Raw genomic sequence first — 230,686 nt, forward strand, 5'->3', positions numbered from 1 at the left:
GGCCGATAGCGTCGACTAGTGGCGGCTCTGTTCAGTGACGGGTATCCGAGGACGGCGTGGAGTCGCTGACATTCGAGCGGCAACTGTGATCGCCGTTGACAGGGTGGTCACCGGTGTAAACGATGGGTGAAATCCTTCCGATAATGCGAGAAACAACATCAAGGGGGCACTCGATGACCAAATCGCCGTCCGTGTCGGCAGGCAAGCCCCGTGAGCGGCTGTCGTCGGTACTGTTGGCTCCCCTCCCGCAGCGCGTCGAGCGGGGGCTCCAGGAGAGCCGACGAGCTTCGATGAACATCTGATGCATCGGCGAATCATGCAGGAGGCGTTCACGCGTCCGCGACTGACAGGCTATGTCAAGCAGGTCGGGCCATCGGTTCGTTCTAGCATCCCGAAGTGGCCGACCGGTTCGGGCGTCCGCTTGTATCCCCTGCTGAAGGATTTGACGCGCAACGTCGCGACCGATGTGTTCATGGGCGGCCGCGGGAAAGAGGACAGCGGTTCAGTAAATCGAGCCTTCGTAGCAACCGTCCGCGCCGCCAGTGCGATCGTGCGCGCTCCTCTGCCGGGGACGCGGTACCCTCCGGAGTACGCGGTCGCCGGGTGTTGGAGGAGTATTTCGCCCGACACTTACCGGCGGCCCGCACGGGACAGAATGATGATCTACTCGCCGCTTTATGTGAGGCGCGCGCCGAGGACGGCGAACGCTTCACTGATGCCGACATCATAAATCATATGATTTTTTTGAAGATGGCCGCGCATGACACGTCAACGATCACCACTGCCGCGGTGGCGTACTTTTTGGCGAAGAATCCCGAATGGCAGGATCGACTTCGTGCTGAGTCTGACCGTCTCGGCGACGATCTACCGGACATTGGGGACCTCGAGAGGCTAACGGCGATGGACTTGGTCATCAAGGAGTTGCTCAGATTAGTTGCACCCGTACCGTTGGTTATGCGTAAAACGGTGACCGAAACTTCAATAGATGGCTACTACATCCCCTCTGGAGTGCTTGTCGCCATCACGCCTGCGGTCAACCACTTTGCGCCCACGGGGTGGACCGAGCCGGACCGGTTCGATCCAACGCGAGTCGAACCGCCAAGGCGCGAGGATGAGGCCCACCGCTTCGCCTGGCTTCCGTTCGGAGGGGGCGCGCACAAGTGCATCGGGATGCACTTTGGCACCTTGGAGGTGAAGGCAACACTGCACGAGATGCTGCGGGAATTCACCTGGAGCCTGGAGGACGGCTACCCCGTTCGGTGGGATAATACGTCCTTGCCTATCCCCACCGACGGCCTGCCCATTACGTTGCGTCGCAGATGATGTCGAGAACCGCTCCAGGAGACATCTAAAGGGGAAGCCGAGCGCGTTGCACCCACAAGGGCGCCGACGGACATCGTTGTGTCGGCAATATTGACACAGTCCCTAACGAATCGACATCGGAACCCTCCACAAACCCGGGCGAACCGTAGTAGGTAAAACTACGCACACTGCCGGAAGGATTGTCATGCAAGAACCATCAACAGCCGTCGTGACCGGAGCAGGTCGAGGGATTGGTTTGGAGATCGCGCGACAACTCGCCGTTGCCGGCCACCGGGTGTTGCTCACGGATGTAGACGGCGACGCAGCAGAGCGTGCTGCCGCCGAGGTCGGCCGGGGCGCTTGGAGTGCCAGACACGACGTAAGAGATCCGTCGGTCCATCGTGATATCGCTGCGCAGGCTTCGGCCGCGGGTCGTCTGGCGGTATGGGTAAACAACGCCGGGGTCCTGATCGCGGGCGATAGCTGGAGCCACACCGATGTGGAGGTTGCGTCGATCCTCGATATCAATGTGCGAGGCGTTGTGGCGGGCTCACACGCCGCGGTCGCCGCTATGGGCGCAGATGGGGGCGCGATCCTCAACATCGCTTCGCTCTCGGCACTGGCGCCCGTCCCTGGACTCGCGATGTACGGAGCCACCAAAGCGGCCGTATTGTCGTTCACTACGTCATTGCAAGGTGACCTCGACCATGCGGGTTTGCCCATTCGCGCACGTGCGCTGTGCCCCGACGTGGTCAGTACGAAAATGGTCAACGACCGAGTTGCCGATCCAGGCGCGGCATTACTGTTCGCCGGACCCAGTCCGATGGACGCTGCGGACGTGGCCCGTGCAGGGCTGGAGTTACTGGACAGTCGCCAGATATTCCGGGTGGTTCCTCGGTGGCGTGGCATCGTTGCCCGCTCTAGTGACGCCGCACCGTCGCTCGGGTTGAAGGTTTTCGCGTTGATGCGTGGGCGCGGTGAGCGGCGCCAACGCAGGCATCGTTGACGCTGTGTCGAAGATGGGACGGGGCTAGCCCGGCCATGCTCGAGTTGGGCGTGATGAGGTCGCGGGTTCGCTCAGCGGGACTTGGGGATCGAGGTGGGCTCCCAGCTCGTGCAGCCTGTCATCGATGATCAACCACGTTTGCCGTGTCAACCGAATGACGAGTTCGTCGCGAGTGGAGTCTCGATGGTCCAGCCACCACAGGACCGATGCGTCGATCAGGCCCATGATGGCGGCGACGTTACGGTCGGCAGCGTCGGAATCGTCCCCGTAGCGAGGAAAGTAGCGGGCGCCCGCTACTGCGAGTTCGGAGGCGAACGCACTTCTTCCGGGCGTCGTTTTCTCATTGCTGCGCCGGTAGTCCCGATTGACCAGAAAACGATACAGGTTGGGATGTTCGTCAGCCCACATGACGTGCTGACTCACGGGAGCGCGAATCACGTCCAATGGTGAACCCTGCACGTCCAAAGTTAGGCGTATCTTCGCCGTGAGTTCGCGGTGGACGTGGCGGGCGACGGCCAGATCGAGTTCTTCCTTACTCGCGAAGTGGCGGTAGAAGTGCGTGCGGCCCAAACCCGCCTTGTCCGCGATTTGGCCTGTGAGTGCGTGGGGGCCGTTCTCCTCGATCGCGCTGAGGGCGGCTTCGATGATCTGCCCGCGACGTAGATCACGGCCCGGCACCCTACTGGTTGCACGGCGTACCGCTGTGGTGTCCACCCACTGCTTTCGCTCCACGATGCTCACCGTAGCGCTCAGCGTGCCTGCATGTTCTGGGTACGAGTTGTACCCAGTGTCCGTTTCGTGGTACACCATGTACCCACAGCGTGACAGCGAGCCCACTCCGGGATCGGTGCGCAACCAGACAAAGTGAGGACACTCGAATGGCCGCCAATCGCTCAAGCTGGATGGATGACGACCTCGATGCGCTGAGAGACCTGGCGCGAGCGTTCTGCGAAAAGGAGGTCGCGCCGCACATCGACCGCTTCATCGACCAGCACCATGTTGACCGGGATCTGTGGACTCGGGCGGGCGAGTTGGGATTGCTCTGCATGTCGATCCCCGAGCAGTACGGCGGCGGTGGGGGAACGTTCGCTCACGAGGCGGTATTGATCGAGGAACAGGCCCGCGTCGGCGATTCGGCATGGGGCGCGCCACTGCACAGTGGAATCGTGGCCCACTACCTGCTCGAGTACGGCACCGATGAGCAGAAGGAGCGCTTTCTTCCTCGACTGGCGACCGGTGAGATGGTTGGGGCGATCGCCATGACGGAGCCAGGTACGGGATCTGACCTCCAGTCTGTCACGACCAAGGCAGTACGCGTCGGGGACGAATACATCGTGAACGGGTCCAAGACCTTCATCACCAATGGCGCTCAGGCCGACTTGATCATCGTGGTCGCCAAGACCGACCCGAATGCCGGAGCGAATGGAATCTCGTTGGTGTTGGTCGAAGGCGACCGGCCGGGCTTTCGTCGCGGTCGGGTGTTGGACAAGGTCGGTCAGCGCGGCCAGGACACGTCCGAGCTCTACTTTGAAGACGTGCACATCCCCGTTGCGAACCTCCTCGGTACGACCGAAGGCCAGGGCTTCATTCAGCTGATGCAGCAACTGCCCCAAGAGCGGTTGATCCTCGCGCTCGGTGCAGTGACAGTGGTAGAAACAGCGCTCGAGTTCACCGTCGAGTACACCAAGGACCGGCATGCCTTCGGCAAGCCCGTCTTCGCCTTCCAGAACACCAAGTTCAAACTTGCCGAGGTCGCCACCGATGCGCACATCAGCCGCGTATTCATCGACGACTGTATCGCCCGCCACCTGCGCGGCGAACTCGACATACCCACAGTCGCAATGGCGAAGTGGTGGACTACCGAGCGCGCCATGGTGGCCCTCGATGACTGCTTGCAACTACACGGCGGGTACGGCTACATGACCGAATATCCCATCGGCAGGATGTGGGCCGATGCTCGCGTCCAGAAGATCTACGGTGGGACGAACGAGATCATGAAGGAGATTATTGCTCGGTCGCTTTAGACCGAATGGCGAGTCCCCGATACTGAGTCCACCCGGTCATAGAGTCGGGTTGGTTTGAATCCGTTCTCAGGTGATGCTGCAGGCCATCGGGGTGTGGGTGCACCTGCAGGCGGCAGCGTACTCGGCCGGCGTGCGGTAGCCCAGGGCCGAGTGGCGGTGCCGGGTGTTGTGCTCGTGCTTGAAGTCGCCGATGACCACGCGGGCCTCGAACAGGGTGTTCCAGTAGTTGCGGTTGAGGCACTCCCTCCTGAGTCTGTTGTTGAACGATTCGATGTAGCCGTTGTCCCACGGGCAACCCGGCGGGATGTAGACCATGCCGGTCTTGTTCTCGCAGAACCGTTGCAGCGCTTGAGAAACCATTTCCGGTCCGTTGTCCATGCGCAGTACTTTCGGTGGGCCGCCGTGAGCGGCGAAGACCTTGGTGAGCTCGGCAACAAGCGCCTCGCCGGTGATCGAGCGCTCCACCAGGTTCAGCAGCGATTCTCGGGTGTGTTCGTCGATCATCGAGGCGATCTTGATGGCCTTGCCGTCGATGGTGGAGTCGAACTGGAAATCGATGGCCCACACCACGTTGGGCGCATCGGCCACGATCGGCGGCACCGACGAGACGCCTGCGCGCTTGCGCGGGGACACGATCTTGACTTGCAGGCCCTCTTCGCGCCAGAGCCGGTGGATCTTCTTCTTGTTGACCTCACGGCGCTCGTCGTGGCGCAGCGCCGCCCAGGCCCGCCGGAACCCGTGACAGGGATGTTTGGTGGCGTAGGCGCGCAGCCAGGCCCTCATTTCGGCGTCCGGATCATCGGGGGTCTGCGCCAGCGGCAGGCGGCGATAGGTGGATCGGGCCAGCCCAACGGCTTTGCACGCCAGCCGTTCCGACATGCTCAACGTGGCTTTGAGCATGTCCACGGCGCGGCGCTTGGCAGCTGGGCTCAGAATTTTCCCTTCGCGACCTCCCGCAGCGCGTCCTTCTCCAACTCGGCGTCGGCCAGCAGCCGCTTGAGGCGGGCGTTCTGCTCGCGCAGCTCCTTGAGCTCTTTGGCGGCGTCGGTGTCCATGCCGCCGTAGGTGCGTCGCCAGTTGTACAGCGTCGCCGGCGAGACCTGTAGCTCAGCGGCGATCTCCTCGCCGGTCTTGCCCTCGGCAGCCAGCTCATCCGCCCGGCGCAGTTTGCGCACGATGTCCTCCGCGGAATTCCGCTTCCGACCAGCCATGTGTTCATCGTCCCTTCCAGCCCGACATCGGGCCACAGGACTCTAAAACTGGTTGGGCTCATTCAGCGGGAACACGCCACGAATTCGACCGTCTGGATTTGTCCACAATATTCCGCCGCAGGAGACGAGCGTTCGCGGACGGGGACGGCGTACGGGACGGCTCATTGAACGGCTAATCGGCGAGTTCGGCTCCCAGCGAGACAGTTATGCGGGTACCCCAATGCGCCTGAATACGCAGCGAGCTGGGTCGGGGGGGACGTGATGGCTCAGCGGCCGAGGCGTCCGATTGTTAACTCGACGCGGGAACGCCGAGTACGGCGTGACCCATGGCAGCGAGCAGCGCCGAAGTCCGTTCGGGGGTGAGTCCAGTGCCGCGGTAATGCAAGATCGATTGGATGGCGCCGATGGCCCCATGGACCATCCCGCGAAGCTCAATCTCGTCGACCGCGGGGCGCAACTCGCCAACGAGGTGTACCCACTCCTCGAGATAGAGCCGCTGTTTTCGGCGTAACCGTCTCTGCTGCTGATCGGGCAGGTTGTGCACCTCGCGGTAATACACCACCGCCAGCTCGCGTTGATCCATTACCAAGGCGACTTGGTCGGACACCAGCTCGGTCAACGCCTCCGCCTCGTCGCGAGATTGCTCGACGATCGTCGCGGCGCGCTCTAGGAGGCTGTCCACCACTCGTTCGAAGAGGGCCGCCAATAAGTCGCCCTTGCTGTCAAAATGGCGATATATGGCAGGCCCGACAACCCCTGATGCAATCCCGATGTCGGCCATCGAAACAGCGTGGTAGCCCCGCTCGGCAATCAACTCCGCTGCCGAGGCAAGAATCCGCTCCCGACGCTCGCCGCCGACCCGAGTGCGTCCGGTTTCGACCGCTTTGCTCATCGTTACCTTCCCTCGTCATCTGGCACGGCACGGGCTTACACGGCATTCAGAGACCCCACGGGAACGTTAACACCTGCTCACAAGCCAAGTGGCGCGTGCGAACGGCTCGCGCGTAACAGCAGGGGTTTTCGGCACGGCTGGCAGGTGTTGACGCCGGACAGCGATCGATCTACGTTCAGCACATGTGAATTCGCATTCACGGTACGACACTCAACGGTGGCAATGCATCAGAGGAGAGGCAGTGGCCGAGGAGTACGAGGGCGACCTCACGATCGCAGCCGACACGGCTAAGTTCGGCCAGGCCGGACCCCGTGTGGGATCGTTCGACGCCGGGTTCGGCTCTGCCTTCCTGGCGCGGGTCATCGGCGAGAAACGCGCCCGCGAGATGCGGTACTTGTGCCGCCAGTATGACGCTGACACCGCCGAACGGTGGGGCTTGGTCAACTGGGTCGTCCCTGCGAGAAGTCTCTTGGACGAGGCCAAAGTCGTGGCCGCGGAGATTGCCGAGAAGAGTCCGACGGCCATCCGTTTCCTCAAGCAGTCGTTCAACGCCGACACCGACCATCAGGCGGGACTAAGCAATTTGGCAATGTCTGCGCTAAATCTGTATACGCACACGCCGGAAGGGCTGGAGGGCGTGGCGGCTTTTGCCGAGAAGCGCAGTCCTGATTTTTCTAAGTTTGCCAAGGCGTGAGGATGCAAACGTGACAGACAACATCGTCGTCGTTACCGGAGCCGGATCCGGGATCGGCAAGGCCGCCGCACTGGCCTTCGCGATGCAAGGCGATAAAGTGATTGCGGCTGATCTCGATTTGGAAGCGGCAAAGCGCACGTCGGAATGCTCCCCCGACTCGGTATTTGCGATGGGGGTTGATATCGCAGACCGCAAGTCAGTCGATCAACTCCGCGAGCGGGTACATAGCGAGGTGGGTATTCCGAACGTTCTGGTGAATGCTGCCGGATGGGACCGCACCGAAAAATTCCTGAACGCCACCACAGAATTCGCCGAAAGGGTGGTGGCCATCAACTACCTCGGCCCGGTGCATATGTGCAGCGCATTTCTGCCGGGGATGATAGAGACCGGCAACGGTGGCTGGGTGGTCAATGTCGCCAGCGACGCCGGGCGGGTGGGCAGCTCGGGAGAAAGCATCTATGCCGGGGCCAAGGGCGGCGTCATTGCGCTCACCAAGTCGCTTGCTCGCGAGATGGCCAGGCACGATGTCAATGTCAACTGTGTGTGCCCGGGGCCTACCGACACTCCGTTGTTCCACGCCCAGGCCGATAAGCTGAAAGATGCGTTGATTAAGGCGATTCCGTTTCGGCGGCTTGCGCGCCCAGAGGAGGTGGCCGCGCCGATTGTGTTCTTTGCCTCCGAGGCCGCGTCGTTTATCACCGGTCAGGTGATCAGCGTCAGCGGCGGCCTGACGATGGCTGGTTGAACACCGTCCGCCCGCACTGCGGCGTGGTGCGGCGGTGACGCGGCGCCGCGACCTGCAACACCAGGCGGGTAGCCGGCCGCCGGCAGATCGGCCAACGGCCGGGTCACCGGCCGGTTCACCGGCGCTGTTCAGGTCGCGCTGAGCAAGGATTGCGGGATATCGACGATGCGGGAGCGCAGGTACTCGCCCAAGCCCTTCGCCTGGGGATCGGGCCGGGCCGAGGATGCCACGCCTTCTCCCAGCAGCCCGTGCACTACGACGTTGAGCGCACGCAGGTTGGGCAGGTCGAACCGCTCTACGCGCAGCTGCGCAGCCTCCGGGCCGAGCAGCCCGCGCAGCCGCTCGACGGTCAGGTGCTCGCACGCCCAGGCGTAGCCGGCATCGTCGCGGGCCCAGAGACCGATATTGGCGTTGGCGCCCTTGTCGCCGGACCGCGCGCCCAGCACTGCGCCCAGTGGCGCGCGGCACGTCGGCTCGGTCGGCGGCGCGGCGGCCGTGCAGCCCGCGACTTTCGCGGCCGGCACGCTGCCGGTCGGCGGATCGGCGATCGTCCGGCGCTCACCGTCGGGCAGCACCACGACCTGTGTCACGCTCGACCGGGGCACGGCCGCTGGGCGGTACACGCCGAACGCCGACTCCGATGTGGGTGGCGTGGTGGTGTGGAAGCCCGCGTACCCGGCCAGAGCGATCTCCATGATTGCGCTCGAGAACGCCCGGCCGACCTTGCGCGGGTCGGTGTCCTTGACCGTGATCCGCAGGTGCGCGCACGCTTGGTCGTTGGTGGGGGCGTCCGGTGTGTCGAAACGCAGCAACCGGACGTCGGTCTCGGCGAAGGAGTCCGAGCCGCCGAGGATGTCGAAAAGCTGCTGCTGCGCGAACGCGGCCTTCGCCTCCACGTCCAAGCCGGTGAGCACCATCGTCATGGTGTTCCGGTAGCCGCCGACCTCGTTCAGCGCCACCTTGAGCGTCTCCGGTGGCGGGCTGCCGGTGGCACCCGTGATCGCCACCCGGTGCTCGGCCTGCTGGGCCAGAGAGGTCGTGTCGAAGTGAGTGACCACGTCGGGCCCCAGATAGGCGGGCTCGGCGATCTCGTAGAGCAGCTGGGCGGTGACCGTACCGACCGACACCAGCCCCCCGGTGTCGGCGTGCTTGGTGATCACCGACGAGCCGTCGGCCGCGACCTCCGCGATCGGGAAGCCAGGGTAGCGACGGTCGGTGATCTCGTCGAGGAAGGCGTAGTTGCCGCCCGTGGCCTGTGGTCCGCATTCGATGACGTGGCCGGCCACGACGGCACCGGCGAGCCGGTCCCAGTCGGTGCGCTCCCACCCGTGCCACCAGGCGGCCGGGCCGACGACGAGCGAGGCGTCGGTCACGCGGCCGGTGACGACGACGTCGGCGCCCGCACCCAGCGCTTCGGCGATACCCCAGCCGCCGAGGTAGGCGTTGGCCGAGACCGGCTCGACCTCACCGACCGCAGGGGTGATCGCGGCGAGGTTCCCGCGCAGGTCGTCACCCTCGACGTGGGCGACGCGGACGGTGATACCGAGCCGGTCCGCGAGCTCGCGCAGTTTGACGGCCAGCCCGGCCGGGTTGAGCCCACCGGCGTTGGCCACGATCTTGATACCGCGATCGGAACAGGTGCCCAGCACCTGCTCCATCTGGGTCAGGAACGTGCGGGCGTAGCCGCCCGCGGGGTCCTTCGCCTGGGCCTTCGCCAGGATGAGCATCGTCAGCTCAGCGAGGTAGTCGCCGCAGAGCACGTCGATGCTCTCCTCGCCCGCCCCGCCCTCGACCATCTCCCGCGCCGCGGCGATCCGGTCGCCGTAGAAGCCCGAGCAATTCCCGATCCGTACCGGGTCCCTCACGCCGCACCTCCGTCGAACTGTCCTGCGGTGCGCCCGCCTCCGGGAGGTCCGGCGAAGGCCTGCGCGATGGAGAGCCACTGGTCGGCGAGCGGACCGGTGGTTTCCAGCGCGGTGTCGTCACGATGCCTGCGCTGGGTGACCAGCAGGCAGAAGTCGTGCGCGGTGCCAGTGACCCGGTCGGGCACGCCCTCGGGGCCCCAGGTCCACAGCGTGCCCCCCGGTGCCGTGAGCTCGACGCGGACGGGCTCCGTGGGCACCTCCAGGCCGTTGGCCATGTAGCTGAACGCCCGTGCTCCCACGCCGATGTGGGCGACGTGGCGCAACCGGGCCGAGGGCACACGGGTCACTCCCAGCGCGTCGGCGACGTCCTGACCGTGCGCCCAGGTCTCCATGATCCGCGCGGTCAGCGAGGAGGCCGCGCTCATGGGGAGGCCGAACCACGGGACCCGCACTGACGGGTCGACCGTGGCGAACGCGGCGACGAGCGCGCGGCGCGCGCCGTCGAACCAGGACAGCAGCTCCGCTGTCGGCATCGGCCGGTAGCGCTCGGCGATGGTGTCCGGGGAGATCCGGCCGTCGGCGAGCATGGGCAGCACCTCGGCCGTGAACCCTTCGGGGTCGGTCGCTGAGCGCACCGCGGCGTCGTCGAAGAAAGCAAGATGGCTGATCTGATCGCGGACCGCCCAGCCTGCCGCGGGGGTCGGAGCCTCCCACCCGGCCGGGCCGTCGGGCAGCTCGGCGATCAGCGACCTCAGCTCGGCCGTCTCCGCCTCGATGTCGGTGATCAAGGACTCCATTGTCACGGCCACGGCTAACGTCCCTTCCAGACCGGTGTGCGCTTCTCGCGGAAGGCGGCGGGACCCTCTTGCGCGTCGGCGCTGAGGTACACCGGCTCCCATATCTGGTCGGCGAGGTCGTAGGCCTCCGTCAGGTGGTGCTCTGCGGAGAGGTATACGGTCTTCTTCGCCGCGAGTACGGACAGCGGTGCGTTGGAAGCGATCCGCAGGGCGATCTCCTGCGTTCGTTCCCGCAGTTCCGCTGCGGGCACGACCTCGTTCACCATGCCTACCTCGCGGGCGCGCTCGGCAGTGATCGGGTCGCCGGTCATCAAAATCTGCAGCGCAATCCGCGGCGGCAGCAGCCACGACAGCGGGACAGCCCACGGCGAGCCGCGACCTACCTTGACCTCGCTGACCGCGAACCTGGCGTGCTCAGCTGCGATGACGAGGTCGCACTGCTGGGCCAGCAGGAATCCACCGGCGAAGGCGACGCCGTTCACCGCGGCAATAGTCGGCTTGACGACCTCGATGTTGCGCCCGAACTGCGGCGCGAAGTCTGGCGGCGGAACCGTGAGCGCCGTCTCCGCCATCTCTTTCAGGTCCCCGCCGGCGCAGAACGCCTTGTCGCCGGCCCCGGTCAGCACCAGAACCTTGGCGGAGTCGTCGGCGTTGAAGCGGTGAACGGTGTCGAACAGTCCCTGCCGCACCGCCCCGTTGAGCGCGTTCCGTGCCTCGGGGCGATTGATCGTCAACCAGGCCACCCCGTCGACGACCTCGTAGGTGATCGCTTCCTCGCTCATCAATCCCCGTCCTGATCGGCACCCGCTCTCCCAATGTGAGGGCTCGTTCACTCGCAGTACGTTACCCGGCAGGTTCTCACGATGACCAGAAACGAGCGTCGATCGGCCTTACTCGGGCGACCGGTGCGTCAGCTCTCGAAGTAGCTGCGGTAGCGCTCGCGAAGCACGTTCTTCTGGATCTTGCCGGCGGCCGTGTGCGGCATGGCGTCGGTGAACAGCACGGCTTTGGGCACCTTGAACCCCGACAGCCGGGTGCGGGCGGCGGCGATCAGGTCCTCTTCGGTCAGCACGACGCCCCGGCTTCGATGTCACGATGGGGGCGACGTTTCACCGCCGGACTTGCCGAACTGGACCCGGTTGATGATGTTGGCGTCCAGGTCGTGATCCATGGGCGGGGTGGTCCTCTCGTCGGATCGGTTCAGGGCACTCAAGCGGGGACGAATCGAACGATGCCGATGTCACCGACGCGCTCGAACGCCGCACGCACCGCCATCCCCGCAACCACTGTGGTGGGGTCGCAGCCCTCCACGGTGGAGAGCATCTGCGGGCCCTCGGCCAGGCGGACCACGACGACCGGGTAGGGCGCCGATCGGGGTAGGTCGTTCCACGGGGGACGGCTGACGACTGCGGTGACGAGCACGGTCGCGTTGCCGGACAGTTCGGTCCACGTCAGCTCGGCGGAGTGGCAGCGGGGACAGAACGGGCGCGGGTAGTGGAACAGCAGCCCGCACGCGGTGCACTCGCGTACGGCGAGGCGCCCCCGGACCGCCGCCTCGAAGTGGCCGCGGTTGACATCATCGATGCGGGGTAGGACCGCCGGATCGGCCAACCCCTCCAGGTAGGTGGCGGTCACGACGGCGCCTCCGCGAAATTGATTGTCTCGGTGGTCATGACCCCTCCAGGATGACGGTGACGTGGCTGCAGAGCATGGAACCGTAGGCGTGGACGACCCCGAGGTCGGCCTGGCCGACCTGGATGCCGGCCGCGCGGCCGGTCATCTGCTGGTAGGCCTCCAGTATCCCGCAGATTCCCGAGGCCGTGCCGGAGTGGCCGAAACGCAGCAGCCCGCCGTTGGTGTTCACTGGCAGCCGCCCACCGGGACGGGTGGCGCCTTCCCGGTAGAGCTCGACGGCTTTGCCGCGCTCGGCGAGGCCAAGCTCCTCGAGCAGCATCAGCGGGTTGGAGCTGAACGCGTCGTAGAGCTGCGCTAATTGGATGTCGGCGGGGGTGATGCCGGCCTGGGCGAACGCGGTGGCGCCGGAGCGGACCGCGCCGGTCCGCGAAAGATCGGGCATCGAGGTGAGGAACCCGTGGGTATGGCCCTCCCCGATGCCGACCACGTGCACCGCTCGGTGCGGCAGGTGTGCGGCCCGATCCGGCGAGACGACGACGAAGGCGCCGCCACCCTCGCACGGAATGGAGCAGTCGAGGTAGCCGAACGGACCGGCGATGTGCCGCGCGTCGAGCACCTGCTCGACGGTGAACCTCCCGGCGTCGGCGCCGATGGCGGTCGGATGCGCCAGCGCCCATTCCTGCTGGGCGGCCACGGCCTCGGCGAACACCTCGCGACCCTGCCCGACCTCGTCGAGCCACGACTGCGCGATCAACCCGTACAGGGTGGGGATGGACGGCGCGTAGGGAAGCTCGTAATCCGGATGGCAGGTCATCGTCATCAGGCGCCGGCCGACGTCACGGATGGGCGGGAAGACCCCGGCCGACACGCACAGGACTGCCGAGCACTGACCGGCCTGGATCGCTCGCGTCGCGACACCGAGCATCGCGAGGTGGCTCCCGCCGCCCAGCTGGACACCGAGTTGCAACCCGAGCTCGTGGAGCCCGAGAGAGTCCTGGATCTCCTCGGACAGGAACGTGTGCTCGATGGACTCGCCCATCATGGAACCCACGCAGATCAGCCCGTCGATATCAGAGCTCTCGATCCCCGCATCACGCAGGGCGGCGACGGCCGACTCGAGGTGCAAGTCCAGGAAGGGGCGGTCGAGACGGCCGGGCGTGACCTCGGAGAATCCGGCGAGCGTCGCGAGTGGTGCTGGCATGGGTCAAGACGTTAGCAGTGACTAACAATCGCTGGCCTGGGGTGGCGGTGACCGCACACCGCCACCGACGTCCGCTCCGCGTCAGGTTCGGCATGTTGCTCGACACAGGGTGGCCAGCCGACGGCTGGGTGCCGTTTCGGCTGAGGCGAAGTCTGACGGCTCGTTCGAGCTCATTGAGCACGCCTATCCGGTCGGGAGCTGCAGAGTCGCCTCGCTGGGCACACACGGCCCCTCCTCGCTGCTGACCATGAGCTCCAGGTCGATCAGGCTCGTGCCGTTCACTTCGCGCTTGCCGATGACGCGACCGGTGAGGGTTGCGGTCTGTCCCGGGTAGATCGACTTAATCATGGAGATCTTGCGACGACGGAGCAGCGCATCGGGACCGGCCCAGTCGCCGAGGCCGCGGTCGATGAAGCCGTGGAAGAACAGTGTCGACAGGTAGATCGTCCGCTGACCCTGGCTGCGCGCGTACTCGGGATCGTGGTGGCCAGGGAACCAGTCCCAGGTGGACGCCGCATTCATGCAGACCCGCTTGTAAGTGACCGGGATCGAGACCGGGGTGATCTCGTCGCCGACCGCGACGTCGTCGAACCGTAGTGTCGCCGTCGGGGTGCTGGTCATGGCTGCTCCTCAGTTCGGCCCAGGTGGTCGCCACCGGTGATGTCGTACCTGAACAGCACGTTGGTGTTGCGCGCGATGACCTTGTCATGCTGGTCGGCGTAGGTGGTGAGAGAGGTGATGAACACCCCGGTGCCGAGACGGGTGGTCTTCTCCGGCGAGACCGAGACGATCTCGTCGACGGTCCACACGTGGTCGCCGATCCGTGGCCGGCGTTCCAGCTCGGTGGTGGTGGAGGCATTGATGATGTGGTGACCGGGCAAGGGCACGCCGAATGCGAACAGCGAGTCCTCGCGGTGGAGGTGCTCGGGGGTCCATTGGGGGTTGAAGCTCAGCGTCATCAACAGACCCGGCGGGCATTCGTCGCCCTCCCAGTACCGCGGGTTTCCGTCCTCCACCAGCGAGCAGTAGTAAAGCACCATCGAGCGGTCGATCGGAAACCAGGCCTGCTTACGCGGCGAGGTGCGACCGGCCCAGGCCCGGCCCTCCTCAAGAGTCCCGAAGGCCATCCCGAGACCGGTGATGTCGGTGGTCGAAGTGGCCACGGTTGTCCTTTCGATCGATGGTGCGGTCCGGCTGCAGAATCGGATTCTTCGTGGTGGATCGGGCTGAAGTCCCCGGCGCGTCAGCGTACCGGACGATGCGGGAACAGGTCAGCGGCCACGCCGCCTAATGGGTGTTGATCAGCGTGTCCTTGACGGGGATTCTGTCTCTGGAGCGGGAGGCTGATCACCGAGCCGCCGGCCGGTGAGCACCGTTGCCGCCTGGAGTGATGGTCAACTCCTAAAGCTAGTGGTGTGTCCCGTAATTAGTTGACAGTATTGAGGGTGGCGCGTGCTCGCGCGACCTTGGCGAGGATCGATTCGGCGGTGGCGGTCCACACGTAGGGTTTGGGGTCCTTGTTGTGGGCGTCGATGTAGTCCTGGATCGCGGCGGTCAAGTCGGGCACCGATCCGAAGACCCCACGCCGCAGTGCTTTGTCGGTCAGGTCGCGGAACCAACGTTCAACCTGGTTGAGCCACGACGAGGAGGTGGGTGTGAAGTGCAGGTGGAAGCGGCGGTGTTTGTCGAGCCACCGCTGCACCTCGGCGTGCTTGTGGGTGCTTTAGTTGTCCAGGATCAGGTGGATCTGCAGGCCCCGGGGAGCCTCGCGGTCGATGGTGCGTAGGAACTTCAGGAATTCCTGGTGGCGGTGCCGGGGTAGGCATTGGCCGATCACCATGCCGGTCAACACGTTCAACGCGGCGAACAGGGTGGTGGTGCCGTTGCGCTTGTAGTCGTGGGTCATCGTCTGCCCGCGGCCTTTGGTCATCGGCAGTGACGCCTGCGTGCGGTCCAGTGCCTGCACCGAGGACTTTTCGTCGGCGCACAGCACGATCGCGTTCTCCGGCGGGTTCAGATACAGACCCACGACATCGACGAGTTTCTCCTCGAACTTCGGGTCGTTGGACACCTTGAAGGTGTCGACCCGGTGCGGTTTGAGGCCCAACTCCTTCCACACCCGCTGCACGCTGCTCTTCGACACCCCGGCAACCCCGGCCATCGTCCTTGTGCTCCAATGCGTCTCGCCCTCGGGGCGGCAGTCCTTGGTCAGCGTCACAATCTTCTCGATGGTGGCATCCGGGATCGAGGGCTTGCGGCCCCGCCCCTCACGGACCTGCCCGAACTTGACCAGACCGTCCTCGGCAAACCGGGTGCGCCAGTTCGCCACGGTGCCCCGCGACACTGACAGCGCCGCAGCGATCGTCGCGTTCGCCGCGCCGTCGGCAGCCATCAGCAAAGCCTTGGCCCGCACCACTTCCCGATGCGCCTCGGACTGCGACCGGGCCAATGACTCCAACACCTCGCGCTGCCCATCGGTCAGCTTCAATGCGGGCACGGGTTTGCTCATGCCCAAAATCACACCAACTAACTACTATTTATTTGTGGGACACACCACTAGATCGTGCCCCGGCCGGTTGGTGAGGTCATCTGTAGCGCTCATGGGATGTCGTGCCAGTTCGAGCACTGATCCATTAGGTCGCCGCCGGATGCCTTCGGCTCGAACAGGTTTCATCCATATCGAGACAAGGAGGCGATGCGATGCTCTTCGTCGGAGACGACTGGGCAGAAGACCACCACGATGTGCATCTGATGAACGACGCCGGCGAGAAGCTGGCGTCGCGGCGGCGCCTATCCTGAGCGGGTCGCGGCTATTGTTGGCATTCGGCGCGGCCAATCGCGACCCTGAGGTCTTCGAGGATCCCGATACCTACCGCGCTGACCGAAATCCGCGCAACCACATCGCCTTCGGCTACGGCGTTCACATGTGCATCGGAGCAACCCTCAGTCGCATGGAGGGCCAGGCGGTGCTCCGCGAACTCACTTCCCAAGCCTCGGCCATCGCAGCGGCCGGTTCGGCCACCTGGTCAACCAACAGCTCACTTCGGGGCGCCACCTACCTGCCGATCCGGCTGACACCCGCGCGGTGATGAACGAGGACTGTCCGAGAAACCGATGCGCGAACCAACGCGTAATCGGTGACGGTGGATCTCAGCTGGGTGCGCCACGCCAGAGCGTGGGCTTGGCCGCAGTCGACCGCGGTACTCCTCGCAGCGTAGTAACACCGATAATCTCGGACGGATGGGTGTGGTGACCGACGGCGATCCAGATGTCTCGGGCCTCGTGGTCCGAGTCCGATTCATGTTTCGACGCTGCCACGGGGCTCTACTGCGGGAAGGCTGATCGGGTGGAGTCGTCGGCCGCCGCGTACGACACTGAAGCACCCCTTTCGCCGAAGCTCATCGGCGTCAGGTCAGGGACGCTCAAGCACCTATCGCGCAAGGTGACAGGCGAGCGCATGGCAAGACCCACCCGCAACACTTGCCGGATGTCGTATACCTCCCGGTTGTCTCGGCCGACAAGTCCCAACCTGCGCCTCTAAACGTTAGCGACAAATAACATCTTCAGCTATTTGCAGCGGTGACCGTGGCTACTCGTCGCGACAACACTTCCCAAACCCGCGCTCCGCCTCCGGTGTCGTGCCTCAGCGCTGGACGACACCGCCCTCGACGCCGGTGAATCGCTTGCGCAGCTCGGTCTTGAGGAGCTTGCCGGTGGCGTTGCGGGGGAGCTCGGCAATGAGGTGCACTTCGCGCGGACACTTGAAATGCGCCAGCCGCTCGCGGCACCAGGCGATCAGTTCGTCGGCGCCGGGTTCCTGTTCGGCGGCGGGGTCGGCCACCACCACGGCGACGACGCGTTCACCCCACTTGTCGTCGGGACCGCCGACTACCGCCGCGTCGAGCACACCGGGGTGGCGGAACAGCACCTGCTCGACCTCGATCGGGTAGACATTCTCCCCGCCCGAGATGATCATGTCCTTCTTGCGGTCGACCAGCGTGATGTAGCCGTCGGCGTCGATCCGGCCGAGGTCGCCGGTGTGGAACCAGCCGCCCCTGAATGCCTCGGCGGTGGTCGCCGGCTTCATCCAGTACCCGACGAACACGTTGGGTCCGCGCACCAGGAGTTCGCCGACGGTGTCGACCGGGACGTCCCGGTCGTCGGCGTCCACGATGCGGGCATCGACGTGCGTGGCGACCCGGCCGATTGATCCGGCCCGCGTCGTGATGTTGGCGGCATCCAAGACCGAGACCATGGGTGCAGTCTCGGTCATCCCGAATCCCTCGGTGAAGGGGACGCCGCGTTGCTGCATGAAGTCGATGACGGTCAGCGGCATCGGCGCGCCGCCGCCCATGGCCAGACGCAGCGCGGAGAGGTCGTAGGAGTCGAAGTCGGGCACCTGAGTCAGCGCTGACCACATCGCCGGCACCATGAACTGGACGGTGGCACGGCTTTCGGCCATCGCCTTGAGCGTGCCCACCGGGTCGAACGACGGCAGGATCACGCTGGTCCCGCCGACGTAGAGCAACGGCAACGTATGTACCCCGAGCCCGCCGATGTGGAACATAGGGGCGACTGCGACAGTCACGTCACTGCCGGTCAGGCCTTGTTCGGCGCCCAGCACGTTGATGGCGTTCCACAGTAGGTTGTCGTGGGTGAGGATGGCGCCCTTCGGGCGGCCGGTGGTGCCCGAGGTGTACATGATGAACGCGGCGTCGCGGCCCTCGACGTCGCTGTCGAGTGGCGCGGGCGCACCGTCGGAGAGCAGGTCTGGGTAGGCGATCTCGCCGTCGGCCGGGGCGCCCCCGGCGCGGATCGTGTGGCGGACCCGGACCCCCGGCTCGGCCAGCGCGCTGACCGCCGCCGCTGCTAGCGGCTCGTGGAACACGAATACGTCGGCGCCGGCGTCGGCGAGGATGTAGCCGATCTCCGGGCCTGCGAGTCGGACGTTGATCGGGATGGTGATGGCGCCGATCTTCGCGCAGCCGAGGAGGACCTCCATGAACTCGACCGAGTTCACCAGCAGTATGGCCACCCGGTCCCCCTTGCGGACGCCGAGACGCAACAGGTTCGAAGCGACCTGGTTGGTGCGCCGATCGAAGTCGGAGTACGTGAAGCTGGTGTCACCGCAGACGAACGCCGTGCGCTGCCCGTTGAGGAAGGCCCGTTTGGTGACCCACTGACCGATACCGCGATCCATGTTGATTTGCCTCCTCGGCAGTTTTGGTTGACAAATGCTCGGTAAGGCAGGACCCGGCCCCGGCGGGCGACCGATCACCACCGTCCGTCTTGTAGACCGAAGCGGACACGAACGGATGAAGGATGCTCAGTATGAGCGGGGCAGGTTGAGGCTGTGCTGTGCCACGTAGTTGAGGATCATCTCGCGGCTGATCGGCGCGGTGCGCATCAGCCGTGCCGGGCCCCAGAGAGTGGCCAGCCCGTACTCGGTGGCCATCCCGTTGCCGCCGTGGGTTTGGATCGCCTGGTCGAGGGCCAGGATGCCGGCCTCGGCCGCAGCGTATTTGGCCATGTTCGATGCCTCGCCCGAGGCGGGGTCTCCGGCGTCGTGCAGTGAGGCCGCCCGTTGGGTCATCAGTCGGGCCAGTTCCAGCTGGATTTTAGCGTGCGCGAGTGGGTGGGACAGGCCCTGGTGGGCTCCGATCGGCACGTCCCAGACCTTGCGCTCGCGCGCGTAGGCAGAGGCCTTGTCCAGCGCGTAGCGGCCGATGCCGTTTCCCAGGGCGGCGCCCATGATGCGTTCGGGGTTGAGGCCCATGAATACCTGACGCAAACCGTCGTTTTCCGCGCCGATCAGGTTCTCGGCCGGCACCCGCACGTCGTCGAAGAACAGCGTGAACTGCTTTTCAGGTGTCACCGCCTGCACCGGGATGAGGGTCTTGGTCAGCCCGGGCGCGTCGGTCGGGACCACGAGCAGGCTCAGCCGTCCGCGTCCGCGGTCGTCGGTCGCGGTGCGGGTGACGACCAGGATGGCCTCCGCCTCGTCGACGCCGGAAATGTAGTACTTGGTGCCGTTGAGTATCCAATCCCCGCCGACGCGCTTGGCGTGGGTGGAGATGTTGTGCGAGTTCGAGCCCGCATCCGGCTCGGTGATCGCGAACGCCATGATGATCTCGCCGCTGGCGATGCCCGGCAGCCAGCGCGCCTTGAGCTCGTCGCTGCCGAAAGCCTGGATGATCGTGCCGCAGATGGTGGGGGAGACCACCGTCATCAGCAGCGGGCAGCCGGCCGCGGCCAGTTCCTCACCGACGATCTGCATGTCGTAGATGCCGCCGCCGCCGCCGCCGTACTGCTCGGTGATGTTGACCCCGAGGAACCCCTGCTTGCCCACGGCCTGCCAGAGTTCCGAACTCTTCTCCCCGCCGAGCGACTTGGCCACGTAGTAGTCGTGCCCGAAGTCCTTGGCGATCTCGGACACGGCCTTGCGAAGAGCTCGCCGTTCCTCGGTCTCGTGCAGTTCCATACCGCTCTCCTACTTCGAAGTCACCCGCCACCGGGGCCGGTGACAGGTCGGGTGGTGCTCAATCCTCGTCTGCACTGTCGGCCGCTCCGACCACCGCGAGGGCATCGCCGGTGGACACCTGCTGACCCACCTCGACCGAGAGTTCGGCGACGATCCCGTCGATCGGGCTGGCGATGGTGTGTTCCATCTTCATCGCCTCCACCACGACCAAGGCCTGCCCGGCCGTCACGATGTCGCCCGCGGCGACGGGCAGCCGGATCACCGAACCCGGCATGGGCGCCGTCAGTGAGCCCGCCGGCTTGAGCGTGCTGGGGTCCAGGAACCGCGGTACCTGGGTGAACGCAGTGGACCCGGCCGGGCTGTCGACATAGGCGATGTCGCCGTCGAGGACGACGTCGTAGCCGCGCCGTATCCCGCGGGTCTCCAGGGCCACCCGGTCGGGCCGCTGCACGAGTAGGTTGACGTCCTCGACCGGCTTGCCGTCGACTTCCACCTCGACGCCGTCGCGGAGCAGCGCATAGCCGACCCGCCGCTCGCGGCCGTCAGCAGTCGCCCATCCGGTGGACTGCAGTTGGGACAGGTTGTTGCGCCACCCGGCAGGCAGTGTCGGCTGGACGGGGGCCGCGGCGCGCCGCGCCGCGACCTGGGCGAGTGTGGCCGCGATGGCGTGCATGCGCTCGCCGTCGCCGTCGATGAGGGGCCCGCCGAGGTCGGCCATGTCGTGGCGGTCGAGGAACCCGGTGTCGGTGCCGCGTCCGGCGAACTCGTCGTGGCGCAGAACGCGAACCAGCAGATCCCGGTTGGTGGTGAGTCCGTGGATCCGGGCGCCGGCGAGCGCGGCGGACAGCGTGCCGAGCGCCTCGGCCCGGGTGGGCGCCCAGGCGATCACCTTGGCGAGCATGGCGTCGTAGTGGTGGCTGACCACCGAGCCGTCGCGCACGCCGGAGTCCACCCGGACCCCGACGTGGTCGGGGATCTGCATCGTGCGCAGCGTCCCGGTCTGCGGCAGGTATCCCTTCGTGGGGTCCTCGGCGTAGAGCCGGGCCTCGACCGCGTGGCCGGTGATCCGCGGCTCGCTCACCTCGGCGGGCAGTGGCCGGCCCATCGCCACCAGCAACTGCAGGCGCACGAGGTCGAGCCCGGTGACGAGTTCGGTGACCGGGTGCTCGACCTGCAGCCGGGTGTTCATCTCCAGGAAGGCGAACGTCCCGTCGTTATCGCCGCCGTTCGCGTCGAGCACGAACTCGACGGTTCCGGCACCGACGTAACCCACGGCCTGTGCCGCCGCGACCGCCGCCGCGCCCATCCGCGCGCGCAGGTCGTCGTCGACGACGGGGGAGGGCGCCTCCTCGATGACCTTCTGGTGGCGGCGCTGCACCGAGCACTCCCGCTCGAACAGCGAGACAACCGTGCCGTGCATGTCGGCCATCACCTGGATCTCAACGTGGCGGGGGCGCTGCACGTACCGCTCGAGGAACACCGTGCCGTCCGAGAACGCCGACATCGCCTCGCGCGACGCCGAGGCCACGGCCTCGTCGAGGTCGTCGGCCGACTCGACAACCCGCATGCCGCGCCCGCCGCCACCCGCGCTCGCCTTGACCAGCAGGGGGTAGCCGATTTCGGCGCCGAGCTTGCGCAGCTTCTCGGGGTCCAGGCCGGTGGCGTCGCCGCCCGGGAGGATCGGGACCCCCGCGTCGGCCATCATCGCCTTGGCCGTCAGCTTGGAGCCCATCGCGTCGATGGCATCCGGCGGCGGGCCGACGAACACGAGCCCAGCGTCGGCGCAGGCCCGCGCGAAGCCGGCGTTCTCCGACATGAAGCCGTAGCCGGGGTGCACGGCGTCGGCGCCGGTGAGCAGGGCGGCGGCGATCACCCGGTCACCGTCGAGGTAGGTCTCCGCCGGCGAGGAACCCGGCAGCCGGACGGCCTCGTCGGCGTCGTCGACGTGCCAGGCGTCGGCGTCGGCGTCGGAGTACACGGCGACGGTGGCGATGCCGAGTTCGCGACAGGTGCGAAACACGCGCCGGGCGATCTCTCCCCGGTTGGCCACCAGCAGCTTCTTGATCACGGGCATCGCCATCACATCCGGAACACGCCGTAGCCACGCTGGCCACGGATCTCGTTGTTGTGGACCACGGACAGGCAGAACCCGAGAACGGTACGGGTGTCGCGTGGGTCGATGATCCCGTCGTCGTAGAGCCTGCCGCTGTTGGCCAGCGCCAACGACTCACGCTCGATCTGGTTCTCGACGGCAGCGCGCATCTGGGCGTCGGCCTCCTCGTCGAATGGAAGGCCCCGGTCGGCGGCCGACTCCCGGGCCACGATCGACAGCACGCCCGCGAGCTGGGCCGGGCCCATGACGGCCGAACGGGAGTTGGGCCAGGTGAACAGGAACCGGGGAGAGTAGGACCGCCCGCACATCCCGTAGTTGCCCGCACCGTAGGACGCGCCCATCACAATCGTCAGGTGCGGGACGGTGCTGTTGGAGACGGCGTTGATCATTTTCGCGCCGTCCTTGATGATGCCACCTTGCTCGTACTCCGCGCCGACCATGTAGCCGGTGGTGTTCTGCAGAAACACCAGCGGCGTGTCGATCTGGTTCGCCAGCTGGATGAACTGGGCGGCCTTCTCCGCCTCCTCGCTGAACAGGATTCCGCGCGCATTGGCCAGGATCCCTACCGGGTATCCGTGGATCGAGGCCCAACCGGTGACCAGCGAGGTGCCGTATAGCGGCTTGAACTCGTCGAAGGCCGATCCGTCCACGATGCGGGCGATGACATCACGTGGGTCGAAGGGAACCTTGGGGTCCACCGAAGCGATCCCGAGGAGCTGGTCGGGGTCTCGCAGCGGGGGGGTCGGTGACTGTGTCGGGCCCGGCCCGAGCTTGCGCCAGTTCAGTCTGGCCATGATGCGCCGCCCGATCCTGATGGCGTCCTGCTCGTCCTCGGCCATGTAGTCGGCCAGCCCGGAGGTGCGGGCGTGCATGTCGGCGCCGCCGAGCGACTCGTCGTCGGACACTTCGCCGGTCGCCATCTTCACCAGCGGCGGACCGCCGAGAAAGACCTTGGACCGGTTGCGGACCATCACCACGTAATCACACATGCCGGGGATGTACGCGCCGCCTGCCGTCGAGTTACCGAATACCAGCGCGAGGGTCGGCAGCCCCAGCGCGCTGTGCTGGGTGAGGTCGTGGAACAGTTGGCCCCCGGGCACGAAGATCTCGGCCTGCGTGGGCAGGTCCGCCCCGCCCGACTCGACGACGTTGATGATTGGCAGCCGGTTCTCGCGGGCAACCGCCATGCCCCGGAACACCTTGCGGAAGGTGTAGGGGTTCGAGGCTCCGCCGCGCACCGTCGGGTCGTGCGCGATGATCATCGACTCGACGCCTTCGACGATGCCGATGCCGACCACAACGCTGCCGCCCACCGGAAACTTCGTGCCCCACGCCGCGAACGGACACAATTCCAGGAAGGCCGTGTCGGGGTCGAGCAGCAGCTCGACACGCTCGCGGGCCAGCATCTTTCCGCGGCTACGGTGCCGGGCGACGTACTTCTCGCCGCCGCCCGCGTTGGCCAGCGCCAGCTGTTCGGCGATCGTGTAGAGCTGCGCGATAAGTCCCTCGCGATTCTCGAGGTATACCGGTGCGCGAGTGTCGACCCGGTCGGGCAGGACGTCAACCAACTTTTCCTCCAGGTGACATCGACGTCGATCGCTGACACGTTACGTTAGCCGCTACTAACATCCGATGACAACGGGGTCGGCGCGGCAGGTCATGCCTTCCCGCCCGTACGGTCACCGCAGGGGCGCCCAGGAGACTCAGCCGGAACAGCGCGAGGTGGGGCCATTTCCGTCATCTTCCGCCGAAAGTCGGGGGGCGTCGCTCGGTGAAGGCGCCGAAACCCTCCCGGCCGTCCGGAGTGGCGAAGAGGTCCACCACCGCGTCGCGCTCGTGTTCGATACCGTCGGACGTCGACAAGTTGGCCGTCTGCAGCAGCAGGGACTTGGTGGTCGACGCGACTTGTGCTGCGCCGGTGGCCAATTGCTCTCCGATGGCACCTGCCGTCTCGAGCAGCGTGCCGACGCCGCTAAGCCGGTTCACCAGCCCCAGGCTGTGGGCCCGCTCGCCGTCGATGACGGTGCCCAGCATCAGCATCTCGGTGGCCACCCCGACGGGGATGAGCCGCGGCAACCGCTGCGTACCACCTCCGCCAGGGAGCACGCCGAGTTTGGCCTCGGGCAGACCGAGCCGGGCCTGACGTCGAGGGCGTCGGTGAAGCCATGGATGAAGTCCGCGAAATCGTCACGGCTACCGAAGGCTCGGATCTCTTCGATGTCGGCGCCCGCGCAGAACGCCCGGCCTGCCCCGTGTATGACCACCGCGCGCACCGACCCCTGCGACTCCAGGGTGCGGATGGCGTCGGCGAGATCGGTGTAGGTCTGGGTGCCGATGACGTTGAGTCGGTCGGCGCCATCGAGTTCGACCCAGGCCACCGCGTCCACGACGCGGGTGGCGATCCTGGTGGTCACGGGTCACTCAGCCGTGGTCGCGCCCAGGTTGGTGAAGTCGGGTGCACGCTTCTCGCGGTGCGCGGCGAGGCCTTCCCGGACCTCCGGACCGCCGAAGCCGATGAACTCCAACCCGAGGGACGTCTCGAATGACGGCCCGAACACCCGGAACCACTGGTTGAGGCTGTGTTTGGTCCAGCGGATCGCCGTTGGTGCGCCGGCGGCGAGGCTGGTCGCGATCCGGGTCGCCTCGGTGAGGACGTCGTCGTCGTCGACGCACTTGGACACCAGGCCGATGCGTTCGGCTTCCTCGCCGAGCAACGTCTCGCAGGTGAGCAGGTAGTACTTGGCCTTTGCCATACCCGCCATCAGCGGCCAGCAGATGGCGGCGTGGTCACCGGCGGCGACCCCGAGACGGGTGTGGCCGTCGATGATCTTGGCGGTGCGCCCGACGACGGAGATGTCGGCCAGGATCGCGACGACCAGACCGGCGCCCACCGCGGGCCCGCGCACCGCGGAGACCACCGGCTTGCTGAAGCTCACCATATTCATCACCAGGTCGCGTGCCTCGCGCATGATTCGGACGCGGCTGGGGTAGCTGTTGATCATGTCGTCGAGCAGGTCGAAGTTGCCGCCCGACGAGAAGGCCTTGCCCTCGCCGCGGACCAGCACGGCACGGACGTTGTCGTCCTTGTCGATGGCGGGCCACATGTCGGCGAGGTCGCGGTGCATCTGGGGATTGACGGAGTTCAATCCGGGGGCGTCCAGCACGATGTGCAGAACTCCGTCAGCGGCCGGTTCGAAGCGCAGGCTGGGAAAGTCGTCGTAGCTCATCATCGAGTGTTCCTTTGCATCGTCAAGAAGGGTTACTCCGCGTCGGGCGGGGAGCAGCGGCCACCGACGAGGACTCCGAGGCTTCTCTCATCGCGCCCTCGAAATGGTAACGAACCTTGGACCGGCCGTGGTCGGATCACGGTGCGGCGGTGGAGACGGTCTCAATTGTCGGCCTCGATGAAGTCCGCGCCGCGGATCAGCCGAACCGGGGTGAACACCAGCACCTCTTCGTCGCGCTGGTTGCGGACGCTGACCGTCGCGGTGACGACGCCCCGACCCGGCTTGCTCGACGGGCGCGACTCCGTGACGGTGCAGATGGCGAGGAGGGTGTCACCGACGTACACCGGTCGCTTGACCCACAGTTCCATGTGCATGAAGGCCAGGCCGGTGCCGTTGAGGAAGTTGGACTGCACGATCAACCCTTCCGCAATGCAGTAGATCAGAGCGCCGGGGACCAACCGACCTTGGTACCCGCCGGCGGCGGCGTGCGACGCATCGTAGAACAACGGCTCGTTGAACCCGCCGAGGTTGACGAACGTCGTGAGGTCGGATTCCGTGACGGTGCGCTTGGCGGTCTTGAAGCGAAAACCTGCCGGCATTTCTTCCCAAGTCCTGCCGCGAACCAGTGGTTCGACCTCGGCGCTGGACAGGTGGGCTGAGTTCATGAGAGGCCTTTCGTCGAGGCGCTGACACTACAAAGGATCGGGATGATCTAAACCAACTGTCTCCTGCCGGCGACGCCGGTAAGGTTAATACCCGATAACTAACGGGCGCCGGCGCCATGGGTGTGTGATTGCAGGCCCGCACGCCAGCAATGAGGAGGACGCTGTGTATCTCACTCAGGGCTTACACAGGGCGTTGCAGCACCATCCCGACCGCCTTGCCACCATCGACGGGGACCGGACACGGACCTATGAACGGTCCGCGCAGCGAATCGCAAAGTTGGCGCACGCGTTACGACAGCTCGGGGTGAACCGGGGAGACCGGGTCGGCATGCTTGCGCTCAACTCCGACCGATATCACGAATACCTGCTGGCGGTGCCTTGGGCGGACGCGGTACTCAACCCGATCAACATCCGGTGGAGCCCCGCGGAGATCGACTACGCCCTACGTGACTCCCAAACCGACGTCCTCTTCGTCGATGACGCCTTCAGTCCGGCTGTACCGGCGCTTCGGGCGTCGTATCCCGGCCTGCACACCGTCGTTCACTGCGGAAACGGCCCTACGCCGGAGGGGATGTGTTCCTATGAGGAACTCGTCGCCAGCGGTGAAGTCATCGATGACGTGCGGCGCTCTGGCGATCAATTGGCCGGTGTGTTCTATACCGGCGGCACCACGGGTCTACCCAAGGGCGTGATGCTCAGCCACGCCAACCTGATGACGTCGGTGCTGGGAATGCTCAGCGTAGGGAGCTTTCTCAGTCCGGAGGGCCGGCTGCTTCACGTCGCGCCGCTGTTCCATCTCGCGGACTTGGCCGCCTGGGCGGGGCAGACCACCCTTGGCGGAACCCACGTGATGCTCTCGACGTTCGATCCGACTGCGATCCTGGAAACCATCGAACGCCAGCAGGTCACCGACGCGCTGCTGATCCCGACCATGCTGCAGATGGTCATCGACCACCCGACCGTTGGAGAATACGACCTTTCCAGCCTCCAAACCGTGATGTACGGCGCGTCGCCGATCCCTGAGGCGGTGCTGTCGCGGGCGATGAAGACCATGGGCGCGGCGCGGTTCATGCAAGGTTATGGAATGACAGAGCTGTCCCCGCTGGCGACGGTCCTGCGCCCGGAGGACCACGATCATCCGGAATTGCTGCGTTCGGCAGGCCGCGCGGCGCCCTGTGCCGAAGTCAAGATCTTCGACGCCGACGATCGAGAGCTGCCGCCGGGACATACCGGTGAGATCGTCGCGCGCGGCGGCAACGTGATGCTCGGTTACTGGAATAAGCCTGACGAGACCGCGAACGCGCTGCGGAATGGGTGGATGCATACCGGCGATGCCGGTTACATGGACGAGCGAGGTTATGTGTTCCTCGTCGACCGCATCAAGGACATGATCATTTCGGGTGGCGAGAACGTCTACTCGACTGAGGTCGAGAACGCTCTTTGCCGGCACCCCGCGGTGTCGGCGTGCGCGGTCATCGGCGTCCCGGACGAGACTTGGGGCGAACGCGTTCACGCGGTCGTCGTCTTGGCCGAGGGTTCTTCGGTGACAGCCGAGGAGTTGCGGGTTTTCTGCAAGACCCAGATCGCGGGATACAAGGCGCCCCGTACGGTCTCGTTCGTCGGTGCGCTTCCACTCTCGGGGGCTGGAAAGGTACTGAAACGCGAACTCCGCGAACGCTTCGGCGGAGATCGCCCCAGCACTGTCGGAGGTCGATAGGTGCTTGTGCGCGAGCCCCGCCGAGTTCGGCCCCACTGCCCTCGGGTCATGTCCCCGGACAGGGACCCGTCGGCGCACTCAGCGTCGCGTCGCCACGGTGATCGGCCGGGCGTAGCGCAAGTGGGACTACGGATTGGGTGGTCAAGATGACCGAACAACGGCCGGTGAAAGTCGCAATCATCGGTGCGGGCATGTCTGGGTTGTGCATGGCGGTCAAGCTCCAGGACGCCGGCATCGACTCGTACACCATTTTCGAGAAAGCCGAGGAAGTCGGGGGCACCTGGCGCGACAATACCTATCCGGGGCTGACGTGCGACATCCCGTCGCGGTACTACTCCTACTCGTTTCGGCCCAACCCGAACTGGTCCCACTTGCTGCCGCCGGGCCCCGAGATTCGGGCCTACTTTCAGCAGGTCGCCGATGAACGGGGCATTCAGGGGCACATCAAGTTCGGCACCGAGGTCCTCTCTGCGCGGTACGACGACGGGCGCTGGCTGCTCACCTCCACCCACGGCGAAGAGACATTCGACGTGCTCGTCACCGCGACCGGCGTGCTGCGGGTGCCACGCTGTCCGGACATTCCCGGGGAAGCCGATTTTGCCGGGCCGGTGTTTCACTCCTCCAGATGGGACCACTCGGTTTCATTGGCCGACAAGCGGATCGGGCTCATCGGGACGGGCTCAACAGGCATACAGATCATTGCCGCACTCGGCGGCAAGGTCGATCGGTTGACGACCTTCCAGCGCACTGCGCAGTGGGTCTTTCCGCTGCCCAATCCGCGTTATTCACCGGTGATCCGCGCAGCTCTGACGCGTTGGCCGGTCCTCAACCGCCTGAGCTATCGGTTCTGGGGCTTGGTGGTCCGGCACCTGTTCGGTCGCGCGCCGATCCGTCCTGGAGTTCACCGCCGCCTGGTCCAGACGTTATGTCGATGGAACCTGCGCCTTTCGGTGCGCGACCCACAGTTGCGCGCGAGACTCACCCCGAATTACCAGCCGATGTGCAAACGACAAATCATCGCGTGGGGCTTCTACCGTGCTGTCCAGCAACCCGGTGTAGAGGTGGTGTCCGAGGCAATCGACCACATCGAGCCTCTCGGCGTCGTCACTGCCGACGGTGTGTTGCACGAACTTGACGTGCTGGTCTATGCCACGGGCTTCGACGCCCGGGCCTACGTGCGTCCGCTGACGGTGATTGGCGAGCATGCGGTCACCCTGGACGAGGCGTGGGCAGATGGTCCCACGGCGTACCGGTCCGTGGCGGTTCCCGGATTCCCGAACTTGTTCATGCTGATGGGCCCGCATTCGCCGATCGGGAACCAGTCGCTGGTACCGATAGCCGAGGACCAGGCCGATTATGTGATGTGGTGGATCAACCGGATCCGTGCGGGCAGCATCGTCTCTGCCGCGCCCACAGAGCTGGCCACCAAGGAGTACAACGACAGCATGAAATCAGCAATGCCGCAGACGATCTGGGTGACCGGTTGCAACAGTTGGTACCTCGGCAAAGACGGGCTTCCGGAATTGTTCCCGTGGACACCCGAGCGCCACAGCGAACTATTGCGTACCCCTGAGCTGGCAGATTTCGACGTCCGATGAGGTCCGCGTTCGCACGTGGAGATCGCCAAGGACCGCATGACATTTCGGCGGACGACTCGCCGCTTCGCAGTGGGCGGCCGGCGAATCGCGTAGGGCGCCGTGCCGATCGCAGGAGAACCGACATGGCGAGCGCCTCATGCATTCGCCGGTGAACGTGAAAGACGCCGGGTTCGGCGTGATGCTGCCCAGTTTCGATCCCTTCCGGCTTGGCGCTCCGCCGCTATTGGCCGCCGCCCGCCTCGCTGAAGACCTCGGGTTCGACTCAGGTTGGGTCGGCGATCATCTGAGCTTCCACCCGCCGGTGCTGGAACCGTGCGGGGCACTCGCGGCCGTCGCTGCCGTCACTCGACGGCTGGTGCTGGGCACCGGTGTGCTGCTCCTACCGATGCGCAATCCGGTATGGACAGCCAAGCAGCTCGGGACGGTCGCGGCGCTCGCGCCCGAACGCCTGATCGTGGGCGTCGGCGCAGGTGGGGAGAACCCAGCGGAGTTCGAGGCCGCCGGGTATCCCGTCGCGCAGCGTGGTCGCAGGCTCGACGAGGCCATGGTGGTCCTCGATGCGCTACTGCGCGGAGAAACTGTGGACCACCCGGGTCCATTGCTTCCGGTGCGTTCCCCCAAGCTGGAGCCGGTGCCATCCTCTCGCCCACCGCTGGTGGTCGGCGGCCGATCCACACACGCGGTGCGGCGCGCTGCTCGGCTCGCCCAAGGCTGGCTCGCGGTGTGGCTGAGTCCCCGTCGAGTGCGTGCGGCGGTGGAGGATCTGCGGGCGCATGCCGAGGAGTTCCGCAGGCCGGTGTGCACGACGGTGATGTTGTCGTTCGTGCACGTCACCGATGACGTGGAAGCGGGTCGTGCCGAGCTTCAACGATTCGTCGCAGGTCAGTACGGCATGCCCGTCGAAGCAATCGAGAAGTGGTGTGTGATCGGAAGCGAAACCCGAGTGGCAGACATGCTCGCGGAGTTCCGTGACGCCGGCGCCGCGTCATTCGTGATGCTGCCGACCTCTGCGAACGTCCTGGCGCAGCACGAGCGCCTCGCCGCGGTTCGCGAGAAGTTCGCGATGTAGGTCTGACGAGTCGACGCCTCAGGCCGAACTCGCAGGTCGCTACGGAGCGAATTCTCGCCCAAGCAGGTGGCGGGCGACAACCAACTTGGCGACCTGCGCGGTTCCATCGGCGATTTCGAATGCCAACACGTCGCGCAGTCGCTGCCCCTGCAGACTGTCGGTTCCCCATCCAGCGTGGCCGAAGGTCAGCAACGCCTGGTGCACGACCTCACCCGCGGTCTTGGGCGCGAACCACTTCGCCATGTTCGCGGCCACCGTGTGATCCAAGCCCTGGTCCTTTCGCCACAGCGCCTCGTAACAGATGTGACGCGCCCCGGCCAGCCTGGTGGCCTGCTCGACCAGCGGGAACGCCACGCCCTGGTGGCGACCTATCGGACCACCGAAAGCCTGCCGCGTTCGCGCGTACTGCAGTGCGTCGTCGAGGGCCGCCTGGGCGATGCCGACGCACATCAGGCCGATCACCGCCCGCGAGTAGTCGAAGCCCTGCATCACCGACACGAATCCGGCGCCCTCCTGCCCGATCAGCTCGTCGCGGCCCACCTTCACCCCGTCGAAATGCAGCGACGCACGTCCGATGGCCCGGCCGCCGTGGTCATCGAGCGCGGTTCGCGCGACCCGTTCGTCGTTGAGGTCGACGTAGAACGCGCTGACCCCGCGGGCCCCGGGCCCTCTGGTGCGCGCGAAGACCACTCCGGTGTCGGCCGACATCCCCATTGAGATCGACGTCTTCTCACCCAGCAGCCGCCAGCCTGCCCCGTCGGGTTGTGCGCGCAGCGACAGGTTGGCCGCGTCGGACCCGTGCTCTGGCTCGGTGAGCACCAGCGCCGACAGAGCAGTGCCATCTGCGAGCGGGGGTAACCACCGCGCCAGTTGCTCCTCGCTGGCATTGCCGACCAGGATGTCGGCGTTGAGAGCAGCGATCAGCAGGATGTAACAGGCGTTGATGTCAGCCCGCGAGATCTCCTCGGCTGCTATGCCGGTGGTGACGGCGTCGGCCCCCTGGCCACCGAAACGCTCCGGAATGCGCAGGCCGGTCAAGCCCATCGCCGCCATCTGGCGAGGTAGCTCCGGGCGCATCCGCGCGGCCCGGTCGTCGGCCTGGTAGTGCGGAGCGAGCACCCGCTCAGCGAAGGTGGCGACCTCACGCCGGAAGGCCTCTTGGTCTTCGTCGAAGGCATAGTGCACGTGCGGCTCCCTGGATGCGCTGCTCGGGCGACGGAACGATGTCATCAAGTTAGCCCTGCGGACGACGTTTCAAAGGCTAATCCCCGAGAGGGAGAGATCTCGTGGACACCGCTCGTCAGCGTGCGAGGACTTGAAAGCCTTCCCATGCTTGCCGGCGGTCGGCATGGGGATCGTGCTCCATCCGCGAAGCGCGATCGAAGACCAGCACCGGACGGGCGTCGCTGGTGTAGCGCGGCCAGCCGTCTCCAGGGACTCCGGTGCGGGCGAAAGCAACCCAGCGCCCTTGCATGTCGTCGCTCACGCGCATGGCCGAGCGGCGATCGGCTCCGGCGCTGAGAAGCCGACCGAGGGGCGTGCGGTAAGCGTCGAACACCGCAAGAAGCTCGGTCGCATGGGTGGCACCCAGCCCGGCCCATTGCAGAGTTCGCGGGGCGAAGTCATAGCGGTACAGATATGTGGGGGCGTGCCGACTGTGAGAGTCCGCGAGCTGCCACAGTGTCGATCCGAATGTGAAGTCGGCCCCCAGCCGGATACAGGCATCTGGGGCTGGATACTCGGGGTAGGCAGCGGTAATACGCTCGCGATAGGTGGGTTCCGCCCCCGCCAGTAACGCTTCGATCTTCGCTTCGTTCAGCGGAAGGAGTTTGAGGAAGCGAGTGAACAACCGGCCCTCGTCGGCGTTCGTACCGACGATCAGCGGCACACGGTACGCCTTGCCTTCGCGCATCGCTTGAATGGGCTCGAGCGGTAGATAGTCGGTTCCGAAGGTGCATCCCACCGGGTAACCGCCGGCAAGGTCCGATGCGCTGGTGGTGAGCAGGCGATCGAATGCCTTCACCAGTTGAGCCGGACGCGCCGCCAGCAGTTGGCGGGCGGGCTCCCGCTCCTCAGCGCCGAGAATGGATGCGAACTTGACGGCGAACTCCGCGGCCAACTCCTTGGAGCGGGATAGCGCGCCGGCCGGACTTTGTGAGATCGCCCGGGCGAAAAGGCCTTTAGCCGCTGGCACAGCCAACAATGTGGTAACGGCATGCGCGCCCGCGCTCTCTCCGAATATCGTCACGTCATCGGGATCGCCGCCGAATGCCGCGATGTTTTCGCGTACCCAGCTGAGCGCCGCCACCAGGTCACGCAAGTAGAGGTTGTCGTCAATACGGATGTCTGCCGTGGACAGCGACGACAGGTCGACCGCCCCCAGCGCGCCGAGGCGGTAGTTCGCCGATACATACACGCAACCGGTGCGGGCAAGCGACGCACCATCATAGATCGGTGTCGCGGAACTACCGAGGAAGTACGCCCCGCCGTGAATGAAGAACATCACGGGCAGAGGTCGGTCCGAGCCGCCCTCGGGGGCAACGACGTTGAGGGTGAGGCAGTCCTCGCTCATTGGCTGGAACTTGCCGGGACCGACGATGGTGTACCGGCGGGGCTGCGGAGCGCAGTAGCGGAATCGGTGACATTGTCGAACGCCATCCCACGGCTCGACCGGCTGGGGAGCCTTGAACCGCAAGGCGCCGACCGGTGGCTTGGCGTAAGGAATGGAACGCCAGCGATTGACGCCGTCCCGCGTGAATCCTTCGATGGCGCCCGAGGCGATTTCCGTGCGGACTGTCTTCGCTGGCATTTCTCGACAATAGCGAATGAGCATTCACAATAGCGTCCGGGCGTGATTTAGAGACGTGTCGTGTCCGACAGAGCGGACCCCGCGGCCGGGTCTGGCCCATCGACGACTCCTCGGGGTGGTTCAGCACCGCGCCTGCGGTCATCGGCTAGCGGAGGAATTTGACCTGTCTCCCGTTGGCCCGTGCCGGGAAGTGTCTACGCAGGTCCTGCTACACCCACAGTTGCCACCGGTGCGCACGGTTCAGTGGTCGAGTAGTCCGTAGCGCCCGGCCAGCGCGGCGGCCTCGATCCGGTTCCGGGCACCGATCTTCTGAATCAAGCTTGCGACCATTCTCTTGGTGGTTCGCTCGCTAACGTGCATTCGAGCAGCGATTGCGTTGATCTCCAGCCCCTGCGCCAATAGGCTCCAGAGCTTGATGAGGTGCTCGCCGAGATTATCTAGTATTTCGTCATCTGGACTGTGGTTGCTGACGAGAAGCCGGTCCAGCAGCTCGGGGTTTACGACCTTCATGCCGGTGGCGATGACCAAGAGCGGCGCCACCAGTGCGTCTGCGTCGGAGGTCTTCTGCAGGAATCCGTCTGCTCCCGCTCGCAGAGCTCGCTCAGCCAGCGACAGGTCGTCGGTGCCAGACAACGCCAATATACCCGTCGACGGGTAAGCGCCACGTAGTGCTGTGATGGCGTGCACCCCGCCGCGTGGTGGCAGGGTCAGGTCGATTGTGGCGATGTCTGCGCGGTGTTTGCCGACTAACGGGACGGCGTCCTCGCTGCTGCTGCCTATTGCTGCGACGTGGAACAGACTGTCGGCCCTGGAGGTCAAAAGCAATTGCAAACCCTGTGCAAAAAGGGCGTGGTCGTCCACGATGACTACGACGAAAGGCGCCGGGCGCGAGGTCAATCCCGTCATATCTACCTTTCCGCGGAAGCTGTGGATACCACGTGCTAGAACGCTGTGTCGAGGCCGGAGGATTGGGTAACGAAATGAACAACAATCTCACCACGATCGGTGGCGGCGCGGTTCAGTGGCGCGAACCCGAACGGGCCATCGCCGTATTAAGAGTTCTGGTGGTCGTCAGTCTTGCCTTGCTGGTTGCCTTTGGTACGCCCGTCAACCGGACGTATTTGACGTTCGGTTGTATTCTCATCGGGTTGGCCGGGGTGTACGCGATTTATGTACTCCGCGCAAATCTTCGTGGTCGTCCGCTGTCACAGGGCTGGATGACGGCCGTCGACGTAGCACTCACGGTGTTGCTCACGGCGGCGACCGGGGGGGCGTCCAGCATGGTTGTTGCGTTGATTCCGTTAGCGGTGGTGGCCAGTGCCGTTCGGCAGGGTTTAAAGTCCGCGATGCTCGCGGCTCTTGGCACGGGCGCGCTGTTTGCTGCGGTAACGCTGGCCGTGAGCCGTCCAGAGATTTCTCTGCATCACCGGATCGAGGTCGCCCTGTGGTGGTGCTGCTATTTCGTTGCCTTTGCCGTGCTCACCGGATCTCTGCGACGCGTGCTCGACCGTGAGCACGAGCGCACCGTGCGCGCCAAGGCCGAGGTGATGGCAGAGCATGCCGAGGCTGCCGAGGAAAGGGATCTGCGGGCACGCCTACTCGAGGTGCAGCGGCTGCGTGAAGAAGGTCTGCGGGTGCTGCTGCATGAGTTTCGTACTCCTGTGTCGTCCCTGGCGGCGCTGGCACGATCACTGACTGTGCCCGGCCGATTGGACGCCGAGCGCAGGGACGAGGCGATCAACTTGGTGGCGGCGCACGCTCGCCACCTAACGGACATGCTCGACGGCCTCGCTGACCTCGCTATTGAGACAGGGAATCCGCGGGGAATCCCGAGAATCCGCCGGACCTTCGTGCAGGACCTGGCGCAAGCATCATTGACCTCAGCGGGTATACCCGCTGAGCACAGCACAGTCTCCCTCGAGCCGTCGGGTGCGCTGATCTACTGCGACGAGCACCGCGTGCGCCGAATCATGACGAACTTGCTCGAAAACGCCCACCGTCACGGGAGCAGCCGTGTGGTCGATCTTCGCATTGTCTGCACTCGGTCCTCGCTGACGCTGGAAGTGGGCGATCGCGGCCCTGGACTGCTGACCGCCAAGCACACGTCGGCAATCCTTGGGCGCGCCAGCTCCGACGAGCGCGCCCCGGTTGAGGGCTTGGGGCTGTGGATCGTAGAGCAGCTAGTGAGTGCGCTGGGCGGCACATTTTCGCTTGAGCCTCGTGAGGGGGGCGGCCTGCTAGCCCGGGTGGTAATTCCTCTCAGCTGATTCTGCGATGGTTTTTCATTGGCTGCGGTGCGACGGTATGCGCACGAGACGCGGTTGGCCCGCATGGGCCAGAGTTGGCACGGATGCCCCGCGCAGTGAACCGGGTCACTTGTGCAGGCTAGATGCAGCACAGAACACAAATGTGGGCAACGCGAACGATGAAAAATCCCACGTACCCAAACGGTGGAACGCCGGTGAGACCCGCCACAGCGTTCGTCGCCTCTGTGTGGGCCGGGTCATCGACATTGAGGAGCAACAGTGAACAAGACTTCTGTGGCCGTTAGCGGACCCGATTCGGAAGCCGCTCATGCGGTCGCTCTGGAGGACATCGATGTCAGCGATCCGGAACTGTACCGAAATTACACGTGGCAACCGTATTTCAAGCGTCTACGGGAAGAGGATCCGGTCCACTTCTGCAAGGACAGCATGTTCGGCCCATATTGGTCCATTACCAAGTTCGCGGACATCATGCAGGTAGATACCTCACCCGAGATCTTTTCCTCCGAGGCGAAGTTCGGCGGCATCACCATCATGGACGACAACGCGGCGGCCAGCCTGCCGATGTTCATCGCGATGGACCCACCCAAACACGATGCGCAGCGCCTGGCGGTCAGTCCGATCGTGGCACCGGAGAACCTCGCCAAGATGGAGCTAGTCATCCGTGAGCGCACCGCGAGTTTGCTTGACGGTTTGCCTCTCAACGAGACCTTCGACTGGGTCCAGAATGTCTCGATCAACTTGACCACACAAATGTTGGCGACCTTGTTCGACTTTCCCTGGGAGGACCGCGCCAAGTTGACACGTTGGTCGGATGTGACGACGGCCATTCCCGGTGCCGGCTTGATCGAGTCCGAGGAACAGCGGATGAGCGAATTGCTCGAGTGCGCCGCTTACATGACAGGGCTGTGGAACGACCGCGTCAACGCCGAACCGCGTAACGACCTCATCTCGATGATGGCGCATTCGCCGGCAACCCGAAACCAAACACCGGAAGAGTTCCTGGGCAACATCCTGCTGCTGATCGTCGGCGGTAACGACACCACCCGCAATTCGATGACGGGCGGCGTCGTAGCTCTCAACGAGTTCCCAGATGAGTATCGCAAACTGTGCAGCAACCCTGCCCTGGTCAGTTCCATGGTGCCCGAGATCATCCGTTGGCAGACTCCGCTGTCGCACATGCGCCGCACCGCTTTGACCGACACCGAGCTCGGGGGGAAGTCGATCCGCAAGGGCGACAAGGTCGTCATGTGGTATGTGTCGGGTAACCGCGATCCGGAGGCCATCGAGAATCCGGATGCCTTCATCATCGATCGTGCCCGGCCGCGCCATCACCTGTCATTCGGGTTCGGGATCCACCGCTGTGTCGGCAACCGCCTGGCCGAGTTGCAGCTGAGAATCGTGTGGGAGGAGCTTCTCAAGCGTTGGCCCAAACCGATGCAGCTCGAGGTCGTTGGAGCCCCCACCCGGGTGACGTCGCCGTTCATCAAAGGCTACGAGTCCCTGCCCGTGCGCATCAACGTCTGATGCGGCGAGTTCGAGGAGATGACGCCAAATGAGCCAAACCGTCCTCGTCGTCGGCGGCGGTCAAGCCGGCGGGCAGGCAGTGACCAGCCTGCGGTCAAACGGATTCGACGGACGGATCATTCTCATCGGCGCGGACTCGATGTTGCCCTATCACCGGCCCCCGTTGTCGAAGGCATTCCTGGCCGGCAGCCTACCGGTGGAGCGACTGTTTCTGCGGCCACCGGCGTTCTATGAGAAGGCTCGGGTCGACGTGATGCTCGGGGTCTGCGTCACCGGGATGGATGCCAGCCAGCGGCAGGTGACGCTCGACGATGGACGCGAACTCGAGTTCGATCGCCTGGTGCTGGCTACCGGTGGCCGGCCCCGCCCCTTGTCCTGCGCTGGCGCGGATTCTCCGATACTGCATTACCTGCGCACCGTGGCCGACGTCGAGGGCATCCGTGCGAAGTTGCGGCCCGGGGCGCGGCTGGTGCTGATTGGCGGGGGCTACATCGGTCTCGAGATTGCCGCCGTCGCGGCGCAGCTGGGATTGCTGGTGACCGTCGTGGAGGCCGAGCCCACGGTGCTGGCCAGGGTCACCTGTCCGGACGTGGCCCAGTTCTTCGAAGCCGAGCATCGCCGCGCCGGGGTCACGATTCGATGCGCGGCGACGGTGACGGGCATCGAGCAAGTCGGGTCTGCGGCGCGGGTCCTGACCGCCGACGGTGAGAGCTTCGCCGCCGATCTGGTTATCGCAGGTATCGGACTGCTCCCGAATGTCGAGTTAGCCTCGGCTGCGGGTGTGACGTGCGACAACGGTATCGCCGTCGACGAGTTCTGTCAGACCTCGGAGCCGGGTATTTACGCTGCAGGTGACTGCACACAGCACCCCAGCGAGGTCTACGGCTGCCGACTGCGGCTGGAGTCGGTGCACAACGCGATCGAGCAGGCGAAGACCGCCGCCGCGGCGATCTGCGGTAGCGCCAAACCCTATCGGCAAGTGCCCTGGTTCTGGTCGGATCAGTACGATCTGAAGTTGCAGACCGCTGGCCTGAACCGCGGTTATGACCAGGTAGTCATTCGTGGCGACCCCGACACCAGATCGTTCGCAGCGTTTTACTTGCGCGACGGGCGAATGCTGGCCGTGGATGCGATCAACCGGCCGGTCGAGTTCATGGCGGCCAAATCGCTGATCGCCGAGCGCGCCGTCATTGACGTAGAAAGACTTGCCGATGATCGCATCCCGGCCCAGGCGCTGGCCTCTCGATAGTCCCGCTCGACTGGGTGCTGCACTTTTTCCACTATCCAACCCACACCGGCGACCGTAGTCGCCCTCACTGCAAAGGACTGAAATGACCAAGATCACCTACGTAGACCACAACGGAGCATCCAGAACCGTCGATGGGATGGACGGCGAGTCTCTGATGGAAACCGCAGTATCGAACCTGGTGCCGGGCATCGACGGTGACTGCGGCGGTGCGTGTGCCTGCGCCACCTGCCACGTGCACGTCGAAGCCGACTGGCTCGACAAACTACCGCCGATAGAGCCCACCGAAAAGTCCATGCTGGAATTCTGCGAAGGCGCCGACGAGACGTCTCGGCTGGGCTGCCAGATCAAGATCGGCCCAGCTCTCGACGGCATCGTGGTCAGCACTCCAGTTGCTCAGCACTGATTAGGTGGACTTGGGCCGGCGCAGTGGTGAGGTGCGGTTAACAGCACCGGATTGCGTCGTCGGCGCGAAGCGGCAGATGAGCGGCGGGCGTGGGTCGAAGATGTCGTAATGGCGGGCCCGACGGGGGCGATGAGCCTCGATTGAGCGTGACTGTTCGCGCGCGGTTGTTCATTTGTGACAACGAGGTTGGTGGAGGTTGATGATGGCGGTGTTCAAGGACGAGGACGAGGTCTATGCCTTTTTGGGTGGGATCTTTCGGCGGGGCCTGGAGAAGGAGGGGCTGGCGGATAAGCTCGTGAATTCGGGTGTGGTGTTGCGGGTGCATTACACCGATCCGGACGCAGTGGTGACGGTGGACATGCCGAACAAGGTGGTGCAGACGGGAGCGGGCAGTACCGCGGTGCCCAATGTCGAGCTGTTCATGTCGGCGGACACCGGGAACAAGTTCTGGTTGGGGAAGGTGAACCTGACGATGGCGATGGCCAAGGGAACGGTGCGCGCGAAGGGTCCGGCGGCGAAGTTGATCAAAATGATCCCGCAGGCCAAGAACCTGTTCCCGGAGTACCGGTTGCTGTTGCAGAACGAGAATCGGCAGGACCTCATCGATGTGTGACCGGCGCTTCACGGTGGGCTGCAGGACGGGCGTGCGATGAAGAGCACCATGCAGGATGTTCCGTTGACGGTGGCCGGGATCGTGCGCCATGCCTCGACGATCCATGGTGATCGCTATGTGCTGACCGCGCGGGGGCCCGGACAGATCTCTCGGGTGTCCTACCGCGAGGTGGGGGAGCGCGCGGCACGGCTGGCGAATGCGTTGCGCGAGATCGGCATTCGTGGAGATGAGCGTGTCGCGACGCTGCAGTGGAGCAACCAGGAGCATCTGGATGCTTACGCGGCGGTGCCGTCGATGGGCGCGGTGCTGCACACGTTGAATCTGCGGCTGCCGCCGGAACAGCTGACGTGGATCGCCAATCATGCCGAGGATCGGGTGATCATCGCCGACGGTACGGTGCTGGGCCTGTTGGCGGCGGCGTTGCCGTCGATGACCTCGGTGCGCACGGTGTTGGTGACCGGCACGGGTGACCTTGCCGCGGTCCAGGGGTGCGGAAAGGACGTCCTTCGTTACGACGATGTAGTGGCCGCCCAGCCGAGCACGTTCGACTGGCCCGACGTCGACGAGCGGTCGGCCGCCGCGATGTGCTACACCAGCGGTACCACCGGGCACCCGAAGGGTGTTGTCTACAGTCATCGTTCGACGTGGTTGCACTCTCAGGCGGCGTGCACCTCGAATGCGTTGGGCGTCGGTCATGACGACACGGTGTTGGCGATCGTTCCGATGTTCCACGCCAACGCGTGGGGGTTGCCGTACGCGGCGATGATGGCGGGGGCGCAGCTTCTGCTGCCTGACCGTTTTCTGCAGGCGGGGCCTTTGGTGGAGATGATCGAGGCGGTCCGGCCGACGATGGCGGGCGCTGTTCCGACGATCTGGACCGACGTTCTGCACTATCTGCGCGACAATCCCGGCCACGATGTGAGTTCGCTGAAGTTGGTGGCGTGCGGTGGTTCGGCGGTTCCGCGGTCGTTGATGACCGCCTATGACGAGCTGGGCGTCCGCATTGTGCAGGCCTGGGGGATGACCGAGACGTCCCCGCTGGCCGCGGTCGCATTGCCGCGGAACAGCGACACCCCGGAGAGGTCCCTTTACCTGCGCGGAACCCAGGGCCGGGTGGTGGCCGGTGTGCAGGCCCGCATCGTCGACGACGCCGGCGCCGAGCAGCCCTGGGACGGAAAGTCGGTGGGGGAGATTCAGATCCGCGGCCCGTGGATCACCGGGTCGTATTACGAGCATGACACTTCGGCGGTGTCGCCGGACGGGTGGTTGCGCACCGGAGACGTCGGGACGATCAGCCCGGATGCGTTCATCACGCTGACCGACCGTTCCAAGGACGTCATCAAGTCCGGGGGCGAATGGATCTCCTCGGTGGAGCTGGAGAACGAGTTGGCCGCTCACCCTGCGGTGCGCACCGCCACCGTGATCGGGGTTCCCGATGACAAGTGGCAGGAACGGCCGCTGGCGGTGGTCGTCCTGGCTGCCGACCGCACCGCCACCGCCGCGGAATTGACCGAGTTCCTCCGTCCGCGGGTGGCCAAGTGGTGGCTACCGGAACGGTGGGCGTTCGTCACCGACATTCCGCTGACCTCCACCGGCAAGTTCGACAAGAAGAAGCTGCGCCGCCAGTACGCCGACGGTGACCTCACCGTCGAGACACTGGCGTGAATCATCAATCCACTGCGACCGAAACATCGACGTTAAGGAGACACATATGAAGACACGCGCTGCAGTGCTCTGGGGCCTGGGAGAGAAGTGGGAGGTCGAGGAGGTCGAGTTGGATCCGCCCGGCCCCGATGAGGTGCTGGTCCGGTTGACCGCGACCGGGTTGTGCCATTCAGATGAGCACCTCGTGACCGGTGATCTGCCCATTCCGCTGCCCGTCGTCGGTGGCCACGAGGGTGCCGGCACCGTGGTCGAAGTGGGTGCGGGTGTCGAGAACGTCGCCGAGGGCGATTCGGTGATCCTGACGTTCCTGCCGTCGTGTGGGCACTGTTCCTATTGCGCGCGGGGGATGGGCAACATGTGCGACTTGGGTGCGGCGCTCATGATGGGACCCCAGATCGACGGGACTTACCGTTTCCATGCCCGCGGTGAGGACGTCGGCCAGATGTGCCTGCTGGGCACGTTCTCGGAATACACCGTGGTCCCCAAGGCGTCTCTGGTCAAAATCGACCAGGGGACACCGCTGGACAAGGCGGCGTTGATCGGGTGTGGTGTGACGACCGGGTACGGGTCGGCGGTGCGCACCGGTGAGGTGCGTGCCGGGGACACCGTGGTCGTGATCGGCGCTGGCGGCATCGGCATGAATGCGATTCAGGGCGCCCGCATCGCGGGCGCGTTGACCATCGTGGCCGTCGATCCGGTGGCGTTCAAGCGTGAGCAAGCTGCCGGTTTCGGTGCGACGCATGCCGTTGCCACCATCGATGAGGCCTGGTCACTGATCAGCGACATCACCCGCGGCAAGCTCGCTGATGTGTGCGTGTTGACCACCGATGTCGCCGAGCGGTCCTACATCGGCGAGGCGCTGTCATTGGTCGGTAAACGCGGCCGTGTGGTCGTTACCGCGATCGGGCACCCCGAAGAGACCTCGATGTCGGGTTCACTGCTGGAGTTGACGCTCTATGAAAAGCAGATCCGCGGCGCGCTGTACGGCTCGTCGAACGCCGCCCACGACATCCCGCGGCTCGTCGAACTCTACAACTCCGGACAACTCAAACTCGACGAGCTGATCACCCGTGAGTACACCCTCGATCAGATCAACGAGGGCTACGCCGACATGCGATCAGGCCGCAACATCCGAGGACTCATCCGCTTCTGATGCAGCAGCCGAAACCGGAGGGAGGCGACGCTACATAAAGACGCTGCCAAGGTTGGGAAGCTCAGGACTCGCTGGGACAGCTCAATGTGGTGAGAGCCGGAACTCGCGCGGAGCGCGGCCGGTCCATCGCTTGAAGGCGTGTGAGAAGTTGGCGAGGTTGCTATATCCGAGATCCGTGGCGATCTCACTCACCGACATTGAGCGGTCGAGTAGCTGCAGCATCGCGCGCTCGCGCAGGAATGACTGGCGCAACTCGCGAAAGGTGGTCCCCTCCTCGGAGAGGCGCCGTTTGAGTGTGCTGGTGGATATCGACAGCTCATGTGCGAACCAATGGTTACTTCGCTGTCCGGGATCCTTCTGCAGCAACTGTCTCACCTTCTCCGAGAACGACGTGGTTTCGCTGCGCTGGTCGAGAATTCGCTGCAGATCGACGATGGCGAGTCGATACGCGACGGGATCGGAGAACCGGCACACCTCGTTGAGCGTGTCCGCGGGAACATGGAGGAAGGACATCGGAGCGTCGAAGAACAGGCGCCCGGCGTGCGCCAGGTCGTTCTCCCGATCGGCCAGGGCGACGGGCGCCGGCCAACTCAGGTGAAGTGTGACGGTCGACGCGTCACCGACGAGCATATCCAGTAGTCGCAACAACGCCGACCCGCTGTAGGTGACGGCCAGGCAGTCCAGGGCCGGATCGCCGGTGTGCCCGGTGAACCCGACAGTGAGGCCGCGGTAACCGGGATGGAACTGTGGAGTCACAGCTGTCGAGATCAACGGCAGATAGGTGAGCAGCTCCACGATCTCGGCTACCGAGCCCGCGCTGACCAGCGGAACGCTCAACGGGCCGAAGGATGTCAACTGGGCCTGTCCGGCGAACGCGAAGCCGAGCAGGGTTGCCTGGTCGACGTCGAGATCGGGGTAGACCTCCCGAAACCACCGTAACGGGGCCTGGACATCACGCTCAATCAGCGTCGCCTCGTCGGTTCCTTCGCGAGCCATGATGTTGCGAAGCCGCGCGACGGCGTCTGGGTCGAATGCCGGGCTCTCGAGCATTTGCACGAATGCGAGTGGAGGCACACCCGCGTCATTGAGGTTCACTGACCATGGTCCCTTTGAGCCGAATTCACAAGTTTCTGACTCCGGGGAACATAGCCGCAGCGCTCATCCTGCGCAAGACTGGTGTCAAGTAACTGAGGACACGCAAGGAGCTGGCTATGGCAGTTGTCACATTTATCTCCCACGACGGCGAGAAGTACGAGGCGCCTCTCGAGGAAGGTCAGTCACTGATGCGGGTCGCGAAAAACAACGTAGTGCCCGGCATCGACGGCGACTGCGGAGGCGAAGCTGCGTGCGGGACCTGCCATGTGATCGTCGACCCGCAGTGGTCCGATCGGGTCGGCCTCTCCGGCGCCGTTGAAGAAGAGATGCTCGCGATGAACCCCGAGCGTCAGCCGACCTCCCGGCTGTCCTGCCAGATGCAGGTCTCTGAGGCGTGGGACGGCTTGATCGTCCATCTGCCCGAGTTCCAACTGTAGCGACGAGAGAGACGGATAAGACGTAATGAAGGTTTCTGAAGCAATCACCGAGAAAGTGCAGGCGACCATCCCGATGGACCTGCAGATTCAAGGCGCACACCTGTATGACAAGACCCGGCGTTTGGTGACCGGAACGAACGGGAAAAGGCTCTTCGCCGAGAGCCCCATCCCACCGGTCGAGGACGTAGAACTCGCCGACATCGACCTCAGCAACCCTTTCCTCTATCGTCAGGGGCGCTGGCAGTCATACTACGAGCGCCTGCGCAACGAAGCTCCGGTCCACTATCAGCCCAACAGTCCGTTCGGTCCGTTCTGGTCCGTCATGCGGCATGCCGACATCGTGGCCGTCGAGAAGAACCATGAGGTCTTCTCCTCCGAGCCCTTCATCATCATCGGGGCCCCGCCTCGTTTCCTTGATGTCGCGATGTTCATCGCGATGGATCCGCCACGCCACGACAGGCAGCGGGCCGCTGTCCAAGGGGTGGTCGCGCCCAAGAATCTGCGTGAGATGGAGGGTCTGATTCGATCACGCGTGCAGGAGGTGCTGGACAACCTGCCCGTGGATCGGCCGTTCGACTGGGTGCAGAATGTCTCGATCGAGTTGACCGCGCGGATGCTTGCAACCCTCCTGGACTTCCCGTACGAGCAGCGTCACAAACTCGTCGAGTGGTCAGATCTGGCAACCTCGATGGAGCAAGCCAATGGCGGTCCCTCGGACCTTGACGAGACGTTCGCAGGCATGCGCGACATGGCGCAAGGTCTCAGCGAGCACTGGCACGACAAGGCGGCCCGGACAGCTGCCGGAGAGGAACCCGGCTTCGATCTGATCACCATGCTGCAGAGCAACGAGAGCACCAAGGATCTGATCAAACGACCGATGGAGTTCTTGGGCAACCTTGTGCTGCTGATCGTCGGAGGCAACGACACCACCCGGAACTCGATGAGCGGCGGTGTTCTCGCGTTGAACCGGTACCCAGATCAGTTCGAGAAGCTGAAGGCAAACCCCGACCTGATCCCCAACATGGTCTCGGAGGTCATCCGGTGGCAGACACCGTTGGCCTATATGCGCCGGATCGCCAAGGCGGACACTATGCTGAACGGGCAGTTCATTCGCAAGGGCGACAAGGTCGTGATGTGGTACGCGTCGGGCAACCGCGACGAGCGCGTGTTCGATCGACCCGACGACTTGATCATCGACCGGGCCAACGCCCGCAACCACATCTCCTTCGGCTTTGGCATCCACCGCTGTATGGGGAACCGGCTGGCCGAGCTGCAGCTGCGGATTCTCTGGGAGGAGTTGCTTCCTCGTTTCGACAACATCGAGGTCGTCGGCGAACCCGAGTACGTGCAGTCCAACTTCGTGAGGGGTATCAGCAAGATGATGGTCCGACTCACCCCGAAATCCGCCACATGACGTTGGAGCGGACGCTCATCGTCGGGGCCAGCCATGCCGGAGCCCAACTCGCGGCCAGTCTGCGCCAGGAAGGGTGGACCGGTGAGATCGTCCTCATCGGCGACGAGTCGGCGCTGCCCTACCAACGCCCTCCGCTGTCGAAGGCATATCTGGCCGGGAAGTGCACAGTCGACGAGCTCGCGATCCGCAACGCCGAGTTCTACACCAAGCAGCGAATCCAACTCCTGGATGCGACGGTGGAGGCGATCGACCGCTCGGCGGGTCACCTTTCGCTGAACACCGGCGACGCTTTGCCCTACGACAAGCTCGCGCTGTGCACTGGCGCCCGCCCTCGTCGGCTCCCTACCCCGGGAGCCGACCTGGCCGGAGTCTTCTACCTACGCACCGCCGCGGACGTCGAGATGATCCGCGAGGCCACCAGCCCCGGGAGTCGGGCTGTGATCGTCGGCGGCGGCTACATCGGACTGGAGACGGCCGCCTCGTTGCGTGCACTGGGTCTGGAGGTCACCGTGATCGAGGCGACCGAGCGCGTCCTCGAACGGGTCACCGCGCCCGAGGTATCGGCGTTCTTCGACCGGATCCACCGCGAGGAGGGCGTCAACATCCGGACGGGCGCGCTGGTCAAGGCAATGTCTGGCGACGGCAGGATCCGCGAAGTAATCCTGGCCGGTGGCGAATCGATTCCTGCCGACCTCGTCATTATCGGCATCGGCGTTGAGCCCAACACCGAGCTCGCCGCCGCCGCGGGCTTGGTCGTCGACAACGGCGTCGTGATCGACGACCAGGCCCGGACCAGCGACCCCGCCATCGTGGCCGCCGGGGACTGCGCCAGCCACGACATGGCCCGTTACGGCCGTCGCATACGCCTGGAGTCCGTGCCCAGCGCGGCCGAGCAGGCCAAAGTCGCCGCGGCGACCGTCTGCGGGAAGTCCAAGAAGATATCAGCGCTTCCATGGTTCTGGTCAGATCAATACGACCTCAAGCTCCAGATCGCCGGTCTCAACACCGGGTACGACGAAGTCATCCTCAGCGGCGACCCGACCAGGGACCGCGACTTCACCTGCTTCTACCTCCGTGCCGGCGAGCTCATTGCCGCGGACTGCGTCAACCGCCCGCGAGACTTCATGTTCAGCAAACGGGTCATCACGCAGCAAGTCCCCATCGGACGGGCCGAACTGGCGCTCGCCGGCCAGGCCTGAGGTGATGGTGGCGTGGAGCTATGGGACGGTACGGCGATTGCAACGCGTGTCTCGGAGAGGAACGCAAGTGACAACCGCCATCCAACTCCGCTGGCAAAGGGGATAATTAGCGGATGCCGTGGTCACCTTGGTGGTACTACCGCAGCGCAGCAGGAGCTAATGGAGGTCGCCAACAAGCGTAAGACTATTTCCGGAGAGAGCATCGTCTGAAGTCGATGCTCGCGGGTGTTCGTTTCTGACAACGAGGTTGGTGGAGGTTGATGATGGCGGTATTCAAGGACGAGGACGAGGTCTATGCCTTTTTGGGTGGGATCTTTCGGCGGGGCCTGGAGAAGGAGGGGCTGGCGGATAAGCTCGTGAATTCGGGTGTGGTGTTGCGGGTGCATTACACCGATCCGGACGCAGTGGTGACGGTGGACATGCCGAACAAGGTGGTGCAGACGGGAGCGGGCAGTACCGCGGTGCCCAATGTCGAGCTGTTCATGTCGGCGGACACCGGGAACAAGTTCTGGTTGGGGAAGGTGAACCTGACGATGGCGATGGCCAAGGGAACGGTGCGCGCGAAGGGTCCGGCGGCGAAGTTGATCAAAATGATCCCGCAGGCCAAGAACCTGTTCCCGGAGTACCGGTTGCTGTTGCAGAACGAGAATCGGCAGGACCTCATCGATGTGTGACCGGCGCTTCACGGTGGGCTGCAGGACGGGCGTGCGATGAAGAGCACCATGCAGGATGTTCCGTTGACGGTGGCCGGGATCGTGCGCCATGCCTCGACGATCCATGGTGATCGCTATGTGCTGACCGCGCGGGCCGGACAGATCTCTCGGGTGTCCTACCGCGAGGTGGGGGAGCGCGCGGCACGGCTGGCGAATGCGTTGCGCGAGATCGGCATTCGTGGAGATGAGCGTGTCGCGACGCTGCAGTGGAGCAACCAGGAGCATCTGGATGCTTACGCGGCGGTGCCGTCGATGGGCGCGGTGCTGCACACGTTGAATCTGCGGCTGCCGCCGGAACAGCTGACGTGGATCGCCAATCATGCCGAGGATCGGGTGATCATCGCCGACGGTACGGTGCTGGGCCTGTTGGCGGCGGCGTTGCCGTCGATGACCTCGGTGCGCACGGTGTTGGTGACCGGCACGGGTGACCTTGCCGCGGTCCAGGGGTGCGGAAAGGACGTCCTTCGTTACGATGATGTAGTGGCCGCCCAGCCGAGCACGTTCGACTGGCCCGACGTCGACGAGCGGTCGGCCGCCGCGATGTGCTACACCAGCGGTACCACCGGGCACCCGAAGGGTGTTGTCTACAGTCATCGTTCGACGTGGTTGCACTCTCAGGCGGCGTGCACCTCGAATGCGTTGGGCGTCGGTCATGACGACACGGTGTTGGCGATCGTTCCGATGTTCCACGCCAACGCGTGGGGGTTGCCGTACGCGGCGATGATGGCGGGGGCGCAGCTTCTGCTGCCTGACCGTTTTCTGCAGGCGGGCCTTTGGTGGAGATGATCGAGGCGGTCCGGCCGACGATGGCGGGCGCTGTTCCGACGATCTGGACCGACGTTCTGCACTATCTGCGCGACAATCCCGGCCACGATGTGAGTTCGCTGAAGTTGGTGGCGTGCGGTGGTTCGGCGGTTCCGCGGTCGTTGATGACCGCCTATGACGAGCTGGGCGTCCGCATTGTGCAGGCCTGGGGGATGACCGAGACGTCCCCGCTGGCCGCGGTCGCATTGCCGCGGAACAGCGACACCCCGGAGAGGTCCCTTTACCTGCGCGGAACCCAGGGCCGGGTGGTGGCCGGTGTGCAGGCCCGCATCGTCGACGACGCCGGCGCCGAGCAGCCCTGGGACGGAAAGTCGGTGGGGGAGATTCAGATCCGCGGCCCGTGGATCACCGGGTCGTATTACGAGCATGACACTTCGGCGGTGTCGCCGGACGGGTGGTTGCGCACCGGAGACGTCGGGACGATCAGCCCGGATGCGTTCATCACGCTGACCGACCGTTCCAAGGACGTCATCAAGTCCGGGGCGAATGGATCTCCTCGGTGGAGCTGGAGAACGAGTTGGCCGCTCACCCTGCGGTGCGCACCGCCACCGTGATCGGGGTTCCCGATGACAAGTGGCAGGAACGGCCGCTGGCGGTGGTCGTCCTGGCTGCCGACCGCACCGCCACCGCCGCGGAATTGACCGAGTTCCTCCGTCCGCGGGTGGCCAAGTGGTGGCTACCGGAACGGTGGGCGTTCGTCACCGACATTCCGCTGACCTCCACCGGCAAGTTCGACAAGAAGAAGCTGCGCCGCCAGTACGCCGACGGTGACCTCACCGTCGAGACACTGGCGTGAATCATCAATCCACTGCGACCGAAACATCGACGTTAAGGAGACACATATGAAGACACGCGCTGCAGTGCTCTGGGGCCTGGGAGAGAAGTGGGAGGTCGAGGAGGTCGAGTTGGATCCGCCCGGCCCCGATGAGGTGCTGGTCCGGTTGACCGCGACCGGGTTGTGCCATTCAGATGAGCACCTCGTGACCGGTGATCTGCCCATTCCGCTGCCCGTCGTCGGTGGCCACGAGGGTGCCGGCACCGTGGTCGAAGTGGGTGCGGGTGTCGAGAACGTCGCCGAGGGCGATTCGGTGATCCTGACGTTCCTGCCGTCGTGTGGGCACTGTTCCTATTGCGCGCGGGGGATGGGCAACATGTGCGACTTGGGTGCGGCGCTCATGATGGGACCCCAGATCGACGGGACTTACCGTTTCCATGCCCGCGGTGAGGACGTCGGCCAGATGTGCCTGCTGGGCACGTTCTCGGAATACACCGTGGTCCCCAAGGCGTCTCTGGTCAAAATCGACCAGGGGACACCGCTGGACAAGGCGGCGTTGATCGGGTGTGGTGTGACGACCGGGTACGGGTCGGCGGTGCGCACCGGTGAGGTGCGTGCCGGGGACACCGTGGTCGTGATCGGCGCTGGCGGCATCGGCATGAATGCGATTCAGGGCGCCCGCATCGCGGGCGCGTTGACCATCGTGGCCGTCGATCCGGTGGCGTTCAAGCGTGAGCAAGCTGCCGGTTTCGGTGCGACGCATGCCGTTGCCACCATCGATGAGGCCTGGTCACTGATCAGCGACATCACCCGCGGCAAGCTCGCTGATGTGTGCGTGTTGACCACCGATGTCGCCGAGCGGTCCTACATCGGCGAGGCGCTGTCATTGGTCGGTAAACGCGGCCGTGTGGTCGTTACCGCGATCGGGCACCCGAAGAGACCTCGATGTCGGGTTCACTGCTGGAGTTGACGCTCTATGAAAAGCAGATCCGCGGCGCGCTGTACGGCTCGTCGAACGCCGCCCACGACATCCCGCGGCTCGTCGAACTCTACAACTCCGGACAACTCAAACTCGACGAGCTGATCACCCGTGAGTACACCCTCGATCAGATCAACGAGGGCTACGCCGACATGCGATCAGGCCGCAACATCCGAGGACTCATCCGCTTCTGACAGAGCACCCAAAGCAGGGAAGCGCAAAACGGCACCAAGCGAGCTCAGTACAACGATGGCGATGCTGCGGGTCAGGGGCTCTCACCGTTGACGCTTCGATGCGGGATAGCGATCGAAAGCAATGTGTCCCATAGTCATAGGCGGTCGAGCTGCGCGGGTGAGATTGGCTGCGGTCGACCAGTTCTGGCACCTACCGCCAGCCGCGACGCCTTGATGGAACGTAGCTTTCGATGAGTCTTAACAGTGCTATTGGATAAGAGAGGAGGCGGCGATGACGAGGATTCAAATTCCCTATCCCCATAGGAAGGGAGGGCACTGTGGTTCCGGTGCGCTGCGTGACCTTACTGAATGGGCCCAACTAGGATGGGGGACAGAAGCACTCAGTGAAGGATTGGTATTCACCCTCGGCGGAGCCTTGGACTTCTCGTACGTCCGCTCTACGCAGTTGTTTCCCCAGATATACCTGGTAGGACGAGGAAGCGAGCTGGAACAAAATTACCTCTCCCGGGTTGGGGCAAACTTCGTCGTGCGATCGACCGATGACCCAGACGTGGGATGGTCATTTGTGACCGACGAAGTCGACAAGGGCCGACCTGTCATGGTGTGGGCTGACATCGGCGAACTTCCTTACCTGCGCGTCCGATTGCACATGAGCCGTCACGACATCGTCATCACCGGATACGATGACGAAAAACGGGTTGCCTATGTAGTCGATAATGACCGTGAGACCACCCAAACGGTGGCCTATGACGATCTGCGCCGGGCGCGGTCCTCGGTAGGGTTTCCTATGCCTACCCGGCACACCACATATCACGTCGACTGGCCGGAGCGAGTGCCCGACCTTAAGCTGATTGCAGCCACTGCTCTAGCCGCGAGCGCAGCGCTCATGCGTGGCGGTGCCGTAAGTGCGCCGCTACTGCGCATCGAGGAAGCTGAAGTCGAGTCTTCCGGTTTGAAGGGTGTGCAGGACTTCGCCGATGACGTACGGTATTGGCCGACGCTGTTCGACGACGATGCCCTGGCCGCGGCATTGTTCGGTCTCGGGGCGTTCATCGAGAAAGCCGGTACCGGTGGCGGGCTCTTTCGTATGCTGCAGGCACAAGGTTGCCAGGACATCTCCGATCTCCTAGATGACGCCGCCGCAGCCGAAGCGGCGGCCGCGGCACTACACGCTTCCCAAGCGTGGTCTGAGCTTGCGGCCGCCGCCACGGATGCCGATACATCGCTACGGAGTCGTAGTCAAGCTGCGGCCACAATCGCTGCGACGATCCCGGACGCCGAAACGCGCCTCGTCGAAGCCCTCGAAACGGCCAGTCGATCCGTTGGCACTGTCGATACCCGCATCGAGGCTCATCTGAAAGGCTCTTTGTGAGTGACACTTCAAGCGAATCGAGTTTCCTCGAGACAACTGGTTTCCTCGATTGGCAGCATGACGATGTACAGCGCTTCACCGAGAACGCCGTCGGTGACGTGCGTGACCCTGTGCAGAAGGCGAGATTGATCTTCACCGCTGTTCGGGACAGGATTTGGTATGACCCATATAGCACCGACGACGACCCCGAGCATTATCGGGCTAGCTATGTAGCGACAGCGTCGAGGGCGTATTGCGTACCGAAGGCGGTGCTGCTCACCGCGGCAGCTCGTGCCGCAGGCATTCCCGCCCGGCTCGGATTCGCGGATGTGCGCAATCATCTGCAGACCGCCACATTGCGTGCCCGGATGGGAGGCACAGACGTGTTCGTCTACCACGGATATAGCGAATTACAACTCAACGACCGCTGGCTGAAGGCTACGCCGGCGTTCAACGCCGAGCTCTGCGCGCGATTCGGTGTACCTCCGATCGACTTCGACGGCCACACCGATGCGCTTCTGCATGCGTACGACGGTGGGGGAAGCCAACACATGGAGTATCTCAACGACCGCGGTTGGTACCACGATCTTCCCTTCACCGATATCGTTACAGAGTTGCATCACCGGTACGGCCCGCTCATGGCTGGCGCCGAAGCCGAGCGTGACGCCTTCTCCCGGGGGTTGTGAGGTGTTGCGGACTGTGTGCCGGCACAACTGTGATCGCGATCTGGTCGGCTATGATTTCCTTTGCATTCGGCGGGGTTACGGGCAGGACTAAATGGCCGACAGTGACCGAACTGGAAGGTGTGCCGCAGCGATGATCTCGGCGGGCTAGCGAGTCTTTACGTATGTCTTCCGGCGATCAGCGCTGACGCCGGCGCAATTCGTCAGTCGCGGGGTGAACTATGCACTGCGTGGTCCTATTAGGAGGGTTTCGTGATCGACGAGCAAGCGGAAGAAGATTCGGCCATCGCGTGGTGGCAGACCTTTCAGAATCGTGCTGTCGCCGCCGACGGCGACTACCTCGATGCGCACCATCCGTGGTGCCTTGGTTGCGGCACAGACAATCCGCACGGTCATCGCCTGCGAGCGCGTCGGCGTGGCGACGGGGTGAGTGCCAGGCATATCTTCGACGGCCGACATCGCGGCGCACCCGGTATCGCACATGGCGGCGCAGTCATGACCGTTCTCGACGACATGGTGGGCATGTTGCTCTACGTCGTCGGTGAGATGGCCGTTACCCGTAAGCTCGACACCGAGTTCTACGCGCCGGTGTTACTGGGGGTTCCCTACGAGGTCAGCGCGGAGCTCGTGTCCAGGACCGGCCGGAAACTAGAAGTCCGGACAGAATTACGCGAGGAAACCACCGGTCAGCTAGTCGCGTCCGCGTCTGGGTTATTCGTCGTCGTCACGCTGGCGCACTTCACCAGCTCCATGCAGAAGGCGTCTTCGACACGCTGCATTGTGGGATCGCCCCGGGAGGGAAGATGCTGAGCACCAGCTTTGAAGGTGCCGCACGCCTGGCGATGCGCGACCCACGTCCATTGCCCCGCTCGGCGCGGTCACCATCAACGCACTCATGTACCTGTTCACCGAGAATTACCTCGACGAGACGGTGTCCAATCAGCGCCGTCATGTTCGACGGCCTTCGCCCGCGTTCAGGAGACGAGATATGAGCACCTACGGCCTGTCGGTTCTCGGCGCGGACCTGCAGTCCATCGCCCAAATCGCCCAAGCCGCCGACGCGGCCGGATTCGACGCGGTGTGGGCCTCGGAGTTCTACAACCGCTCCGGGTCGATCTCGATGGCCGCGATGGCGAACTGCACGGAGAACTGCCGGATCGGGTCCTCCATTCTCTACGGCGTCGGCCGAAGCCCCCTGGTGCTGGCCACCGAGGCGCGCGACCTCGACGAACTCTCCGACGGACGACTGGTGCTCGGCATCGGCAACGGGACCAAACGGATGATGAGCGACTGGCACGGCGTGCCCGACGCCTCCGCACCTGCGCTGCGGATGGAGGAACTCGTCATATTGCTGCGCCGCATCTGGAACCTGCACGAAGGTCCGGTCCATCACGAGGGTCGCTTCTACACGATGAACCTCATTCCAACCGGCGACATGCAGCCCCCGAGTCGGCCGATCCCGATCATCACCGCCGGTGTCCGACCCCGGATGTGCGAGACCGCAGGCAGGGTGGCTGACGGCCTCGCGGGGCACCCGCTGTTCACCACCACCTACGTCCAGGAGATCGTCCGTCCCGCCGTCGCCAAGGGCGCGGCGCACGCCGACCGTGACCCCAGCGAGGTCGAAATCGTATCCATGGTCATGTGCTCCATCCACGAGAATGCCGAAGTCGCCAGGCGCGAACTGGCGCAACAGATCGCGTTCTACTCCGCGGTCAAGTCCTACGAGTTGGTGCTCGACGTGAACGGCTTCACCACCGAGGGACGAGCCATTCGGGATGCATTCACCCGACGCGATTTCCCGGCGATGTTCGCCGCGGTGTCCGATAAGATGATCGACACCATGGGCGTCGCAGGGACGGCACACCAAGTCCGTGAACAACTAAGACGCTACGAAGGCGTCCTCGACCACATCATGCTGTACGCACCGTCGGTCGGCATTGCCCCGGAACGCGTGCAGCAAAATCTCGACAGCATCATCCGAGAATGCTCGCCGGCTTCGATGTCGCCAGGGCCGTCCAGCCGTTCTGCCCACAGCGACACCTGATTTCACTCGCTGCGCTGATTTCACTCGCTGCGCTGATGTCGCCCCTTCGGTGAATTCACGCATGCGGCCGCGTCCGCCGGTGCCACATCGAGGAGGGCGGCTGCACAAGCAGGACGCTGTGTCTGGCGACCCTCACGCTGTCGATCCGTGCGTGCCCACCTATGGCTGCGTGGTGTGGTTGACGATGTTGGCGTCGTCGTCGAGAAGCTGAGGTGCAACCCTCCATCGTCTCCGGACCAGGCCTCCGTGCACACCGCGCCGGCAGGGTGTTGACGACGGTTGAGAATCCGGCCAGTCGCGACGGTTGAAAAGTAGGCCACCCAATCAGATGGATGGGTGATCTCCTTGGAAGACTGGGCCTTGATCCGGCATCTTCACCGCAGCGAGGGTTTGTCGCAGCGGGCCATCGCACGGCAGCTTGGTATCGCGCGGGACACGGTGGCCAGTGCGCTGGCCGCCGAAGGTCCGCCGAAGTACGAGTGAGCCTCGGCGCCGTCGGCAATCAACGAGGTGGAGCCGCGCATCCGCGCGCTGTTGACGGCCTATCCGCAGATGCCGGCGGCGGTGGCGAGTGTTGACCGTCTCTCGGGATGACGACCACGGGGTGTTGTGCCGTCGTTGATCCTGCCGATGTGGTGGTCGGCGTTGGGGTGGGTTTGATCTTGGTGGTCTGCACCGTCAGTGTGTCGATGAACTGATGGGTGCACGGCGCCCCCGCTGATTTCTTGGCCGAGACGTTCCGCGACGCCGTGCGTAGTGCGAAAGGCACTGATGGTCACGGTAGAGGTCGATTCCGAGCGCGTCGAGTCCCGGTTGGCTGCTGGGGAGGTGTCGTGCCCGTCATGCCCGGACGGGGTGTTGGTGCGGTGGGGTTTCGCCCGTTCTCGCCAGGTGGTTGGGTCGGCCGCGCCGGTGCGGCCGCGGCGGTCTCGGTGCCGCACGTGTTTGGTGACCCATGTGTTGCTGCCGGTGACGTTGCTGCTGCGCAGGGCCTATGTCGCGGAGCTGATCTGGGCGGCGGTGGTGGCGAAGGCGGCCGATGGGGGGCACCGCCGGATCGCGGCGCGGTTGGGGATTCCCGGATCGACGGTCCGCGGCTGGCTGCGAGTGATCACCGGGCGCGCGCAGGTGGTGCGGCACTGGTTCCTCTCGGTCGCGGTCGCTGCGGGGGTAGACGTGTCGATACCGACGTCGACCGGGTCGGGATGCGGGGACGTTGTCGCCGCGGTCGGCGCTGCGCGGGCCGCGATCGGGGCGCGTTTCGGTGACCGGTGCGGTGACGTCGGCGCGGGTGGCTGCCGCGTGCAGCGGTGCCCGGCTGCTGTCACCGGGTTGGCCGCCGGCGCCGAAACCGGCCGGTGCAACACCAGTTGACCCTGACATCAGCGGTGTGGATGGGTCATCGTCGCGGGGATGACTGCGCGGCAAACGGTTTGGGTGGCATCACCGAGACAGGAGTGGGTGTCATCAGTACCGAGGACGAGAAGCGCCGCCAGAGAAGTCACGCCGTGGGGTTGTTCCGCTACCAGTTGATCTGCCCGGCATTGGACAAGGATTTGTCGACGAAGGCTCGTGGCCGGCTGGTCCGTGAGATCGCCGCCCGTGAGCACACCGACCCGTTCGGGACGTCGGTGCGCTACTCGCGCGACACCTTGGACCGCTGGATCCGCCGCTACCGCGCTGGCGGGTTCGTCGAGTTGATCCCCTCACCGCGATCGTCGGCGCCGCGCACCGACGGCGCCACGTTGGAGTTGGCGGCCTCGCTCAAGCGGGAGAATCCGGCGCGGACCGCCGCGCAGGTGCAGCGCATCCTGCGGGCGGCCACGGGGTGGTCACCGTCTGAGTCGACGCTGCTGCGCCTGTTTCACCGCCTCGAGTTGATCGGCCCGGCCGCCGGGGACGTCCCGGCGGTGTTCGGCCGGTTCGAGGCCGAGAACCCCAATGATCGGTGGACCGGGGATGCGTTGCGTGGCCCGAAGATTGGTGGCCGCAAAACCTATCTGTTCGCTTTCTTGGACGATCATTCCCGGCTGGTCTGCGGCTATCGGTTCGGCTTCAGCGAGGACACCGTCCGGTTGGGCGTCGCTCTGGAACCGGCGTTGGCCGCTCGTGGAGTTCCGGCCAGCGTCTACACCTGGGTCGGCGTTCGTCGATGCCTGGTTGTTGCGGGCCTGCGCGAAACTGGGGATCCGGTTGGTGCATTCCACCCCGCACCGCCCCCAAGACAAGCCGCGGGTCGAGCGCATGGTCCAGTATGTGCGCCGAAACTTCTGGGACGGGGAAACATTCACCAGCCTCGAACAGGCGCAGCAGGCTGTGATGACTTGGTGTCTGCGCACTGCCGGTACCCGCATCCACGGCACCACCTGCGCACGTCCCCTGGAGGTGTTCACCACCGACGAGCAACCCCGGCTGCTGCCGGTGCCTGGACCTATGACGTGCCGGTGTTCAAAGCGGTCAAGGTACACCGCGATTTCCACGCCGAGGTCGCCAAAGCCCTGTATTCGCTGCCCGAGTGCTGGATCGGGCACACGTTGGACGTACGCGCCGACAGTGAGCTGGTGAAGTTCTATCACCGCGCCACGCTGGTGAAAGTCCATCCCCGCCAGCCGGCCGGTGGTCGCAGCACCGACCGCGCTGACCTGCCCGAACACAAAAGCCGGTTACGCGTTGCGGGACCTGGCGGCGTTGATCGCCGCGTGTGCGGCGCGCGGGTCCAATATCGGGATCTACGCCGAACGCATCCTCGATGACCCGCTGCCCTGGACCCGGATGCGCACCGTCTACCGGCTCCAAGGCCTGGTGCGCCGCTTCGGCGCGCAGCGCGTCGAACAAGCATGTTCACTATCGCTGGACCTCGACGTCGTCTCGGTCAACAAGATCGCCTCCATGCTGCAACGCGCCACCGAGAACACCGCCCCGGCACCACCGCAAGCAGTCGGCCAAACAGCCACCCGGTTCGCCCGCAACCCATCCGAATTCAACATCATCACACCATCATTGTGGTAGTGCCCGTTACCGATTCCGAGGAGACCTGCTGACATGACCACCCACCGTGCCCCCGCCGAGCCGGTCGGCGCTGACCTGACCCGACTGCTCAAAACCCTCAAAATCGGCGCGCTGGCCGACACCCTGCCCGAACGCGCCGCCCTGGCCCGCCAACACAATCTGGCTCTTCCGGGAAGTCCGTGGGTCATGGTGTGACCGGGTAGAGCTGTAATCCGCCGAGGTGGAAGTAGATTGCGGTCTTGAAGTGCTCTCGGTTGCGGTAGCCGCGGGCGGAGACGCGGATGGCCTGGATGCGGGAGTTGAGGCCTTCGGCGCCGGCGTTGGTGATCGGGTGGGCGAAGTAGGACAGCAGCCCCGCCTCGTGGCGCTTCAACGTCTTTGCTGCGTCGATGATCGGTTGCAGCCGGGAGTGGGTGGCCCAGAAGTACCAGCGCGTGAAGTGCTTGGCCGCCCAGCCGCGGCGTTTGTAGGACCAGAAGTGGCGCAGGTCTTCCTTGATCGTCCAGGCACGGCTGGTTTTCAGGTCGGCGCCGCGCAGGGCGGCGAAGCGGTCCTGGTGGCGTGCGGGTAGGTTCTCGGCTGAGTACAGCCACAGGTACTTGCTGCCGGCCAGGCTGTTGTCGCCGGTGACGGCCAACGCCCGGTTCTCCTGTTTGCGCACGGTGTCCACGGCCTTGGTCAGATAGCCCATCAGGTGGTAGCGGTCGAAGACGATCTTGTCGTCGGCGTCGCTCAGGTGCGCGCGTACCGAGGCGGCGAAGGGCTCCCACATGTCCATCGCCACCGCCTCGATACCGGCCCGCTGCTCGGCGGTGAACTTCTCGAAGTAGCCGTCCAGGCTGGCCTGTCGGCGCTCGTCGGCGATATATTCCACCGTGCCCGCGTCCAGATCGGAGACCACGGTGATGTAGTCCTGTCCTTTCCCGGCCGCCTTCTCATCGACCCCGACGTGGGCCGGTACGTTCAGCGGTTTGGCGGCCAGGCCGCGGGCCACGGCACGGTCCATCAGGTGCCACGCCTGGTCCCAGCTGATGCGCAGCAACCTGGCGGCGGCCGCTACGTCGCACGCGGCGAGCACGTCGATGGCCAGCCGCTCGAACAACGTCGTGAACCGCGAGTGCGGCTCGGCCCACGGCAACCCAACCTGACGCACCCCGTGTTCGGGACAGTCCACCCGCGGCGGGTGGCAATGCAGATAGGTCAGGAACGCGCAGCTGTCCAGGTGCCGCCAGGCCCGCTCTTCGGAGTGGTCATAGACCGACAGCTCCCGCTCGCACTCCGGGCAGCCGAACCGGGTACGTCCGGGATGCTCGACCCACACATCGACCCGTCCGTCCTGCACGGACAACTCCACCGTCCTTACCGTCCACGGCGCAACCACACCCAATAGGTGCTGGTACAACTCGTATCACGCATGCCCGGATCATGCCCTGGATCACCCCATCACGCGGTTCGAACCCACCGAAAAGCCGGAAGCGCCCACAAACTCAGCCACATCGGATTCCTCGAAACACTGCTCGCCGACGAAGTGTCCCGACGCGAATCCCGTTCAGCAGCACTACGAGCCACCAAAGCCGGACTCGACCCGAGCATGCGTTTGGACACCTGGACCGCACAACACGACCTGCGCTATGACCGCACCCTACTCGGCGACCTCACCTCACTGAGATTCCTCGACGCCGGCCAGTCAGCAATCATCCTCGGACCCGTCGTCCTCGGCAAGACGCACCTAGCAACAGCCCTGGGACACAAAGCAATCCGCCGCAAACACGCCGTCCTGTTCGGCCTTGCCGACAAGCTGTTCACCAGGCTGCGCGCCGCCCGCCTCGACAACACGTCGACGCCGAAATCCGCCGACTGGCCGTCACCGACGTCCTCATCATCGACGACTTCGCGCTGCGGCCCCCTCGACGCCACCGAGACCAGCGACTTCTACGAAATCGTCGTCGAACGCCACCGCGCCAAGAGCACCATCGTGACCTGCAACCGCGAACCCGCCGAATGGCTGACCATGACCGCCGACACCCTGCTGGCCCAATCGGCGATCGACCGACTGACCGCCACCGCCCACACCCTCGTCATCGAAGGACCGTCCTACCGCCAACGCACCCGACCCGGTCAGCTTGACCCAGACCACCCCGACGAGCATCCTCAATAACGCGCCACGGTGGTCCCATCCCACTGGCAACAGGTGGTCCCATCACCCTGGCAAGCGACACACGGCGTGGTGATTATCGACCCGGCTGCCCCGGGCGGACATGCCGGAGAGAGACCTGGCGATGCTCGCACTGTCTGGTTGTCCGTATCTGCACGAGGTCACATTGGCTGGAACGCCATTTCGGCGGAGAGAGTTCCGGCGGAAAGGGTGGGGTCAGTTGAAGCCGAGCCAGGCGGGCTGGGCGCGTTCGCGCGAATCGCACAGCACCGCCATCGTGTCGCACGATCCGCGGGGCGCGCCGGCGCCGGCCCACATGCCGCCGGTGTCCCGGCGCAACACGATCGCCGACGAGCCGCCGCCGTCGAGCAGCACGGCGGTGTCGCTGCCCACCCCGCGGAACAAGTCCTGGATCTGGTCGGGGGTGTAGTTGCCACCCTGGAAGACATACATTTCGTCGCGGTCCCGGGCGTAGGCGATCGCGGTGCGTGCCGCGCTCGGGCCGGGGTCATTGAGCTGACCGGTGTCTCCGGGCGCCAGCAGGCCGAGACCGGCGACCGCGACGAACCGGGTGCCCTTGTCGAGCAGGTCGGCGATGGCGGGGGTGGCGGCGTCGTAGTCATCGGTGCTGCGCGGCGGCACCACGAACGGCACCCCGGCGACCGGCATGATCATCGTCGACAGCGCGGTCCAGGTCTCGTTCCCGTTCGACAGGCCCTGCTTGCCGGCATACGCCAGCGTGCCCGTCACCGCGGTGTTGGTGCGCCCCAGCCCGCGGGTGTTGTCGACGTAGGCGCCCAACGGGGAACTGCACCCCGTCGACTTCCACGACCCACCCTGCTGGCCGCGCACGTCGAAGAAGTTGGCGTTGATCGCGATCGTCGGCTGCCCCAGCGCCTGCCACGCCTGCAGCGGCGGGTAGATCTCCGAGGCCTGCCAGAGACCCTCGCCGGTGCGCGCCCGGGGGTCGCGCTCACAGCGTGCCTGGTAGCCGGTGTGCGAATCGGTGAGCAGCCGCGGGGCCAGCCGCTGTGAGGCGGCCTTGATGATCATCAGCCGGCCGCCGTTGTTCATCTCGTACCAGTTGCCCGCGGCGTTGAGCATCGGTGCGGGGAAGCCGCTGCCGAAGTTGTAGACGAGGTAGGAGCCGCGGGTGTTGGCGATCGCGCCGGCAAGCAACTCCCGCGCGCCTGCGGCCGCCGCGACAGGCGCACTCGCACCGGCTGCGACCGCCGCGCACACCAGCACCGTGGTGACCCGCTTGGCGGCCGCAGGGAAGCGCCGCAAGTTTGCGGAGCCTCTACCGATAGGAGTCGGCACCAGCGGCTCCTATCGGTAGAGGGGTTGCAGCGACAACGGGTAGAACAACAATAATCCCAGTAGACACACTGTCAACTTTCGTCACAGGGGTATCACGGTCGGGTCGCAGGTGGGTCGCTGTGTCGTTTGCTGGTACCACGCGAACGTCATAATTGACCGCGGGTCGGCACCTGCCGAATGGGTAACCGGTAGGCATGCCTTCTGTGACGCGAAAGTTCAACGTCAGCCCGCCGCCGGGAGTCGTCATCGACTATTTGAAGGACTTCGGCAACTCTGAGCAGTGGGATCCCGGGACCCAGAGTTGTGAACGCGTAGGCACCGGACCGGTTGCCGAGGGTTCCTACTGGCACAACGTGTCGAAGATGCTCGGTGTCACCGCGGAGCTGACGTACAAACTCGAGGAGCTCACCGACCGCAAGGTGGTCTTCGTCGGCGAGAACAAGTCGTCGAGCTCGGTGGATGCCATTGCCGTCGAGGCCGCCGGGGCCGGCTCGGTGATCACCTACGACGCCGAGCTGCAGATGTACGGCACGGCCAAGTTGCTGAACCCGGTGATGAAGCGGGCGTCGTGAAACGTGCCGGGGACACCGAGAAGAAGATGACGACCGTGCTCAACCAGCTGATGACCAACAGCGGTCAGGGCGGTGCGAGCCGGTAGATGGCGTCGGCGTCGTCGTCGGTGATGTAGACCGCTCCGTCGGGTCCGGCCACCGCGGCGACCGGCCGCCCCCAGCGGGATCCGTCCTGGTTCTGGAAACCGCCGACCAGGGTCTGCTGGTTGCCCAGCCCGCCGTCGCGCCAGGGGTAGAACGACACCTCCGGCGGACGCGGCGGCTGCCGGTTCCACGATCCGTGGATGCCGACGAGCGCGCCGGATGCGTACGGCTCGGGCAGCCCGCCGTCGACGAAGCTCAGGCCCAGCGGCGCCGAGTGTGCCCCGAAGCTCTGTTCCACCGGCGGCAGGGACGCGCAATCCAGCTGGTTCCCGTCGGGATTGGTCTGCACGTCCCGGATGAAGGGCAGATCGGCCGGTCCGCCATCGGAATTGCAGTAGGGCCAGCCCAGCTCGCGGCCGGGGGCCAACTTCGCCAGCTGCTCGGGCGGATGGTCGTCGACGTACTCGGGGATGACCTGGCCGTAGTCCGGACCGGGTTCGGGGAACGCGACGTTGTCGCGTCCGTTGACCGCGGTCCAGACCGCACCGTCCGGCGCGATCGCGAGCCCGGTGCCGTTGCGGACGCCGGTGGCGAACGGCGCGGCCGGGCCGCCGCCCGGCGGGACCCGCATGATCGTTGCGCGGGGCGGGTCGGCGGTACGGTCCTCGGCCGAGATGTTGCCGGTAGAGCCGATCGAGAAAAAAACGGCGCCGTCGTCACCGACCGCCACGCTCTTCAGCGCGTGGGCGTAGGCGCCCCGCAGCTCGGGGCTGCGGCCGTCGGGAAGACCGCCCGCGACGGTCCGCGGATTGACCGCCGCCCCGTCGGCGTAGTCGTAGGCGTCGATCTGATCACTTTGCGCCACATAGAGAGTCGACCCGGCGAAGGCCAGGCCGTGGGGCTGGTCGAGGCCGTCGAGCAGTACCGATTCCTCGGGCGCCCCATCCGCCGACGGGGTGAATCGCAGCACCCTGCCCTCACTGGGCACCGATACCAGCAGTTCGCCGTCGGGGGTCCACGCCGCCAGCCGCGGTTTCGCGGTGCGCGCCCACACCGACAGCGTCCACCCCTGCGGGACGACGGCCTCGCGCGGTTCATCGAACGGCGCTTCGGCACGGTCGGCGGCGACCTGGACCGGCGCCGCGGCCAATCCGGTTGCCGGTGGCGCGGCAGGCGTGGTCGTGGTGGGTGCCGCGGACGACGACGTCGGCTGCGGTGCCGGTGCGTCGGTGCACCCCGCGAGCAGGGCCACCCCCAGCAGGGCCGCTCCAGTTCGGTTATGCCGCAGCCAGGCCCGCATGCATCTCCCAGACGAGGATCTCCGACGGCTCGGTGGCGGTGATGCGCTGACCGCCCGTGGCGGTGAACCGCACCGCATCCCCCTCGTGCAGCGGGCCCGCACCCTCGAGGGTCACCTCACCACGGGGCACGAACAGGTGCAGGTACGGAGCCTCGGGCAGTTCGACGCTCTGCCCCGGCTGCAGCCGGGCACCGTGCAGGGCTGCGTAGCGGTTGTGGATCGTGATCGCCGCGGCATCACTGTGTTCGGGCATGCCCGATGCGATTGGCACCAGCCCGCCCGTCAACAGTTCGTCGTCGATCTCGAGCTGCTGGTATCCCGGGGTGATCCCCGATTCGTCGGGCACCACCCACATCTGAACGAAATGCACAGGGTCGCTGTGCGATTGCTGGCCGGTCAGCGTCCAGGAGTCGTTCTTCTCCGAGTGCAGGATCCCCTTGCCAGCCGACATGCGCTGGGCCAGCCCCGGGTAGATGACACCCGAGTGGCCGGTGGAGTCCTGGTGGACCAGCGAACCGCGCAACACCCAGGTGACGATCTCCATGTCCCGGTGGGGGTGGGTGTCAAAGCCGGTGCCCGGCTTCACCACGTCGTCGTTGTTGACCAAAAGCAGTCCGTGATGGGTGTTCTCGGGTTCGTAATGGCTGCCGAACGAGAACGAGTGCTTGGAGTCGAGCCAGGCGATCTCGGTTTTTGCGCGGTCGTCGGCGCGTCGGATGTCGACGATGCTTCCAGCACTGGTCATCACGGTCACTCCTCGGGAGTCTTTGTCAGCCTAGGTGGCGGTCCTCCAGCCGACAACATGCATGACACATCATGTATTCCGGTAGGCTGGTCCGATGGAGTGGCTCAGCGACGAGCAGCAGCGCATCTGGCGCAACTACCTGGCGGTGACAAGCAGGTTGCAGACAGCCATGCACCGGCAGCTGCAGCAGGATTGTGAGCTCTCGCTGTCCGACTACGACGTCCTGGTCGCTTTGGCGGAGCGTGGTCCGATGCGGATCCGTGAACTCGGTGAGCTGATCGGCTGGGAGCAGAGCCGGGTCTCACACCAGCTGCGACGGATGCGTGGGCGTGGCCTGCTGCATCGCGAGGGCGACGACGACGACCGGCGGGGCGCCACGGTGGCCGTGACCGACGCGGGCCGGTCCGCTCTGGAGGCCGCCGCCCCCGGGCACGTGGAACTGGTGCGCAGCGCCGTGTTCGACGGTCTGTCCGACGCTCAGCTTCGCGCCCTCGGATCCGTCCTCGAAACGGTGCTCGCCCGGATCCGCTAGCCGCCGGGGCGCTACAGCGTTGCCGGCAGCCCGAACTTCTCGAACAGCCCGTCCTCCTTGAAGGCCACCACGTGGGCGATACCCGCAGGCCGGACGTCGAGCACGTGCAGCTGGAAGGCCTCGTGCTCGCCGGTGCCGGGGTTGAGCATGTACAGCGCCGCCGCCGGCTGACCGTTGGCGGTGGTGGCGCGGAATCGCATGTCGCCGGCCTTCTCGGCGGGGCAGTGCGTTCTCGACAGCGTGATGATGTTGCGCGGACCCTGGTACCAACCGTCGAACGGCGGCATCTCCCACACGGCGTCGGCGGTGAACAGCTCCGCCAGTCTGTCCATGTCGTAGGTCTCGAACGCGGAGATGAATTTGGCGAGCAGGTCCGAGGCCTCCGGCGAATCCGGCGGGGCGGGCTGATCCTCGCGGGTCGGTTGCACCTCGTCGAGTTGGGCCCGGGCCCGCTGCAGCAGGCTGTTGACGGCCGCGGTGGACACGCCGATGGCCGCCCCGACCTCGGCGGCCTTCCACTGCAAAACCTCACGCAGGATCAGCACCGCACGCTGCCGCGGCGACAGGTGCTGCAGCGCCGCCACGAACGCCAACCGGACGGACTCCCGGGATTCGGCGATCACCGACGGATCCGAGGGGTCTTCCCGCGGGCTGTCCGGCAGCGGCTCCAACCACGGGATCTCGTGACGCTCGGCGATGTCGGCGGTGGGATCGGAGGCGGGCGCCCCGAGCCCTGTCGGCAGCGGCCGGCGCTTGCGTCCGTCGAGCGCCGTCAAGCAGGTGTTGGTGGCGATGCGGTACAGCCACGTCCGCACAGACGATTTGCCCTCGAACCCTTTGTACGATTTCCATGCCCGTAGGTAGGTTTCCTGGACCAGATCCTCGGCGTCGTGCAGGGATCCGGTCATCCGGTAACAGTGGGCGAGCAACTCCCGCCGGTACCGTTGCGCGTCGGCGAGAAACGCGTCCTCGGCACCGGCATCATCAAGGGCCAAGACAGTCACAGAGTCAGCTTACGCAGCGGCTCCGACAAGAACGGCGGACAACGGTACGGTCGCCGACGGGGACGTCCGCCCCCGCCCGATAGTCTCCGTGGATGCCCGTGACCCACAGCGAACACAGTTTCGACGGCATCGGCGGCGTCCGCATCGTCTACGACGTGTGGACACCCGACCTGCCCGCCCGAGGCGTGGTCGTCATCGCCCACGGCTACGCCGAGCACGCCCGCCGCTACGACCATGTTGCGGCGCGGTTCGCCGAGGCCGGTCTGATCACCTATGCGCTGGATCACCGGGGGCACGGCCGCTCCGGCGGCAAGCGCGTCTATCTGCGGGACATCTCCGAGTACACCGGTGATTTCCACACCCTCGTCGGCATCGCCGCCGGCGACCACCCCGACCTGCCCCGCATCGTGGTGGGCCACAGCATGGGGGGCGGCATCGTCTTCACCTACGGCGCCGAGCACCCCGGCGACTACACCGCCATGGTGCTGTCCGGTCCCGCCGTCGACGCGCAGGCGTCGGTGTCGCCGGTGATGGCGCGGGTGGCCAAGGTCCTCGGCAGGCTCGCGCCGGGGGTACCGGTCGAGGAGTTGCCCGCCGACGCGGTCTCCCGGGACCCTGAGGTGGTCGCCGCTTACGAGTCGGACCCGCTGGTGTACCACGGCAAGCTGCCCGCCGGAATCGCCCGGGCTCTGATCGGCGTCGGAGAGACGATGCCGCAACGGGCTGGTGCCGTCACCGCGCCGCTGCTGGTGGTGCACGGAGAGCAGGACAGGTTGATCCCGGTGGAGGGCAGCCGGCGCCTGGTCGAGTGTGTCGGCTCCACCGACGTGCACCTGAAGGTGTACCCGGAGCTCTACCACGAGGTGTTCAACGAGCCCGAACAGGCGCTGGTGCTCGACGACGTCACCTCCTGGATCGGGGCGAAGTTGTGAAATATATTGTTGCTCTGGTTCTTTCGCTGACCGTGCTGATCGCAGGGTGTTCGTCGTCGGACACCGAGGCGCAGCCCACGTGGGAGGACGAGGAGGTGACGTTCGAGGCCGACGGACTCACCCTGCACGGCACCTACCGCCACCGCTCCGAGGGTCCGCCGGCCGCGGCGGCGCTGCTGATCTCCGAGAGCGGCAACACCGACCGCAACGGCGACAACCAGGTCGCGGGACCGATCGGGAACATGCGCCAACTCGCCGAGTTGTTGTCCGATCGCGGGGTCGCCAGCCTGCGGTATGACAAGGTGGGCACCGGCCGGACCGGGCTGGGCCCGTTCGCGCAGAACCCGCAGGACGTCGGCAGTTCCGTCTACACCTCCGGTGCGCGGTCAGCGCTGCGGTTCCTTGCCGAGCGCCCGGCCAGCGACCCGGCGCGGCTGTCGGTGTACGCGTTGGGCGAGGGCACGATCCACGCCATGGCGCTGGCCGGCGATGCCGCCCCGGATGCGCCGAAGGTGCACTCCCTAGGCCTGTTCCAGCCTCTGCCGGGACGGTATCTCGACATCATCACCAACCGGGTGACGGCAGACGGCTCACCCGAGACGATCGCCGCGTGGCAGGCTGCGGTCGAGCAGATCCGGACCGAGGGCACGGTTCCCGACACGCTGCCCGACGGTCTGACGTCGATTGTGAACGCGGGCAACGTCCAGGCCGTCGTGGAGGCTGACAGGATCGACCCGCTGGCGCTGGCGGCGGCGGTGCCCGACGGTACCCCGGTACTGCTCACCTGCTCGGACGCCGACAGCCAGGCTCGCTGCGAAGCCGTCCAGCCGCTCGTCGACGCGCTCCAGCACACCGCACTGACGCTCGTCGAACTCGAGGGCGTCAGCCACGTGTTGCGCGACGACCCCACCGACAGCATCGCCAACTACGCCAAACAGGACCCGCTGTCGCCGCAGCTGGTGGCCGCATTGGACGGTTTTGTCGACGAGTAGTCCGACCCACCTGGAAAAGTGGGGCGGGTTACACTCGCCCTGATGACCAGAACAGTGGTGGCACGCGCCTACGGCGGGCCCGAAGTCCTTGCGATACAGGACATCGAGCTTCCCGCCACGGGGCCGGGCCAGGTACTCCTCGACGTCTGCGCCGCGGGTACCAATCCGATCGACTACAAGCTCTACAGCGGCGCCATGGGGGACGATCCTGCTGCGCTCCCGATGCCGGTGGGCATGGAGGTGGCAGGCGTCGTCGCGGCCGTCGGCGCCGGCGCGCAGGGCTATACCGGGGCGCTGTCGGTCGGCGACGAGGTGATCGCCACCACCGTCCGCGGCGGCTACTCCGAGCAGCTCGTCGTCGCAGCCGCGGATGTCGGGCACAAGCCCGCCGAGTTGAGCTTCGAGGAGGCCGCCGGGCTGATCCTCGCCGGTGCCACCGCCTGGCACCTGTTGATGAAAACGGATGTGGGGACAGGCGATACCGTGCTGATCCACGCGGCCGGCGGCGGAGTGGGCCTGATGGCGGTGCAGTTGGCCGCGGCGCGGGGCGCCCGGGTGATCGCGACCGCGAGTCCGTCGGGGCACGACAAGCTGCGCGGATACGGCGCCCACCCGGTCGCCTACGGGCCGGGGCTGGCCGACCGGGTGCGCGCCATCGGAACGGTGGACGCCGCGCTGGACCTGGTGGGCACCGACGAGGCGCTCGACACCTCGGTGGAGGTGGTCGCCGACCGCGCCCGGATCGCCACGATCGCGGGATTCGGCCGGGCCGGTGAGCTGGGCATCGCGGCGCTGACCGGCGCAGACGGCGGCCAGGAGATCCGGGACGCCGCCCGGCCGGAACTGATCAGGCTCGCGGACGAAGGCAAGCTCAAAGTGACGGTGGACAAGGTGTTTTCGCTCGGCGAGGCCGCCGACGCGCACCGCTACCTGCTGGCCGGCCACACCCGCGGAAAAGTCGTACTGGTCCCTTAGCCTCGCGATCATGAGTACCGACGACAAGATGCTGGGCCGGATCGCGGCGCTGTTGCGCCAGGCCGAGGGCACCGACAACCAACACGAAGCCGATGCCTTCATGGCCGCGGCGCAACGGCTGGCCACCGCGGCCTCGATCGACCTGGCCGTGGCCCGGTCACACGCGGACCACCGCACCAAGGCGCAGACGCCGGTGCAGCGCACCATCACCATCGGTGAGCCGGGTGCCCGCGGCCTGCGCACCTACGTGCAGCTGTTCGTGGTGATCGCGATGGCCAACGATGTCAAGTGCGACATCGCCTCGAATTCGACGTTCGTCTACGCCTACGGCTTCGCCGAGGACATCGATGCCAGCCACGCGCTCTACACCAGCCTGGTCATGCAGATGGTGCGGGCGTCGAAGGATTACATCTCCTCGGGAGCACATCGTCCGACGCCGACGATCACCGCGCGGATCAACTTCCAGCTCGCCTTCGGAGCCAGGGTCGGCCAGCGGCTCTCGGAGGCGCGTCAGCAGGCGCAGCAGGAAGCGACCCACGGGCCTGCCAGCGTTCCCGGCACCGCGGTCGCGTTGCGCAACAAGGATCTCGAGCTCAAGGACTACTACCGTCAGGCGTCTCGGGCGCGCGGAACATGGCGGGCGACGAGCGCGACAGCCGGCTATTCGTCGGCGGCCCGGCGGGCAGGTGACCGGGCCGGCCGCCGCGCCAGGCTGGGGGGCGACACCGAGTTTGCGGGCGCTCGCTCGGCGCTGGAGAAGTGATTCGCGATTCCCAGCGCGCAAAGGTTTACGCCGCAGAGGAATTCGTTCGCACGCTGTTCGACCGCAGCGCAGAGCACGGTGACCCTGTGGTGGAGTTCTTCGGCACCCGGCTGACGCTGCCCCCGGAGGCGCGGTTCGCGTCCTCGGAAGCCGTGCAGCGCTACGTCGACGAGGTGCTGTCGCATCCCGCGGTGCTCGAGCGGTGGCCCGCCGCCGCGCCGCTGCGGGTACGGCCACGCCGTGGTGCCACCGCAGCACACTACGAACGGGTGGGTGACCTGGCGACGGTCGCGGTGCCGGAGGGGCGGGCGGCCTGGGCCTTGCGGGAACTGGTGGTGCTGCACGAGATCGCACACCACCTCACGGAATCGGACCCGCCACACGGACCTGAGTTCGTGGCGACGTTCGGTGAGCTGGCCGCGACGGTGATGGGACCCGAGGTGGGCCATGTGTTGCGGGTCGTCTACGCCAAGGAGGGCGTGCGGTAGTCGGTCCCCGGTGCCGCGAATGTACGCAATGTGATGCGTTGGTCGAGTAGCGGTGTCAGAATCCGTACGCTCGGCGCGGACTCAGGGGTTGGAGGGGCTCGTTGGGTTCGAGGCCGGCGACGGAACGTGCGGCTCTGAGGGCGCCGACGCGGCAGCTCCCCGATTGGCGCGAACCTTCAGTGCCACCGTCGCCCCGACGACCAGCGCCGTGCCGATCAGTGCGGGCCACAGCAGTGCCTGGATCAGCGCAACACGGCGTTGTACGCGGATCGTCTGGCGCGCGGCCGCACGTCCTCGACTCGTCAGGCTCATGGGTGTCACCTTTCCGGGGTTGCAGCGGGCAGATACCCCGGTGCTCAGGACGGGAAACACGGCGCATGTGGGTCGCGGTAACGTCGCAGCTGTGACTACGCCCGACTGGGTCCAGCTCGACGCGCTGTTCACCCGCGTGCTGAACACCGAGGACGACGCCCTGCGGGCGGCCCGAGACACCGCGGAAGCCGCAGGCATGCCGCCCATCGAGGTCTCCGCGCAGCATGCCAAGCTGCTGTCGCTGCTGGTGAGCATCGCCGGTGCCCGCAGGGTGCTCGAGATCGGCACCCTGGCCGGCTACAGCACCATCGCGCTGGCCCGTGCGGTCGGCACCGACGGCGTCGTCGTCACGCTCGAGTACGAGACCGCGCACGCCGAGCTGGCGCGGCGCAACCTCGAACGCGCCGAGGTCGCGGACCGCGTGGAGGTGATCGTCGGGTCCGCGCTGGACACATTGCCGACGCTGGCGCAGCGCGGCGAGAAGTTCGATCTGGTGTTCATCGACGCCGACAAGGAGAACAACGTCGCCTACGTCCAGTGGGCCATCACGCTGGGCGGGCCGGGCACCGTCATCGTGGTCGACAACATCGCCCGCAACGGCCGGGTCCTGGATCCGGATCCCGCCGACCGGCAGGCGCAGGCCATCCGCGACATGCTCGACATGATGGGCGCACATCCGCGGCTGGACACCGCCGCCATCCAGACGGTCGGCGCCAAGGCCTGGGACGGCTTCGCGGTGGCGGTGGTCAGGTAGTGGGATCACCCGCACCGAGACGCCGGGCGCAACGTGACGGTTGTCGCGTGGGGGCAACGCGTTTCGGGTACCCGGCGATGATGTGGACAGTGGACAGGCAGATCGACGCGTCCGCGGATGCGGTGTGGCGCATCCTCGTCGACCTGGACGCGTGGCCGCAATGGGGTCCGACGGTCGCCGGTGCGCAACTCGACGGCTCCGGATTCGAACTGGGTGCCACGGGCCGGGTGTGGACGCCTGTCGGGGTCGCGCTGCCCTTCATCATCACCGATCTTGATCCTGGCCGGAGCTGGGGCTGGCGCGTTGCCGGTGTGCCGGCCACCCAGCACGGCGTCGAACCCGCCGACCGGGGCTGCCGGGCGTGGATGAGCGCGCCGGTGTGGGCCCCGGCCTACCTGCCGGTGCTGGCGATCGCCCTGAAGCGCATCGAGCGCATCGCCGGCAGCGCGGCCTGACCACTCAATCCCAGTTCGCAAGCCCCCATTGGGTCATCACCGGTGCGACCAGGGAGGCGTGAATGATGCGCCCGAACACATCGTCGGTGTGAGCGAACAGGATCCCCACCGCGGCGACGGTGCCGTCGGCCTGGCGGGCGTACACCGGTGCGCCGGAGTCGCCGAGATCGTCCCAGGCGCGGAAGGATATCTGCGTGTCGGTGACCGAGGTGATCGGGCCGCAGGACACGCCGGTGCGCGCACCCGACTTGCACAGCTGAGGCTGCTCTCGACGGATGTCCTCGGCGCTCATCACCCGCGAGACCCGCATCGCATCCACCTGGCTCACCAGCGGAACGGAGCTGCCCGCCAGATCCACCAGACCGATGTCACGCACGCCGGGGATCACCTCCCACCGCACGTAGTGCCCGATCACCCGATCGCCCGACGGCGTCCGCTGCAGCACGGTGTCGTTGACCGGGTCCCGGTCGCAGTGCCCGGCGGTGAGCATTCCCGGTGCGCCGCCGGCGGTACGGACGGTGAATCCCGCGGTGCATTGGTAGGGCTGTCCGTTGCCGGCGAGGCTGGTGCTGACCAGGTACGCCCCGGGGCTTGCCACCGGATACTCGCCCCACGCGTGGGCCGCCGGCACCTGAGCGACCGTGAGCGCGGCGAGCACAGCGGCTACGCAAATGGTGATGCCACCGGCGGTCCTGAGTCGGTTCAGCATCCTGCGCCGCGTCACATCCAGATGGCCTTGACGTCCACCGGGTTGACCCGCATGCCGTGACCGCCGATGTCATAGGTGATCAGGGTGCGCAGCTCCTGGGTGGTGATCGTCCAGCCGTTGACGTGAGAGGTCTGGCCGACGCCCAACACGAGATCTGCGGACTCGGGACCGGGGATCGTCCCCGCCACGAAGTACAGCTCTCCGCTGCCGTTCACCGCCGCGAGATTGAGCGGCGCCTGCGACACGGTGAACGGAAGTCCGTCCGTCCTTCCGCAGACGGCGATGGGGCGGGCGGGGTCCTCGTCGATCGTGCTGAACAGACACCGGATCAGGCCGTCCTGGACACGGATGGTCCGGTCACCGTCGGCGGCGACCGCCAGGGGGGTCGAGGAAAATGCACCGAGAACGACCAGCGCGGCCGAAGCCCCGGCAACGATACGACAAATCATGCGATCTCCACCGGGGGTGAGGCCATCTCCAATACGCGATGTTCTCACGATCCGGGCAGTCGCACGGGCGGAACGGCCGGCTTGGTTGAAGCGCGGACGGAACCAGATGTCACCGGATGACGGGGCGTGTCACACCTAGCTGCAGACGGCGCCCGTCGCCGCCGAGCCGACCAGCTTCGTGTACTTCGCCAGCACACCGGTCTTGTACACCGGGGGCAACGGCTCGAAACCCGCTTTGCGCGCGTCGAACTCGTCGACGTCGACGAGCACGTCCAACGTGCCCTTGCCGACATCGAGGCGGATCCGGTCGCCGTCGCGCAGGAAGGCGATCGGACCGCCGTCCACGGCTTCGGGAGCGATGTGCCCGACACACAGCCCGGTCGTGCCGCCGGAGAACCGGCCGTCGGTCATCAGCAGCACGTCCTTGCCCAGCCCTGCGCCCTTGATCGCACCGGTGATGGCGAGCATCTCCCGCATCCCCGGCCCGCCCTTGGGGCCCTCGTAGCGGATGACGACCACGTCGCCGTGCGTAATGGTGCCGTCCTCCAGGGCGTCCAGCGCGGCCCGCTCGCGCTCGAAAACCCTTGCGGTGCCTTCGAACACATCCGAGTCGAAACCTGCGGACTTCACCACCGCGCCCTCGGGCGCCAGCGAGCCGTGCAGGATCGTGATGCCGCCGGTGGGGTGGATCGGGTTGTTCATCGCACGCAGCACCTTGCCGTCGGGGTCCGGCGGCTCGATGTGGGCCAGGTTCTCGGCCATCGTCTGGCCCGTCACCGTCAGGCAATCCCCGTGCAGCAGACCGGCATCCAGCAGCGCCTTCATCACCACCGGCACGCCGCCGATCTCGTCGACGTGCTTCATCACGTACGCCCCGAACGGTTTCACGTCGGCCAGGTGCGGGACCTTCTGCCCGACGCGCGTGAAGTCCTCCAGCGACAGCTTGACGTTCGCCTCCCAGGCGATCGCCAGTAGATGCAGCACGGCGTTCGTGGAACCGCCGAACGCCATGACGACCGCGATCGCGTTCTCGAACGCCTCCTTGGTCAGGATGTCGCGGGCGGTGATACCCCGGCGCAGCATCTCGACCACGGCCTCACCGGAGCGGCGTGCGTACTCTTCGCGCCGCTTGTCGATGGCCACCGGCGACGCGCTGCCCGGCAACGACATGCCCAGCGCCTCCGCCGCCGATGCCATGGTGTTGGCGGTGTACATGCCGCCGCAGGCGCCCTCGCCGGGGCAGATGGCGCGCTCGATGATGTCGACGTCCTCGCGCGACATCAACCCGCGCGAACACGCACCCACAGCCTCGAAGGCGTCGATGATGGTGACTTCCTTCTCGCTGCCGTCGGTGAGTTTCGCGACACCCGGCATGATCGAACCGTTGTAGAAGAACACCGAGGCCAGATCGAGGCGGGCGGCGGCCATCAGCATGCCCGGGATCGACTTGTCGCATCCGGCCAGCAGCACGGTGCCGTCGAGGCGTTCGGCCTGCACCACCGTTTCGACGCTGTCGGCGATCACCTCACGCGAGACGAGAGAGAAGTGCATCCCCTCATGGCCCATCGAGATTCCGTCGGACACCGAGATGGTGCCGAACTCCAGCGGATAGCCGCCGCCGGAATGCACACCGCCCTTGACCGCCTGGGCCAGCCGCTGCAGCGACATGTTGCACGGCGTGATCTCGTTCCACGACGAGCCGACGCCGATCTGCGGTTTGACCCAGTCGTCGTCGGTCATGCCGACCGCTCGGAGCATGCCGCGGGCGGCTGTCCTCTCGAGGCCGTCGGTGACGTCGCGGCTGCGGGGTTTTATGTCGGGCTCCGCCCGACGGGCGGCTTCACTGTCGGGACCTGAGGGCATGGGGCCAAGTATGCCTCCGGGTGTTTCCCCCGGCCAAACCCATATCCATACCCCCTCGGGGTACAAGTACGCTGGGCGCATGAGTTCGATCCCCAGACGCACGGTCGCCGTATTCGCCGCGGCGCTCACGGCCGCCTTCCTGGCAGCATGTGGCGCCCCGGCCGATCCCGCCGCCGACGGTGCCGGGCCCCAGATCCCCGAGACACCGGTGATCGCCGGCGAACCCGCGGGTTACAACGCCGACGACGTCTCGTTCGCCACCAACATGGTCGCCCACCACAAACAGGCCATCGACTTGTCGAAGCTGGTGCCCGACCGCACCGAGAACCCCGAGTTGGCTGCGCTGGCAAGCCAGATCGCGGCGGTGCAGCAGCCCGAGATCAACATCATGAACGTGTTCCTGGTGCAGTGGAACGAGAACCCCGAGGCCGCCACCGACCCCGGCGGCGGGGAGGCCCATGCCGGGCACGGCCAAACCATGCAGGGCATGGTCGACGACGCGACCATGACGGAGTTGGAGTCGCTGCGCGGCACCGAGTTCGACAGACTGTGGTTGGAATCGATGATCAGCCACCACCAGGGCGCGGTCGAGATGGCCAAGGCCGAGGTCGCTCACGGCAAGAACGTCGACGCCATCGCCATGGCCGAGACGATGGTGGCGACGCAGGAGGCCGAGATCGTGCAGATGAAACAGATGCTGGAGGGCAGCAGGCCGTGAGTGAGAACCCACACGCGGGGAGAGCCGACGCAGCGGCCGACACCGGCGACGCGAACCTGCATGGCTACTCGGCGCAGAAAGAGAACTACGCCAAGCGACTGCGTCGCATCGAGGGGCAGGTCCGCGGAATCGCCAAGATGATCGACGAGGACAAGTACTGCATCGACGTCCTCACCCAGATCAGCGCCGTCAACAGCGCACTGCAGTCGGTCGCGCTCGGGCTGCTGGACGAGCATCTCGGCCACTGCGTCACCCACGCCGTCGCCGCGGGTGGCTCCGAGGCGGACGCGAAGCTGGCGGAGGCCTCCGCAGCCATCGCTCGGCTGGTCCGATCCTGAGCTATTCGAGCGCCTCCTCGATGCGCGCCACCTTCGCAGTGAGCTGACCGGTGTGTCCGGGCCGGATGTCGGCCTTGAGCACCAGGCTGACCCGGGGTGCGGCCGCGGCGACGGCATCCACCGCCTGCTTGACCACTGCCATCACCTCGTCCCAATCGCCCTCGATGTTGGTGAACATCGCGTTGGTCTCGTTCGGCAGGCCCGAGGCGCGCACCACCCGGACCGCCTCGGCGACCGCGTCGCCGACGCCGCCGGTCTCGTCGCCGCCGGAAGGACTGATGCTGAACGCCACGATCATGGGACCGAGGGTACGGCGCCCGAGTAACGTTCCGGCGCCCGCAACCGAACATCAATGCAGATCAGCACCCCTGGCGGTGCGAGGAAAATGCGCTCGCAGGCGTGGCCGATCATCGCGTTGTGCCACACTGGACTGAGTCGCAGAACTGGAGGTACACGCATGCGGCAGCAGAAAAGACGCGGTTTGATCGCCACCATGACGGCGGCGATGGTCCTCGCGGCACTGACCCTGAGCGCCCCGTCGGCGCTGGCCCAGCCCGCGCCGCCACCGGCACCGCCGGTCGATCCGCTCGTGCCGCCGCCGGCGAACCCGTTCGTCTTCCCGCCACCGGCGCCGAACCCGTTTGCGCCGCCGGCCAACCCGCTGGCGCCGCAGTCGGCGCAGCCGATGACCATTCCCGAGGGCACCCCGGCCGGGCAGAATCCGACGCCGTTCGTCGGGGAACCGCCCTTCGTGCCGCCGTCGTTCAACCCGGTCAACGGGTCCATCGTGGGCGCGGCCAAGCCGATCTACATCAATTTCCAGCGCCCCATCGCCAACCGGCAGATGGCCGAGGACGCGATTCACATCTCGTCCACCCCGGCGGTGCCCGGCAGGTTCTACTGGACCAGCGACACCCAGGTGCGTTGGCGTCCGCAGGACTTCTGGCCGGCGGGCACGGTCGTCAACATCGACGCCGCCGGCACCAAGTCGAGCTTCACCGTCCCCGAGCAGTTGGTGGCAACGATCGACGACAACACCAAGCAGATGGAAGTCATGCGAGACGGCGAGCTGGTGAAGACCTTCCCGGTCTCCCTGGGTAAGTCCGGCTACGAGACCAAGAACGGCACCTACTACGTGCTGGAGAAGTTCGACGACATCGTCATGGACTCCTCGACGTACGGCGTGCCGGTCGACGACCCGTCCGGTGAGGGCTACAAGCTCAAGGTCAAGGATGCGGTCCGGATCGACAACAGCGGCATCTTCGTGCACGGCGCACCGTGGTCGGAGGGTTCGCAGGGCTCCAGCAACGTCAGCCACGGCTGCATCAACCTCAGCGCAGAGGATGCGGCGTGGTTCAAGCAGAACTTCGGCAGCGGCGACGCGGTCGTCATCAAGAACACCGACGGCGGGATGTACACCCAGCCCGACGGTGCGTCTGATTGGCAGATGTTCTGAGCGGATAGCTCGCCCGCTTTCCCGGCGGGCGGTGCGCGCACCGTGCCACGATGAGGGCAGGCCGATGGCCGGCCCGGCCGTCGGCATTCACCTGAGGGTGGGCCGATGCCCGGTGACGACAAGGCGGTAGCGCGCGCAGGTGCCGCGATCGTGCTGGTGCTGCTCGCCATCTTCGCGCTACGCGGCTACCTGCCAGGAACCGAGGCCGCCGTTGAGTCGCGCGAGCCCGAACCCGAAGCCGACGGACCCGGCAGCGTCATCGCCGTCCTCGCCATGTTGGTCGTCTCGATGACCATCATCGCGATCTCCGTCGCCGCGCAGTCCCGCCGCCGGCCCGCGATCCCGGCAGCCGAGGAGCCACGCGGCTACCGCAGCGAGCGCCTCGGCCCGTCGTGGCGGCTGCTGGCGATCGCCGCCGCCGGCCTGCTCGTCTGGTTGCTGCTGGTACTGCTGCTGATGCGGTGGGGGGCTGGGCTGACCGTCGATGAGATGCCGCTGGCAGATCCCGACTCCGGGGCCGCCGAGGAGACCGGCAGCACCGCCACCGCGCCACCGGAATCGCCCCGCGGCGGCGGCGGTGACGTGTTCGGCTACCTCGCGGCGGCCACCGTCACGATGCTTGTCCTCGCCGTCGTCGCGGCGATCGCGGGACGACGGCGAACCCGGGCCCCGGCGGCCGAGCTCGTCGCCGCGGAGGCACCTGATCCGGGTCGGTCCGCAGGACCGGATCTGGCCAGGGCAACCGAACTGGGCCTGGCCGAGATCGGCGACCGCAGCCGTGACCCGCGCGAGGCCATCATCGCCTGTTATGCGGCGATGGAACGCGAACTGGAGAAGTCGCCGGGCACCACCCCGCAGCTCTCCGACACCCCATCGGAGGTGCTGGCGCGGGCGGTCGCTCGCCGGGCGTTGCCCGCCGACAGCGCGGCCGAACTGGTCGACCTGTTCGAAGAGGCGCGGTTCAGCCCGCACGTGATGAACGAAGGCCACCGCGAGGCTGCGGTCCGTGCGTTGCGTCTGGTGCAACAGGAACTGCCGGCCGCCCCATGAAAAAAATGGTTCTCGGCGCGGTGTTGCTGGTGGTGACGGTGCAGCTGCTGGCCATCACCCAGCTCGACCGCACCCTGGTGTTGGGGGTGACAGGGGTGGCGCTCGGCGGTGCGCTGGCCGCCGCCCGGTGGCGCCTCACCCATCACGCCGCCGGCACCTTGGACGACGCCGCGGTCGACGATTCGGGGGCGTCACTGCGCCGCTGGCTGACCCGCACCGAGACGCTGATCTCCTGGTCGGAGTCCACGCGCTCTGACTGGGACCGCCGGCTGCGCCCGATGCTGGCCCGCCAGTTCGAACTCGCCGCCGGGCAGCGGAAAGCCAAGGACCCGAGAGCGTTTCACGCCACAGGTCGCATGCTGTTCGGGGACCAGCTCTGGCAATGGGTCGATCCGGAGAACATCTCTCGGACCGGTGGAACCGAGCCGGGACCCGGCCGCGAGGCACTCAACGACATCCTCGAACGTCTGGAGCGGTTGTGACCCAAGACCTCGAGCCTGCGGCCACGACGGCACTTTGCGAATCGGTGCTCGACGAGATCGGCCGGGTGGTGGTCGGCAAGCGCCGGGCGCTGAACCTGATCCTGACCACCGTGCTCGCGCGTGGCCACGTCCTCGTCGAGGATCTACCGGGTCTCGGAAAGACGTTGATCGCCAAGTCCTTTGCCGCCGCGTTGGGGCTGGAGTTCACCCGCGTGCAGTTCACCCCCGACCTGCTGCCCGCCGACCTGCTCGGCTCGACGATCTACGACATGCATTCGGGCCGGTTCGAATTCCGCCGCGGACCCATCTTCACCAACCTGCTGCTCGGCGACGAGATCAACCGGACACCGCCCAAGACCCAGGCCGCGCTGCTGGAGGCGATGGCCGAACAGCAGGTCAGTATCGACGGGGCGACCCACCCGCTGCCGGTGCCCTTTCTGGTGCTGGCCACCGACAACCCGATCGAGTACGAGGGCACGTACCCGCTGCCGGAGGCGCAGTTGGACCGGTTCGCGATCAGGCTGGAGCTGAAGTACCTGTCCGAGCAGGAAGAGGCCACGATGCTGCGCCGCCGCCTCGACCGCGGATCGGTGCCGCCGGCCGTGCAGCAGGTGGTCGACGCCCGCGACCTGGTGGCCATGCAGGAGTCGGTCGAAGAGGTGACCGTCCACGACGACGTCCTGCAGTACGTGGTTTCGCTGGCCACCGCGAGCCGGCAGCATCCGCAGGTCGCCGTCGGCGCCAGCCCGCGCGCCGAACTCGATCTGGTGCAACTGGCGCGGGCGCATGCGCTGCTGCTCGGCCGCGACTATGTGATCCCAGAGGACGTCAAGGCGCTTGCGGTGCCGGCACTGGCGCACCGGATCAGCTTGAAGCCCGAGATGTGGGTCCGGCGGGTACAAGGCGCCGACGTGGTCGACGAACTGCTGCGGCGGTTGCCGGTGCCGCGCGCCCGGGGAACGCAGTGACCGCTTCTGCTGAGACCAGCCACGTTTCTGTCGCGTTGCGTTGGCGCGCAGCACCGTTGGCACGGTCGATCGCCACGTGTGCCGGCATCGCGGTGGTCTGCGCGCTGATCGCCGGCAGGTGGGAGCTCATCGCGTTCGCGGCGCCGCTGCTGGGTGTGCTGTGTTCGCTGGGCTGGCAGCGGCCGGTGCCGACCGTGGCGGTCCGCACACAGCCGGGGTTTCAACGCTGTTTCGAATCCGAGCAGGTCCGGGTCGACGTGCACGCCGAGGCCGATGACGGCGGCACCGTCGCGCTGCACTGTTCGGTGCCGGCCGGGATGGAACTGCAGGACGTCACGCCAGGTGTCGGCACCTCGGTCGCCGTCAAGGCCGCACGGTGGGGGCGCTACCCGATCCGGGTCACGGTGCGGGTGCTCGGCCGTGGTGGACTGCTGGAGGGCAGCGGAACCGTCGACGCCGCCGAAGTGTGCGTGTTCCCGGTGGCACCACCGCAGTCCACCGCGATTCCACGCACCGATCTGCTCGACCGGCTGGGCACCCACCTCACCCGCCACCTCGGTCCCGGCGTGGAGTACGCCGACATCCGCCAGTACGTCCCCGGTGACCAGCTACGAACCGTCAACTGGCCGGTCAGCGCGCGCCGCGGTGCGCTGCACGTCACCGAGCGGTTGACGGACCGGGCCGCCGACGTGGTGGTGCTGCTGGACACCTACCCGCAGCCCCCGGGGCCTGCCACGGCCGCGGCGGAGCGGACGGCGCGGGGTGCCGCCCAGGTCGTGCAGAGTGCGCTGCGCTTCGGCGACCGCGCCGGACTGGTCGCGCTGGGCAGCAGGAGCACCCGCTGGCTGGGCGCCGACATCGGGCAGCGGCAGTTCTACCGGATCCTCGACACGATGCTCGGCGCCGCCGACACCTTCCAGACCGCGGCGGGCAGCCTGGCCCCGAGGCCGGCCCTGCCGCCGGGCGCGATCGTCGTCGCGTTCTCCACCATGCTCGAGACCGAATTCGCCCTGGCGCTCATCGACCTTCGCAAACGGGGACATGCCGTGGTCGCGGTCGACGTCCTGGAGGACTGCCCGGTCGAGGGTGTGCGCGATCCACTGGTCAACAGGATGTGGACGCTGCAACGCTCCTTCATGTACCGCGACATGGCCACCGTCGGCGTCGACATCGTGGGCTGGCCGGGAACCGCCACGCTGGACCAGGCGATGGCACTGGTGCCTGACCACCGCAAGGGGGCGCGGCGGTGAAACTGTTGCTGCCCAGCGCATTCGGTGTTCTGATGGTCGGCGCTGCCGGCTACCGGGCTGACGGACCCGCGCTCGCCGCGGTTGCCGCTGCGCTGATCGCGGTGGTGCTCGCGGCGTGGTGGCGGCAGGCGGCCACCGCCGCGGTGCTGCTGGCAGTGCTGACCGTGGTGCTGGCTGAACCCGCCCCGATGTTCACCGCCCTCGCCGGGCTGGCCGCCACCGCCTACCTGGTGCTGCGGCACGGCCCGGCCGGCGCCACCACACCGACGATGTTCGCCGCCGTCGGCTTCGCCGTGGTCGCCACGGTGGGGGTGGTGGTACCGATGCAGATGCCGTGGCTTCCGCTGGCCGCCCCCCTCGCCCTGCTGGGCGGTTACCTGCTGGCGCTGCGGCCGTACCTCGGGGGCGGCGTCGGTGGTTGGATTGGCGGACGAACAGCACGTGGGCCAGGTGCCCGCCAGATCGGCAGTCCTAACTGAAGCCGTTCGCCGAGACCGGTTGGCAGGAAGGGCCGGTGTGGGTGTTCTGCGGATCGAAGTTGCCGCCCCACGGATCTGCAGGATCGATCGCCAACGCCTGCCACCCACGTGACCCGACCCAGTCCGGCCCCGCCTCTTCGGCCGTCTGGCCGGGAACGCCGATGTCGGGAGTCCGGATGCTGGCGGTGCCGAGCGTGCCCTCATTGGCGACGCACAGGTCGCTTCCCGAGACACGCGCCGCCTGCTCGGACCGGACCTGACCGTCCGGCGCCAGCTGGCTCATGGACGGATCGTTGGGGTCGGCATGGGCCTGCGCCGTCCCGAAGGTGAGCGCAGCGGCGATCAGAGTCGCGGCGCTACAACCGAATCCTGCTCTGCGAGAAATGGTTCGCCATCTCGGTGCCATGGGTCCTGCTTTCTCGTGAGGTCGGGGCGTCCGACGGCTTGGCTGGTCGCAACCAACCGTATGACCGGCTCGGTCGCCGGTCCATCCGCCCAAGCGATCTGGTAGCTGATTGACAACTCTCAGCCAGCTTGGAACGGCCCCGTGCCCGAGATCGCTAGTTCCAGATGCGTACCCGCCGCTGCGGTTCGAGGTACAGCGAGTCGGACTCGCTGACCTCGAAGGCCTCGTAGAACGCGTCCATGTTTCGGATCACGCCGTTGCAGCGGAATTCCGGTGGCGAATGCGGATCCACCGCGAGCCGGCGGATCGCCTCGGCCTCACGGGATTTCGTGCGCCACACCTGGGCCCACCCGAAGAACACCCGTTGCTCCCCGGTGAGTCCGTCGATCACCGGTGCCGGCTCGCCGTTGCGCGACAACCGGTAGGCCAGCAGTGCGATCGACAGGCCGCCGAGGTCGCCGATGTTCTCGCCGACGGTGAACGCTCCGTTCACGTGGTAACCGTTGCCGCCCGAGGCCAACTCGCGCGGGACGAACTCTTCGTACTGTTCGATCAACGCCTTTGTCCGAGTGCTGAACTCGGCACGGTCCTGGTCGGTCCACCAGTCCACCAGGTTGCCGTCGCCGTCGTACTTGGCGCCCTGGTCGTCGAATCCGTGTCCGATCTCGTGCCCGATCACCGCACCGATCCCGCCGTAGTTGGCGGCGTCGTCGGCGTCGGCGTCGAAGAATGGCGGCTGCAGGATCGCTGCGGGGAACACGATCTCGTTCATGCCCGGGTTGTAGTACGCGTTGACGGTCTGCGGCGTCATGAACCACTCGTCCCGATCGACCGGGCCGCCGAGCTTGGCCAGCTCGCGTTGATGCTCCAGCTCGTAGCCGCGTCGGTAGTTGCCGTAGAGGTCGCCGCGGTCGATGACCAGCGCCGAGTAATCCCGCCACTTGTTCGGATAGCCGATCTTGGGGGTGAACTTGTCGAGCTTGACCAGTGCCTTCTCGCGGGTCTGCGGCGTCATCCATTCCAGCTGGTTGATGCTCACCCGGTAGGCCTCGCGCAGGTTGGCGACCAACTCGTCCATCCGGGCCTTGGCCTGCGGCGGGAAATACCGCTCGACGTAGACCCGGCCCAGCGCCTCACCCATCAGGCTCTCGACCAGCGAAACACCACGCTTCCAGCGGTCGCGGATCTCTTCGGTGCCCGACAGTCTGCGTCCGTAGAACTCGAAGTCCGCGGCGACCAGCTCGTCGGTGAGCAAGAACGCCCTGCGGTGGATGACGCGCCAGCGGGCCCAGTTCTTCCACGTCTCGAGGCTTTCGCCGCCCCACAGTTCGGCGAAGGCGGTCAGGAAGTCCGGTTGGCGGACCACAAGCTCGGCCGCCTGTTCCGCGGTGGCACCGAGGCCGGTGAGCCAGCCGGTCCAGGCGAAACCGGGGGCCTCGTCGGTCACCTCGGCGAAGGTGCGCAGGTTGTAGGTCAGATCGGCGTCGCGCCGCTTGACCACATCCCAGTGGGCGGCCGCGATCCGGGTCTCCAGCGCGACGATGCCGGCGGCGGCCTCCGCGTGGTCCTCGGCGGTGCCCCCGTGGACGAGGGCGAACATCGCCGCGATGTGCCGCGGGTAGGCGGCCAGGATCTCGGCGTGCTGGTCGTCGCGGAAGTACGACTCGTCGGGCAGCCCGATACCGGACTGGCTCAGATGCAACAGGTAGCGGGACGAGTCCTTGGAATCGGTGTCGACGTAGAGGCCGATGCCGCCGCCGATGCCGGTGCGCTGCAGCGTCCCGAGTACCGCTGCGAGCGCGTCGGGGGTGTCCGCGGCGTCGATGTCGGCCAGCTCCGCGAGCAGTGGCGCCAGGCCGCGTCGGCGGATCTTCTCCTCGTCCATGAAGCTCGCGTACAGATCGCCGATCCGTTGCTGATCGGTGCCTGCAGCGGCCTCGGCATCTGCTGCTTCGGTGATCAGGTCGCGGATCTGCTCCTCGGCGCGGTCGTACAACGTGCGGAACGCTCCGTCGGTCGCCCGGTCCGCCGGGATCTGGTATTCGGTGAGCCACCGGCCGTTGACGTGACCGAACAGGTCGTCCTGGGGCCGGGCCGTGGTGTCGATGTAGTTGAGGTCGATGCCGGACTTGGTGTCGTGATTCGCTTCTGCCGTCACCCCCACATCCTTCCAGAATCGCCCGGGTACCCTCACGCGCATGCCCGACGATGAGCAGGATCCGCAGTCCGGCGGGATCTTCAGCAGCTACGGCATCGCCTCGGCGGTGCTCGGGGCGGTGGCGGTGGCTGCAGTCGTGCTGGCGGCCCTGATCTGGACACAACACCGCGGTGACACCGCCGAATTGCGCTACCGCACGCAGGTGCTGCAGGCCGCCGCCGAGTGGACCAACGTGCTGATCAACATGAACACCGACACTGTCGAATCCGACCTGAACACCCTGCACGAGGGCACCGTCGGGCAGCTCAACGCGGACTTCGAGGCGACCGTGGAGCCCTACCGCAAGCTCGTACAGACCCTCGAGGCGAGCACCACGGGTCAGATCGACTCGGTCGCGCTCGAGACGATCCATCACGACCAGCCCGGCACCTCGCGCGCACCGCAGCAACCGGAGTTGGCGTCGTCGGCCGCCCGGACCGACACGGTGATGGTGGTCGCGACCTCGGTCAGCGAGAACGCCGGCACCGAGGAGCCGCAGACCGTGCGCTGGACGCTGCGGCTGGACGTGTCCGACGTCGACGGAGAGCTGCTCATCTCCGGTCTGGAGCCGATTCGATGAGGAACCGGTTGCGGGTGCTGGCGTTCGACCTGCTGGCCCCGGCCGCGGGCGTCGCCGCGCTGATCTACATCGGTGTGGTTCTGGGCTGGCCGCTGTGGTGGGTCTCGGCGTGCTCGGTGCTGTGCCTGCTGGTGTTCCAGGGGGTCATCGTCAACTTCGTGCTGGCACGTCGGGACGCCGTCACCGTAGGCACCGATGACGACGGACCCGGCCTGCGGCTGGCTGTCGTCGGCGCCGCGACCGCCGCGCTGGTGGCGGCTGTCGTCGTCGGCTACACGCAGTGGACGCAGCCGGACCGGACGCTTCGCGCCGACACCGCCGAGGTGGCCGGAATCGCCAGCAGCGTCGCGGAGGCGTCGGCGACGTTCACGCCGCAGAACCCGACCGCGTCGATCGATCGTGCGGCCAGCTTGATGACCCCCGAGAGCGCGGACCGGTTCAACAACGAGTTCGCGGCGGTGGCAGAGGATCTGGCCGGCAGGAATGTGTCCGCGCAGGCAGCCACGGTGTCGGCGGGAGTGGAGGCCATCGGTCCGGACGCGGCGAGCGTGGCGGTCATCCTGCGGGGCACGCAGTCCGCGCCCGGGCAGCCGTCGGACACCGCCGTGCTGGCGCTGCGGGTGGCACTGTCCAAGGTCGACGGCCGCTGGCTGGTGCAGGACGTTGCGCCGGTCCACTCGCGCTAGCGGACTGCTCGCGAAAGTGAACCCACGGTTGTGCTCGACGGGAGAACCGCGACCCGGAATGATATTTCGCGGGGAAGGGGTCAGGCAGGGGGTGGGTTGCGCATCTTGGCGAACCGCTCGGAGAGCCGGCCCATCCGGATCATCAGCGACGCCTGAGGGCTGACGGTGCCCCGCAGGTAGGTCGCGAATTCCTCGGCGGGCACGCCGATGCGCGACGCGAACTCCTGCTCGCCGAGTCCCGAGCGGTCCAGCAGCAGGTGCACGTGCCGGGCCACCTCGGCACACTCGTTGGCCTCGAGGTGTTCGCGGGTGCGGACCAGCACCTCGGACATCGCCCGGGACACCCCGTACGGTCTTGCGGTCTCGAGGACCTCCTCGACCTGGCGTGCCGTCCTGCCGAACGGGTCGCGCTTGATCGCCACCACGATGCGCTGCCACACATTGAGGTCATCGTTCTCCAGCGCGGCACGGATCGCCGCGGTCGGCCAGAACTCCACCGGTCGGTCGCTTGCGGCCGCAGCCCGGTTGCGCGCGGAAGACTCATCGCGGTCTGCGCCCCGAACCTCGGAGGTCACCGTCACCTCGCCTCCTCCAGCATTGCCACCGCCACCGAGAGGCAGCGCTGTCTGACTCGGGCCCACTCAGTCTCCGCGTCGGCGCCGGACAGCGCGACATCGGGTCCGTCGGCGGGCCGCGGATCTGCCAGGCGGCGCACCAACTGGGTGGCCACCCAGTGCGTGCGTGCCGGTGGACCAGAGTAGTACCGGTCCATGCCGGCGAGCACTTCCGCCGCGGTCTGGACGTCCATCGAATCGACCAGCTCGGCGAACTCGGCGTAGTCGCGGGCCGCGTTGCGCTCCATGATCAGGAAACTCTTGAGGCGGACGGTCTCGGCGCCGGTCGGGATCTGCAACCGGTCGCCGGTGGGCAGCAGGACGTTGGTGGTCTCCATCGGGCTGGTCCGCGCCAGCGGCGGCCGTCCGGTGACGGTGTCCTCGGGTGTGGTGCCGCTCTGGACGGCCAACGCGTCGAGGGCGACGTCGAGCCGGCCCCGCCACATCGTGACCGGATGCTTGGGGAGTTTGACCGCCACCGTCTTGCCGTGTGCGCGGTTGGACACCGCGACGGTCAGCGCGCCGTCGTCTCTCAACCGACTGCTGCCGAGCACCTTGCGCGGATGACATCCGCTGAACGCCAGCGGGTCTGCCACCGTGATGGCTTGCGGGGCCAGGGTCTTGAGCTTCGCGGCGGACTTGACCACGGTGCGCAGGTCCGAGCCGGACGGTGCGAGTGCCGAGATGTCGTCGGGAATGATGACCAGGTCCCCGATGTCGGCCTTGGGCAGCGGCTTCTCGAAGTCGACCGACGGCAGGATGCGGTCAAGCCAGCGTGGCAGCCACCAGTTCCATTCGTCGAACATCGCCATCAGCGCCGGCACCAGCACCAGACGCACCACTGTCGCGTCCACTGCGATGGCCACCGCGCTGGCCACGCCGAGCTGGGCGACCAGCGGCATACCGGCGAAGGCGAACCCGATGAACACCGCGATCATGATCAGTGCGGCGCTGGTGATGGTGCGCGCACTGGTGCTCACGCCGTAGGCCACCGCGTCGCGGGTGTTGCCGGTCTGCAGGAAACGCTCCCGGATGCGGGTCAGCAGGAAGATCTCGTAGTCCATCGACAACCCGAAGGTCAACGCCAGCACCAACGGCGGGATCGTGCTGTCCAGCGACGAGATCTGCTTGAAGCCGAGGTCCGACAGCCATCCCCACTGGAATACGACCACCAGGCTGCCGTAGGCGGCGCCCACCGACAGCACGGTCATCAGCACGCCCTTGAACGCCAGGAACACCGACCGGATCGCGATCAGCAGCATCACGAAGGCGATGAGCGCGACGAAGACGAAGACCAGAGGTTGGGTCTGGGAGACCTTGTCGTCGAAATCGTTGATCAGCGCCGTCGGTCCGCCGACGTCGATCCGGGCGCTGCCGTCGGCGACCGGTGGAAGCTGTTCGCGCATCCAGCCGACGGTGTCGCGAGCCCCCGGATCCTCCGGGTCCACCGACAGCACCGCCGACAGCAGAGCGCTGCGGTAGTCGTTGCCGAACACCGGCGGCGACACCGACACGGTGTTGGGCGCCTGGGCCATCCGTTGCCGGACCGACTCGAGAAGCGGTTCCTTCGCCGGCGCCGAGGCGGCGTTGCCGTCGGGGAACGTCACCAGCACCCGTACCGGGCCGAGCGCGCCGGGACCCAGCGCCTCGGCTGCCGCGTTCACCCCGCCGCGGATCTCGTGCGTCGGGTCGAACTGCCGTTGCATGCTGTTGCCCAGCACCATCGAGAACGCCGGTGCGGCCAGGGCGAGCAACAGGGCGGCCGCGGCCAGCGCCGACACCCACGGCCGGCGCATCACCCGGCCGGTCCAGCGGGACCAGAACCGCGACTGGGTGGCTTCCGGACGCCGTGACCAGTGCAGGTACGACGACCGCTTCGCCGCGGCCCGGCCGAACGCCGCGAGCACCGCCGGCGTCAACGTCGTCGAGGTCAGCACCGCGATGGCGACGGCGAGGATGGCGCCGGTGGCCATCGACTGCAGCACCGGGGTGTTGATCAGATACAGGCCGGTGACCGAGGCGATCACCGTCATCCCCGACAGCACCACTGCAAGGCCCGAGGTGGCCATCGCGGCGTCCGCGGCATCGGCGGGCTCGCGCCCGGCGCGCAGTTCCTCGCGGAACCGCATCAAAATGAACAGGGAGTAGTCGATGGCGACCGCGATGCCGAACATCGACACCGTCGACGTCACGAACACCGACATCGTCATGTACATCGACAGCAGGTAGACCAGCCCCATCGTGACCGCGACGGTGCAGATCCCCAGGAGCAGCGGCATCGCGGCGGCGGCCAGCGAGCCGAAGACGGCGAGCAGGATGATCAGGACGATCGGCAGGTTCCACTTCTCGGCCTGCGCGATGTCGTCCTTGGTGGCCAGCGTGGCGGCCGCCCCCAGCGCGCCCTGACCGATGACATAGAGACGGACCTTGCCGTTCTCCATCTCACCCGGCTCTTCGCCGTCGATCCCGACCTTCTCGCGCAGCTGTTTCGCGACGTCGACGGCGCCGGTGTTCTCGAAGTCGAGTTGCAGCGTGATGACGTACGGCCGGTCCGGCCGGGGCGGGGGCTGTTGCGGGTTGGGCATCACCGTGACGCTGGGAACTTCGGAGGCCAGCCGCTCCAGATGGGCGACGGCCTCGTTCATGTCGGTGAAGGACGCGTCCGCCCGGGGTGCGGCGACCAGCGCGAGCGGCGAGGCGCCCTGGTCGGGGAACTGTGCCTCCAGCTGGCGCTGGACGTAGAGGGACTGGGAGCCCTCGACCTCGAAGCCTCCACCGGTGAGGTGGCCGGACTGGTTCATGGCCATGTACACCGAAGGGATCAGCAGCAGCACCCACGCCGCGAACACCGCCCAGCGATATCTGCGCAGCTTGCTGCTGATGCGCATCATGAACTGCTGGATGGGAACTCCCCACTTTCTCCCCGGCGTTTCGTAGCGCGAGCGTACAGCAGCAAGCTGTAGGGTGATCGCCCTCGTGAAGCCCCTGCCAGCGTTGCTTTAACCGCCTCTAATACCCGCGCCATCGCCGGCTCGATTGGTCAGCCGGACGGACGCGATGGCACTATGTGCGCACGAGGTTTCGGCGTCGGGGATTCTTTGCTACTGACCGCAGCGAGTTTGCGGGCCGGTAGGACGTACGCAAACTGTTAGGAGTTCGTCATGAATTCATCCACGGAAATCACCGCCCGCACGGTGCGGTCGCGGGTCCGCACCGGGTTCGCTGTGGTGGCGGCAGCGGGCGCCGGGATCGCCGTTCTCGCCGGCCCCGCGACCCCCGCGGCGCTGGCTGCGCCGGATCCGTGCACAGCCAGCGAGGTCGCCAAGACCGTGGCGATGGTGGCCACCCACACCGGCAACTACCTCGAGGCCAACCCGGAGGCGAACGAGGCGCTGACGACGATCTCGCAGCAGCAGGGCGGGCCGCAGTCGGTGGTTGCGCTCAAGGCCTACTTCGATGCCAACCCCAAGGTCGCCGGGGACATGCAACGACTGCAGCAGCCGCTGGTCTCGCTCTCGGGACGCTGCGACCTGCCGATCACCGTCCCGCAGGTGCTGGGCCTGATGCAGGCGGCCCAGCAGCCCGGCGCCGCGCCCTCGGGAAGCCTTCCGGCCGCGCAGAACGTGGGCGTGGACGGCGTGCAGTCGGTACAGGGCCCGGCCACCCGCTGAGCTGAGTTTTCGGACTTTCTCACGATTGGTTAACCGCTAGGCAAGAAACCCGGCGTCGGTTCTGCTTAGCTTCCTAGGATGGTCCTGACCGGCGACCACCACTGGTCCCGGTCCACCTCTGATTAAGGAGCCTTCATGTTGTTCTCGGCCCCCACCGTCCGTCGTGCGGTCGCTGGCGCGCTGGGCGGCGGCGCGCTCGCCGGCGCAGTGGCGTTCGGTCTGCTCGGAGCCGCACCGGCGTCGGCGCAGCCCGTTCCCCCGAACTGCACCGCAGCCGACTTCTCGGGTACCGCCGCGGGCGTGTCGGCGGCATCCTCTGCCTACCTGTTCACCCATCCCGAGGTGAACGCGTTCTTCACCGATCTGCACGGCGACCCGCGGGAAGACATCCACGCCGAGGTCGAGGCGTACCTCGCTGCGAACCCGCAGGTGCACGCGGAGCTGACCGAGATCAGGCGGCCGCTGGTGGACCTGAAGAACCGTTGCGGCGTCATCACCTCGCCTGACGCTTACTGAGGCTGGTGCGCGACAGGGTGGTGACTACGCCCGCACGCGGGGGAGAGTTGTCCATCCAGGACGGGGCCGGTCGGACAGTGCTGATGGTCGACGACGATCCGGATGTACGGACCTCGGTCGCCAGGGGGCTGCGGCACTCCGGGTTCGACGTCCGGGTCGCGGCGAACGGTAAAGAGGCGCTTCGGCTGCTCTCCAGCGAATCGCACGACGCGCTGGTGCTCGACGTCCAGATGCCGGAACTCGATGGCGTCGCGGTGGTGACCGCACTGCGCGCGTTGGGCAACGACATCCCGATCTGCGTGCTGTCGGCCCGGGACACCGTCAACGACCGGATCGCCGGGCTCGAGGCCGGTGCCGACGACTACCTGACCAAGCCATTCGATCTGGGCGAATTGGTGGCCCGGCTGCACGCGCTGCTGCGCCGGGCCCACCACTCCGACCCGACGTCGGACACGATGACGGTCGGATCGCTGACCATCGACACGGCACGCCGGCTGGTGTTCGTGGCCGGAGAGCGGGTGGAGCTCACCAAGCGGGAGTTCGATCTGCTGGCGGCGCTCGCCGAGAACGCGGGTGTGGTGCTGAGTCGGCAACGCCTGCTGGAGCTGGTGTGGGGCTACGACTTCGACGTCGACACCAATGTCGCCGACGTCTTCGTCTCCTATCTGCGGCGCAAACTGGAGCGTGACGGGTTGCCGCGGGTCATCCACACCGTGCGGGGGATCGGGTACGTGCTGCGGGAAGAACCGTAGGGTTGGCGGCCGACAACTCGCCGAGGCTGCCCAGGTTCCTCCGCTCAGCTTCCCTGCGCACCAGGGTCGCCATCGCATCTGCTGCTGCGGCGGCGGCGGTGGTCGCGGTGTTCACCATCCTCACGTCGCTGGTGCTGGCGAACAACGATGCGGTGCAGCTCGATCGGCGGCTCGACGCGATCGTCGACGCGAGTGTGTTTCCCGAGCAGCTGACGGATCCGCGCCGCGGCGTGCTGCAGACCGGGCGGTCGCGCTCGTCGGGCCAGGTGGTGTTCCAGCGGGGCTTCCAGTTGCCCCCGCTGCCACCGGGAACCGAGAACGTCGTGGTCAACGGCGTGGAGTACCGGGTTCGGACCGTCCCGGTGGACCAGGCCGGCGGGGTGCTGATGTCGATCGGTATCCGCGCCGACAGCGTCCTTCTCAACCGCGCCCGGATACCGAGCTACATCGCGGTGGGCGTGGTGACGGTGCTCATCGCCGCCGGGCTGGGGTGGTTACTCGCCGGCCCGGCGATCCGGCCGCTGCGCAAGCTGACCGAGCACACCAAACAGCTGGGCAAAGGCGCCGACGAGATGCCGGCGGTGCACGGTGTGCGGGAGGCCGAGGATCTCTCCGAGGCGATGAGCGCGATGCTCAGCCGGCTGGCGGCCGCGCAGCGCGCCACCACGAACTCTCTGCAGGCCGCGCAGGATTTCGCCGCCAACGCCGCGCACGAGCTGCGCACTCCGTTGACCGCGATGCGGGCCGACCTCGACACGCTGCGCATCCACGACCTTCCCGAGGAGGAACGCGCCGAGGTGGTCGGTGACCTGTCCCGGGCGCAGCGCCGGGTGGAGGGCATCATCACCGCGCTCGGCCAGCTCGCTTCCGGGCAGCTGGCCCAGGCCGAGGATCGCGAGGTGATCGACGTGACCGACATGCTGGACCGGGTCGCGCGGGAGAACATGAGGGTGAGCCGCGGCGTGCAGATCGACATGGACGTCGCCGACGATCTGGGAACCGTCTGGGGGTGGCCGGGCGGGCTGCGGCTGGCCGTCGACAACCTGGTGCGCAACGCCATCACCCACGGCGACGCCACCCGGATCCTGCTCGCCGCGCACCGCCACGACGGAACGATGACCATCGTCGTCGACGACAACGGCCGCGGGCTGCCTGCCGAGGAGCACGAGTCGGTCCTGGGCCGCTTCTCCCGTGGAAGCAACGCCGCGCCGGGCGGCTCCGGGCTGGGTCTGGCCCTGGTCGCCCAGCAGGCGACGCTGCACGGCGGCACGATCGAGCTCTCGGACGGGCCCCTCGGTGGGCTCAGGGCGACGTTCACGATGCTGATATCCCCGCAGCTGCACGAGGATTCCGAGGAGTAGTCGGCTCCGGCCGGCGCCTACCGCTTCTTCAGCGCCTCGAGCAACCGATGTTCGGTGTCCTCACCCGGCTTGATACCCGTCGGGATGCGGAGCAGGAAGAAGGCGCCGATCGCCCACCACACACCGAACAGGATCCACGGCGGCATGTCGAGGAACGCGGGCATCCCCGGCAGATAGAGGCTCAGCAGTCCGAAGCAGAGCACCACCGCGGCGCCACCGATCAGCAGGCCGCCCTTGCCCTGCCCGCCGACCCGAAGCGGCCGATCCATCAGCGGCTCCCGCCGGCGCAGGACCAGGAAGACGATGGCCACCAGCAGGTAGGCGATCACGATGCTGGGTGAACCGGAGTCGACCAGCCAGACCAGCATCGCCTCACCGAGGAACGGGGCGATGAACGACAGCCCGCCGATGAACAGCAGCGCGTTGACCGGGGTGCGGAATTTCGGGTGCAGTCTGCCGAACCAGGCGGGCAGCATCCCGGAGCGCGCCATCGAGTACATCAGTCGAGATGCACCGAGCAGCAGTGAGTTCCACGAGGTGAGGATTCCGGCGATGCCGCCGGCGATCAACACCTTCGCCATGAAGTCGCTGCTGAACATGGCGCCGAACGCGTCCGCGGTGGCGATGTCGGCGTCGGCCAGCTCGCTCACCGGCATCGCCGACGAGGTCGTCACGATGACGAGGAGATAGAAGATCGTCGCCAGCACCACGGCGATGACCACCAACCGTCCGATCTGCCGGGCGGGCACGTTCACCTCCTCCGCGGACTGCGGGATGACGTCGAAACCGACGAACAGGAACGGCACCACCACCAGCACGGCGAAGAATCCGGCCGCGCCACCGGTGAAGAGCGGCGCCATGTTGCCGGTCTCCCCGCCGGTGAAGGCGCCGACCACCAGCATCAGCACGATGACCAGCAACAGCACGACGACAAAGGTCTGCACCACACTCGCGAACTTGACGCCGAGGATGTTGATGGTGGTGATCACGACCGCGGCGATCGCACCGACCAGCGCCCAGGTGAGATACACCTCGCTGCCCGCGACGTCCCACAGCCGAACGTGGTTGAGGTCCGGGAAGAGGTACAACGCGGTCCTGGGCAGGGCCACGGCCTCGAACGCCACGATCGTCACGTATCCGCCGACGATGCCCCAGGATCCGATGAACGACCATCGCGGCCCCATCCCCCGGAGCAGGAAGTTGTGCTCGCCACCGGCTTTCGGCATCGCCGCGGTCAGCTCGGCGTAGGTCAGGCCGACCACGGCCATGATCACTCCGCCCGCGGCCATGGCCAGCACGGCTCCCAGCGTGCCCGCGGACCCGATCCAGTCACCGGTGAGCACCACCCAGCCGAAGCCGATCATGGCACCGAAGCCCAGTGCGAGGACGTCCCAGTTGCCGAGGACTTTCAGAAACGACGTGTCTTCGGTTTCGACCGCTTTTCGCTTCATTGTGGGACCCAACCTTCCGGTGTTCGACGACGGGCACGGGCCAGTGCCCGCCACCCAAGCAGCAGCACCGCGGTCGTCACCGAGGCGACCACGATGAAGCTGACGGCAGTGCCCTGAGAGGTGGCCTTGCGCAACAGCATCGCGACGACCACGGTGCACACCCAGACGACCAAGCCGGTGGGGGCGAGTGAGGTCGGGCGCTGCCAGCCGCGCGAGAGCACCCAGCCCACAGCGGTTCCGGTGAGGAATGGCCATGCGGTCTCGACGATTCCGCTGACGGTCAGTCCCTCGGCGTGGCTGCGTCGCCCGATCGTGCAGAACACCACGACGCACACCACGTCGGCGGCCAGTGCCCCCGCCGCCACGCGCGCCGACGGGCGCTCACCGTTGCGCATAGGTCATCACGTCGTAAACAAGTGGGCTGGTGTCGTTTTCGGTGCGAGGAGCGAATCCCGGTTGCAGCTCGGCAGGGCGGCCGTCGAGGAGCGCGCCGAGCGCTTCGGGACTGCCGGCGAGCCGCGAGTCCAGCTGGAATGACGACAGCACGAACGGCAGACCGTCGGACCGAAGTGGGTCGGGTGAGTTCATCACGTGGAAGTGCAGGTGGGGTGCATCGGTGTTGCCGCTGTTGCCCAATGAACCGATCACCTGGCCGGCGGCCAGTTGGTCGCCGGGCTTGACCTGGACCGTCCCGGTCTGGAGGTGGGCGTAGAACGCGTAGTTGCCGTCACCGAGGTCCTGCACGACGTGGTTGCCGCCGTACTGCTCGAGGGTCAACCCCGTCGGTGCTGTCCCGGGGACCTGTTCGGCCAAGCCGTCCAGCGTCGACACCACGGGGCCGTCACCGACCGCCAGAATGTCGGCGCCGAAGTACGGGTAGCTGTTCACATCCGTCGGTTCACCGGTGGAAATCCGGCCGTCGGGGCCCAGTTGGAGGTAGTCGATCGCGAACCGCTCGGCCGCCCAGATCTCGCCGTCGATCGGATTGAGCGCAGTGCGGTGCGGGGTCATGTCGCAGCAACTGTTGGCGTTGAGCCAGTTCGGTCCGGCCAGTGGCGGCGAGAGGACGACCGGTTCCCGCTTGGCCACGGTGACCGGTGCGACGTTCTCGGTCATGGCGGCTTCGAACAGTGGCGGCATCGGCTGCGGCACCGAGATGCCGACGGCGTGGGTCAGCTGGTCCGGAACGATCTCGTCCGGGGCCAGTGCCACGTCCAGCCACACGAAGGCACTCTGTCCCGCACCGATTGTTGTCGTCGGCGTGGGGGTTCCGATGATGCGCGTCCAGTAGGCGAGGCGGTCGCCCGGCAGGCTGAGCAGCGTTCGGTCCCCGGCGCGGACATCGACGGACGTGACCGTCACGTCCTGGGCGAGGGCGTTCGTCAGCTGTAGTTCGTAGGCCAGGTGGACCTTGCCGTCGGTCCCCGGCACCGGTATCGGCGCCGCGAGCACCTGCGCCACCAACGGCGTCGCCACTGACGGCGCGGGCGGTGTGGCCGTGGGGGCCGCCGAGGCCGAAGCCGCGCTGGTGCCGACGGGCGTGGTCTCGGGTGCAGCGGAGCAGCCTGCCGCCAGCAATAGCGAAGCGACCGAACCGGCGCCGATCAATGAACGAATGTGTTTAGGGCTCAATTGCTTTCGCTACCTGCCGGACTCGTTCGGCGCCGGCCCTGCGGCCGCGCCGGGTGGGTGGGGGCACTCCGGGTCGGGACTGAACTGCGCGGCCTTCGCGGTGTCGACGCCCGCCACCGGGACGACCACCGGACCGGTGTCGGGATCGATGTCCTTTTCGGTGCGGAACATGAAGAAGAAGATCACCCAGCCGATCACGGCGATGAAGATCCAGCTGATCAGCCGGTAGACCAGCATCGCGGAGATCGCTGCGGCAAGCGGCATTCCGCTGGACACCAGCCCCGGCACCAGCACCGCCTCGACCACCAGCAGCCCGCCCGGCATCAACGGGATGGAGCCGACCGCCCGGGCGGCCGCATAGGCGACGATCACTCCCGCGATCGACGGGTGGCCGCCCGTGGCGTAGCAGGCGAACAACAGGCAGGCCACGTCGGCGATCCAGTTGAACAGCGACCAGCTGAACGCGACGCTGAGATCGCGACGGCCCAGCTGCACCGATTCGAGTTGGCCGAGGATCCCCCGCCATTTCGACAACCCGGTACCTGCGGGCTTGCCCCGCACCGAGTTGAACCATGACAGCACCCGCGCGCCGATGCCGTCGATCAGCTCGGGGCGGGTGGCCACCGCCTGTGCCAGCAGGATCAATGCGACGAAGCCGCCGAGCGAGAAGATCAGCGACAACGGGTTCTTGCTCGCACCGAGCATGAACGCGCCGGCCAGGCCGAGCAAGGCGAGCCCGATGACCTGAAGGACGCCGGACATCACCAGCTGCCAGGACGCCACGACGGGGGAGGCGCCCCACATCCGCTGCTGACGGTAGATGAATGTCGCAGACAGTACCGGGCCGCCGGGCATGGTGGTGGACAATGCGTTTCCCGCGTAGAACGCCGACTCGGAACGCCATTGCCGCACGTGAACGCCGGCCGAGGCCAGCAGCGTCCGCTGGATCTGGGCGAAGCTGTGCATCGATGCCATCGCCGCGACGGCGGCGGCCAGCACCCACCACCAGTTCGCCGAGTAGAGGCTCTGCCAGGCCTTGGCGAGTTGGTCGTGCACCAGGGCCAGCTCGACGGCCAGCACGATGAGCGCCACCGCCAGGACCACCCACCGCAGCCACCAGTACTTGCCGCGGCCGGGCCGCGCCTGGCCGGCGGCTCGCGGTGGGGTGTCGCTCGCGGCAACCTCGTGTGACACGCAGTACAGGGTAAGCGGTGGCCGGGTCGAATTCGCAGATCCGAGGACGAAACCTGCGGGGCCGTTACGCTACCGGAATGTCAGCCCGTGGCCCGCGCCCAGCCTCCTTGGACGCCTTCGCTGACGAGTCGGTCAGCCCACTGGTCCGCAAGACCGCCGCCTGGTCGTGGCGGCTGTTGGTGATCCTCGGCGCCGTCGTGGCCTTGCTGTGGTTGTTTTTCCGGCTGGAGATCCTGTTCGTGCCGGTGATGCTGGCGACGATCCTGGCGGCATTGCTGATGCCGGTGGTCGATTTCCTGGATCGGCGCGGTGCGCCGCGCAGTGGTGCGGTGGCCCTGGTTCTGCTGAGCGGTATCGCGTTGTTCGGCGGCTTGCTGGCGTTTGTGGTCAATCAATTCATCGAGGGAGCGCCGGCGCTGGCGGATCAGGTGACGGCCAGCATCGAAGGCGTCGGCACCTGGCTCACCGACGGGCCGCTGGATGTCAGCCCGCAGCAGATCAACCAGGCCCGCGACGCGGCGATCGAGGCGCTGCAGAGCAATCAGGAGAGACTGACCAGCGGAGCGCTGTCCACGGCAGGCACGCTGACCGAGATCGTGACCGGCGCGCTGCTGGTGTTGTTCACGTTGATCTTCCTGCTGCACGGTGGCCGGAACATCTTCGGCTTCATCACCCTGGTCTTCCCGACCGACGTGCGGGACCGGGTGCGCGACGCCGGGCGCGCCGGCTTCCGGTCGCTGATCGGTTACGTGCGTGCGACGTTCCTGGTGGCGCTGGTCGACGCGCTCGGCATCGGCGTCGGGCTGGCGATCATGGGGGTGCCGCTGGCGCTGCCGTTGGCCTCGCTGGTGTTCCTGGGCGCGTTCGTGCCGCTGGTCGGTGCGGTGGTCACCGGCTTCCTGGCGGTCATCGTCGCGCTGATCGCCAAGGGCTGGATCTACGCACTCATCACGCTCGGGCTGATCATCGCTGTGCAACAGCTCGAGGGCCATGTGTTGCAGCCGCTGGTGATGGGCCGGGCGGTCTCCATCCACCCGCTGGCGATCGTGCTGGCGATCGCGGGCGGAGCCGTTCTGGCAGGCATCATCGGCGCGTTGCTCGCCGTGCCGGTGCTGGCGTTCCTCAACAGCTCGATCCGGGTGCTGGTCGCCGACGACCCGGCCGCCGAGGAGGAGGCGCTGGAAGCCGAGGAGGGCCCGGTGGTGCAGGCCGAACCCGATGACGTCGAGGAGCCGGCCGCCCCCGTGGACGGCTGACTACGGCTGGTCGCCTACAGCCGGCCTTCCCGGCGCAGCAGGTCCTGGGCGCTGACACCGCTTCCGCCTCGGCGCTGGGGCTCGTCCTCGGCGCGGGTGTTGAGCTTCTCGGTGGCTGCCTCGGCATCCGACTTCTTCGGTGTCGGGATCGCTCGGGTCTCGGCCGAGTCGTCGTCCTGGGCGGCGGACGCTCGCTGCGCCGGGATCGCCGTGGTCGGCTCGCTGTCGCCGGGGCCCTGATCGGGCATCGCCCGGGTCGGCTCGGCCGACGGCCGAGGTGGCGGTGCCGGGGTGGCAGACCCGGGCCCCGAAGGACTGCCGGTGCCACGCAGGTCGCCGAGCCATGATTCGATCTCCCGTTCGCCCCGCGGTGAGGCGGGCGGCTCAGGTGGCCGTTGGGTGCGTTGGGTGGCCGCGGCGGTGGCGTTGCTGACCGCGTTGCGGACGGCGTTCTTGGCCATCGACAGCCGCGTGGTCTGCGGTTCCTCGTCAGCCGGTGCGGGCGGCGGCGCGCTCGGCAGCCGGGTAGTCCCCGCTGCCGACGGACCACTGACCCGCGGCGGCGTGCCGGCCCCACCGGGGCGGGGCGAACCGCCAGGCGCCGGATGGGTGGGATCGTGCGGCGGCAACGCCCTCGGGGGCGCCGCGACCGGCGGCCCGCCGGCGCCGACCAGGGCTTCGGGATGAGCCGGCTCCGCGGCGGTTTCCCGCGAATCCCGCACCGACGGGCGCTTGCGTTCGTCGGGCAGTTCGGTCTCACCGAGGCCGAGCCGCTCCTGGAGGCGCTTCATCCAGCGCGGCGCCCACCAGCAGTCGTCACCGAGCAGCTTCATGATCGCGGGCACCAGGAACATGCGGACGATCGTCGCGTCCAGCAACAGCGCGATGAGCAGGCCGAACGCCAGGTACTTCATCATCACCAGGTCGGAGAACACGAATGCGCCCGCGACAACGGCCAGCACCAGGGCGGCACCGGTGATCAGACGGCCGGTGGTGGCCGTACCGATCCGGATCGCCTCGGCGGTGGACATGCCGCGCTCGCGCGCCTCCACCATCCTGGACACCAGGAACACCTCGTAGTCGGTCGACAGACCCCAGATCACGGCGATGATCAGGCCGATCATCGGTGCCATCAGGGGCTGCGGGGTGTAGTTCATCAGGCCGGAGCCGTGGCCGTCGACGAACATCCACGTGAGGATGCCCATCGTGGAGCCGAGCGTCAGCGCGCTCATCAACGCCGCCTTGATCGGCAGCACCACCGACCCGAACGCGAGGAACATCAGGATCGTCGTCGTGGTGATGAGCAACAGCACCATCAGCGGCAGCTTGTCGAACAGACTGTGGATGCTGTCCTGCTCGAGTGCCGGGGTGCCGCCCACGGACACGGTGAGTCCGCGCGGCGGCGACAGTTCGCGCAGTTCGTCGATCTTCTGGGAGGCGTCGTTGCGGACCTCCAGACCGTTCTGGATCACCCGCACCGACGGGTCTCTCGACGCTCCGTCGAGGTAGGGACGTTCCTGCCACATCTTGGCGGGGTCGCCGTCGGGCTCGATGAACCCGGGGATCGCCATCGCCTCGCTGCGGATCTCCGCGATCTGCTGGTCGGTGACCGGGTCACCGTTCTGGTTCTCGATGACCAGCGTCAACGGTTCGGTGCGGAATCCCGGGAAGGTCCGGTCGAACTCCTCCTGCGCGACGCGCACCGAGTTGTCGGGCGGCAGGTACTTCTCGCTGATACCGCCGAGCGACAGCTGACCCAACGGGATGATCAGCAGGATCATCCCGATCAGGATGGGTGCGGCGAAGCCGATCGGCCGCTTCATCACGACGTTGACGAGCTTGCCCCAGAAGCCCTTCTCGACCTCGGCGCGGGTCTTGGTCTTCTGGGTGCGGTCGGCCAGCCAGTTCAGCCACCAGTTCATCGGCTTCCAGTTACGGAAGAACGGCACCCGCAGCAGCGTCCGCACGCCGAGCGCGTCGACGTTGGGACCGAGGATGGCCAGGGTGGCGGCCAGCACGGTGATCGACAGAATCGCCGCCAGCATCACCGAGGCGATGATCGCGTAGGTGATGGACTTGAGGAAGCCCTGCGGGAACAGCAGCAGCGGAACCGAGGAGGCCACCAGGATGACGGCGGAGAACATGACGGTGCGCCCGGAGGTCATGACGGTCCGCCGCACCGCGGCCTCGGTGTCGTAGCCTTCGGCGAGCTCCTCGCGGAACCGGCTCACCATGAACAACCCGTAGTCGACGGCGATGCCCAGGCCCATGAGCGTCACCACCGGCTGGGCGAAGAAGTGCACGGGGATGACCTCGGCGATCAACCGCATGATGCCCAGCGAGCCGGCGATCGTCAACGCGCCGATGATGGCCGGCAGCGCGGCGGCGATGACGCCGCCGAACACGAAGAACAGCACGACGGCGACCAGCGGGATCGCCGCGACCTCGGCGCGCCGCTGGTCCTCGCCGATGGTTCCGGTCAGTTCGCTGGCAAGGGGCTGCAGACCGGCCTGCTGGACCTCGATGCCGTCGATGTTGAGGGCCTCTTTGACGGTGGTGCCGTCTTCGCCGACGTTCTTGTTGTAGTTGTTCAGGATCGCGTCGTCGTTGTCGCCCTTGAGCTGGACCGACATGAAGGCGTGCTGTTTGTCTGCGTCGGCCATGTTGCTGAGCACTTCGGGGCTCTTGAAGTAGCCGATGGCGCGCAGGATCTGGTCGGGGTGATTGCGCTCGACCTCCTCGAGGTTGTCGAGGATCTTCTCCCGGAACTGCGGATCGTCGACCGTCTTGCCCTCGGGCGCGGTGTAGATCGCCACGATGTGACCGGAGGTGTCTCGGCCGTACGCCTGGTCGGAGACCACCGACGCGTGGACCGATTCGCTTCCTTCGTCGTAGAACCCGCTCTGTGTGACGTGCTGTCCAAGGCTGATGCCGTAGACACCGCCGCCCAGGCACAGTGCGACCATGACACCGATGACGATGTATCGGTACTGGTACACCGTTCGACCCCACCAGGCGAACACGTTCAGCTCCTAACGGTCATGAACAACTCTGACAGTTTCTGTCAGCGGCCTCTGCGCACATCAGAAACCCGGCTTCAGTTTTCTAGGCACGCGAGGCCAGTAGCGAGGACAGCGGCCGGAATGGCTGCAGCCAAGCGCCCTGCTCTGGCAGCGAATCGAGGCCGATTCGCGGTAGCGGTTCCCGGAAGACACCGTCGATGTCCTCCAGGTCGACAAACTCCAAGGTATCCGACGCTAACGCCCAACTGGCATGTTCGCGAAATCCGAGCACCTGGACCGGGATGCCGTCTCTGGCGAGGTCCTCCAGCGGGAGTTTGAAAGCCTGACCGTCGGCCGAGGCCACGATCAAGCCGGCCAGCCCCTCGCCGCGGCGCAGGGCGATGTGGGCGAGCATGTCGCTGTCGACATCGCTGTCGTCATCGATCTTGGGTTTCGCGAACACCGCGAAGCCCACGTTGCGCAGTGCCTCCACCCACGGGCGGACGACGTCGGCGCTGCCCGGGGCGATGTTGGTGAAGACGGTGGCCTCGGGCTCGAGCGAGAGGCTGCGTTCGTTGGCGCCGAGTTGCGCAGACAGGTCGGCGGTTCGGGCCAGCAGCCACCGGCCCAACGCGTCGAACCGGGGCCGGTGCGCCGCGGTCGGGCGGCCCCCGAGGATCGAACCCAGCCCCATGTCCAGGTTGGGTGCGTCCCACACCAGCAGGACGCGTGCGATCGCAGGGCCGTCGGCTGCGGGGGTGAGGACGTCGGGAACGTCGGGGATGTTCTCGGTCAGGCTCATGTCGCCTTCTCCCAGAGCAGTTCCGCGACGTCGGTGCCGGCCAGCGCCTTGATCTCGTATTTGGTGGCAGGCCGGGCCACCGAGATGGGCAGGGTGTCGGCAGCACGATCGGCGCTGATCCGGCGCAACCGGGGCTCGGCGTCCCCGACCTCGGAGATCTGCTCGGCGTACCCGCGGTGGTCGGTGGCGGCGTGCAGGATTCCTCCGGGCCGCAGTCGGTCGGCGATCAGCGCCATCGTGGCGGGTTGCAGCAGCCGGCGCTTGTGGTGGCGCGCCTTGGGCCACGGGTCCGGGAAGAACACCCGCACCCCTGTCAGCGACTGCGGCGCGATCATGTGGGTCAGCACGTCGACCCCGTCGCCGCGGATCAGCCGGATGTTGGTGACCGTGGCGCGGTCGATGGCGCTGAGCAGCTGGGCCAGGCCGCGCCGGTAGACCTCGACGGCGATGACGTCCAGGTCCGGTTCGGCCTGCGCCATGGCCAGGGTCGACGTGCCTGTTCCGCAGCCGATCTCCAGGATCACCGGGGCGTGGCGGCCGAACCACGCCTCGGTGTCGAGTGGTTCCGAGGGTCCGGTCTGGGTGTCGTCGCGGGCCTGCCGGCCCAGTTCCGGCCACAGCCGGTCCCAGGTTGCCTGCTGCTTGTCCGAGATCGTCGAGCGTCTGGCGCGGAAGCTGGTGACCCGGCGGGAGAAATGCGGGTTGACCTCCGGTTCGTCAGCCAGCGCACTGGCGACGTCGGGACCCGGCACTTGCATCCGTCCATGGTCGCTCATCAAGGCTGCACTCCCCGCATCGTGTTACAGATTGATACCCAACAGTTGCCTTCCACTGGTACCTGCGAGTACCCGCTGCGTCCACCTCCGAAGACCCCTTCTGGCCAGCCGTGTTCATCCCCACACCGGCCACCATCCCCAGCCTGCCCGCTACGGCCGGTTTCGTCCGGTCGGAGGTGTGACGATTTTCGGAACGGGCCGAAACGGGGTTCGGGAGCGGGGGCTGCAGATTTTCGTCGACGTACTGGCCGAATTCGCCGCTCGCGTCCGGGTTCCGGGCGTGACGGCCGTCCAGGAGCGCTGCGGTGCGCCGCTGGCGGTGGCGGTGCGCGGCCGGGGCGGGGTAGGGCGGGGCGCGGTGGCTGCCGCGCTCGCCGATTCCGGTGTGACGATAGCCACTGACACTGTGGGCGCCGACGTCCAGGTGCTCGTGATCGCCGAGGCGCTCAAACCCGAGGACCGATCCGCCGCAGCAGTCCCGACCCCGACGCTGGTGGTGCTCAACAAGGCGGACCTGACGGGCGCCGGCAGGCCCCTCGACGCCGCCGAGCGGATCGCGGCGCAGGTGGCTGCGACGGTGGGGCTGACCGTCGTCCCCATGATCGCCCACCTCGCCTCGGTCGAGCTCGACGACGACGACGTCGCGGCGCTGCGCACACTTGTCACCCACCCCGCCGACATGACGTCGACCGACGCGTTCGTGCAGTCGCAGCACCCGCTGCCCGCGACGGTGCGCCGGCAACTGCTGGCCAGGCTGGACCGGTTCGGCCTGGCTCACGCCGTACTGGCCCTCGCCGACGGCGCCAGCACCGCGACGGTCACCCGGCAGCTGCGCGCGCTCAGCCAGGTGGACCGGGTGGTCGAGCATCTGGACGGGTTGGCGGCGCCGATCCGCTACCGCAGGGTGTGTGCCGCGGTGCACGAACTGCAGCTGCTCGCCGCGCGATCCGGTGACCGCCGGCTCGAGGTGTTCCTGACCTCAGACGAGATCGTCATCGCGGTGATGGCGGCCGCGGTCGAGGTGGTGCAGGCCTGCGGGGCCGCCGTGGACCGGGGTCACGACGCGGACGCGCACATGCGTCGCGCGCGGCACTGGCGGCGCTACAGCCGGGGTCCTGTCGACCTGCTGCACCAGCGGTGTGCGGCGGACATCGCCCGCGGTTCGCTGCGACTACTCGGGCAGACGCGGTGAACGACGCGGCCGATCCTGCCGAACCGCCCGGGGTGTGCCGTCGCGACGTCGTGTTGGTCATCGGGCCGCCGCGGGCCGGGGTCACCAGCCTGGTGCAGGCGTTGCGACACCGGATGCCCGGGCACAGCTTCGCGGAGGACCACGAGATCGGCACCGAGGCCGCACCGACGGCGGTGCTGTTGGTGGTGTCGGCAGTCGCCCCGCTCACGGAATCGGATTGTGCGCTGGCCGATCTCGCGACCGCCGTTACCGATGTGGTGATCGCGGTGGTCACCAAGGTCGACGACCACCGCAACTGGCGAGGGGTTCTGGAAGCCGACCGCGAAAGGCTCGGCGCGGGCGTGCCCCGGCTTCGGGACATCCCGTGGACAGGTGCCGCAGCCGCGCCGCGGTTGGGGGAACCGTACGTCGACGGCGTCGTCGAACTACTGGAACGGCAGCTCTGCCACCCCCGGTTGGCGAGCCGGAACAGCCTGCGTGCCTGGGAGTCCCGGCTGTGCGCCGAGCTGTCCAAGCGGGACGCGCTTCACCGAAGTCGCGAAGAACTGGTGCGGCAACGTAACCGGTCCCGATCCGATGGGGTGGTCGAACTTCGCAGCCGGATCCAGCAGACCCGGGTGGCGCTGTTGCACACCGCGCGCCAACGCTGCATGTCGACGCGAACCGAACTGCTCCGCCTGGCCGCCACCACCACCGGCCGGGGCAGCGACGACTTCGTCGGCTGCGCCCGGCGGCGGTGCGGCGACGTGGTCGCCGAGGTCGACGAGCAGATCGGCGCGCGGATCTCGGCGTTGGCGTCCGAACTGGGCCTGACAACGCCGGCACGGCGGATGCTGCTCGCGCCGGTGGCAGCGGCCGCCGAACCGCCGGTGCGGGCGCGGCGGCTGGAAACGCAGCTGATGGTGGTCCTCGGCGCGGGGTTCGGACTCGGCGTGGCGCTGGTGGTGTCCCGGCTGTTCGCCGGATTTGCGTCGGGGCCGTCGGTCGCGGGCGCGGCCGCCGCGTTCGGGCTGGCCGTCACGGTATGGGTGGTGCGAGTGCGGGGTCTGCTGCACGACCGGGCGGTTTTCGACCGGTGGACCGATGAGGTGGTCACCACGTGCCGGCACGCGCTCGAGGAGCGGGTGGTCGTCACGCTCCTGGCCGCCGAAGCCGGGCTGGTATCGGCGCACCTGGCCCGCATCGACGGCGAGAACTCGGCGACCTGTGCGCGCATCGCCGAGATCGATGCCGAACTCCGGGAGCGCCGGCGCGCAGAGTCGTTGCAGCAGCAGTTGGAGGCCGTTCGGACCGCGTTGGCGACGGCCAAATCGAGCGAAACTCTGGTTACCGGTCGGTAGACCACCGGGTGACAGGCATCTGAATCGTTCCTGTGAGTGATCGGACATACTCCTGAATGACCACGGGTATGCGCACCACGTTAACCTCAGTACATAAGGGAACGGCCGCAGCAATCGGTTCGAGCCTTTGGTTCAGAGTCGGGCGCCTGCGTCCTGGCAGAGACCTCGCGCAGAAGATGCAGGAGACAACAGGATGACCGCAGCGACAATTCCAGGACTGGATTCCGCACCCACCAAGCACGAGGGGCTTCTGGCCTGGGTCCGCGAGATCGCCGAACTCACCCAGCCCGAGCGCGTTGCGTTCGCCGACGGCTCGGCCGAGGAGTACGACCGGCTGGCCGCACAGTTGGTCGAGGCGGGCACCTTCCAGAAGCTCAACCCGGAAAAGCAGCCGAACTCCTACCTCGCACTCTCGGACCCGTCCGATGTCGCGCGCGTCGAATCCCGCACCTTCATCTGTTCCGAGCGTGAGGTCGACGCGGGTCCGACCAACAACTGGATGGACCCCGCCGAGATGCGCGGCCTCATGACCGATCTGTACCGCGGCTGCATGCGTGGCCGCACCATGTGGGTCGTCCCGTTCTGCATGGGCCCCCTGGAGGCCGAAGACCCCAAGCTGGGCGTCGAGATCACCGACTCGGAGTACGTCGTCGTCTCGATGCGCACCATGACCCGGATGGGGCAGGCGGCGCTCGACAAGCTCGGTGATGACGGGTTCTTCGTCAAGGCGCTGCATTCCGTCGGTGCGCCGCTCGAGCCGGGCCAGAAGGACGTGCCGTGGCCGTGCAACGACACGAAGTACATCACCCACTTCCCGGAGACCCGCGAGATCTGGAGCTACGGCTCCGGCTACGGCGGCAACGCGCTGCTGGGCAAGAAGTGCTACTCGCTGCGCATCGCGTCGGCCATGGCGCGCGACGAGGGCTGGCTCGCCGAGCACATGCTGATCCTCAAGCTGATCTCCCCGGAGAACAAGGCGTACTACATCGCGGCGGCGTTCCCTTCGGCCTGCGGCAAGACCAACCTGGCGATGCTGCAGCCCACCATCCCGGGCTGGCGCGCCGAAACCGTGGGCGACGACATCGCGTGGATGCGGTTCGGCAAGGACGGCCGGCTGTATGCCACCAACCCCGAGTTCGGTTTCTTCGGCGTCGCGCCGGGAACGAACTGGGACTCCAACCCCAACGCCATGAAGACCATCGCGGGCGGCAACACCGTGTTCACCAACGTCGCCAAGACCGACGACGGTGACGTGTGGTGGGAGGGGCTGGAGGGCGAGCCCGACCACCTGATCGACTGGAAGGGCAACGACTGGATCCTGCGTGAGACGGAAACCAAAGCAGCGCATCCGAACTCGCGCTACTGCACCCCGATCTCGCAGTGCCCGACCCTGGCCCCGGAGTGGGACGACCCGCAGGGCGTGCCGATCTCGGCGATCCTTTTCGGCGGGCGACGCAAGACCACCGTCCCGCTGATCACCCAGGCCCGCGACTGGCAGCACGGCGTGTTCATCGGTGCCACCCTCGGCTCTGAACAGACCGCAGCCGCCGAGGGCAAGGTCGGTACCGTGCGCCGCGACCCGATGGCGATGCTGCCGTTCATGGGCTACAACGTGGGCGACTACATGCAGCACTGGATCGACATCGGCAAGAACTCCGACGAGTCAAAAATGCCCGCCGTGTTCTTCGTCAACTGGTTCCGCCGCGGCGCCGACGGTCGTTTCCTGTGGCCGGGTTTCGGTGAGAACAGCCGGGTGCTCAAGTGGGCCATCGAGCGCATCGAGCATAAGGCCGACGGCAAGACCACACCGATCGGCATCGTGCCGACGGCCGCCGACATGGACCTCGAGGGGCTCGACGTGAAGGCCGAAGACGTCGACGAGGCGCTGGCGGTCAACGCCGAGGAATGGCGCCAGGAACTCCCGCTGATCGAGGAGTGGTTCGAGTTCGTCGGCGAGAAGCTGCCGACCGGTATCAAGGACGAGTTCGACGCCCTCAAGCACCGGCTCGCCGAAGAGGCCTGACCGCCGCTCCGCTCGCCACGCACCTCCACTCTTCACATGTCTCGTTTCGCGACCTCGCACGCGGGGCACTGCAACCACCACACGCACGGCTGACCGCATCAGGGTTTGGAATCCTGCGCACGTGGCTCATCCGACGGCTCGTCCCGACGGCTGCCCTTCCCGAAGTTCGTTGCCAGCGGTAGAAACACGTCGTCGACGATCTCGCGGATGGTTTGCTGCGACGCCGCAGCCATCGTCATCAGCAGTTCGTGCCGCAACAGGTCGGCCGGCAGCGCGACGATGCGGGCTGGTGGCATGGTCGCGAGGTCGCCGCGGGTGACGGCGCGCTGGACGATCGTCTCCATGGAGCTCGGTCCGTCGGGGACGAACAGGGCGCGAAGTTGGTGCGGTGAGCCGCCCGCTTCGTCGAAATATGCGCCGAGTCGCGCGGCGATGAGGCCGATGGTCCGGGATCGCCGCTCGTTGAACTCGGTCAAGATCGCCAGCACGTCACCGCGCAAGGTCCCGGTGTCGGGGATCGGGATCATGTCGATCTCGCCGCGGCGGCGGATCACCGCTTCGAGGAGGTCCAACCGTGATGGCCAGCGCCGGTACAGCACAGAGCGGGCCGATGCTGACCGCGCGGCGACCGCATCGATGGTGAAGCCTTCGTAGCCGGCCTCGATGAGTTGATCCCAACCTGCGTCGAGGATCGCGGACTCCAGCGCGGCACCACGACGCCGCTGCCCTTCCCAACCTTTAGAGGACACTTGCGTAGCTTATCGCACCCGGCTACGGTCACTATAAGCAACGGTTGTGTAGCTAATTGACGGCCTTACGCGCCTGCGGGCTCAGCGCTGAGTGGACATGGGCGGCAAATTCATCGTGCTCAACGAATCGGAGGATCCAATGACAGCTCGCCGCGCCTTGATCTCGGGTGCAAGCATCGCCGGACCGGTGCTCGCCTTCTGGCTGTCGGAGGCCGGTTGGGACGTCACCGTCGTCGAGCGCGCCGAGCGCCTACGCACCAGTGGATACCCCGTCGACGTCCGCGGCACGGCAATCGATGTCGTCCGTCGGATGGGCCTCTCCGACCAGATCTCGGCGGAGCGCTACCGACACGTTCCTGTGGATCTGCTCGCTCCACGCGGACGTCGACTGTGCACGCTGGACTTCGGCAACCTGCTGAGCTCCTCGGGCAGCGAAGACGTGGAACTCACTCGCGGCGCGCTCAGCGAAATCCTTTACCGGGCAAGCGCCCATCGGGTTGGCTACGTCTTCGGCGATTCGATCACCAGCGTGACGCAGACGGACGCAGGCGTCGACGTCACCTTCAACCGTCGCCGATCCCAGACGTTCGACGTGGTGATCGGCGCCGATGGCATCCACTCCAACGTCCGCAAACTGGCCTTCGGCGAGGAGGACCGGTTCGTCCGCCACCTGGGTCCGTACGTGGCGGTCTGGGAATTGCCGACCAACATGTTCGCGCCAGGAACCGGCTTCCTCTACTCGCAGCCGGGGCGCACCGCCGCAATCGAACGTCCGCCCGACGGCGCTGCGGCCCGGGCGTTCCTGACCTTCGTCCACCCGGCGCCGGGCTCGGTGAATCGACACGCTACCGACCAGATCGCAACAGTGTTTCGCGAGGCCTTCGCCGAGGACCACTGGCGCACCAACGAGGTCATCGACACCCTGCCCGACGCCGATGACGTGTACTTCGACACCGTCAGCCAGGTCCGCATGGATTGCTGGAGTTCCGGCCGCATCGCACTCGTCGGCGATGCCGCCTACGCGCCGGCGTTCCTGTCAGGCCAGGGCACCAGCATCGCGATCGCCGGCGCCTATGTACTGGCGAGTGAGCTGGTCCGCCATGATCGACCGGAGCCGGCCTTCGCCGCCTACGAGCGCAGACTGCGCGGCTACGTGGACACGAATCAGAACTTGGCACTGCGTACCGACTCCACCGTGATCGCACGCACCAGCGGACAACTGCTGCGCCGCAACATCAAGTTGTGTTGCGTGCCATGGCTGCAGCGGGTCGGGCTCGTCCATCTGCTGCAGGCCGGGCTCCGAACCGCCGCCACCGACCTTTCGCTGTCGAACCAGGATCTTCAGCGCTCCACGAATTGCGCTGGAAGTAGAGCAAATTGACAGTCACGCTGGAAGACTCGGTCCCCGGCCCCCGAGAGCACCGCTGGAGTAAGCGGCTCATCCTCTGGGCGGCCGTTCTCACGCTCGCCAACGTCCTGGCCGATGTGGTCATCGGCTCGCCGATGATGGTCCTGCCCCAATTGATGGAGCACTTCGACACCGATCAGGCCGCGTGGCTGAATGCAAGCGCTATGTTGGCAGGGGCCATCTGGTCGCCGCTGCTTGCGAAGAGTTCCGACATCTTCGGCAAGCGCCGGATACTCATCGCCACGCTGCTCCTCGCATGCGCAGGAGCGCTGGTCTGCCTCGCCGCCCCCAACCTCTGGATCTTCCTGGCGGGGCGTTTCCTCCAAGGCGCCGCCTTCGCCGCGATCTTCCTCACGGTGGCCCTCACACGCCAGATCTGCAGCCCGCGAGTAGCGATGACCCTCGTCGGGCTGCTGACGTCCGGCTCATCGATCGTCGGAATCATCGAGCCGTTCCTGATGAAGCCGATCATCGACGTGTTCGGCTACCGGAGTGTATTCATCACGGCGGCGCTGCTCGCCGCAGCGGCCGCGCTCTGCGTGCGGTTTTTCATCCCAGAGTCGCCGATCCGCAGCGCCGGCCGGATCGACGTGGGCGGCGCACTGCTGCTGGGCGGCGGTCTCGGCGCCGTGCTCGCCTACGTCAGCCTCGGAAGAGGCCTCGGATGGCTGTCCGGGGGCTTGATCGCGCTGCTGGCGTTCGGCGTAGCCGCGTTGGCAGGGTGGGCGTTACGCACGCTGCGGGTCGACGAACCCATCATCGACATCCGTGCGCTCACCCGCCCGATCCTGCTGACCCTGCTGGCCCTGGCACTGGCGGCCGGCGCGTTCCGAAGCATGCTGCAACTGACGGGCATCATCTCCCAGGTTCCGCCGGACCTGGGGCTCGGCTACGGTCTGGGCAACGGAGAGGCGGTCGCACTGCTGCTCGCCACGCCCAATGCCGGCATCGTCGTCGGAGGCGTGTGCGCCGGATGGATCGCAGGGCGAACCGGTCCCGAACTGCCCTTGCTCGGCGGTATCGCTGTCGGGATCGTGGCCACGTTCGCGATGCTGGCGGGTGTATCAGTGCTCCCGCTGGCGATTGCCTGCGGCGCCATGCTCGGCGTGGCCGCCGGGGCGATCGGTGCCTCCGGCTACAACCTGGCGACCAGTCTCGCGCGGCCCGAACGGCAGGGCACGATCGCCGGCCTGGTGTCGATCGTCCTCGCGCTCGGCTCCGTCGTCGTCAATGTCGCCGGAGGTGAAGTGCTCAAGGCCAACCAAGTCGCCGGCACGTTCACGGACGGGGCCCCGGTGAGCACGGCGGCCGGCGTCCACCTCTACGTCCTCTTCGTCGGGGTGCTCTTCGTCCTCGCCGCGGTGCCCGCGATCATGTTGGCGCGCAATCGGCCTGCCGCGCCGGCCGCGCCGGGAACGCCGCAGCATCCGGATTTCACCGACGGTCAGCCGGTATCCCGGTAGGCCGGGCCTGTTCGGGAAACGGCTAGACTCAACCGTCGCCAGCGAGGTCCCCCTCAAAGCCCGGAAGCGCCGCGGCGACAGAGATGCGCAACATTGTGGCCAGATCTCCCCATGAGTCGAAATACGGTGCCTATGTGGACGAGGGCGGAACGTGTGGGTTCGCGGCCACGAGCAGCACGTCGAGAGTACGCGGACCGTGTACACCCTCCACCCGGCTGAGCTCGATATCGCTCGTCGCGCTTGGACCGGAGATGAACGTCAACGGTCTGGTCGGATCTAGAGTCGCGAATGTCTGCGGCACCGTGTCGATCACCTGGGTGGTGAAGACGACGCAAATGTGATGGTCAGGAACCAGAGTCATCACACGCCGACCCTGCGTAGCCCCGGCATCGAGGACGATTGTTCCGGTGGCGGCGATGGCGAGCGCGCACCCTGTCAAGACGGCGTCACAGCGATCCAATTGTTCAACGGTCAGGGGCTTCTCGGGCCGATCACGCGCGAAATCCCGATGTGCATGCCATCGTGATTTCGGAGTTGCCGCCCGGGGTGATGAACGGTCCTCCGCAACGCAATCCGATACTCGACGACGAAGGGCGAGCCGGGCTCTGGCGCCAGATCAACGACGTGGTGTGGAAGGCATCCAAAACCATTGTCTTGCGCCGTTCGTGGGACCGTTCGACGTCGCCTGAGGGCTCCGATGTGCCGGTGTATGTCGAGCCGCTGACCGAGAGGGAGCGCCAGGTGCTGTCGATGGCGTGCGAAGGAGCCTCGGCACGGGTTATCGGAGCGCAGCTTTACATCAGCGAACGCACCGTGGAGTCGCACGTTGCGCGGATTTATCGCAAGTTGGGCATTCGATCCCGCTTCGAGCTGATGCGGCGGGCAGCCGAGTTCGGCCTATGACAAATGTTGCAGGCCTCCCGACTTACGTATAGCTCTCGCAGCGCGCGGCACCAGGTGAAGTCCATGACCCATCCGATGGTGGGCCCGATCGAGATGCACTGCAACCTGTTGGTGGTCCCTGATCGCGACCAGCTGATGGTCCTCTTCACCGCCGACCCGGGCTCGCCCTCGCAGCAGGCACTGTCGCTGTTATCGGTCATCGGCACTCAAGACATGACTCCGGAAAATGGCGGCCCCGGCGCGTCTCCCCTGCACTCCGCCGGTCGGTGACCGAGACTCACCCGCGCGGGCCGGTGCCGCCCAGCCACTTGACACCCGTCAACTCATGCGAAGTAGAGTCTGACCATGCAGATTCGCGACACCGCCGTTGCCACACCTGACAAGCCCGCCATCATCATGTACCCGTCCGGAACGGTCGTGACGTTCGGGGAACTGGAAGCCAGGGCCAACCGTCTGGCGCACCTGTTCCGGGACGCGGGGCTGGTGGAGGGCGACGTCGTCGCGGTCCTCATGGAGAACAACGAGCACATGCACGCGGTGATGTGGGCGGCGCGCCGCGCCGGCCTGTACTACGTGCCCATCAACACCAACCTGACCGCCGCCGAGGCCGCGTACATCATCGACAACAGCAGCGCCAAGGCGATCGTGGGCTCCGGCAAGCTCAGGGATACCCTCGCCGGCCTTCGTGACGAGCTCCCCCATGGTCTGCCCCCGGTCCTGGTGATCGCGAACGGGCAGCTCGACGGGTGGCAGAGCTACCCCGAATGTGTTGCCGGACAGCCGGACACCCCCATCACCGACGAGATCGAAGGCGACCTGCTGCAGTACTCCTCGGGCACCACCGGCAGGCCGAAGGGCATCAAACGCGAACTGCCGCACCTGCCGCCGGCCGAGGTGCCCGGTCTGATGGCCGCCCTGGTGTCCTTCTGGATGCACCCTGACACGATCTATCTCAGCCCCGCGCCGCTGTACCACACCGCTCCGTCGGTGTGGTCGATGCAGACGCAGGCCGGGGGCATCACCACCGTGGTGATGGAGAAGTTCGACGCCGAAGGAGCGCTGGACGCCATCGCCCGGTACCGCGTCACGCACGGCCAGTTCGTCCCGGTGATGTTCACCCGGATGCTGAAACTTCCTGCAGACAAGCGGTTGTCCTACGACGTGTCGAGCCTGGAGCGGGTGATGCACGCCGCAGCACCGTGCCCGGTGGAGATCAAGCAGCAGATGATCGACTGGTGGGGCCCGATCGTCGATGAGTACTACGCATCCTCCGAAGCGCACGGTTCCACGCTGATCACAGCAGACGAGTGGCTGACCCATCCCGGTTCGGTCGGGCGGCCGCTGGCGGGAGCACTGCACATCCTCGACGAGGACGGCAACGAACTGCCCCCGGGCCAGGCCGGGGAGATCTACTTCGAGGGCGGGTTCGATTTCGAGTATCTCAACGATCCGGGCAAGACAGCCTCGTCGCGCGACGCCCGCGGCTGGAAGACGGTGGGCGACATCGGTTATGTCGACGAGGAGGGCTTCCTCTACCTCACCGACCGTCGGCATCACATGATCATCTCCGGCGGGGTGAACATCTACCCGCAGGAGGCGGAGAACCTGCTCGTCACCCACCCGTTGGTGATGGACGCCGCGGTGTTCGGGATCCCCGACGACGAGATGGGGCAGAGCGTCAAAGCGGTGGTGCAGACCGTCGACCCGAGCGATGCCACGGGAGAGTTCGCGCACGAACTGCTCGACTGGGTGCGGGACAGGTTGGCGCACTACAAGTGCCCGCGTTCGATCTCGTTCGAGGAGCAGTTGCCGCGCACCGACACGGGCAAGTTGTACAAGCAGGAGCTGATGAAGAAGTACTCATGAACGTCGAGCTGGCCGGTGGAGTGCTCGTCGCCACCGGGACACCCTCCGAGGAAGCGACTTTCACGCTCACCGAGGCCCCCTGCGACGACCGCCGTGCGGTCACGGTCGCCTCGGTGTCCGAGTCCCTCGACGAGCTCACCGAACGCTGTCGCCGGTGGCCGCAGGCGGCGTCGGTGTGTGACGACGTGTTGCGTGCCCTCGATCCGAATGGCTCGACGTTCACCGGGGTCGTCACCGAGTCGCTCGCGTACTCGACCCTGCAGTCCGGCGCCGAGTTCGCCCGCTGGCTGGCCGAACGAGGCCCGGCGCAGGTGCCGGAGATCGCCAACCCCGTTGAGGCGCAACGTGACGGCGGCCGGCTGACGGTCCGGTTCAACCGGCCGCAGCGGCACAACGCGTTCTCCACCGATGCCCGCGCGGCCCTGCTGGAAGCGCTGGACGTGGCCCGGCTGGATCCGTCCGTCGACGAGTTGGTACTGGCCGGCAACGGACCGTCCTTCTGCAGCGGTGGGGACCTCGCCGAGTTCGGCACCTTCACCGACCCGGCCGGCGCACACCTGGCCCGCACCCGGCACAGCCCCGCCCTGGCGCTCGCCGACATCACCGCCCGGCTGGGACGTGCATGCCGGGCCGAGATACACGGGCAGGTCCAGGGCAGCGGGCTGGAGATGGCCGCGTTCTGCGGATGGGTGCGCTGCCATCCCGAGGCGGTGCTCGGGCTGCCGGAACTCGCTCTGGGGTTGATCCCCGGTGCCGGGGGGACTGTGAGCATCACCCGCCGGATCGGCCGCTGGCGCACGGCCTATCTGGTGTTGTCCGGGCGACCGCTCGACCCGCTGACCGCGTTGCGGTGGGGTATGGTCGACGAGGTCAGCGCTGCCGGACCGGCCTGACGATGACCTCGTTGACATCGACCTCGGCCGGTTCGTCGATCGCGTAGCCGATGGCGCGGGCGATGGCCTGCGGCGAGATTGCCGCAGCGCGGTAGTCCCGCATCGCCTGCACCGCAACGGGATCGGTGATGGTGTCGGCGAGTTCGGTCTCGACCACCCCGGGAGAGACCGTGGTGACCCGGATCGAGGGGTCGAGCTCCAGGCGCAGACCTTCGGTGATCGCCCACGCGGCGTGCTTGGTGGCGCAGTACACCGCACCTGTCGGCACCACCTCGTGTGCGCCGACGGAGGCCACCGTCACGAAGTGCCCGCAGCCCAGACGCTGGAACTGCGGCAACGCGGCGGCGATACCGTTGAGGAGCCCGCGCACGTTGACGTCGATCATGTTGTCCCACTGGTCGACCAGCAGTGCGTCCAGGCGTGACAACGGCATCACGCCGGCGTTGTTGACCAGCACATCGACCCGGCCGTGGGCCGCGACTGCGTCGTCGACGAACTCGGCCATGTCCTCGCGGTCGGTGACGTCGAGGCGGCGCACCGACAGGCTGCCGCCGGCCTTCTCGGCAGCTGTGGTCTCGAGGAGCTCTTTCAGCCGGTCCTCTCGGCGCGCGCCGCCGATGACGTGGTGACCCGCGCGAGCCAGGTGTGTGGCGACGGCAGCGCCGATACCACTGCTGGCGCCGGTGATGAGGATGATCTTCGACTCGGTCATGCATCCGAGTGTCGGCGGTCTCCGGTGGCGTGGCCAGGGCCCTGCGTTCCTGGGTGCGCTGCACCCAGGCAGTGGCCGCTACCGGCGCATATCGTGGATGACATGACCGAACTGGGCGACTACTTGCGCAGCCGCCGCGCGCAGGTGACTCCGGCCGAGGTCGGCCTGGTCGCCACCGGCACCCGGCGGGTGCCGGGGTTGCGACGCGAAGAGGTGGCCTGGTCGGCCGGGGTGAGCGTGGATTACTACGTCCGCCTGGAACAGGGACGGGAACGCTCGCCGTCGGCTCCGGTGCTCGACGCGCTGGCAGCGGCACTGCGGTTGGACCAAGACGGGCATCGGCACCTGTTCCGCCTCGCCGGGCTCGCGCCGCGGGAGATGCACACCCTGGTCAGCGAGCAGGTCGCCCCCGCGTTGCTGCGGCTGATGGAGGCCTGGCCCGACAACCCGGCGCTGGTCTACAACCGGGCATACGACGTCCTGGCGGCCAATCCGTTGGCGCACGCGCTCTTCGGTGATTTCGGCGCGAAGGGCAACCTGATGCTGCTGGTCTTCGGTGAGCCCCGGGCCCGCGACTTCTACGCCGACTGGTCGGCTGTCGCCAGAGATTCGGTGGCCGGCTTCCGGCTGCACCACACCGCGGCGCCATCGGATCCGCGGGTGCAGGAGGTGCTCACCGAGCTCCGCGATACCGGCGACGAGTTCCAGGCCCTGTGGGCGCGCCACGATGCCCGGGGGAAGTCACTGTTCAGCAAGAGGTTCCGACACCCCGAGATCGGCCTGATCGAGCTGACGATGCAGACGTTCGACGTGCGGGCCGCCCCGGGACAGGAACTCGTGGTCTACGACGCCGAACCGGGAAGCCCGGATGCCGATGCGCTGAAGATGCTCGGCAGCATCGCAGCGACCGAACGTCAGCCGGAGCGGCGCAACGTCACCCGGTAGGTGTACTGCTCGGGCAGGAAGTGGCTGACCGACAACTCGACCGGGCGGCCGGAGCTGTCGGAGTAGAGCCTGTCGACGCGCAGCATCGGATGCCCGGCAGGGCAGCCCACCGCGGCCGCGACGTCGTCGTCTGCCGCCGCGACCGTGATCGACTGTGCGGCTTCGGCAATGGGTTGACAGAGGTGCGGCTCCAGCAGCCCGATGACGGTGTGGGTGCCGACCGCGCCGGTGCGCAGCGCGCCGCTGTCGGCGACGTGACGTGCGCTCGAGCCGGGCAGGTGCACGGTGGTCGACACGAACGGGACGTCGTGCCCGGCCGCGGTGTGCAGACGCCGCAACACCACGGTGTGTACCACGTCGTCGTCGAGGCGCAGCCGACTCGCCGCCTCGACGTCGACACGCCGGGTCAACCCGCGCACCACCTCCATGGTGGTGTCCTGCGACAGGTTCATCAGGTCCTCGATGGAACCGAGCTGACGCAGATAGCGGCCCGACTCCCGGGCATACGTCCCCCGCCCCGGAACCCGGTACACCACCCCCTCTGCGACCAGGTCCTGAAACGCCCGGCGGACCGTCTGCCGGGACAGCCCGTGTCTGGCAACGAGTTCGGACTCTGTCGGCAGCCGGACGCCGTGCGGGTAGCGGCCCGCACCGATCTCGTCGCGCAGCTGTTCACGCAGCAGCCGATACGCCGGTTCCGCGCGCATCCTCAGATGCCGCCCCGGGCGACGAGCTGTGCGGCGATCACATTGCGCTGGATCTCGTTGGTGCCCTCGCCGACGATCATCAGCGGCGCGTCCCGGAAGTACCGCTCGACGTCGTATTCGGTCGAATAGCCGTACCCGCCGTGGATGCGCACCGCGTTCAGCGCGATCTCCATCGCGGTCTCGGAGGCGAAAAGCTTGGCCATCCCCGCCTCCATGTCGGCGCGCTGCCCGCTGTCGTAGCAGTCGGCCGCGTGCAGGGTGAGCGTGCGGGCGGCGGTCAGCTTCGTCGCCATGTCGGCGAGATAGTGGCCGATCGCCTGGTGCTTCCAGATCGGCTGGCCGAAACTCTCCCGGTCCTGGGCGTAGGCCAGCGCGTCCTCGAGGGCGGCCGTGGCCACCCCGAGAGCACGTGACGCCACCTGGATCCGGCCGGTCTCGAGGCCCTTCATCATCTGCCCGAAACCCTTTCCGGGCTCGCCGCCGAGAATCGCTGTTGCAGGTACCCGGCAGTCGTCGAAGCGCAGCTCACAACTCTCCACGCCCTTGTAGCCGAGCTTGGGCAGATCCCGCGACACCGACAGCCCCGTGGTTCCCGCCTCGACCAGCACCACCGAGATGCCCCGATGCGCCGGGCTGGCGGTCGGATCGGTCTTGCACAGCAGCGCGATCAGCCCGGAGCGCCGCGCATTGGAGATCCACGTCTTCGACCCGTTGACGGCCAGGCCGCCACCCTCGGACGGAAGTGCGGTGGTGGTCATCGCCTGCAGGTCCGACCCGCCGCCCGGTTCGGTCAGCGCCATCGTCGCACGGACCTCCCCGGTCGCCATGTCCGGCAGATAGCGCCGCTTCTGCTCCTCGGTGCCGAACAGCGCCAGCAGCTTGGCCACCACGGTGTGGCCGCCCATCGCGCCGGCCAGGCTCATCCAGCCCCGGGACAGTTCCTGGGTGACCAGCACGTAGCACCGGGTCGACACGGGTGTGCCGCCGTACTCCTCCGGGATCGCCAGCCCGTAGATACCGATGCGCTTCATCTGTTCGATCCACGCCTCGGGGTAGGAGTTGGCGTGTTCGACGTCCCGGACGGTGGGTTTGACGTCGCGGTCGACGAACGTCCGGACCGTGTCGACCAGGAAGGCCTCCTCGTCGTTCAGCTGGGCAGGCACCCGCGTCACCTCCTTTAAATGTACGGCCATATTGACACGACAACGAGCGTGGTGCCAGCATGGCGAGCTGTGACTTTGTACGGCCAAATGGCGGGCGGACCGCACTTCGACGACCTTCAGGTGGGTCAGGTCTTCGACTCCTCGCCGTCGGTGACCTTGACCGCAGGCATCGCGGCGGCACATCAGGCGATCCTCGGCGACCGGCTGCGGCTGGCACTGGACGCGGAGCTCGCCACCGCGGTGACCGGATCGCTCGGCCCGCTGGCTCACCCGGCGCTGGTGTGCGACGTGGCGATCGGTCAGTCCACGGTGGTGACGCAGCGGGTGAAGGCCAACCTGTTCTACCGCGGGTTGAGGTTTCACCGGTTCCCGGTCATCGGCGACACGTTGTTCACCCGCACCGAGGTGGTGGGCCTGAAGCAGAACGCCGCCAAGCCCGGACGGGTCCCCACCGGTCTGGCCGCCCTGCGGATGACCACCATCGACGGGGTCGGCCGGCTGGTGCTGGACTTCTACCGGTGCGCGATGCTGCCGCTGAGCGGCGTCGCCGTCGAGACAGGCCATGCCGACGACCTGTCGGTCATCGGCGCCGCCGCGGGTCCGGCCGCCGATCCCACCGCGGACTGGGACGGCGAGGCATTCCGGGCCCGGGTGTCCGGCCCGCACTTCGATCCCGCGCTGGCCGGCGAGGTGCTCCGCAGTACCGCCGACGTCGTGAGCAGCGCACCCGAACTCGCCCGGTTGTCGCTCAACATCGCTGCCACCCATCATGATTCGCGCGCTTCCGGGCAGCGGTTGGTTTACGGCGGCCACACCATCGGGTTGGCGCTCGCCCAGGCCACCCGGCTGTTGCCGAACCTGGTCACCGTGCTGAGCTGGGAGTCGTGTGACCACACCGGCCCGGTGCACGAGAACGACACGCTCTACAGCGAACTCAGCATCGAATCCGCTGAACCCCTGCCCGACGGGCGCGGCGGGGTGGTGCGGCTGCGTTCGCGGGTCTACACCGCGGGCGGGTCGGAGCCCGAGGACGACCGCCAGGTTCTCGACTGGTGCTTCACCGGCCTGCTGTTCTGAGCCGGCGTCGCCCACAATGGTCTGGTGACGTCTGTGGGCATCCCCGCCGCCGTGCTCGCGCATGCGCAGTCGACCGCGCAGCTGCTCGGGGTCGGTGTAGATGCCGGGGAGTTGCTCGGTGGCCGGGCCGCGCTGTTGGGACTGCGGGCCCGCGGCCAGGTGTCGGCGGGTGGGGCCACCCGGCTGATGCGCGACGGTGCCGGCGCCTGGTGCGCGTTGACGCTGTCCCGTCCCGATGATGTCGCAGCGGTACCGGCGCTGGTCGAAGGCGATGATGTCGCCGCAGATCCCTGGCCGGTGCTCGCACAGCACGTCCGCCGGCTCGGTGCGGCGCCCTTCGCCGAGCGTGCCCGGCTGCTCGGTCTGCCCGTGGGTGTGCTGGGCGAGACCACGGACCCACCGGGGGCGACGCCGCACATCCGCCGGCTCGGCAGACGCTCGACGTCGACGTCCCCGGAGGAGCTACTGGTGGTCGACCTGTCGTCGATGTGGGCGGGGCCGCTGTGCGGCCGGCTGCTGGCGCAGGCCGGCGCGACCGTGGTCAAGGTCGAGAGCGCTGCGCGACCGGACGGTACCCGCACCGGTCCGTCGGCGTTCTTCGACTGGATCAACGGTGGAAAGCTCTGCTACGAAGCAGATTTCCGACGCCCCGACGGTCTGCGCCGGTTGCTGGCCGCTGCCGACGTGGTGATCGAGTCGTCACGGCCGGCGGCGCTGGAACGACGCGGCCTCGGACCGTCGGACCAACCCGACCGCGACGGACGCATCTGGCTGCGGATCACCGGCCACGGCACCGACGGCGAACACGCCGACTGGGTGGCCTTCGGCGACGACGCCGCGGTGTCGGGCGGCCTGGTGGCCGGCACCGCCGATGTGCCGAGGTTCTGCGGGGATGCGATCGCCGACCCGCTCACGGGTATCCACGCCGCGGTCGCCGTCCTGCAATCGTGCGGCCGGGGCGGCGGTGAGGTGATCGAGCTGTCCATGGCCGGGGTGTCCGCATCGTATGCGCGGCTGCCGCGTGGCGACGAGAGAACTTGTACGACAACGCCAAACGTCGAACACGCCGCTGTCCGTCCGGGAGCCGACAACGCCGCTGTTGAGCACCTGACAGCGCAGCGGCTTGCCCCCACATGCTGATCCAACGGGCGGTGCTGCTCGACGGAACGCGCACCGACATCCGCGTCGGCGCGCGGATCACCGAGGTCGCCGACGGACTCGCGGCCCGGCCGGGGGAGACGGTGTACGACGCAGCCGGCGGCACCGTGCTGCCCGGGCTGCACGACCATCATCTGCACCTGCGTGCCGCCGCGGCCGCCCTGCACTCGGTCCGCGTCGGCCCGGACGAAGTCGCGGACAGAGCGGACCTCGCCCGCCTCCTCGCCGCCGCCCGCGTCGACGCCGACGGCTGGATCCGGGCGGTCGGATACCACGACGCGGCAGCGGGACCGCTGCACCGGGACGTGCTCGACATGCTCGCGCCGCCGGGTGTCCCGGTACGTGTTCAGCACCGCAGCGGGGTGCAGTGGACGGTCAACTCGGCCGGGCTGGCCCGCCTCGGCCTGGCCGCCCACCCGGACGGCCGGCTCCGCAGCGCGGACGCGAGCTGGTCGTCGACCCTGCTGCGCAGCGAGCCGAGCCTGACCGAGATCAGTACGCGACTGTGCGAATTCGGCGTCACCGGGGTCACCGACGCCACTCCGGACCTGTCCGGTGCGGACGTCGAGAACCTCCAGCGCGCCCACACCGCAGGCGAGCTGCGCCAGACGGTGCACTGCCTGGCGCCCGGAAAGCGCATCCTGCACGACGACGATCTCGACCTCGACGGCCTCACCGAATGGATCTCCGACGCGCACGCCGCCGGTCGCCCCGTCGCCGTGCACTGCGTGACGGCCGCGCAGCTGGTGGTCACCCTCGAGGCGCTGCGCTGCGCCGGCAGCCGTCCCGGTGACCGCGTCGAGCATGCCGCGGTGGTGCCCGACGGCAGCCTGGCCGACCTCGCCGCGGCGGGCGTGACGGTGGTGACCCAGCCGAATTTCGTCGCCGAGCGCGGTGACCAGTACCTGGCCGATGTGCCGGCCGCCGAACACCACGAACTCTGGCGGGTGGCGGCGCTGCGCCGCGCCGGGGTGCCCGTCGCGCTGTCGACGGACGCGCCTTTCGGTGACGCCGATCCCTGGGCGGTGATGCGGGCCGCGGTGCATCGCCGCACGCCCGGCGGCGCGCTGCTCGGTGTGGCCGAGCGCATCTCGCCGGCCGAGGCGTTGACGATGTTCCTGGGGCCCGCGGCGCACCCGGTATCACCCCGCTCGGTGTCTCCGGGCGAACCCGGCGACCTGTGCATCCTGACGGCACCGCCGGGCGTCGTGCTGGCCGAGCTGGACCGCGGCCTGGTGGCCGCCACCGTCATCAGTGGGGAGTTGGTGTACCAGAGGGCGTGAACGCCGTCTTCAGGAGCGCGCACTGGCTGGCAAAGAACGACTGGGAGACATCGGCTTTCGGCGCAATGCCGTCGAAGCCGTGGAACGCGCCGTCGACCACCAACACCTCGCACGGCACCCCGGCGTCGCGCAGCCGCTCGGCGTAGGCGAGGTCCTCGTCGTGGAACAGGTCCAGCGTTCCGACACCGATCCACGCCGGCGGAAGCCCGGCGAGGTCCTCCCGACGCGCCGGTACGGCGACCTGTGGATCGGCGTCGCCGAGGTAGGCGCGCCAACCGAACCGGTTGCTCGACTGATTCCACAGCCGGTGCCCTGGATTGTCCAGGTCGGTGCGTGACACGGTGCGGTCGTCGATCATCGGATAGACCAGAAGCTGTGCCGCCAAGTCGATCTGGCCGCGGTCGCGGGTGAGCAGCGCCAGCGCGGCAGCCAGCCCGCCACCGGCGCTGGCCCCGCCGATCGCCACCCTCGCCGGGTCGACCGAGGGCAGCGCGGCCAGCCATGTCAGCGCCGAATAGCAGTCCTCGACGGGCGCCGGGTACGGGTGTTCGGGCGCCAACCGGTAGTCCACCGAGGCGACGGTGGCGCCGAGCTCGCGGGCAAACCTGCGGCACAGCACGTCGTCCTGGGCGGCGTCGCCGATCACGTACCCGCCGCCGTGGATCCACAGCAGCGCCGGGCTGCGCCCTGAGACGCCTTCGGGACGGTACAACCGCACCCCGACGCCCGACGGGAGGGTGAGCACCTCGACATCCTCGGGTGCATTGCGCCACATCAGCCGGCTCGCCGCCCGGATGAAAGGCAGGGTGAGCGGCGTGATCATCTGTTTGGGCAGCAGTCTGGCGCTGCGTCGCAACTCGGGGTGGAAGTCTGGAACCGTCTTCATGCTGGGCACCTGAACAGTATGCGCATCGCCTCTCACCGCAGCAGCGGATCGCGGGGCAGGCCGAGGATCCGCTCGGCGATGGTGTTGCGGGTGATCTCCGAGGTGCCGCCGGCGATGGTCATCGCGCGGTTGCCCAGATAGCTGCGGGTCAGCTGCGGCGTCTGTTCGACCACCGCGGCCGTGCCTGCCAGTTCGAACGCCAGCTCGGTGAGGCGCTGACCGGACTCGGCGACCAGCAGCTTCGTCACGTTGCCCTCCGGACCCGGCTCGGCACCCGCGATGGCCCGGCTGGCGCGGCGCAGGTTGAGCAGGCGCAGCGCGTGGATCTCGGCGATGACCGTGCCGGCCTGCCGGGTGTACATCGTGGCCGTGGCAGGCGAGCTGTCGAGAAGCTTGACCAGGTGGTCGGGGGTGGTGCCGCCGATCGCGCCCGATCCGCCGCCGATGGAGACCCGCTCGTTGCCCAGCGTCGCCCGCGCCACCAGCCAGCCCTTGTTCACATCGCCCACCACATCGGAGTCCGGCACGAACACGTCATCGAAGAAGACCTCGTTGAAGTGTGCGTCGCCGGTGATGCCGCGCAGCGGGTTGACCGTCACCCCTTCGGATTTCATGTCGATGGCCATCATCGTCACTCCGGCGTGCTTGGAGGCTTCGAAGTCGGTCCGCACCGTGGCCAGACCCCATTGGCACATGTGCGCCAGGCTCGTCCACACCTTCTGCCCGGTGATCCGCCAGCCGCCGTCCACCTTCTTGGCGGCGGTGCGCACCGCCGCGGCATCCGAGCCAGCGCCGGGCTCGGAGAACAGCTGGCACCACATCACCTGGCCTCGCAGCACCGGCTCCACCCAGCGTTCCCGCTGGTCTTCGGTGCCGGCCTGGGCGATCGTCAGCGCCACCCAGCCGGTGATCCCCATGTCCGGGCGGTCGATGTCGGCGAACTCTTCTTCGATGACGAGTTGTTCGAGGACGTCGGCGCCGCGGCCCCACGGCTTGGGCCAGTGCGGCACCAGATAGCCGGACTCGACGAGGGCGTCACGTTGTTGATCCCCTGGCAGTGCGGCGACCCGTGCGGCCACCTCGCGTGCGGCGCTGCGGTGGTCGTCGGCTTCGGGGGGCAGGGTGAACGACGCGCCGTGAGCCTGGCCGGTGCGCTGTCCCTCGACGACGTCGAGGAGCGGGTCGGCACCGTCGGCCATCAGCGCCGCCAGCATGCGGGCCCTGCGCAGATACAGGTGGGCGTCGTGCTCCCAGGTGTAACCGATACCGCCGTGGAGCTGAATGTTGTTCTGCGCGTTGAACACTTGGGCATGGATCGCATGTGCGGCGGCGACCGCCCCGGCGAACCAGGCGCTGTCCAGCTCGTCGGCGCGGGCCGCGTCCCAGGTGGCCGCCGTGGCCACCTCCGCGGCGACGAGCATGTTGGCGGCGTGGTGTTTGACCGCCTGGAAGGTGCCGATGGTGCGTCCGAACTGTTCGCGGACCTTCGCGTAGTCGACTGCCATGTCCAGCGCAGCCCAGCTCACTCCCACCGCCTCGGCCGAGGCCAGGATCCGGAACACCGTCGTGGCGTTGCGGGCGGCGCCGCGCAGCACGCGCTCGGTGGGAACGGTGACGTCATGCAGCGCGACGGAGCCGACACTGCGGGTGGTGTCCAGCGTGTCGAGGCTGCTGACCGTGACCCCGTCGGCACCGGCGGGCACGACGACGACGTCGTCGCCGGCGACCAGCACCAGGACGTCGGCGTCCGGCGCGCCGAGCACTGCGGGGCATTCTCCGGTGACCACCAGGTCGGAACCCGCCGTGACCGAGCCCGACACGCCGAGCGCCGCGACTGTCTCACCGCCGGCCAGGCCGGGAAGGAACTCGGCGCGCACGGATTGCGGTGCGCACCGGTCGATCACCACCGACGCCGCCACGCTGGGCAGGAACGGTCCGGGACACAGCTGGCGGCCCTGGCATTCCAACACGACCGCCAGTTCGGCCAACCCGAAACCCGACCCGCCGACGTCTTCGCCGATCGCCAGCCCGGTCCAGCCGAGCTCGGCGGCTGCGGTCCAGATGTCGGAAGGATGCCTGGACCCGCCCTCGAGGGAGGCCCTGGCGGTGGCCAGCGTCGCCAGCCGGGTGAGCTGGCCGTTCGCGGCCTCGGCGAGGTCCTGGTGATCGTCGGTGATGGCCAGCCTCGATGCGGTCGCGCTCTTGCTCACTGTGGAAGCCCTCTTCGGTGGATTTGACGGTTGTCAACGAAGCTATCGTGCCTGACGGCTGTGGCAGCATCTGTGAGTGAGATCACAGATCGGTCACGACGGCACCGTGAGTAGACAACTTCGCTCAACGTGTCGTTTGGCTTTTGTGCATGGGGGTACGCTCGCGAAATGACGGAACGACCGGATATCCGGTACCCCGGCCCCACGCTCACCACGCGCTTGCAATGGTTGCTGAAGGCCGGTCCTTCCGATCATCTCCTGGCCATGAGCGTCGCGTCGGCATCGCTGCCGGTCATCGGCAAGCACCTCGAGCCGCTGGGTGTGCTGACCGCCGCCGCCATCTGGGGTTCCCGCCACGCACCGGACTTCCTCGGCGCCACCGCACGATCGCTGTTCAAGCCCTCGGACGCCGAACTCAAGCGCCAGGAACGGGAAAGCACCAACGCCGTGAGCGAAGCGGCGTTGCGCGGACTGGTCTCAACCAAGGACCTCGACATCGAATGGCCGCAGCCGGAGCGCACCCCGCCGTTCTGGAAGATGCGCGAACATCGTCGTCACGTGCACCGGACGTCGGTGCAGTACGGCCCGCGGCCCACGCAGTTGCTCGATGTGTGGCGCCGCGACGATCTGCCCGATCAGCCCGCGCCGGTGCTGCTGTTCGTGCCCGGTGGCGCGTGGGTGCACGGCAGCCGCTTCCTGCAGGGCTACGCGTTGATGTCGCACCTGGCCGAGAAGGGCTGGGTGTGTCTGTCCATCGACTACCGCGTCGCACCGCACAACCCCTGGCCGGCACACATCATGGACGTCAAGGCGGCCATCGCCTGGGCGCGGGCCAACGTCGACAAGTTCGGCGGCGACCGCAACTTCGTCACGATCGCCGGCACCTCGGCGGGCGGTCACCTCGCTGCCCTGGCGGGTCTGACGGCCAACGACCCGGAGCTGCAGGGGGAACTGCCCGAGGGTTCGGACACGTCGGTGGACGCGGTCATCGGCATCTACGGGCGCTACGACTGGGAGGACAAGTCGACCGTCGAGCGGGTGCGGTTCGTCGACTTCCTCGAACGGGTCGTCGTCCGACGCAAGATGTCCAAGCATCCCGACGTGTTCCGCAAGGCGTCGCCGATCGCCCGCGTGCATGCCGAGGCGCCGCCGTTCCTGGTCGTGCACGGCACCGGCGACAGCGTGATCCCGGTCGCCCAGGCACGCAGCTTCGTCGACCGGCTCAAGGCGGTGTCCCGGTCGGTCGTCAGTTATGTCGAGCTTCCGGGCGCCGGCCACGGTTTCGACATGATGGACGGAGCCCGCACAGGTGCGGCATCGACGGCAATCGGCTTGTTCCTCAACCATGTTCACCGAAACAGAAGCCTCATCGGAGCCAAAGAGGTTATATAGGCCTCCGGGTAGGAGGTCACTTTCGTGAAGAGGCTTAGCGGGTGGGACGCTGTGTTGTTGTACAGCGAGACGCCCACCGTGCACATGCACACGTTGAAGCTGGCCGTGATCCAGCTCGACGATCTCGGCGGCGCCAAGTTCGGTGTCGAGGAGCTGCGCAAGGTCATCCACAGCAGGCTCTACAAGCTCGACCCGTTCCGCTACGAACTGATCGACATCCCGTTCAAGTTCCACCACCCCATGTGGCGCGAGAACGCCGAGGTCGACCTCGAGTACCACGTGCGCTCCTGTCGCGTCGACGCGCCGGGTGGCCGTCGGCAACTCGATGAAGCGGTGGGCCGGATCGCCAGTACCCCGCTGGACCGCAGCCGTCCGCTGTGGGAGATGTACCTGATCGAGGGCCTGGCGGAAGGCCGCATCGCGGTGCTCGGCAAGATCCACCACGCCCTCGCCGACGGTGTCGCCTCGGCGAACCTGCTGGCCCGCGGCATGGATCTGCAGGACGGACCAGTGCCGGAGCGCGACTCCTATGCCACCGATCCCGCGCCGTCCAAGGGTGAGCTGGTGCGCACCGCGTTCACCGACCACCTGCGGCAGATCGCCAAGTTCCCGTCCGTGGTGCGCTACACGGCTGCGGGGGTGAGCCGGGTACGCAAGAGTTCCCACAAGCTGTCGCCGGAACTGACCCGCCCCTTCACGCCGCCGCCGTCGTTCATGAACCACATGGTCGACGCGACACGCCGGTACGCGACCGCCACACTGTCGCTGGATGACGTCAAGCAGACCGGCAAGCACCTGGGCGTCACGATCAACGACATGATCCTGGCGATCTCCGCCGGGGCGCTGCGAAAGCTGTTGCTGCGCTACGACGGTACCGCCGACCATCCTCTGCTGGCGTCGGTGCCGGTGAGCTTCGACTTCTCCCGGGACCGCATCTCCGGCAATTACTTCACCGGTGTGCTGGTCAGGCTGCCCGTGGAGATCGAGGACCCCCTGGAGCGGGTGCGCGCCGCCCATGACGGCGCCACCGCCGGCAAGGAGAGCAACAACCTGATCGGCCCGGAGCTGGTGAGCCGGTGGTCGTCGTACTTCCCGCCGGCCCCTGCCGAGGCGATGTTCCGGTGGCTGGCGAACAAGGACGGCCAGAACAAGGTGATGAACCTGCCGATCTCCAATGTGCCGGGGCCGCGGGAGCGGGCCCGCGTCGGCGGTGCGCTGGTGACGGAGATCTACTCCGTCGGGCCGCTGACCACCGGCAGCGGGCTCAACATCACCGTCTGGAGCTACGTCGACCAGATCAACATCTCGGTGCTCTCGGACGGCAAGACCCTCGAGGATCCGCACGAGCTGACCGATGCGATGGTCGAGGCATTCATCGAGATCCGTAATGCGGCAGGTCTTTCCGAGGAGCTCACGGTCGTCGAGACCGCGATGGCGCCCTAGGCGGCGGGGGCGAGCTGTTCGCCGTCAGAGCTGTCAGCCGCCCGGACGGCGGGGGTAGCGGTGTGGGCCTGCACGGTGTCGTCTCCCCGATACCTCAGAACGTAGCGTTCGGCTGCCGAGCGGTCGGTGTTCCCACGGATGGGGTCGAGGCCGAGTACGACGTCGTCGGCGGGGCCGGCAACGGCAATCTGGCGACGACGAAGCGCGAAACACAGTGCGCCTGCGGCATAGCTGGTCACCATGGCGACACCTAGGACGGCAGCTCGGTCGAATCCGAAGCCGAGCGCCGCGACGAAGAATCCGAGAAAGGCAAAGCCGATGAGTGTCAGGACGTAGCCCACTGCGGGCAGTGGAACGCGGGCGAGCAATCGGTACACAACATCCTCCTTTGTAACTACGCTACGGGTAGCGTAGCGATACGTCTAGTGTAGCGTAAGCCTCGGTTTACTGCTCTGAACAGCGGAACGAGGGACATGACTGCTGGCAGTGGTGCGGATGGCAGCGACGAGGTGGGCGCCCGAATACTCGATGCGGCCTTGCAGATCCTGCGGGCGCGTGGTCCGCGCGCCGTGACGATGCAGTCCATCGTCGAGGCCACCGGTATCGCGAAGACGACCATCTACCGGCGTCATCCGAACCGCCGCGCGCTGCTCACAGCAGCCCTCGCCGGCCTGGTGGTGAGACCGGTGGTCCCGCCGGGATCAAGCCGCGAGCAGCGGTTGGGGTGGGTGATCTCGCAGTCGATGGACGTCATCACCAACGGGATCGGTGGCGGCGGTTTCGCTGCACTGCTCACCGATGAGGACCCCGACTTCAGCGAGGTGTTCCGGGAGATCCTGGGTGCTCACCGGGGACTGGCCATCGAGGTGCTCGGTGACGACAGCGGTGACGCCGACACGTTGATCGACATGATCGTCGGGGGCTACGTCGCAAAACTGGCCCGCACCGGGACCGTGGACAGCAGGTGGAGGGAAAGGGTTCTGGCGATCCTCACCCGGCAGACCCGAAGCTAGCGGCGGTGGACCGCGGAGTCGTGGTGTTGCCGCGGAGGGTGAAGCATAGGGAAATCCCCATATCGGCGCCGCCGTCAATGGCGATAGCTTCAGACCTGAATGCGTTCTCGGCAATGTGTCAGGCGGCCTGCTCGGCGGGCGACTCGAGGGGATCACAGATGGGTTCGACGGGCAGACATCGGCTGCAGACACCGCGAGGTCGTGCACCTCGTCGGGTGCCCATCCGCGACCTGCGGGGGCAGCACATCGGTCGGGTCGGCGGTCTGGCCGCCGCACTCGGTGTGGGGGCTGTGTTGTTCGCCGTGCCGTGGACGGCGGCTGCAGACTCCGACGACTCCTCGTCGTCCTCCTCCTCCTCGTCGTCGAGCAGCAGCGCCAGCTCTTCAACGTCGTCCTCGTCGTCGGGAGCGTCCACATCGGGCAAAGCGTCCAAGTCGGGTAGTAGGTCGGACGATTCCGGCTCCTCCGACAAGAGGTCCTCGAATGCTGACGCCGACGCCGACGCCGACAAGGATGCCGACACCGACGCCGACAAGGATGCCGACACCGATGCCGATGCCGATGACATCGATACCGAGGACGATGATCTCGACGCTCCCGATGAGGACGACGCTGACGAGGACCTCGACGACACCGACAGCGACCGCACCGAAGTGGACATGGTCGACGGTGTCGAGGAGGCTCCCGACCCGGAGACCCCGTCAGCGCCCACGGAAAGCCCCGCGCTGCCGGTAGTGATGGCCGCCGAGTCGCCTCGGCGGTCAGTGCTGGCCCCCGCTGCGGCCGCGAGGACACAGCCTGCTGCGGCCGCTACGACACAGCCTGCGGCGGCCGCGTCGGTGGACGACACCGCTGAAGCTCCGCCCGAGCCGGCCGCGGCGTTCCAATACGCACCTGGGGCATTCACCCAGGTGGCGAGCACTCTGGTAACTCAACAGGTCAACGCACTGACCACCCCCGCACCGCCATCGGCTCAGGTTTCGGGGCTGATGGGTGTGCTCAGCTGGATCGGCCAACAAGTCGGGGTGTCCTTCGACGACTTCAGCGTCTCGATCAACGGCACCCAGATCATCCAACAAGGCACCGCCATCGCCACCTCCAACGGCTTCGGCTCCATCGCCATCGCTCGTGGCGACAACGCCATCGCCACCGCCGAAGGCTGGTTCAACCGCGCCATCGTCCGCGGCGACGACTCCACCGCCGAAGCCACCGACGGCAACTTCAACATCGCCCGCGCGTACGGAACCAACAGCGACGCTGCCGCCCGAGGATGGTTCAGCAGTGCCCTAGCCATCGCCGGCACCGAGAGCACCGCGGCTGCCTCCGCCGACCGCGGCTGGGCCAAAGCTGCTGCGTACGACTCGAGCGCTGCCAGTGCCGACAGTGTGCGCGGCCTGGCCAGCGCCATAGCCACCGGTGCGAGCGCCGCCACCGCCAGTGCTGACCGCGGCCTTGCCAACGTCTTCGCCGCCGACGGCAGCGCCGCCGAAGCCGCCAGCGAGGTGGGACTGGCCAGCGCCTTGGCCAGGAACACCAGCGTTGCCAGCGCGACTTCCTTCGACGGCAGCACGGCCGGTTCTGTTGCCCGAGACTCCAGCAGCGCCACCGCGTTCGCCGCGGAAGCCGGCGTGGCGAGCTCCGTCGCACGTGGCAACAGCCTCAGCAACGCCGTCGCGATCGATCACAGTCGGGCCACGGCCCAGGCGCGCGACAACTCGGACGGGCTCGCGTTCGCGCAGAACCACGGTTGGTCCGCCGTCGCTGCCGCCGACGCCAGTTCGGGGAACGCGGCCGCCGAGAACGGTGCGCTCGCCAGGGTCCTGGGTGGCCACCGTTCGACCCTTGTCTCGCAGGCCGAGGGAGTTGGCAGCGTTGCGTCGACCACGATCCTCGGCGAGAACAGCGTCGTCCTCAGCGAGGCGGACAACGGTGGCCACAGCCACGGCTTCATCTTCGGCAGCGACAACGCCGCCCAAGCCACCACCGACGACGGCCTGGCCAAGGCCGACATCGTTGGAAACCGCAACGCTGCCCTGGCCGCCAGCGACCACGGTGTGGCGAGCAGCATGAGCCTCGGTGACGACAACCTCGCCGACGCGGTGGCAACCGACGGCGCCGTGGTCAGCGACCTGGCTACCGACGGCAGTGGTTCAGCGGCGTTGCAGGTCGCGATACTTGAGGTGAATGCACAGGTGACGGTCCGTAAGGCCCAGATGGCTGACCAGGCCATGAACGCAATCACCCAGTACATAGACAGCTGAGCAAGACCGAGCGACGCGTCGCCGAGCTTGCGGCCGCGTCCTAGCCCGAAGCCGGCGCCACCTTGCGCTTGGCCTGCACCCAGTACAGGAACTCCTCGACGGCCTGGGCGGTGTAGTGGGCGCGCGGCGAGCCGTAGTAGAAGTCGAAAGCGTGCTGGGCGTGCGGGATCTCGGCGTACACCACCGGTGACGTCGACACCGCGCGCAGTGCTTCGGCGAACTCCCGGCCCTCGGGGACGGGGATGATGGAATCGTCCTGGCCGTGCAGGATGAAGAACGGCGGCGCGTCGGCCCGCAACCGATAGCTCGGCGACGCGTCCGCGTAGATCTCCCGGTTCGCCAGGATCGGCTTCTTGACGACGAACTTCTGCAGGAAGCCCAGGAACTCCCTGCGACCGCTTCCCTGCGCCGAGATCCAGTCGTAGCGGCCGTAAATCGGCACCGCGGCGACCACCGACGTGTCGGCGTCCTCGAAGCCGGGCTGGAACTGCGGGTCCCCCGGCGTCAGCGCCGCCAGCGCGGACAGATGCCCGCCCGCCGATCCACCGGTGATCGCCACAAAATCCGGGTCGCCGCCGTACTCGGCGATGTGTTCCTTGATCCACGCCAATGCCCGCTTGACGTCCACCATGTGATCCGGCCAGGTGTTGCGCGGACTGACCCGGTAGTCGATCGACACACAGATCCAGCCGTGGTCGGCGAGATGACTCAGAAGCGGGTAGGCCTGCGGTTTACGCATGCCGATCGACCAAGCGCCGCCCGGAACCTGCAGCAGCACAGGTGCTTTGCCGTCACGCGGCAGGTCGGACCGGCGCCAGATGTCGGCCTGGTTGACCTCGCCGTGCGGACCGTACTGGATGGTGCCGGCCTTCTCGACGTAGCGGCGCCGGACCAGCTCGTTGGGCCATACCCCGACGACGCGGCGCCGGTCGGGCTTCGCCTTCTCGGCGATCGCCGGGTACTCGTCACCGAGCGCTTCCCGAAGCGGGTCCTCGAAGTGCGGCTGAGATTCGACGTTGCGGCGGTGGATCAGATACAGCAGGCCCCAGGTGACGGCGGTGAGCAGCAGCGCGATCCGTCCTTGGCCACTGCGGAAGTCGCCGCGCAGGCCGCGCCGCGCCGCGTCGAGCACGGAGCCCGCCAGGTACAGCGGCGACATCTCCGAGGTCGGCCAGCCGAACGCGAACACCGGGATGGTGGAGTAACCCTCGCGGGCCAGCGGGCGCACCCCGTTGGCGGCGTTGGCCAGCTCCAGAAGGGCGCGCAGCAGCGGTCGTCGTTTAGCCATCGCTTGCCTATGCCCGCCCAGCCCGGTCCTGTAACTCCTTACGGGAGATCTTGCCGGTGATGCTGCGTGGCAGCTCGTCGAGAACGGTGATGGCGCGCGGCACCTTGTAGTTCGCCAAATTGTCGCGGACGTGCTGTTTGAGCACCTCCGGTGTCGCCGACGCGCCGGGCCTCAGCACCACAAACGCTTCCAGTCGTTGGCCGTACTTCTCATCGTCGACACCGAGCACGTGGGCCTCGGCCACGTCGGGATGCGCGGCCAACGTCTTCTCCACCTCGATCGGATAGACGTTCTCACCACCGGAGACGATCATCTCGTCGTCGCGGCCCACCACGAACAGCCGTCCGGCGTCGTCGAGATAGCCGACGTCACCCGAGGACATGAAACCCTCGTGGAAATCCTTGGTGGTGCCGGAGGTGTAGCCGTCGAACTGGGTGGAGTTGCGGACGTAGATGCCGCCGACCTCTCTGGTGGGCACCTCGCGCATCTCGCTGTCGAGGATGCGGACCTCGGTGCCTTCGGCGGGCCGACCGGCGGTGTCCGGGGCGGCACGCAGGTCGCGCGGGGTGGCGGTGGCGATCATGCCGGCCTCGGTGGCGTTGTAGTTGTTGTAGATCACGTCACCGAAACGGTCCATGAAAGCGATGACCACATCGGGGCGCATCCGCGACCCGGAGGCCGACGCGAAGCGCAGCGAACGGCCGCTGTAGCGGTCGAGGACTTCCTCGGGCAGATCCATGATGCGGTCGAACATCACCGGCACCACACACAGGCCGGTGGCACGGTGCCGGTCGACCAGATCCAGGGTGGCCTCCGGGTCGAACTTGCGGCGGGTGATGATCGTGCACGCCATCGACGCCGCGAAGGCGAGTTGTGAGAACCCCCAGGCGTGGAACATCGGGGCCACGATGACGACGGGTTGCTCTGCGCGCCAGGGGGTCCGGTCGAGGATGGCCTTCAGCACGCTCGGATCGCCGCCGGAGTGGCTGGCCCCCTTGGGCGTTCCGGTGGTCCCCGAGGTCAGCAGGATCGTCCGACCCTTCTCGCTGGCCCGCCGGGGCTCCTGGCCCTCGTGCGCGGCGATCATCTGCTCGACGGTCAACGGATGGTCAGCAGAGTCCGTCCACGCGACGACACGGGTGGTATCCGGGCTGTCGGCCAGCGCCCGGTCCACCGTCTCGGTGAACTCCTCGTCGTAGATCACCGCGACCGATTTGCCCGCGCCCTCGCGCGCGAGCACCTCGGCGAGGGCCGGCCCGGCGAACGAGGTGTTCAGCAGCAGCACATCCGCGCCGATCCGGTTGGCGGCGATCAGGGCGTCGACGAAGCCACGGTGATTGCGGGCCATCAGCCCGACGACGTCGGGCTGGCCGGCGGGGAGCGCCTGCAGTGCGGCCGCCAGGGCGTCGGCACGCCGGTCGAGCTGTCGCCAGGTCAGGATGCCGAGCTCGTCGACCAGCCCGGCCCGGTCACCACAGCGCTGAGCCGCACCGGCGAATCCGGAGGTGATGGCCATGTTCTCGCGCTGCATCGCCGCGGCGATCCGCAGGTACTTGTCCGGACGCATCGGCGCGATGACGCCCGCACGCACCATCGTCGACATCAGGCCCAGGGTTTTGGTCAGAGGGTCGGTGATCGCCATCGCTCAGCCCAGCACCGGGATCCGGCGTTCCTTGGCCAACTCGTCGAGGGCGCGCTGCATCACCCGCCGGACGTGCGCGTCGACCTCGTCGATGTCGGGATCCTCACCGAACTCCTCGGTGATGTGGATCGGCGGCAGCGTCTTCATCGTGATCTTGGCGGGCAGCGGCACGTTGACCGGGAGCACCACCGACAGGCCGAACGGGAAGCCGAAGGACACCGGAAGGATCTTGGTGCGGAACAATCGCGCGACGGGCCCGAGCGCCTTGGCGATCTCGGTGCCGCGGGTGAGGAACAACTGGCTTTCCTGCCCGCCGATCGCGACCGTCGGCACGATGGGCACCCCGTTGTTCAGCGCCGCCCGTACATAGCCGGTGCGACCGCCGAAGTCGATCTTGTTGGCGCTCAGCGTCGGGCGGTACACGTCGTAGTCACCGCCGGGGAACACCACGACGACGCCACCGGAACGCAGCGCCTCGTCGGCGTTCTCGTGGCTGGCGGGGATGAAACCCGTCTTCTTGAAGAAGGTGCCGGTCGGCCCGACCATCAGCATGTCGTGGCTGAGTGTGTATACCGGGCGGTCGTAGCCGAACTCCTCGTAGAAGCCGCTGGCGAACACCGGTACGTCCATGGCGAACAGCCCGCCGGAGTGGTTGGACACCACCAGGGCACCGCCGGCCGGGAAGGTGTCCAGGCCGCGCACCTCGGCGCGGTGCCAGCCCTTGAGGAACAGCTTGAGCAGGCCCATCACCCGCTCGGTGAGCACCGGGTCCCATTTGGTGATCTCGGACGGCGTCGCATCTGACGAGCTCACCGTGGCCCCCTTCGGCTTCGGATTGAAACGTGTTCTAGTTTTTCAGTGTACCCAGTGCTCACGGCCGTCATGCATCGCTGTTGACCTTAAGCGCTGTTGAGGGCGCACGATGGCGAGATGGCCACCGACCTGACCGCGTACTTCGCCCGCATCGGCTACACCGGCGACACCGGCGGCGTCCGGGCCACCCTCGAGACGCTGCGCGACGTCGTCGCCGCGCACAACCGCTCCATCCCGTTCGAGAACCTGGACCCGCTGATGGGTATCCCGGTCGCCGATCTGTCCGCTGAAGCGCTCACCGACAAGCTGGTGCACCGCCGCCGCGGCGGCTACTGCTACGAGCACAACGGTTTGCTGGGCTACGTGCTGGACCAGCTGGGCTACGACGTGGCGCGGCTGGCCGGGCGGGTGGTCTGGATGCGGGAAGAGTCCGACGACACGCTGCCGGCGCAGACCCACCAGGTGCTCTCGGTGCGCCTGCCCGACGGTGACGGTCCCTACCTCGTCGACGTCGGGTTCGGTGGGCAGACCCTGACATCCCCGATCCGTCTGACCGCCGGCCCGGTGCAGCAGACCCGCCACGAGCCCTACCGGCTGCTCGACCACTCCGAGGGGTTCGAACTGCAGGCCGAGGTCCGCGGCGAGTGGCAGCCTCTCTATCTGCTGAGCCCGCGCCCGCAGCCCCGCATCGATCTCGAGGTCGGCAGTTGGTATGTCTCGACCCACCCCGCGTCAGGGTTCGTCGTCGGGCTGTCGGCGGCGCTGGTCACCGACGATGCGCGCTGGAACCTGCGCGGCCGGCATCTCGCCGTGCACCGCGCCGACGGCACCCAGAAGACCCGGTTGGACAGCGCTGCACAGGTACTCGAGGTGCTGGCGGACCGCTTCGGCATCGATTTGTCCGACCTCGGAGACCGCACCGCCGTCGAAGCCCGGGTCGACCAGGTCCTCGACAGCTGAGCCACACAGCAGGAAAAGTCATGTCCCCCGCGGCGGCGCCGGACGATACTCGGACACCGTGACCGATCCACAAGGCGACCCGCAACTCCCGCAGGCCGGCCGCGACCGGCTCCGGGAGCTGCTCGACGCGGTCACCGACGCGTCGAACAGCGACGTGGGCGACATGGCGCGCAGCAGCTACGCCTCGGAGTTCCACTTCTCGCGGGAGGTCCGTCGGCTGACCGGAGAGTCCCCGGCCGCGCTGCGTCGCCGCGTCATGCTGGAGCGTGCGGCGTGGCGGCTGCAGCGCGGCGAGGCGGTGTCCGCGGTGGCGGCCGACGAGGGCTGGTCGTCGGCCGAAGTGTTCTCCCGGGCTTTCCGCCGCACCTACGGACTGCCGCCGTCGCAGGCCGCTGACGTGCATTTCCGGCTGCCCGCACCCAACGGCCTGCACTTTCACCCGCCGCAGTCGCTGTGGTTGGACAGCTCACCGGCCACCGGGGGCGTCGACGATGCCGAGACCCCGGACGTGACGCGGCTGATGGTGGCCCACGACCTCGACGACACCGCCCATCTGCTCGCCCGGGCCGCGCAGCTGACCCCGCAACAGTGGGTCGCCGAGGTCGCGCCGGGACAGACGGTGCTGGAGTGGGACGGACCCGAACCCAGTGTGGGCGCAGTGCTCGGCGCGCTGGTGTGGACCAAGGAGGTGTGGCTGGCCACGATCGCCGGCGAGGACTTCCCGCCGCGATCGTCGACGCAGCCGGCCCTGGTCGACGCCGGCGCCCTCGCGGCGCACCACGATGAGATCGCAAAGCGCTGGGCCGCAATGATTTCCGAGTACTCCGCGGCCGGTCGGCTCGGGGACACCGTGATCGACGCGCTGTGCGACCCACCGGAGTCGTTCCAGCTGTACGGGATCGTCGCGCACGTACTCAGCTATTCCGCGCACCGCCGCGAGTTGGCCCGCGCGATGCTGGCCGGCCACGGCATCTCTGCCCGGCGCGGTGACCCACTCGAATGGATGAGAGGAACCTGACATGGCCTGCGTGTACTACACCGCTTCCAGCCTGGACGGCTACATCGTCGACGAGAACGCCAGCCTGGATTGGTTGACCAAGCGTGACATCGACTCCGAGGGCCCGTTCGCGATAGAGCCGTTCATGACGAACGTCGGCGCGCTGGTGATGGGGGCCGACACCTACCAGTGGATCGTGGACAATCACCCCGGCGAGTGGATGTACGCACAGCCGTCGTGGGTGCTGACGCACCGAACCGGCATCGTCGCCGACGGGCACCCCGTCACGACGTTCGACGGGAACGTCGCCGACCTCTATCCGACCTTGGTGTCCGCGGCCGCAGGCAAGGACCTGTGGCTGGTCGGCGGCGGAGATACCGCGGCGCAGTTCGCGGCGGCGGACCTGATCGACGAGATGATCGTCTGCTACGCCCCCTGCACCCTCGGCGCCGGTTCCCGCCTGCTGCCGATCCGCTCCGAGTGGACCCTGGTCTCCTCCGCCCGCAACGCAGATTTCGTATGCGCACACTGGCGGAAGCCCTGATCGGCTCCGCTCTGTCGTAGGCTTTGGCAAACTCGTCACAGCGGCGAAGTGTCAAGCTGGATGGAGGGCGCACCATGGGCCACTACCGGAGCAACGTTCGCGATCTGAAGTTCAACCTCTTCGAGATGCTGTCCCTGGAGAAGGTGCTGGCCACAGGCGAGTTCGGCGACCTCGACGGGGCGTCGGTGCACCAGATGCTCGACGAGGCCGCCAAACTCGCGGAAGGACCGCTGGCGGAGGCCTTCGCCGAAACCGATCGGCATCCGCCGACGTTCGATCCCGCGGCGCACACCGTGAGCATCCCCGACCCGTTCAAGAAGTCGTTCCGGGCCTGGCACGGCAGCGACTGGTTCCGCATCGGCATGGCCGAGGAGATCGGCGGGGTTCCCGCGCCATCGATGGTGGAGTGGGCGATCAACGAGTTCGCGCTCGGAGCTCAGCCGGCGGTGTTCCTGTACTCGGCCGGGCCGAAGATGGCCGACATCGTCTACGCCATCGGCAATGAGCAACAACAACATTGGGCGTCGCTGATGATCGAGCGCAACTGGGGCGCCACGATGGTGCTCACCGAGCCCGATGCCGGTTCGGACGTGGGCGCGGGCCGGACCAAGGCGGTCCAGCAGCCCGACGGCACCTGGCACCTCGACGGGGTGAAGCGCTTCATCACCAACGGTGACACCGACGATCTGTTCGAGAACATCATCCACGTGACACTCGCCAGGCCGCAGGGAGCCGGGCCGGGCACCAAGGGCCTGAGCCTCTTTCTGGTACCGAAGTTCCACTTCGATCCGCAGACCGGGGAGCCGGGTGAACGCAACGGGGTGTTCGTCACCGGCCTCGAGCACAAGATGGGTCTGAAGGCCTCCGCGACGTGTGAACTGACCTTCGGTCAACACGGTACCCCTGCCGTCGGGTGGCTGGTCGATGACACCCACAACGGCATCGCGCAGATGTTCAGGGTCATCGAGTACGCGCGGATGATGGTGGGTACCAAGGCTATTGCCACACTGTCCACGGGCTACCTGAATGCGCTCGACTACGCCAAGACCCGCGTGCAGGGCGCCGACATGACACAGATGACGGACAAGGCCGCCCCGCGGGTCACGATCATCCACCATCCCGATGTCCGTCGCGCGCTGCTCACCCAGAAGGCCTACTCGGAGGGTCTGCGGGCGCTGTATCTCTACACCGCGGCGCACCAGGACGTCGTCGCTGCCGGGATCGTCTCCGGTGCCGACGCCGCGATGGCGGGCCGGGTCAACGACCTGCTGCTGCCGATCGTCAAGGGTGTGGGCTCCGAGCGCGCCTACCAGTGTCTGACCGAGTCGCTGCAGACTCTCGGCGGATCGGGGTTCCTGCAGGACTATCCGATCGAGCAGTACATCCGCGACGCCAAGATCGACTCGCTCTACGAGGGCACCACCGCGATCCAGGCGCAGGACTTCTTCTTCCGCAAGATCGCCAGGGATCAGGGCGGGGCACTGATGCACGTGGTGGGCCGGATGCGCGAGTTCCTCGCCGACAGCGCGGCGCACCCCGAACTCGGCGAGGCGCGAACACTTCTGGCGACCGCGGTGGCCGACGTGGAGGCGATGGTCGCCACGATGACCGGGTACCTGGTCGACTCGCAGCAGGATCCTCAGCAGCTCTACCGGCTCGGCCTGGAGTCGGTGCCATTCCTGCTCGCGGTGGGCGACCTGCTGCTGGGCTGGCTGCTGCTGCAGCAGGCCGAGGTGGCTCTGGCCGCACTCGACGGTGACGTCAGCGACCGCGACCGTTCCTTCTACACCGGAAAAGTCGCGACCGCGAAGTTCTTCACCAAGAACGTCCTGCCGAGGCTGACCGCCCAGAGCGCGATCCTCAAGGCCGTCGACCTCACCGCGATGGAGCTGTCAGAAGACGCCTTCTGAGGCGCCGCGGCGCCGAATGCACGATTTCTGACGGGAATCGGTGGAAATCCGTCAGAAACCGTACGTTCGAGGCGTTGTCAGGCCGGCGTGTAGCCGAACGGCAGCAGGATGCTCTTCGCCTCGGTGTAGGCCTCGATGCCCTCGGGGCCGTTCTCCCGGCCGATGCCCGAGTTCTTGAAGCCGCCGAACGGGGCGCCGGGGTCGAACGCGTACATGTTGACCGCGTAGGTGCCGGTGCGGATCTTGCGGGCGATCTGCAGTGCCTTGTCGTTGTCGGTGGTGTAGACGCTGCCGGCCAGCCCGTAGACGGAGTCGTTGGCGATGCGCACCGCGTCGTCCTCGTCCTCGTAGGCGATCACCGCGAGCACCGGCCCGAAGATCTCCTCCTGGGCGATGGTCATCGAGTTGTCGACGTCGGCGAACACCGTCGGCTGCACGAACCAGCCGCTGTCCAGGCCGTCGGGTCGACCACCGCCGGTGACCACGCGCGCGCCCTCGTCCACACCCTTCTTGATGTAGCCCTCGACACGCTCGCGCTGCTTCTCCGAGATCAGCGGGCCGATCATCGCGGCCGGATCGTCGGGCAACCCGATCGGCATCGCCGCGACGGCTGCGGACAACTTCTCCACGACCTCGTCGTAACGCGACCGCGGTGCCAGGATCCGGGTCTGGCCGACACAGGCCTGGCCGCAGTTCATCAGCCCGGAGAACACCAGCATCGGCAGTGTCGAATCCAGGTCGGCGTCCTCGAGGATGATGGCCGCGGACTTGCCGCCCAGTTCCAGCGTGCAGGCCTTGAGCTTCTCGGCCGCGATCTTGGCGACCTCCTTGCCGACGCCCGAGCTGCCGGTGAAGGTGAACTTGTCCAGTTCGGGGTTCGCGGTCAGGGCGCGTCCGGTCTCGGCGCCGCCGGGAACGATCGACAGCACGCCTTCGGGCAACCCGGCCTCGGCGAACATCTCGGCCATCGCGAACACCGACATGGGGGTCTCGGCGGCCGGTTTGAGCACCACCGTGCAGCCGGCCAGCAGTGCGGGCCCGAGCTTGTTGGCCGCCAGGAAGAACGGCACGTTCCACGCCGTCACGGCCCCGACGACACCGATCGGCTCCTTGACCACCAGCGTCTGGCCGTAGACACCGTCGCGGATGTCCTGCCAGGTGAACTTGTCGGCAGCACCGACGTAGTAGTTGAACGACGACATCGCGGCGCCGTACTGCATCATGTCGACGATCGTCGGCGGCTGGCCCGTCTCGGCGGCCAGCAGGAACTTCAGCTCGTCGCCGCGCTCCTCCATGATCTTGACCGCGCGGCCCAGGATCTCGGCGCGCTCCGCCGGTGTCATCTGCGGCCAGGGTCCGTCGTCGAAGGCCTTGCGGGCTGCCGCGCAGGCGGCGTCGACGTCGGCCGCTGACGCCAGCGGCACCTTGCCGACCAGTTCGCCGGTGGCGGGGGAGTGCACCTCGATTACATCCGAGGTGGCCGGCTCGACCCACTTGCCGCCGATGAACAACTTGTCCCACTCGGTCTTGAAGGCAGTGCTCTGGGTCATATCGCTCCTCGCGTGCGCGGTGTCATGCCCGTCACATTACCCACCGATCGGCCAAACGAGAACCTGTTGCAGTTCAGCCCCTCACGACGGCCGCAACACCAACACCAGATTGCTCACTGTGAACTCACGGAGCAGTGGCACCCGGACCGCACCCCATGCCCATCGGGGGTGGTAGCGGGGGAATGCGGCGACCAGAGCGCCGGTGCTCGCAGCCCACTTCAGCCCGTCGGTGGCGGACACCGCGAACAACGACGAGCCGTAGTCGTTTTTGGGCCGGTGGCCGTGCTTGCGGGTGTAGCGCTCGGCGGCGCGACGGCCACCGAGGTAGTGCGTCAGGCCCATCTCATGGCCGCCGAACGGGCCCAGCCACACCGTGTAGGACAGCACCACCAGCCCGCCGGGCCGGGTGACCCGCAGCATCTCCTCGCCCAGGCGCCACGGTTCGGGTACGTGCTCGGCGACATTGGAGGACAGGCAGATGTCGACGCTGCCGTCGCCGAACGGCAGCGCGGTGCCCGAGGCCCGGACGAAAGCCCCTTCCCGACGCTGCAGCCGGGGGCCTGCGGCGTGCATCTCCCGTGGGTCGGGCTCCACGCCGATGTAGCGCAGGCCCGCCCCGGTGAACGCCGCTGCGAAGTAGCCGGGCCCCCCGCCGACGTCCAGCACGGTGTTGCCGGTGGGGGCGGTGCCGTGGACCGCTGTCCACAGATCGGTGACCATCGCGACGGTGTCGTCGGCGAGCGCGCCGTAGAACCGGTTCGGTTCGCGCTGCTCGAAGCGGAACTCCGACAGCAGCCGAAGCGACCGCGACAACGTCGCCCGCCGGGCCAGAAGGTCAGTTGCCGCCATCTCGGTCACCCTAGGACCCGACTACTCTGAACCCGATGTCTGACCTACCCCTGCGATCAGTGTTGTTGCTGTGCTGGCGCGACACCGGCCATCCGCAGGGTGGCGGCAGCGAGGCCTACCTGCAACGCATCGGTGCGCAGCTCGCCGGCTCCGGGGTCCGGGTCACGCTGCGCACCGCCCGCTACCCCGGCTCCGCGCGGCGCGAGACCGTCGACGGGGTGGAGATCCAGCGCGTCGGCGGAAGTTACTCGGTGTATGTCTGGGCCGGCCTGGCGATGGCCGCGGCCGTGATCGGCCTGGGCCCGCTGCGGCACGTGCGCCCGGACGTCGTCGTCGACACCCAGAACGGGCTGCCCTTCCTGGCCCGGCTGGTGTACGGCCGACGAGTGGTGGTGCTGGTGCACCACTGTCACCGCGAGCAGTGGCCGGTGGCGGGGCCGGTGATGAGCCGCATCGGGTGGTTCGTCGAATCCTGGTTGTCGCCGCGCCTGCACCGACGCAACCAGTACGTCACGGTGTCGTTGCCGTCGGCGCGTGATCTCGCGCTGCTCGGCGTCGGCTCCGACCGCGTCGCGATCGTCCGCAACGGTGTCGACGCCGCCCCGGGCGCGACGTTGACCCAGGCACGGTCGACGACCCCGCGGGTCGTCGTGCTGTCCCGGCTGGTACCGCACAAGCAGATCGAGGACGCGCTCGGAGCGGTCGCCCGGCTGCGCTCCCGGATACCCGGGCTGCACCTCGACGTGCTCGGGGACGGTTGGTGGGCGGACCGGCTCGTCGACCATGCCGCACTGCTCGGCATCTCTGATGCGGTGACGTTCCACGGCCACACCGACGACCACACCAAACACGCCGTGCTGCAGCGCAGTTGGGTGAACGTGCTGCCCTCCCGCAAGGAGGGTTGGGGGCTGGCTGTCGTCGAGGCCGCCCAGCACGGAGTGCCGACCATCGGCTACCGCGCCTCCGGGGGGTTGGCGGACTCCGTCGTCGACGGCGTCACCGGATTGCTCGTCGACGACCTCGACGGTCTGGTCGACGGCCTCGACCGGATGCTGTCCGATCAGGTCCTGCGCGAGCAGTTGGGCGTCAAGGCGCAGGTGCGCAGCGGTGAGTTCTCGTGGCAGCAGAGTGCCGCCGCGATGCGGGTGGTGCTGGAGTCCGCATACGCCGGCCACGTTGTCAGCGGCGTCATCTGAGCACCATTCACAATCTGCGTCACCACACGTCCACCAAGTGCAGATTCATCCGGTGAAACCGTCGCCGCACGCCCGTACTGCCGTTAACATAGTGCCCATGCTGGGGGCGGCGAGACGGGTTCTGGACTACCGGATGACCGTCGCCGAATGGATCGGCACCGCGCTGCTGCTCGGCGCGCCGTACCTGGTGATCGGCGTCGTGGTGGCGCTGGCACGCAGCGGCGCGTCCGTCGACCTCGGAGCCATCCTGTTGTGGCCGCTGCTGCTGATCCCCGACGTCTGCACGACATGACCGGGAACCGCATTCGCATCACCCGGCGGACCGCCCGCTGGAGCGACGGCCCGGTGACCGCCGCCGATGCCATGGACTTCTGGTCGTTCGCCGCGGGCGCAGCCAACGTGATCATGCAGCTGTCGCGCCCCGGCGTCGGGTACGGCGTCGTCGAGAGCAAGGTCGACTCCGGCAACCTGATGAAGCATCCGTGGAAGCGGGCCCGCACCACGTTCCAGTACCTGGCCGTCGCGGTGCTCGGCTCGGACGAGGACCGCGCGGCCTTCCGTGACGCCGTCGATGCGGTGCACCGCCATGTCAGGTCCGGACCGGACAGCCCGGTGCAATACCACGCATTCGACCGCGACCTGCAGATGTGGGTGGCGGCTTGCCTGTTCGTGGGCATCGAGGACACCTACCAACTGCTGCGCGGCGAGATGACCCCCGCGCAGGCCGAACAGTTCTACACCTCGGCGTGGCCGCTGGGCACCACGCTGCAGGTCAGCGCGGACCAGTGGCCCGCCACCCGGGCGGACTTCGACCGCTACTGGGACGCGGCGTGCGAACTCGTCGACGTGGACGACGTCGTGCGCGCCTACCTGCTCGACCTGGTCAACCTGCGGATGATCAACCCGGTGCTGGCTTTTCCGTTCCGGCCGCTGCTGAAGTTCCTGACCGCAGGTTTTCTGGCGCCGGTGTTCCGAGACGCGCTCGGCCTGTCGTGGGGTCCGGCGCGGCAACGCTGGTTCGAGCGGTTGTTCCTGTTCGTGGCGTTCGCCAACCGGTTCCTGCCGGGTTTCGTGAGGCAGGGCGGCAGCCACGTGCTGCTCGCCGATGTCCGGATGCGTGTGCGCCGCCAGCGCCGACTGGTCTGAGGAGGCGACGGTGCCCGGGATGCGTCAAGCCACGCGTCGCCTGCTGAGCAAGCAGGTGAGCGTGGCCGACGCCATCGAGGCGGCGTTGTGGCTGGCGATCCCCTATGTCGCTGTCGGTCTGGTGTGGGCCTACTTCCAGACCGACGAGCTCCGGCAGCTCGAGGGCGTGCTGCAGCCGTGGCTGCCCGCCGGCGCGGGGATGGCTGCCTACCTGATCGTCGCCGGGTTGTGGCCCGTCTACCTGGTGCTGCCGGCGGTCTGCGGGGCCTGACCAACCCGCCTGCGCAACCCGAACACCAGCATCCCGGCCAGCCCGCCGACCAGCAGGCCCAGCCAGACGTTGTGCGCGGCGAGCATCACGGTGCGGTGTGGAGAGGCCGGCTCGTCCCCGCCGACGGCATAGACCGTGATGTCGCTGTCGCGGTAGGCCACCGGCATCCGCAGCGCCGGTCCGCCGCCGGTCACGACGACCCAGCCCACACCCTCGGCCGCGAGCCGTTCCCGGTCGGCCCCGGCGAGCAGCAGCCGCTGGACCTCACGGGCGTGCACACCCTCGCCGGGCACGGTGCGACCGGCGATCGTCAGGTCGCCGGTACTGAGCACGTCGGCGCGCACCCACCGCGGTAGCGGATCGAGGACCGGGGCGTCACCGGCCCACGCGAAGCTGCGCATGCTGTCCACAGGCAGCACCGCGACCGGGCGGGGATCGGCGTTGATGACCGCGGCCGCGGCCTGCCACCCCGGGGGATAGCGCACCGGCGTCACCCGGCCACCCACACCCCACGCAAGATCGGGCAGTGTCGCGATCAGCGCGGCGCAGCAGACCGTCGCCGTCGCAACCGCCGGGATCCGCGGTCGCAGCGTGACCACGGCGGCAGCACCCGCCACCGCGTAGGCGGGCACGGCCAGCGCCACCCATTTCTGGCCGTCCCGGAGCACACCCAGTCCTGGCAGCGCGCGGATCAGCGCCTCCAGCACGGCGATCCCCGGGCCCGTCGCCATCAGCGCGGGCGCCACGACCGCCGCCGCGGCCACGACCAGCAGCGGCATCGCAACCCGGCGGCGCACCAGAAGCGGCACGCCCACCGCGACCACAACCAGCAGCACCATTGCCGACACCAGCGCAAAAAGTGTTGTCCGCGAGGCCGGCACCGCTTCGGCGTTCCACAGACCGCCCAGGCTCGCCAGGCTTCCCAGCGTGCCCAGCCCGGGCTCGGCACGCGCCGCGAACGCCGTCACCCCGGGTTCGGCGGCGGTGTCGGCCCACCCATCCGCCACAGCGGAGGCGACCAGCCACGGCAGCGCGGCGGCCGCGGCTGCGCCCAGGCCGATTGTTGCGCAGAATGTCCTGGACCGGCCGTCGCCGGATGCCGATGCCGCGGCCAGCGCGGTCGTCGCGGCCAACATCAACCCGGTGGGGGTCAGCCCGGCCAGCGCAATCCAGAACACCAGCGCCGCCACTTTCCCGCCGGAACGGTATTCCAGCAGGGTTTTTCCTGGACTTTCGCTGCTGGAATACCGTTCCGGCGAGGTGGGGTGGCCGCGCAGAGACAGCACGGTCGCGGCCACCCACGGCAGACAGCCGTAGCCCACCAGCAGGCTCCAGTGCCCCTGGAGGAGTCGCTCTGCAACATAGGGATTCCAGATCGTGACGGTGACCGCGACACACTGCCCGGCGAGGCCGGCGTCGGGCAGCACGGTGGCCGCCAGCCGCGCCGCCCCCCAGCCCGCCGACCACAGGCCGACGATCAGCAGCGCCTTGACCACCACGCCGCCGTCCAACACCGCCGACGCCAGCGCGACCGCATAATCCTGCGGCAACGCCCGCGGCGCGGCCTGGGACAGCCCGAGCGCCGAATCCGACAGATGGGACCGGGGGGTGGAGACTGCGTCGCGCAGTAGCAGGTAGCCGGGCGCGAGCAGCGGCCCCGTCACCGCGAGGGTCAGCACCAACGCGTAGGCCGGCGCCAGCAGGCGCGGAATGGAGCGGGCGATCAGACCGGTTTGTCCGGCGGCAGATCGGACGGCCGCTGCGCGGGCAGCTTCTCGGTCTTGGCTTCCGCGCCGGGGACGGGTTCCCCCTCGTCGCCGCGGCCGCCGAAGAACCGCTGGCCGGTGTCGTCGAGACCGGGGTCGATCAGCAGGGACTCTGCGCGGAGGCTGAACGTCCCCAGCAGGGCGCCACCGACCAGGGCGATCAGCCCCAGCGCGGTGAATGTGATCGGCAGGATCCGGCCCCACAGCGCGACCCGGTCACGCTCGTCCTGGGCGGCGGCCACCTGGGCCTCGACCGACTCCTCGTTGGTGGTCACGCTGTAATCCGCGAACGTCACCTCGGGCTCGAGAGCGTCCCGTGCGTAGTAGTGGTAAGCCCGGTCCGTCTGCTTGAGGATCGTGCCCGACACCGGATCCACCCAGAACGTGCGCTGCGCGGCGTAGTACCGCGACATCGTGATCTGTTCCTCGGGGTCTCCCTCGATGCCCCACAGGCGGGCCGGCGCCGTTGCCTGGCTGTCGGCGTCGTCGTCGTACAGCGAGGCGTATCTGACCGGCTCGACGAGTTCGCCGTCGGCGTCGTAGCCGACGTTCTGGGTGAACTTGTAGGCAGTCAGACCGTTGACGTCCTCTTCACCGGAGTAGTTGGCGTCGTAGGCCTGCTGGGCGATCGGGTCGAAGTACGGGTAGGTCTTCTTCTCGGTATCGAACGGGAAGCGGTACGACAGCCCCTCGTGCGGCAGCGCGATGTTGGTCGGCGGATTCTCGTCCTCGATCGCCCGCGGCTTCTGGACGGCGCCGCCGGGATTGCTCTCGCTGGAGACCGCGAGGGCCGTCTTGCGGTCGAGGGTGACGGTGTCGACCATCGCCAGCAGCAGGCCGTTGTCCTGCTGCTGATCGCTGCGCCGGAGCGTGTTGCCGACCTGCAGGGTCACCACGTCGGCGTTCGACGGCGACTCCACGCTGATCTGCTCCTGCATCACCAACGGAATGTCCTCGTTGACGATGAACTGTTCACCGAGCAGCGATGCCGGATCGAATGCGTCGCCGGTGCCGTCGCTGACGAGGGTGGCGTCGATGTCCAGCGGGATCTTGGCGATTCTGCTCGTGGTGTAAGTCGACAGCAGCAACGCGGCGATGAGCAGGGCGGCACCGAGGCCCATGATCCCGCACGCGGCGATCCGCAACGCAACTGCGCGGTTCAATCCGTGTCTCCCTTCGCGCACCGCCACCAGCCCCTACCTCGGTGTGTCGGGCTGCCGGTGACGATCAAAAACCCGTTCGACCCTAACAGCACAAGCTGAGGTCGTCGCTTACTGCGACGTGTTGGCGACAGCCGCCTTCGGGCGCGACGCCGCGTCATGACTACCCGTATTCCGGCCGGTCGACCGGGCGGGCACACTATTCTTCGTGACCACCCCCGTCACGGCGACGCCACCGAGCCCCGTGGGAGGAACCCGTGGGTTCCTGCCCGCCGTCGAAGGCATGCGTGCCTGCGCGGCCATCGGGGTCGTCGTCACCCACGTCGCCTTCCAGACCGGCAACACCGGTGGGATCTCCGGAAGGCTGCTCGGCCGATTCGACCTGGCGGTCGCCGTGTTCTTCGCGCTGTCGGGGTTCCTGCTGTGGCGCGGGCATGCCGCGGCTGCCCGCGGACTGCGTTCGCGGCCCTCGACCGGCCACTACCTGCGCTCCCGCATCGTCCGCATCATGCCGGGCTACCTGGTGGCCGTCGTGGTGATCCTGACCCTGCTTCCCGACGCCGACCCCGATCTGACGGTGTGGCTGGCGAACCTGACCCTGACCCAGATCTATGTGCCGTTCACGCTGACCGCCGGCCTGACCCAGATGTGGAGCCTGTCAGTGGAAGTGGCCTTCTACATCGCCCTTCCGCTGCTGGCGCTGCTGGTGCGGTGGGTTCCGGTGCGCGCCCGCATCGGGGTGATCGCCGCGGCCGCGGTCGTCAGCCTCGGCTGGGCGGTGATGTGGCAGCTGATCCCCGCGGAGCCGGCGTTCGGGGTCAACCCGCTCAACTGGCCACCGGCGTTTCTGTCGTGGTTCGCGGCCGGAATGCTGCTCGCGGAGTTGACGGTCAGCCCTGTCGGGTGGATGCACCGCCTGGCCCGGCGCCGCGTGGTGATGGCGGTCATCGCGGCGGTGGCGTTCCTGGTGGCTGCCTCCCCGGCGGCCGGTCCGGAAGGACTGACCCCGGGCACGGTGGACCAGTTCGTCCTCAAGACCGCGATGGGCGCGATCGTGGCCGGGGCGCTGCTGGCGCCGTTGGTGCTCGACCGGCCGGACACCTCACATACCCTGCTGGGAAGCCCCACGATGGTGACCCTGGGGCGGTGGTCCTACGGCCTGTTCGTCTGGCACCTGGCCGCGCTGGCCATGGTCTTCCCGGTGATCGGCGAGTTCGCGTTCAACGGGCACATGCCGGTCGTGTTGGTGCTGACGGTGGTGTTCGGCTTCGCGATCGCCGCGGTGAGTTACGCGCTGGTGGAATCCCCGTGCCGGAATGCGTTGCGCCGCTGGGAACGACGGGTGGATCCGACGCCGCTGGACAGTTCGGTCGACGACCAGACCGAACCGGCCGTCGCGCGCTAGTTTCGACCCTCAGGCGCTGGACCGGATGTGTGATCTGTGTCACCATCACGGCGGTTCTGTCACATCGGCGGCGCCGGCGGGATCTCAAGGGCATGACTGAACACAAGCAAACGAATCGGGTGGTCGTCATCGGCGGCGGCTACGCCGGAACCCTGGCGGCCAACCGTCTGCAGCAGAACACCGGTATCGACATCACCCTCGTCAACCCGCGTCCGCAATTCGTCCAGCGTCTCCGGCTACATCAGCTCGTCGCCGGTACCGGCGACGCCACCGCCGACTACCGCACGCTGCTCGGCCGCGGCGTGCGACTGGTGGTCGATACCGCCACCCGGATCGACACCGTCGGCCGCAAAGTGCTGCTGGGCTCGGGTGAGGATCTCGACTACGACTACGTCATCTACACCGTCGGCAGTACCGCCGCGGTGCCGAAGCAGCTACCCGGCGCAGTCGAATTCGCCTATCCGATGGCCGAACTGGAATCGGCGCAAGTCCTACGCTCAGCTCTCGACGCCGCCGAACCCGACGACCCCGTCACAGTCGTCGGTGCAGGGCTCACCGGAATCGAGATGGCCGCCGAGCTGGTCGAGCGCGGCCGAACCGTCACGTTGGTAAGTGGCGGCCGACTGGCGCCCTCATTCGGCGAGCCGGCTCGGCGATCGATCGCCCGTTGGCTGGGCAGAAACGGCGTCGTTGTGCGCGAATCCGACTCGGTGGCCGAGGTGCGGCGCGATGCCGTGGTGTTCGCCGACGGAGCAGTACGACCCAGCGCAATCACCATCTGGGCGGGTGGCTTCGGGGTGCCCGATCTGGCCGCCCGCAGCGGCCTGACCACCGATGCGCTCGGTCGGCTGATCACTGACGAGACGCTCACCAGCGTTGATGACGACCGCGTGATGGCCGGCGGGGACGCCGTCGCGCCGTCAGGCCAGGCGCTGCGGATGGCCTGCTACACCGCGGGTCCCACGGCCGGCACCGCCGCCGACACGGTGCTCAGCCGGATCGCCGGGGAGCTGCCGGAGCAGTTGCAGCTGGCGTACTCGGGATCCTGCCTGGGGCTGGGACGCCGTGCCGCAGTCATGCAGTTCACCCGCCAGGACGACACACCCGTCGATTTCCACCTCCGCGGCCGCTTCCCAGGCGCCTTCAAGGAAATGGTCACCAGAGGGACGTTGTGGGGTCTGCGCCGGGAGGCCCGCAAGCCCGGTTCGGCTGTCTGGCGCAAAGGCGGCGAACGGCCGTCGCAACCGGCGCCGGTGCCCGGGGTGGTCATGTGACGGCAGGAGACGAGCACGCACAGCGCTTCACCCATCTGCGCCCGCTGCTGTTCACCATCGCCTATGAAATCCTCGGTTCGGCAACGGAATCCGACGACGTGCTGCAGGAGAGCTATCTACGCTGGGCGCAGGTGGATCTGGCGACGGTGCGTGACACCAAGTCGTACCTGGCTCAGCTCGTCACCCGCGAAGCACTCAAGTCGCTGCGCGCCAGCGCCCGCCGCCGCGAGGACTACGTCGGACCATGGCTGCCCGAGCCGTTGCTGCTCGACGGCCGCGACGCCTCAGCCGACGTGGTGCTCGCAGAGTCGGTGACCATGGCCATGCTGGTGCTCCTCGAGACGCTCACCCCCGACGAGCGCGCGGTATTCGTACTACGCGACGTGTTCGACTTCGACTATGACGAAATCTCCGAAGCGGTAGGAAAATCCGTAGCGGCAGTGCGCCAGGTGGCCCACCGGGCGCGCGAGCACGTCCACGCGCGCCGTAAGAGGTTCGAACCCGTGGATTCGAGCTATGCCGCCGAGATCACCCAGCAGTTCCTGACCGCGGCCACAACTGGCGACATGGACGGACTGATGTCGTTGATGACGCCGGACGTGACCGCGACTGCCGACGGCGGCGGCAGGGCGGGTGCCGCGCGCCGACCGATCACGGGCGCGGACAAGGTGGCCGCGGCGATCACCGGTGGGATGCGACGAGGACTGCCCGGCATGCGATACGAGATCGTCACCGCGAACAGCGCACCGGCAGTGCTGGTCTACTCCGACGACCAGTTGCAAGCCGTCTTCACCATCGAGATCAGGGAGGGCAGGATCTCCCGCCTCTACGCGATCGCCAACCCGGACAAGCTTCCCTCGATCACCGTCCCCCGGACGATCGCGCGTTAGCCCGATTGCGCGGCCCGCCACTTGGCCCGATTGCGCTGCCCGCCGCTTGCCCGATTGCGCGGCCCGCCGGGCTCGTCATGTCAACCCTCCTCGTCGTCGGGCGAGTCCGCCCTTTCGGTGCGTGACACCGCCGAGGCGGCTACCGCGACAACGGACAACAGTGCCAGGAACTGCACGCCTGCGGAATGCCCGACATACCCGTCGACCGAGCGCCACGGATTCTGACTGAGGACCGCACCGGCAAGGATCAACCCGGTCGCGGCGGTGCCGACCACCGTTGCATTCCAAACCTTTTCGTGCGCACGCAGCAGGTAGCGCAGGCCGAGCAGGCCGCCGGCCACCACAGCGCCGACGATCCCGGAGACCAGTGCGCCGACAGCCACGACCGCGGCACCGCGCGCGACCGCCGGCGGTTGCCACGGCCGGGCGGCGACACCGGGTGCCCTGGGACGTCGGGATGGCAGGAACGCCAGCGCGACCAGAAGGGGAAGCAGGGCAAGGCCACCGATCAGGCCTGCCCGGTAGGTCGAGTTGGAGTCGAAGCCCAGCGTGACGGTGCCTGCGGTGCCCTCCGGCAGTACCCAGCCCTGCTGCCAGCCGTTGACGGTCACCGGGGTCAGCCGCTCGCCGTCACCGCTGCGGGCGCTCCACCCCGGGTTGACGCTCTCGGGGACCACCAGCACCCGGGTCGTGCCCGAGGCCGGCACCACGACATCGCGGTGGTCGCTGGTCCAGCGGCTCGTTTCGACGGAAGCCGTTGTGGCCGAGCCCAGTCGGTCGGCCAGCGGACTCGCCAGCTGAACCCCGTCGACGATGAACGTCGGACCCGGGCTGATCAGCAGCTCCTGCTGGCCGACGGGCAAGGTGATCGGCCCGCTGCAGGGCCGTGCCGGGATCGGTTCGTTGTCGAGTAGCGCGCCGACGGTGGTGTTCACCGAGGTCTGCACGAACTGCCCGGCGACACCGATGATCGGGCCGCGGCCACACGCCAGGCTGATGGTCCGCGCCTGGTTGGCGGCCGCGTCGGCGGCGGCGATCGGCGCACCGCGCGCATCAAGAGCCACGATCTCTGCCAGCCCAGGAGGCTTTAGCTGGTCGAAACCCAGTGCGGTGCGGTCGATCACGTCGTGCCAGTCCAGCAGCGACACCGTGATCGAGTCGGTGACGCGGGATTTCAGTCGCACTGTCTCGGTGCCCGGGCCGAGGCGACGCACCTGCGGTCCGTCCCCGAGGTCGACGGCGATCATCGTCGGATGCGCGGGTAGCTCCGACGAACTCGGCGTCACCCGCAGTGCCGCCACGTCCTGCGGGGCGGGAAGCGTCAGCTCGAGGGTGGGCGGGGTCCTTGGCTGTACGATGCGCTGCGGAGCGGTCCACGCGGTGTCTGGATCCCCGTCGGTGGCCGCGTACGCCGAGCCGAGAACATCGATGGGATCGGAATCACCTGCAGCTCTGACGGTTCCGGGCTCTGCGATGAGGTCGGCGAGGTTGGGGCCCTGGCGGGCGCGCACCCAGACGGTCGGGCTGACCTCGGTCTGCTCTGGCACGGTCAGGGTCCGACTCAGGTTGACCGGCTCTTCGGAGGCCAGGGCAACAGCTGCGGCGCAACGGATCCCGGTCGGGCTTTCGGCGCAACCCGAGCGGCCCAGCAATTCCGATCCCAGATCCCATTGGGCCACCGCCGCACCCGGTGGTGGGCCGGGGACCTGCACGGTGTGGCGCAGATCGACCGGATGGGCGAAACCGTTGGCGTCGTACTGGGTGACGGTGAAGTCGGTGATGCCGAACTGCACGCCGGGAGAACCGTCGTCGGTGGCCACGGCGGTGATCCGCACCCAGGGCGACTCGCCGTAGGGAAGCGCGACGGTGACCGGTTCGCCCGCCTCGTCGAACCGCACCGTGGTGGTGCCGTTGACGGTGGCCACCTCGAGCCGACGTACCTGGGCGCCGACAGCGGTGGCGCTGGGCGTGATCGTGAGGGTGGCATTGGTCACCGGGCGGTCGAAGTCGACCTGCAGCCACTGGCCCACCGCGCTCTGCAGCGCGTTGGAAACCCAGCTGGTCGACGAGTCGCCGTCGATGGCCGCAGGCGGCGCCGTGGCCGGCGAGACATTGGGCAGCGCTGTGGAATCCGATGCCGAACTGGACACCGAGACGCGCCCGCCGACCCACTGACCGTAGATCGGTTCGGTGTCACCGGCGGGGTAGTCGGGAACCCGATTGAACGTGTTGCGGGGATCCCCGGCGGCACGGATCGCCGACGAGTGGTCATCGACGCGGCCGTAGTCGGTTTCGCGTGCCAGCGGGGTGTCGGTGACGGTCACGACCGGCGCGGACAGCCCGGCCCGTAGCGCGTCCGAAGTCAGCAACAGCGGCCCCAATGGTGGCTCACCCGAAAGCCTTCTGCGCTCGTCGAGCCGTAGCACCGCTTCGGGTCCGCCGTCCACGCGCGCCATCGAGTCGGTATCGGCCACGTACGGAGCAGCCGCGTCGGCGGCGCCGTCCACCGCGTAGATCTCGACCGCGGGATAGCGCGGCCGCATCCCGCTGTCGGCGACGAAGCCCTCCAGGCTGCCTGGTCCGACGGGCTCACCGAACTGTGCCACCTTCGTCAGGCCCGGCGAACCGTCGATCGTCCGGTGAACCAGAATGGGACGCGCCGACCTGGAGGAGTCAGGATCCAGATCATTGCGCACCACCAGGTAGGAAATACCTTGTCGTGCAAGGGTGTCCGCGAGACCGGCGGACGGCCTCCCGGCCGCGAACAGCCGCTGCACGGAGTCCAGTGAGCGGATCGTTTCCGGCGGGGTCAGGGGGATGGAATCGCGAACACCCCACGGGCTGCCGCCCAGGACCTGCAGCGGCTCGTCGTGGCTGTTGCCCCAGACCTGCGTGGCGAACGGCGCCCCCGGAACCACGAGCACCCGGCCAGCCACGGGTGAGGCGGAGTTGTGGGCGTCCAGCCAGTCCGCGGTCTCGTGCCAGTACCGCGGGATCGCGTCGAACGCCCCGGGCGGTGTCAGCCGGCCCGTCCAGGCCAGCGACGTGGCGGCGACCAGCGCGGTCAGCACCACCACGCCCACGGCGACACGCTTGTCCTTCTCCGGGTGGGCCAACGCATCGCGCCACACGGGACGCGGCGCGCTGCCGGGGAGCGGGATCCGCCCCAGCAGGTGGGCGAGACCGAGCACCAACGGCAGTCGCAGCAGCGGTTCCAGCTTGTGCAGGTTGCGCAGCGGCGTGCCGTCCGCATCGAGGAACGCCTGGACCTGCTGCGCGACCGGTGAACCCAAACCGCCGCTGTAGCCGGCGGCCAGCGCCACGATGCCGACCGTCAGAATCGTGATCAGCCTGCCCTTCGCGGGCATCGTCCGCATCGCGAGGCCGGCCAGGCCGCCGGCCGCGACCAGCGTCGTCGCCAGCACCGCGACCGAACCGGTGACCAGCGGTGCGCCTGCGGTGGCGGTGGGTGCCACATACGGTGTCCACGCACCGGTGCCGCGCAGCATCTCGGTCAGCGACATCCAGCGGGTGGTGACACCGGAGGACTCGATGAAGTCCAGGAACGGCGGGCTGATCCGGCCCAGGTGCACCAACGCGACGACCCACCATGTGACGGCCAGCGCCGCACACAGCAGCCACCACCCGGTGAAACGCCGCCACGTGGCGTTCGGGCGATGGCAGGCCAACCACACGACTGCGCACAGGCACGCGGTGAGCGTGGCGACGGCGTTGACCGCGCCCATCAGCGCGATGGCCAGCCCGGAGCGCGCGGCCAGCACCCGCATACTCCGGCCTTTGCCCGCCCCGCCCTGGGTCTTGCCCACCCCTCCGATCCCGCCCAATGCCAGGATCATCGGCAGCAGCACCCACGGCGCCAGCATCATCGGCAGCGTCTCCGACGAGATCGCGCCGATGGTGGTGAGCACCCGCGGTGAGAGCGCGTAGGCGGCCGCGGCGATGACCCGCGACGTGGTGCTGCCGATCTTCAGGGCTTCGGCGACCCGCAGCACACCCCAGAAACCGATGACGAGCAGTAGCGCCCACCACAACCGCTGGGTGACCCAGCCCGGGACGCCGAGCAGGTCGCCGGCGAGGAAGAAGGTGCCGTGCGGAAACAGGTAGCCGTAGGCCTGGTTCTGAGCCTGTCCGAACGGCAGGTCGCTGTTCCACAGGCTGAAGGCGCGCGTCAGGAAGCGCAGTGGGTTCGCGGTGAGATCGAGCTTGGTGTCGGGTGAGATCTGTCCCGGTGACTGGGCGAACGTCAGGACCAGCGCCGCCGCCGCGGCCACCCACAGCCAGCGCCGGGAGAGCGGCTCGAACGTTCCGGGGCGGGATCGGCTGTCGGCGGAGCGCAGGAGCGTGGCGAGCCGGGATCTAACTTCTGTCGCCGTACTCGACCCTGTTGAGAACCGACGACGCCGGATCGCCCGCCTGCAGCGGAGGCTTGGTGTCCTGCTGCACCATCAGCGTCACCCCGAACACGGCAGCCGCGCCGAGCAGCAGGCCGACGACGATGCTGGCGGCCGCAGGCACGAGAAACCGATCCATGAGCCTCAAACTAGCACGTGCCGCATCACGGCCCCGGTGGCACGATCAGCACCGGATGATGCCCCTTACGTAGCACTTGATCGGCCACGCTGGACTGGATCAACGACCGCAGACCGGTGATCGCGCGGGTCCCGGTGACGATCAGGTCGGCGTCGAGATCGTCGGCCGCGGCGATGATCGTCTCCCAGGTCGTGGACGTCTCGGCGAGACACAGCGGCTCGGCGGGCAGCCCGATCGCCAGCGCCAGCTCGAGGCCCTCGTCGTTGATGCGCTGCGCCTCCGCCAGCGCGATGTCCACTTCGCCGGTGTCGACCGGGTCGGGTGGGCCGTCGAGGTCGTAGGACAGCGGGTCGGACCCCCTGTCCAGCGGGGACCAGACGGTCAGGATGACCGCGCGGTCGGCGTTGAGGAACCGGCTCGCATGGTGGACGGCACGTTGTGCCGTGGGCGAGCCGTCGTATGCGACGACGATCACGGTCTTGTTCTCCCCGGCCAGCTGACCGGCTCCCGCACTCGACATCGTCTGCTCCTGTGGTTCCGTGGGATCACCCACCACCTTATTGAGACGGGCGGGGCTAACGCCGCGACCGCGGCTGCCATTAGTCTCGGGACGCATGGTCATCCCCCGAACTCGATGGACAGCCCCCGGTGCCCTGCTGGCGGTGGTGGCGACGGTTGCGCTCGCCGCGGGCTGCACGTCGGCCGACGACCAGGCCGCAGCACCATCCAGCGCGCCGCTGGCGATGGCTGCCGGCCCGGTCCCGAACAACGCCCCGCCGCCCGCCGCGCCCGTCCCGGCCGCGCCGGCCTGCGGGGATCCGGCTGCGATGTCGACGCGCGACAAGCTGGCCCAGCTCCTGATGGTCGGGGTGACCGGGGCCGCCGACGCCCGCGCGGTCGTCGACACCCATCACGTCGGCGGCATCATGATCGGCAGCTGGACCGACCTGTCCATGCTCTCGGACGGTTCCCTGACCGACATCGCCGCGACGGCCACCCCACTGCCGTTGGCGGTGAGCGTCGACGAGGAGGGGGGCCGCGTCTCGCGGCTGTCCAGCGTGATCGGTTCCCAGCCCGCACCGCGGGTGCTGGCCCAGACCAGTAGCCCCGAGGAGGTGTACGCCACCGCACTCGACCGCGGTCAGCAGATGCGCAACCTCGGGATCACCATCGACTTCGCGCCGGTCGTCGACCTCACCGACGCCCCGGCCAGCACCGTGATCGGCGACCGGTCGTTTGGATCGGATCCCACCACGGTCACCGACTACGCGGGCGCGTACGCCCGCGGGCTGCGCGACGCCGGGCTGCTGCCGGTGCTCAAGCACTTCCCGGGGCACGGGCAGGCGTCAGGCGACTCCCACGAGGGCAGCGTCGTCACCCCGCCCCTGGAGACGCTGCAGGCCAACGACCTGGTGCCGTACCGGACGCTCACCGCAGAGGCGCCCGTCGGCGTCATGGTCGGTCACATGGAGGTCCCGGGCCTGACCGGCAGCGAACCGGCCAGCCTGAGCCCCGCCGCCTACGCGCTGCTGCGCTCCGGCGACTACGGCGGTCCGCCGTTCAACGGCCTGGTCTTCACCGACGACCTGTCCAGCATGCGGGCGATCACCGACCGGTTCGGGGTCGCCGACGCGGTCCTGCGCTCGCTTCAGGCCGGCGCGGACGTCGCGTTGTGGGTGACCACCCGCGAGGTCCCCGCCGTGCTGGACCGCCTGGAGAAGGCGGTGGCGGCCGGGGAGCTGACGATGTCGGGGGTGGACGCCGCGGTGACGCGGATCGCGGCGGTCAAAGGTCCGTCGCCGCACTGCGGCGGCTGATCGGCACGGCATTGCTTACCCTGTGGTGAGAACACGTCGCAGGAAGGCTGACCCATGGCAGGTGGTACCAAGCGGTTACCGCGTGCCGTCCGCGAGCAGCAGATGCTCGACGCAGCCGTGCAGATGTTCTCGGTGAACGGCTATCACGAGACCTCCATGGACGCGATCGCGGCCGAGGCGCAGATCAGCAAGCCGATGTTGTACCTGTACTACGGCTCGAAAGAGGAACTCTTCGGCGCCTGCCTGGACCGGGAGCTGACCCGGTTCGTCGACGAGGTGCGCACCAACATCGACTTCGACGATGCGCCGAAGGAGTTGTTGCGCTCCGCCGTTCTGTCGTTCCTGAAGTACATCGACACCCACCGCGCTTCCTGGATGGTGCTCTACACCCAGGCCACCAGCTCGCAGCGGTTCGCCCACACCGTGCGGGAGGGCCGCGAACGCATCATCGAGCTCGTCGGTCGGCTGCTGCGGTCCGGCACCCGGTCTCCGGGACCGGACACCGATTTCGACATGATGGCGGTCGCGCTGGTGGGCGCGGGTGAGGCGGTGGCCTCCCGGGTCAGCACGGGTGACGCCGACGCCGACGAAGCAGCCAAACTGCTGATCGACCTGTTCTGGCTGGGCCTCAAGGGGGCCCCGTCAGACAAAGATGCCGTCGCGTCCCACTAGCGGGGCGTCCCACTAGCGGGGCGCGTCCCACTAGCGAGCGTCAGGCCGGCGTCAACGACCCGGTGAGGTGCGGGTGTCCCTTCGTGAGGTGCCGCAGCGTCAGTTCCCAGCCCTCGCCGTGACGGTCGACGTACAGGCCGGCCCGCGCGGGCAGCACGACGGGTTTGGCGAACCGCACCGAATAGCGCACCGCGTCCGGTAGCCGACCCTCGATGTTGGCCAGCACGGCGGCCGCGCTGAACATGCCGTGGGCGATCACCGTGGGGAACCCGAACAGCTTCGCGGCGACGGCGTTCGTGTGGATCGGGTTGTGGTCGCCGCCGACCGACGCGTAGTGGCGGATCTGGCCGGGCGTGATGCGTAGCACCGCGTTCGGCGGCCCCGGCTTCGGCTGTTTCTGCGGCGGTGCCTTGGGCTCGTCCGACAGGCTGGTCCGCTGTTGGTGCAGGAACGTCGTCACCTGGTGCCACGCGGTGTCGTTGCCGACATTGACGTCGGTGACGATGTCGACCAGCAGACCCTTGCGATGCTCACGCAGGTTCTCGGCATGCACCGACACCCCGACGGTGTCGGTGACCGAGATCGGCCGGTACTGGGTGATGTGGTTCTCCAGATGCACCGAACCCATTGCGGCGAACGGGAAGTCGAAACCGGTCACCAGCGACATCACCGTCGGGAACGTCAACGCGAACGGATAGGTCAGCGGCACGGTGTCGCCGAACCGCAGCCCGGTGACGTTGGCGTATTCCGCGACGTTGGCCGGGTCGATGGGCAACTCGGCGACGGTCAGGGTGCGGCCGGGGAGGGTGTCGTCGCGGGGCACGAACGGCAACGCGCCCGCAGCGGCACGCAGCATGTTCCTCAAGCCCGACGGCTGCTCGGTCATGATCCTCGATTCGCTTCGCAAGCTTCTCTCACCGTCACGCCCCCAACATCGCCTGGCCGCACACCCGGATGGTGTTGCCGGTGACCGCGTTCGACGCCGGGCTGGCGAAGTAGGCGATGGCCTCGGCGACGTCGACCGGCTGACCGCCCTGGAACAGCGAGTTCAGCCTCCTGCCGACCTCGCGGGTCGCCAGGGGGATGGCGTCGGTCATCTTGGTCTCGATGAACCCCGGCGCGATCGCGTTGATGGTGATGTTCTTCTCGGCGAACTGCGGCGCCAACGCGTCGGTGAGCCCGATCATGCCCGCCTTCGTCGCGGCGTAGTTGGTCTGGCCGCGGTTTCCGGCGATGCCCGCCATCGAGGACAGCCCGACGATCCTGCCGCCCTCACCGATGACCCCGTTGCCCACCAGGCCTTCGGCAAGCCGCAGCGGTGCAAGGAGATTCACCGCAATGACGGAGTCCCAGCGGCCTTCGTCCATGTTGGCGAGCAGCTTGTCGCGGGTGATGCCCGCATTGTTGACCAGGATGTCGAGCCGGCCGTCGTAGTGCTCGCGGACATGCTCGGTGATGCGGTCGACGGCATCGGCGGCGGTGACGTCGAGGGTGAGCGCGGTTCCGCTCACCTTGGTCGCGACTTCGGCGAGCTCCTCGGCCGCCCCCTCCATGTCGACCGCGATCACCTTCGCCCCGTCGCGGGCGAACACCTCGGCGATCGTCGCGCCGATGCCGCGGGCGGCGCCGGTGACCACCGCGACCTTGCCGTCCAGCGGCTTGTCCCAGTCCGCCGGAGGGGTGGAGTCGGCTGCGCCGACGCGGAACACCTGGGCGTCGACGTAGGCCGACTTCGCCGACAGGATGAACCGCAGCGTGGACTCCAGGCCGGTCGCGGCGGGCTTGGCGTCGGGGGAGAGGTAGACCAGCGCCGCGGTGGAGCCGTTGCGCAACTCCTTGCCCAGGGAGCGGGTGAACCCTTCGAGCGCGCGCTGTGCTGTCCGCTCGTGCACGTTGTCGATGTCCTCGGGGGTGGTGCCGATGACAACGACGCGGCCCGAATGGCCCAGGTTGCGGAGCAGCGGGGTGAAGAACTCGTAGAGCCCCTTGAGGCCCTCGGGTTCGGTGATCCCGGTGGCGTCGAAGACCAGACCGCCGAACGAATCGGCCCAGCGTCCGCCGAGGTTGTTGGCCACGACGTCGTAGTCGTCGGCCAGCGCCGCGCGCAGCGGTTCCACCACGCGGCCGTCACCGCCGATCAGCAGGGAGCCGTCCAGGGGCGACTGGCCCGGGCGGTACCGGCGCAGCGGTTCGGGCTGCGGGACGCCGAGTTGTTTGGCCAGGAACCCTCCCGGCCCGGAGTTGACGACTTGTGAGAGGAGGTCGGAAGCCACAGCGCTGCCTTTCGGAAAATCTGAGGTACGTCTTCGATTTGAAGTTGGTCTGTTGCGGGGTACCCACTGTTGTGCTGATCACGAACTTACTCCAGAGTAAGAACGGTGGGTAGTATGACCCTCGACACCCCAACGATCCTCGCGACGCCGGGAGGCAGATGTGGCCGACAACAAATCAACCCGCCGGGTAGCAGTTCTCGGAGGCAACCGGATCCCGTTCGCGCGCTCGGACGGCGCGTATGCGAACGCGTCCAACCAGGACATGTTCACCGCGGTGCTCGACGGTCTGGTCGACCGGTTCTCCCTCGAGGGCGAAAAGCTCGACGCGGTCATCGGCGGAGCGGTGCTCAAGCACAGCCGCGACTTCAACCTGATGCGCGAGTGCGTGCTCGGCAGCGCGTTGTCGTCCTACACGCCGGCGATCGATCTGCAGCAGGCGTGCGGCACCGGCCTGCAGGCCGCCATCGCCGCTGCTGACGGCATCGCGCTGGGACGTTACGAAGTCGCGGCGGCAGGCGGGGTGGACACCGCCTCGGACGCACCGATCGCGTTCGGCGACGACCTCCGGAAGGTGCTGCTCGGGCTGCGCCGGGCCAAGTCCAACGTGGATCGCCTCAAGCTGGTGGGCAAGCTGCCTGCCTCGCTCGGTGTGGAGATCCCGGTCAACAGCGAGCCGCGCACCGGCATGTCGATGGGCGAGCACGCAGCCGTCACCGCAAAAGAGATGGGCGTCAAGCGCGTCGACCAGGACGAACTCGCCGCCGCCAGCCACAACAACATGGCCGCCGCCTACGACCGCGGCTTCTTCGACGATCTGGTCACCCCGTTCCTCGGGGTCTACCGCGACAACAACCTGCGCGCCGACTCCTCGCCCGAGAAGCTGGCGAAACTCAAGCCGGTGTTCGGCGTGCGCGACGGCGATGCGACCATGACGGCCGGCAACTCGACACCGCTGACCGACGGCGCCTCGGTGGCGCTGCTGGCCAGCGAGGAGTGGGCCTCCGCGCGGTCGATTCCGGTCCTGGCCTACTTCGTCGATGGCGAGACCGCGGCGGTGGACTACGTCAACGGCCCGGACGGGCTGCTGATGGCGCCGACGTACGCGGTGCCGCGGCTACTGGCCCGCAACGGGTTGTCGCTGCAGGATTTCGACTTCTACGAGATCCACGAGGCGTTCGCGTCGGTGGTGCTGGCAACGCTGGCCGCGTGGGAGTCCGACGAGTACTGCAAGGAGCGCCTCGGTCTGGACGGCGCACTCGGCGCCATCGACCGGTCCAATCTCAACGTCAACGGCTCGTCGCTGGCCGCCGGGCACCCGTTCGCCGCGACCGGCGGCCGGATCCTGGCCCAGCTGGCCAAGCAGCTGGCGGAGAAGAAGGCTCAGTCCTCTGGGGCGACGGGGCGCCCCGTGCGCGGCCTCATCTCGGTCTGCGCCGCAGGTGGGCAGGGTGTGACGGCCATCCTGGAGGCCTGAGAAAAAACCTCGCCCGGGCTGTAACGCCCGCCGGTGAGGGATCGATACATGGGATAGCTCCGTGTTGCCGTCTGACCCCCCGACCCGACGGCAACACGGGGCTCTTACTTTCGGCACTACAGTTCAGCGCATGCAGATCAGCATGTTCGGACAGCTCAGCGGTGCCGGGTCCGGCTCACCGATCGACGCCACCATCACCAACCTCGCGCAACTGCGCGACGAGGGTTTCGGCAGGGTCTGGATGAGCCAACTTCCGTTCGAGCCCGACCTGCTCGCCGTGCTCGCGGTGGCGCTGCGGGAGGTCGACGGCATCGAGGTCGCCAGCGGTGTCGTGCCGATCCAGAACCAGCACCCGATGCAGATGGCGCAGCGCGCGCTGACCGTCAGCCTGGCCTCGGGTGGCCGGTTCGTGCTGGGTCTCGGCATGACCCACGCAGCCGTCACCGAGGGCATGTGGGGAATCCCCTGGGACAAGCCGGTGCGCCGCCTCAACGAGTACCTCGACGGGTTGCTTCCGCTGCTGGCCGGCGAGCCCGCCGACGCGGTGGGGGAGACGGTCACCACCCGCGGCGCGCTGATGATTCCCGGTGCCCCTCGTCCGGACGTGTACATCGCCGCGCTGGGGCCGCAGCTGTTGCGCCTGGCGGGTCGCCGCACGTCGGGCACCTGCACCTGGATGACGGGCCCCGCCACTCTCGGCGACCACGTCAGCCCGACGCTGCGCCAGGCCGCGGCCGACGCGGGCCGGCCGGAGAGCGCGGTGCGGGTCGTCGCGGCTCTTCCGGTGGCCGTCACCGACGACGTCGATGCCGCGCGTCGCCAAGCGTCCGAGCAGTTCGCGATGTACGGCACGCTGCCGTCCTACCGTGCGATGCTGGACCGCGAGGGCTACGCGGGGCCGGAGGACGCGGCGATCATCGGTGACGAGCAGACGGTTTCGCAGCGCCTGGACGAGTTGGCCGCGGCCGGCGTCGACGAGTTCGTCGGGGCCCCGTTCGACGAGTCCGCCGAAGGCCGTGCACGCACCCGTGCGCTGATTCGTACCAAGGAGAGCTGACCGAAAAACGGGCTGGTGTGACGTCACTCACAGGCGTAGCATCGGTTCCACGACGGGTTCGGGAGTGACTGATCCAAAGAGTCGGCAAGGGATGAGAGTCGGCCGCGTGAGACGAAGAAAACGCACCCAATAGTCCTCCCGAACCCGCCCTTATGCCCGGGTTCAGCCCGCGAGCAGACGCAAAGTCGTGTGCTTCACCCGCAATCGGCGCAAGTTTGCGTCTGCTCGCCGGCCCGACGGGCCCCCAATGCAAGACGCCCCCGGGAAGAGTCCGGGGGCGTCTTGTGTGCGGCGACGAGCCTAGAAGGCGGCTTCGTCCAGCTCCATGACCTCGTTGTCGAGGTTGTCCACGATCGACCGGGTGCTGGTGAGCAGCGGCAGGAAGTTCTTCGCGAAGAACGACGCCACAGCGACCTTGCCCTCGTAGAAGGCGCGGTCGTCGCCGGTGGCCCCGGCGTCGAGCTTCTCGATCGCCACCGCCGCCTGCTGCTGCAGCAGCCAGCCGATGACCAGATCGCCGACGCTCATCAGGAAGCGCACCGATCCCAGACCCACCTTGTAGATGCTCTGCGGATCCTCCTGCGAGGCCATCAGGTAGCCGGTCAGGGTGGCGGTCATGCCCTGGACGTCTTCCAGCGCGGTCGCCAGCAGGGCACGCTCTGCCTTGAGGCGGCCGTTGCCGGCCTCGGCCTTGACAAACTGCTCGATCTGGCCGGCGACGTGCGCCAGGGCGACACCCTTGTCACGGACGATCTTGCGGAAGAAGAAGTCCTGCGCCTGGATGGCGGTGGTGCCCTCGTAGAGCGAGTCGATCTTGGCGTCGCGGATGTACTGCTCGATCGGGTAGTCCTGTAGGAATCCGGAACCGCCGAAGGTCTGCAGGCTCTCGGTGAGCTTGGCGTACGCCTGCTCTGAGCCCACGCCCTTGACGATCGGGAGCAGCAGGTCGTTGACCTTGACCGCCAGCTCCGGCTCGATGCCGTGCAGTTCCTTGGCCACCGCCGCGTCCTGATGGGTCGCGGTGAACAGGTACAGCGCACGCAGGCCCTCGGCGTAGGCCTTCTGGGTCATCAGCGAGCGACGCACGTCCGGGTGGTGCGTGATGGTCACCCTGGGCGCGGTCTTGTCGGTCATCTGGGTCAGGTCGGCGCCCTGCACCCGCTCCTTGGCGTACTCCAGTGCGTTGAGGTAGCCGGTGGACAGCGTGGCGATGGCCTTGGTGCCCACCATCATCCGGGCCTGTTCGATGACGTCGAACATCTGGGCGATGCCGTCGTGCACCTCGCCCACGAGCCAGCCCTTGGCCGGAACGCCGTGCTGGCCGAGCGAGAGCTCGCACGTCGTGGAGATCTTCAGGCCCATCTTGTGCTCGACGTTCGTGACGAACACGCCGTTGCGCTCACCCGGCTCGCCGGTTTCGGGGTCGAAGAGGAACTTCGGTACGAAGAACAGCGACAGCCCCTTGGTGCCCGGGCCGGCGCCTTCCGGGCGGGCCAGCACCAGATGCATGATGTTCTCGAACAGGTCGTCGGAATCGGCCGACGTGATGAAGCGCTTCACGCCGTCGATGTGCCAGGTGCCGTCGGGCTGCTGGACGGCCTTCGTGCGGCCGGCGCCGACGTCGGAGCCGGCGTCCGGCTCGGTGAGCACCATCGTCGAGCCCCAGCCGCGTTCGGCGGCCAGCACGGCCCACTTCTTCTGCTCCTCGGTGCCGAGGTTGTGGAAGATTCCGGCGAATCCGGCGCCCATCGCGTACATGTACACCGCGGGGTTGGCGCCGAGGATGTGCTCCTGCAGTGCCCAGGACAGCGCGCTCGGCATCGGCATGCCGCCGAGCTCCTCGCCGATCGTGAGCTTGTCCCAGCCGCCGTCGGTCACGGCGCGCACCGACTTCTTGAAGGCCTCGGGCAGCTTCACGCTGTGGGTCTGGGGATCGAACACCGGCGGGTTGCGGTCGCCCTCGGCGAACGACTCCGCCACCGGGCCCTCGGCCAGCTTGGCCATCTCGCCCAGCATCTCGACCACGGTGTCGGTATCCAGGTCGGCGTACTCGCCTTGACCGAACGCCTTGTCGACTCCGAGGACCTCGAACAGGTTGAATACCTGGTCACGGACATTGCTCTTGTAGTGGCCCACTATTCCTCCTCGATGAGAACGCCACATGCGGTTGGGTACTTCGGCTAAGTTACCCACCAGTAACTGTGTCCGACTATACCGCTCGGTAACTTCAACGCAAAGCGACTGTGAGCAATTTCCGGCCCTCACCCGACCCGGCAGTTGGGCGGGCGCCCCATCCGCCGCATTTTCGGGTCTTGAGCTGCAATTATTCATTGCTGTGATGATGGTCACGTCCGTCCCGATAGGGTGGCCTGATGCAGGCAATCGGGGTCGCGGTGTGGGGGACAGGCAATATGGGCGCGACCTCGATCCGGTCGTTGACGGCCTTTCCCGGGCTCCGGTTGACGGGTGTCATCACGTCGTCGCAGGACAAGGCCGGTGTCGACGCTGCTGCCCTCGCCGGTCTGGAGGGTGGCACCGGGATCGTCGCGTCCACCGACATCGATGCGGTCCTGAACGACTGTGACGCCGTCGCCTACATGGCCTCCGGTGACATCCGCCCGGAGGAGGCCGTCGCCGACATCGAACGGTGCCTGCGTGCCGGCTCGCACGTCGTCACCCCGTCGCTGTACTCGATGTACGACCCGCGCTCCGCGCCGCCTGAATGGGTGCAGCGCCTCACCGCTGCCGCCGAGGAGGGCGGGGTGACGTTGCTGGTCAGCGGGGTGGACCCGGGTTGGGGCAACGACGCGCTGGCGGTGACCGCCGCGGGATTGTGTACCAGGATCAAATCGATCCACTGCCAGGAGATCTTCGACTACTCCACTTATGACCAGCCCTACGCGGTGAAGGTGTCGTGTGGTTTCGGCGGTTCGATGGACGAGCTCCCGATGATGCTGTTGCCGTCCATCCCGACGATGGTCTGGGGCGGCAACCTGCGGCTCATCGGCCGTGGCCTCGGGCTGGAGATCGACGAGATCACCGAGGACGTGCAGCGCCGCCCGCTCGAAGAGTCCGTCGACACCGTGATGGGCCGGTTCGACAAGGGCACCCAGGGCGCCTTCTGGCTCAAGGTGATCGGGTGGTCCGGTGGACGCGAACGCATCGTCATCGACCACATCACCCGGATCCATGAATCCTGCGCACCCGATTGGCCCTACCCCGACGACGCAGATCGGGGAGGCGTCGGCGACCACCGGGTGATCATCGACGGCGACCCGCAACTGACGCTCGTGAGCCGGGCCGACGTCCCCGGCGGCACCCGCGCCGACGGTGGCAACACCACCGCCGCCAACCGACTGCTCGGCGCGATCAGCTGGCTGGCCACCCAGAAGCCGGGGATCTACGACGGACTCGACGTGCCGCTGCATCCGCCGCTGCCACCGGAGATGGAGGCGACGCGGTGGTCGGCCGACTGACTACCGTCCCGCGAGGCGCTTGTTGACCAGCCGGGTGAGCCACGCGGGCGAGAAGCGGGCTCCCAGCGCCAGCGCCTTGGCCTGAGTTCCGACCGCGAAGTGCACCTGGCGGATCATTCGCCGCGGCAACGTCGGCTCCACGGCGGCCACGATGTCCTCGGCGATGTCCTGGGCGCTGAGCCGGATACCCAACGAGGTGGTGGTTCCGGTCGTCACGTCGCGGGTCATCGCCGTCTGCACGTACAGCGGCCACATGTCGATGACGCGGATGTCGTGGTCACCCCATTCGAGGTTGAGCGCCTCGGTGATGGCCCTGACGAAGAACTTGGTGGCGCTGTAGTTGGCCAGTTCGGCCTGGCCGTAGATCGCCGAGGCCGACGCGAGGTTGACCACCACCGCCCCCGGCGTCGTCTTGAGGTGGGGAAACGCTCCGTGCAGGCCGTTGACCACGCCTTTGATGTTGACGTCGATCTCTCGGTGGTGCACCGCGACGGGGATCTCCTCGAAGTGCCCGGCGTTGAGCAGGCCTGCGTTGTTGATCATCACGTCGAGCCGTCCGCCGGTGCCCGCGACGAACTCGGACAGCCTCTGGGACACCTCGTCGGCGTCGGTGACGTCGAGGTGCCCGACAACGCCCGTACCACCGACTGCGGCGATGTCGGCGGCCAGCACCTGCAACCCCGTTTCATCGATGTCATAGCCGCCCACGTGGTAGCCGCGTCCGGCGAACAACAGGGCGGTGGCCCGGCCGATACCCGTTGCGGCCCCGGTGATGAACACCGTCTTCTGCATGCGCTTCTCCTCAGTTGTTCAGCTGCCAGACGGCAAAGTTCAGACACAGAGCGAACGTCGACCAGGCCAGATACGGCACCAGCAGTGCTGCCGCGATCCGGTTGTGACGCCAGAACAGCACCACCGTCGCGACCAGCAGTATCAACAGCACACTGAGTTCGGCAAACGCGATCCCGCGCCAGCCCAGACCGAAGAACAACGGAGTCCACGCCGCATTGAGCACGAGTTGGGCGGCGTAGAACGCCAGCGCCCGCCTAGGTTCGGGCCACGGCCCGCTGCGCCAGACCAGCCACGCAGCAACGGCCATCAATATGTAGAGCGTGGTCCAGGCAGGTCCGAACAACCAGGCGGGGGGCGCCCACGACGGTTGCTCGAGCCGGCTGTAGTCCTGGGCGGCGTTGCTCGAGGCCAGACCGCCGATCCCCGCTGCCACGGCGACCGCGACGATCGAGATGGCCAACGCAAGCAGTGATTTCGGGCGGAGTACTTGTGAATCAGCCACCATGGTCGGCGAGGCTACCGCAGCAGGGAGTCACCGAATCTGGCGATTCGGTGACAATCGCGGAGATCCTCGGCCCCGCAGGGCGCGTCGCTCAGGGCTCGGGCTCGGGTTCGGGCGCCGCGACGGGAGGCGCCTGCTCGGGCTGCGCTTCGGCATCCGGCAGCTGCCCCACCAGGTACTCGGCGAGCCCGCCGATGGTCGGATAGTCGAACACCGCGGTCGCGTTGATCGTGAACGCGCCGCCGAACTGGCTGTGCAACCGGTTGCGGAGTTCGATCGCCATCAGTGAGTCCGTACCGAGGTCCAGGAATCGGCTGGTGGCTGCGGGCGGTTGCGCCAGCCGAAGAAAGTTCTGCACCTCGCGTTGCAGGAACTCGGTCACGAAGCCGGCGCGCTGCGGCACCGGGATCTCCTGCAGCTGCCGGAGCAACTCACTGTCTCCGGTGACCTCACCGACCGCGCTGGGCAACACCAGATCGAGAATCGGTGGCCGCACGGCGCCCAGCAGCTTGGCCGCGCGCTGCCAGTTGGCCTTGATGACGGCGGCCTGCCCGGTGCCGTTGGCGACGACCTCGGCGAGGGCGCTCAGTGCCGCCGACGGCTCCAGCGCCACCAGGCCTTGCGCGTTGAGGTTGTTGCGCGCGGCCTCCGAAGAAGCCATGCCGCCCGCAGCCCACGGACCGAAGTTGATCCCGGTGGCCGGCAGTCCCTGCGCCCGTCGGTGCGCGATCAGGCCGTCGAGCAGCGCGTTGGCGGTGGCGTAGTTGGCCTGACCCGGTGAACCGAACATGCTGGACACCGACGAGGACACGATGAAGAAGTCCAGATCGTCGCCTGCAGTCAACCGGTCGAGGTGGCAGGCTCCGAATGCCTTGGGCGCCAGTGTCGTCCGGAACCGCTCCAGGCTCTGCTGGGACAGCAACGCGTCATCGAGCACGCCGGCCAGATGTGCCACCCCGGCCAGCGGCGGCAGTTCTGCGCGGATTCGCTGCAGCAGATCTTCGACCTCGGTCTCGTCACCGACATCGGCCAGATGGGTGTGAATGCGGCACTTGTAGCGTTCGGCGATCTCGTCGATCGTGTGCTGCGTGTCCGCATCCGGCGCGCGCCTGCTGGTCAACACGATGTCTCCGGCGCCGAGTTGAGCCAGGTACGACGCCGTGTGCAGACCGATGGCACCGAGCCCGCCGGTGATCAGATAGCTGCGATCGCCCCGCGGCTGCAACGGGTTCGGCATCTGCAGCACGATCTTGCCGATGTGCCGGGCCTGTTGCATGCGGCGGAACGCCGCCCGCGCCTCGGTCAGCGGATAGATCTCGGCGGTCAGCGGTTTCCACTCACCACGCGCCAGCCCGTCGGACACCTCTGTGAGCAACCGCTTGATCTCGTCGGGCCGCTGCAGCGTGGTGACGTCCAGCGCGACGATCTCGTAGGAGATGTCCGGGCGGGCCGCGGCCATCTGCTCGGTCGTCCAGATGTCACGTTTGGCGATCTCGGCGAACCGGCCGTTCTGGGCGGTGGCGCGCACGGTCGCTTCGACGAACCCCTCGTTGGTCAGGCTGTTGAGCACCACATCGACACCCGAACCGCCGGTGTCCACCAGGATCTGGTCGGCGAACTCCGTGGTGCGCGAGTCGTAGACGTACTTCACGCCCATCTTCTGCAGCGTCGCGCGCTTGTAGGTGCTCGCGGTCGCGAACACCACGGCACCCTGCTGCTGGGCCATCTGGATCGCGGCAAGCCCCACCCCGCCGCTGGCGGCGTGGATGAGCACCCGGTCGCCGGGCTGCACCTGAGCCCAGTCGAACGCGAGCCGGACCGTCAGCGCCGCAGCGGGAATGGTGGCCGCCTCGACCGGGCCGATGCCGTCGGGAATCGGCGCCACCAGCTGCGCCGGGACGTTGAACCGGCTGGAGAACGCGCCCTGCATGAAGCCGTAGACACGTTGACCGAGCTCGAGATCGCTGACACCGCTGCCCAACTGGGTGACCACACCGGCGAAGTCACCGCCGATCGGTCCGGGATCGCCCGGATAGAGGCCGAGGACGTTGAGCACGTCCCGGAAGTTCAGGCCTGCGGCCTCCACCCGGACCTGCACGTAGCCCTCGTCGGGGGGCGGCACGTCCGTCTCCGTCAGACGGAGGTTGTCGATGGCGCCGCGTTCGGTGGGCGCCAGCACGTAGTCACCTCCGCGCGGCACCGTGAGATGACCGCTGCGCGCCCACGGCAACAGCCTCGAGGCCAGCAGCTTGCCTTGGCGCAGCGCGAGTTCCGGTTCGTCGACCGGGGTGGCCAGCATGGCGGCCAGTGCACGCACCGCCTCCGGTGATCCGTCGCTGTCGACCAGCCTGCAACGCAGCGCCGGTTCCTCGTTGATCGTGGTGCGTCCGAGCCCCCACACTGCTGCCTGCACCGGGTCGACCGGCTCGCCGGACTCGCAGGCCACCGCGCCCTCGGTGACGATCCACAGCCCGTTCGGCAGTTTCACGCCGCCGTCCTGGGAGCTGCGCTGCACCGTGTGCACCGCGCTGAGCAGGTTGGCGATCTCGGTCTCCAGGCGTGCGGCTCCGGTGCCCGATTCCGCGGCGCCCGGTGCCGCGCAACGCCAGACCACCCCGGAGAACGGCAACCCGCGCTCCTGCGCCGCGACCAGGAACTCGCCCAACAACTGCCCGTCGGTGTTCCGGTCGAACGGGATGCAGCCCGGGACCTTGGCGGCGAGTTCGTCGAACCCGGCGATCAGCCAGGTGCCGTTCGCAACGGTGTCGTCGCTCGACTCCGGAGGCGGCACCTCGTGCCAGCCGAGCGTGTACAGCAGCCGGGTGGCGTCGCCGCCGAGACCGCGGAGCAGTGCCTCGCGGGGGGCGCGTTTGACGGTGAACTCTCGAATCCCACCGAGCGGACGGCCGTCCCGGTCGACGAAATCGAGATCGAAGACCTGGGTCTCGCTGTCGAGTGCGCTGGTGTGCCACGTCGCACGGCAGTAGAAGCGGCGGGGCATCTTCTCCCGCAGCGTCACCTGCCCGTACCGCAGCGGCAAGAACAGATCGTTGACGCCTTGCTCGGCGGCGAGCAGGGCCGGGAACGCCGGGAATGCCACGCCGGTGCACAGGTCCATCAGCACCGGGTGCATCGGTTCGGTTCCGAGCTGCTCGGCGAGTTCCTCACCCACGAGGATGTCGCCGATCGCTTCACCCTCACCGAGCCACAGCGATTTCAGGGAACCGGACCAGGTCGGTCCCCATGCGAGCTCCATGTCGGCGAAGGTCTCGAACAGCTCCTGCGGCCGCATCCGGTTCAGGCGCTCCACGGCTTCGTCAACCGGTTCCACGTCCTTCGGGAGGACCCCGTCGGCACCGTCGGCACCGTCGCTGACGCCGGTGATGACCGTGCCGTCGGCGTTCAGCGACCACTCGGCGTCCCGGGCGCCGTAGAGGCGGCTGTGCACCTGGAACGTCGATCCATCGCCGTCCTGCAGTGGGTGCAGGGTCAGCTGCACCTCCCGGGAACTCTTCTCGGGCAGGATGATCGGCTCGTAGAAGAACACGTCCTTGACCCGCGCCGGCGTGCCGACCGCGGCCAGTGCCATCGCGGCGTACGTCGCCCCGGGGACGACGACGGTGCCGTAGATGACGTGGTCGCAGAGCCACGGCTGCGACTTGACGGACAGTCTGCTGGTGTACACGGTGTCGCCGGACGCGAGATCCTTGCCGCTGCCCAGGATTCCGGAGGCGGCGACGCCGTGGCCGTCCGAACCGACGATGCCGGATGTCTTGGGCCAGAAGCGGCGCCGCTGGAACGGATAGGTGGGCAGTTCCAGCCTGCGGAGCGGATTCTGATGCAGCGCAGCAAAATCGGGCCGGTGGCCGCTGACGTAGGCCGCAGCCAGCGCTTCGGTGATCTGGCGCCGGTCGCCGACGCCCTTGCGCAGGGACGGGATCGCCCGCGGTGCGCCCAGGTGTTCCGGCCAGACCTGCACCGCGGCACCGGTCAGCACCGGCTGCGGACCGATCTCCATCAGCACCGAGCATCCCAGGGCCGCCACGGTGCGGATGCTCTCGGCGAACTGCACCGGTTGACGCGAATGCCGTCGCCAGTACGGGGCGTCAAGCGGGGTCTGGGCGGCGAGCACGGTGCCGGTGCGGTTGCACACCAGCGGCAGCGTGGGCACGGCGAACTGCAGTTGCGCGGCGTAGGACTCGAAGTCGTCGAGGACCGGGTCGAGCAGTTCGGAATGGAAGGCGTGGCTGGTGGCCAGCCAGGTGCAGCGGATGCCCTCGTCACCGAACCTGGTGCTGATCTGTTCCAGATCCTCGCCGGGTCCCGACAGCACGGTGTTGGGTCCGTTGTAGGCGCCGACCGACACCCGGGGGTATTCACCGGCGACCTCTTCGACCTGTTTGGCGTCGGTGAAGACCGCCATCATCCGCCCACCTTCGGGCAGGCTGCCGAACATTCGGCCGCGCTGGGCCATCAGCCGTGCGCCGTCGGTGAGGCTGAACACTCCCGCCACGCATGCCGCGGCGTACTGGCCCACGCTGTGCCCGAGCACCACGTCGGGCTCGATGCCCCACGACTGCCACAGCCGCGCCAGCCCCATCTCGATCGCGAACAGCGCGGGCTGTGCAAACGATGTGTGCCGCAGCGTTTCTCCGGTTTCCCGGTCGGCGGCGAACAACACCTCCAGCAACGGACGCGGCAGGATGTCCTCGACGGCCTCCGCGCAACGGGTCACTGTCTCGGCGAAAACCGGTTCAGCGTCGAACAACTCGCGTGCCATGCCGGGATACTGGCTGCCCTGCCCGGTGAACAGCCACGCGGTAGTGGGTCGATCGGTGTGCTCGCCACGGAGGACGCCGGGGCGCATCCGGTTCTGAGCCAGCTCGGTCAGGCCTTCGCGGGCGCCGTGGATCGAATCCACGACCAGTGCGGCCCGATGCTCGAAATGTGAACGCCCGGTCCCTGCCGTGCGGCACACCGCGGCGAGGTCTGCCTCCGGGCTGGCGGCCAACCAGGACTCGTAGCGCTGCGCCAACTCCGCCAGCGCCTCCGGGGACCGGGCGGACAGCGGCAACACCTCGACGGCCTCACCGCCGGCGGCGGAATCCGATGGAGCCGCGACGTCGTCTGCTGTGGGGGCGGCCGGGTGCACCGGCGCCTCCTCGATCAGCACGTGCGCGTTGGTGCCGGTGAAACCGAATGAGCTGACCCCGGCACGCCGCGGCCTGCCGTTGGCCTGCCACGGAAGAGCCTCTCCCACGACCCGCACCGGCAACGTGTCCCACGGGATGTGCGGCGACGGTGTGTCGAAGTGCAGGCTCTGCGGCAGCACCCCGTGTTGCAGCGACAGCACGACCTTGATCAGACCGGCGGCGCCGGAAGCGGATTCGAGATGGCCGATGTTGGTCTTCGCCGATCCCATCAGCAACGGACGGTCGGCGTCACGGCCGGCGCCGTAGGCCGCGGCGGCGGCCTGGGCCTCGATCGGATCACCCAGCGGGGTGCCCGTTCCGTGGGCCTCGAGGTAGTCGACGTCCCCGCCTGCCAAACCGGCCCGCGCCAGCGCGGTGTTGATGAGCCGTTGCTGGGCGCCGCCGTTGGGCACCGTCAGACCGCTGGACGCGCCGTCCTGGTTGACCGCGCTGCCGGGGATGACCGCGCAGACCCGATCACCGTCGCGCTGCGCATCGCTGAGCCTCTTGAGGACGAGAACCCCGCAGCCTTCACCGCGCACGTAACCGTCGGCGGATGCGTCGAAGGTTTTGCACCGCCCGACGGGGGAGAGCATCCTGGCTCGGGAGGCGGCGATGGTGGTGATCGGGCTCAGCAGGACGTTGACCCCGCCGGCGAGCGCCAGATCGCAGTCACCGGAGTGCAGTGCCTGGCAGGCCTGGTGCACCGCCACCAGCGAGGAACTGCAGGCGGTATCGACCGCGACGGCCGGTCCTTCGAGCCCGAGCGCGAACGCCACCCGACCGGAGATGGCGTTCAGTGCGTTGCCGGTGATGAAGTGGGGCGCGATCTTGTCGACCGACTCCGCAGACAGCAGATGCGCGTACTCGTTGGCCGCCACGCCCACGAAGATGCCGGTTCGGCTGCCGCGCAACGCCGCCGGGGACAGCCCGGCGCGCTCCAGACCCTCCCAGACGGTCTCGAGCATCAGCCGCTGCTGCGGTTCGATCCAGACAGCCTCGCGTGGGGAGATACCGAAGAACTCCGGATCGAATCCGTCGATTCCGTCCAGGAATCCGCCGAAGCGGCTGTAGATCTTGCCCGGGGCGTCGGGATCCGGGTCGTAGAACTCGTCGATGTCGAAGCGATCCTCGGGAACCTCCCGGATCGCGTCGACACCCCCGGACAGCAGCTCCCAGAACGCTTCCGGGTCGGCAGCCCCGGGGAAACGGCATGACACCGCGACGATCGCGATCGGCTCGTCGGTGCGGGTCGTCACAGCCGACACCAACTGCGGCCGCGTGTCGGCGGCCCCCTGTTCGGTGAGTCCCAGTACCTCGCCGAGCAGGTAGTCGGCGACATCGGAGAGCCGGGGGTGGTCCATCGCCAGGGTGGCCGGTATCTCCTTGCCGACCCCTTGCTCGATACGGCGCCGCAGTTCGACCGCCATCAGCGAATCCATGCCGAGATCGAAGAACCCGGCTTCCTCGCGAATCTCCGCGGCATCGACCCGGGTCACCTCGGCGACCGCGTCGCGCAGGTAGTCGATCAGCAGTTTTCTGCGCTGCTGCACCGGGGCTGCCGTGAGTCGCTCGACCAGCTGGGTCTTCCCGGACGGCGTCACGACCGTTGTCTGGGTGGGCAGCTCGCCTTCCAGCTCCGCCAAGAATGCCCGCCGGCCCGCCTGCTGGTAGAGCGGCAGGAACCTGGACCAGTCGATCCGCGCCACCACGCTCTGCGCCGCCGCGTGGTCCGTGGAGTCCGCGAAGGCCTCGGCCAGACCCGCCAGTGCATCTGCAGGTGTCAACGTCTGGACGCCTCGCTGGTCCAGGCGGGCCCGGGATTCCGCATCGGCCATACCGGCCGACCAGGGCCCGAAGTTGACGCTGATCCCGGCGATGCCGTTGTCGCGCAGTCGCCAGGCCAGCCCGTCGAGGAATGCGTTGGCCGCGCCGTAGGCGGTCTGGCCGTAGCCACCCCACACCGACGCGATGGACGACGTGCTGAGGAAGAAGTCGAGCTTCAGGTCAGCGGCCGCCTCGCTCAGATGCCATGCACCCCAGACCTTCCCGGCGAACACCCGATCCAGTTCGGCGTCTTCCAGGTTGCTCAGCGCGGTGGTCCCGATCTCACCGGCGGCGTGGACGATGCCGGCCAGGGGTGGCAGTTCGGCCTGCACGGTGCTCAGCAAGCGGGCGACGTCATGAGCGTCGGCGACATCGGCAGCGACGACACGGACCGTGCAGCCGTGCTGGCGGACCAGGTAGTCGATCCGCTGCTGGGCGGCTTCGCCGGGCGCGCGTCGGCTGGTCAACACCAGATTCCCGGCGCCGTTGGCGGCCAGGTACCCGGCGATCTCCAGTCCCACCGAACCGAGGCCCCCGGTCACGAGGTAGGTTGCGTCGTCGCGCAGCGGAATCGGCGCACCACTCGGTTGCTCCGTCCGGCGAACCAGCCGGGGAACGTGGACCGCGTGCCCCCGCAGCGCCATCTGGTCTTCCCGGTGGGCCGAATCCTGGGCCGTGGTGATCCGGTCGACGACCACTGACCAGTCGTCGGCCCCGGTTTCGCTGGGCGCCAGGTCGACGAGCCCGCCCCAAAGCTGCGGAAGCTCGAGTGCTGCAGCACGGCCGAATCCCCACAGGCAGCTCTGATCCGGGGACACGGTGTCGGTGTCGGTGACGTGCTGCGCGCCACGGGTCACCACCCAGACAGGGCTGCGCAGTTCAGCGGCGGCCGCGGCGCGGAACAGCCGTCGTGTTCCGCCCAGGATCCGGTGTTGCATCCGCAGCAGGGACTGCATCGTCGGCGCTGTCTTCGGACCGGGGGCTGCGACGAACACGATCCGTAACGTCGAATCGTCTGCTGCCGCATCACGTAACGCGGCGGCGAGCTGTTCCTCGTCGGCGTCGGACACCGGCAGACCGCACACCCGGTACCGGTGGCCGCCCGCCGTCAGCACGTCGGCCAGCGACTGGACTGCCTCGGTGTCGTCGCCGACCAGGATCCAGGATGATCCCTGGCTGTCCCGCGGGCCGGAAACCGGTGCAGCCGCGCTCTGCCAGCGGATCTCGTAGCGGTCCTCGGCGATGGTCTGGGTGGTCAGTTGCCGGTTGTGCTGCGCGGCGAGCCTGGTCAGCACATCGAGGGTCTGCTGCTCGCCGCCGTCACCGTCGAGCAGGGCCGCGAGTTCGGAGATCCGGCCGTCCTCCAAGAGACGAACGGCCTGCGTGCGCGCGGCCAGGCGCTGTTGGCGGACCTGATCGCGGTCTTCGGTGCCCTCTGCTGCCCGGCCGTCCGAGAACCAGTACTGGCGGCGCTCGAACGGATAGGGGGGCAGGTCGAGCTTTCGGGCGTGCGCCGGCGCCAGTACGCCGAAGTCGGGTAGATGGCCCAGAACGTATGCGTCGGCCACGGCTTCGGTGATCTGTCGGTGATCGGCGGTGGTCGGCCGCAGAGATGCGATCACCCGCGGGGCGGTGGCCTGATCGGGCCAGGTGCCGAGGGCGGCGGCGGTCAGTACCGGTCGCGGTCCGATCTCGAGGAGCAGTTTGCAGTTCAGATCGGCGAGGGTGCGCACGCTCTTGGCGAATTGCACCGGTTGGCGGGCATGGCGGCGCCAGTAGGCGGCGTCGAGGGGCACGCTCCTGCCGAGGGTGGAGCCGGTGCGGTTGTCGATCAGAATCCGTTGTGGTGGCTGGAAATCGAACTGTTGCGCATAGGATTCGAACTCGTCGAGGATCGGGTCCAGCAGCGCCGAGTGGAACGCGTGGCTGGTGTCGAGCCAGTCGCAGCGGACTCCGTCGGCCGTCAGAGCGGCCACCGCGTTCTCCAGATCCGTTGCCGGTCCGGACAATACGGTGTTGGCGCCGTTGTAGGCAGCCACCGAGAGGCTGGGAAACTCGTCGGTCAGGCGTTCGACGATCTCGGCGGCGGCGAAGGCCGCGACCATCCGACCACCCGAAGGCAGGCTGCCGAAGAGCCGGCCGCGTTCGGCCATCAACCGCGCGCCGTCCTCGATGCCGAACACCTCGGCGACGCACGCCGCCGTGTACTGGCCCACGCTGTGGCCGAGAACCACGTCGGGCTCGATGCCCCATGACTGCCACAGCCGGGCCAGGCCCATTTCCACGGCGAACAGGGCCGGCTGCGCGTAGGAGGTCTGCCGCAACGTCTCGTCGTTGTCCGGGCTGTCCAAGTCGAAGATCACGTCCAGCAGGGGCCGGTCGAGAACCTCGGCGACCGCGGCAGCGCACCGTTTCAGCGTCTCGGCGAACACCGGCTCGGTCTCGAACAACTCCCGGGCCATGCCCGGGTACTGGCTGCCTTGACCGGTGAACAGCCAGGCCGTCTTCGGTGGTTCATAGCACTCGCCGCGAACCAGTCCGGGCGCCGGGCGGTCGTCGGCGAGCGCGCCGAGTAGCTCGATGGCGGATTCCCGCGAATTGACAACCAGCGCGGCGCGGTGCTCCAGGTGGGCCCGGCCCGCTCCGGCGGTGAAGCACACGTCCGCCAACGTGGCCTCCGGGTGCGCGGTGAGCCAGCTGCGGTACTGGTCGGCGATCTGGACCAGCGCGGTGGGCGTCCGCGCCGACAGCGGAAGAACGCTGAACCGGGGCTGCTCGTCCGGATCCGGTGCTGCAGCGGGCAGCACGGCGTCTTCGGGTGCTTCCTCGAGGATGACGTGGGCATTGGTCCCGGCGAAACCGAATGAGCTGATGCCCGCGATGCGCGGCTGTCGGTTGCGTTCCCAGGCGGTCGCCTCGTCGACCACCTGCACCGCGAGCCGGTCCCAGGGGATGTGGGGTGACGGGTTCTGGAAGTGCAGGTGCTGGGGGAGCAACTCGTTCTCGAGCGACAGGATGACCTTGATGACACCGGCGATACCCGCGGCTGCTTCCAGATGGCCGATGTTGGTCTTCACCGACCCAATCAACAGCGGCCGACCGGGTTCACGTCCGGCGCCGAACGCCGCACCCGCGGCCTGGGCCTCGATCGGATCACCCAGAGAGGTCCCGGTGCCGTGCGCCTCCAGGTATCCGACGTCGCGGGGTTCGAGGCCGGCCCGGTCCAGAGCATCGGCGATGACCCGTTGCTGCGCAACACCATTGGGCACGGTCAAGCCGCCCGATGCGCCGTCCTGGTTGATCGCGCTGCCACGGATGACGGCCCGGATGCGGTCGCCGTCGCGGATCGCGTCCTCGAGGCGCTTGATGACGATGACACCGCAACCCTCACCGCGCACGTAGCCGTCGGCTGCCGCGTCGAACGTCTTGCACCGGCCGTCGGGCGCGAGCATGTGCGCGCTGGAGAAGGTGATCATGGTGGCCGGGGTGAGCAGGGCGTTCGCTCCGCCGGCCAGCGCGAGGTCACATTCCCCCAGGCGCAGCGCCTGGCACGCCTGATGGATCGCCACCAGCGACGAGCTGCACGCCGTGTCGACGGCGACCGCGGGCCCCTGCAGCCCCAGCCGATAGCTGATGCGTCCTGCGGCGGCGGCGTTCGACGTCCCGATGGCCATGTAGGCCTCGATCTCGGGGTAGGTCAGCTCGTCGGAGGCCATGCCCAGGTAGTCGTGGGTGGCCAGACCGACGAACACCCCGGTGTTGCTGCCGGCCAGCGCCGAGGGTGCGGTGCCGGAGTGCTCCACCGCACGCCAGGCCATTTCCAGCAAAAGCCGGTGCTGCGGATCCATCGACCGGACCTCGCGGGTCGACATCCCGAAGAACGGCGCGTCGAACCCTGCGACGTCGTCGACGAAGCCGGCGCGACGGGTCACGACTTTGCCGGCCACGCCGGCTTCGGCGTCGAAGAACTCGTCGGCATCCCAGCGGTCCCCGGGCACCTCCGAGATCGCGTCGCGCCCGGTGCGCAGCAGCTCCCAGAATTCGTCGGCATCCGGGGCGCCCGGGAACCGCGCCGCATAGCCGACGACGGCGAAGCGAGCCGCCGGCTCGGTTGGACCTTCGACAGATACCAAGTGGCTTCCTCCCCCCGCCAGGATTGAGCGTCGACGGATACTATTGCACGTCTACCTGTGCCATGTGGCCCCTCGCCGGCCGGGCTTCGACGGCCTCGGGCACTACGGCGGCGGAACCGAGGGTATGTTGATCCCCGCCGTCGGCGGTGCTGTCGGCCCGGCGTCGGCATGACGGGCAGGACTGGGGAGGGCCGAGTATTGCGCATCGGGAAGATAACGGTTGGTGCACTTGATGAATGGTCGTTGATTCCAGGTTCGGTCACGTCGTGGCATCCCACGGCGGCGGCTCAGCAAAAGGCACGACGTGCGCCGGTCAGTTCGGTCCCGGTCAGCTACATGCAGGGCCAACACCTTCGCAACTACAGCCAGCGCACAGCCGCGGGACTGACCTTTTCGCGACAGATCATCGCCAGTTGCGAAGTGGGCGGCCGGTGCGACATCGCTGCCATGGATCACGCCGTCAACACATATCTTCGCCGGCACGACACATTCCGCAGCTGGTTCGAACAGGTCTGCGACGGTGAGTTCGTTCGGCATACCATCGTCGATCCGAACGATATCGAATTCGAGCCGATCGATCATGGCCACATGACAGTCGAGGAAATACGCGATCACGTCGTGGCCATACCGAATCCGTTGGAATGGGGCTGCTTCACTTTCGGGATCGTTCAGAACGAAGAGCGCTTCGCATTCTTCGCAGCAATGGATCACGTCCACGGTGACGCGACATTGATAGGCACCACGATGATGGAAGCCAACGGTATGTATTCGGCGTTGAGCGGAGGCGGTGAGGCACTCGTGCTTCCCGACCCCGGTAGCTTCGACGATTTCTGTGTGCGGGAGCGTGAGCACACGTCGGAGTTGACCGTGGACTCACCCGGGGTGCAGGCATGGATCGACTTCGCCGAAGAGAACAGCGGGGGCTTCCCGGAGTTTCCACTCCCGCTGGGTAACTCGCTGGAGACCACCAGCAGCACCATGACCTCCGAGGTCCTCATGGACCCGGCCCAGACGGAGCGCTTCGAATCGGCCTGCACAGCGGCCGGCGCGCGCTTCGTGGGCGGCGTGTTCGCCTGCCTCGCCCAGGTCGAGCATGAATTGACCGGCGCCCTGACGTACTACGGGCTCACTCCCCGGGATTCGCGCGCCGGTATGGACAATTTCATGACACAAGGCTGGTTCACCGGCTTGATCCCGATCACTGTGCCAATAGGCGCGGCCTCATTCGGGGAAGCGGTGGGCGCAGCGCAGGCATCTTTCGACTCGGGTCTGCATATGGCGAAGGTGCCGTATTACCGTGTGCTGGAGTTGGCGCCGTGGTTGAAATGGCCCGAGCCGAACTTTCCCGTGTCGAATTTCCTGCACGGCGGTGCCGCCCCACTCAACGCGATTCTGGCCGCCGGGGAAATGGGCCTTGCGGACAACATCGGCATCTACCCCGACGGTCGATTTTCCTATCAGCTGACCCTTTACATATTCAGGTATGGCGAGGGCACGGTGATGGCGATCTTGCATCCTGACAACCCGATCGCCGCGAAATCGGTTGCGCGATACTTGAAGGCGATGAAGTCGGTGTGCGGGCAGGTCGCAGACACCGGGCACTGGGGACGCGTCGCGTAGCGTGGAGCAAACCGCGGGTCATGGCTATGCCCCCACGCAGACCGTGCGGGCAGCGGGTGGGGGCGATATGCGAGTGACATGCGCAGGCTAGCCGATCTGGTGGTGCGGTGGCCCTGGGCGGTGATCGGGGTCTGGATCGTGATGGCGGTGGCCCTGCCGTTGTCGTTCCCGTCGCTGGGCGAGATGGCCGAGAAGCATCCGCTCGTCATTCTGCCCAGCGATGCACCCTCGAGTGTCACCGCCACGAAGATGGCCGAGGCATTCGGTGAAACCGGCAACGACAACCTCCTCGTCATCGCCTTCATCAACGAGAGTGGGCTCCAGCCCGCCGACGAGGTCACCTATCGCGAGGTGGTCGACGCACTGCGTGACAACGTCACAGACGTCGTGTCGGTGCAGGATTTTGTCAGCACTCCTCAACTGCGGCAGTTCCTGACCAGTGAGGACAAGACGACCTGGGTGTTGCCGGTCAACCTCGAAGGTGAGCTGGGGACACCACGGGCTTTCGACTCCTACAACCGGGTGGCCGACCTGGTCAAACACAATGTTCCCACCGGCGGTCTCACGGGCGGCCCCCCAGGCAGTCAGCTCACCGTGTACGTCACCGGGCCCGCCGCCACTGTCGCGGACCTGACCGTCGCGGGCGAGCAGGACCGCCTGCCGATCGAGATCGCGATCGCGGTCCTGGTCCTCGGGGTGCTGTTGCTGGTGTACCGCAGCGCGGTCACGATGATGCTGCCGTTGGTGACCATCGGGTCGTCGTTGCTGATCGCTCAGGCTGTTGCCGCCGGCTACTCCCAACTGACCGGATCGGGGGTGTCCAACCAGTCGATCGTGTTCCTCAGCGCGATCATGGCCGGCGCCGGCACGGATTACGCGGTTTTCCTCATCAGCCGTTACCACGACTATCTGCGGTCCGGTGCCGGCTTCGACGAGGCAGTCAGGTCGGCGATGATCTCGATCGGGAAGGTCATCACCGCATCCGCCGCCACCGTGGGCATCACGTTCCTCGTCATGAGCTTCGCCCAGATGGGCGTGTTCAGGACGATCGGGGTGACGTCGGCGATCGGTATCGGGGTGGCGTTCCTGGCCGGCGTCACGCTGCTACCCGCGATCCTGGTGCTGGCCGGGCCGCGCGGCTGGGTCAAGCCGCGGCGCGAACTGACCGCCCAGTTCTGGAGACGCTCCGGCATCCGCATCGTGCGCCGGCCGGTGCCGCACCTGGTGGCCAGCCTGCTGGTGCTGATCCTGCTTGCCAGCAGTGCCGGCTTCGCGCGCTTCAACTACGACGACCGCAAGGCGGTGGCGGCGTCGGCGCCCAGTTCGGTCGGGTACGCCGCGCTGGAACGCCATTTCCCGATCAGCCAGTCCATCCCGCAGTACATCCTCGTCCAGTCCCCGCGTGACCTGCGCACCCCGCAGGCCCTCGCGGACCTGGAGCAGATGGCTTCGCGGATCGCCCAGTTGCCGGATGTCGGTCTGGTCAGCGGCGTCACCCGGCCGCTGGGCGAGGTGCCGCGGGAGTTCCGTGCCACGTTCCAGGCAGGCATCGTCGGGGACAGGCTGGCCGCCGGCGCCGCGCAGATCGGGGAGCGCTCCGGAGATCTCAACGAACTCGCCGACGGAGCGAACACGTTGGCAGACACCCTCGGCGACGTCCGTGCGCAGGTCAACGACATCGCCCCCAGCCTGGAAAGCCTGATCGGCACGTTCTCGTCGGTGCGGACCGAATACGGCGGCGAGAAGCTGGTGCGCGACGTCGAGACCGCCGCCAAGCTCGTCGACAGCGTCAACAAGCTGGGCCTGTCCATGGGACTGAACTTCCGCGCGGTACGAGACATGTTCGCCTGGATCGGCCCCGTGCTGACGGCGCTGCAGGGCAACCGGGTCTGCGACGCCAACCCGTCGTGCGTCGATACCCGCGCCCAGTTCGAGAAGTTGGTCGCAGCGCGCAACGACGGCCGCGTCGACGAGATCAACCAGCTGGCGGGACAGCTGCAGGGCGTCGACGACCGCCAGACCCTCACCGCCACAGTGAACAAGCTCAACGGTGCGCTCGCCACGCTGACCCGGGCGATGGAGTCGATGGGCCTCGACTCACCGGCAGGTGCGCAGGCCGGCCTGGCCGAGGTGCAGGACGGCGCCGACCGCCTGGCCGACGGCAGCCGCCAGGTTGCCGGCGGCGTGGACCAACTGGTCGAGCAGATCCAGGTGATGGCTGCGGGACTGGACCAGGCGTCGACGTTCCTGCTGACGATGCGACACGATGCCGCGGCCTCGACGATGGCAGGCTTCAACATCCCGGCCGAGGTGCTCAACGCGCCGGAGTTCAAGATGGCAGCCGAGGCGTTCATCTCCCCGGACGGGCACTCGGTGCGGTATCTCGTGCAAACCGAACTGAACCCGTTCAGCCCCGAGGCGATGGATCAGGTCACCGTGATCAACGACGTCGCCCGGGGAGCCCAGCCCAATACCGCGCTCGCCGAGGCCTCGATCTCGATGGGTGGCTTCCCCGCTGCGCTGCGAGACACCCGCGACTACTACGAGCGCGACATCCGCTTCATCATCATCGCGGCGGTCATCGTCGTCCTGTTGATCCTGACCCTGTTGCTGCGCTCGATCGTCGCACCGCTCTATCTCGTCGGGTCCGTGGTGGTCTCGTACTTCGCGGCGATCGGTATCGGCGTTCTGGTGTTTCAGGTGCTGCTCGGTCAGGAATTGCACTGGAGCGTGCCCCCATTGGCCTTCGTGGTGCTGGTGGCGGTCGGCGCGGACTACAACATGCTGTTCGTGTCGCGAATGCGGGACGAATCTCCGCACAGCGTGCGGTACGGCGTGATCCGCACCCTCGGATCGACCGGTGGTGTGATCACCGCGGCGGGACTGATCTTCGCCGCCTCGATGGCCGGGCTGTTGTTCTCCAGCATCGGCATCGTGGTCCAGGGCGGTTTCGTGATCGGCGTGGGAATCCTGCTGGACACCTTCGTGGTGCGCACCATCACGGTGCCTGCCATCGCCGCGCTGGTCGGGCGGGCCAACTGGTGGCCGTCTCGGGTGGAACCGCGGGCGTCGTCGTCGGCGGAGTCCCGGGCTCCAGCGGAAAGCGCCCAGCAGCGGGCGGAATGAGCACCCTGAGGTGATCTGTGTGAAGATACGAAACGAAAACGGAGCGTCAGAGGTAGCCATGAAGAAAGCTCATCGCAGACATGCCACGGACGTGATGTGACGCCTTCGACCCAATCCTCGATCCTGTCGATGCTGCACGGACGTGCCAGCCTGCGCCCGGACGATGTCGCTTTCACCTTCACCGACTACGTCGACGGTGCAGGCGTCGCGGGAGTTTCCCAGAGTCTCACCTGGTCTCAACTGTCCCGCCAAACCGTGAACGTGGCCCGCGAACTCAGCCTTCACGGGTCAGCCGGTGACAGGACGGTGATCTTGGCCCCGCAGGGTCTCGACTACATTCTGGCGTTCCTGGGGTCGATGCAGGCTGGGCTGATCGCCGTTCCGCTCGCGCTCCCGCATCGGGGGGCCAGCCATGAGCATGTGGGTGCGGTCCTCGCCGATACCTCGCCCTCGATGGTTCTGACCACCTCAGCGGTCGCGGGCGATGTCGGCGATCTGGTCGGGCGAGCCGTCACTGGCCTCGCCCCGAAGCTCGTCGAAATCGATGCGCTGGATCTGGACGTGGATGCCGGACGAAGCATCGAGACGGCCGACCTGCCGGGCATCGCATATCTGCAGTACAGCTCCGGGTCCACCCGTAGGCCGACCGGGGTCATCGTCTCGCATCGCAACCTGCAGGTGAACTTCGAGCAACTGATGCGCAGCTATTTCGCGGAATCCGGAATCAAGGTCCCCACAGATTTCACGATGGTGTCCTGGCTGCCCTTCTACCACGACATGGGTCTGGTCCTGGGCGTCTGCGCTCCGATCCTGGGCGGCTTTCGTGCCGATTTGACCAGTCCGGTGGCGTTTCTGGAGAAACCGGCCAGGTGGATGCGATCGCTGGCCGGAAGTCCTCACACGTGGTCGTCGGCGCCGAACTTCGCGTTCGAGCTGGCTGCCCGCAAAACCACCGACAGCGACCTGGCAGGGCTCGACCTTGGTGGGGTGCTCGGCATCATCAGCGGCGCAGAACGCGTCGAGTCGGCGACCCTGCGGCGTTTCGTCGATCGGTTCGCGCACTTCAATCTGCGGGACCACGTGATGCGTCCGTCCTATGGTCTGGCAGAGGCGACGGTCTTCGTGGCGTCAGGCACCTGGAGTGAAACATCGTCGACGGCGCGCTTCGACACTGCAGAGCTGGGCGCGGGCCGCGTTCGGCGGAGCGCGGTGGGAGCCGGAACAGCGCTGGTCGGATACAAGGTGCCGCAGTCACCCGTGGTGCGGATCGTCGACGTCGACACCAACCGCGAATGCCCGCCGGATGTCGTCGGCGAGATCTGGGTCCACGGCGAGAACGTCGCTGAGGGCTACTGGGGCAAACCTCCACAGGAACAGCGGTGCTTCGGCGCCACACTTGTCGCCCCTTCGCCCGGCACTCCCGAGGAGCCGTGGCTGCGAACCGGCGACCTCGGCTTCCTCTCCGAGGGAGAGCTGTACATCGTCGGCCGCATCAAAGATCTGCTGATCATTCGCGGCCGCAATCACTACCCCGAGGACATCGAGGCCACGGTCCAACAGATCACGAGGGGCCGGGTCGCGGCGATATCGGTTCCGGTGAACAGTACCGAGAAGCTCGTCACCGTGATCGAAATCAGGAAGCGAACCGACATCAACGATGATCCGATGCGCTGGCTCAGCGAGGTCAAGTCCGATGTCACCTCCGCGATCTCCAACGTGCACGGCTTGAACGTCGAGGATCTCGTCCTGGTACCTCCCGGGTCGATACCGACAACGACGAGCGGCAAGGTCCGGCGCTCGGCCTGTGCCGAGCACTACCGGCACGACCAGTTCACCCGGTTGGACGCCTGAGACCCTCGCGGTGCAGTCGGCGAGTCGGTGGGCGTCGTGACCGGGGCTGCGCAGTCGCAGCTGACACCGGCGCCGGCCGGTCCGGCAGAGTAAGGTTTGGTCCGATAACCACGCGCGGCCGGGCAGCGGGAGTGGGTGCGAGAAGGTCATGAGGCGGCTACTCGCATTCGGCACCGCCCTGACAACCATCGGCGCGGCGAGCTGTCTCGGTCTGGGAGTCGCGGCGGCCGACGAAACCCCGGTCGCACCGCCGACCCCCGCGACCCCGGCTGACGGCCCGGCGCCGCTGGGCACCCCGGGCAGGGCGTACGGACTCGGCGGTGCTCGCGTGCTGGGGGTTGCCTACGACGAATACATACTGCAGACGGGTGTGAACTGGTTCCCCGGACTGGACCGGCAGATCGTCGACTACCCCGCCGGTCAGGTGCAGGGCCACACGTTTGAGCGGCTGTTCCCGGGCATCGGCCAGCTCGATACCCTCTACCCCGGCCTGGGCCTGGATGGTCCCAGCGTCGGCGAGTCGGTCGAGGTCGGAGAGACCAACCTCGTCGCTGCGATCCGGGAGGGTGGCCCGGGCACCGCGATGGGCCTGTCCGAAGGCGCGTTGGTGCTCAACGCCGTGCAGGAGCGGCTCGCGTACGATCCGGCGGCTCCGCCGCCGGATCAGCTGAGCTTCGCAACGTACGGTGATCCGTTGGCGCGGCACCCCTTCGGCGCGAGCTTCCTGACCCAGAACTTCCCCGTCGGCAGCGTGGTGCCATCGCTGGACTACCGCATGCCACCGCCGGTGGAGAGCCAGTACGACACCTACCAGTTCATCTCCCCGTACGACAGCATCGCCGACTGGCCGGACCGGCCGGACCACTGGATGTCCGTCGCCAATGCGATCGTGGGTCTGTTCACCGGTCACACCGCGGTCGCGTTCACCGAACCGAGCAATGTGCCGCCGCAGAACATCCGAACTACTGTCAACTCCAGGGGCGCGAGGACAACGACGTATCTGGTTCCCGAGGAGCACCTCCCGTTGGTCCTGCCCTTCAAGTACCTCGGCGTGCCGAAAGAGACGCTGATGGAACTCGACGCGGTGCTCAAGCCGATGGTGGATGCGGGTTACTCCCGCAACGACGATCCGCTGACCGCACCGATCACCGTCGACCCGGTGAACGGCTATGACCCCGCAGAGGTCACCGTACCCGCCGACGCCTCTGACTTCGGCTTTGCCGCCGAGCCGGTGGGGCAGCTGCTGGCCGGTCTCGAGTACGTGTTGAACGGTCAGCTGCGACCCTGACGGGCGGCCCCATTCCGGCAAACCACAGCCGACTGCCGTAGAGCTGTTGACGGGTCATCCGACAGGTCCCATACCGCGTCCGAGACCTGTGGTCCTGTACACCGGCCGCCCCACCGTGCTCGGCGTGGCTGCGCCGTCTGTGCTGCGCGAATGCGCCAGCGCGCAACCCAACCGGCGGGCGACGACGTGACATCCGCGACATCCGGTATCCGCTGTTCGGGAGCGCGGAACCGCGCCTCGGAAGCTTCCTCGCCGGTCGTCCCGAACCGGCGGAGTAAGGTCTGGGTGAGAGAGGCGCGTAGTCGAGCAAAGGGATGGGTATCACAGGCAGATGAATCGACTTCTCCCCTTGGGCACTGCGCTCATAACGGTCGGCGGCGCAGCGTGTTTCGGTTTCGGAGTTGCTGTGGCCGAGGAAGGTCAGGTGGCGCCGGCCGGGCCGTCGTCGTCCGACGGTCCGCCGCCGCTGGGTACCCCGGGCCGGGCCTACGCCCTCGGCGGCGCCCACGTGTTGGGCATCCCGTACGACGAATACATCATGCGCACCGGCGCGGACTGGTTCCCCGGGCTGGACCGGCAGATCGTCGACTACCCCGCCGGGCAGGTGCAGGGACACACGCTGGAGCGACTGTTTCCCGGCATCGGCGCATTCGGGGACAGCTTCGTGCCCGGCCTCGGGCTCGACGGTCCGAGCGTCGGCGAGTCGGTCGACGTCGGATCCCCCGACACCATCAGCGCCATCAGGGAGGGCGGTCCCGGCACCGCGATCGGCCTGTCCGAGGGCGCGATGGTGCTCAACGACGTGCAGGCGCGGCTCGCCTACGATCCGGCGGCGCCGCCGCCGGATGAGTTGAGCTTCGCGATGTACGGCGACCCAGTGGCCCGGCACGCGTTCGGTGAGAGCTTCCTGACCCAGAACTTCCCCGTCGGCAGCGTGGTGCCCTCGCTGGACTACCGGATCCCGCCGCCGGTGGAGAGCCAGTACGACACCCACCAGTTCATCTCGGCCTACGACAGCATCGCCGACTGGCCGGACCGGCCGGACAACTGGATCTCGGTCGCGAACGCGATCGTCGGCCTGGCGACCGGTCACACCGCGGTCGCGTTCACCGAGCCGAGCATGGTTCCGCCGCAGAACATCCGGACGACGGTCAACTCCAGGGGAGCGAAGACGACGACGTACATGATCCCCGAGGAGCACCTTCCGCTGGTCCTGCCTTTCAAGTACCTCGGGGTGCCCAAAGAGACGCTCATCGAGCTCGACGCGGTACTCAAGCCGTTCGTGGACGCGGGTTACTCCCGCCATGACGACCCGCTGACCGCCCCGATCACGGTGGACCCGGTCAACGGCTACGACCCCGCAGAGGTGACCGCCCCGGCCACTCAGGCCGCTTTCGGCGGTGACGCCGATCCGGTCTCCCAGCTGCTGTCCGGCCTCCAGTACGTGCTGAACAATCCGCCACAGCCCTGACGGCGTCTACAGTCCGGCGAACCCGATCCCGAGCAGGACGCAGCCGACCACGGCCAGCAGCACCGCCACCCCGCGTCGGCCCTGGGACCGCACCCGGTCATACAGCGCGGCCAGCGTCGACCGGGTGCGCTGTGGAGCCACCAGGTAGGACAGCAACGGGATCTCCACCAGTGCGAACGCCACCACGTTGAACAGCATCAGCGCACCGAACTGGGTGGCCGCCGCGGTGCCCGACGCGACGATGAGTGCCAGCGCCGCGAGGTAGTCCACCGACGGCAACGCGATGCCCAGGCCCGCGGCGCCGGCTGTCCACAGCGAGCGGCCGTCGAGCAGCTGCCTGGCGCGCACCGCGACCGGCGCGAAGCGGCCCATCGCCGGACTGCCCTGGCCGCCGCGCCGACGCCCCACCACTCCGGTGGCCAGCAGCGCTGCATTGACCAGCAGCACGGCTCCGACCACGATCTGCACCCTGGGCAGGGTGAAATGCGCGGAGTCCATCGCCGGCCGCAGCACGAACAGCACGACCACCCCGACCGCGGTGCCCATGGCGAAACCGCCGGCGAGGAAGGCGAGCAGCTGCAGCCCGGGACGTGGGCGGTTGATCATCAGGACCGTCATCCCGATCCGGAACGGTTCCAGGCTGACCGCGACGGCCATCACCAGAAGCGGAACCCACATGATGGCGTCACGTTACCGTCCGCAGCCGACGTTGACTGCGGCGTGTGATGATGGAGGCGATGACCGGTTCACAGACCAATTCGGGAACCAACCTCAGCCCGTCGTCCCTGCGGGAGGCGTTCGGGCATTTCCCGTCCGGCGTCATCGCGATCGCCGCCGAGGTCGACGGCGTCCGAGTGGGCTTGGCGGCCAGCACCTTCGTGCCGGTCTCCCTGGATCCGCCGCTGGTGTCGTTCTGCGTGCAGAACACCTCGACGACGTGGCCCCGCCTGCAGGAGGTGCCCTACCTGGGCATCAGCGTGCTCGGGGAGTCGCACGACGCGGCCGCGCGTGCCTTGGCCGCCAAGACCGGCGACCGGTTCGCGGGCCTGGAAACGGCATCCACTGAACGCGGCGCGGTGTTCGTGCACGGCACCAGCGTGTGGTTGGAAAGCGCCATCGAACAGTTGATCCCCGCCGGCGACCACACCATCGTGATTCTGCGGGTCAACGACATCACCGTGCATCCGGACGTGCCGCCGATCGTGTTCCATCGCAGCACGTTCCGCAGGCTCGGCGCCGGAGGCGCATCGGGCACCGCCGGAGGCGCATCGGACACCGCCTGAGGCGCGTCGGACACCGCCTGAGGCGCGTCGGACACCGCCCGGCTAGGGCCGGGCCCCGAGTTCCTCGCGGTAGTGCGTGACGCGTTGATCCAGTTCGGCGGCGTCTGCGCTGCGGCCCTCCCTGCGGGCCAGCTCGGCGCGGGTGCTCAGCTCGCGGATCGCGGTGCGAATGTCGTTGATGCTTTGGGGCTCTCGGATCGACATATGAGCTGCCTTTCTCCAGTGATTGGCTGCTTCCTGGAGCCTACCCCCGCACCGCGGGTCTATATGCGTGCATGACCGTCTGTCTTCGGCACCGCGGTCAGATCGTCCACCGGGCGGCGGGTGCGTCCCTGCCGGTCGACGATCGAGAACCCCTCCCTGGCCCAGTACTCGAAGCCGCCGATGAGTTCCCGGACCCGCTGGTAGCCCATCTCGCTCAGCGTGAGTGCGGCCCGGGTGGCGCCGTTGCATCCGGGACCCCAGCAGTAGACGACGAGGTCGGCACCACGGTCAGGCAGCTCGGTGCCGGCGCGCTGCGCCAGCTCGGCACCGGGGATGTGCAGGGCGCCCGGGAGGTGGCCGCGGTCCCACGCCGCCGCGGACCGGGTGTCCACCACGATCGGCGCTCGGCCCGCCGCGCGAGCCGCGGCGAGGTCGGCGGAGTCGATCTCATGGGCGAGCTTGGCGGTGAAGAACGCGCGAGCCGACAGCCTGAGGTCGGCAGTGGTATCGGTCATGAGGACATCGAACAACGGCGAAGCGACCGGGAGAACGGGCGTCGTCCGGGATTTCGGTGCGGTCGCCGTGATATCGACGGAATGTCGGGCCGAAGGCCGGTGGATCGACGCTCGAGGCTAGGGGCGCATCTCGTAGGCGCCGTCGTAACCGCGCACCTGCTCCCAGACCCGGCCGAAGCGGTCGGGGTCGGCGACCGGCTTGCGGACGGCCGACAGCGCCCACGCCTGTTGTGAGGGCGTGGAACTCGGCTTCCCGTGCAGTGCGATGGCGTAGGCCGAGAGGTCGCGGACCGCGACGTCGAAGATCTGGTCCAACAGGTCACGATCGAGCCCGGTCAACTCGGCCTGCTCCAGGATCAGCTGGCCGTAGACCACCAGCGTGAACAGGTGCCCGACCACGAGGACGAAGTCCAGGTCGGCTTGTTGATCGGCGTCGGGTGCCGCAGCGGTCAGCAGCGCCTTGAACGCGTTGGCCTGTTCGTAGAACCGGGCGACGTTGGGGACATCGGAGTGCCTCTCGTAGACCGGGGTCCAGTCCGCGAACTGCACCTTCGACGCACCACGGGCCGGGCCCTGCGACCAGAAGAACACGTCGTCGGCCCGATCGTGGCGGGTGCCGATCTCCGGGTAGTCGGCCGGGTTGAACATGTAGTTCGGCATGAACTTCAGGATCTGCGCCACGTTGACGTGCACCGTGCCCTCCAGGCGTGGCAGCGCCCCGATCAGGCGGGCCGCCTCACTGAAGTAGGTGTTTTTCTCGAAACCCTTGGCGGCCAGCACATCCCACAGCAGCGTGATGACCTTCTCGCCTTCGGAGGTGACCTTGGACTTGGTCACCGGGTTGAACAGCAGGTACCGGCGGTCCTCGAGGCCGGCACTGCGGAAGTAGTCGATCGCCCGGTCGCTGAACAGCTTCATCGCGATCAGCCGGGTGTAGGCGTCGACGAAGCTCGCGCGCACGTGCGGGAAGTCGGTCACCGGGTTGCCGTACAGGATGCGGTTGTTGGCGTGGGTGATTGCTTCGTAGAACGCGTGCTCACACATCCCGATCGAGCCGCTGCACAGGTTGAACTTTCCGACGTTGACGGTGTTCAGAGCCGCCGAGAAAGCCTCGGGCCCGGTGCACAGGATGTCCTCCTCGTACACCGGGTAGTCGTTGAGCCGGAAGTTGCTGACGAACATCTGACCATGGACGACGTTGTCGATCAGCTCGTAGTTCTCGTGGCCGCTGTCTGCGACGAACCAGATGTAGCCGTCGGCGCCGTCGACGTCGGTGCGGCGTCCGAACACCGACACCATCCCGGCGACGTTGCCGTTGCCGATGTAGTACTTCTCGCCGGACGCCCGGAACACCACTCCCTCGGTGTCGTGGGAGCGCTCATCGGCCGGCGCCAGCAGCAGGTCGGTGTTGTAGATGTCGGCGCCGTGTTCGCGTTCGGACAACCCGAACGCCATCACACCACCGGCTTCGAGCTGCGCGGCCGCCTTCTCCTTGGCCTTGACGTTGTCGCTTTGCCAGATCGGTCCGAGCCCGAGGATCGTGACCTGTTCGGAGTACCAGTACGACAACCCGTAGAACCCGAGGATCTCGCTCAGCACCGCGTTGCGCGAGGTGTCCCAGCGCTTGTCGGCATCACCGTCGGCGAACTCCGACGGGGTCAGGAAGGTGGCGAAGAGCCGCTCGCGTTTGACGAAGTCCAGGAAGTCGCTGACCCAGGTCGCTTCCAGGTCGTCACGGAGCAGCCTGACCTTCCCGCGGTCCTCGAACCAGTCGATGAGGGCGCGCAGCTGACGCCGGGACTGCGGATCGAGGTGCGCCGGGTCGAAGGTGTTCGGGTTGAGCAGCAGTCCGCTGGAGGTCGGCATGCGTCGAACCTAGCGCCTGTGCCCAGAGCCGAACCGCCGTATCCGTGGGATCATCGGCGACATGCCAGGTGTTCAACAGATTGCGCTGGACCGTACCGACGAGGCCATCCTTCAGGCGCTGCAGACCGACGGCCGGATGAGCACTGCGGACCTGGCGCGCGCCGTGTCGCTGTCGGCGAGCGCGACGGCCGATCGGGTCCGGCGGCTCGTCGACGCCGGGGTGATCACCGGCTATGTGGCCACGGTCGCGGCCCCCGCGCTGGGCTACCCGATCACGGCGTTCGTCCGGCTCGCGTACCCGTCGGGCAACTACAAGCCGCTGCACGACCTGCTGGACGTCACCCCGGAGGTCATCGAGGCCCACCACGTGACGGGCAACGACTGCTTCATCATGAAGGTGCTCGCGCGCTCGATGTCCGACCTGGAGCGGATCACCGGAAGGATCGCGACGCTGGGGACGATCACCACCAGCGTGGTCTACTCGAGCCCGCTCACCGGGCGTCGGCTCTCCCCGGCCTGACGGCGATGGTCAGGCATGCACGTTGCGCATGCCCACCGCGCCTCGAAGCCCTGAGCAGTTCACACAGCCCACGCAGCCGATGCAGTCCGCACAGCCGATGCAGCCCACACATGCCCGGCACTTCGCACAGTCGATGCAACCCAGGCACGCCAGGCATCCACGGCAGGCGAGGCACAGCACGGCGAGGATGCAGCCGGCAATGGCGGCGCTGCCCGCGGTGGCGATCGACCCGGCGACAGCGGCGCTTCCCGAGGTTGCGATCGAACGCACGACGACCGCACTGCCCGCGGTGGCCACCGACCCTGCGACCCCGGCGCTGCCTGCGGTGGCGATCGACCCGGCGACGACCGCGCTGCCGCGGGTGACGACCGACCCGGCGACGACGGCACTGTCCGACGTCGCTATCGACCCCGCGACGGCATAGCTGTTCTCGGTCTCTGCCGAGCGGACGACCGCCGCCGAGTCCGCCACCGGGCTACTTGCGTCGGAAGATCTTGTCGCCCAGCCAGACCACCGGGTCGTACTTGCGATCGGCCGCGCGTTCCTTCATCGGGATCAGGGCGTTGTCGGTGATCTTGATGTGCTCGGGGCACACCTCAGTGCAGCACTTGGTGATGTTGCAGTAGCCCAGGCCGTTGTCTTCCTGGGCCTGCTCGGCGCGACGCTCCTTGGTGTCCAGCGGATGCATGTCCAGCTCCGCCTGACGCATCAGGTAGCGGGGGCCGGAGAACGCTTCCTTGTTCTCCTCGTGGTCACGCACCACATGGCAGACGTTCTGGCACAGGAAGCACTCGATGCACTTGCGGAACTCCTGGCTGCGATTCACGTCCTCCTGCTGCATCCGGTACTCACCGGGCTGCAGATCCTTCGGCGGCGTGAACGACGGGATCTCCCTGGCCTTCTCGTAGTTGAACGACACGTCGGTGACCAGATCGCGCATCACCGGGAAGGTCCGCAGCGGCGTCACCGTCACCGTCTCGTCCTCGCCGAAGGTGGACATCCGCGTCATGCACAGCAGCCGGGGCCGGCCGTTGATCTCGGCCGAGCAGGACCCGCACTTGCCCGCCTTGCAGTTCCAGCGCACCGCGAGATCGGGTGTCTGGGTGGCCTGCAGGCGGTGGATGATGTCGAGCACCACCTCACCCTCGTTGACCTCGACGGTGAAGTCCTGCAGCCCGCCACCGCTGACGTCGCCGCGCCAGACCCGCAAGCTTGCGTTGTAGGCAGCCATGGTCAGCCCTTCCGTTCCGGGTGCGCGGCGATCTGATCGTCGGTGTAGTACTTCTCGAGTTCGGACAGTTCGAAACACCCCAGCAGATCTTCCCGCATCGGGGGCTGTTCTTCGGCGGTCACGGTGACTCCGGGAACCAGGGCGTCCCCGGTGGCGGCCTCGCTGGTGCGACACACCAGCAGCTTGTTGCGCCACGTGTTGTCCATCTGCGGGTAGTCGTCGCGGGTGTGCCCGCCACGGCTCTCGGTGCGCTGCAGCGCAGACTTGGCCACGCACTCGCTGACCAGCAGCATGTTGCGCATGTCGAGCGCCAGGTGCCAGCCCGGGTTGAACACCCGGCCGCCTTCGACCGTCACCCTGTGCACCCGCTTCTTGAGCTCCACGAGCTTGGCGAGTGCCTCTTTGATCTCGTCTTCCTTGCGGATGATGCCGACGAGGTCGTTCATCGACTGCTGCAGCTCGGCGTGCAAGGTGTACGGGTTCTCCGGGTCCTCGGTCGAGTCGAACGGCAGCAGGGCCATCTTCGTCGCCTCGTCGAGAGCCTCTTCGGAAACCTTGGGCCGTTCTTCCTGCAGGGCTCGCACGTAGTCGGACGCCCCGAGCCCGGCTCGCCGGCCGAACACCAGCAGGTCCGACAGCGAGTTGCCGCCGAGCCGGTTGGAGCCGTGCATGCCGCCGGCGCACTCGCCGGCCGCGAACAGACCCGGCGTGGCCGCCGCGCCGGTGTCCGGGTCGACCTCGATGCCGCCCATCACGTAGTGACAGGTCGGGCCGACCTCCATCTCGTCCTTGGTGATGTCCACCTCGGCCAGCTCGATGAACTGGTGGTACATCGAGGGCAGCCGCCTGCGGATCTCCTCGGTCGGCATCCTGGAGGCGATGTCGAGGTAGACGCCACCGTGGGGCGAGCCGCGGCCTTCCTTGACCTCGGTGTTGATGGCGCGAGCCACCTCGTCCCGGGGAAGCAGGTCAGGGGTGCGGCGCGCGGAGTCGTTGTCCTTGAGCCACTGGTCGGCTTCTTCCTCGGTCTCGGCGTACTGGCCCTTGAACACGTCGGGGATGTAGTCGAACATGAAGCGCTTGCCCTCGGAGTTCTTCAGCACCCCGCCGTCGCCGCGCACGCCCTCGGTGACGAGGATGCCCTTCACCGACAGCGGCCAGACCATCCCGGTCGGGTGGAACTGGATGAACTCCATGTTGATCAGACCGGAGCCCGCCCGCAGTGCCAGGGCGTGACCGTCGCCGGTGTACTCCCACGAGTTCGACGAGACCTTGAACGACTTGCCGATGCCACCGGTGGCCAGCACCACGGCGGGTGCCTCGAAGAGCACGAACTTGCCGGTCTCGCGGTAGTAGCCGAACGCCCCGGCGATCTTGTCGCCGTCTTTGAGCAGATCGGTCACCGCGCACTCGTGGAAGACCCGGATCCGGGCCTCGTAGTCACCGAGTTCGGCCTTGTCCTCCTGCTGCAGCGAGACGATCTTCTGCTGCAGGGTGCGGATGATCTCCAGGCCGGTGCGGTCGCCGACGTGGGCGAGGCGTGGGTAGGTGTGGCCGCCGAAGTTGCGCTGGCTGATCTTGCCGTCCTTGGTGCGGTCGAACAGCGCACCGTAGGTCTCGAGCTCCCAGACGCGGTCGGGGGCTTCCTGCGCGTGCAGTTCGGCCATCCGCCAGTTGTTGAGGAACTTGCCGCCACGCATGGTGTCACCGAAGTGCACCTGCCAGGAGTCCTTGGTGTTGACGTTGCGCATGGCTGCGGCGCAACCGCCCTCCGCCATCACCGTGTGGGCCTTGCCGAACAACGACTTGGTCACCACCGCCACGCGCAGGCCCCGCTCGCGGGCTTCGATCACCGCACGCAGACCCGCACCACCGGCACCGATCACGACGACGTCGTAGTCGTGCCGTTCCAGGTCACTCATCCGTGTAAACCTCACTCAGTCTCTTCATCAATGTCTCTGAATCCACGGTCAGCCAATGAATCTCAGGTCGGAGAACCATCCCGCGGACACCGCCATGACGTAGAAGTCGGTCAGCATCAGCGTGCCCAGCGTGATCCAGGCGTACTGCTTGTGCCGGACGTTGAGCCTGCTGATCTGGGACCACATCCAGTAGCGGACGGGGTGCTTGGAGAAGTGCTTGAGCCTGCCACCGACGACGTGCCTGCAGGAGTGGCAGGAGATGGTGTAGGCCCACAGCAGGACGACGTTGGTGACCAGGACCACGTTGCCCAGGCCGAAGCCGAAACCGGACGGCGAGTGGAACGCGCGGATCGCGTCGTAGGTATTGATCAGCGAGATGATCACGGCGAGGTAGAAGAAGTACCGGTGAGCGTTCTGGATGACCAGCGGGAAGCGGGTCTCTCCGGTGTACTTCGCGTGTGGTTCGGCGACGGCGCAGGCCGTCGGGGCCTGCCAGACGGTCCGGTAGTAGGCGCCTCGGTAGTAGTAGCAGGTCAGCCGGAACAGCAGCAGGAAGGGCAGCGACATCGCCGCGTAGGGCAACCACCAGACGTCGGGCAGGTACTGGCCGAAGTGACTGGCCTCGGGGATGCACCCGGTGCTGACACAAGGTGAGTAGAACGGCGTCAGGTAGTGGTACTCGGCGACGTAGTAGTGGTCCTGCATGAACGCCCGCACCGTCGCGTAGATGATGAACGCGGCGAACCCCAGATCGGTGATGATGGGGGACTTGAGCCAGTTGTCGGTGCGCAGTGTGCGTTTGGAGATCTGCGCGCGTCCAGCCGAAAAAACGCCGGTCGCTTTGCGGTCGGCGGTAGGTGCGCTCACGGTTGCCTTTCTATGCTGTTATGCCACCGGCCGCGGTCCGTGATTCACGGCACGCGGCGCTCATCGCGTCCCGCCGAGACCTTCGTCGTCGACGCCGCGCCAGAATTCCGTGTCGTACTGGGTATCCGGAATCGGGATGCGCTCGCCTACATGTTGGTGTCCACTGACGCCACGGGCAAGTTCGAGTTCTTCGGCGTCGATGTCGAGTCGGTCGATGTCATTGAGGATGCGTTCGGCGTCGTTCACGATGCGACGGGTTGCTGGGCTGTTCCCGTATCGCGATGCGAGCGACGTCACGCACCGCCTGAGGCTTCCTATCAGGTCATGCAGTTCGGCGAGTTCGGTGGTGCTGGACAAGTGACCTCCTTGGGCTGAAGGGTGTCAAGGATCACGTTATGCGATCGATGCTAGTCACAACGCCAATGTGATGGTGAGACAGATCACGTTCAGAAGCGGAGGAAATCCATGCCCGATGAGGAGTTGAAGGGTCGCGCGACGGCGCTGCTCGAGCTGCACCAGCCCGGAAATCCGGTGATCCTGCCGACGGTGTGGGACGCCTGGTCTGCGCGGCTGGCCGTGGACGCGGGCTTCGCTGCGCTCACGGTGGGCAGCCACCCGGTCGCCGACTCCGTCGGCAAACCCGACAACGAGGGGATGACGTTCGACGACGTCCTCACCCGGGTCGGGCAGATCACCGCGGCGGTGGATGTGCCGATCTCGGTGGACATCGAGTCGGGTTACGCCGAGACCCCGGCCCGCCTCATCGAAGGCCTGCTGTCGGTCGGTGCGGTCGGGCTCAACATCGAGGACACCGTGCACAGCGAATCCGGCCGGCTGCGTTCTGCCGACGAGCATGCCGAGCTGGTCTGGGGGTTGCGCGCGGCGGCCGATGCGTCCGGGGTGCGCGTCGTGGTCAACGCGCGCACCGACCTGTTCCTGCGCCAGGACGGCGACGAGTCCGACCGGGTCGACCGGGCCATCGCGCGGCTGCGCCAGGCTGCCGACGCCGGGGCCGACGTGCTGTACCCGGTGGGCCGGCATCAGCCGGAGATATTGCAACGCCTGACATCCGAGCTGCCGCTGCCGGTGAACGCGATCGGCGTGCCGGATCAGGACGACCCGGCCTCGTTCGGGCCGCTGGGCGTCGCGCGGGTCAGCTTCGGACCGTTTTTCCAGGCCGCGTTGGCCGCCCGCGGCAAGGAGATCCTCGCCCGCTGGGCGTGAGGGTGCCGGGCGTGCAGAACCGGTGGGCCCCAGAGGGACCCACCGGTTCTTTCGTCGATGGCCTTACTTGCTGTCGATGGCGATCCGCTGCGGTTCGGCGCCCTTGTGGGCGCCGGCCACCCGCACCGTCAGCACGCCTGCGTCGTAGCCGGCCGAGACGGCTTCGCCGGTGACGTGTGCGGGCAGGCCGAACGAGCGGTGGAACGAGCCGTACCGCACCTCGGTGAGCTTGCGGACCTCGCCACCGTCTTCGGTGCGCTCCTCGGTGCGCTCGTCGCGGCGTTCACCGCGGATGACCAGTCGGCTCTTGTCCACCTCGACGGTGACGTCCTTGTCGACGTCCACGCCCGGCAGGTCCACCCGGATCACCGCGTCGTCACCGTCGCGGGCGACTTCGACCGCCGGGTTGATCGCCGACCCGGCGGCAGTCGCCCAGTCGTTGGCGGTCGCGGGGCCGAAGAAGTCGCGCACCCAGCGGTCGGTGTTCCAGGCCGGCCGGGTCCACAGGGTCACATTGCTCATGGTTCATCTCCTGTTGCTGTCGACCGGCTCCGTGCCGGTTCGTCCACACATAGAGAACTTGAGTCGACTACGCTCATGTTCCGTCAGGCTGTTCGCTGTGAGCGAACAGGCTCACAACGGGGCGCCGACGCGAGTGAGGACACCGTGATGGGCGCTTCACATGAGGCGACACGGAGGCAATATCGGGTCCATAACCTGTGCGGCATGGCGCCAACATCGCACGTCGTGGTCGTGGGTCACGGCATGGTCGGTCACCGGTTCGTCGAGGCTCTGCGTTCCCGCGACACCGCCGGACAGTGGCGGGTGACCGTGCTCGCGGAGGAACTCGACGCCGCCTATGACCGCGTCGGCCTCACCGGCTACACCGACCACTGGGACCGGGCGCTGCTGGCTCTGCCCGGCAACGACTATCTCGGCGACGCGCTCGTCGACGTCCGGCTCGGCAGCCGGGTCATGGAGGTCGACCCGGCGATCAAGTCGGTGAGGACGGCCGACGGCGCGTGGATCGACTACGACGCACTGGTGTTGGCGACGGGGTCGTATGCGTTCGTGCCGCCCGTTCCGGGTCGCGACCTGCCCGCGTGCCACGTCTATCGCACCCTCGACGACCTCGACGCGATCCGTGCCGACGCGCAGCGTGCCCGCGACGCGGGCCCGGACGCGGTGGGTGTGGTGATCGGCGGCGGCTTGCTGGGGCTGGAGGCCGCCAACGCGCTGCGCACCTTCGGCCTGCGGCCACACGTCGTCGAGATGGCGCCGCGCCTGATGGCCCAGCAGCTCGACGAAGCTGGTGGCGCCCTACTGGGCAGGATGGTCACCGAGTTGGGCATCAACGTGCACACAGGCGTCGGCACCGAGTCGATCAAGCCGGCGCAACGTAATAGACCGCTGCGGCGGTCCGCGCACGACGATTCGATGCGGGTGACGCTCAGCGACGGCACCTTCGTCGACGCCGGCCTGGTGGTCTTCGCGGCGGGCGTGCGCCCACGCGACGAGCTGGCGCGCGACGCCGGTCTGCGGATCGCCGAGCGCGGCGGCGTGCTCACCGACCTGTCTTGTGCCACTAGCAATCCCAACATCTTCGCGATCGGTGAGGTGGCCGCCATCGAAGGCCGGTGCTACGGACTCGTCGGGCCGGGATACACCAGCGCGGAAGTCGTGGCCGACCGGCTGCTGGGCGGGGTGGCCGAATTCCCGGAAGCCGACATGTCGACCAAGCTCAAGCTGCTCGGTGTCGACGTCGCGAGCTTCGGCGACGCGATGGGCGTCACGCCCGACTGCCTGGAGGTGGCGGTCAACGACGCGATCAACCAGACCTACGCCAAGCTGGTGCTCTCCGACGACGCCAAGACCCTGCTCGGCGGCATCCTGGTCGGCGACGCCTCGTCGTACGGGATCCTGCGACCGATGGTCGGCGAGCCCCTGCCGGGGGATCCGCTGGCGCTGATCGCCCCCGCCGGAACCGACGGCGGTGCCGGCGGTTCGCTGGGCGTCGGGTCGCTGCCGGCCGGAGCACAGATCTGCTCGTGCAACAACGTCACCAAGGGAGACATCACCGACGCCATCGGCTCGGGCTGCTGCGACGTCGCCGAGCTGAAGAAGTGCACGCTGGCCGGCACGTCGTGCGGCTCGTGTGTGCCGCTGCTCAAACAGCTCCTGGAAGCCGAAGGCGTCGAACAGTCCAAGGCGCTGTGTGAACACTTCGGCCAGTCGCGCGCCGAACTGTTCGAGATCGTCACCGCCACCGGCATCCGGACGTTCACCGGGTTGATCGAGCGGTTCGGCACCGGAAGGGGTTGCGACATCTGCAAACCCGTGGTGGCGTCGATTCTCGCGTCGACCAGCTCCGAGCACATCCTCGACGGTGAGCAGGCGTCGCTGCAGGACTCCAACGATCATTTCCTGGCCAACATCCAGCGCAACGGCAGCTATTCGATCGTGCCCCGGGTGCCCGGCGGTGACATCACCCCCGAGCACCTGATCCTGATCGGCGAGATCGCCCGGGACTTCGGCCTGTACACCAAGATCACCGGCGGGCAGCGCATCGACATGTTCGGTGCCCGGGTCGACCAGCTGCCCGACATCTGGCGTCGTCTGGTCGACGGCGGAATGGAGTCCGGCCACGCCTACGGCAAGGCGCTGCGGACCGTGAAGAGCTGCGTGGGCAGCGACTGGTGCCGCTACGGCCAACAGGATTCGGTGCAGATGGCGATCAACCTGGAGTTGCGCTACCGCGGCCTGCGTGCCCCGCACAAGATCAAGATGGGCGTGTCCGGCTGTGCCCGCGAATGCGCGGAGGCCCGAGGTAAGGACGTCGGAGTCATCGCCACCGAAAACGGGTGGAACCTCTATGTCGGTGGCAACGGCGGAGCGACGCCGCGGCACGCCGAACTGTTGGCCGGTGACCTCGACGACGACACCCTGGTGCGCTACGTCGACCGGTTCCTGATGTTCTACATCCGCACCGCCGACCGGCTTCAACGCACCGCGCCCTGGGTGGAGCAGGTGGGGCTGGACCATCTGCGCGAGGTGGTGTGTGAGGACTCGCTGGGCCTGGCCGCCGAGTTCGAGGCCGCGATCACCCGGCACGTCGAGAACTACGCGTGCGAATGGAAGGGCGTGCTCGAGGATCCCGACAAGCTGTCGCGGTTCGTGTCGTTCGTCAACGCCCCGGATATCCCCGATCCCACGGTCGAGTTCACCGAACGCTCCGGGCGCAAGGTGCCGATCGGCATGCCGAAGGTGGGAGGCAGCCCGCGATGACGCTGCTCGACGACATCCAGGTGTGGACCACGGCGTGTGCCTACGAGTTCCTGCAGCCGTGCCGCGGGGTCGGAGTGCTGCTGCCCGGTGGTGCGCAGGCAGCGCTGTTCCGGCTCGAGGACGGCACGCTGCACGCGGTCGGCAACATCGACCCGTTCTCCGGCGCGGCGGTGATGTCGCGGGGCATCGTCGGCGACCGGGGCGGCCGCGCCACCGTGCAGTCCCCGCTGAAGAAGCAGGCCTTCGCGCTCGACGACGGCAGCTGTCTCGACGATCCGGACGTCTCGCTGCCGGTCTACGCGACACGGATCACCACAGACGGCGACGTCCAAGTCGGCTCCTGACTCGCCGCGAAATATCATTCCGGGCTGTGCTGAGGGCCTCGACCACGACCCGGAATGATATTTCGTCGTGACCAAAGTAGGGACTTTCGGCCCACGATTTCGCCGGCCACGCGCCATACCGTCGTAGCCATGACCTACGTGATCGGCAGTGCGTGCGTCGACGTCGTCGACAAGTCCTGCATGCTGGAGTGCCCGGCGGACTGCATCTACGAGGGCGACCGGGCGATGTACATCAACCCCAACGAGTGCGTGGACTGCGGCGCGTGCCGCATCGCGTGCCGGATGGACGCCATCTACTACGAGACGGACCTGCCCGACGAGGAAGCGCTGTTCCTCGAGGACAACGCCGCGTTCTTCACGCTGACGCTGCCCGGCCGCGACGCACCTCTCGGGGACCCGGGCGGCGCGCTGAAGCTGGGGCGCGTCGGCGCCGACACCCCGCTGGTGGCCGGCCTGCCGCCGTCAACCAAGCCACACCCCTAGCGCCCATCTATCGCCGGAACGGTATTCCAGCAGCCAAACTTCGAGTGACGCTGTGCTGGAATACAGTTCCGGCGGAGTGGGCTACCCCGGCGCGCAGGAAGCGGCTGGCGATCAGCCGCGCCACCCCGGGATGGGTGCCCAGCGGCTCGGTCACCACGTCGGCACCACTGTCGCGCAACCGATCCTGGAACAGACCGTCGGAGAGCAAATAGGACGCGACGACCACCCGCCTGCCCGGTGAGCGCATCGCCGCGACCGCGTCGGCCACCCTGGGTTCACCGGTAGCGGCGAACGCCAGCTCGACACGTGAGCCGACCATCGCCGACAGCCAGGTCGCGGTGGTGTGCAGATCCGTCATGGCCGCCGGATCCGAGGTGCCTGCCGCCGCAAGGATCACCGAATCATCAGGCCGCCAACCGGATTCGATGAGCCTGTCGACGAGCACCCGAACCAGCGCCGGGTCGGGGCCCAGTGCCCGGGTGACGGTCACGTCTTTGTGTCCGCTGGCCTCCACATGAGTGGGGATGTCGGAGGTGACGTGGTAGCCGCGCGCCAGGAAGGCGGGCACCAGCACGGTCGCCCGGTCAGGGGTCGCGGCCAGGAGTTCGCTCGGCGTCGGTCCGAGCACGTCGACGAATGCGACGTGCACCGGCCGGTCCAGTGCCTGGGAAACCTGCGCCGCCAGATCTCCGATCAACGACACACCCTGTTGTTTGCGGGTTCCGTGGGCCACCAGCAGGTAGCTCATGATGCGTGTGCCTCGTCGATGGTCAGCCGGTAGCCCCGCTTCACGACCGTGGACACCATCCTCTTGTCTCCCAACGCGGTTCGCAGCCGCAGCACGGCCGTCTCGACTGCGTGGGTATCGGTGCCGCTGCCGGGAAGGGCACGCAGCAGGTCCGACCGCGACACCACCGCACCGGGATGGAGTGCCAACGCCCGCACCGTGGCCATCGCGGCCGGCGACAACGCCTTGACCTCGCCGTCGACCAGCACACAATTGCCGCGGATCTCGAGCAGATGCCCGGCGGCGTGGACGGTGCGCGCCTGCAGCAGCGGTAGTTCGTCGGTGATGTGGCGGGCCAGAGCGCCCAACCGCATCCGCTCCGGCGCCGAGGTCGGCACCCCGAGGCGCACCAGCGGGCGCGCTGTGACCGGACCGACGCACATCGCGTGCACGTTGCTGCGCAGCGCCGAGAGCACCTCGGCCTCGATACCCATGTCCTTGGCCCGCAGCAGCATCGCCGCCACCGCCGGCGCGGACGTGAAGCTCACCGCGTCGAACTTCTCCTCGGCGATTCCCGCCACCAGTTGGTCGAACTCGCCGTCGCGGGGCACCGGGTGCCAGCGGTACACCCGGATCGGCACCACTTCGGCTCCGGCCGAGCGTAATTCGTCGAGGAACTCCGGGAACGGGTCCCAGTCGGCGGTGGCGCCGTGCAACTGCACGGCGATGCGCGCTCCGGAGATGCCGCCCTCGACCAGGTAGTGCAGCACCTCGCGCGAGGACTCCGAATCCGGCGACCATTCCTCGGGCAGCCCGCCCGCGCGCAACGCACCGGTGGCCTTGGGCCCGCGGGACACCACCCGGGCCTTGGCCAGCGCCGCGGTCAGATCGGTGGCCAGCCCCCAACCGTCGGCCGCCGCGATCCAGCCCCGGAAACCGATGCCGGTGGTGGCGACGACGATGTCGGGCGGGTTGTCGATCAAGGACCGGGTGCGCTGACGGAGTTCGTCGTCGTCGGGCAGCGGCACCATCTCGATGGCCGCGGCGCTGGTGACGGTCGCACCGCGGCGCTTGAGCAGCGCGCTCAGTTCGTCGGCGCGCCGCGCTGACGTCACCGCGACTCGGAATCCGGTGAGCGGCGACCAGTCCGGCTCACTCATGCTCTCTGTCTATTCAGGTCGTGTTTCGCGGCGATTAAGCAGCCGTTGCGTGAGCGTGTCACCCCCGCTCAGGGAATGAATTTCCGCTCACCGGCGCGGTGTCGCCGCTGTGAGGTCACCATACGTCGCCGTCGCGCCAGTCACAGGTGATCGCGGCGTCGAGGTCCAGGTCGACGGCGGCGGGCAGTTGGGCCGGCAGCACCAACACCGATCCGTCGTCATCGGGTGTGCGGACCAGCCCGTCCGGGGACAGCACCGACGTCGGCCCGCGCCACGGCAACCAGCCCCGGGCCTCGTACACCGGTCGGCCCAGATCGGTCACACCCAGCGCTCCCAGGTGATAGCCGCCCCGGACCACCTGTTCGACGGCGTCCATGAGCGCGGTGCCGAGACCCTGTCCGCGGTGGTCCTCCCGGACCGCGACACCCTCGACGTATCCGCAGCGCAGTGCCGTACCGCCGTGCAGGAGCCGACGTTGCACGACCGCGGCGTGCCCGATCAGCGCGCCGCGCTGACAGATCACCGCATGCATCCCGCCGAGGGCGTGTTCCCAGTCATCGTCGGTGAACTCGCCGTCCGAAGATCCACGGAAGGCGTCGGTGACCATCAAGCGGGCGTGCTCGCGGGTCTCGTCGTCGAGATCGGACGTGTGGACAAGACGGGCACGCACACCTCCGGTTCTACCACCGCGGCCGCGTCACGGCTCCCCTCAGCGGTCGCGCCGTGTCAGCCGCCGGCGCCTTCGAACGGCCTGCGGGGCCGCGACCAGTGCAGCCGCACCGTCTGCCCGGGACGCGCCTGGGCGACCTTGTCGATGTCGTCGTCGACGACCACGCCGACGACCGGGTAGCCCCCGGTTACCGGGTGGTCCGGACCGAGGATCACCGGGAAACCGGTCGGCGGGATCTGGATCGCGCCCCGGGTGGCGCCCTCGCTGGGCAGCTGGGTGTCCGGGTTGCGGTACTCCAACGGCATCCCGATCAGCCGTATCCCGACCCGGTCACTGCGGTTGGTGACCTGCCAGTTGGTGCGCACCAGGATGTCGGAGTCGACGAACCAGTCGTCCCGAGGACCCGGCACCACCCTGAGTTCGAGGACGTCGTCGACGATCGCCGCCACCGGCGCCTGGTCGAGTTCGGGAAAGTCATCGGTGTGCTCACCGATCGGCAGCACGTCTCCCGGCTGCAGTGGTCCCGGCCCGATCGACGACATCACGTCGTAGCTTCGTGACCCCAGCACCGGTTCGACGTCGAAGCCGCCACGCACCGCCAGGTACGAGCGCAACCCCGACGGAGGTGGACTCAGCGAGATCACCTCGCCGTCCTGGGCGTAGTGGATGCTGTTGGTGCCGAACGGAACTCCGTCGACGGCCGGGTCGGTGTCGGCGCCGGTCACCGCGATGGCCACGCCGTCCTTGCCGCCACCGCGCACCCGTGCGGTGAACCCGCCCAGCATCACCTCGACGGTCGCCCGGTCGCCCGGGTTGGCGACGAGCCGGTTGGCCAGAGTGTGCGAGCGTCGGTCGGCCGCGCCGGACCGGGTGACGCCGAGGTGGGACAGACCCGGCCGGCCGAGGTCTTCGACCAGCGCGAGCGGCCCCGTCTTGAGGATCTCCAGCGATGCTCCGCTCACGACGCCACCTCCCGGAACTGCACCCACATGCCGGGCGTCAGCAGCGCCGGGTGGTCCCGCGCGACATCCCACAGCGCCGCGGAGGTGCGCCCGATCAGCTGCCAGCCGCCGGGCGACTCTCGGGGATAGATCCCGCTGAACTCACCGGCCAGCCCGACGGAGCCGACGGGCACCTTGATGCGCGGGTCGGCCCTCCTGGGCACCGCAAGCCGCTCGTCACCGCCGACCAGGTAACCGAAACCCGGTGCAAATCCGCAGAATCCGACGCGCCAGGGCTGCCCGGTATGTGCCGCGACGACCTCGCGCACCGACAGTCCGGTCAGCCGGGCCACTTCGTCGAGGTCCTCGCCGTCGTAGGTGACGTCGATGACCACGTCGACCGATGCCGGCGTCTCGGCCAGCGCGCTCGTGTCCGGCTGCACCTGGTTCAGCCGCTGCCGGGTGGGTGCCTGGTACCGGTGTCCGTCGAGCTTCACCAGAATGGTCCTGGCCGCGGGCACGATGTCCACCACGCCCGGCAGGCCGGCGGAACGCAGCGCGTCGGTCCACGCCAGAACCTCGGCGGTGCCGTCGAACTCGAGAAGCAGCGCGCGGTCGCCATAGTCCAGAATGCTGCTCGCGCGACCGGCGCGAAGCCCGGCCGTCGCATCCACTGTCACGCTCATGTCCCAAAGCTACCGGGCAGTAGCTTTGAAAGCTCGTACTCTTCTGAAGCTCTTTGGGCCTTGCCAGAGGTGCCTTAAAGTCGGCTCAAACTGCGGGCCGATAAGTCGGTTCGCGGCGCTTGATGTAGGAGATCACCCGGTAGGTGATCGGTAGCACGAGGATCTCGATGGCGGTCTTGTACAGCCAGCCCTGCGCGGTGTAGGTGGCGAAGTCGCCGAAGCTGGTGATGCCGATGACGCTGGCCGCGATCGCGCAGAACACCACGGTGTCGCCGAGTTGGCCGACGAACGTCGACCCGATCAGCCGCGCCCACAGGTGCTTCTCCTTGGTGCGCTCTTTGATCCGCACCACGACCCAGGCGTTGAGGGTCTGGCCGACGATGAAACCCGCCAGGCCCGCCACGATCAGTCCGGTGTAGGCCCCCGCGATGTTCTCGAAGTGCTCCTGGTTCTCGTAGAAGTCCGCCGCCGGCAGATAGACGGTCACCCAGAAGGCCGCGGCGGCGAGCGCGTTCATCGCGAACCCGGTCAGGATGGCCCGGCGGGCGGCCCGGAAGCCGTACACCTCGGACAGCACGTCGCCGATCACGTAGGTCAGCGGGAAGACGATGAACCCGCCATCGGTGATGATCGGGCCGAACTCCACGCCCTTGGTCGCCGTGATGTTGGAGATGATGACCAGCGCGGTGAACACCGCGACCAGGACCGGGTAGTAGGCCGAGCCCACTTTCGCGAACGCGGCGTGGGTGTCCTGGTCGGTGGTCTGGCTGGTCACCGGGCTATTAGATCAGCCCAGGGCGGCGGCGATCATCGGCGGCAACTTCTCGGCGACGACCGGGTAGGACAGTGTCGAGGCGTAGGCGATGGCTCCGGCGAGCTCCTTGCCGGTGAAGACGTTGCGCTGTTCGGCCGTCGCGGACAGACCGGCGATCGTCGGGTCGGCCAGCAGCGCCGCCTGTTCCTCGTCGCTCTCGGTGGTCCAGATGAGGACGTCGGCGGAATCGAGGACCGTGGCCATGGTGTCGCGCGGCAGCAGCGGTCCGTCGGTGTCCAGGACGGTCAGCCCCATCTGGGCCAGGAACTCGCGACGCCAGTCCGGCCCCTGGACCTGCACACTGTCGCGGTGCAGCGTGCCGCCGAGAAGCAGCACGGTCTTGTCGGCGAACTGCGGGTGGGCGTCCTTGACCGCGGCGAACTGCGCATCGACGTCGGCGATCAGCTCCGTCATGTCGTCGTGGCGGAAGACCGCCTGGCCGATCGCGCCGGCCTGGTCTCGCCACGGTTCGAAGAACGCGTCGCGTCCCGACTGCGGGATCGTCGGCGCGATCGCCGACAGCCGGGCGTAGGTGTCTGCGTCGAGTCCGGCGTCGGTCGCCACGATCAGATCGGGCCGCAGGCCGGCGATCTGCTCGACCGGCACACCGTCGGACAGGTACAGCACCACCGGCTGCGCGTCGCCCAGCCGCGGCAGCGCCCACGGCCAGAGCCCGAACGGTTCGCCGCCGAACCAGTCGGTGACCGCGATCGGAACGACGCCGAGGGCGAGCAGGTCGTCGGCGTCGGTCAACCCGGCGCTGACCACCCGGGTCGGAGGTGCGGGGACGCGCGTCTCGCCGAACGCGTGCGCGACGGTCACCGAGCCGTCGTCGGCGACGGTGCCTGGCTCATCTGATCCGCAGCCGGCCACCAACGCCGCGGCTCCGGCCGACATCGTCAGGAAACTGCGCCGGGACCACCTGGTGGGCACCCGCGTAGCCAACCGACTCCGCCTACGGAACGGGGATGGGCACCATGCCGGGAGGCGGCCACACCGGCGGCGGCGCGGGGGCCGGGGCCGCCGGCGCACCGGGAGGCGCTTCGGGGGAGACGACGCCCGGAGGGAGCGTGCCGGGCGGGAGCATCGGCATCTGCCGCACGCCCATTGCGTCGGCCATCGCCGGGTCCATCTGTGACGGATACAGGGTCTGGTAGAGCTCCTCGGTTCCGCGCATGTTCCACAGTTCGCGCAGGAAGCTCATCTGGCCGGTGTTGTTGAAATCGCCGTTCTGCACCGGCGGGATGAAGGGCGCGGTGCCAGGCGGCGGCGGAGGTGCTGCCGGGCCCGGGATGGGGGCGCCCTCCGCGATGGGGGTGTAGGTGAAGACCTGGTTGGGGGCAGGGGCGGGACCGGGTTCACCGGGCACCGGTGCGGCGACACCCGGGGAGGGCGGCAGCGCGGGATCGACGGGTGCCGGCTGTGCACCGGCCTGGCCTGCGAGGGCCAGAGCGCCTCCGGCCACAAACGCGCCGATGACGATGGTCTTGATACGGGACGTGGCGGCCATGGTACGAAGGCTATCGGGTTGAGCGCCCAGGCGTTACTTTTCCGGCTCAGCTCAGTGCCAGCCCGACGGCCAGGGCGATCATCATCGCGGCGATCAGCCCGTCGAGAATGCGCCACGTCCTGGGGGTTGCGAAGAACCGGCTGAGCTTCCTGGCGCCGAACCCGAGGCCGCTGAACCACACCACGCTCGCGGTCACCGCGCCGACCCCGAACAGCCACCTGCCTTCCTGGTGCTCATTGGCGAGCGCGCCCAGCAGGATGACGGTGTCCAGGTAGACGTGCGGGTTGAGGAAGGTCAGCGCCAGGCAGGTCGCCAGCACACCGCCCAGTCGGGCCGGCGCGGCATCCGACGGCGTCAACGTTCCGGGGTGCAGCGCGCGCCGAGCCGCGAGCAGTCCGTAGCCGATCAGGAAGACCGCCCCGCCGTACTTGGCGACGGAGACGACGTCGGGGTGCGCCGCGATGAGGGCGCCGAAGCCGGCGATGCCGGCGAAGATCAACACCAGATCCGAGACCGCGCACAGCGCGACGACCGGCAGCACGTGCTCACCGCGGATGCCCTGGCGCAGCACGAAGGCGTTCTGGGCGCCGATGGCCGCGATGAGTGCCATCGTGGTGGCGAAGCCGGTCAGCACGACCAGGTAGGCGGTGTTCACGCCAGCAACGCTAGGCATGGGTGCCGGATCAGTGAATCTAATTATTCTTCAGGCCGATTAGTGAATCTGATGTGACTTCTCGACCTTTGGGTGTTATCGGCGCCTGACGGTTGTCTTGTGGTGGTGTGTTGCGCCCGTAAGACAAAGAATTTTCGTTGGCTCTAGCAGCGATAGCGTGTGGATTGGATGAATCAGGGACGGACTGGGCAGCCCTCACCGCCACGGTAGGTCAGCTATCAAAGCACTTCGGTGCCAGAGGTTTTGGTGGATTGCGCCGAGTTCCGTGCCTCCATTTTTTGGTGTTTTGGTCGCGCAACGCGTCTCGGCAGGGCCTCGTTCTGACTGTATTGCTGCGGCACGCGCCTGGACCTGCGCTTCGAGAGCTGCGCCGTCAGTCGCTTGCCTCCGCCGGCCGTGGAAATTCGTTATAGCACCGCTATAGCACCGCGCCTATAGCGGTGCTATATTGCGATCGTGGATACGAAATCGCTATTGGTGGCTGCAGCGTTGCAGGTGCTGGAACAGCATGGTGAGGCAGGTTTCTCGACGCGCTCGGTGTGCGCGATCGCCGACGTCACCGCCCCGACTCTGTATCACCATTTCGGCAGTGCCGACGGCCTTCTCAGTGCCGCGATCACCGAAGCGTTCGCGCAGTTCCTCGCGAGCAAGAAGGCCGAAGCCTCCGCCGCCGATCCGGTAATTGCGCTACGGCAGGGCTGGGACAACTACGTGCGCTTTGCCGCCGAACGACCACGGCTGTACGCCGCGATGGTGGTCCGCGTCCTGCAAGGGGCCACCATTCCCGCCGCCGATGCAGGACGCGCGCTTCTCGTGGAGCGCATCGCAGCTATTGACGCGGACGGTCACCTCGCGATGGGAGTCGAAGCGGCAGCGGACCTCATCTGGTCCTCGGCGCACGCCGCGTCGACTCTCTACGTGATGGCGCCGGAGCGGCAGCCAGACCCGATCGTCGTCACGACCCTGCGCGACCACGCAGTGCAATCCATCTGTACCTCCATCGAAAGTGAGAAACCAGCATGAAGATTGTCGTCACCGGCGGCTCCGGATTCCTCGGTACCCACCTGATCCCTCGGCTTGTCCACGACGGTCACACCGTCTTCGCCCTCGTGCGCTCCGCGTCGTCGGCTGAGGTGGTGCGCGCCTTGGGCGCGACACCAGTGCCGGGGGACCTCGACAAACCCGACGAACTATCGCTGCCCGCGGTCGACGCGGTTGTTCATGCCGCGGCGCTGTTCCGCTTCGCCGGGCCGCGCGCCCCGTACTTCAGCGCGAATGTCGCGGGCACTGAGGCTGTTTTGAATGCAGCCCAGCATGCGGGGGCTGCAACATTCGTCTACATCAGTGCCGCCGCGGTGGCCATGGATGATCGAGGCACGCCGGCCAGCAACATCGACGAATCAGCGCCCACCTACCCTCGAAGCTTTTCGGGTTACATCGCCAGTAAGTCTCAGGGTGAGGCGGCGGTGTTGGCGGCCAACGGCCCCGGCTTCCGCACGATCGCTCTTCGCCCGCCCGCCCTCTGGGGTCCCGGGGGGCTGTTCAGCAAGCAGCTTCCCCACGCCATCGAGTCCGGGCAATTCGCGTTCATCGGCCGCGGCGAGTACCCGGCGTCCACCATCCATGTCGACAACGTCGTCGAGGCGGTGCAGTGCGCGCTGGAGCGTGGCACCGGTGGCCGCCCGTATTTCATCAACGACCGCGATCTGGTCACTTTCCGCGAATTCGTCTCTGGGCTCGCCAAACTGGAAGGCTACTCGATCGATGGCCTGCGCTCGGTGCCCTACCGAGTCGCGTTCACCTTCGGGCGCCTCATGGAAGCCTTCGCGGCGCTGCGCACCGACAAGGGCGACCCGCCGCTGACCCGCACTTTGGTGCGGTTGATCGGACGGGAATTCACCACCAACGACGACGCCGCCCGTCGCGAACTGGGCTACATCGGCACGATGACGCGCGCCGAGGGACTGGGACGAATGGCGCAACGGGTCTAGCGCCACACACACCCATTCGACCAGCCTGCTGCAGAAGGTTTGGCTGCGGGGCGCCCGACCGACCTACGTCATCTCGGTCCCGCGCCAGGATCCGATTGCCCGCAGTCTCCGCCCTCGTCACTCGGTCGCTTGTGTTGGTGGTAGGAGTTGCTGGTTGGTCCGGGTAGGGATGCACTGCCGGCGGGCGCGTCCAGGCGCCACGTGTCGAACGCCATCGCCAGCATGACGTAGGTTCCGACGACGAAGATGAGCTCCATCGCCTGGTGGGTGCCGAGTTCCTCGGTCAGGCGTTGCCACGTCGAGGCGTCGGCGCTACCTCGGACCAACAGTTCGTCGGTTGCCTCTAGCACCAGCCGGTCGATGCCGGTGAAACCGTCATTGCCCTCGGCAAGCCGCGAAATGTCGTCCTCGGGTACCCCACCCTCGGTGGCGACCCTGGTGTGCTCGCCCCAGAAGAACGCCGACCGGCGGGTGTGCGCGACGCGCAGCACCGCCAGTTCTCGCAGCCGTAGCGGTAGTTCGCCGCGCTGCAGCAGCCAACCGTTGAACGTCAGGAACTTTCGGGCCATCTTGGGGTGGCGAGCGAGTAGTCCGATGATGTCGAACCTGAGTGGGTCGGCCGGATGGCCCGTGCCAGCCCTGGGCACCTTCTCCCCCGGCAGGCCCAGCAATGCACCGAATGCAGCGTACTCGTCGTCGCCCCATTCGCCTGCGGTCAGCGGCGCGAGGAGCGGACCGTCGATTCGTGCATCGGTCATGTCCTGCGACCTCCGTTGACGCCGATTACTTGCCCTGTCACATAGGATGACTCGTCCTGACACAGGAAGATCGCGGCGTTGGCGATGTCCTCCGGTCGGCCCGCGCGTCGCACCGGCGTGATCTTGGCGAAATGGTCCAGCGATGCCGTGAATCGGCCTTCTTCGATCGCCTTCTCCAACATCGGCGTGACGACCATGCCCGGCGGAATGGTGTTCACAGTGATCCCCTTCGGACCGAGTTCGAGGGCGAGGCTCTTGGTGAATCCAATGACCCCGGCCTTGGAGCTGACGTACGCGGCCATCCGGGATTGTCCGCCCTGGGCGCTCGACGACGAGATGTTGACGATGCGGCCCCAGTGGGCGTCCACCATGTCGGACAGCACCTCCTGGGTGCAGATGAACGGCCCCCTCAGGTTGATCGCCATCACTCGATCCCACTGCTCGTCCGTGATCTCGGTGAACTTGCCGAACTGCTCGATTCCGGCGTTGTTGATCAGCATGAGCACCGGACCCAGGTCGGTCCGCACCCGGTCGACTGCTGCCTTGACCTGGCTGCGGTCGGAGACGTCGACGGTGTAGCCGTTGACCGTGGCGCCGCGACCTCGCAGTCGGTCGACCTCCGCGTCGATGTGGTCGGTGGCGAGATCGAAGATGGCGACCTTGGTGCCGCGGGCGGCGAGCGCCTCGGCGATCGCGAGGCCGAGTCCCTGAGCACCGCCGGTGACGATGGCGGTGGTGTTTTCGAAAGGCATTGCTGCGGGATTCCTACGAGAACTCGATGTGAAGGCGGGTGAGTCCGCGCAGGATGAATGTGGGCAGGTACCGGTAGCGCCGGGCATCGGCTGGTCCGTGCTTGTCCACGTCGATCCAGATGCCGGAGGTTCGGTCCAGGAGGCGGTTGAGGCTGACTTTCGCCTCGGCGCGGGCGAGTGGGGCGCCGGGACAACTGTGCGGACCGCGCCCGAAGGCGATGTGCTGCCGGGCATTCGGCCGTTGGAGATCGAAGGTGTCGGGGTCGGTGAACCTGCGAGGATCCCGGTTGGCCGCCGCGTTGTTCAACATCACCGTGGTTCCCGCCGGTAGCTCCACCCCGCCGACGGTGACCGGCACCTTGGACAACCGGAAGTCGCCGCGAATCGGACTCTCGACCCTCAGCGCCTCTTCGATGAAACCGGGAATCAGACTGCGGTCGGCACGCAACTTCGCCTGCAGCTCAGGGTCTTCGGCGATCATCATCACCGCGGTGCTGAGCAGGCGGACCGTGGTCTCCTGCCCGGCCGCGAACAAGTTCGCCGCGACACACACGACATCGATCACCGGTGGGGTCCGGCCGTCCGGGAAGAGCGCAGACGCGAGACCGGTCAGCACATCGTCGCCCGGATTTGAGCGGCGGTCGGTGATGTACTCGGTGAATTTTCCGTAGAGGTATTCCAGCGGCGAGTGGTGCATCGCGTCCCCGCTGCTGCTACCGATGGTGCCGGTGGAGGTGAGGAGTTGGTCCTTGAAGTCGTCGTGGTCGGATTCGGGCACTCCGAGCAGATCGGCGATGACGAGCATCGCGAACGGGTTGGCGAAGTCACCGACGAATTCGCAGCGTCCATCGGTGAGAGCGTCGTCGTACTGTCGGTCGGCCAACCGCCACATGAACTCCTCGTTCTCCTTGAGGCGTTTGGGCGTGATCATCCGCGACAGCAGTGCCCGGTGATCGGTGTGCAGCGGTGGGTCCAGGGTCGGCAGCTGGTCGTTGAACGGGAGCTCATCGCGGTGCTGCACAATCAATTCGGAGATGTCGTCGCCCTCGAGGGGTACCGGGAAGCCGGGGAACGGACCGGTGACCGCGGTGCAGGAGGAGAATCGCACGTTGTCGTTGTAGACGGCGACGGCCTCTTCGTATCCGGTGATCATCACGACGTCGTGGTGTGGCTCGCGACGCACCGGGCACTCGTTGCGCACCGCGGCCAAGTACTCGTACGGATCGTGTAGCACCGTGTCGTCGGTGAAGAAGTCGACTGCGTCGATGTCTGCCGGCATCATCTGGTCGGTCACTCGGTACCCCCGGCACCGTCGAAACTGGGCAGCGCGGCCGGGTCGGGCAGTTGCATCTGGAGGTAGACGGCGACGAAGGTGATCTTGTCGTCTGCGTTGAACTCATACACCGAAGCGGTGTTGACGATGCTGCTGAACTCGCCGACCGTGCTGTGCTCCTCCAGTTCCAGGAAGGCCACGTCATCCGTCTCGGTGAGGCGCTTGAACGAGCAGTCCCAGTCCGAGGACTTCGCCCAGTTGGTCAGGAACTCGGTGTACTCGGCCCAGTTCATCACCTCCTTGAACGGTCCGATACGGACGAACTCCTCGACCGCGATCAACTCGGCCAACGGCGCCCAACTGTCGACCGAGAAGCCGGGATCTTTTGCACTTTTCACCAGGCGGCCCATCGTTCGGCTGTACTCCAGCACCACCCTCGACCGTCCGGTGGTCTCGCCGATGGCATCGTCGATCGTCGTCACACCGTCACCTCCGGGGCGGCGAGTGTCCGGAGGTGATGGGCCAGGCGTTGTTCGAAATTCAATGGTCCTTCTTTCGGTGATCTGAGGAAGTGTGTGAGGCCAGCTCAGCGGTGTGCGGTGTCGGCCATGTAGCGGTCGACGACCGAGTGGTAGTGCGCGATGACAACTTCTTCCTTGACCAGCGACATGTGGTCGAGCCGGTCGTTGCGCAGCCCTTTCTGCTGGCGAGGCATCTGCTCGTAGTCCTGCTGAAGCGCCTCGAAGTACTTGTGGCTCCCCGGCGTATCCACCACGATCGCCTCGGCCCGGACCGCCTCGCGGAAGTCTTCCGGCACGTACATGTAGCTGGCCACGTGCCAGATGCACCGGTTCGGATCACCGTCGGGGTGAGGTGCGGACATGATGACGTGGCATTCGCCGGCTCGCACGGTCATGAAGTAGTTGGGGAACAACACCCAGCCCTGGTTGTCGACCATCTGACTGTCGGTGAGTCCACTGACGTCGAGCCCCATGCCGGTCAGCACCTCACGGGTGGCTTGCTGCAGCAGCAGGCGGGCCGTCACGCCGGCGGGGAAGTCCACGTTCCCGTCTTCGTCCTGGTAGGGCGCGATCAGTTCCTTGAAGCGCGGAATCACCGCCACCGTCCCGGGGAAAGTCTCGGGTAGAGCCAGGATCCCTGCGACCTGATCCTGCACACCGGCGCCCACCACCTCGAACGGAGCCATTGCGACACTGTGGTTTTGAAAGAACCGGTACCGCGCGGTCTGTGGGTTGATGTGCAGCACCTGCAGGAGTTGGGGATGAATGCCGTTGATGTGATAGCCCTCTTCGAAGGCATCCATCACGACTTTCCAGTTGCACTCGATGGCTTCGGTGACGTCCATGACCGTGGTGAACCGCTCGATGTTGTAAGGCTCCAGGAGGCTGACAACCTCCTCGCCCAGGTACTCCCGCAACGGCCCGGCCTCAGGATCAGGGTTGAGGAAGATGAAACCGGCGAAGCTGTCGACCGAAACGTGAAGAAGCGAGTTCTCGGTCTTGTCGATCGGGCCTGCGAGGTTCTCGCGCAGCATGCCCTTCAACCTGCCGTCGAGGTCGTAGGACCACAGGTGGTACTGGCAGAGGAATCCACGTTTGGCGTTGCCGGTCTCGCTGATGCACAGCGCGTTGCCGCGGTGCCTGCAGGCGTTGACGAAACCCCTCAGCTCGCCGTCTTTGCCCCGGACGATGAGGAAGGACTGGTCGAGGATGTCGTATTTCTTCCAGTCGCCCGGCTTCGGCAATTCGTCCGCGCGGCCGGCAATCTGCCAGGTCCGCATCCAGATCACTTCCCGCTCGCGCGCGGCGTAATCGGGGCAGGTATAGCGATCGGTGGCGATGGTCATGTTGAACGTCCCGGGTTGGACGTCATCCAGACCCATACCGAGGCCCGATGCGGGATCCAGCCATTCTGCGGCCCGTGTTGCAGGCATCAAGGGAGTCCTCCTTCGTCGACGGAATCTGTGTGGGTGGCCGTACCAGGCGAAGGGCGTCGCCGCAGTGTTGTGACCGGTCTCACGATATACATCAATGTATCGGACATACAAGAGCGTATATCGTGGTTGGGGTCACACCCTCGCCTCCTCCAAGCTCGGCGTGAGGAGGCCACCGACCGTGGTGGGAGGATTGCCCTATGGCTGAACGCTGGACCAAGGAGCGTCGTACCGAGCACACCCGCCAGATATTGCTGGACGCTGCCGAGGAAGTGTTCGCGCGCAAGGGCTTGACGGGGGCCGCACTGGAAGAGATCGCTGACGCCGCGGGCTTCACCCGCGGCGCCATCTACTCTCAGTTCGGCGCAAAGGAGAAGCTGTTCCTTGCCGTCGTCGACCGCCAGCGACAGCGGTTCCTCGACGGCTTCGTCGAGGTGATGATGTCCTTTCATCGACTCGGTGACGTGGACATCGACGAACTGGCCGAACGGTGGCGCCAACTGAGCAGCGCAGCCGACCGAGCTGTCCTGGGCCACGAGTTGACGCTGTATCTGATGCGCAACCCCGGCGCCCGCGAAAGCGTGGCCGCCCAACGCCTCGACATCATCCGCTCACTCGGGGAGTTCATCAGCAAGAACGTCGCTCGGATCGGCGGCACCCTCACCATCGAGGCCGAGATGCTCGCCCGAGTCATCCTGGCCGCCAACGACGGCATCACCCTCGACAGCCACCTCGACGGCGAGGACCTCTACCGTCCCTACCTCCAGCTCGTCATGTCCAGCATCAGAACCTGATCCGAAGTTTGGCAAACTGCAAGCATGCGGTTGGGCCTGTCTACTCCTGTGGTCATTCAGCCCCCCGGCGCGACTCCCGCGTGGGAAGCTGCCGCCGACATCGCTGATGTCGCCCGGATCGCGGCGGCCGCCGACGACCTCGGCTTCGACTACCTCACGTGCTCCGAACACATCGCGGTCCCCGACGAGGACGCTGTCCGCCGCGGGTCGATGTACTGGGATCCGCTGGCCACGCTGTCCTATCTCGCCGCCTGCACCACCCGGATCCGGTTGGCCACTTCAGTGCTGGTGCTCGGGTACCAGCACCCGCTGGCGATCGCCAAGCGCTACGGCACCCTTGACCGCCTCAGTGGCGGGCGGGTGGTGCTCGGGGTCGGGGTCGGTTCGTCGGCCGCCGAATTCGACGTCTTGGGAGTCCCTTTCGCGGACCGGGGCGCCCGCGCCGACGATGCGATCGCGGCGTTGCGGGCGGCGTGGGGCGCCACCCGGCCGGATTACGACGGTGCATTCTACCGGTTCAGTTCGCTGCGGGTCGAGCCGTGTGGCATACAACCGCGAGTACCCATCTGGGTGGGTGGTCGGACGGCACGGTCACTTCGGCGCGCGCTGCAGCTCGGCGACGGCTGGATGCCGTTCGCCCTGAGCCGCAACGAGATCGCGACGATGCTCGACGGCAGATCGCTGCCTCCGGATTTCGAGGTGGTGTTGGCCACGCCTCAGCTTGATCCGGCCGGGGACCCGGCGCGGTGTGCCCACAAGCTGGCAGCCCTGCGCGCGTCCGGAGCGACCGCGGTGACCTGCTCGGTGACCGCCACCTCCGCCGGGCACTATTGTGACCAGCTCGTGGCACTTCGCGACCTGGCCGACGACCTCTGGAGCTGACCGTCCGGTTCGCGGCCGATCAGAACTCGATGCGGACCGTGTCCGAACGCGGGCGGGCCTGACAGGCCAGGAACAGGCCGTCGGCGAGATCCTGCTCGTCGAGGATATCCGTCTGGCCCATCTGCACCTCGCCCGCGACCACCGTCGCCGCGCAGGAACCGCAACTGCCCTCCCGACACGAGTACGGCACCGCGAGACCGGCAGCCAGCATCGTGTCGACCAGGTTGCGGTTGCGCGGCCACCGCAGTGTGTGGTTTTCGCCGTCGAGTTGGACCTCGGCGTCGGCGTCGTCGGTGTCGCCGACGGCGGTGTCGGTCGGCACGTCGGCGAACGGATCGCCCGTCAGTGAGGTGAACACCTCGACGTGGATCTTGGCGGGCGGCACCCCGGCCTCGATGAGTCCGTCTCGGACCGCCGCCATGTAGGGGCCGGGGCCGCAGACGAACGACTCGTATCCGATGAACCTGCCGGCGAAACCGCCCAGCTGTGCGGGGGTGGGCCGGCCCTGCACCGACTCCAGCCAGTGCCACATGGTGAGCCGTCCGGCGAAACGGGCAGCGAGGTCGCGCAGCTCCGCAGCGAAGATGACCGAGCGTTCATCGCGGTTGGCATAGCAGAGGATGACACGACCGGTTCCGGCCGTGAGCACCGATTTCAGGATCGACATCACCGGGGTGATCCCGCTGCCGGCGGCCCACAGCAGGAAGTCGCCGTTCAGGTCGGCTGGCGTGAAGAGCCCGGCCGGCGGCAACACCTCGATCGAGTCACCGCGGGAAATATTGTCGCACAACCAGTTCGAACCATAGCCACCGACTGTCCGCTTCACGGTGACCTTCGGTGCATCGTCTGTGTGCGGTGAGCTGGCCAGCGAGTAGCAGCGAGCAACGGAACCGGTGCGCTCGCTGGGTACACGCAGGGTCAGGAACTGGCCGGGCCGGTAGGCGAGACGGTGACGCTGCCCTTCGGGCACGGAGAACACCAGGGAGCGCGTGTCGTGACTCTCGTCGATGACCTCGCTGACGGTGAGTGTCAGGGTGCGCGATCCCGATGAACCTGTTGTCGCCGTGGGGGTGGATTCCACGTCGGTCATGACCGAACATTCTGGCCGTTGCCATGCCGTCAGCGGGGGTGCGCGTCCGGTGGCCGGGACAAAATCTCGGCGCCCGATGCCGGAGCAATCGGAATAGATCCTTCGCGTTGGGTGCTTTCGGCCATAGACGCCCGCCACCTCCTCCCGGTGGAGGAGCGCCATGCAAGTGCTTTCTGGAGAAGGGAAATCCCTTGACCGACCATGATGGCGCCGAAATCGATCCGTCGCAGCGTGATCCATTCCGGATGGACCGGCGCACGTTTGTCGGAGCTGCGGTGATTGCGGGCGGCGCTGTCACCAGCCTGTCGCTGATGAGTGGCTGCTCATCAACCGAGGACGATGGGTCAGAAGGAGTCTCTGAGACGGTCCGGTTGACCATCAACGGTGAGGACCACGAGGTCACCGTCGACACCAGGACCTCACTGCTGGACATGTTGCGCGACCGCGTGGGATTGACGGGCACCAAGAAGGGCTGCGACCAGGGAGCCTGCGGTGCATGCACGATTCTGGCCGACGACCAGCGGATCGTCTCCTGTCTGACCTTGGCGGTGATGCACGACGGTGCCGAGCTCACCACCATCGAAGGGGTAGCCGACGGCGATCGGTTACATCCACTGCAACAGGCGTTCATCGACCACGACGGTCTGCAGTGCGGCTACTGCACGCCGGGCCAGATCATGTCCGGCCTGGGATGTATCGCCGAAGGACACACCCGAACAGACGCGGAAATCCGGGAATGGATGAGTGGCAACCTGTGTCGGTGCGGCGCCTACCCCAACATCGTCACCGCTGTCGCGTCGGTCGCCGGGGAGGCGTGAGGATGTTCCCGTTCCGGTTCGCCACTGCCGCCGACGAAGACTCGGCATTGGAGGCTGCCGCGGCAGGCGGCCGGTACATCGCCGGTGGAACAACCCTGGTCGACCTGATGCGCGAGACGGTCGAACGACCCGAAACCGTCATCGACATCAACGTGCTGCCTTACCGCGACATCGACCTGCAGCCGAACCGGTTGCGCATCGGTGCATTGGTGCGAATGTCGCAATTGGCTGCCGATCCCGGGGTGCGGGAGTACTTCCCGGTGATCACCGAGGCGTTGGAGAAGTCAGCGTCGGCGCAGCTGCGCAACATGGCCTCCATCGGCGGCAACCTGATGCAACGCCCGCGCTGCCTCTACTTTCGCGACGTGACGGCGAACTGCAACCGCCGAAGTCCCGGGTCGGGCTGCGCGGCGATCGACGGTTACAACCGCAACCACGCCATTCTGGGCACCAGTAGCTCCTGTGTCGCCACACATCCGTCGGATCTCGCGGTCGCGTTGGTCGCATTGGACGCGGTGGTCCACACGATCGACGCCGACGGGGCGCGCCAGATCCCCATCGCGGAGTTCTTCCGCGAGCCCGGCGATACCCCGGATCGTGAACACCAGTTGCCTCCCGGGGCGCTGATCACCGCGGTCGAGGTGCCGGTCACTGCCGCGGCGCGGCGATCGGGCTATCTCAAGGTGCGCGACCGTGAATCGTACGAATTCGCGCTGACCTCAGCGGCGGTGGCGCTCGACATCTCCGGTGGCCGGATCCGCACCGCCCGGATCGCGGCCGGCGGGGTCGGCACCGTTCCGTGGCGGATGCCTGCGGTCGAACGGGCACTGACCGGTCGAAGGCCGAGTCCACAACTGTTCGCCGACGCCGCTGCGCTGGCGGCCGACGGTGCACAACCGCTGTTGCAGAACGGGTTCAAGGTGGAGTTGCTCAAACGCACCGTGCAACGACAGCTGAACACCGTCGCGGGGCTGCCGTGACGGCGCCGTCGGGGACCGCGTCAGGACAACCGCTGTCCCGGGTCGACGCGCGCCTCAAGGTCACCGGCGCCGCCACCTATGCCGCCGACAACACGATCCCAGACCTGCTGTACGCGACGCTCGTCGGCAGCACCGTGGCACTCGGCTCGGTACAGGACATCGACGTCTCGGCCGCCCGCGACCATCCCGGTGTTGTCGACGTGATCACCGACTTCGTGGGCGTCACTCTTCCGCATTCGCCGCCGCGGATCTCCTACTACAAGCAGCCGGTGGCTGTGGTCGTGGCGGCCAGCGCCGAGTCCGCCGCGCACGGGGCCACCCTGGTGACCGTCAGATACGGTTCGCAGTCCGCTCCGCTGACCGATGTTGATGCACCGCAAGCGGTCTCGATGCCGGGCGCCACGGTGGCTGACTACTCACGTGGTGATGCCGACGCGGCGTTGACGGCCGCTCCCGTGGCCTCCGGCCGTGACTATTCGATTGCGCGACATCTGCACCACCCGATGGAACTGGCCGCCACCGTCGCCCGATGGGACGGAGATCGCCTGATGGTGTGGGACAAGACGCAGGGGATCACCGCAGCGGCCCAGGCGTACGCCGAGGCGTTCGGCATCCCGCAGCAGAACGTGCGTGTCATCTCCCCGTTCGTGGGTGGGGCGTTCGGCCAGGGAGGTCTGGTCTGGCCCAACCAGTTGCTGACGGCGTTGGCGGCGCGGCGGTTGCGGCGGCCGGTCAAACTCGTGATGACCCGTCGGCAGATGGCAGAGCAACTCGGTTACCGGCCGGTGAGCCGCCAACGACTGGCCCTGGGTGCCGGCACCGACGGTCGGATCACCACGATCGTGCACGACAGCAGGGTGGAGACCAGCCGGGACATCTCCTACGAGGATGACATCACCCCGCCGCCGCGGTTCATGTACCGCAGCCCCAACATGCGCTCGACCTACCGCGTCGTTCCGCTGGATCTCAGCCCACCGACGTGGGTGCGGGGAGTCGGCAAGGTGACCGCTGGATTCGCCCTCGAGTGCGGCATCGACGATCTTGCACAGCAATTGGGAATGGATCCGATCGAACTACGGGATCGCAACGAACCGGACCGGGACCCGTCGACCGACCAGCCGTTCTCGACCCGACGGCACACCGAGTGTCTGCGCCGGGGCGCCGAAGCCTTCGGATGGTCACGGCGCAACCCGGCGCCGCGTGCCAGCCGCGACGGCGATCAGCTGATCGGCCTCGGCGTGGCCAGCGCCGTCTACCACTCGATCAGCAGCCCCTGCAGTGTCTCGGCCAGGATCAACGCCGACGGCACCGCCGATGTTGTCACGGCGACCAGCGATATCGGGGTGGGAACCTACACGTCCATGACGCAGGTCGCCGCCGACGCGCTGGGCCTGCCGACACATCGTGTTCAATTCGACCTGGGGGACAGCATTTTTCCCGAGGCGCCCATGCACGGCGCTCAGCAGACGATGGCCAGCGTCGGCTCTGGCGTGGCCCATGCCGGAGCCCTGCTGCGGGACAGATTCGTGCGCACTGCCGTTGTCGACCCTGCCTCACCCTTGCACGGTGCCGGCGCCGAGAACGTCGGGGTGGTGAACGGCCGGATGTCGCGCACCGACCAGCCGAACCGCGGTGAGACGTATCAAGAGCTGTTGAACCGCCGCGGTTGGACCCACCTGGAGTCCGAACACACCTGGACTCCGGGCGAGCTGATCGACGACTACTCGATCTGGTCCTACGGCGCGGTGTTCGCCGAGGTGGCTGTCGACGAACTGCTCGGTACCGTGCGGATCCGGCGGATGGATGCCTACTACGACGCCGGACGGATCATCAACCCGAAACTCGCCCACAGCCAGGCACTCGGTGGCATGGTGTGGGGAATCGGGATGGCGTTGCTCGAGGGTTCGCACATCGACCCTCGCGACGGGCGGGTCGTCAACGCGAACATCGCCGACTACCTTGTTCCCGTCAATGCGGATGTCCCTGCTCTGGATGCCACCTTCCTGCCCGCGCAGGACACCATCGCCAGCCCGATCGGAGTGAAGGGCCTTGGCGAACTGGTGATGATCGGTGTCGCGCCCGCGATCGCCAACGCCGTGTTCCACGCGACCGGCCGGCGGATCACCGAGCTACCGATCACCCCCGAACGCCTGCTCTGACTGCGTCGGTGCCCGATGTTGCCAGAAGAACTTACTGACCAGTAAGATCGGGCGTCGAGGCGGTGGGGAGGTGTCGTGACCGAAACGAAGTTCGTCGACATTCACGGCGTGCGGCAAGCTGTGGTGGACGTCGGCGAGGGCGATGAAGTCCTGCTGCTGATCCATGGCATGGCAGGCAGCGCTGACACGTGGCGTGCGGTGATCCCGCAGCTCGCCAAGAAGTACCGCGTGGTGGCTCCCGACCTGACGGGTCACGGACAGTCGGAAAAGCCCCGCACCGACTACTCATTGGGCGCTTTCGCCGTCGGGCTGCGGGACCTGCTCGACGAACTCGGCATCGAGTCCGCGACGGTTGTCGGTCACTCCCTCGGTGGCGGGGTGGCCATGCAGTTCCTGTACCAACATCCGGACTACTGTCGCCGGCTCGTGTTGATCAGCAGCGGCGGCCTCGGTCCCGATGTCGGGTTGATCCTGCGACTGCTCGCGGCCCCGGGCGCGGAACTGGTGATGCCGGTGATCGCGCCACCTCAGGTGATCCGCGCCGGGAACGCCGTACGGTCCTGGTTGAGCTCGGCGGGTCTGCGCTCGCCGCGCGGCGCAGAGATCTGGAGCGCATATTCATCGTTTTCCGACCGCGGAACCCGTGACGCTTTCCTGCGCACCCTGCGGTCGGTGGTCGACTACCGCGGCCAGTCCGTCAGCGCGCTGAATCGGTTGACGCTGCGCGAAGACCTGCCCACGCTGGCGATCTGGGGCGAGCAAGATGCCATCATCCCGGTCGCCCACGCTTACTCGGCCCTGGAGGCGCGGCCGGACTGCCGGCTCGAAGTGCTACCCGACGTCGGGCATTTCGCCCAGGTCGAGGCTCCGACAGAGGTCATCGACCTGATCGACGACTTCATCTCGACGACCGTCCCGGCCGATTCTCGCGGCTGACAGGCCGCCCGCTACAGCGGCAGGCCGGCGTCCAGAAAGTCCAGACCCGCAAAGATCGCATCGGGTGACATGGGGGTGCCGTGCAGTGCCGCCATCATCACGCCGGTCATCGCACCCGCGGTGATGCGCAACGTGGGGTCGTCGGCGGGCCGGTCCAGCCGGGTGGCCAGCGCGTCGGTGATGAGGTCGATGACCTGGATGTACTCGTTGTAGAGGGCGCCGGCGGCTTCCGGCAGCGTGTAAAGCAGTTGCTGGCGGGCCATCTCTTCACCCCACTCGGGGCCCGCCATGCCGGCGAACACCTGTTCCAGGGCATGGCGGTAGGCGGGGATCGGGCGCAGTTCCGGGGGTGCGGCCAGGAACAGCTCGATGATCGGTTCCATCAACTGGTCCGGGACGAGCAGCGCCGCCTTGTTGGGAAAGTATCGGAAGAACGTCCGAGGTGAGACGTCGGCGAGTTCGGCGATCTGCTCGATGGTGGTGTCCGGGTAGCCGTTCTTCTCGAAGAGCTCATACGCCGCGAGACGCACTGTCTCCCGGGTGCGACGCTTTTTGCGCTCCCGAAGCCCCATCTCGTCGTCGGCGGCCGTCATACCATCCATTGTTCCGCATCGGTGGCGAGAACGTGGTCAGGCCGGCGCGCCCCAGCATCGCTCCAGACCCGTGGTGACGTCGATGCTGGGGACACCCGGTTGCGGGTCATCGGTGACAAGCGCCACGCCGGTGGCCACCATGTCGATGCCGTGGTTCGGGAGGGGCCGCGTCCCGTCATCGAGGTAGGCGGCGACGGCGTCGACGCCCTCGATGGCCATCTCGAGCGGATACTGCTGGGCCGTCGCACCGATGGCGCCCGTCGCCACCAGGCTCATCCCGGGGTCACACCCGCCGTCGACCGAGACCACCGTGGCGGAGTTCCCTGCCCGCTGGAGCACCTCGATGGCACCGCTGGCCGCGGGTTCGTTGATCGTGTAGACGAGGTTGATGTCGGGATTGCCGGCCAGGCACCTGTCCATCGCGGTGCGCCCGCCCTCCTCGGCCCCGAGCGTGGATTCGCGGCAGGCGACGCGGTAGGTGCCGCCCGCGTAGTCGCCGCTGGGTGCCTCGTCACCTTTGAACTCCGGGTCGGCCACGGGGATTCCCATGCCTGTGAGGAAGCCCTGGTTGCGCCCGGAGTCCGATTCCACACCCCTGTTGCCGAACAGGTCGAGCATCGCGATGACGGCTGGCCGGCCGGCCATCTTCGCTGCCGACCACGCTCCGATCAGGCGACCGGCCTCGAAGTTGTCGGTCGCGAACGTGATGTCGGCTGCGTCGGGGTCGACGGGCTTGGTGTCCAGCGCGACGACGAAGACGCCGGCTTCCCGCGCGCGTTCGAGTGCACCGTCGACGCCCCGCCCGCTCGGGGTGATCAGGATCGCCTTGTCGCCGCGTTCGATGGAGGCGTCGACCGCGGTGATCTGGCTGTCGACGTCGCCGTCCTCTCGGCCTGCGGTGACGGTCAGGTCGAATCCGAGCTCGTTGGCACGCTCCTGCGCACCACGCTGGATTGCGACGAAGAACGGGTTGGTCTCCGTCTTGATGATCAGCGCCACCCCCACCGGACCGTCGCTGCTGTCCTCCTCGGGGTCCGCACACGCCGATGCCGCGCTGACCACCAATGCGCAGGCCGCTGCCAGGCACACCGCACGCCGGTGGACGCGGTGGCTTCGCAAGCTGAGCATCGGATCCAGAGTAGACACCGGCGCACCTCGTGGTGTGGCTTTTTGGCAGATCGAAGACGTTGTGCGCAAGCGCTTTACAGCGACGACTTGGTGGGCGGGCCAGTCAGTTGACTGGCCGTGTGGCATCTATCGGGCACCATGGACATCGTGACCACCGATGCCGACATCGCCGAACTGACCCTCGAGGAGAAGGCGTCGCTCACCAGCGGTGTGAACTTCTGGTACACGAAGCCCATCGGACGTCTCGGTGTCCCGTCGATCATGTTGACCGACGGCCCGCACGGTCTGCGTAAACAGCGCGACGGCGCAGACCACCTCGGAATCGGTGACAGCGTGCCCGCGACGTGCTTCCCGCCGGCGGTCGCGCTCGGTTCGAGCTGGGACGTCGCCCTCATCGAGCGGGTGGGTGCGGCCCTGGGCGCCGAGGCCGCGCTCGAGCACGTCGCCGTCGTGCTCGGACCGGGTATCAACATCAAGCGTTCACCGCTGTGCGGACGCAACTTCGAGTACCTGTCCGAGGATCCGGTGGTCAGCGGCGTTCTCGGCGCAGCGCTGGTCGCCGGGATCCAGTCGAGGGGCGTCGGCGCCTCGGTCAAGCACTTTGCGGCCAACAACCAGGAGAGCGACCGGATGCGGGTCAGTGCCGACATCGACCCGCGGCCGCTACGCGAGATCTACCTTCGTGGCTTCCAACGTGTCGTCGAGGACGCGCAACCGTGGACGGTGATGTGCGCCTACAACCGCATCAACGGTGTGTACGCATCGCAGGATGCGTGGCTGCTGACGCAGGTGCTCCGCGGCGAGTGGGGTTTCGCCGGCGTCGTCGTCTCCGACTGGGGCGCGGTCAGCGACCGGATTGCCGCCCTCTCGGCCGGTCTGGACCTCGAGATGCCGGGCTCGCTGAGCGACGACCGCGTTGTCGCCGCGGTCAGGGACGGCTCACTCGACCGACAGTGTGTGAACGCCGCGGCCGCCCGAATACTCCGGTTGGTCGACAGAGCACAGGCGGGTGCCGCCGTCACCACCCCACCCGCGGCGGGTGCTCACCACGCGCTGGCGCGGGAGTCGGCGGGTAGATCCATCGTGCTGCTCAAGAACGACGACGGGATCCTTCCGCTTTCCAAGAGCAGAAACATCGCAGTGATCGGGGAATTCGCCACCCAGCCGCGTTATCAGGGCGGTGGATCGTCGATGATCAAACCCACCCGGCTGGACAACGCACTCGACGAAATCCGGCTGCTGGCAACAGGAAAAGTCGTCCATGCGGCGGGGTTCGACTCGGCTACCGACGTCTCGGCACAGGAGGCCACCCGGTTGCGGCGCGAGGCGGTCGCCGCAGCCGACTCGGCCGACACCGCCGTCGTGTTCCTCGGACTTCCGGCACGTCTGGAGTCCGAGGGTTACGACCGCGATGACATCGACCTGCCGGTTCAACAACTGGAGCTCCTCGCCGCCGTGCTCGAGGTCAACCCGAACACGGTGGTGGTGCTGTCCAACGGCGGCGTGGTGGCGCTGCCGTTCGCCGCGGAGGTGCCCGCGATCATGGAGGGATGGCTTCTGGGGCAAGCGGGCGGCGGTGCGATCGCCGATGTGCTGTTCGGAGAGGTCAATCCGTCGGGGAAGCTCACCGAGACCATCCCCGTCCGGCTCGCGGACAGCCCGGCCTACCTCGACTTCCCGGGAGAGTTCTCGCACGTGCGGTACGGCGAGGGCCTGTTCGTCGGCTACCGCTGGTATGACACCCGAGACATGGAGGTCGCCTTTCCGTTCGGTCACGGCCTGTCCTACACCACCTTCGAGTACAGGACCGCCACGGCCGGCATCGACGACCACGGGGACATCGAGGTGCGCATCGTTGTCACGAACACCGGCGCCGTGGCGGGACGTGAAGTCGTTCAGGCGTACACGGCGTTACCGGGCAGCAGGATCGCCCGGCCCCGGCGGGAGCTCAAAGCGTTCACCTCGGTGGCGCTCGACAGCGGGGAGTCCCGCGAGGCCACCTTGACCGTCCGTCGAAAAGACCTGGCGTACTGGGATACCCGCGTCGACCGCTGGGTGGTCGAGGACGGCCCGTACACCGTCGAGGTCGCCGCGTCGAGCAGGGACATCCGCTCGTCGGTCCAGATCGATGTCGACGGTGATCCGGTGACCATCCCGCTGTCGCGGTCGTCGTCGATCGGTGAGGTGCTCGCGCATCCGGTCGCGGGCCCGATCCTGCAGTCCGCGATGGCGTCGGCGATGGCGGGGGCGGGCGAGGCCGCCGCCATCATGCCCGACGGTGTCGACCTCAGCCGGCTCCTGGACTCGTTCCCGATCGGGCAGATCGGAATGCTGGCGGCCGGCAGCGGAGCCGAAGTCGACCCGGCGATGATCGACGCGCTGCTTGCGGCAGCAGATGCGCCAGACGAAGGGTCCACCGCTCATGCACCGGGCTGACCCGGGTCGTGTCGCTCGCGAGCAGTGCCGGTACCGGGTCTGATCTCGTCTTCGGGTTCGTCGGCGGGGTGCGGTCCGTCGAAGCTCACGTCAACGCGTTGAAAGCCCTTGGCGCGCTGCGCCTCACTCTGTCCGGCGTACATCTTCCGGTCGGCCGCGGTCAGGTCGACGTCGTCGGTGAAGGGGGTGAGCAGGGCCCGGGGGTGCAGCCGATCGACGCGCACCACGTTGATCTCCGCACACACCAGCAGTGACGTCGAAACCAGGTAGAGGAACGCCAGTAGTCCCAGGACGATGGCGAACACACTGTTGGTGACGCTTGCCGACGCGGCGACGCGAGCGACGAAACTGGCACCGAACCACTGCAGCATCTGCCATATCAGCGCGGCGACCACCGCCCCCGGCAATACCTGCGCGTAGGTCAGGGACCGCTCGGTGGTGAGTCGGAACGCTGCCATACAGACCGCGGTGTTCAGCACGAAGGACAACACGACCACACCACCCGTGCCGAGCACCCCCAGCCCGGTCGAGACCTTGCCCAATGCGGTCAGCAGCGTCGTGGCGATCAGCGCCGAGCCCAGCACTGTCAGCAGCTTGAGGCTGCGCAGGCGCGACTTGAACGGATCGGGTCGGACATACCGGGGGACCGCCCACACGGTGTTCATCGCGTTCTGCAGGGCCTGGCCGACGCCCAGCGCGCCGTACAGCGCCCCGGCTATGCCGATCGCCACGCCGACGGCGCCGCCGCTGAGCGCTTCGGGCCGGCTGAGCTGATCGCTGAGAAGAGGAAACTGATTGACCGCAGAGTTGACGATGCTCTCCCGCCACTCCGGCCGGGCGGACAGCACCACCCCGAGCAGGGTGGTGAGCAGCAGCAACAACGGGAACAGCGAGACGAAGGCGTAGTAGGTGATGAGCGCCGCCAGGAAGTGGGCCTGGTCGTCGACGAACTTGTAAATCACCGCGACGACGAAGCCCATGGCGCGGCTCCTCTGCTGCAGCCGATCCAGCCAGCCCACCATCGTGACCTCCACCCAGCACGCGGCCCGGTGCCGCAGCCGGTGGAATACCCGGGGTTCGCCTACTTCAACATGCTGCCCGCGTCGACGGTGACAGGAAGGCCGGTGACATAGCGTGCTTCCTCCGAGGCCAGGAACAACACCGCATTGCTGATGTCGATCGGTTCCACCCATCCGACCGGGAGCACGTGCATGAACTGTGCGGCCACGGCGAGATCGTCCGGGCCGGGGTTCTGCAGATCCGGTCGGAACAACCGCATCGTGCCGTCGTTCATGAACATCGGGGTGTTCACGTTCGTCGGGCACACTGCATTGACCCGGATGGAATGCTGCCCCAGCTCGACCGCAAAGGTGCGCATCAAGCCGATCACCCCGTGCTTGGCGGCGATGTAGTGACCGGTGTGCGGGTAGGCCTTCAACCCGCCCACCGAGCTGGTGAGGATGATCGATCCGCCACGTCCACCGGAAAGAAGGTGAGGCACGGCAGCTTTGACGGACTTCCACACGCCGCTGAGATTGACATCGATCATGTCGTCCCAGTTCGCCTCGCTGGTCTTGTCGAGGGTCTGACCGCCGTTCCCGATCCCGGCGTTGGCGACCACGATGTCCAGCCTTCCGAGCTGTTCGACACCGCTGTCCACCGCCGCTTTCAGTGCGGCGTAGTCGCGGACGTCGACCTCCGCGGTGACGACGCGTCGGTTGAGCCCCTTGACCAGATCGGCGGTGTGGGCCAGGTCGTCGGGTGTCGAGGGTGCGATCTGGGTGTCCTCGCTGATCGGACCGCAGACATCGATGGCGATGATGTCGGCGCCCTCCTCGGCCAGCCGGACCGCATGGCTGCGGCCCTGCCCACGGGCGGCGCCGGTGATGAAGGCTACTTTTCCTGCGACCCGACCGGTCATGTGTGCACCTCGATCATCATGCGTGACGAATTTTGTCGATCGATCAGGAACGTTGGCACTCCTCGGCTTCGTTGTCAACCTCCGGTTGTGTCGGGTCGCTCCGTGAGGAGGGTGAGCTGCCGGTCCATGAAGGCGCGCAGCTCGTCGTGGCCGAGGGTGACGCCGACTGCGCTTTCGTTGCACAGACTGCGTGCGGTCTGCGCGATCAGCATCGACAGGGCCACCGGCGGGCACTCGTCGACATCGATGCCTCTGGCGCGCAGCGCCACCGTCACCGCGGCGGTCTCGATGTCGCGCACCCGCTCCGCATAGGACTTGAGCTCAGCGCGAATCACCTTGCGATGGTTGGCAAGGGCCATGAACTCAGTGTTCAGGCCGGTCCATCGCAGGTCACTGTTGATCGACCACAGGGCGCGTAGCGGATCCTCGTCGGTGAGCGCCGCGCGCATCCGCTCGAGTGCCACCTCCGCGCCGGACCGGAGCACTTCGACGAAGAGGTCGTCCATGGTGGGGAAGTAGTAGTAGACCAACGCCTGCTTGACGCCGGCCTCGGTGGCGATACGTCGGGAAGTCGCTGCGGCATAACCCTCATCGCGCATGACCTTGGTGGTGGCGTCGATCAGCCGCTGTCGCGCAGCGGTTTCGGTGGACCGGGGTTTACGGGGCGTTGCCATTCAGTGGTCTCTTCCATGACGAGCGCTTGACCGCCGTTCGCGCCCTGTGATAGGCATGGCGCAGTCTAACAGTTTGATCGATCGATCAGTTTTGGGGATCGTACTCATGGAGGCTGCAATGACCGATCTCGCCCAGGTGAACTTCTTCACCGATGAACACGTGAGCCAGGACCCCTACGAGTATTGGGACTACCTGCGCGAGCAGAGCCCCGTGACCCGGGAGCCTCACTTCGGCGTCGTCGCCGTCACGGGATATCAGGAAGTGATCGCGGCATTCAAAGACCACGACCATTTTTCGGCGGTCAACGCCATCGGCGGTCCATTCCCGCCGCTGCCGTTCACCCCGGAGGGTGACGACATCACCGAGCAGATCGACGCGCACCGCCACGAGTTCCCGATCCATGAACACATGGTCGTCATGGATCCACCCGCCCACGACCGGGCACGGTCACTACTGAGCAGGCTGCTGACGCCGCGGCGCCTCAAGGAGAACGAAGACTTCATGTGGCGGCTCGTGGACAGTCAGATCGACCAGTTCATCGGCAACGGCCGATGCGAGTTCCTGTCCGAGTACGCGAAACCGTTTGCCACCTCGGCGATCATCGATCTACTGGGTGTTCCCGAAGACGACCGTCCCGAGTTCCTCGCCGCGCTGGGTGCCGAGCGGCCGTCGGACAATGTCGTCGGGGCCCTCGACGGTGCGCCGGTGGGACGCGATCCGCTTCGTTATCTCGACGAGAAGTTCGCAGGCTACCTCTCGCAACGGCGCCGCGAACCCCGTGACGACGTGTTGTCGGGAATGGCCACCGCGAAGTACCCCGACGGCTCCACGCCGGAACTGCTCGAGGTAGTCAAGCCGGCGACCTTCCTGTTCGCCGCCGGCCAGGAGACGGTCACCAAGCTGCTCAGCGCCGCGGTGCAGGTGCTCGCCGACCATCCCGGGCATCAGCAGGTCTTGCGCCAGAACCCCGACACCATCCCGGAGTTCATCGAGGAAGCGCTGCGCATGCACTCGCCGACGAAGGTTGACTTCCGGCTGGTCCGCAAGACCACGACGCTGGGCGGGGTGCGCCTGACCGCGGGCACCATCGTGATGCTCTGTCTCGGTGCTGCCAACCGCGACCCTCGTAAGTTCGACGATCCCAATCAGTTTCGGCCGGATCGAAAGAACGTCCGAGAGCACATCGCCTTCGGTCGCGGCATCCACACCTGCGCAGGCGCACCTCTGGCCCGCGTCGAGGGGCAGATCACCGTCCGTCGGTTGCTGGACCGGATGCGCGACATCACGCTCGACGAAACGGTTCACGGACCGCCGAGCGCGCGGCGCTATGCATACGATCCGACCTTTCTACTGCGCGGTCTCACTGAACTCCGCATCGAGTTCGCCGCCGCAGGCTAGCACTGTCGGCATTACGGTATCGCCTTCGGCTAACATCGTTGGCGATATGGATATCGATAGGGACAGCGTGAATGTGACCGGTCAGCGTGCCCTCGTGATGGGTGCCAGCGGCAACGTGGGAGCATGCGTGACGCGTCATCTGGCGGCAGGGGGCGCCGATGTTCGTGTCCTGCTGCGAAAGACCAGCTCCACGTTGGGGATCGACGGGACATCGGTGGAGAAGCACTACGGTGATCTCTCCGACGCAGCGCAGGTCACCGCCGCGATGGCGGACCGCGACGTCGTCTACTACTGCGTCGTCGACACCCGAGCCGAGCTCCGCGACCCGACACCGCTGTTCGAGACCAATGTCAACAGCCTTCGTCGGGTGCTGGATGTGGCGGTGGAGGCCAACCTTCGCAAGTTCGTCTTCCTGAGCACGATCGGCACCATCGCGGTCGGCAGGAACGGTGAAACCGTCGACGAAGACACCCCGTTCAACTGGGCCGACTCCGCCGGCAGCTACATCGAGTCCAGGCGCGCAGCAGAGCAACTGGTGTTGTCCTACGTTGCCGACCACAAGCTACCCACGGTGGTGGCCAACGTGTCGAATCCCTACGGCCCGCCGGACTGGCAACCGCGGCAGGGGATGTTCGTCCAACTGGCGGCCCAGGGGAAGATGCCGTGCTACGTCCGCGGTGTCGGCTCGGAAGTCGTGGGGATCGACGATGTCGCCGACGCGATGCTGCGCGCGGCCGAACGGGGGCGGGTCGGCGAGCGCTACATCATCTCCGAGCGGTACATGACGCACCGTGAACTGGTGACGGTCGCCGCCGAGGCGGTAGGCGCGCGACCACCACGGTTCGGTATCCCGATGGGTCTGGTTCAGGGGTTCGGCTACGTGGCAGATGGCCTCGCCGCGCTGACCCGCCGCGATATCCCGATCAGTAGTCAGAGCGCCCGGTTGTTGGCGCTGACGTCACCGGCGAGCCACGCCAAGGCCACCCGCGAACTCGGCTGGCACCCCTGGCCGACCGAGCACTTCATCAGGCGCGCGGCCGAGAACTACGTCAGCAGAGCCGGCTGAGCTCAGCCGAGACCGATGCGGATGTTCTTGATCTGTAGGAACTCGTGCAGTCCGTCGATACCGCCGGTGCGTCCGAAGCCGCTCTGCTTGTACCCGCCGTACGGGCCCTGCGGTGAGATGTCGCTGAAGGTGTTCACCCACACCGACCCTGCCTCGAGCCTGCGCGCGACGAGGTGGGCGCGGTTCAGATCGCGGGTGTGAACGAACGCGTTCAACCCGTAGACGGTGTTGTTGGCGATACGAACCGCCTCGTCGTCGTCGCTGAACCTGATGACCGAGACGACGGGTGCGAAGGTCTCGGTCTGCGCCAACTCCGAGTGACCGTCGACGTCGCCGAAGACCGTCGGCTCCAGGTAGTAACCGTGCGCAAGCTCACCTCCGATCCGCCGGCCGCCGGTCAGAAGCTCACCCGAAGAATCGGCGACGGCGGTGTCGATGACACCGAGGATCCGGTCGACGGCGGCCTGGCTGATGACCGGACCGAACGTCACTGTCGGATCGAGTGGGTCACCGACCGCGGCGGCGCCGACGACGGCGAGGAACCTGCCGACGAAGTCGTCGTACACCGACTCGTGCACCAGAATCCGGCTCGCGCAGGCG

General features: G+C 67.3%; 201 protein-coding genes and 11 pseudogenes (2 of these 212 only partly in view). 112 read left to right on the top strand and 100 right to left on the bottom strand.

All coding sequences use genetic code 11. The annotated features are described in order from the left end of the window. The 4 genes and pseudogenes from G6N53_RS05720 to G6N53_RS05730 form a co-directional block, all read left to right on the top strand. Positions 1-19, top strand: partial view of a flavin-containing monooxygenase gene (locus G6N53_RS05720; protein ID WP_163887617.1) — the end only. 1,571 nt of this gene lie to the left of the window's left edge; only the last 19 of its 1,590 coding nucleotides appear in the window; its start codon lies off the left edge, out of view; the stop codon is at positions 17-19. Between the two features lie 154 nt (positions 20-173). Continuing rightward, complete coding sequence (locus G6N53_RS30420; protein ID WP_264064393.1) at positions 174-302, top strand: hypothetical protein; 129 nt, start codon at positions 174-176, stop codon at positions 300-302. After that, positions 284-1,323, top strand: a pseudogene (locus G6N53_RS05725) (cytochrome P450); the annotation flags it as partial. The gene G6N53_RS30420 and the pseudogene G6N53_RS05725, both read left to right, overlap by 19 nt. A gap of 184 nt (positions 1,324-1,507) precedes the next feature. Beyond that, entirely contained in the window at positions 1,508-2,308 is an 801-nt protein-coding gene (locus G6N53_RS05730; RefSeq protein ID WP_205390302.1) for an SDR family NAD(P)-dependent oxidoreductase, read from the top strand. A gap of 24 nt (positions 2,309-2,332) precedes the next feature. Here the strand turns inward: G6N53_RS05730 and G6N53_RS05735 are convergent, their stop codons facing one another. Next, positions 2,333-3,040 (bottom strand): TetR/AcrR family transcriptional regulator, encoded by a 708-nt coding sequence (locus tag G6N53_RS05735; protein ID WP_237166428.1) that lies wholly within the window; start codon positions 3,038-3,040, stop codon positions 2,333-2,335. Positions 3,041-3,186: 146 nt separating this feature from the next. Here G6N53_RS05735 and G6N53_RS05740 point away from each other — a divergent pair, with 146 nt between their 5' ends. Continuing rightward, positions 3,187-4,332, top strand: coding sequence for an acyl-CoA dehydrogenase family protein (locus G6N53_RS05740; protein WP_163887618.1), 1,146 nt, complete (start codon positions 3,187-3,189; stop codon positions 4,330-4,332). A gap of 66 nt (positions 4,333-4,398) precedes the next feature. Here G6N53_RS05740 and G6N53_RS05745 read toward each other — a convergent pair. Beyond that, positions 4,399-5,543, bottom strand: a protein-coding gene (locus tag G6N53_RS05745) for an IS3 family transposase (RefSeq protein WP_370332594.1) whose coding sequence is annotated in 2 segments (ribosomal slippage) — positions 4,399-5,279 and positions 5,279-5,543 — 1,146 coding nt in all. Because the reading frame shifts where the segments join, the coding sequence is not laid out codon by codon here. Positions 5,544-5,832: 289 nt separating this feature from the next. Continuing rightward, on the bottom strand, positions 5,833-6,435 hold the full coding sequence (locus G6N53_RS05750) for a TetR/AcrR family transcriptional regulator (RefSeq protein WP_163887620.1): 603 nt from the start codon (positions 6,433-6,435) through the stop codon (positions 5,833-5,835). 262 nt (positions 6,436-6,697) lie between these two features. Here G6N53_RS05750 and G6N53_RS05755 point away from each other — a divergent pair. After that, positions 6,698-7,129 (top strand): annotated as a pseudogene (locus G6N53_RS05755) (enoyl-CoA hydratase-related protein); the annotation flags it as partial. Positions 7,130-7,139: 10 nt separating this feature from the next. Next, positions 7,140-7,874, top strand: a complete 735-nt coding sequence (locus tag G6N53_RS05760; RefSeq protein ID WP_163887621.1) for an SDR family NAD(P)-dependent oxidoreductase — start codon at positions 7,140-7,142, stop codon at positions 7,872-7,874. 128 nt (positions 7,875-8,002) lie between these two features. Here the strand turns inward: G6N53_RS05760 and G6N53_RS05765 are convergent, their stop codons facing one another. The 9 genes and pseudogenes from G6N53_RS05765 to G6N53_RS05805 form a co-directional block, all read right to left on the bottom strand. Continuing rightward, the gene (locus tag G6N53_RS05765) at positions 8,003-9,739 is read right to left on the bottom strand and encodes an acyclic terpene utilization AtuA family protein (RefSeq protein WP_163887622.1); all 1,737 of its coding nucleotides are present in this window, start codon (positions 9,737-9,739) and stop codon (positions 8,003-8,005) included. Beyond that, positions 9,736-10,548: a TIGR03084 family metal-binding protein gene (locus tag G6N53_RS05770; RefSeq protein WP_163887623.1), complete on the bottom strand. Its 813-nt coding sequence runs from the start codon at positions 10,546-10,548 to the stop codon at positions 9,736-9,738. Before G6N53_RS05770 ends, G6N53_RS05765 begins: the two co-directional genes overlap by 4 nt. Before the next feature lie 2 nt (positions 10,549-10,550). Beyond that, a complete protein-coding gene (locus G6N53_RS05775) occupies positions 10,551-11,318 on the bottom strand; it encodes an enoyl-CoA hydratase/isomerase family protein (RefSeq protein WP_163887624.1) in 768 nt (255 codons plus the stop codon). Positions 11,319-11,446: 128 nt separating this feature from the next. Continuing rightward, entirely contained in the window at positions 11,447-11,608 is a 162-nt protein-coding gene (locus tag G6N53_RS05780; protein ID WP_163887625.1) for an AMP-binding enzyme, read from the bottom strand. A gap of 137 nt (positions 11,609-11,745) precedes the next feature. Next, on the bottom strand, positions 11,746-12,171 hold the full coding sequence (locus tag G6N53_RS05785; RefSeq protein ID WP_163887626.1) for a Zn-ribbon domain-containing OB-fold protein: 426 nt from the start codon (positions 12,169-12,171) through the stop codon (positions 11,746-11,748). 34 nt (positions 12,172-12,205) lie between these two features. Continuing rightward, on the bottom strand, positions 12,206-13,372 hold the full coding sequence (locus G6N53_RS05790) for a thiolase family protein (RefSeq protein WP_163887627.1): 1,167 nt from the start codon (positions 13,370-13,372) through the stop codon (positions 12,206-12,208). A 183-nt stretch (positions 13,373-13,555) separates the two neighbouring features. Beyond that, the gene (locus tag G6N53_RS05795; protein WP_163887628.1) at positions 13,556-13,993 is read right to left on the bottom strand and encodes a MaoC/PaaZ C-terminal domain-containing protein; all 438 of its coding nucleotides are present in this window, start codon (positions 13,991-13,993) and stop codon (positions 13,556-13,558) included. Next, on the bottom strand, positions 13,990-14,499 hold the full coding sequence (locus G6N53_RS05800) for an FAS1-like dehydratase domain-containing protein (protein WP_205390520.1): 510 nt from the start codon (positions 14,497-14,499) through the stop codon (positions 13,990-13,992). Before G6N53_RS05800 ends, G6N53_RS05795 begins: the two co-directional genes overlap by 4 nt. A 299-nt stretch (positions 14,500-14,798) precedes the next feature. After that, positions 14,799-15,881 (bottom strand): annotated as a pseudogene (locus G6N53_RS05805) (IS630 family transposase). Between the two features lie 307 nt (positions 15,882-16,188). On the opposite strand from G6N53_RS05805, the gene G6N53_RS30110 reads away from it, so the two are divergent. Continuing rightward, positions 16,189-16,461 carry a cytochrome P450 gene (locus tag G6N53_RS30110; RefSeq protein WP_308494821.1) on the top strand — a complete coding sequence of 91 codons (273 nt, stop codon included), beginning with the start codon at positions 16,189-16,191 and terminating at the stop codon, positions 16,459-16,461. Positions 16,462-17,015: 554 nt separating this feature from the next. On the opposite strand, the gene G6N53_RS05815 is transcribed toward G6N53_RS30110, so the two are convergent. From G6N53_RS05815 to G6N53_RS05850, 8 genes are all read right to left on the bottom strand, one after another. Continuing rightward, positions 17,016-18,572, bottom strand: a complete 1,557-nt coding sequence (locus G6N53_RS05815; RefSeq protein WP_163887630.1) for an acyl-CoA synthetase — start codon at positions 18,570-18,572, stop codon at positions 17,016-17,018. 126 nt (positions 18,573-18,698) lie between these two features. After that, positions 18,699-19,853 (bottom strand): acyl-CoA dehydrogenase family protein, encoded by a 1,155-nt coding sequence (locus G6N53_RS05820; protein WP_163887631.1) that lies wholly within the window; start codon positions 19,851-19,853, stop codon positions 18,699-18,701. A gap of 58 nt (positions 19,854-19,911) precedes the next feature. Continuing rightward, positions 19,912-21,927, bottom strand: coding sequence for an acetyl/propionyl/methylcrotonyl-CoA carboxylase subunit alpha (locus tag G6N53_RS05825; RefSeq protein WP_205390304.1), 2,016 nt, complete (start codon positions 21,925-21,927; stop codon positions 19,912-19,914). A 5-nt stretch (positions 21,928-21,932) separates the two neighbouring features. Continuing rightward, on the bottom strand, positions 21,933-23,534 hold the full coding sequence (locus G6N53_RS05830; RefSeq protein ID WP_163887633.1) for an acyl-CoA carboxylase subunit beta: 1,602 nt from the start codon (positions 23,532-23,534) through the stop codon (positions 21,933-21,935). A gap of 169 nt (positions 23,535-23,703) precedes the next feature. After that, on the bottom strand, positions 23,704-24,072 hold the full coding sequence (locus G6N53_RS05835) for an enoyl-CoA hydratase/isomerase family protein (RefSeq protein ID WP_163887634.1): 369 nt from the start codon (positions 24,070-24,072) through the stop codon (positions 23,704-23,706). Then, positions 24,000-24,380: an enoyl-CoA hydratase/isomerase family protein gene (locus tag G6N53_RS05840; RefSeq protein WP_205390305.1), complete on the bottom strand. Its 381-nt coding sequence runs from the start codon at positions 24,378-24,380 to the stop codon at positions 24,000-24,002. Before G6N53_RS05840 ends, G6N53_RS05835 begins: the two co-directional genes overlap by 73 nt. A gap of 3 nt (positions 24,381-24,383) precedes the next feature. Continuing rightward, positions 24,384-25,196 (bottom strand): enoyl-CoA hydratase/isomerase family protein, encoded by an 813-nt coding sequence (locus G6N53_RS05845; RefSeq protein WP_237166429.1) that lies wholly within the window; start codon positions 25,194-25,196, stop codon positions 24,384-24,386. A 158-nt stretch (positions 25,197-25,354) separates the two neighbouring features. Then, the gene (locus tag G6N53_RS05850) at positions 25,355-25,858 is read right to left on the bottom strand and encodes a MaoC family dehydratase (RefSeq protein WP_163887635.1); all 504 of its coding nucleotides are present in this window, start codon (positions 25,856-25,858) and stop codon (positions 25,355-25,357) included. A gap of 163 nt (positions 25,859-26,021) precedes the next feature. Between G6N53_RS05850 and G6N53_RS05855 the strand changes: the two genes are divergently transcribed. From G6N53_RS05855 to G6N53_RS05865, 3 genes are all read left to right on the top strand, one after another. Then, positions 26,022-27,575 (top strand): acyl-CoA synthetase, encoded by a 1,554-nt coding sequence (locus G6N53_RS05855; protein ID WP_163887636.1) that lies wholly within the window; start codon positions 26,022-26,024, stop codon positions 27,573-27,575. 146 nt (positions 27,576-27,721) lie between these two features. Further along, positions 27,722-29,173, top strand: coding sequence for a flavin-containing monooxygenase (locus G6N53_RS05860; protein WP_163887637.1), 1,452 nt, complete (start codon positions 27,722-27,724; stop codon positions 29,171-29,173). A gap of 148 nt (positions 29,174-29,321) precedes the next feature. After that, the gene (locus tag G6N53_RS05865) at positions 29,322-30,242 is read left to right on the top strand and encodes an LLM class flavin-dependent oxidoreductase (RefSeq protein WP_163887638.1); all 921 of its coding nucleotides are present in this window, start codon (positions 29,322-29,324) and stop codon (positions 30,240-30,242) included. A gap of 39 nt (positions 30,243-30,281) precedes the next feature. Here G6N53_RS05865 and G6N53_RS05870 read toward each other — a convergent pair whose 3' ends face one another. From G6N53_RS05870 to G6N53_RS05880, 3 genes are all read right to left on the bottom strand, one after another. Beyond that, complete coding sequence (locus G6N53_RS05870; protein ID WP_163887639.1) at positions 30,282-31,427, bottom strand: acyl-CoA dehydrogenase family protein; 1,146 nt, start codon at positions 31,425-31,427, stop codon at positions 30,282-30,284. Positions 31,428-31,542: 115 nt separating this feature from the next. After that, the gene (locus tag G6N53_RS05875) at positions 31,543-33,051 is read right to left on the bottom strand and encodes a carboxylesterase/lipase family protein (protein ID WP_163887640.1); all 1,509 of its coding nucleotides are present in this window, start codon (positions 33,049-33,051) and stop codon (positions 31,543-31,545) included. A 240-nt stretch (positions 33,052-33,291) separates the two neighbouring features. Next, a complete protein-coding gene (locus tag G6N53_RS05880) occupies positions 33,292-33,957 on the bottom strand; it encodes a response regulator transcription factor (RefSeq protein WP_105387440.1) in 666 nt (221 codons plus the stop codon). A gap of 74 nt (positions 33,958-34,031) precedes the next feature. Here G6N53_RS05880 and G6N53_RS05885 point away from each other — a divergent pair, with 74 nt between their 5' ends. The 7 genes from G6N53_RS05885 (at position 34,032) to G6N53_RS05915 (ending at position 41,925) form a co-directional block, all read left to right on the top strand. Beyond that, entirely contained in the window at positions 34,032-35,318 is a 1,287-nt protein-coding gene (locus G6N53_RS05885; RefSeq protein WP_163887641.1) for a sensor histidine kinase, read from the top strand. A 258-nt stretch (positions 35,319-35,576) separates the two neighbouring features. Next, on the top strand, positions 35,577-36,842 hold the full coding sequence (locus tag G6N53_RS05890) for a cytochrome P450 (RefSeq protein ID WP_105387442.1): 1,266 nt from the start codon (positions 35,577-35,579) through the stop codon (positions 36,840-36,842). 28 nt (positions 36,843-36,870) lie between these two features. Continuing rightward, on the top strand, positions 36,871-38,091 hold the full coding sequence (locus tag G6N53_RS05895; RefSeq protein WP_163887642.1) for an NAD(P)/FAD-dependent oxidoreductase: 1,221 nt from the start codon (positions 36,871-36,873) through the stop codon (positions 38,089-38,091). 82 nt (positions 38,092-38,173) lie between these two features. Continuing rightward, on the top strand, positions 38,174-38,494 hold the full coding sequence (locus G6N53_RS05900) for a 2Fe-2S iron-sulfur cluster-binding protein (RefSeq protein ID WP_105387444.1): 321 nt from the start codon (positions 38,174-38,176) through the stop codon (positions 38,492-38,494). Positions 38,495-38,696: 202 nt separating this feature from the next. Beyond that, positions 38,697-39,107, top strand: a complete 411-nt coding sequence (locus tag G6N53_RS05905; protein WP_163887643.1) for an SCP2 sterol-binding domain-containing protein — start codon at positions 38,697-38,699, stop codon at positions 39,105-39,107. A 36-nt stretch (positions 39,108-39,143) separates the two neighbouring features. Continuing rightward, a complete protein-coding gene (locus tag G6N53_RS05910; protein ID WP_205390306.1) occupies positions 39,144-40,772 on the top strand; it encodes a fatty acid--CoA ligase in 1,629 nt (542 codons plus the stop codon). Positions 40,773-40,818: 46 nt separating this feature from the next. Continuing rightward, entirely contained in the window at positions 40,819-41,925 is a 1,107-nt protein-coding gene (locus tag G6N53_RS05915; RefSeq protein WP_163887644.1) for an NDMA-dependent alcohol dehydrogenase, read from the top strand. A gap of 81 nt (positions 41,926-42,006) precedes the next feature. Here G6N53_RS05915 and G6N53_RS05920 read toward each other — a convergent pair whose 3' ends face one another. Further along, positions 42,007-43,020 (bottom strand): helix-turn-helix domain-containing protein, encoded by a 1,014-nt coding sequence (locus G6N53_RS05920; RefSeq protein WP_163887645.1) that lies wholly within the window; start codon positions 43,018-43,020, stop codon positions 42,007-42,009. A gap of 116 nt (positions 43,021-43,136) precedes the next feature. On the opposite strand from G6N53_RS05920, the gene G6N53_RS05925 reads away from it, so the two are divergent. The 14 genes and pseudogenes from G6N53_RS05925 to G6N53_RS05995 all read left to right on the top strand — a co-directional run. Continuing rightward, a complete protein-coding gene (locus tag G6N53_RS05925; RefSeq protein ID WP_163887646.1) occupies positions 43,137-43,457 on the top strand; it encodes a 2Fe-2S iron-sulfur cluster-binding protein in 321 nt (106 codons plus the stop codon). Between the two features lie 25 nt (positions 43,458-43,482). Then, positions 43,483-44,871, top strand: coding sequence for a cytochrome P450 (locus G6N53_RS05930; RefSeq protein ID WP_163887647.1), 1,389 nt, complete (start codon positions 43,483-43,485; stop codon positions 44,869-44,871). Beyond that, positions 44,868-46,070, top strand: coding sequence for an NAD(P)/FAD-dependent oxidoreductase (locus G6N53_RS05935; protein WP_163887648.1), 1,203 nt, complete (start codon positions 44,868-44,870; stop codon positions 46,068-46,070). The genes G6N53_RS05930 and G6N53_RS05935 overlap by 4 nt, the downstream gene beginning before the upstream one ends. 263 nt (positions 46,071-46,333) lie before the next feature. After that, on the top strand, positions 46,334-46,744 hold the full coding sequence (locus tag G6N53_RS05940) for an SCP2 sterol-binding domain-containing protein (RefSeq protein WP_163887643.1): 411 nt from the start codon (positions 46,334-46,336) through the stop codon (positions 46,742-46,744). A 36-nt stretch (positions 46,745-46,780) separates the two neighbouring features. Next, a pseudogene (locus tag G6N53_RS05945) lies at positions 46,781-48,404 on the top strand (fatty acid--CoA ligase). 46 nt (positions 48,405-48,450) lie between these two features. Then, a pseudogene (locus tag G6N53_RS05950) lies at positions 48,451-49,556 on the top strand (NDMA-dependent alcohol dehydrogenase). Positions 49,557-49,827: 271 nt separating this feature from the next. Continuing rightward, positions 49,828-50,928 (top strand): BtrH N-terminal domain-containing protein, encoded by a 1,101-nt coding sequence (locus tag G6N53_RS05955; protein ID WP_163887649.1) that lies wholly within the window; start codon positions 49,828-49,830, stop codon positions 50,926-50,928. After that, positions 50,925-51,593: a transglutaminase-like domain-containing protein gene (locus tag G6N53_RS05960; RefSeq protein WP_163887650.1), complete on the top strand. Its 669-nt coding sequence runs from the start codon at positions 50,925-50,927 to the stop codon at positions 51,591-51,593. Before G6N53_RS05955 ends, G6N53_RS05960 begins: the two co-directional genes overlap by 4 nt. Positions 51,594-51,842: 249 nt before the next feature. Further along, a complete protein-coding gene (locus G6N53_RS05965) occupies positions 51,843-52,400 on the top strand; it encodes a PaaI family thioesterase (RefSeq protein WP_237166430.1) in 558 nt (185 codons plus the stop codon). A gap of 178 nt (positions 52,401-52,578) precedes the next feature. After that, positions 52,579-53,637, top strand: a complete 1,059-nt coding sequence (locus G6N53_RS05970; RefSeq protein WP_163887651.1) for an LLM class flavin-dependent oxidoreductase — start codon at positions 52,579-52,581, stop codon at positions 53,635-53,637. A gap of 336 nt (positions 53,638-53,973) precedes the next feature. After that, positions 53,974-54,117: pseudogene (locus G6N53_RS05975) on the top strand (winged helix-turn-helix transcriptional regulator); the annotation flags it as partial. 291 nt (positions 54,118-54,408) lie between these two features. After that, positions 54,409-55,054 (top strand): annotated as a pseudogene (locus tag G6N53_RS05980) (transposase family protein). A 49-nt stretch (positions 55,055-55,103) separates the two neighbouring features. Continuing rightward, positions 55,104-56,678, top strand: a pseudogene (locus tag G6N53_RS30115) (Mu transposase domain-containing protein). Position 56,679: 1 nt separating this feature from the next. Further along, positions 56,680-56,811 (top strand): annotated as a pseudogene (locus G6N53_RS05995) (ATP-binding protein); the annotation flags it as partial. Between the two features lie 19 nt (positions 56,812-56,830). Here G6N53_RS05995 and G6N53_RS06000 read toward each other — a convergent pair. Then, entirely contained in the window at positions 56,831-58,000 is a 1,170-nt protein-coding gene (locus G6N53_RS06000; RefSeq protein ID WP_205390308.1) for an ISL3 family transposase, read from the bottom strand. Positions 58,001-58,060: 60 nt separating this feature from the next. Here G6N53_RS06000 and G6N53_RS06005 point away from each other — a divergent pair, with 60 nt between their 5' ends. Further along, on the top strand, positions 58,061-58,804 hold the full coding sequence (locus G6N53_RS06005) for an ATP-binding protein (protein WP_163887653.1): 744 nt from the start codon (positions 58,061-58,063) through the stop codon (positions 58,802-58,804). Between the two features lie 213 nt (positions 58,805-59,017). Here the strand turns inward: G6N53_RS06005 and G6N53_RS06010 are convergent, their stop codons facing one another. Beyond that, complete coding sequence (locus G6N53_RS06010; protein WP_275999964.1) at positions 59,018-60,088, bottom strand: phosphodiester glycosidase family protein; 1,071 nt, start codon at positions 60,086-60,088, stop codon at positions 59,018-59,020. 236 nt (positions 60,089-60,324) lie between these two features. On the opposite strand from G6N53_RS06010, the gene G6N53_RS06015 reads away from it, so the two are divergent. Next, a complete protein-coding gene (locus G6N53_RS06015) occupies positions 60,325-60,693 on the top strand; it encodes an SRPBCC family protein (protein ID WP_237166432.1) in 369 nt (122 codons plus the stop codon). A gap of 64 nt (positions 60,694-60,757) precedes the next feature. Here the strand turns inward: G6N53_RS06015 and G6N53_RS06020 are convergent, their stop codons facing one another. Both G6N53_RS06020 and G6N53_RS06025 read right to left on the bottom strand, forming a co-directional pair. Further along, a complete protein-coding gene (locus G6N53_RS06020; protein ID WP_163887654.1) occupies positions 60,758-62,077 on the bottom strand; it encodes a PQQ-dependent sugar dehydrogenase in 1,320 nt (439 codons plus the stop codon). After that, positions 62,055-62,822, bottom strand: a complete 768-nt coding sequence (locus G6N53_RS06025) for a pirin family protein (RefSeq protein WP_163887655.1) — start codon at positions 62,820-62,822, stop codon at positions 62,055-62,057. Before G6N53_RS06025 ends, G6N53_RS06020 begins: the two co-directional genes overlap by 23 nt. 94 nt (positions 62,823-62,916) lie before the next feature. Between G6N53_RS06025 and G6N53_RS06030 the strand changes: the two genes are divergently transcribed. Continuing rightward, entirely contained in the window at positions 62,917-63,354 is a 438-nt protein-coding gene (locus G6N53_RS06030) for a MarR family winged helix-turn-helix transcriptional regulator (RefSeq protein WP_163887656.1), read from the top strand. Between the two features lie 11 nt (positions 63,355-63,365). Here the strand turns inward: G6N53_RS06030 and G6N53_RS06035 are convergent. Beyond that, positions 63,366-64,387: pseudogene (locus tag G6N53_RS06035) on the bottom strand (sigma-70 family RNA polymerase sigma factor). Positions 64,388-64,450: 63 nt separating this feature from the next. Here G6N53_RS06035 and G6N53_RS06040 point away from each other — a divergent pair. Genes G6N53_RS06040 through G6N53_RS06060 form a run of 5 tightly spaced genes read left to right on the top strand, consistent with a single transcriptional unit; the run spans position 64,451 to position 68,508 of the window. Beyond that, positions 64,451-65,290, top strand: a complete 840-nt coding sequence (locus tag G6N53_RS06040; RefSeq protein ID WP_163887658.1) for an alpha/beta hydrolase — start codon at positions 64,451-64,453, stop codon at positions 65,288-65,290. Continuing rightward, positions 65,287-66,282 carry an alpha/beta hydrolase gene (locus G6N53_RS06045; protein ID WP_163887659.1) on the top strand — a complete coding sequence of 332 codons (996 nt, stop codon included), beginning with the start codon at positions 65,287-65,289 and terminating at the stop codon, positions 66,280-66,282. The genes G6N53_RS06040 and G6N53_RS06045 overlap by 4 nt, the downstream gene beginning before the upstream one ends. Before the next feature lie 42 nt (positions 66,283-66,324). Beyond that, on the top strand, positions 66,325-67,257 hold the full coding sequence (locus G6N53_RS06050) for an NADP-dependent oxidoreductase (RefSeq protein ID WP_163887660.1): 933 nt from the start codon (positions 66,325-66,327) through the stop codon (positions 67,255-67,257). A gap of 10 nt (positions 67,258-67,267) precedes the next feature. Then, a complete protein-coding gene (locus tag G6N53_RS06055; RefSeq protein WP_163887661.1) occupies positions 67,268-68,020 on the top strand; it encodes a DUF2786 domain-containing protein in 753 nt (250 codons plus the stop codon). Beyond that, positions 68,017-68,508 carry a TIGR04338 family metallohydrolase gene (locus tag G6N53_RS06060; protein WP_163887662.1) on the top strand — a complete coding sequence of 164 codons (492 nt, stop codon included), beginning with the start codon at positions 68,017-68,019 and terminating at the stop codon, positions 68,506-68,508. The genes G6N53_RS06055 and G6N53_RS06060 overlap by 4 nt, the downstream gene beginning before the upstream one ends. Positions 68,509-68,589: 81 nt before the next feature. Here G6N53_RS06060 and G6N53_RS06065 read toward each other — a convergent pair whose 3' ends face one another. Next, positions 68,590-68,820: a hypothetical protein gene (locus G6N53_RS06065; RefSeq protein ID WP_163887663.1), complete on the bottom strand. Its 231-nt coding sequence runs from the start codon at positions 68,818-68,820 to the stop codon at positions 68,590-68,592. 91 nt (positions 68,821-68,911) lie between these two features. On the opposite strand from G6N53_RS06065, the gene G6N53_RS06070 reads away from it, so the two are divergent. Beyond that, on the top strand, positions 68,912-69,574 hold the full coding sequence (locus G6N53_RS06070) for an O-methyltransferase (RefSeq protein WP_163887664.1): 663 nt from the start codon (positions 68,912-68,914) through the stop codon (positions 69,572-69,574). Between the two features lie 80 nt (positions 69,575-69,654). Beyond that, positions 69,655-70,029, top strand: coding sequence for an SRPBCC family protein (locus G6N53_RS06075; protein WP_163895522.1), 375 nt, complete (start codon positions 69,655-69,657; stop codon positions 70,027-70,029). Between the two features lie 4 nt (positions 70,030-70,033). Here G6N53_RS06075 and G6N53_RS06080 read toward each other — a convergent pair whose 3' ends face one another. The 3 genes from G6N53_RS06080 to ilvD all read right to left on the bottom strand — a co-directional run bounded on the left by G6N53_RS06080 (position 70,034) and on the right by ilvD (position 73,050). Further along, the gene (locus G6N53_RS06080) at positions 70,034-70,687 is read right to left on the bottom strand and encodes a chymotrypsin family serine protease (RefSeq protein WP_237166433.1); all 654 of its coding nucleotides are present in this window, start codon (positions 70,685-70,687) and stop codon (positions 70,034-70,036) included. A 62-nt stretch (positions 70,688-70,749) separates the two neighbouring features. Continuing rightward, a complete protein-coding gene (locus tag G6N53_RS06085; protein ID WP_237166434.1) occupies positions 70,750-71,187 on the bottom strand; it encodes a hypothetical protein in 438 nt (145 codons plus the stop codon). Positions 71,188-71,322: 135 nt separating this feature from the next. After that, positions 71,323-73,050 (bottom strand): dihydroxy-acid dehydratase, encoded by a 1,728-nt coding sequence (gene ilvD, locus G6N53_RS06090; RefSeq protein WP_163887666.1) that lies wholly within the window; start codon positions 73,048-73,050, stop codon positions 71,323-71,325. Between the two features lie 79 nt (positions 73,051-73,129). On the opposite strand from ilvD, the gene G6N53_RS06095 reads away from it, so the two are divergent. Both G6N53_RS06095 and ricR read left to right on the top strand, forming a co-directional pair. Continuing rightward, on the top strand, positions 73,130-73,768 hold the full coding sequence (locus G6N53_RS06095) for a DUF305 domain-containing protein (RefSeq protein ID WP_163887667.1): 639 nt from the start codon (positions 73,130-73,132) through the stop codon (positions 73,766-73,768). 56 nt (positions 73,769-73,824) lie between these two features. Beyond that, positions 73,825-74,106 carry a copper-sensing transcriptional repressor RicR gene (ricR, locus tag G6N53_RS06100; protein ID WP_163895526.1) on the top strand — a complete coding sequence of 94 codons (282 nt, stop codon included), beginning with the start codon at positions 73,825-73,827 and terminating at the stop codon, positions 74,104-74,106. Between the two features lies 1 nt (position 74,107). On the opposite strand, the gene G6N53_RS06105 is transcribed toward ricR, so the two are convergent. Then, on the bottom strand, positions 74,108-74,404 hold the full coding sequence (locus G6N53_RS06105) for a thiamine-binding protein (protein WP_163887668.1): 297 nt from the start codon (positions 74,402-74,404) through the stop codon (positions 74,108-74,110). Between the two features lie 159 nt (positions 74,405-74,563). On the opposite strand from G6N53_RS06105, the gene G6N53_RS06110 reads away from it, so the two are divergent. The 6 genes from G6N53_RS06110 to G6N53_RS06135 all read left to right on the top strand — a co-directional run bounded on the left by G6N53_RS06110 (position 74,564) and on the right by G6N53_RS06135 (position 79,791). Continuing rightward, complete coding sequence (locus G6N53_RS06110) at positions 74,564-75,562, top strand: L,D-transpeptidase (RefSeq protein WP_163887669.1); 999 nt, start codon at positions 74,564-74,566, stop codon at positions 75,560-75,562. A gap of 105 nt (positions 75,563-75,667) precedes the next feature. Next, positions 75,668-76,612 (top strand): DUF4129 domain-containing protein, encoded by a 945-nt coding sequence (locus G6N53_RS06115; RefSeq protein ID WP_163887670.1) that lies wholly within the window; start codon positions 75,668-75,670, stop codon positions 76,610-76,612. Then, complete coding sequence (locus tag G6N53_RS06120) at positions 76,609-77,094, top strand: hypothetical protein (protein ID WP_163887671.1); 486 nt, start codon at positions 76,609-76,611, stop codon at positions 77,092-77,094. The genes G6N53_RS06115 and G6N53_RS06120 overlap by 4 nt, the downstream gene beginning before the upstream one ends. After that, on the top strand, positions 77,091-78,062 hold the full coding sequence (locus G6N53_RS06125; protein WP_163887672.1) for an AAA family ATPase: 972 nt from the start codon (positions 77,091-77,093) through the stop codon (positions 78,060-78,062). The genes G6N53_RS06120 and G6N53_RS06125 overlap by 4 nt, the downstream gene beginning before the upstream one ends. Continuing rightward, complete coding sequence (locus G6N53_RS06130; protein ID WP_163887673.1) at positions 78,059-79,312, top strand: DUF58 domain-containing protein; 1,254 nt, start codon at positions 78,059-78,061, stop codon at positions 79,310-79,312. The genes G6N53_RS06125 and G6N53_RS06130 overlap by 4 nt, the downstream gene beginning before the upstream one ends. A 32-nt stretch (positions 79,313-79,344) precedes the next feature. Next, positions 79,345-79,791, top strand: coding sequence for a hypothetical protein (locus G6N53_RS06135; RefSeq protein WP_237166704.1), 447 nt, complete (start codon positions 79,345-79,347; stop codon positions 79,789-79,791). Here G6N53_RS06135 and G6N53_RS06140 read toward each other — a convergent pair. Then, a complete protein-coding gene (locus G6N53_RS06140) occupies positions 79,784-80,074 on the bottom strand; it encodes a hypothetical protein (RefSeq protein WP_163887674.1) in 291 nt (96 codons plus the stop codon). The genes G6N53_RS06135 and G6N53_RS06140 overlap by 8 nt on opposite strands. A gap of 277 nt (positions 80,075-80,351) precedes the next feature. After that, a complete protein-coding gene (locus tag G6N53_RS06145) occupies positions 80,352-82,355 on the bottom strand; it encodes a M13 family metallopeptidase (protein WP_163887675.1) in 2,004 nt (667 codons plus the stop codon). A 40-nt stretch (positions 82,356-82,395) separates the two neighbouring features. On the opposite strand from G6N53_RS06145, the gene G6N53_RS06150 reads away from it, so the two are divergent. Both G6N53_RS06150 and G6N53_RS06155 read left to right on the top strand, forming a co-directional pair. After that, positions 82,396-82,974: a hypothetical protein gene (locus G6N53_RS06150; protein WP_163887676.1), complete on the top strand. Its 579-nt coding sequence runs from the start codon at positions 82,396-82,398 to the stop codon at positions 82,972-82,974. Further along, a complete protein-coding gene (locus G6N53_RS06155) occupies positions 82,971-83,660 on the top strand; it encodes a hypothetical protein (RefSeq protein WP_163887677.1) in 690 nt (229 codons plus the stop codon). Before G6N53_RS06150 ends, G6N53_RS06155 begins: the two co-directional genes overlap by 4 nt. Before the next feature lie 80 nt (positions 83,661-83,740). Here G6N53_RS06155 and G6N53_RS06160 read toward each other — a convergent pair whose 3' ends face one another. Beyond that, positions 83,741-84,241 (bottom strand): XRE family transcriptional regulator, encoded by a 501-nt coding sequence (locus G6N53_RS06160; RefSeq protein WP_163887678.1) that lies wholly within the window; start codon positions 84,239-84,241, stop codon positions 83,741-83,743. After that, positions 84,238-87,165 carry an MMPL family transporter gene (locus tag G6N53_RS06165; RefSeq protein ID WP_163887679.1) on the bottom strand — a complete coding sequence of 976 codons (2,928 nt, stop codon included), beginning with the start codon at positions 87,163-87,165 and terminating at the stop codon, positions 84,238-84,240. The genes G6N53_RS06160 and G6N53_RS06165 overlap by 4 nt, the downstream gene beginning before the upstream one ends. A gap of 270 nt (positions 87,166-87,435) precedes the next feature. Between G6N53_RS06165 and G6N53_RS06170 the strand changes: the two genes are divergently transcribed. The 4 genes from G6N53_RS06170 (at position 87,436) to G6N53_RS06185 (ending at position 90,574) form a co-directional block, all read left to right on the top strand. Then, positions 87,436-87,945, top strand: coding sequence for a hemophore (locus tag G6N53_RS06170; RefSeq protein ID WP_163887680.1), 510 nt, complete (start codon positions 87,436-87,438; stop codon positions 87,943-87,945). Between the two features lie 135 nt (positions 87,946-88,080). Further along, a complete protein-coding gene (locus G6N53_RS06175) occupies positions 88,081-88,461 on the top strand; it encodes a heme-binding protein (RefSeq protein ID WP_163887681.1) in 381 nt (126 codons plus the stop codon). 83 nt (positions 88,462-88,544) lie between these two features. Beyond that, a complete protein-coding gene (locus tag G6N53_RS06180; protein WP_200846011.1) occupies positions 88,545-89,213 on the top strand; it encodes a response regulator transcription factor in 669 nt (222 codons plus the stop codon). 2 nt (positions 89,214-89,215) lie between these two features. After that, the gene (locus tag G6N53_RS06185) at positions 89,216-90,574 is read left to right on the top strand and encodes a HAMP domain-containing sensor histidine kinase (RefSeq protein ID WP_163887683.1); all 1,359 of its coding nucleotides are present in this window, start codon (positions 89,216-89,218) and stop codon (positions 90,572-90,574) included. A gap of 17 nt (positions 90,575-90,591) precedes the next feature. Here the strand turns inward: G6N53_RS06185 and G6N53_RS06190 are convergent, their stop codons facing one another. From G6N53_RS06190 to G6N53_RS06205, 4 genes are read right to left on the bottom strand one after another with little or no spacing between them, the layout of a single operon-like run. Next, complete coding sequence (locus tag G6N53_RS06190; RefSeq protein WP_163887684.1) at positions 90,592-92,025, bottom strand: APC family permease; 1,434 nt, start codon at positions 92,023-92,025, stop codon at positions 90,592-90,594. Next, positions 92,022-92,420, bottom strand: coding sequence for a DUF3054 domain-containing protein (locus tag G6N53_RS06195; protein WP_163887685.1), 399 nt, complete (start codon positions 92,418-92,420; stop codon positions 92,022-92,024). The genes G6N53_RS06190 and G6N53_RS06195 overlap by 4 nt, the downstream gene beginning before the upstream one ends. Continuing rightward, positions 92,407-93,633 carry a M23 family metallopeptidase gene (locus tag G6N53_RS06200; RefSeq protein WP_237166435.1) on the bottom strand — a complete coding sequence of 409 codons (1,227 nt, stop codon included), beginning with the start codon at positions 93,631-93,633 and terminating at the stop codon, positions 92,407-92,409. The genes G6N53_RS06195 and G6N53_RS06200 overlap by 14 nt, the downstream gene beginning before the upstream one ends. Positions 93,634-93,666: 33 nt before the next feature. Then, complete coding sequence (locus tag G6N53_RS06205) at positions 93,667-94,851, bottom strand: lysylphosphatidylglycerol synthase transmembrane domain-containing protein (protein ID WP_163887686.1); 1,185 nt, start codon at positions 94,849-94,851, stop codon at positions 93,667-93,669. Between the two features lie 77 nt (positions 94,852-94,928). Here G6N53_RS06205 and G6N53_RS06210 point away from each other — a divergent pair, with 77 nt between their 5' ends. After that, complete coding sequence (locus G6N53_RS06210) at positions 94,929-96,107, top strand: AI-2E family transporter (RefSeq protein ID WP_163887687.1); 1,179 nt, start codon at positions 94,929-94,931, stop codon at positions 96,105-96,107. A gap of 14 nt (positions 96,108-96,121) precedes the next feature. Here the strand turns inward: G6N53_RS06210 and mmpL3 are convergent, their stop codons facing one another. The 3 genes from mmpL3 to trmB all read right to left on the bottom strand — a co-directional run bounded on the left by mmpL3 (position 96,122) and on the right by trmB (position 100,687). Further along, complete coding sequence (gene mmpL3 / locus G6N53_RS06215) at positions 96,122-99,130, bottom strand: trehalose monomycolate exporter MmpL3 (RefSeq protein WP_163887688.1); 3,009 nt, start codon at positions 99,128-99,130, stop codon at positions 96,122-96,124. A gap of 82 nt (positions 99,131-99,212) precedes the next feature. Beyond that, a complete protein-coding gene (locus G6N53_RS06220; RefSeq protein ID WP_163887689.1) occupies positions 99,213-99,911 on the bottom strand; it encodes an NYN domain-containing protein in 699 nt (232 codons plus the stop codon). Then, positions 99,908-100,687, bottom strand: a complete 780-nt coding sequence (trmB, locus tag G6N53_RS06225; protein WP_163887690.1) for a tRNA (guanosine(46)-N7)-methyltransferase TrmB — start codon at positions 100,685-100,687, stop codon at positions 99,908-99,910. The genes G6N53_RS06220 and trmB overlap by 4 nt, the downstream gene beginning before the upstream one ends. Positions 100,688-100,865: 178 nt before the next feature. Between trmB and G6N53_RS06230 the strand changes: the two genes are divergently transcribed. The 3 genes from G6N53_RS06230 (at position 100,866) to G6N53_RS06240 (ending at position 105,242) form a co-directional block, all read left to right on the top strand. Then, positions 100,866-101,879 carry a hypothetical protein gene (locus G6N53_RS06230; RefSeq protein ID WP_308206911.1) on the top strand — a complete coding sequence of 338 codons (1,014 nt, stop codon included), beginning with the start codon at positions 100,866-100,868 and terminating at the stop codon, positions 101,877-101,879. Further along, the gene (locus G6N53_RS06235; protein WP_163887691.1) at positions 101,876-103,219 is read left to right on the top strand and encodes a hypothetical protein; all 1,344 of its coding nucleotides are present in this window, start codon (positions 101,876-101,878) and stop codon (positions 103,217-103,219) included. The genes G6N53_RS06230 and G6N53_RS06235 overlap by 4 nt, the downstream gene beginning before the upstream one ends. Positions 103,220-103,412: 193 nt before the next feature. Further along, positions 103,413-105,242, top strand: coding sequence for a phosphoenolpyruvate carboxykinase (GTP) (locus G6N53_RS06240; RefSeq protein ID WP_163887692.1), 1,830 nt, complete (start codon positions 103,413-103,415; stop codon positions 105,240-105,242). Between the two features lie 98 nt (positions 105,243-105,340). On the opposite strand, the gene G6N53_RS06245 is transcribed toward G6N53_RS06240, so the two are convergent. Beyond that, positions 105,341-105,991 carry a TetR/AcrR family transcriptional regulator gene (locus G6N53_RS06245; protein WP_163887693.1) on the bottom strand — a complete coding sequence of 217 codons (651 nt, stop codon included), beginning with the start codon at positions 105,989-105,991 and terminating at the stop codon, positions 105,341-105,343. Between the two features lie 139 nt (positions 105,992-106,130). Between G6N53_RS06245 and G6N53_RS06250 the strand changes: the two genes are divergently transcribed. Continuing rightward, on the top strand, positions 106,131-107,372 hold the full coding sequence (locus G6N53_RS06250; RefSeq protein ID WP_163887694.1) for an FAD-dependent monooxygenase: 1,242 nt from the start codon (positions 106,131-106,133) through the stop codon (positions 107,370-107,372). After that, positions 107,369-108,862: an MFS transporter gene (locus G6N53_RS06255; RefSeq protein ID WP_163887695.1), complete on the top strand. Its 1,494-nt coding sequence runs from the start codon at positions 107,369-107,371 to the stop codon at positions 108,860-108,862. The genes G6N53_RS06250 and G6N53_RS06255 overlap by 4 nt, the downstream gene beginning before the upstream one ends. A 130-nt stretch (positions 108,863-108,992) precedes the next feature. Here G6N53_RS06255 and G6N53_RS06260 read toward each other — a convergent pair. Beyond that, positions 108,993-109,337 (bottom strand): annotated as a pseudogene (locus G6N53_RS06260) (LutC/YkgG family protein); the annotation flags it as partial. A gap of 35 nt (positions 109,338-109,372) precedes the next feature. Between G6N53_RS06260 and G6N53_RS06265 the strand changes: the two are divergent. The 4 genes from G6N53_RS06265 to G6N53_RS06280 all read left to right on the top strand — a co-directional run bounded on the left by G6N53_RS06265 (position 109,373) and on the right by G6N53_RS06280 (position 112,524). After that, the gene (locus G6N53_RS06265; RefSeq protein WP_237166436.1) at positions 109,373-109,765 is read left to right on the top strand and encodes a response regulator transcription factor; all 393 of its coding nucleotides are present in this window, start codon (positions 109,373-109,375) and stop codon (positions 109,763-109,765) included. Positions 109,766-109,768: 3 nt separating this feature from the next. Next, positions 109,769-110,035, top strand: coding sequence for an MmyB family transcriptional regulator (locus G6N53_RS06270; protein ID WP_163887696.1), 267 nt, complete (start codon positions 109,769-109,771; stop codon positions 110,033-110,035). A 75-nt stretch (positions 110,036-110,110) separates the two neighbouring features. After that, positions 110,111-111,631 (top strand): fatty-acid--CoA ligase FadD4, encoded by a 1,521-nt coding sequence (gene fadD4, locus G6N53_RS06275; protein ID WP_163887697.1) that lies wholly within the window; start codon positions 110,111-110,113, stop codon positions 111,629-111,631. Beyond that, positions 111,628-112,524, top strand: coding sequence for an enoyl-CoA hydratase/isomerase family protein (locus tag G6N53_RS06280; protein WP_163887698.1), 897 nt, complete (start codon positions 111,628-111,630; stop codon positions 112,522-112,524). Before fadD4 ends, G6N53_RS06280 begins: the two co-directional genes overlap by 4 nt. Here the strand turns inward: G6N53_RS06280 and G6N53_RS06285 are convergent. After that, positions 112,502-113,236, bottom strand: a complete 735-nt coding sequence (locus G6N53_RS06285; protein ID WP_163887699.1) for an SDR family oxidoreductase — start codon at positions 113,234-113,236, stop codon at positions 112,502-112,504. The genes G6N53_RS06280 and G6N53_RS06285 overlap by 23 nt on opposite strands. Positions 113,237-113,338: 102 nt before the next feature. On the opposite strand from G6N53_RS06285, the gene G6N53_RS06290 reads away from it, so the two are divergent. After that, on the top strand, positions 113,339-114,181 hold the full coding sequence (locus tag G6N53_RS06290) for a helix-turn-helix transcriptional regulator (RefSeq protein ID WP_163887700.1): 843 nt from the start codon (positions 113,339-113,341) through the stop codon (positions 114,179-114,181). Here the strand turns inward: G6N53_RS06290 and G6N53_RS06295 are convergent. Together G6N53_RS06295 and G6N53_RS06300 are read right to left on the bottom strand one after the other, a co-directional pair. Then, on the bottom strand, positions 114,151-114,888 hold the full coding sequence (locus G6N53_RS06295) for a GntR family transcriptional regulator (protein ID WP_163887701.1): 738 nt from the start codon (positions 114,886-114,888) through the stop codon (positions 114,151-114,153). The two genes, G6N53_RS06290 and G6N53_RS06295, sit on opposite strands and share 31 nt — an antisense overlap. Positions 114,889-114,890: 2 nt before the next feature. Beyond that, positions 114,891-116,051 (bottom strand): acyl-CoA dehydrogenase family protein, encoded by a 1,161-nt coding sequence (locus G6N53_RS06300; protein ID WP_163887702.1) that lies wholly within the window; start codon positions 116,049-116,051, stop codon positions 114,891-114,893. 87 nt (positions 116,052-116,138) lie between these two features. Here G6N53_RS06300 and G6N53_RS06305 point away from each other — a divergent pair, with 87 nt between their 5' ends. Genes G6N53_RS06305 through G6N53_RS06315 form a run of 3 tightly spaced genes read left to right on the top strand, consistent with a single transcriptional unit; the run spans position 116,139 to position 119,569 of the window. Beyond that, complete coding sequence (locus G6N53_RS06305; protein ID WP_163895534.1) at positions 116,139-117,128, top strand: MaoC family dehydratase; 990 nt, start codon at positions 116,139-116,141, stop codon at positions 117,126-117,128. Positions 117,129-117,152: 24 nt separating this feature from the next. Further along, the gene (locus tag G6N53_RS06310) at positions 117,153-118,268 is read left to right on the top strand and encodes a CoA transferase (protein WP_163887703.1); all 1,116 of its coding nucleotides are present in this window, start codon (positions 117,153-117,155) and stop codon (positions 118,266-118,268) included. Further along, positions 118,262-119,569, top strand: a complete 1,308-nt coding sequence (locus G6N53_RS06315; protein WP_163887704.1) for an amidohydrolase family protein — start codon at positions 118,262-118,264, stop codon at positions 119,567-119,569. Before G6N53_RS06310 ends, G6N53_RS06315 begins: the two co-directional genes overlap by 7 nt. On the opposite strand, the gene G6N53_RS06320 is transcribed toward G6N53_RS06315, so the two are convergent. Continuing rightward, positions 119,538-120,455 carry an alpha/beta hydrolase gene (locus G6N53_RS06320; RefSeq protein ID WP_163887705.1) on the bottom strand — a complete coding sequence of 306 codons (918 nt, stop codon included), beginning with the start codon at positions 120,453-120,455 and terminating at the stop codon, positions 119,538-119,540. The genes G6N53_RS06315 and G6N53_RS06320 overlap by 32 nt on opposite strands. 32 nt (positions 120,456-120,487) lie before the next feature. Then, positions 120,488-122,665, bottom strand: a complete 2,178-nt coding sequence (locus G6N53_RS06325) for an acyl-CoA dehydrogenase family protein (protein WP_163887706.1) — start codon at positions 122,663-122,665, stop codon at positions 120,488-120,490. Positions 122,666-122,833: 168 nt separating this feature from the next. Here G6N53_RS06325 and G6N53_RS06330 point away from each other — a divergent pair, with 168 nt between their 5' ends. Together G6N53_RS06330 and G6N53_RS06335 are read left to right on the top strand one after the other, a co-directional pair. After that, entirely contained in the window at positions 122,834-124,057 is a 1,224-nt protein-coding gene (locus tag G6N53_RS06330; protein WP_163887707.1) for an alpha/beta hydrolase, read from the top strand. Between the two features lie 24 nt (positions 124,058-124,081). Beyond that, the gene (locus G6N53_RS06335; protein WP_163887708.1) at positions 124,082-125,500 is read left to right on the top strand and encodes a WS/DGAT/MGAT family O-acyltransferase; all 1,419 of its coding nucleotides are present in this window, start codon (positions 124,082-124,084) and stop codon (positions 125,498-125,500) included. Here the strand turns inward: G6N53_RS06335 and G6N53_RS06340 are convergent. After that, complete coding sequence (locus G6N53_RS06340; RefSeq protein WP_205390313.1) at positions 125,497-125,877, bottom strand: hypothetical protein; 381 nt, start codon at positions 125,875-125,877, stop codon at positions 125,497-125,499. The genes G6N53_RS06335 and G6N53_RS06340 overlap by 4 nt on opposite strands. Before the next feature lie 96 nt (positions 125,878-125,973). Between G6N53_RS06340 and G6N53_RS06345 the strand changes: the two genes are divergently transcribed. Next, on the top strand, positions 125,974-126,513 hold the full coding sequence (locus G6N53_RS06345) for a TetR/AcrR family transcriptional regulator (RefSeq protein ID WP_163887709.1): 540 nt from the start codon (positions 125,974-125,976) through the stop codon (positions 126,511-126,513). Between the two features lie 215 nt (positions 126,514-126,728). Then, positions 126,729-128,774 (top strand): hypothetical protein, encoded by a 2,046-nt coding sequence (locus G6N53_RS06350; RefSeq protein ID WP_163887710.1) that lies wholly within the window; start codon positions 126,729-126,731, stop codon positions 128,772-128,774. A gap of 40 nt (positions 128,775-128,814) precedes the next feature. Here G6N53_RS06350 and G6N53_RS06355 read toward each other — a convergent pair whose 3' ends face one another. Genes G6N53_RS06355 through G6N53_RS06365 form a run of 3 tightly spaced genes read right to left on the bottom strand, consistent with a single transcriptional unit; the run spans position 128,815 to position 132,451 of the window. Next, on the bottom strand, positions 128,815-130,062 hold the full coding sequence (locus G6N53_RS06355; protein WP_163887711.1) for an alpha/beta hydrolase: 1,248 nt from the start codon (positions 130,060-130,062) through the stop codon (positions 128,815-128,817). Between the two features lie 7 nt (positions 130,063-130,069). Continuing rightward, the gene (fadD12, locus tag G6N53_RS06360; protein WP_163887712.1) at positions 130,070-131,704 is read right to left on the bottom strand and encodes an acyl-CoA ligase FadD12; all 1,635 of its coding nucleotides are present in this window, start codon (positions 131,702-131,704) and stop codon (positions 130,070-130,072) included. 3 nt (positions 131,705-131,707) lie between these two features. Further along, positions 131,708-132,451, bottom strand: a complete 744-nt coding sequence (locus G6N53_RS06365) for a 1-acyl-sn-glycerol-3-phosphate acyltransferase (RefSeq protein ID WP_276000015.1) — start codon at positions 132,449-132,451, stop codon at positions 131,708-131,710. 183 nt (positions 132,452-132,634) lie between these two features. Between G6N53_RS06365 and G6N53_RS06370 the strand changes: the two genes are divergently transcribed. The 4 genes from G6N53_RS06370 to G6N53_RS06385 all read left to right on the top strand — a co-directional run bounded on the left by G6N53_RS06370 (position 132,635) and on the right by G6N53_RS06385 (position 136,928). Next, the gene (locus G6N53_RS06370) at positions 132,635-133,477 is read left to right on the top strand and encodes an arylamine N-acetyltransferase family protein (protein ID WP_163887714.1); all 843 of its coding nucleotides are present in this window, start codon (positions 132,635-132,637) and stop codon (positions 133,475-133,477) included. 58 nt (positions 133,478-133,535) lie between these two features. Next, positions 133,536-134,495, top strand: a complete 960-nt coding sequence (locus tag G6N53_RS06375; RefSeq protein WP_163887715.1) for a helix-turn-helix domain-containing protein — start codon at positions 133,536-133,538, stop codon at positions 134,493-134,495. Position 134,496: 1 nt separating this feature from the next. After that, the gene (locus G6N53_RS06380; RefSeq protein WP_163887716.1) at positions 134,497-135,018 is read left to right on the top strand and encodes a dihydrofolate reductase family protein; all 522 of its coding nucleotides are present in this window, start codon (positions 134,497-134,499) and stop codon (positions 135,016-135,018) included. 74 nt (positions 135,019-135,092) lie between these two features. Next, positions 135,093-136,928 (top strand): acyl-CoA dehydrogenase, encoded by a 1,836-nt coding sequence (locus tag G6N53_RS06385; protein ID WP_163887717.1) that lies wholly within the window; start codon positions 135,093-135,095, stop codon positions 136,926-136,928. A 77-nt stretch (positions 136,929-137,005) separates the two neighbouring features. Here G6N53_RS06385 and G6N53_RS06390 read toward each other — a convergent pair whose 3' ends face one another. Further along, positions 137,006-138,478 (bottom strand): aldehyde dehydrogenase, encoded by a 1,473-nt coding sequence (locus G6N53_RS06390; RefSeq protein ID WP_163887718.1) that lies wholly within the window; start codon positions 138,476-138,478, stop codon positions 137,006-137,008. Positions 138,479-138,559: 81 nt separating this feature from the next. Beyond that, the gene (locus G6N53_RS06395) at positions 138,560-139,327 is read right to left on the bottom strand and encodes a class I SAM-dependent methyltransferase (RefSeq protein ID WP_163887719.1); all 768 of its coding nucleotides are present in this window, start codon (positions 139,325-139,327) and stop codon (positions 138,560-138,562) included. A 35-nt stretch (positions 139,328-139,362) separates the two neighbouring features. Here G6N53_RS06395 and G6N53_RS06400 point away from each other — a divergent pair, with 35 nt between their 5' ends. The 4 genes from G6N53_RS06400 (at position 139,363) to G6N53_RS06415 (ending at position 141,940) form a co-directional block, all read left to right on the top strand. Beyond that, positions 139,363-140,523 (top strand): glycosyltransferase family 4 protein, encoded by a 1,161-nt coding sequence (locus tag G6N53_RS06400; protein WP_163887720.1) that lies wholly within the window; start codon positions 139,363-139,365, stop codon positions 140,521-140,523. Between the two features lie 97 nt (positions 140,524-140,620). Continuing rightward, complete coding sequence (locus tag G6N53_RS06405; protein WP_163887721.1) at positions 140,621-140,815, top strand: hypothetical protein; 195 nt, start codon at positions 140,621-140,623, stop codon at positions 140,813-140,815. Further along, positions 140,812-141,669, top strand: coding sequence for an oxygenase MpaB family protein (locus G6N53_RS06410; protein ID WP_163887722.1), 858 nt, complete (start codon positions 140,812-140,814; stop codon positions 141,667-141,669). Before G6N53_RS06405 ends, G6N53_RS06410 begins: the two co-directional genes overlap by 4 nt. Positions 141,670-141,688: 19 nt before the next feature. Beyond that, on the top strand, positions 141,689-141,940 hold the full coding sequence (locus G6N53_RS06415) for a hypothetical protein (RefSeq protein WP_163887723.1): 252 nt from the start codon (positions 141,689-141,691) through the stop codon (positions 141,938-141,940). Here G6N53_RS06415 and G6N53_RS06420 read toward each other — a convergent pair. Both G6N53_RS06420 and pgfA read right to left on the bottom strand, forming a co-directional pair. Further along, the gene (locus tag G6N53_RS06420; RefSeq protein ID WP_163895536.1) at positions 141,907-143,640 is read right to left on the bottom strand and encodes an MmpA family trehalose lipid delivery protein; all 1,734 of its coding nucleotides are present in this window, start codon (positions 143,638-143,640) and stop codon (positions 141,907-141,909) included. The two genes, G6N53_RS06415 and G6N53_RS06420, sit on opposite strands and share 34 nt — an antisense overlap. Positions 143,641-143,663: 23 nt before the next feature. Continuing rightward, entirely contained in the window at positions 143,664-144,869 is a 1,206-nt protein-coding gene (gene pgfA, locus G6N53_RS06425; protein WP_163887724.1) for a cell envelope lipid trafficking protein PgfA, read from the bottom strand. Between the two features lie 280 nt (positions 144,870-145,149). On the opposite strand from pgfA, the gene G6N53_RS06430 reads away from it, so the two are divergent. The 3 genes from G6N53_RS06430 (at position 145,150) to G6N53_RS06440 (ending at position 148,435) form a co-directional block, all read left to right on the top strand. Beyond that, positions 145,150-146,271 (top strand): acyltransferase family protein, encoded by a 1,122-nt coding sequence (locus tag G6N53_RS06430; protein WP_163895538.1) that lies wholly within the window; start codon positions 145,150-145,152, stop codon positions 146,269-146,271. 92 nt (positions 146,272-146,363) lie between these two features. Further along, positions 146,364-147,545 carry an NAD(P)/FAD-dependent oxidoreductase gene (locus tag G6N53_RS06435; protein WP_163887725.1) on the top strand — a complete coding sequence of 394 codons (1,182 nt, stop codon included), beginning with the start codon at positions 146,364-146,366 and terminating at the stop codon, positions 147,543-147,545. Continuing rightward, positions 147,542-148,435: an RNA polymerase sigma-70 factor gene (locus G6N53_RS06440; RefSeq protein WP_163887726.1), complete on the top strand. Its 894-nt coding sequence runs from the start codon at positions 147,542-147,544 to the stop codon at positions 148,433-148,435. The genes G6N53_RS06435 and G6N53_RS06440 overlap by 4 nt, the downstream gene beginning before the upstream one ends. 80 nt (positions 148,436-148,515) lie before the next feature. Here the strand turns inward: G6N53_RS06440 and G6N53_RS06445 are convergent, their stop codons facing one another. Genes G6N53_RS06445 through G6N53_RS06455 form a run of 3 tightly spaced genes read right to left on the bottom strand, consistent with a single transcriptional unit; the run spans position 148,516 to position 153,506 of the window. After that, complete coding sequence (locus G6N53_RS06445) at positions 148,516-152,793, bottom strand: alpha-(1->3)-arabinofuranosyltransferase (protein WP_205390525.1); 4,278 nt, start codon at positions 152,791-152,793, stop codon at positions 148,516-148,518. Between the two features lie 19 nt (positions 152,794-152,812). After that, positions 152,813-152,986: a DUF2613 domain-containing protein gene (locus tag G6N53_RS06450; protein ID WP_014813542.1), complete on the bottom strand. Its 174-nt coding sequence runs from the start codon at positions 152,984-152,986 to the stop codon at positions 152,813-152,815. Positions 152,987-153,011: 25 nt separating this feature from the next. Beyond that, a complete protein-coding gene (locus G6N53_RS06455; protein WP_163887728.1) occupies positions 153,012-153,506 on the bottom strand; it encodes a universal stress protein in 495 nt (164 codons plus the stop codon). Positions 153,507-153,600: 94 nt separating this feature from the next. Between G6N53_RS06455 and G6N53_RS06460 the strand changes: the two genes are divergently transcribed. Together G6N53_RS06460 and G6N53_RS06465 are read left to right on the top strand one after the other, a co-directional pair. After that, a complete protein-coding gene (locus tag G6N53_RS06460) occupies positions 153,601-154,803 on the top strand; it encodes a glycoside hydrolase family 3 N-terminal domain-containing protein (protein ID WP_237166437.1) in 1,203 nt (400 codons plus the stop codon). A gap of 54 nt (positions 154,804-154,857) precedes the next feature. Next, the gene (locus G6N53_RS06465) at positions 154,858-155,475 is read left to right on the top strand and encodes a TetR/AcrR family transcriptional regulator (protein ID WP_163887729.1); all 618 of its coding nucleotides are present in this window, start codon (positions 154,858-154,860) and stop codon (positions 155,473-155,475) included. A gap of 40 nt (positions 155,476-155,515) precedes the next feature. Here G6N53_RS06465 and G6N53_RS06470 read toward each other — a convergent pair whose 3' ends face one another. Together G6N53_RS06470 and G6N53_RS06475 are read right to left on the bottom strand one after the other, a co-directional pair. Then, a complete protein-coding gene (locus tag G6N53_RS06470; RefSeq protein ID WP_163887730.1) occupies positions 155,516-156,361 on the bottom strand; it encodes a MaoC/PaaZ C-terminal domain-containing protein in 846 nt (281 codons plus the stop codon). A gap of 34 nt (positions 156,362-156,395) precedes the next feature. Beyond that, positions 156,396-157,748, bottom strand: a complete 1,353-nt coding sequence (locus G6N53_RS06475) for a 3-oxoacyl-ACP reductase (protein WP_163887731.1) — start codon at positions 157,746-157,748, stop codon at positions 156,396-156,398. A gap of 160 nt (positions 157,749-157,908) precedes the next feature. Here G6N53_RS06475 and G6N53_RS06480 point away from each other — a divergent pair, with 160 nt between their 5' ends. Both G6N53_RS06480 and G6N53_RS06485 read left to right on the top strand, forming a co-directional pair. Beyond that, positions 157,909-159,222: an acetyl-CoA C-acetyltransferase gene (locus G6N53_RS06480; RefSeq protein WP_163887732.1), complete on the top strand. Its 1,314-nt coding sequence runs from the start codon at positions 157,909-157,911 to the stop codon at positions 159,220-159,222. Between the two features lie 130 nt (positions 159,223-159,352). Continuing rightward, on the top strand, positions 159,353-160,279 hold the full coding sequence (locus tag G6N53_RS06485) for a TIGR03564 family F420-dependent LLM class oxidoreductase (protein ID WP_163887733.1): 927 nt from the start codon (positions 159,353-159,355) through the stop codon (positions 160,277-160,279). A 300-nt stretch (positions 160,280-160,579) separates the two neighbouring features. Here G6N53_RS06485 and G6N53_RS06490 read toward each other — a convergent pair whose 3' ends face one another. Next, positions 160,580-162,415 (bottom strand): acyl-CoA dehydrogenase, encoded by a 1,836-nt coding sequence (locus tag G6N53_RS06490; RefSeq protein WP_163887734.1) that lies wholly within the window; start codon positions 162,413-162,415, stop codon positions 160,580-160,582. Between the two features lie 275 nt (positions 162,416-162,690). Between G6N53_RS06490 and G6N53_RS06495 the strand changes: the two genes are divergently transcribed. Further along, on the top strand, positions 162,691-163,755 hold the full coding sequence (locus tag G6N53_RS06495; RefSeq protein WP_205390526.1) for an NAD(P)H-dependent amine dehydrogenase family protein: 1,065 nt from the start codon (positions 162,691-162,693) through the stop codon (positions 163,753-163,755). Here the strand turns inward: G6N53_RS06495 and G6N53_RS06500 are convergent, their stop codons facing one another. The 3 genes from G6N53_RS06500 to G6N53_RS06510 all read right to left on the bottom strand — a co-directional run bounded on the left by G6N53_RS06500 (position 163,756) and on the right by G6N53_RS06510 (position 176,201). Beyond that, positions 163,756-164,547: an SDR family oxidoreductase gene (locus tag G6N53_RS06500; protein ID WP_163887735.1), complete on the bottom strand. Its 792-nt coding sequence runs from the start codon at positions 164,545-164,547 to the stop codon at positions 163,756-163,758. Between the two features lie 10 nt (positions 164,548-164,557). Beyond that, the gene (locus G6N53_RS06505) at positions 164,558-165,052 is read right to left on the bottom strand and encodes a TspO/MBR family protein (protein WP_163887736.1); all 495 of its coding nucleotides are present in this window, start codon (positions 165,050-165,052) and stop codon (positions 164,558-164,560) included. Positions 165,053-165,140: 88 nt separating this feature from the next. Continuing rightward, positions 165,141-176,201, bottom strand: a complete 11,061-nt coding sequence (locus G6N53_RS06510) for a type I polyketide synthase (protein ID WP_163887737.1) — start codon at positions 176,199-176,201, stop codon at positions 165,141-165,143. A 198-nt stretch (positions 176,202-176,399) separates the two neighbouring features. On the opposite strand from G6N53_RS06510, the gene G6N53_RS06515 reads away from it, so the two are divergent. The 5 genes from G6N53_RS06515 (at position 176,400) to pe (G6N53_RS06535) (ending at position 185,557) form a co-directional block, all read left to right on the top strand. Beyond that, positions 176,400-177,821 (top strand): condensation domain-containing protein, encoded by a 1,422-nt coding sequence (locus tag G6N53_RS06515; protein WP_163887738.1) that lies wholly within the window; start codon positions 176,400-176,402, stop codon positions 177,819-177,821. Positions 177,822-177,899: 78 nt separating this feature from the next. Beyond that, positions 177,900-180,947, top strand: coding sequence for an MMPL/RND family transporter (locus G6N53_RS06520; protein ID WP_163887739.1), 3,048 nt, complete (start codon positions 177,900-177,902; stop codon positions 180,945-180,947). A gap of 96 nt (positions 180,948-181,043) precedes the next feature. After that, positions 181,044-182,798 (top strand): AMP-binding protein, encoded by a 1,755-nt coding sequence (locus tag G6N53_RS06525; RefSeq protein ID WP_163887740.1) that lies wholly within the window; start codon positions 181,044-181,046, stop codon positions 182,796-182,798. Between the two features lie 148 nt (positions 182,799-182,946). Next, positions 182,947-184,086 (top strand): acyltransferase PE, encoded by a 1,140-nt coding sequence (gene pe, locus G6N53_RS06530; RefSeq protein WP_163887741.1) that lies wholly within the window; start codon positions 182,947-182,949, stop codon positions 184,084-184,086. A 331-nt stretch (positions 184,087-184,417) separates the two neighbouring features. Further along, positions 184,418-185,557, top strand: a complete 1,140-nt coding sequence (pe, locus tag G6N53_RS06535) for an acyltransferase PE (RefSeq protein WP_163887742.1) — start codon at positions 184,418-184,420, stop codon at positions 185,555-185,557. Between the two features lie 6 nt (positions 185,558-185,563). Here pe (G6N53_RS06535) and G6N53_RS06540 read toward each other — a convergent pair whose 3' ends face one another. Next, a complete protein-coding gene (locus tag G6N53_RS06540; protein ID WP_163887743.1) occupies positions 185,564-186,235 on the bottom strand; it encodes a GAP family protein in 672 nt (223 codons plus the stop codon). 50 nt (positions 186,236-186,285) lie between these two features. Between G6N53_RS06540 and G6N53_RS06545 the strand changes: the two genes are divergently transcribed. Continuing rightward, positions 186,286-186,840, top strand: coding sequence for a flavin reductase family protein (locus tag G6N53_RS06545; RefSeq protein ID WP_371870878.1), 555 nt, complete (start codon positions 186,286-186,288; stop codon positions 186,838-186,840). 42 nt (positions 186,841-186,882) lie between these two features. Here the strand turns inward: G6N53_RS06545 and G6N53_RS29835 are convergent, their stop codons facing one another. From G6N53_RS29835 to G6N53_RS06555, 3 genes are all read right to left on the bottom strand, one after another. Then, positions 186,883-187,044 carry a hypothetical protein gene (locus G6N53_RS29835; RefSeq protein WP_200845907.1) on the bottom strand — a complete coding sequence of 54 codons (162 nt, stop codon included), beginning with the start codon at positions 187,042-187,044 and terminating at the stop codon, positions 186,883-186,885. A 59-nt stretch (positions 187,045-187,103) separates the two neighbouring features. Then, entirely contained in the window at positions 187,104-187,559 is a 456-nt protein-coding gene (locus G6N53_RS06550) for a rhodanese-like domain-containing protein (protein ID WP_163887745.1), read from the bottom strand. Between the two features lie 117 nt (positions 187,560-187,676). Then, positions 187,677-189,425 (bottom strand): acyl-CoA dehydrogenase family protein, encoded by a 1,749-nt coding sequence (locus G6N53_RS06555; protein WP_163887746.1) that lies wholly within the window; start codon positions 189,423-189,425, stop codon positions 187,677-187,679. Between the two features lie 61 nt (positions 189,426-189,486). Here G6N53_RS06555 and G6N53_RS06560 point away from each other — a divergent pair, with 61 nt between their 5' ends. Beyond that, entirely contained in the window at positions 189,487-189,945 is a 459-nt protein-coding gene (locus G6N53_RS06560) for an Lrp/AsnC family transcriptional regulator (RefSeq protein WP_163887747.1), read from the top strand. A 9-nt stretch (positions 189,946-189,954) separates the two neighbouring features. Here G6N53_RS06560 and G6N53_RS30120 read toward each other — a convergent pair whose 3' ends face one another. The 5 genes from G6N53_RS30120 to G6N53_RS06585 all read right to left on the bottom strand — a co-directional run bounded on the left by G6N53_RS30120 (position 189,955) and on the right by G6N53_RS06585 (position 194,322). Continuing rightward, complete coding sequence (locus G6N53_RS30120) at positions 189,955-190,350, bottom strand: hypothetical protein (RefSeq protein ID WP_237166708.1); 396 nt, start codon at positions 190,348-190,350, stop codon at positions 189,955-189,957. 70 nt (positions 190,351-190,420) lie between these two features. Further along, the gene (locus G6N53_RS06570; protein WP_163887749.1) at positions 190,421-191,176 is read right to left on the bottom strand and encodes a succinate dehydrogenase/fumarate reductase iron-sulfur subunit; all 756 of its coding nucleotides are present in this window, start codon (positions 191,174-191,176) and stop codon (positions 190,421-190,423) included. Between the two features lie 2 nt (positions 191,177-191,178). Next, positions 191,179-193,098, bottom strand: a complete 1,920-nt coding sequence (locus tag G6N53_RS06575) for a fumarate reductase/succinate dehydrogenase flavoprotein subunit (RefSeq protein WP_163887750.1) — start codon at positions 193,096-193,098, stop codon at positions 191,179-191,181. Positions 193,099-193,146: 48 nt separating this feature from the next. Next, positions 193,147-193,965 carry a succinate dehydrogenase subunit SdhC gene (gene sdhC, locus G6N53_RS06580; RefSeq protein WP_163887751.1) on the bottom strand — a complete coding sequence of 273 codons (819 nt, stop codon included), beginning with the start codon at positions 193,963-193,965 and terminating at the stop codon, positions 193,147-193,149. Positions 193,966-194,025: 60 nt separating this feature from the next. After that, positions 194,026-194,322: an Rv0250c family protein gene (locus G6N53_RS06585; protein ID WP_163887752.1), complete on the bottom strand. Its 297-nt coding sequence runs from the start codon at positions 194,320-194,322 to the stop codon at positions 194,026-194,028. A gap of 108 nt (positions 194,323-194,430) precedes the next feature. On the opposite strand from G6N53_RS06585, the gene G6N53_RS06590 reads away from it, so the two are divergent. Beyond that, the gene (locus G6N53_RS06590; protein ID WP_163887753.1) at positions 194,431-195,189 is read left to right on the top strand and encodes an isocitrate lyase/PEP mutase family protein; all 759 of its coding nucleotides are present in this window, start codon (positions 194,431-194,433) and stop codon (positions 195,187-195,189) included. Positions 195,190-195,252: 63 nt separating this feature from the next. Here the strand turns inward: G6N53_RS06590 and G6N53_RS06595 are convergent, their stop codons facing one another. Next, positions 195,253-195,711: an Hsp20/alpha crystallin family protein gene (locus G6N53_RS06595; protein ID WP_163887754.1), complete on the bottom strand. Its 459-nt coding sequence runs from the start codon at positions 195,709-195,711 to the stop codon at positions 195,253-195,255. A gap of 204 nt (positions 195,712-195,915) precedes the next feature. On the opposite strand from G6N53_RS06595, the gene nirB reads away from it, so the two are divergent. From nirB to fdxA, 3 genes are all read left to right on the top strand, one after another. Then, positions 195,916-198,474, top strand: coding sequence for a nitrite reductase large subunit NirB (nirB, locus tag G6N53_RS06600; RefSeq protein ID WP_163887755.1), 2,559 nt, complete (start codon positions 195,916-195,918; stop codon positions 198,472-198,474). After that, on the top strand, positions 198,471-198,818 hold the full coding sequence (gene nirD / locus G6N53_RS06605; RefSeq protein ID WP_163887756.1) for a nitrite reductase small subunit NirD: 348 nt from the start codon (positions 198,471-198,473) through the stop codon (positions 198,816-198,818). Before nirB ends, nirD begins: the two co-directional genes overlap by 4 nt. Before the next feature lie 129 nt (positions 198,819-198,947). After that, the gene (fdxA, locus tag G6N53_RS06610; protein WP_163887757.1) at positions 198,948-199,301 is read left to right on the top strand and encodes a ferredoxin; all 354 of its coding nucleotides are present in this window, start codon (positions 198,948-198,950) and stop codon (positions 199,299-199,301) included. A gap of 7 nt (positions 199,302-199,308) precedes the next feature. Here the strand turns inward: fdxA and G6N53_RS06615 are convergent, their stop codons facing one another. The 9 genes from G6N53_RS06615 to lysE all read right to left on the bottom strand — a co-directional run bounded on the left by G6N53_RS06615 (position 199,309) and on the right by lysE (position 206,464). Continuing rightward, positions 199,309-200,049, bottom strand: a complete 741-nt coding sequence (locus G6N53_RS06615) for a sirohydrochlorin chelatase (protein WP_163887758.1) — start codon at positions 200,047-200,049, stop codon at positions 199,309-199,311. After that, positions 200,046-201,188, bottom strand: coding sequence for a uroporphyrinogen-III synthase (locus G6N53_RS06620; protein ID WP_163887759.1), 1,143 nt, complete (start codon positions 201,186-201,188; stop codon positions 200,046-200,048). Before G6N53_RS06620 ends, G6N53_RS06615 begins: the two co-directional genes overlap by 4 nt. A gap of 115 nt (positions 201,189-201,303) precedes the next feature. Continuing rightward, positions 201,304-201,858 (bottom strand): GNAT family N-acetyltransferase, encoded by a 555-nt coding sequence (locus tag G6N53_RS06625; RefSeq protein WP_163887760.1) that lies wholly within the window; start codon positions 201,856-201,858, stop codon positions 201,304-201,306. A 56-nt stretch (positions 201,859-201,914) separates the two neighbouring features. Then, the gene (locus tag G6N53_RS06630; protein ID WP_163887761.1) at positions 201,915-202,820 is read right to left on the bottom strand and encodes a 5-oxoprolinase/urea amidolyase family protein; all 906 of its coding nucleotides are present in this window, start codon (positions 202,818-202,820) and stop codon (positions 201,915-201,917) included. Then, positions 202,817-203,485, bottom strand: coding sequence for a 5-oxoprolinase subunit B family protein (locus tag G6N53_RS06635; RefSeq protein ID WP_163887762.1), 669 nt, complete (start codon positions 203,483-203,485; stop codon positions 202,817-202,819). The genes G6N53_RS06630 and G6N53_RS06635 overlap by 4 nt, the downstream gene beginning before the upstream one ends. A gap of 85 nt (positions 203,486-203,570) precedes the next feature. After that, complete coding sequence (locus G6N53_RS06640; protein ID WP_163887763.1) at positions 203,571-204,260, bottom strand: queuosine precursor transporter; 690 nt, start codon at positions 204,258-204,260, stop codon at positions 203,571-203,573. 12 nt (positions 204,261-204,272) lie between these two features. Then, complete coding sequence (locus G6N53_RS06645; RefSeq protein WP_163887764.1) at positions 204,273-205,232, bottom strand: ABC transporter substrate-binding protein; 960 nt, start codon at positions 205,230-205,232, stop codon at positions 204,273-204,275. A gap of 22 nt (positions 205,233-205,254) precedes the next feature. After that, entirely contained in the window at positions 205,255-205,809 is a 555-nt protein-coding gene (locus G6N53_RS06650) for a hypothetical protein (protein ID WP_163887765.1), read from the bottom strand. Between the two features lie 46 nt (positions 205,810-205,855). After that, positions 205,856-206,464, bottom strand: a complete 609-nt coding sequence (gene lysE / locus G6N53_RS06655) for an L-lysine exporter (protein WP_163887766.1) — start codon at positions 206,462-206,464, stop codon at positions 205,856-205,858. 495 nt (positions 206,465-206,959) lie between these two features. Between lysE and G6N53_RS06660 the strand changes: the two genes are divergently transcribed. Both G6N53_RS06660 and G6N53_RS06665 read left to right on the top strand, forming a co-directional pair. Then, positions 206,960-207,505 (top strand): TetR/AcrR family transcriptional regulator, encoded by a 546-nt coding sequence (locus tag G6N53_RS06660; protein WP_205390316.1) that lies wholly within the window; start codon positions 206,960-206,962, stop codon positions 207,503-207,505. Further along, complete coding sequence (locus G6N53_RS06665; RefSeq protein ID WP_163887768.1) at positions 207,502-208,473, top strand: NAD-dependent epimerase/dehydratase family protein; 972 nt, start codon at positions 207,502-207,504, stop codon at positions 208,471-208,473. Before G6N53_RS06660 ends, G6N53_RS06665 begins: the two co-directional genes overlap by 4 nt. Positions 208,474-208,541: 68 nt before the next feature. On the opposite strand, the gene G6N53_RS06670 is transcribed toward G6N53_RS06665, so the two are convergent. The 5 genes from G6N53_RS06670 to G6N53_RS06690 all read right to left on the bottom strand — a co-directional run bounded on the left by G6N53_RS06670 (position 208,542) and on the right by G6N53_RS06690 (position 213,210). Beyond that, positions 208,542-209,231, bottom strand: a complete 690-nt coding sequence (locus G6N53_RS06670; protein WP_237166438.1) for a carboxymuconolactone decarboxylase family protein — start codon at positions 209,229-209,231, stop codon at positions 208,542-208,544. Next, entirely contained in the window at positions 209,228-209,983 is a 756-nt protein-coding gene (locus G6N53_RS06675; RefSeq protein ID WP_163887769.1) for an SDR family NAD(P)-dependent oxidoreductase, read from the bottom strand. Before G6N53_RS06675 ends, G6N53_RS06670 begins: the two co-directional genes overlap by 4 nt. A gap of 13 nt (positions 209,984-209,996) precedes the next feature. Beyond that, a complete protein-coding gene (locus tag G6N53_RS06680; protein ID WP_205390527.1) occupies positions 209,997-211,262 on the bottom strand; it encodes a cytochrome P450 in 1,266 nt (421 codons plus the stop codon). 11 nt (positions 211,263-211,273) lie between these two features. Then, positions 211,274-211,738 carry a hypothetical protein gene (locus tag G6N53_RS06685; RefSeq protein ID WP_163887770.1) on the bottom strand — a complete coding sequence of 155 codons (465 nt, stop codon included), beginning with the start codon at positions 211,736-211,738 and terminating at the stop codon, positions 211,274-211,276. Positions 211,739-211,842: 104 nt separating this feature from the next. Further along, positions 211,843-213,210: an aromatic ring-hydroxylating oxygenase subunit alpha gene (locus G6N53_RS06690; protein ID WP_163887771.1), complete on the bottom strand. Its 1,368-nt coding sequence runs from the start codon at positions 213,208-213,210 to the stop codon at positions 211,843-211,845. Positions 213,211-213,410: 200 nt separating this feature from the next. On the opposite strand from G6N53_RS06690, the gene G6N53_RS06695 reads away from it, so the two are divergent. Both G6N53_RS06695 and G6N53_RS06700 read left to right on the top strand, forming a co-directional pair. After that, on the top strand, positions 213,411-214,004 hold the full coding sequence (locus G6N53_RS06695; protein ID WP_163887772.1) for a TetR/AcrR family transcriptional regulator: 594 nt from the start codon (positions 213,411-213,413) through the stop codon (positions 214,002-214,004). 24 nt (positions 214,005-214,028) lie between these two features. Continuing rightward, entirely contained in the window at positions 214,029-214,886 is an 858-nt protein-coding gene (locus G6N53_RS06700; RefSeq protein ID WP_163887773.1) for a TIGR03619 family F420-dependent LLM class oxidoreductase, read from the top strand. Positions 214,887-214,905: 19 nt separating this feature from the next. On the opposite strand, the gene G6N53_RS06705 is transcribed toward G6N53_RS06700, so the two are convergent. After that, entirely contained in the window at positions 214,906-215,976 is a 1,071-nt protein-coding gene (locus tag G6N53_RS06705; RefSeq protein WP_163887774.1) for a ferredoxin--NADP reductase, read from the bottom strand. A 245-nt stretch (positions 215,977-216,221) separates the two neighbouring features. Here G6N53_RS06705 and G6N53_RS06710 point away from each other — a divergent pair, with 245 nt between their 5' ends. From G6N53_RS06710 to G6N53_RS06725, 4 genes are all read left to right on the top strand, one after another. Beyond that, complete coding sequence (locus G6N53_RS06710; protein WP_163895546.1) at positions 216,222-216,794, top strand: (2Fe-2S)-binding protein; 573 nt, start codon at positions 216,222-216,224, stop codon at positions 216,792-216,794. A gap of 2 nt (positions 216,795-216,796) precedes the next feature. Beyond that, positions 216,797-217,774, top strand: a complete 978-nt coding sequence (locus G6N53_RS06715) for an FAD binding domain-containing protein (protein ID WP_163895548.1) — start codon at positions 216,797-216,799, stop codon at positions 217,772-217,774. Then, entirely contained in the window at positions 217,771-219,933 is a 2,163-nt protein-coding gene (locus G6N53_RS06720) for a xanthine dehydrogenase family protein molybdopterin-binding subunit (RefSeq protein WP_163887775.1), read from the top strand. Before G6N53_RS06715 ends, G6N53_RS06720 begins: the two co-directional genes overlap by 4 nt. A 75-nt stretch (positions 219,934-220,008) precedes the next feature. Then, positions 220,009-220,869: an alpha/beta fold hydrolase gene (locus tag G6N53_RS06725; protein WP_163887776.1), complete on the top strand. Its 861-nt coding sequence runs from the start codon at positions 220,009-220,011 to the stop codon at positions 220,867-220,869. 11 nt (positions 220,870-220,880) lie between these two features. On the opposite strand, the gene G6N53_RS06730 is transcribed toward G6N53_RS06725, so the two are convergent. Together G6N53_RS06730 and G6N53_RS06735 are read right to left on the bottom strand one after the other, a co-directional pair. Next, a complete protein-coding gene (locus G6N53_RS06730) occupies positions 220,881-221,462 on the bottom strand; it encodes a TetR/AcrR family transcriptional regulator (protein ID WP_163887777.1) in 582 nt (193 codons plus the stop codon). A 36-nt stretch (positions 221,463-221,498) separates the two neighbouring features. Further along, complete coding sequence (locus G6N53_RS06735; RefSeq protein ID WP_163887778.1) at positions 221,499-222,590, bottom strand: substrate-binding domain-containing protein; 1,092 nt, start codon at positions 222,588-222,590, stop codon at positions 221,499-221,501. 138 nt (positions 222,591-222,728) lie between these two features. On the opposite strand from G6N53_RS06735, the gene G6N53_RS06740 reads away from it, so the two are divergent. Next, positions 222,729-225,026 (top strand): glycoside hydrolase family 3 C-terminal domain-containing protein, encoded by a 2,298-nt coding sequence (locus tag G6N53_RS06740; protein WP_163887779.1) that lies wholly within the window; start codon positions 222,729-222,731, stop codon positions 225,024-225,026. Here the strand turns inward: G6N53_RS06740 and G6N53_RS06745 are convergent. The 3 genes from G6N53_RS06745 to G6N53_RS06755 form a co-directional block, all read right to left on the bottom strand. Continuing rightward, positions 225,011-226,048 (bottom strand): YihY/virulence factor BrkB family protein, encoded by a 1,038-nt coding sequence (locus G6N53_RS06745; protein ID WP_163887780.1) that lies wholly within the window; start codon positions 226,046-226,048, stop codon positions 225,011-225,013. The two genes, G6N53_RS06740 and G6N53_RS06745, sit on opposite strands and share 16 nt — an antisense overlap. Positions 226,049-226,107: 59 nt before the next feature. After that, positions 226,108-226,947, bottom strand: a complete 840-nt coding sequence (locus G6N53_RS06750) for a mycofactocin-coupled SDR family oxidoreductase (protein WP_163887781.1) — start codon at positions 226,945-226,947, stop codon at positions 226,108-226,110. A 74-nt stretch (positions 226,948-227,021) separates the two neighbouring features. Continuing rightward, positions 227,022-227,621, bottom strand: coding sequence for a TetR/AcrR family transcriptional regulator (locus G6N53_RS06755; protein WP_163887782.1), 600 nt, complete (start codon positions 227,619-227,621; stop codon positions 227,022-227,024). Positions 227,622-227,739: 118 nt separating this feature from the next. On the opposite strand from G6N53_RS06755, the gene G6N53_RS06760 reads away from it, so the two are divergent. Both G6N53_RS06760 and G6N53_RS06765 read left to right on the top strand, forming a co-directional pair. Beyond that, positions 227,740-229,020, top strand: a complete 1,281-nt coding sequence (locus G6N53_RS06760; RefSeq protein WP_163887783.1) for a cytochrome P450 — start codon at positions 227,740-227,742, stop codon at positions 229,018-229,020. Between the two features lie 46 nt (positions 229,021-229,066). Then, positions 229,067-230,086, top strand: a complete 1,020-nt coding sequence (locus G6N53_RS06765; RefSeq protein WP_163887784.1) for an NAD-dependent epimerase/dehydratase family protein — start codon at positions 229,067-229,069, stop codon at positions 230,084-230,086. A gap of 2 nt (positions 230,087-230,088) precedes the next feature. Here the strand turns inward: G6N53_RS06765 and G6N53_RS06770 are convergent, their stop codons facing one another. Continuing rightward, positions 230,089-230,686, bottom strand: partial view of an aldehyde dehydrogenase family protein gene (locus G6N53_RS06770; RefSeq protein WP_163887785.1) — the 3' end only. The gene runs 884 nt beyond the window's last position; only the last 598 of its 1,482 coding nucleotides appear in the window; its start codon lies off the right edge, out of view — the gene reads right to left on this strand; the stop codon is at positions 230,089-230,091.

Origin of the sequence: Mycolicibacterium hippocampi (genome assembly GCF_010723735.1) — a bacterium.
GTDB lineage: Bacteria > Actinomycetota > Actinomycetes > Mycobacteriales > Mycobacteriaceae > Mycobacterium > Mycobacterium hippocampi.

What these genes read in the sequence shown, in the direction of transcription:
- G6N53_RS30420 (WP_264064393.1), top strand. Translation starts at nt 174, where the DNA reads ATGACCAAATCGCCGTCCGTGTCGGCAGGCAAGCCCCGTGAGCGGCTG.
- G6N53_RS05730 (WP_205390302.1), top strand. Translation starts at nt 1,508, where the DNA reads ATGCAAGAACCATCAACAGCCGTCGTGACCGGAGCAGGTCGAGGGATT.
- G6N53_RS05740 (WP_163887618.1), top strand. Translation starts at nt 3,187, where the DNA reads ATGGCCGCCAATCGCTCAAGCTGGATGGATGACGACCTCGATGCGCTG.
- G6N53_RS05750 (WP_163887620.1), bottom strand. Translation starts at nt 6,435, where the DNA reads ATGAGCAAAGCGGTCGAAACCGGACGCACTCGGGTCGGCGGCGAGCGT.
- G6N53_RS05775 (WP_163887624.1), bottom strand. Translation starts at nt 11,318, where the DNA reads ATGAGCGAGGAAGCGATCACCTACGAGGTCGTCGACGGGGTGGCCTGG.
- G6N53_RS05790 (WP_163887627.1), bottom strand. Translation starts at nt 13,372, where the DNA reads ATGCCAGCACCACTCGCGACGCTCGCCGGATTCTCCGAGGTCACGCCC.
- G6N53_RS05795 (WP_163887628.1), bottom strand. Translation starts at nt 13,993, where the DNA reads ATGACCAGCACCCCGACGGCGACACTACGGTTCGACGACGTCGCGGTC.
- G6N53_RS05800 (WP_205390520.1), bottom strand. Translation starts at nt 14,499, where the DNA reads ATGGCCTTCGGGACTCTTGAGGAGGGCCGGGCCTGGGCCGGTCGCACC.
- G6N53_RS05815 (WP_163887630.1), bottom strand. Translation starts at nt 18,572, where the DNA reads ATGGATCGCGGTATCGGTCAGTGGGTCACCAAACGGGCCTTCCTCAAC.
- G6N53_RS05820 (WP_163887631.1), bottom strand. Translation starts at nt 19,853, where the DNA reads ATGGAACTGCACGAGACCGAGGAACGGCGAGCTCTTCGCAAGGCCGTG.
- G6N53_RS05825 (WP_205390304.1), bottom strand. Translation starts at nt 21,927, where the DNA reads ATGCCCGTGATCAAGAAGCTGCTGGTGGCCAACCGGGGAGAGATCGCC.
- G6N53_RS05845 (WP_237166429.1), bottom strand. Translation starts at nt 25,196, where the DNA reads ATGATGAGCTACGACGACTTTCCCAGCCTGCGCTTCGAACCGGCCGCT.
- G6N53_RS05850 (WP_163887635.1), bottom strand. Translation starts at nt 25,858, where the DNA reads ATGAACTCAGCCCACCTGTCCAGCGCCGAGGTCGAACCACTGGTTCGC.
- G6N53_RS05860 (WP_163887637.1), top strand. Translation starts at nt 27,722, where the DNA reads ATGACCGAACAACGGCCGGTGAAAGTCGCAATCATCGGTGCGGGCATG.
- G6N53_RS05875 (WP_163887640.1), bottom strand. Translation starts at nt 33,051, where the DNA reads ATGCCAGCGAAGACAGTCCGCACGGAAATCGCCTCGGGCGCCATCGAA.
- G6N53_RS05880 (WP_105387440.1), bottom strand. Translation starts at nt 33,957, where the DNA reads ATGACGGGATTGACCTCGCGCCCGGCGCCTTTCGTCGTAGTCATCGTG.
- G6N53_RS05885 (WP_163887641.1), top strand. Translation starts at nt 34,032, where the DNA reads ATGAACAACAATCTCACCACGATCGGTGGCGGCGCGGTTCAGTGGCGC.
- G6N53_RS05895 (WP_163887642.1), top strand. Translation starts at nt 36,871, where the DNA reads ATGAGCCAAACCGTCCTCGTCGTCGGCGGCGGTCAAGCCGGCGGGCAG.
- G6N53_RS05900 (WP_105387444.1), top strand. Translation starts at nt 38,174, where the DNA reads ATGACCAAGATCACCTACGTAGACCACAACGGAGCATCCAGAACCGTC.
- G6N53_RS05905 (WP_163887643.1), top strand. Translation starts at nt 38,697, where the DNA reads ATGGCGGTGTTCAAGGACGAGGACGAGGTCTATGCCTTTTTGGGTGGG.
- G6N53_RS05910 (WP_205390306.1), top strand. Translation starts at nt 39,144, where the DNA reads ATGAAGAGCACCATGCAGGATGTTCCGTTGACGGTGGCCGGGATCGTG.
- G6N53_RS05915 (WP_163887644.1), top strand. Translation starts at nt 40,819, where the DNA reads ATGAAGACACGCGCTGCAGTGCTCTGGGGCCTGGGAGAGAAGTGGGAG.
- G6N53_RS05925 (WP_163887646.1), top strand. Translation starts at nt 43,137, where the DNA reads ATGGCAGTTGTCACATTTATCTCCCACGACGGCGAGAAGTACGAGGCG.
- G6N53_RS05930 (WP_163887647.1), top strand. Translation starts at nt 43,483, where the DNA reads ATGAAGGTTTCTGAAGCAATCACCGAGAAAGTGCAGGCGACCATCCCG.
- G6N53_RS05935 (WP_163887648.1), top strand. Translation starts at nt 44,868, where the DNA reads ATGACGTTGGAGCGGACGCTCATCGTCGGGGCCAGCCATGCCGGAGCC.
- G6N53_RS05940 (WP_163887643.1), top strand. Translation starts at nt 46,334, where the DNA reads ATGGCGGTATTCAAGGACGAGGACGAGGTCTATGCCTTTTTGGGTGGG.
- G6N53_RS05955 (WP_163887649.1), top strand. Translation starts at nt 49,828, where the DNA reads ATGACGAGGATTCAAATTCCCTATCCCCATAGGAAGGGAGGGCACTGT.
- G6N53_RS05970 (WP_163887651.1), top strand. Translation starts at nt 52,579, where the DNA reads ATGAGCACCTACGGCCTGTCGGTTCTCGGCGCGGACCTGCAGTCCATC.
- G6N53_RS06005 (WP_163887653.1), top strand. Translation starts at nt 58,061, where the DNA reads ATGCCCGGATCATGCCCTGGATCACCCCATCACGCGGTTCGAACCCAC.
- G6N53_RS06020 (WP_163887654.1), bottom strand. Translation starts at nt 62,077, where the DNA reads ATGCGGGCCTGGCTGCGGCATAACCGAACTGGAGCGGCCCTGCTGGGG.
- G6N53_RS06025 (WP_163887655.1), bottom strand. Translation starts at nt 62,822, where the DNA reads ATGACCAGTGCTGGAAGCATCGTCGACATCCGACGCGCCGACGACCGC.
- G6N53_RS06030 (WP_163887656.1), top strand. Translation starts at nt 62,917, where the DNA reads ATGGAGTGGCTCAGCGACGAGCAGCAGCGCATCTGGCGCAACTACCTG.
- G6N53_RS06040 (WP_163887658.1), top strand. Translation starts at nt 64,451, where the DNA reads ATGCCCGTGACCCACAGCGAACACAGTTTCGACGGCATCGGCGGCGTC.
- G6N53_RS06050 (WP_163887660.1), top strand. Translation starts at nt 66,325, where the DNA reads ATGACCAGAACAGTGGTGGCACGCGCCTACGGCGGGCCCGAAGTCCTT.
- G6N53_RS06055 (WP_163887661.1), top strand. Translation starts at nt 67,268, where the DNA reads ATGAGTACCGACGACAAGATGCTGGGCCGGATCGCGGCGCTGTTGCGC.
- G6N53_RS06065 (WP_163887663.1), bottom strand. Translation starts at nt 68,820, where the DNA reads ATGAGCCTGACGAGTCGAGGACGTGCGGCCGCGCGCCAGACGATCCGC.
- G6N53_RS06075 (WP_163895522.1), top strand. Translation starts at nt 69,655, where the DNA reads ATGTGGACAGTGGACAGGCAGATCGACGCGTCCGCGGATGCGGTGTGG.
- G6N53_RS06085 (WP_237166434.1), bottom strand. Translation starts at nt 71,187, where the DNA reads ATGATTTGTCGTATCGTTGCCGGGGCTTCGGCCGCGCTGGTCGTTCTC.
- ilvD (WP_163887666.1), bottom strand. Translation starts at nt 73,050, where the DNA reads ATGCCCTCAGGTCCCGACAGTGAAGCCGCCCGTCGGGCGGAGCCCGAC.
- G6N53_RS06095 (WP_163887667.1), top strand. Translation starts at nt 73,130, where the DNA reads ATGAGTTCGATCCCCAGACGCACGGTCGCCGTATTCGCCGCGGCGCTC.
- G6N53_RS06105 (WP_163887668.1), bottom strand. Translation starts at nt 74,404, where the DNA reads ATGATCGTGGCGTTCAGCATCAGTCCTTCCGGCGGCGACGAGACCGGC.
- G6N53_RS06110 (WP_163887669.1), top strand. Translation starts at nt 74,564, where the DNA reads ATGCGGCAGCAGAAAAGACGCGGTTTGATCGCCACCATGACGGCGGCG.
- G6N53_RS06115 (WP_163887670.1), top strand. Translation starts at nt 75,668, where the DNA reads ATGCCCGGTGACGACAAGGCGGTAGCGCGCGCAGGTGCCGCGATCGTG.
- G6N53_RS06120 (WP_163887671.1), top strand. Translation starts at nt 76,609, where the DNA reads ATGAAAAAAATGGTTCTCGGCGCGGTGTTGCTGGTGGTGACGGTGCAG.
- G6N53_RS06135 (WP_237166704.1), top strand. Translation starts at nt 79,345, where the DNA reads ATGGTCGGCGCTGCCGGCTACCGGGCTGACGGACCCGCGCTCGCCGCG.
- G6N53_RS06140 (WP_163887674.1), bottom strand. Translation starts at nt 80,074, where the DNA reads ATGAGCCAGCTGGCGCCGGACGGTCAGGTCCGGTCCGAGCAGGCGGCG.
- G6N53_RS06150 (WP_163887676.1), top strand. Translation starts at nt 82,396, where the DNA reads ATGCCCGACGATGAGCAGGATCCGCAGTCCGGCGGGATCTTCAGCAGC.
- G6N53_RS06155 (WP_163887677.1), top strand. Translation starts at nt 82,971, where the DNA reads ATGAGGAACCGGTTGCGGGTGCTGGCGTTCGACCTGCTGGCCCCGGCC.
- G6N53_RS06165 (WP_163887679.1), bottom strand. Translation starts at nt 87,165, where the DNA reads ATGATGCGCATCAGCAGCAAGCTGCGCAGATATCGCTGGGCGGTGTTC.
- G6N53_RS06170 (WP_163887680.1), top strand. Translation starts at nt 87,436, where the DNA reads ATGAATTCATCCACGGAAATCACCGCCCGCACGGTGCGGTCGCGGGTC.
- G6N53_RS06175 (WP_163887681.1), top strand. Translation starts at nt 88,081, where the DNA reads ATGTTGTTCTCGGCCCCCACCGTCCGTCGTGCGGTCGCTGGCGCGCTG.
- G6N53_RS06180 (WP_200846011.1), top strand. Translation starts at nt 88,545, where the DNA reads ATGGTCGACGACGATCCGGATGTACGGACCTCGGTCGCCAGGGGGCTG.
- G6N53_RS06190 (WP_163887684.1), bottom strand. Translation starts at nt 92,025, where the DNA reads ATGAAGCGAAAAGCGGTCGAAACCGAAGACACGTCGTTTCTGAAAGTC.
- G6N53_RS06195 (WP_163887685.1), bottom strand. Translation starts at nt 92,420, where the DNA reads ATGCGCAACGGTGAGCGCCCGTCGGCGCGCGTGGCGGCGGGGGCACTG.
- G6N53_RS06210 (WP_163887687.1), top strand. Translation starts at nt 94,929, where the DNA reads ATGTCAGCCCGTGGCCCGCGCCCAGCCTCCTTGGACGCCTTCGCTGAC.
- G6N53_RS06220 (WP_163887689.1), bottom strand. Translation starts at nt 99,911, where the DNA reads ATGAGCCTGACCGAGAACATCCCCGACGTTCCCGACGTCCTCACCCCC.
- trmB (WP_163887690.1), bottom strand. Translation starts at nt 100,687, where the DNA reads ATGAGCGACCATGGACGGATGCAAGTGCCGGGTCCCGACGTCGCCAGT.
- G6N53_RS06240 (WP_163887692.1), top strand. Translation starts at nt 103,413, where the DNA reads ATGACCGCAGCGACAATTCCAGGACTGGATTCCGCACCCACCAAGCAC.
- G6N53_RS06250 (WP_163887694.1), top strand. Translation starts at nt 106,131, where the DNA reads ATGACAGCTCGCCGCGCCTTGATCTCGGGTGCAAGCATCGCCGGACCG.
- G6N53_RS06270 (WP_163887696.1), top strand. Translation starts at nt 109,769, where the DNA reads ATGTTGCAGGCCTCCCGACTTACGTATAGCTCTCGCAGCGCGCGGCAC.
- fadD4 (WP_163887697.1), top strand. Translation starts at nt 110,111, where the DNA reads ATGCAGATTCGCGACACCGCCGTTGCCACACCTGACAAGCCCGCCATC.
- G6N53_RS06280 (WP_163887698.1), top strand. Translation starts at nt 111,628, where the DNA reads ATGAACGTCGAGCTGGCCGGTGGAGTGCTCGTCGCCACCGGGACACCC.
- G6N53_RS06285 (WP_163887699.1), bottom strand. Translation starts at nt 113,236, where the DNA reads ATGACCGAGTCGAAGATCATCCTCATCACCGGCGCCAGCAGTGGTATC.
- G6N53_RS06290 (WP_163887700.1), top strand. Translation starts at nt 113,339, where the DNA reads ATGACCGAACTGGGCGACTACTTGCGCAGCCGCCGCGCGCAGGTGACT.
- G6N53_RS06295 (WP_163887701.1), bottom strand. Translation starts at nt 114,888, where the DNA reads ATGCGCGCGGAACCGGCGTATCGGCTGCTGCGTGAACAGCTGCGCGAC.
- G6N53_RS06305 (WP_163895534.1), top strand. Translation starts at nt 116,139, where the DNA reads ATGGCGGGCGGACCGCACTTCGACGACCTTCAGGTGGGTCAGGTCTTC.
- G6N53_RS06315 (WP_163887704.1), top strand. Translation starts at nt 118,262, where the DNA reads ATGCTGATCCAACGGGCGGTGCTGCTCGACGGAACGCGCACCGACATC.
- G6N53_RS06320 (WP_163887705.1), bottom strand. Translation starts at nt 120,455, where the DNA reads ATGAAGACGGTTCCAGACTTCCACCCCGAGTTGCGACGCAGCGCCAGA.
- G6N53_RS06330 (WP_163887707.1), top strand. Translation starts at nt 122,834, where the DNA reads ATGACGGAACGACCGGATATCCGGTACCCCGGCCCCACGCTCACCACG.
- G6N53_RS06345 (WP_163887709.1), top strand. Translation starts at nt 125,974, where the DNA reads ATGACTGCTGGCAGTGGTGCGGATGGCAGCGACGAGGTGGGCGCCCGA.
- G6N53_RS06355 (WP_163887711.1), bottom strand. Translation starts at nt 130,062, where the DNA reads ATGGCTAAACGACGACCGCTGCTGCGCGCCCTTCTGGAGCTGGCCAAC.
- fadD12 (WP_163887712.1), bottom strand. Translation starts at nt 131,704, where the DNA reads ATGGCGATCACCGACCCTCTGACCAAAACCCTGGGCCTGATGTCGACG.
- G6N53_RS06365 (WP_276000015.1), bottom strand. Translation starts at nt 132,451, where the DNA reads ATGGGCCTGCTCAAGCTGTTCCTCAAGGGCTGGCACCGCGCCGAGGTG.
- G6N53_RS06370 (WP_163887714.1), top strand. Translation starts at nt 132,635, where the DNA reads ATGGCCACCGACCTGACCGCGTACTTCGCCCGCATCGGCTACACCGGC.
- G6N53_RS06380 (WP_163887716.1), top strand. Translation starts at nt 134,497, where the DNA reads ATGGCCTGCGTGTACTACACCGCTTCCAGCCTGGACGGCTACATCGTC.
- G6N53_RS06385 (WP_163887717.1), top strand. Translation starts at nt 135,093, where the DNA reads ATGGGCCACTACCGGAGCAACGTTCGCGATCTGAAGTTCAACCTCTTC.
- G6N53_RS06390 (WP_163887718.1), bottom strand. Translation starts at nt 138,478, where the DNA reads ATGACCCAGAGCACTGCCTTCAAGACCGAGTGGGACAAGTTGTTCATC.
- G6N53_RS06395 (WP_163887719.1), bottom strand. Translation starts at nt 139,327, where the DNA reads ATGGCGGCAACTGACCTTCTGGCCCGGCGGGCGACGTTGTCGCGGTCG.
- G6N53_RS06400 (WP_163887720.1), top strand. Translation starts at nt 139,363, where the DNA reads ATGTCTGACCTACCCCTGCGATCAGTGTTGTTGCTGTGCTGGCGCGAC.
- G6N53_RS06405 (WP_163887721.1), top strand. Translation starts at nt 140,621, where the DNA reads ATGCTGGGGGCGGCGAGACGGGTTCTGGACTACCGGATGACCGTCGCC.
- G6N53_RS06410 (WP_163887722.1), top strand. Translation starts at nt 140,812, where the DNA reads ATGACCGGGAACCGCATTCGCATCACCCGGCGGACCGCCCGCTGGAGC.
- G6N53_RS06415 (WP_163887723.1), top strand. Translation starts at nt 141,689, where the DNA reads ATGCGTCAAGCCACGCGTCGCCTGCTGAGCAAGCAGGTGAGCGTGGCC.
- G6N53_RS06430 (WP_163895538.1), top strand. Translation starts at nt 145,150, where the DNA reads ATGCGTGCCTGCGCGGCCATCGGGGTCGTCGTCACCCACGTCGCCTTC.
- G6N53_RS06435 (WP_163887725.1), top strand. Translation starts at nt 146,364, where the DNA reads ATGACTGAACACAAGCAAACGAATCGGGTGGTCGTCATCGGCGGCGGC.
- G6N53_RS06450 (WP_014813542.1), bottom strand. Translation starts at nt 152,986, where the DNA reads ATGGATCGGTTTCTCGTGCCTGCGGCCGCCAGCATCGTCGTCGGCCTG.
- G6N53_RS06455 (WP_163887728.1), bottom strand. Translation starts at nt 153,506, where the DNA reads ATGTCGAGTGCGGGAGCCGGTCAGCTGGCCGGGGAGAACAAGACCGTG.
- G6N53_RS06460 (WP_237166437.1), top strand. Translation starts at nt 153,601, where the DNA reads ATGGTCATCCCCCGAACTCGATGGACAGCCCCCGGTGCCCTGCTGGCG.
- G6N53_RS06465 (WP_163887729.1), top strand. Translation starts at nt 154,858, where the DNA reads ATGGCAGGTGGTACCAAGCGGTTACCGCGTGCCGTCCGCGAGCAGCAG.
- G6N53_RS06470 (WP_163887730.1), bottom strand. Translation starts at nt 156,361, where the DNA reads ATGACCGAGCAGCCGTCGGGCTTGAGGAACATGCTGCGTGCCGCTGCG.
- G6N53_RS06485 (WP_163887733.1), top strand. Translation starts at nt 159,353, where the DNA reads ATGCAGATCAGCATGTTCGGACAGCTCAGCGGTGCCGGGTCCGGCTCA.
- G6N53_RS06495 (WP_205390526.1), top strand. Translation starts at nt 162,691, where the DNA reads ATGGGCGCGACCTCGATCCGGTCGTTGACGGCCTTTCCCGGGCTCCGG.
- G6N53_RS06500 (WP_163887735.1), bottom strand. Translation starts at nt 164,547, where the DNA reads ATGCAGAAGACGGTGTTCATCACCGGGGCCGCAACGGGTATCGGCCGG.
- G6N53_RS06505 (WP_163887736.1), bottom strand. Translation starts at nt 165,052, where the DNA reads ATGGTGGCTGATTCACAAGTACTCCGCCCGAAATCACTGCTTGCGTTG.
- G6N53_RS06520 (WP_163887739.1), top strand. Translation starts at nt 177,900, where the DNA reads ATGCGCAGGCTAGCCGATCTGGTGGTGCGGTGGCCCTGGGCGGTGATC.
- pe (WP_163887741.1), top strand. Translation starts at nt 182,947, where the DNA reads ATGAGGCGGCTACTCGCATTCGGCACCGCCCTGACAACCATCGGCGCG.
- pe (WP_163887742.1), top strand. Translation starts at nt 184,418, where the DNA reads ATGAATCGACTTCTCCCCTTGGGCACTGCGCTCATAACGGTCGGCGGC.
- G6N53_RS06540 (WP_163887743.1), bottom strand. Translation starts at nt 186,235, where the DNA reads ATGTGGGTTCCGCTTCTGGTGATGGCCGTCGCGGTCAGCCTGGAACCG.
- G6N53_RS06545 (WP_371870878.1), top strand. Translation starts at nt 186,286, where the DNA reads ATGGAGGCGATGACCGGTTCACAGACCAATTCGGGAACCAACCTCAGC.
- G6N53_RS29835 (WP_200845907.1), bottom strand. Translation starts at nt 187,044, where the DNA reads ATGTCGATCCGAGAGCCCCAAAGCATCAACGACATTCGCACCGCGATC.
- G6N53_RS06550 (WP_163887745.1), bottom strand. Translation starts at nt 187,559, where the DNA reads ATGACCGATACCACTGCCGACCTCAGGCTGTCGGCTCGCGCGTTCTTC.
- G6N53_RS06555 (WP_163887746.1), bottom strand. Translation starts at nt 189,425, where the DNA reads ATGCCGACCTCCAGCGGACTGCTGCTCAACCCGAACACCTTCGACCCG.
- G6N53_RS06560 (WP_163887747.1), top strand. Translation starts at nt 189,487, where the DNA reads ATGCCAGGTGTTCAACAGATTGCGCTGGACCGTACCGACGAGGCCATC.
- G6N53_RS06570 (WP_163887749.1), bottom strand. Translation starts at nt 191,176, where the DNA reads ATGGCTGCCTACAACGCAAGCTTGCGGGTCTGGCGCGGCGACGTCAGC.
- G6N53_RS06575 (WP_163887750.1), bottom strand. Translation starts at nt 193,098, where the DNA reads ATGAGTGACCTGGAACGGCACGACTACGACGTCGTCGTGATCGGTGCC.
- G6N53_RS06590 (WP_163887753.1), top strand. Translation starts at nt 194,431, where the DNA reads ATGCCCGATGAGGAGTTGAAGGGTCGCGCGACGGCGCTGCTCGAGCTG.
- G6N53_RS06595 (WP_163887754.1), bottom strand. Translation starts at nt 195,711, where the DNA reads ATGAGCAATGTGACCCTGTGGACCCGGCCGGCCTGGAACACCGACCGC.
- nirB (WP_163887755.1), top strand. Translation starts at nt 195,916, where the DNA reads ATGGCGCCAACATCGCACGTCGTGGTCGTGGGTCACGGCATGGTCGGT.
- nirD (WP_163887756.1), top strand. Translation starts at nt 198,471, where the DNA reads ATGACGCTGCTCGACGACATCCAGGTGTGGACCACGGCGTGTGCCTAC.
- fdxA (WP_163887757.1), top strand. Translation starts at nt 198,948, where the DNA reads ATGACCTACGTGATCGGCAGTGCGTGCGTCGACGTCGTCGACAAGTCC.
- G6N53_RS06615 (WP_163887758.1), bottom strand. Translation starts at nt 200,049, where the DNA reads ATGAGCTACCTGCTGGTGGCCCACGGAACCCGCAAACAACAGGGTGTG.
- G6N53_RS06620 (WP_163887759.1), bottom strand. Translation starts at nt 201,188, where the DNA reads ATGAGTGAGCCGGACTGGTCGCCGCTCACCGGATTCCGAGTCGCGGTG.
- G6N53_RS06635 (WP_163887762.1), bottom strand. Translation starts at nt 203,485, where the DNA reads ATGAGCGTGACAGTGGATGCGACGGCCGGGCTTCGCGCCGGTCGCGCG.
- G6N53_RS06650 (WP_163887765.1), bottom strand. Translation starts at nt 205,809, where the DNA reads ATGGCCGCCACGTCCCGTATCAAGACCATCGTCATCGGCGCGTTTGTG.
- G6N53_RS06665 (WP_163887768.1), top strand. Translation starts at nt 207,502, where the DNA reads ATGAAGATTGTCGTCACCGGCGGCTCCGGATTCCTCGGTACCCACCTG.
- G6N53_RS06670 (WP_237166438.1), bottom strand. Translation starts at nt 209,231, where the DNA reads ATGACCGATGCACGAATCGACGGTCCGCTCCTCGCGCCGCTGACCGCA.
- G6N53_RS06675 (WP_163887769.1), bottom strand. Translation starts at nt 209,983, where the DNA reads ATGCCTTTCGAAAACACCACCGCCATCGTCACCGGCGGTGCTCAGGGA.
- G6N53_RS06680 (WP_205390527.1), bottom strand. Translation starts at nt 211,262, where the DNA reads ATGCCGGCAGACATCGACGCAGTCGACTTCTTCACCGACGACACGGTG.
- G6N53_RS06690 (WP_163887771.1), bottom strand. Translation starts at nt 213,210, where the DNA reads ATGCCTGCAACACGGGCCGCAGAATGGCTGGATCCCGCATCGGGCCTC.
- G6N53_RS06695 (WP_163887772.1), top strand. Translation starts at nt 213,411, where the DNA reads ATGGCTGAACGCTGGACCAAGGAGCGTCGTACCGAGCACACCCGCCAG.
- G6N53_RS06700 (WP_163887773.1), top strand. Translation starts at nt 214,029, where the DNA reads ATGCGGTTGGGCCTGTCTACTCCTGTGGTCATTCAGCCCCCCGGCGCG.
- G6N53_RS06705 (WP_163887774.1), bottom strand. Translation starts at nt 215,976, where the DNA reads ATGACCGACGTGGAATCCACCCCCACGGCGACAACAGGTTCATCGGGA.
- G6N53_RS06710 (WP_163895546.1), top strand. Translation starts at nt 216,222, where the DNA reads ATGGACCGGCGCACGTTTGTCGGAGCTGCGGTGATTGCGGGCGGCGCT.
- G6N53_RS06715 (WP_163895548.1), top strand. Translation starts at nt 216,797, where the DNA reads ATGTTCCCGTTCCGGTTCGCCACTGCCGCCGACGAAGACTCGGCATTG.
- G6N53_RS06730 (WP_163887777.1), bottom strand. Translation starts at nt 221,462, where the DNA reads ATGACGGCCGCCGACGACGAGATGGGGCTTCGGGAGCGCAAAAAGCGT.
- G6N53_RS06735 (WP_163887778.1), bottom strand. Translation starts at nt 222,590, where the DNA reads ATGCTCAGCTTGCGAAGCCACCGCGTCCACCGGCGTGCGGTGTGCCTG.
- G6N53_RS06740 (WP_163887779.1), top strand. Translation starts at nt 222,729, where the DNA reads ATGGACATCGTGACCACCGATGCCGACATCGCCGAACTGACCCTCGAG.
- G6N53_RS06745 (WP_163887780.1), bottom strand. Translation starts at nt 226,048, where the DNA reads ATGGTGGGCTGGCTGGATCGGCTGCAGCAGAGGAGCCGCGCCATGGGC.
- G6N53_RS06750 (WP_163887781.1), bottom strand. Translation starts at nt 226,947, where the DNA reads ATGACCGGTCGGGTCGCAGGAAAAGTAGCCTTCATCACCGGCGCCGCC.
- G6N53_RS06755 (WP_163887782.1), bottom strand. Translation starts at nt 227,621, where the DNA reads ATGGCAACGCCCCGTAAACCCCGGTCCACCGAAACCGCTGCGCGACAG.
- G6N53_RS06760 (WP_163887783.1), top strand. Translation starts at nt 227,740, where the DNA reads ATGACCGATCTCGCCCAGGTGAACTTCTTCACCGATGAACACGTGAGC.
- G6N53_RS06765 (WP_163887784.1), top strand. Translation starts at nt 229,067, where the DNA reads ATGGATATCGATAGGGACAGCGTGAATGTGACCGGTCAGCGTGCCCTC.